This is a genomic window from Paenibacillus sp. PSB04 (assembly GCF_025809195.1).
GTDB classification, from domain to species: domain Bacteria; phylum Bacillota; class Bacilli; order Paenibacillales; family Paenibacillaceae; genus Paenibacillus_AQ; species Paenibacillus_AQ favisporus.
Genome location: NZ_CP081301.1, coordinates 115,343 through 341,666, shown reverse-complemented (window position 1 = coordinate 341,666; position 226,324 = coordinate 115,343). Strand labels below are relative to the sequence as shown.

The window sequence follows — 226,324 nt, the reverse complement described above, 5'->3', positions numbered from 1 at the left end:
GTATCGACGAAATCGTCGTTCACGCGCCCTACATTATTAACCTCGGCTCTTATAAGTCGAATACGTTTGAGCTCGCCGTAAACTTTTTACAAGAGGAAATCCGCCGGACCCATGCTATCGGGGTCAAAAACATCGTGCTGCATCCCGGCGCCTACACCGACATGGATGCCGAATACGGCATTCAGCGCATCGCCGACGGCTTGAATGAAGTGCTCGACGGAACCAACGAGACGGAGGTTCATATCGCGCTGGAGACGATGGCCGGCAAAGGCACGGAGATGGGACGCACGTTCGACGAAATCGCCCGCATGATCGACAAGGTGAAGCACAACGAACGCCTGACGATCTGCATGGACACCTGCCACATTCATGACGCCGGTTATGATATCGTGGACGACCTTGATGGCGTGCTGGAAGAGTTCGACCGGATCATCGGTCTGAACCGGATCGGCGTTGTTCATATCAATGACAGCAAAAATCCGCGCGGCGCCGCCAAAGACCGTCATACGCCCATCGGATCCGGCTGGATCGGCTTTGACGCCATCAACCGCGTTGTCCACCACGAGAAGCTGCAAGGGCTCCCGTTCATTCTGGAAACGCCGTGGATCGGCAAGGATGCGAAGACGCAGCGGCCGATGTACGAGGTGGAGATTGCGCTGCTTCGCGGCAATGTCGGCGAACGTTTCGGCTCTGAGTTCCTCGGCCAGGTTGAACAGCTGCATTCCTTCTTTGGCAAACAGGAAGTCGATCCACGCCAATATGTGCTGGACGTGTGGAATGTGCTGAAAACCGACGCCAAGGCGAAGAAGGCCGATCCGCGCGAGCCGATGGAGCGTCTGTACGACATGATTATGGAAGCGGGACTGTTCCCTGAGCTCAGCGAGGAGCAGATCAATCTGCGCCTGACCGCCTGGTTTGCGGGTAAAGGGATTTTGGCGTAAGCCGAGCGGAATCACAGAGGGGCCATACGGTTCAAGAGAGAGAACACGAGAGAGAGGAATGGATTTACACATGGAATTGCACGTCAAAAAAGAAAACAACACGGGAAGTGCGCACGCCAACCGCGCAAGAATGCTGATTTCATGTCCGGACGGACCGGGGATTGTGGCGGCGGTATCGCATTTTCTGCATCAACACGGCGCGAATATCGTCCAATCGGACCAATATACGATGGATCCGGAAGGCGGCATGTTCTTTATGCGCGTTGAATTCGACCTGCCGGAGCTGGAGAAGAGGCTGCCGGAGCTGGAAAGCCAATTCAGCGAAGTGGCATCGACCTTCCGGATGGATTGGAAAATGCAGAACGTCAGCCGTAAGAAGAAGCTGGCCATTTTCGTATCCAAGGAAGACCATTGTCTGGTCGAGCTGCTGTGGCAGTGGCAGGCCGGCGACCTGGATGCCGAAATCGCCATGGTGGTCAGCAACCATCCGGATATGAAGGAATATGTGGAATCGTTTGGCATTCCGTACCATCACATTCCGGTGACGGCGGATACGAAGAAGGAAGCGGAGCAGCGCCAGCTTGAAGTCGTTGGCGGTGACATCGACGTGATCATCCTCGCCCGGTATATGCAGATCGTTTCACCGTTCTTTATCGAGCATTACCGCAACCGGATCATCAACATCCACCATTCGTTCCTGCCGGCCTTCGTCGGCGGTAAACCGTATGCCCAAGCCTATCAGCGCGGGGTGAAGATCATCGGGGCGACCGCGCACTACGTGACGGAGGAACTGGATGGGGGACCGATCATCGAGCAGGACGTTCAGCGGGTCAGCCACCGTGACGATGTCAGCGAGCTGAAGCGGATCGGCCGGACGATCGAGCGTGTCGTGCTGGCGCGTGCGGTGAAATGGCATATCGAGGACCGCATTCTGGTGCACGAGAACAAGACGGTCGTTTTTAACGGGTAACCCGCAATAGACAGGCACCCTTGGCGCGAACTATAGCGCAGGCAGCCAGTATCTATGAATCATTGAAAAAATGAATAAAGGCTTTTTGCGTACGAGAAGCGGCTCGCTAGTTTTCAGGAGATGTGACGAGGATGCAGGGTTTGACCCCATCACGTTCGTCAATAGGATGAATGACATAGAGCTATGGGGATCACCGTGCGCATCAAGCTGTAGGTATGTCCGTCCCGCTCTTCATGGAGCGGGATTTTTTTGTCGATTTAGACCAGTTCGGACAATTTATCCAAAATTATGAAAATATTTTACCAATTTCGCCGCAACCCTATAGTAGAATGACCAAAGAAGCCTGAGAGAAGAGAGGAGACAATCATGCAATCATTTCGACGTTACAAAAGGCGGATCGTACTTCCAGTACTGCTTACCATATGGGTGCTGCTGCTCCTGCCTGGATGGGGCGGCACCGCGCATGCGGAGGATGACCCTTCCATTTCGCTGAAAACCGAAATCGGCTACAACGGCAAAATGAAAATGGGCAGCTGGAATCCCGTCAAATTCACCCTCACCAGCAGCCAGGATATTTCCGGAGATCTGGTTATCCAGATCGACACCGGACTGGCTCCCGCCACTTACGTCCAGCACGTCGAACTGCCGAAGGGTACGGCCAAGGTCGTCATCATGGGCGTTCCGGGGGACAACTTCACCAAGGATACGAATGAAATCCGCTTTTATAAAAATTCTTTCCAAAAGGGCAAGCGGGTCAGCTTCAGCTCCGGTACGCCTTATTTGAAAGGCATGCCTGTGACGGCCTCCAATGTGGCTGTTCTGTCGGAGGACCCCGACACGATGAATTTTTTAAACGTACTGCGGAGCAGCGGGTATGACCTGAACGTTCTGCCGCTGAAAGGCACGGATTTGCCCGAGGATCCGATGCTGCTGGACAGCCTTGACGTCATCGTGCTGAACCGTTTTGCCTCGGACACCTTGTCCAAAGGGCAGGCCGCAGCCGTAGAGCAGTGGGTGCGTTCCGGCGGCGAGCTGGTCCTTGCCGGCGGTGCGGCATATCCGAAGTCGGCGGCCGCTTTCGAGCAGATTGCCCCGGTTCAGTATACGGGCACTTACACGGCATCATCCCTTCCGGAGCTCGCCAAGCTGGGCGGCAAGCCGCTGGAGCTGGGCGGTGAGCTCACGCTCTCCGACGCTTCCCCAGTGGAAGGAGGAGAGGTCATGTATCAGGCCGGCGGCAAGCCGCTCATCGCCTCCCGCCAAGTCGAGCAGGGCACCGTGCTGTATGCAGCCTACGATTTGTCGATGGAACCGCTGGCTTCCTGGAGCGGTCATCCGTCGGTGTGGTCGTATCTGCTGCGCGATCACCTGGCGCTGTCCAATCAGCCGAACAACAAATTCAACATGATGCAGAACCAGATGTACAATCTCATCAACGTACTGGATTATTTTCCTTCGCTGAAAATGCCGTCTTTTCCAGTCATGGCCTGGCTGCTCATCGTTTATGCCGTGATTGTGGCGCCGGTGCTGTACTGGATTCTGAAAAAGGCCGACAAGCGCGAATGGGCCTGGTGGATCATTCCGCTCATCGCGGTTATCGCCAGCGGCACTGTCTATATGATCGGTGCGGCCGATAAAACCAAACAGCTAGCCCATACCATCAACATGCTAGAGCTGGACGGCAAGGGCAATGCCTCGGAGGTCAGCGCTTCGGCGTTCTTTACGCCCCGGAGCGGGGAGTTCACGATTGATTTTCCGGCACATACCTATCTGACGGTTGATCGGACCAACGGGGCTTTCAGCAGCTCGAACCGTTCTAACAGCTTTGTGGAGGTCGGTGATCAGTCGACCCGATTGACCTTGAGTGATATGCCGCAGTGGTCCCTCGCGAAGGTATGGTCCAATCGCCGGGAGAACCGGAAGGTCGGCCAGTTCGATGTGAAGATCCAGCTGGATGCCAAGGGGAATATCGGAGGGCAGGTGACGAACAACACATCCTATAATCTGAATCATGCGGTGCTGGCGCTAGGCGGAAGCCTGTTTGAGCTCGGCGACTTCGGCAAAGGGGAAACCAAGCCGCTGTCGGCTGCCAGTAAACCGACCGCCGTTAATCCGTACAATATGGCCAACCAAATCTTTGGCAACCTTACCGGAGGCCAGGCGGACGAATTTACGCGGGAACGCGAAATTCTGATGACCACGGTTCCGAACACGGCATGGTATCAGTCAGGCTCCTACGTGATGGCCTGGAGCAAGGATCCGCTGGTCAGCTACACCATGGAGGGCAAGAAGCTGGAAGGCAATCAGCTGAACCTGTGGGCACAGCCGGTTTCCATCGACTGGGCGCAGAACGGAAAGCTCAACATTCCTTTCGGGTTTATTCAACCGAAAGTTACGCAGATATCGTCGCCGGGATGGTATGAAGATCCGAGCGGAACCACCGAAATGGACCAAGGCAGCATCACCTTCGAGTACACGGTGCCTGCGCTGAAGCAGGGTGCCTCTGCCGTGCTGACTCTCCGTGCGAACAACCCCGGGAAGAAAACGGAATACCGGATTTTCAACAATGACAAACAGACGTGGGACCCGGTAACCTGGGATGCCACCAAGCAGTGGAAGGCTGAAAAGAACGTCCAACAATACTTGGCGGGCGGCCGGATTCGCCTGATGCTGACAGCCCAGGAGCACGTCCAGCTGAAACTTCCGGAGATCAGTCTGAAGGGGGCGGAGAAGCCATGATCGAAATCGAACATTTAACGAAAACTTATGGGAGCTTTCAAGCGTTAAAAGATATTAATATGTACATTCCGCAGGGAACGGTTTTTGGATTCGTCGGTCCGAACGGGGCCGGCAAATCGACGACGATGTCGATCCTGGCCACGCTTATGCTGCCCACTTCGGGCACCGCGCGGGTAGACGGCTTTGAAGTAACCGAAAACCCCAAGGAGGTCCGCAAAAGAATCGGCTACATGCCGGATTTCTTCGGGGTCTATGACCAGCTGAAAACGACGGAGTACCTGCATTTTTACGGAGCCAGCTACAACATCCCGCGCGGGGAGCGGGACAAATTGATTCCCCAGCTGCTGGAGCTCGTCAACTTGAGCGACAAAGCGGACACTTATGTCGACAGTCTCTCACGGGGGATGAAGCAGCGGTTGTGCCTGGCCAGATGCCTGGTGCATGACCCTAAGGTGCTCATTCTCGACGAACCGGCATCCGGGCTTGACCCGCGGGCGCGAATCGAAATGCGCGAAATTTTGAAGGAACTGAAGCTGATGGGCAAAACGATCATCATCTCCTCGCACATCCTGCCCGAGCTGGCGGAAATGGTCGATGAAATCGGCGTCATCGAGCACGGGCAAATGGTCGCCCAAGGCCGGGTGGCCGATATCCAGAATCGTCTTCGCGTCAAAAAAGTGCTTCACATCCGTTCGCTGGATAAGGAAGAGGAGCTTGCGGCACGGCTGCGGGATGAACCTTACGTCAGCGGCGTGCTTTGCGACAACACCGGCATCCATGTTCATTTCGGCGGTGGGGATGAGGATCAAGGAGCCCTGCTTCAGAGAATCGTCTCTTGGGGTTACCCCGTACTGTCGTTTCACGAGGCGCAGACCAATCTGGAAGACGTATTCCTCGAAATTACGAAAGGAGGGCCCGCGACATGAATTGGACGCGCAAATGGATCAATCCCGTGCTTGATAAGGAATTCCGGCTGCGGATGCGGACTCCCCGGTCGGCGATTTCTCTGATGGTGTATATTTTGGTTCTCGGGCTGATCGCCCTGGGCTTTATTTATGTCAGCATGTACCTCGGGAACGGCGGCGGGCAGACCCGATTCAACTCGGGCATGGGCCAGATCATGTTCTATGTGCTGAGCTTTGCCCAGCTGGTGCTGATCGCATTCATGGCACCAGCGCTGACGGCTGGCGTCATCAGCAGCGAACGGGAAAAGCAGACGCTCAGCATGCTGTTAACCACCCAACAGAGCTCGTCGACGATCATTTTGAGCAAGCTGGTATCTTCGCTCAGCTTTATGGCCTTGATCGTGGTAGCGACGCTGCCGGTATACAGCATCGTATTTATGTATGGCGGCATCTCCCTGAATCAGCTGGTCTCACTATTCTTGTTCTATCTGTTCATTATGCTGATGCTGGGATCGCTGGGGGTTCTTTTCTCCACGCTGCTGAAGAGGACGATGATCTCCGTGATCGTGACTTATGGCGTTGGATTGTGCATCTTTTTGCTGACGGGACTGCTGTATCTGTTCGCCCTGAGCTTGGTTCAGAGACAAAATGCACAATTAGTGCTGCAACCGGATTACTCCTGGGTTGGTTATATCCTGGGCCTGAATCCGGCGGCGGCGCTGATCAGCTTATTCGAACCGAGCTTTTCCAAACAGGCTTTCCTCGTCCGGGGAACGACGCTCAACGCGGATGCGCCGATTCAGCTGTGGCAGGAATTTGTGGTGGTGTACAGCGTGGTCATCATCGTGTCGCTCTGGATCAGCATCCGCCGGATTCGCCCGGTTCGCCGGAGGAGGAAGCAGGCAGAGACAGACGGCACGGGTGGCGGAGCAACGATGGAGCCCGTGAAGTAAGTACTGGACGGGACTTAAAGAAAGCAGGACGGGATGATAAAGACACTGGCCGAGTATTTTATCCATTAAAAAGGAGGTGGAAACTATGGACCCGATCATGCAGGCGATCCACCGGGCCCGCGCCCGTCTGCAGGTCTTCAGAATGCTGAAGTATTTGGCATATGGGTTGTCCTGCGGACTGATCGCAGCGCTGCTTTTCCTGCTCGCCGCCAGGCTGTGGCCGATTCCTTTCTACCAGCTGGCGGCTGCCGGGCTTGCGGTAGCAGGAGCGGCCGCCGGTCTGGCTGCCGGGCTGCTGCACCGCATCCGTGTGAAGGAAGCGGCTGAAGCGATGGATCTCGCCAGCGGCAGTGCGGAGCGAAGCGACATGATGGTGACCGCGTTGTCTTTTGCCGGGAACGATTCGGCGGCGGCTCGATGGCAGCGGACCCAGGCGGCCGAATACGGACGCCTGTTTGCGGCGCAGATGAAGACAAGGCTGAGAATGCCGAAGCTGACGAAGTGGTGGGCTGGCTGCGGCGGGGGGCTTGCCGTATGCCTTGCTCTGGCGCTGCTGCCAAGTCCGATGGATGATAAGCTTGCCCAAGCGGCGGAGCAGAAGCAGTGGGTTCAGGAGCAGCGAAAGAAAACGGAGGATCTGGTGAAAGAGCTCGAAACGAAGAAGCTGGATCTGACGGCGAAAAAACCGCTGGACGACCACCTCAAGACGCTGCAAAAGGAACTGGACGGGACCAAGGATCCGGACCGGGCCTTGGAGCAGCTGGAGAAAACGATGAAGGCGATGGAGCAGACGGCCAAACAGCAGGAAGAGAAGGCGCAGAATCTGTCGGAGCTGGGCCGGAAGATGCAGCAGATGCCCCAGCTGTCTTCCATCGGGAAGAGCCTGGAGCAGAAGGATCAGGCTGCGATGAAAAAAGCGCTGGACCAGCTGAAGCAGCAGATCCGGAAGCTGTCGCCGGAAGAGAAGGAGCAGCTGCGGGAGGCTTTGAAGAAGATGGCCGAAGAGGCCGGGAAGAAGCAGGACACCAAGGCCCTTCAGGAAGCGCTCAACAAGGCGGAGCAGGCACTGGCCGGCACGGACTCTTCCAAGCTGGACGAAGCCCTGAAGGGGCTGGAGGATGAGCTGGCCAAAGCGATTGCCGCGAGCCAGGCGTCTTCCAGCCAATCCGACGCCGCTTCGGCATTGGCCGCAAGCCTGGCATCTCAGGGGCTCGGCCTGGCTTCGCAGATGACGGCGGCCGGCATGCCCGTATCGGATGCCTGGGCCACCGGCGGCGCGGCGGAACAGCTGGCCCTGGCGGATTCGGCCGGGATGGGCGAACCTTCGGACAGCGGCGGAGGCGATCCATCGGAGCCGATTGACGGGGCGGGCCAAGGTAATAGTCCCGGCCAGGGATCCGGCAATGGATCCGGAAGCGGATCCGGTTCCGGCGCCGGACAGGGCGGATCCGGACGCGGCGGATCGGGCCAGGGGCCGGGAGGTTCCGGCGCAGGCCTCGGCCAAGGCGGACGCGAGCTCGTCACGACGCCGCGCGAATTCGCCGGCAAAGGGAACGTGCAGGCGGACAAAGGTCCGATTCAAGGCGGCGGCGGAACGGTCCAGAAAGGCGGCGTGGCTCCGGGAGTCGAGGGAGCGAGCCGTCCTTACGAGGAAGTATACAAAGAATATGAGGCCGAGGCTAAAAAGTCGCTGGGGCGCAGCGACCTGCCGCAGCAGATGCAGGGCCTGGTCGAGGAATATTTTACGGGAATCAATCCGAATCCCTGATCTACAATTGAGGAGGAAGGCTAATGCTGGATACGCAAATTCAACCGGAAGCTTGGAAAGAGACGATATCCCGGGTACGGGAGCAGATCGCCGAGGTGATCGTTGGCCAGCAGGAGGTCGTCGAGCAGATGCTGTGGTGTATCTTTGCGGGAGGCCATGCCCTTCTGGAAGGCATTCCCGGCCTAGGCAAGACGATGCTGGTCCGTACGATTGCCGACACGCTCGACCTGTCGTTCTCGCGCATCCAGTTTACGCCGGATTTAATGCCAAGCGACATTACGGGGACGCAGGTCATTTCTTTCGGCCGTCAGGGGGAAACCTCGATGTCTTTTCAGCGCGGGCCGCTCTTCAGCAGCATCGTGCTGGCGGACGAGATCAACCGGGCGACCCCGAAAACGCAGAGCGCTTTGCTCGAGGCGATGCAGGAGAAAACGGTGACGGTTGGCAGCGAGACGCACGTTCTGCCGAAACCGTTCTTCGTCCTGGCGACGCAAAACCCGCTTGAAAACGAAGGAACCTATCCGCTGCCGGAAGCCCAGCTGGACCGGTTCCTGCTCAAAATTCTCGTGCCGTATCCGGGAAGCGAGGAGCTGAAGGAAATTGTCCGGCGGACAACGACGAACCGCCAGCCCGAGGTGCGAAAGCAGGCCGGTGCCGCAGAGCTGCTGGAAATCCAGCAGGGAGCCAGGGAAGTGCTGGTCGCCGATGAAGTGCTGGATTATGCGGCCAGGCTGCTGATGATGACCCATCCGGAAGAGGCGTCGGCGCCGGAGGGCGTCAAGAAGTACGTTCGTTTCGGTTCGGGGCCGCGCGGCATCCAGTCGATCATTTCGGCGGGGAAGGTCCGGGCGGTCTGCCAAGGCAGGATGCACCTTTCCACCGGCGATATCCATGCCGTCGCGGTGCCGGCACTGCGGCACCGGATATTTTTGAACTTTGAAGGCCAGGCCATGGGCATTACGACGGACCAGGTGATCCGCGAAATGCTCGAGCGGGCGGAGGCGCAGGGATGAGCGCGGAATACCTGCTGCCCCCGGACTGGATGGTCCGGCTGGAGCGGATGAGCCTTGGCTCTGCGAAGCGTGTGGCCGGTACCTTGCAGGGCAAGCGGCGCTCCAGCCGGCTCGGCTCTTCGCTCGAATTCGCCGATTACCGGCCTTACGCTCCCGGGGATGACATCCGCAGGTTCGACTGGGGCGTGTATGCGCGGACAGGCAAGCCGTTCGTCCGGCAGTTTATGGACGAGCAGGAGCTGATGGTCAGCCTGTACGTGGATTGCTCGGCATCGATGGATTTTGCAGGCGGGACCCGGGGACGGGAGGGGAATGGAAATGAAGCGATTCCCTCCAAGCTGCAGTATGCGAAGCAGCTGGCCGCCAGCATCGGATATGTTGCGCTGTGCTCTTACGAACGGCTGCAGGCCTGCTGCTTCAGCAGCCAGATCGACGCCCGCCTGCCCGTGCTCCGCGGGCGCGGGGCGGCCCACCGGCTGTTTCGGTTTTTTCAGGACGCGGCCCCCGGAGAAGAAGGAAGCCTCGCGGCCGCCTACGGCGCACCGGGAGCGATGCCCAGACTGCCGGGGATGACCTGGATCTTCTCGGACTTTTGGCTGGATGAACGGGAGGAGGATCTCGGGCTGATGCTGAGCCGCCTAAGAGGGGCGGGGCAGGAGGTCGTACTCGTTCAGGTGCTGGCCCCGGAGGAAATCGACCCGGCCTACAGCGGCGACCTAAGACTGATCGACAGCGAGCTGGGCACCGGGAAGGATATCGCCTTCACCGGCAAAGTGTTACGGGCCTACCAGGACGAGCTTGAACGGTATCAGGAATACCTGATGAAGCTGGCTGCAGATCGCGGCATGACCTTCATCCGGGTTTCGACAGATATGAGCCTGCAAAAGGCGGTGTTTGGCGTAATGGCGGAAGCAGGTCTCGTCATCGCTTGACGAGCTTGGCTTACAGAGAAAGGGGGAAGCATTGTGGGAATCGGTTCATGGGCAGGGCTGTGGTTTGCGCTCAGCATACCGGCGATTCTGCTGATGTATTTGCTCAAACGCAAGTTTATAGACACCACCGTGCCCAGCCACCTGCTGTGGGACCGGGTGCTGAAAAATATCGAAGCCAACCGCCCGTGGCAGAAGCTGCAAAACCGTCTGCTGCTGTGGCTGCAGCTGCTTGCCGCCGCGCTGCTCGTTTTTGCCCTGCTGCAGCCTTATCTGTGGGTATCCGGAAATAGCGGGGGGCACATCGTCTTCGTTGCTGATACATCCGGGAGCATGGGTGCAATAGCGCCGCCGCCAGCCGGCAATGCAGAACAGTCTTCCCAGGAGCCGCAGGAGACGCGGATCGAACGAATGAAATCCGAGATGAAGCAGTACGTGAAGAAGCATGCCCGCGGCAGCGAGGTCACCCTGCTCAGCATGAAATCCGAGCCCGACGTGATCATTTCCCGGGAAAAGGATGCGAAGCGCGTTCAGGATGCGATCGACGGTCTCACGCCTTACTATGGTCAGGCGGCGTATAATGAGACGCTGTCGCTGGCCTCTGCGCTTACGCGGGAGGAGCAGAACGCGGAGGTTGTTCTTTTTACGGACGGCGAATGGAAGGGCGCCAGCGACCAGGTGACGTTTGAAGTTCCTGCACATATAGTCCTGGTTGGAAACGGTCCGGTGAAAAATGCCGCCATCCAGCAGTTTGGCATTCAGCAGGGCAAGGAAGGTAATGATGCGGTGGCTGTGCTCGGCTCGAGCGGGACATGGGATGCGCCGGTCGATGTACGCATTTATGGGGACAACAAGCTGCTTCGTACCGAATCGGCCGATCTTACCCGGCACAGCGCCACGCTGGTTCTGCAGTCTCTGCCGCCGGCTGACGTGTACCGGATTGAGTTGGATGGCGATGACGGATATCCCGCGGACAACGCAGCTTACGCTTTTGGGAAAAGCAGCCGGGAGCCGAGCATTCTGCTGCTGACGCCGGGCAATCTGTTTCTGGAAAAGGCGCTGCAGTTGACCGGAGCGCAGGTGACCCGGATGACAACGGAAGAGCCCAGCAATTCCGCGAAAACGGCGGATTCAGGGAACGCTGCGTCTGTTCCACAGGTTCCCAAGGATCCGCCGGATTTGATCGTTGTGGACGGGCAGGCGCCTGCATTTACGAAGGAAGGTTCCTGGAAGCAGCTGCTTGAAGAGACCCCGCTGTGGTCGATCGGCGGCAGCGGTCCGGAAGTCAAGGTGAACGGTCAGGAGCCTAAAGTATCCGATCATCCGGTGAACCGGTACATCACGCTGAAAGGCCTCTACGTGGGCGAGCTGCACAAGGAACCGCTGCCGGCCTGGGCCGAGCCGCTGGTGACGATCGGCGGTACGCCGGCAATATATGCAGGCAAGGAAGCGGGACATCCGCGGTTGTCGTTTCTGTTCCGGCTGCAGGACACGGATCTGCCGCTGTCGGCGGAATTTCCGATCCTCGTCCATAACGCGGTTTCTTGGCTGAACGAAGGCGAAGGTACGGGTCTCGGCAGGGTAACAGCCGGATCGGGAATGGAGGTACCGATCGCAGCGGATGCGGAGCAAGCGGAATGGAAGGTGCAGCATACCGGGGTGCCTGGTGCGGGAGCGCCGGTTCCGGAGGTGCAAAAACGGGAGCGGGCGATATCCTCCCTGCAGACGGCGCCGCAAGTACCCGGATTGTATGCTTTTGAAGAGCGAAACAGTCAGGGGAACACCACCAGCTATCTGGTGGAGACGGCTGCCGATCCTTTTGAGGGGACCTTTGCCTCCTCTAAGCCGGTTGTTTTGAAATCGGGCCAAGTCGATACAGGCAGGGCTGAGTCAGGTGCCGGAGAACAGGCAGGGAATCCGGGAATGGATGGGAAAATCGGTCAAAGCCGCTACTCGCTCATGTGGCTGGCCGCCGCCGTCGTACTGCTGATGATCGTGACCGAATGGGGGGTGTACCAGCGTGGGCGTTCAATTTAATCACCCTTGGCTGCTGCTCTTGCTCCTTCCGCTGGCGCTTCTGATGGTGTATGCGTACAAATCGGACTTTCGCCTGGCCGGCCGCCGCAAGACCTGGGCGATCGCCATCCGTTCCGTGATCCTGCTGCTGCTCGTGCTGATGCTGTCCGGATTGCAATCTTATACTGTATTGCACCAAAAGAAGGTCGTATATGTCGTTGACCGCTCGATGAGCATGACGGACACGGAAAGCGCCGAAGCGTTTATTGGACAATCGGCCAAAGGCAAGGAAGCGAAGGACACCATCGCGGTGGTATCCACAGGTCTGGACGCGGCTGTTGAGCAAAAAGAGACCCGTGAGCTCCCGGGCTCCCTTCGGCTGAATGCGGACCTGAAGCGGGAATACACGAATCTGGAAGCCGGCATGATGCTCTCCGGGAGCATGCTGGACAGCCGCTCGGATTCCCGGATCGTCCTGATCACCGACGGGGAGGAGAATGTCGGCAGCATGCTGTCGGCTGGACGGCTGTTGAAGGACCAGGACATCCCGGTTGACGTGTTGGAGATGCCTTCGTCCGAACAGCAGGACGTCTCCGTGGAGGAAGTCAAAGTCCCGGAGAAGCTCTACCAAGCAGAGTCCTATTATATTGAAGTACTGGTGCGGAGCACCTATAAAGGCAAGGGTGAGCTCCGGCTGTATGAAGACAACGCCGAGATCGGACGCGAGTCGGTGGACGTGACCCCGGGAGACAACCGATACGCCGTGAAGGGGCTGGCGAAAAAAACGGGGCTTCACCGCTACCGTGCCGAAATTTTCATGGACGGCGACCGCCAGTCGGCCAACAATGCGGGATATGCTTTTACCCGTGTGGAAGGTCCGCCCAAGGTGCTGATCGTGGAAGGCGAGAAGGGGAACGCAGCCAATCTTGCGTCGGCCCTCTCATCGGGTCTGGTTCAGTATGAGCGGATCGATCCGAGTGTTCTGCCGCTGGAGCCGGCGAAATATGCAGCGTATGACTCCATCATTTTTAACAACGTTTCCGGTGACCAGGTGGGCGAGCGGCGGATGGCCATGATCGAACAGGCGGTCCGCACCTACGGGGTCGGCTTTATGATGGCCGGTGGCGAGGACAGTTACGGCATGGGCGGCTATTTCAAGACACCGATCGAAAAGCTGCTCCCCGTCTCCATGGAGCTGGAGGGCAAGCGGGAGATCCCGTCCCTCGGTCTGATCCTGGTCATTGACCGTTCGGGCAGCATGAGCGGGGACAAAATGGAGCTCGCCAAGGAAGCGGCGATCCGTACGGTGGAAATGCTGAGATCCAAGGATACGGTCGGCGTGCTCGCTTTTGATTCCCAGCCGTGGTGGGTCGTGACGCCTCAGCCCCTGGCGAACGGCAAGGAAGACGTTATTTCGCAGATTCAGTCCATCCAAAGCGATGGAGGGACCGATATTTACCCGGCCGCGGCGTCCGCAGTGGAGGAAATGCTGAAGGTCAAGGCCCAGCGGAAGCATATCATTCTGATGACCGACGGACAGTCGGCCGGAAACGGCGGATACAGCGATTTGATCGAGCAAATGAAGGGCGGCAAAATCACGATGTCCACGGTTGCGGTCGGAATGGACGCGGACGTCAATCTGCTGCAGTCGCTGGCGGATGAGGCCAAGGGCCGATACTACTTTGTGGATGACGCTTCGTCGATACCGTCGATTTTCAGCCGCGAAGCCGCGATGATGTCCAAGTCCTACATCGTGGACAAGCCGTTTGTGCCGGCACTGCAAAACGGCGGGGACTGGACGTCTTTGTTCGAAAATGGCGTGCCGCAAGTTTACGGCTATGTCGCCACGACGCCGAAGCAGGGGGCGCAGACGGTGCTGACCAGTCCGGAGCCCGACCCGCTGCTGGCGAGGTGGCAGTACGGATCCGGCCGAACCGTCGCCTGGACAAGCGACCTGATGGGCAAATGGTCGAAGGACTGGGTAGCTTGGCCCGCCTTCTCCAATGTCGTGACCCAGATGGTGAAGTGGACCTTCCCTCAGTTTACGGCTTCCCCGTATGAGGTAAGCACGCAGATCGAGGGGAACCGTGTCCGTTTTGAAGTCAAAGCGGATACGGCGGGCACGGATCAACTGCAGGCGGTCATTACCGGGGATGATCTGCAGGAGCATAAGGTGGATCTCGTTCAGGAGGCGCCGGGAAGCTATACCGGAGAGCTGCCGGTGGACCAGTCCGGTTCGTATCTGATGACGCTGCTCGATGGCAGCGGCAAGCCGGCTGCGCCCGGCACCGGGCTGGTCGTCCCTTACTCTCCGGAATACCGGATTGCGGACGGGAATGCGGATCAGGGGCTTCAGCGATTGGCTGAGCTGACCGGCGGCCGGATGCTGTCGAAGGACCATCCGGAGCAGGTATTTGCCGCCAAAGCCAAGCCGAGCCGCCAGCTCCATGATTGGAGCTATGCGCTGCTGGCCGCGGCCCTGGTGCTGTGGGTGGCGGACATTGCCGTCCGCCGCCTGGCGCTCCCATGGGGCGCCATCGCTGCGCGGGCCGCCGCCATCCTGCGGCGGCGGCAAGCACCGGCCGGCGGGGCGGAGGCCCCGGACGCCGGCCTGGGCCGGCTGGCGGCGCGCAAGCAGCGCACCGCCGCCTTCTACGGCGGCCGCTCTGCCGGGCCGCCGGCACCGGCGCCGCAGGCGCGCGCGGAGCGCGGCGCGGCCGGCGCCAGCGGGCGCAGCCCGCAGGAAGCCGGAGCGGAGCGTCCGGCTTCGGGGGCGTCCCGCCCGGCGGCTTCACCTTCGCCGCCGCGCGGGGCGCCAACAGCCCGGCCGCCGGAGGCCGGGCCGGGCAAGGAAGCTGCGGCGCAAAGCCCGCCGCAGCCGGAGGAAGAGCGGTCCGCAGCGATGGACCGCCTGCTGGCCGCCCGTAAGCGGAACTCGCGCTAGGGCGCGGATCCACGCCAAATTTACTCAAACCAAAGAACCCCTTGGAGGCAGGAGGGCTGAGGCCCGCCAGTGAATGCCATTCCAAGGGGTTCTTTTTCATATGGATTTTCAATTACAATATGTGAATTTCCAAATTATAACATCTCCGTTCAGGTAACCGACACTCCCTGCGAAATCCCGCCGGTGGTAAGCTCCCAGCGGCACGTCATCGTCAGCACGTCCCCGCTCAGTTCGGCGGACAGCCGGCCGCCCATCTTCTCCATCAGGCTGCGGGCGATGGACAGGCCGAGTCCGGTCCCTTTACCGGAGCGCGTTTGGTCGGCTGTATAGAACCGGTCAAACAGCAGGGAGGGATCGGTGCCGGCGAGATGCGGGGCATCATTGCGGATGACCAATACCGCCTCGTTATTTTGCCGCTTCAGCCCGATGCCGACTTCGCCGCGCGTGTGCTTGATCGTATTGAGCAGCAGGTTTTCGATGACCCGTTTGACGGCCGACTCATCCGCGAACCCGATGATCTCCTCTTCAGGAAACTCCAGTAGAGGGGTGATACTGCAGTCGGTGAACTGGTCGTACAGGCTCATGATGACGTCCTGCAGCACCGGGACGAAACGGATGCGCACCGGCTTCAGCTCGTAATCGGTGGACTCAATCACGGACAGCTCGAAAAAATCGTTCAGCAGCGCCTGCAGACGCTGCGAACGGTGTTTGATCACACTTAAGTAGGCATGCTTTTCTTCGGGACTGAGGTCCTCGGCCTCAAGCAGCTGAATATAGCCGAAGATCGACGTCAGCGGTGTGCGGATATCATGGGACATGTTGGCGATCGCCTGCTTCAGCTCGTTTTCCGTTCGGCGCTGCAGGGCGCCGCTCTCGGTCACCCGGTCGATCAGACGGTTGATTTCAGCCGCAAGCGATTCAAGATCTTTTTCGTAATAGGACAAGTCGGTTTTTTTGCCCGATTTGCCTTCGTTATAGCTCTTCAGCTGGGCGGTTACCCGCCGAAGTTCCCTGCGCATCCGCAGGAGGCGGACGACGAGCAGAGCAATAACGGCGACAGCGACAATGGTGATGTAGAGCATCGTTTGTCCGCCTCCTTTGGTTAGATAGTTTCCCGCGAAAATAGATTCACTACCTTGCAGCTCATTGTTGGTATGGGGCTGCTTCTTACTTAATCTCCTTCTTCCGGAAGGCCAGAATGCCCAAAGCTCCAAACATCAGGAACCAAACGACCGGAACCACGACCATGGCGCTGAGTTGTCCACCGCTTCGTTCCATGATCGGCACGTTGTTGACCAGTTTGAAGATGGAGTAGTCGTACAGCGTGCCGATGAAGGGAATGAATCCTCCGGCTCCGGCGAGCAGGGAATCAGCCAGCAGGAACAGGATAAACAGGAAGCCGATCGATTTGCCGCTGTCGGTCAGCAAGGTTGAAAACAAGGCGGCAATGCCGGCGAATCCGGCCGCATAGAGTACGGTAAATCCCAGGGCTCGCAGTACAAAAGGCAGCGGTAACGATCCCGCATCCCCATTTGCGATCACCATCACGGCTGTCGCTACCACAGGCAGGGTGAGCGCAAGCAAGGCCGTACCAACGGTGAAGACCAGCAGCTTTGCGGTGAACAGCCGGATCCGGCTGTTGCCGGAAGAGGCGATGCATTTCATGACGCCGGTCGAATATTCGCTGGAAATAAAGAAACCGGCCAGCAGGGCGGCGGAAAACTTCAGCACATAGGCGTTGCCGGCCAGCACATTTTGCATAAACTCCAGGCTCGTGACTTCCGGCTCGCCGGCGGTATGGTCCATGATGACGAGCAGAGGATACACGATGGCGGCCGCCGCAATGCACAGGAGCAGGGTCCGGAACGAGAGGTCCTTACGCAGCTTGAACCATTCCGCTTTGATGACGTTGCTCATGGCTGCAAACCTCCGATCCTTTTCGTGAAAAACGTCTCCAGGTCTTCGCCTTTCGGCATAAACTGCTCGATCTCCAGGCCGGATGCGGCTAATGCGGTCGATACGCGCCCGGGATGCTCCAAATGATCGTAGAGCTGGATGGACCCGTCCGGCATGACCTCGAATTCCGTGGTGTCCAGACGGTTCTGCAGGACCGATGCCGCCGCGGCGGGGTCGTTGACTTTGATATGAATGAACTGCCGGCATTTCTCCTGCAGTTCCTTGGCCGTCAGCTCCTCAAGCAGGACGCCGCGGTGAATGATGCCGTAATGGGTGGCCAGCAGATGCAGCTCGCTTAAAATATGGCTGGAAATCAGGATGGTGATCCGTCGTTCCTGATTCAGCCGCTTGAGCAGTTCGCGCATTTCGACGACGCCCATAGGGTCAAGCCCATTGGTGGGCTCGTCCAGAATGAGAAATTCCGGATCACCCAGCAGGGCGATCGCCAGGCCCAGACGCTGCTTCATGCCCAGCGAGAAGTTTTTCGCCTTTTTCCGACCGGTTCCTTCCAGGCCCACCAGTTCGAGCGATCGCTTGACGATATCTTTTCCGGGAATGCCCCGCAGAAGCCGGTTGGCTTCGACGTTCTCCTCCGCAGTCATTTGCGGGAACAGCGCCGGACTTTCAATGATCGACCCGATGCGTTTGCGCGCCTCGTTTGTTTCCGAAGGACCGCTGTATCCGAACAGCTCCACTGAGCCTTCCGTCGGAAAGGCCAGCCCCGCGGCGATGCGGATGAGCGTGGATTTGCCGGCTCCGTTTTGCCCGATGAATCCGTAAATGGATCCCCGTTTGATCGAGAGATTCACCTTATCCAAAGCGATGCCGTTTTTGAACGTTTTGGTGAGATTGGTGGTGCGAAGAACATATTCGCTCATGGTTTTCTCATCAGCCTCCCTCCAGTGATAGGCTCAGTGTATTCCGGAAAGCGTAAGAGAAGTTTAAGGCAATTCTTAAGAAAGGCTTAAGTCTGAAGAGCCGACTGCGGCCGGTACAAGACTGTAGCGGATAACGCTATGCTGTTGAAGGATTCGGCTGTACAGCCCTAAAAGGCAGCGGACCTAAGCTCCACCTGCTTCTCACGGCTTCTCACGGCTTTAGCCGGTAGCCGATCCCCCAGACGGTTTCGATCCATTCCTCGCCGGGGCAAGCCTTGGCCAGTTTGCTGCGCAGATTGCTCATATGTACGTTGACGGTATTGTCATCCCCGAGAAACTCCTCGCCCCAGATGCTTTCATACAGATTGGATTTGGAAAATACCTTTTTGGGCGATGCCATGAGCAGGTGGAGGATATCGAATTCGCGGGCGGTCAGGGAAATCGGCTCGCCGTCGGCGTGTACGGTTTTGGCTTCCGGGTCGAGCAGCAAATTTTTATGCGAATATATAACCGGCTTGGCGGAGTTCGCGGCACGATGGACCCGTCTAAGATGCGAGTCGATGCGTGCAGATACTTCCTCGATGTCGAACGGCTTCGTGATATAGTCGTCGGCACCGCCGCGGAGGGCGGCGATCTTTCCGGACTGGTCGCCCTTGGCGGAAATGATCATCACCGGCGGAGCGCCGTGTTCCCGAACTTCGTTCAGAACTTCCTCGCCGGATAAGCCGGGAAGCATCAAATCCAGAAGGACCATGTCCCAGGGCTGCTGCTTCAAATAAATGAGGGCCTCGGTTCCGGAAAAAGCGGGCTGTGCGGTATATCCGCTGCGGCGGACGATGCTGCAGAGCAGGCGGCTGATGTCGTTGTCGTCTTCCACGACCAGAATGTGCGTATTTCCGTTCATTTGACGTTTTCACCTCGGTTACATGCAGTTGAGTTACGAACTATCATACTCGAAGAAACGGCTGTTTCCAATGGTTTTTGCTGTTTCAGGACCGGACCGTGCGGGTCATAGATGGAAGGGCGCGTCAACCCCCTGAGGTACATGAAAAAAGTTTGAAACTATTGCCAGACCGAGGGAGGGCGAGACTTCGCTCAATTCCGCCCGGCTCTTGGCTTCGGGCGGGATCCGCTGCCCCTTTATCCGATCTGATTTGCTCCGCATAATGACCTTCTTCATGGGGAATGGTGATAAAGGTTATGGAAAAGAAGAAAGGCAAGTGTTATAATAAGTCAAAATGAAACATTCAAGCGGATGTTCTTCTAAGCCGCCGGGTTTTTCCGTGCTTTCAAGTGTGCCCGCTTCATGTTAATTTCCCAGAAATACTGAGGAGGATAACCATGACTGACAAGAATCAAGCGATTGACAAGGCCGAGAACGCGACCATCGATAATCTGTCGATTACGACGATCCGTACCCTCGCGATCGATGCGATCGAGAAAGCCAACTCCGGACATCCGGGTATGCCGATGGGCTCTGCACCAATGGGATACCAGCTGTTCGCAAAGACGATGAACCACAATCCGGAGAATCCGACTTGGATTAACCGCGACCGTTTTGTTCTCTCCGCTGGGCACGGCTCTATGCTGCTGTACAGCCTGCTTCACCTGAGCGGATACGATCTTCCAATGGAAGAACTGAAACAATTCCGTCAATGGGGAAGCCTGACTCCAGGTCACCCAGAGTTCGGTCACACCGCTGGCGTTGACGCAACGACAGGTCCTCTTGGACAAGGCGTGGCTATGGCGGTTGGTATGGCAATGGCAGAAGCACAGCTGGCTGCAACTTACAACAAAGACAACTACAAAGTGGTTGACCACTATACGTACGCGATCTGCGGCGACGGCGACCTGATGGAAGGTATCTCGCATGAGGCTGCTTCTTTGGCGGGCCATCAACAGCTCGGCAAGCTGATCATGCTGTACGATTCCAATGACATTTCCCTCGACGGTAAACTTAACCTGTCCTTCTCCGAAAACGTACAGAAGCGTTTCGAAGCCTACGGATGGCAAGTGCTGCGCGTGGAAGACGGCAACGATCTTCCGGCCATCGAGAAAGCCATTGCGGAAGCGCAAGCCGAAACGAGCAAACCGACCCTGATCGAAGTGAAAACCATCATCGGTTACGGAAGCCCGAACAAACAAGGTAAAGGCGGCCATGGCGGTACTCACGGATCCCCGCTGGGTGCGGAAGAAGCCAAGCTGACCAAAGAATTCTACAAATGGGTATACGAAGAAGACTTCTACGTGCCTGAAGAAGTTCGCGCTCATTTCGCGAAAGTGAAAGAACACGGCGTGAAAGTCAACAAAGAATGGAATGAGCAGTTCGAAGCTTACAAGAAAGCTTATCCTGAACTGGCCGCTCAATTCGAAAAGGCTGTTGCCGGCGACCTTGCTGAAGGATGGGATAAAGACCTTCCGAAGTATTCCGTGGAAGACAAAGCCGTATCGACACGCGTTGCTTCCGGTAACGCCCTGAACGGTCTTACAGGCGGCGTACCACAGCTGCTGGGCGGATCCGCCGACCTGGAAAGCTCCACGATGACTCACCTGAACAACCTGGCCAACTTCACGCCTGACAGCCGCGAAGGCCGCAACATCTACTTCGGTGTACGCGAATTCGCGATGGCTGCAGTAATGAACGGCATGACGCTGCATGGCGGAGTGAAAGTATTCGGCGGTACGTTCTTCGTATTTACCGACTACCTGCGTCCGGCGGTTCGTCTGGCTTCCATTATGAAACTGCCTGTCACTTATGTTCTGACTCATGACAGTATTGCGGTTGGTGAAGACGGTCCTACCCATGAACCGATCGAACAGCTGGCATCGCTGCGCATCATTCCTGGATTGACTGTGATCCGTCCGGCTGACGCCAACGAAACATCGGCTGCCTGGGCTTACACCGTTGAAAATAAAGAGAACCCGGTAGCGCTCGTATTGACGCGTCAAAACCTGCCAATCCTGGCCGCTACGGCTGAGGGTGCACGCGAAGGCATCAAGCGCGGTGCTTATGTAGTAGCTGACGCGAAGAACGGCAAACCTCAAGCGCAAATCATCGCAACGGGTTCCGAAGTACAGCTGGCTGTGAAAGCCGCCGAAGCGCTGTCCAAAGAGGGCATCGAAGTTCGCGTCATCAGCATGCCAAGCTGGGATCTGTTCGAAAAACAAGATCAAGCTTACAAAGATTCCGTCCTGCTGCCTGACGTCAAAGCACGTCTTGCCATCGAAATGGCTTCGCCATTCGGTTGGGAACGCTATGTCGGCGACAAAGGCGACATTCTCGGCATCTCCATCTTTGGCGCATCCGCTCCTGGCAACCGCGTCATCGAAGAATACGGATTTACGGTGGACAATGTAGTCAGCCGTGTCAAAGGGCTGCTGTAAGGTCATAGCCGTTTAATTCATATTTTGAGTTCAAAAGGAGCAGTGAGCACATGTCGCAGTTCAGCAATGCCACCATCGTCAAAGCAGCCAACGTCTATTATGACGGCCAGGTGACCAGCCGCACCGTCATTCTGGAAGATGGTAGCAAGGTTACGCTCGGAATTATGCTTCCGGGCACGTATGAATTTGGGACGGACGGTCCTGAAATTATGGAAATCCTGTCCGGTCACCTGAAGGTCCTTCTTCCCGGTGAAGAATCCTGGCAAGAAATTCAGGGAGCACACACGTTTCACATGCCTGCCCATTCCAAATTCGCTCTGGAAGTGTTCAGCGTAACCGATTACTGCTGCTCCTACCCGGCGGAGTAACGAAAAAGGGTAAGTCCGTCATCTGGCGGACTTACCCTTTTCTCTCCGGTAAACTCATTTTTTCTGCATAATTTGGAGCCGTTCCATTCAACCTATGGCTGTATATGGAAGGAGCCTGTCCATTATTGCAGCGGCTTGCCGCCGATCGTCTGTCCGATCCATGCTTCATAGCATTTGACGACAGCGGACAGGTCCTCATCTCCAAAGCCCTGCGTCTGCCCGGCTTGAAACAGGCTTTTTGCCAGGTTCAGCATCGGGGACGGTACGCCGGTGGCGTCGGTGAGGGAGGAGGCAAGCTTCAAGTCTTTGAGCATCAGCGCAAGGGAGAACTGGTTGCTGAAGTCGTGGTCGATGATCTTCCGGCCTTTCAGGTCCGCGGCCTTGCTGCCGGCCGAACCGAGCTGCACCAGCTCGAGGAAGCTGTCGGCAGGAATGCCGGATTTGGCGGCGATGGCGAAGCCTTCCGCCAAGGCCAGGTTGTTGATGCCGACCATCGTGTTATGGGCGAGCTTGGCAACGGAACCGCTGCCGCTTGGTCCCATATGGATGACCTTCTTGCCCAGCGTATCAAACAGGCCGGATGCGGCTTCCAGCACGGAAACTTCTCCGCCGACCATAAAAACGAGTGTGCCGTCGATGGCCGCCGGCTTGCTGCCGGTAACCGGTGCGTCGAGGAAATGGGCTCCGAGCTTGTGAACCTCGGCGGCCAGCTCTTTGACGAGCCCCGGGGAGATGGTGCTGCTGTCAATGACGGTGGTGCCTTGAGCCAGCGTTTTCAGAATGCCGTCTTCGCCGTAAAACACCTCGCGAATGGAATCGTCATTACTGACCATTGTGATGACCGCATCCTGTCCTGAGGCCGCTTCGGCAGGAGTGGCGGCTTGGGACGCGCCTTCCCGGACAAGCGCTTCGGCCTTGGAAGCCGTGCGGTTATAGACGGTTACCTCGTAACCTTGTTTTAACAAATTGGAAGCCATGGGCGCTCCCATGGTGCCCAGTCCGATGAAGCCTATTTTTTTCATGAGAATCACCTTTTCCTGTGAGATATAAGCATTCATTAAGTTTACCATGAGGCCATGCGACAATCCATGGGGGGAGAAGTGAAATTGTGGGTGGATAAGCTTCATATTGTCCTTGCCAAATGCAGTGAAATTACAGTATCCTATTCTAAAGCTGTTTTTTTCGGAGCGTAAATAGAATAGAGATGAAGCCAAACTAGGAGGTTTACATTAGATATGTCTACCAAATTAAATTTCGATTACAGTAAGGCGCTCTCCTTTATCGGTCAGCACGAAGTGGATTATCTGGCAGAGCCGATCCGACTCGCTCACGAGCAGCTTCATAACAAGACAGGCGTAGGTTCTGACTTCTTGGGATGGATCGATCTTCCTACCCAATACGACAAGGAAGAATTTGCACGCATCCAGAAAGCAGCAGCGAAAATCCAAAGCGATTCTGACGTTCTGATCGTCATCGGAATCGGCGGATCTTACCTCGGCGCACGCGCCGCGATTGAAGCTCTGTCCCATTCCTTCTATAATGTTTTACCAAAGGACAAGCGCAAGACGCCTGAAGTTTATTTCGCCGGCAACAACATCAGCTCCACTTACGTGGCGCATTTGCTCGATCTGATCGAAGGCAAGGACTTCTCCGTGAACGTCATTTCCAAGTCCGGCACAACGACGGAGCCTGCGATTGCATTCCGTATTTTCAAAGCCGAGCTGGAGAAGAAATACGGCAAGGAAGAAGCCCGCAAGCGTATCTATGCAACAACCGACAAGGAAAGAGGAGCCCTCAAGAAGCTTGCGAATGAAGAAGGCTATGAGTCCTTTATCATTCCGGACGACGTGGGCGGAAGATATTCCGTACTGACTGCAGTTGGCCTGCTGCCAATTGCTACTGCCGGAATCAACATCGAAGAGATGATGCAGGGTGCCGCTGACGCTTCCAAGGAATTCAGCAACCCGAACGTGCATGAGAACCTCAGCTACCAATACGCTGCCGTGCGTAACGCACTGTACCGCAAAGGCAAAGCCATCGAGATTCTCGTGAACTACGAGCCTTCTCTTCATTTCGTATCCGAGTGGTGGAAACAGCTGTACGGCGAAAGTGAAGGCAAGGACTACAAAGGCATTTATCCGGCATCCGTCGACTTCTCGACCGATCTGCACTCCATGGGACAATTCGTTCAGGAAGGCAGCCGCAACATTTTCGAAACCGTCATCCAGGTGGACAATGTAGCGAAGCAAATTACGATCGAAAGCGATCCGGACGATTTGGACGGCCTGAACTTCCTGGCTGGCAAAACGATGGATTTCGTCAACAAAAAGGCCTTCCAAGGCACGATGTTGGCACATACAGACGGACAGGTTCCTAACTTGATCGTAACTGTACCGGATATGACTCCGTATTCCTTCGGATATCTGGTGTACTTCTTTGAAAAGGCGTGCGGTATCAGCGGCTATCTGCTTGGCGTCAATCCGTTTGACCAGCCTGGCGTGGAAGCCTATAAGAAGAACATGTTCGCTTTGCTCGGCAAACCGGGCTATGAGGAAGAAAAAGCGAAGCTGGAAGCAAGACTGTCCGAATAAGAATAACATCAGCAACTTTTGAATAGACATACAAAGCTAGGGAAGCAGTTCACCGGTTAATCAACAGCGGGGGACTGCTTTCTTGGCAAATAAGAAAGGGCATGAACATGATTGATCGCTATCGAACCGTCCGGGGGGCGGGATCCAAGGAAATTGTCATTAAGAAGTCCCGTTTTATCGGCCATGTGAAACCGGTGGACAGCGAAGATGATGCAAACGCTTTTATTGAAGAGATCAAGAAGCTGCACTGGAATGCCACGCATAACTGCTCCGCCTACATGATCGGGGAGAGGGATGAAATCCAGAAGCAGTCGGATGACGGGGAGCCGAGCGGAACGGCCGGCAAGCCGATTCTCGAGGTGATCCGCAATCAAGGGTTGAAAAATGTGGCGATCGTCGTGACCCGGTACTTCGGCGGCATCATGCTGGGGGCGGGAGGACTGATCCGGGCATACACGGACGGTGCTGTGGCGGCGATTGAAGCGGGGGAAGCGATTACGCGCGTGCTTCACCGCGAGATTTTTGTTGAAATCGACTATACCTGGCTGGGGAAGGTCGAGAACGAGCTCCGGGGCCGTGAGGTCCGAATGGGGGAAACGGTGTTTACGGATAAGGTGCGGCTGACGTGCCTGCCGGAAGACCGCGAAGCGGAGACGTTTATGTCGTGGATGGTGGATTTGACGCAGGGGCAATCCCTGATTACGGAGGGCGAAAAGCTTTATTTTATTGAAGGGGAATAAGGTCTATGGCAAGAAGAGCAGTGGAACAGGAGTTGTCGAGGGAGAGGATTCTGGAAGCGGCCAGGCATTTGTTTGTGACCAAGGGATACCGGGCCATTTCTATGCGCAGTATTGGTCAGCATTTAGGTTACAGTCATGGTTCCTTATACTATCATTTCAAGGAAAAGGCAGAATTGTTCTACGCCATCGTGGTTGAGGATTTCAACAATCTCGCTGTACAGCTGAATAAGGTGCTCAAGGTCGCTCCGACCCAGGACTTGACCAAGGTGGAACAGCTCATGCTGGAGTTCATCCGTTTCGGCCTGGACCATCCTTATCAGTATGAGATCATGTTCATGATCCGGGACGAAGAACTGCTGTCCTACTGCCGTTCTGAGCAGGGGCGCTGCTTCGAATTGTTTGCCTCCATGGTGCGCCGTTACATGAACGAGGAGGAGCACGGCCCCGATCATTGCCGCAATCTGCCGTTAACGTTATTTTTGTCCATGCACGGATTCATATCGTATTACATCCAGGATCGCGTGACTTTTGAGGAGATCAAACCCGCGGCCATCACGCATGTGAAGATATGCTGCCGCAGTCTGCGGTAATTTTTTTAGATACTTACTTTATAACGGTGAATTGGTATTGCGCCAACGTATAAATGCTGTGGCGAGTGTGAGCGCAGCTGAAAAAAATAAGGTGAAGGGGAGGGCATGCAGAAATGCCTCACACCCCGACACCTGTTTTGTCATGCGTGCTTTTGGGGATACGGCGGGCTTCCTTATCCCTCCATAATTTTTACATGGTATTGTCTGCGGCGCGGCCCGTCGAACTCGCAAAAATAAATCCCCTGCCAGCGTCCGAGCAGCAGCTCACCTTCCGTAATGATCACGGTCTGCGAAGGTCCGCAGGTGATCGACTTCAAATGGGAAGCCGTGTTGCCTTCAGCGTGGCGGTATTTTGGATGCTCCCACGGATACACCTCATCCAAACGCAGCAGCACATCATGCTTCACGTCCGGATCGGCGTTTTCATTAATGGCGATGCCGGCGGTCGTGTGCGGGCAGTAAATCAGCACCGTCCCCTCCTTGACCCCGCTTTGATGAACCAGCGAGATAATCTCGCGGGTAATATCCCTCATTTCGTCCCGTGACGCCGTACTTAATTCAAGGGTATGCAGCATGTCGTATGTCTCCTTTCCTAAAGTGTATTTTACCTAATATTGGACATGTTATAAGCCTATGATACAGCTGCTGCGCCCTAATCACAATGAACGGGCGGGCCTATTCCTCCAAAGGATAAAGTTAATCTAGAAAGAAGCTGGAGAGGGAACGGCAATCAGCAGCGTCTCCCCCTCGGCGATATTTTTGTAACTATGCGGCGTTCGGGCATCGTAATAAATGCTATCGCCTTCTTCGAGCGTGAACCGTTCATTTCCAAGGATGAACTCCAATCGTCCGGTATGGATATAAAGAAACTCTTCCCCTTCGGGATGGCCAACGCTGACGTCCCCTGATGTTGCGCCTTTTTCGAGAACTCCCCAAATCGGTCCCATCTTATTGCCGCTTCCATGACTGAGAGCATACCAAGTTATTCTGGAACCCTCGGAGTGAACGAGAGGTTTTCGTTCGTTTTTTCTGATGACGATGCTTCGTTTCTCCTCGCCAAACAGATCGGTAAAATTCACACCCAGAGCGTTTGCTATACGCTTGAGAACGCTTAGGGATGGATTCACTTTGTCGCGTTCGATTTCACTGAGAAAAGACAAAGAGATGGAGGCCATGGTGGAAACCTCTTTGAGCGTCAATTTTTGTTTTTTTCTCGTATTTCGAATGGTATCGCCGATTGAATTCATCTGAAGTCCCCCTCAACTGAAAATTTCGCTGTAAACGTAATTTTTACGTGTATCATATCGGATATTTGCAGTGGTATCAAGCACTTTGAAGCAGAGCGAATTACGCTGTAAAACCGTTGAAATATCAGGGTTTAAGAACTACTATTATATCAAGGTTGATGTGCAGTCTCATACCCGGGTATTTACGAATTCCTTCAACCATTTCCATATTGAGCGAAATTTTTGGGATGCTTTCAGATCCCATTATAATAGTTGTCTCGAACGATCTACGATTTAGAAAGAAAACCGGAGGATTTCAAATGAACAAAGTCTATCAAGTAGGCGACGCAACCGTAACCCGTGTCACGGAAATGACGCTGAGCGGCGTCCCGCCGGAAATTTATTTTGCGGGCTCGTGGGACCCGGCGTTTCTGGAAAAGAATCGGGATACCCTTCCCGCCGGCCTAATCGACGGGGATTCTCAGCTTGTCGTTAGTATTGGAACTTGGGTCGTGAAGACTCCGGACCATACGATCCTTATAGATACAGCCACGGGAAATGATAAAAATCTTCCGTATAATCCGGAATTGTCCAATCTAAAGCTGCCGTATCTTGATCGTCTCCTGGAGGCGGGGGTTACGCCGGAAGACGTGGACTATGTCCTGTTGACGCATTTGCATGTGGATCATGTCGGCTGGAATACAAGGCTTGCAGGCGGTAATTGGGTACCGACGTTCCCGAACGCCACCTATGTATTTCCGCTTTCGGAACAACAATATTACTCCAGCCCGGCCAGCCATAATAAAGAAAACGAACCTAACTTTAACGCATACGAAGAGAGCGTTTTGCCTGTCGTCGAAGCTGGACTGGTGAAGACAATTCCTCCAGAGGGGGGAGAGTTCCTCGATATGTTCAAATTTATTCCGACTCCCGGCCATAGCATCGGTCAAATGTCGATCAGCCTCACGTCCGGCGGAGAAGAAGCTTTGTTCGGTGCTGACGTGATGCACCATCCGTTTCAGGTATATCATCCCGAGTGGAATTCCATGTATTGCGAATTCACGGAACAAGCACGCGTTTCCCGGCGCAGGGTATTGGAGTATGTCGCGGATCGGCCCATCATTTATTTCAGTACCCATTTTCCGGGGAGTTCTGCGGGGTACGTGACTCGTGACGGCAACGGATTCAAATGGGAATTCATCTAATAAATTTACCTAATCACATTGAAAGGTGCTGACACCATGACGACAAACGATTTTAGGCACGATACACCGATTTTGACCGAAGACCACCGTATCCCCAGCGATACGTCCGGAATCGAACTTTATGTACGCAACAAACGTCCGGCTTCCATGAACACGTTCACGAACGAGAAAACGATTGTCATGGTTCACGGTGCCACATATCCGATTGGCAGTTTGTATGACGTTGAATTGGATGGTTTCACGTTCTTGGACTATTTGGCAAGCCATGGTTACGACGTGTATGCCGTGGATGTACGCGGCTACGGAGGTTCGACGAGACCCCCGGAGATGGAGCAGCCCGCTGACTCCAACCCTCCGCTGGTTCGCACGGAAACGGGAGTTCGAGACTTAGGCTCGGCGGTAGACTTCGTTTTAAAACAACGAAATTTATCGAAGGTCAACGTTCTGGGGATGTCCTGGGGCGGAACGGTTGCTGGGGCATATACGAGCCGAAACAACGATAAAGTAAATAAGCTTATTCTGGTCGCACCTCAGTGGCTGAGCACGAAACCGGTCCCTATCGATACCGGAGGTCCGCTCGGCTCCTATCGTCTCGTCCCGGTCGGAAGCACGAAGGAACGCTGGTTAAGCGCCGCCCCTGAAGATAAACGCAACGATTTGATTCCGGAAGGCTGGTTCGAACAATGGACCGAAGCAACGTTAGCTTCTGATCCGGGAAGCCAAAGCGTCCATCCGGGACATATCCGGGCGACCAATGGGCCGATTCTGGACATCCGTGAATACTGGACGGCTAACAGAGCTTTTTATGAGCCCAAGGAAATCACGGTGCCTGTCCTTCTTGTTCACGCGGAATGGGACATCGATGTGCCTCTTGATTTGGCGCAAAACTTTTTCACGTCACTGACCGGCGCCGTTTATCGCCGCTGGGTAGAGATTGGGGAAGGAACGCACATGGTGCTGCTGGAGAAGAACAGGATGCAGGCTTTCCAAGCGATCCGCAGTTTCCTGGACGAATCGTACATCCCGGCGAAATAACCCGGGTGCAGTGCCCGAAGTTTCATATGCCTAAAACGAGGCCTGCGGCATGCTGCCGCAGGCTTTTTTCGTACCCACTTTTTTGAAAGAAGGCGAATCGTTTGCGATCCTATCTGCTTCTATTGTTTTGCGCATCACTCTACGGTAGCAACTTTGTACTGGGCTCGCTTTTGCTGCAAGCATTTCCAGCGCTGCATCTATCGGCCTATCGACTTGCCGTCTCCTCGATGTTCCTGCTCGTTTATTTGATTGTGACCCGCCGATGGGTGCGGGTTTCGCTGCGGGATGCCGTGTACTTCATACCGTATGCTCTAGTGGGGATGCTGCTGCATCAAGTCACCTTCTTTACGGGGCTGTGCACGGTCGATGCGACGACGGCTTCATTGATATTATCGTTATCACCGATTTGTACTGCGCTGTTTGCCCGCTTGTTTCTAAAGGAACCGTTTACGCTTCGGATGACGATGGGGTCGGTCGTCGCCTTTGCCGGTGTCTTTTTCGTTGTGGTAAATGGCGCTGGTTTTATGCTTCGCATCTCGTCCGGGATTGGATGGATGCTGATTTGCATGCTGGCATTTTCAGGGTCTGTCGTTCTCATGAAAAAGCTGACAGAGCGCATCGAACCGCTTGTGGCAACGGCTTACTCTACGATGCTGGGCTTTATTGCGGTACTCCCGGTATCGATCTGGATCGAACCGCATGCTGAGATTCGTCCACACTATGTATGGTGGCTTGTCTTAATTGGGTCCGCGCTGCTTATCCAAGGATTATGCGCCGTCGTCTGGAACGCTCAAATTCACCAGGTAGGTGCCGCGACCGCGTCCCTGTTTCTGAATTTACAGCCATTTGTTGCGATGGTGTCAGGCTACTTCATTCTAGGTACGCCGATCAGCTACATACAAGTTGCGGGATCGGTGTTGATTATTTGCGGCGTCATCCTGGCAACCTTCCAAAGACGTTCGAAAAGAACTGCGCATGCCGATCAACTCCATATGTCCGTGGTGAAGCGATAACAGAGTGGAGTGCTGGGAGTTCCATCGCCGACGGTCTCGATGAGGCAAAGGATCATCACGGTTAGACCTTGACTTTGCCCCGAAACGGGCCGAATGTTCTGGACTGAAAAATGCAGGGCCTGCACTCGTGCAGGCTCTTTTCTTTGCAGCGTAAACGGAGACTGGAAATAAATCTATTTTTGTATTGACGGTGTGAGACAGTTTTTGGTAAAGTACTGATAAGCAAAAACCAAGTAGTCAAATAGGAATAATTTAATCTATAATGGAAATCATCAATCGTCAAGCGCCGACCGGGCCGATTCCCGGAGGCAGGGAGGGGTCAAGTGAATACACTGCTGCGACATAAAGGCTGGACCTGGGGTTTTCGAAGCACCGTTCTTCTTTATTTTGTACTGCTGGTCGTGCTCCCTTTGCTGGGAGTGTATTACCATTCGTTCTCGCTGGGATGGAGCGCTTTTGCCGAAAGCGTGAAAGACCCGATCGCGTGGAAATCCGTGCTCCTTACGCTGAAATTGGCCCTTGTGGCCACGATGATTAACGTTCTGATCGGTACGATGATCGGCTGGGTGATCGTCCGCTACCGTTTTCCGGGCAGATCGCTGCTGAACAGTCTGGTGGATCTCCCGTTTGCCCTGCCGACCGCGGTCGGGGGCCTCATGATTCTGCTTCTGCTCGGACCGGGCAGTCTGATCGGCGGAGCCGCCGAAGCGCTCGGCTTTGAAATCGTGTTCCATCAACCGGCGATCGTCATCGCCATGGTGTTCGTCACGTTTCCTTTCGTCATCCGCGCGGTGCAGCCGCTGCTGGAGGAAATCGATCCTTCCGAGGAGGAGGCGGCGCGGACGCTGGGCGCTTCGGGAACCAAAATCTTTTTCCAAGTCGTGCTGCCGTCCATGCTGCCGGGTATGCTCAGCGGAGGAATGCTGGCCTTTTCCCGGGCGCTGGCGGAGTTTGGGGCCGTCGTGCTCGTGGCCGGCAACATCCCGGGCCGGACGCTGATCGCCTCCGTGTTTATTTACGGGGAGGTTGAGAGCGACAATACTGCCGGGGCCGCCGCCGTGTCGATTCTGCTGCTGACGCTGTCTTTTGTCATACTCTGGGTCGTGAATTTTGTGCAGACGAAGGGGAAGAGAGCATGAAGAAACTGTGGATTACGCTGACATACCTGGTCTTTTTCCTGCTGCTGATCGCTCCCCTCGGCAAAATGGTCATGGGTGCCTTCGAAGGTGGTTTGAGCGGTCTGGGCGATGCCCTGGCAAGGCCTGAGGCGCTGCACGCCCTGATGATGACCGGGCTCATCGTCGTCACTGTGACGGTGCTGAACACGCTGCTCGGCATGATGATGGCTATCTATCTCGTTCGCGGCAGCTGGATGAGCGGCGGGCTCCGGCGGTTTCTGAACAGCATCGTCGACCTGCCGTATGCGGTATCCCCCGTGATTGGGGGGCTGATGATCGTGCTCCTGCTGGGGCCGGGAAGCGCGGTGGGGACTTTTTTCGAAGATATTGGCTTTAAAATCGTGTACGCCTTTCCGGGGATGGTCATTGCTACGCTGTTCGTCACTTTTCCGCTCATGGTGCGCGAGGTGATGCCGGTGCTGCAGGAGATCGGGGCTCAGCAGGAAGAAGCCGCCTCGACGCTGGGGGCTTACGGTTGGACGACGTTCTGGAAAGTAACGTGGCCGTCGATCCGCTGGGCGGTTATTTACGGCATCGTGCTGACGGTGGCGCGCTCGCTGGGCGAGTTCGGAGCGGTGCTCGTCGTATCGGGTAATATCATTAACAGGACCCAAACGGCAACGACGCTGGTATACCAGGACGTGGAAAATTTCAATGTTATTTCGGCCAACAGCGTTGCGCTGGTTCTGGCTGCTTTTTCGGTAAGTCTGCTCCTCCTGATGGAATGGGCCAAAAAAAGAAGGGAAGTGCGCTGATATGCATGTGGAAGTTCGCGGATTGAACAAGCATTTTGGTGATTTTCATGCCGTAAAGGATGTGCATTTTGGGATTGAAAAGGGCCACCTGATCGGTCTGCTCGGGCCGAGCGGCGGCGGCAAAACATCGATTCTGCGAATGCTTGCGGGGCTGGAGACGCCGGACAGCGGGGAAATCCGTTTCCACGGAGAGCTGGTCAACGCGCTTCCGCCGCAGGAGCGGGGCATCGGCTTTGTGTTTCAGAACTACGCGCTGTTTAAGCATATGACGGTGTTCGACAATATTGCTTTTGGCCTGAAAGTGAAGAAAACGCCGAAGTCGCAGATCAAGGACCGGGTTATGGAGCTGGTCGAGCTGACCGGGCTGGCGGGTTTTGAGAAGCGTTATCCGCAGCAGCTCTCCGGCGGGCAGCGTCAGCGGGTCGCCTTTGCCCGGGCGCTCGCGCCGGAACCGCAGCTGTTGCTGCTGGATGAGCCGTTTGCGGCGATCGACGCCAAAATCCGGCAGGAGCTCCGCTCCTGGCTCAGGGAGCTGATCGAGCGGGTGGGTATCACATCGATCTTCGTGACGCATGACCAGGACGAGGCGATCGAGGTAGCCGACGAAATTATGATCATTAATCAGGGACGCCTGGAGCAAAAGGGCACCCCGTGGGATATTTACAAGGAGCCGAAGACGCCGTTCGTCGCGACCTTTATCGGGGAGTCCACTGTGGTGGAGAATGCGCGTGAGCTGAAAGGCTTCGAGGAAGCTGCCGGGGGCAGCGGCACCCGGGCGCTCATCCGGCCGGAGTACATTGAAGTCGGCGGGCCCGACGAATTCCGGGTGCTGTCTGCAACGGAGGAAGGCATCGTGCGCCATCTGCACTTCCGAGGGAGCGAGTGGATGGTGGAAGTCGAAGTCGGCAGCCACAAGCTGATGACGTACCGCTCGCTGGAGAAGGATACGCTGCAGCCGGGTCAGCCGGTACGGGTGCTGGTGCACCGCGCGTACCTGTTCAACGACGAGCGTAGCTGGATCGAAGAAAACCGGCTTAAGGTCGACCCGATGCCGGTCATTATTTAAAGGGATCGGAGTATCGCTCATTTGAAACCTTATATTGGTCCTCTGAAAATACTTACTCTTAGCACGGATACTTCCGTAATTTAGAGATGACACAGCCATACCGCTTCTGTGAAGATCATCGGTATTACGATTCCAGCCTGCCCTCCGGCAGGCTGATGCGGCAAACACGGCAAGTTTCAGCCTAAAGGAGTGGCAGACGATGCGAAAGCAGACGATGCAAAATCACGATAGAAAGCCGGCACTCCGCCCGGGTCTTCTCGGCGCTCTGCTGCTGGCCTGCATTCTCGTCTTTACCGGCTGCAGCAAAGATGCTCCGGTGAATGGCACCGTATCAGCAGCGGGCGGCGACGTCACCCTGGTGATCGGCGCGTACAGCGTGGCGAAGGATGCGATGGCCGACATCCTGCCGAAGTTTCAGCAGGAGTGGAAGGAGAAGACCGGGCAGACGGTCAAATTCCAGGAGTCCTATGAGGCGTCGGGAACCCAGGCGCGGGCGATTGCCGGCGGCTTTGAGGCCGACGTCACGCTGCTCGCGATGGAGGGAGACGTCGATAAGCTCGTCAGCGCGGGGCTCATCGATAAGGACTGGAAGACGAAACATCCGGATCAAGGCATGGTCACCCGGTCCATCGTCGTGCTGGGCACGCGGGAAGGGAACCCGCTGGGGATCAAGGATTTTCAGGACCTGACCAAGCCGGGGGTCAAAGTGCTGTACCCCAACCCGAAGACTTCGGGCGGGGCGCAGTGGGACATCAATGCGATTTACGGCGCAGGTCTGAAAGCTTCGGAGCAGCAGGGTCACAAGGATCCGGCCGCAGCCAAAGCCTTCCTGAAGAAGGTCCACAAGAACGTGGAGTCGCTCGACAAGAGCGGCCGGGCGTCTATGGCGGCGTTCGAGTACGGCGTGGGCGACGTCATCGTCACGTACGAGAATGAGCTCCTGGCGCGCATCCAGCAGGGCGTCAAATACGACGTCGTCATCCCGGAGAACACGATTCTGATCGAGAATCCGGCCGCCGTCGTGGACGCTTTTGCCAAGAAGCACGGCACCACCAAGGTGGCCGAAGCGTTCGTGAAGTATCTGTGGAGCAAGGAAGCACAGGAAATCTTCGCCGCACACGGCTTCCGGCCCGTCGACGGCGAGGTGCTGAAGGCCAACGCTTCCAAGTACCCGGTGCCGAAAGGGCTGTTCGATATCAACTACCTCGGCGGATGGGATGAGGTGCGCAGCACGCTCTACTCTAAACGGGGCGTGTGGTACCAGGTGCTGGCGGGGATTTGAGTGGCAGAAATCGGAGCAGGGTTTAAGCAGGCGACCGCTTGGCGGGGGCCTGCTTTTTTGTGCTTGGCGGCAAGATTGGCCAGCAGGTGGACGAAAGTGCACTCCCTACCCTGCAAAAAAAGCCCGGCCATCAGCCGGGCATTTCGACGTTCATCTCCTCTTGCTGGTGCCTGCGGCTGAGCGAAGGCAGGACGGCGAGGTAATAGACGCTGACGATAAAGATGCTGGCCGCCAGGATCCAGTACAGTGCGGTGACGGATACCAGGCCGGGGAAGGCGACGGCCAGAAATCCGAGCGCGATCGCCTGGCCGGTCGTGTTGAGCGGCTCGATCCAGGCACTGACGCGGCCCATGCTTTGGGGCTCGACGAGCTCCGGCAGCCATCCGCCCAGCACAACGTTGATCGGAGCGAGGATCACACCGAGCAGCACCATCGTGCCCAAGTACAGCTGAATGTGGTGGAAACCGCCGGCGACCAGCGTAATGATGCCGATGAGGAACAATCCGGTGATCAGCACGCCGACTTTACCGATCTTTTTGATAAGCAGGGTGCTGATTGCGCTGCCGACCAGGTAGCCGATTCCGAGGAATACCATGACCAAAGGTGTGTACACCTCGTAGTGCTCCGGACTAAGCTTGTATTTCATCGTAAAGAGGGGCAGAATCGAAAACACGCCGTTGACGATGCCGAAGAAGAAAAAGCCGAGAATAATCGCCAGCAGCAGGCGCGAACGGACGATGTATTGAAAGCCCATGCCGAAGTCGGCGGCGATGCTTTTCAGATTCAGGTCTTTCAAGCGTACTTTGCCGTTGGGCTGGGAGACATGCTGCGGGAAACGGCATGACATGAGAAGCAGGGCGGAGATGACGAAGCTGGCCATGTCGATCAGAATGGCGCCTTCAATGCCGAGGTAATAGTAAGCTGCCGATCCGAGGCTCATGCCGAAGAGCATGAATACGCCCGAGATGGACATGTTCAGGCTGGACGCCTGCACGTACTGTTCGGGTTTCATGACCCCCTGGAGCAGGCTCATTTCGGCGGGTGCAAAAAACTTCGAGATGGCGCTGCGCAGAAATAGAAGGGCAAACGCCCCGACGATCCAGTTTTCATAAATCGCGAGCAGCAGGACCAGGGAGAGGACCGCGCGGATCCAGTCGCTGTTGACGGCGATGCGTTTGCGGTCGAGTCGGTCGGCAAGCACGCCGACGAACAGGAACACGACCAGCGTCGGCAGAGAATACATCAGCTCGGCTAACGTGGCGTAAGCGGGCTGGCTGCTGAAGCGGTCGACGAGATAAAAGGCGAAAGCCATGCTGCCAACCATTGACCCAAGCTGGGACGCGAAGTTGGCCAAAAACATTTTAACGAATGTGGCATTGCGGAAAAGTTCCATGCGGGTGACCTCGTTTCTTCTAAATTTTACGGTACAAATATGGCGAACTTGAGTGGTTGATGGACTTCTCCCAGGCACCGGGCACCCGCATCATGCGGTTCATCCGATCATCTGTGTCCGGCTTGCGCCGGTCAGGGGCAGTTTTAACAGCGGTGCCTGATGCGTCCGTCGTTCGCAGCTTTGATCTCAGTGTACTCGAATAAGCGGCCGGCATAAATCGCCGCTGGTATGATTTTGTAGTCGGTCTCTGGACCGAGAACTCTCGGAAAGGCGAATATGGTAAGATAGCTGTAACGAACCAGGAATATAACCACCACCCTACATACATAGGAAAAATAAGGAGATGACCGACGCAATGGACGCATTGATCTTTTTGGGAACCGGGGACGCGATGGGCGTCCCGCGCGTGTACTGCAGCTGCGAGGTGTGCGAGGAGGCCCGGACGACGGGGATGAACCGGCGCTTGCGTTCTTCCGTGCTCGTCCAGGGGCAGGGGGAGACCGACAGCTTTCTTATCGATTGCGGCCCGGATTGGCGCAGCCAGATGGAAGCGATCGGGCAGCGGGCGACGGCGCGGATGCTGGTGACGCACGCGCATTTTGACCATATCGGCGGGCTGCCGGAGTGGGCGGATGAATGCCGCTGGCGGCAGGCCAAAGGGGAGCTGTATGCCCCGCAGGAGGTGCTGGACCAAATTCAGCGGCAGTTTCCGTGGATCCATCGGCAGCTTCAAATGATTCCCGCTGATGCTGGAATCGAGCTTGGCGGCTGGAACATTACCACGTGGAAGGTGACGCATGGGGCGAACGGTTATGCCTATGCATACCGGCTGGAGAAGCCGGGCTTCCGCTGGGTGTACTGCTCGGACTCGATCGGTCTGAACGAGGAGGAGAAACGGCCACTGCACGGCCTGGATCTGCTGGTGCTCGGGACGAGCTTTTTTCATGAGACGGCGCCTTATCCCACCCGGTCCGTGTACGATATGAAGGAAGCGGCAGAGCTGCTGCAGGAGGTGAAGCCGCTGAGAACGGTCTACACCCATATGTCGCATGATATCGACCTGAACCGGTCTTATCCGCTCCCTCCGCAGGTGACGCTAGCCGTGGCCGGAATGAAGGTTGAGCTGGGCTGACCGTTAAGGGAAAAAGGAGGTTCGTATCCATGGCAAACGTCAGCGGATGGAATGACAGCGAATTGGACGGATGGGAACCCGGCGGATTATTTCCCGAACAGCTGATGCTGGCGGACTGCCGTCCGGAGGTGAGCGCCTACTATTTTAAAGAGTGGAACGGGTTTGACATGGCGCTGCATACCCATGACTCCTCCGAAATCATGTATGTCATAGACGGGAACTGCTCAGTCGGGGTGAAGCCGTTTGGCGAAAACGAAGCGGTCGTGCATTTGACCAAGGGCGGCTTTATCCTGCTGGACGGAACCGTTCCCCATCGTCTGCTGGTGACGGGGCGCTGCCGGATGCTCAACATCGAATTCCGCTTTGTTGAGCGGGATGGGGTGCTGCCGTCGACGAAACAGCTTGCCGAGGGAGAGGAGGCACTGGCGGCGCTGTTCCAGAACCCGGCTCCCTATGTCGTGCTTAGGGAGTTTCATGACGTGCATCAGCTGCTGAAAAATCTTGTTCTGGAGCTGGACGCCGCCGAATCCGGACAGGAGCTGATGCCGCAGCTGATGCTCGCCGAGCTGCTGATCCGGATTGCCCGGCTGCATCAGGAATACGTGGAGGCCGGTCCCGATACGCAGAGCATGTACGTGCGGCAGTGCATCGAGTACCTGTATCAGAACTACGATCGCAGCATCCAGGTTAAAGACGCCGCCGAGCATGTCCGGCTTCACCCCGGGTATTTGCAGCGGGTATTCAAGCAGAAGACAGGCATGTCGATCATGGAATACCTGAACGCCTACCGGATGGATAAAACGGCGATGCTCCTGCGGCAGACGGAAATTCCTGTGGCGGATATCGCGGATTATGTAGGGATCGGCAGCCGTCAGTATTTGCATCTGATGTTCAAAAAGCATACCGGCCAGACACCGGTCGAATACCGGAAGGCTTCCCGGATCGCAGGGTACGTGGATTCCCGTGACGTGCATTAATCCGAATCTAAAAAGTGAGAATTGTTGACACTTTTCCGGCAAAGAGGTCATGAATTTGATAACGTTTTCCCAGTAAGGGTTGCTACAATACCTGTATCAGGTTGAACCTGGCGACTATTCTTGAGGGAGGCGGTTTTTGCCGTGTCATTTAAAATTACTTTTATCGGGGCGGGAAGCATTGGCTTTACCCGTGGACTGCTGCGCGACCTGTTGTCCGTTCCGGAATTTCATAACGTGGAAGTTGCTTTTACGGACATCAATCCGCACAACCTGGACATGGTAACCGAGCTGTGCCAGCGGGACATTCGGGAGAACGGGCTGGACATTAACATTCACGCGACAACGAACCGCCGCGAGGCGCTGAAGGATGCCAAATACGTCATCTGTACGATCCGCGTTGGCGGCTTGGAGGCGTTCGCGACGGATGTGGACATTCCGCTGAAATACGGCGTCGATCAATGCGTGGGCGACACGCTGTGCGCAGGTGGCATCATGTACGGACAGCGCGGCATCGCCGAGATGCTGAACATCTGCAAGGACATCCGCGAAATGGCGTCCAAGGACGTGCTGCTGCTGAACTACGCCAATCCGATGGCGATGCTCACGTGGGCCTGCAACAAGTACGGCGGGGTCCGCACGGTCGGACTGTGCCATGGGGTGCAGGGCGGTCACTGGCAAATTGCGGAAGCTTTTGGCCTGAAGCAGGAGGAAGTGGATATCATCTGCGCGGGCATCAACCATCAGACGTGGTATATCCAGATTCGCCATAATGGGGAGGACCTGACCGGCAAGCTGCTGGAAGCGTTCGAGAAGCATCCGGATTTCAGCCGGACGGAAAAGGTACGGATCGACATGCTGCGCCGCTTCGGCTATTACAGCACGGAATCGAACGGGCATCTCAGCGAGTATGTTCCGTGGTACCGCAAGCGGGCGGACGAAATCAACGACTGGATCGACCGCGGCAGCTGGATCAACGGGGAGACCGGAGGATACCTTCGAGTCTGCACGGAAGGGCGCAACTGGTTTGAGACCGATTTTCCCAACTGGATGAAGGAGAAGCCCTTCGAATACAAGCAGGACCAGCGCAGCCATGAGCACGGATCCTACATCATCGAAGGCTTGGAGACGGGACGGGTGTACCGGGGGCATTTCAACGTGGTCAACAACGGAGTGATCACCAATCTGCCGGATGACGCGATCATCGAGGCTCCGGGATACGTCGACCGCAACGGTATCTCCATGCCGGTGGTCGGGGATCTGCCGCTCGGACCGGCGGCGGTCTGCAATGCGAGCATTTCCGTGCAGCGGCTGGCGGTGGAAGCGGCCGTACACGGCGACGACAAGCTGCTCCGCCAGGCGTTCATGATGGACCCGCTGGTCGGCGCGGTGTGCAATCCGAACGAAATTTGGCAGATGGTCGACGAAATGCTCGTGGCACAGGAACAGTGGCTGCCGCAATACGAGGATGCCATCGCCGAGGCGTCGGTACGGCTGGCTTCCGGTAACCTGATTCCGACCCGGGAAGGATACCGCGGCGCGGCACGCCTCAAGGTGAAGACCGTGGAGGAAATGCAGCAGGACCGGGAAGCCGCCAACAAAAACGCTGGCGAGTCGGATAAAGGCAAGGACCGGGCCAAAGCGGTTCAGTAAACGGTAAACCAGCAGCCGGGAAATATTAGTCGGCAAACAAAAAGACAGCTAGCGAACAGGGATCGATGATCCTGATTCGCGGCTGTCTTTTTGGGTTGAACTTTAAGGTGGATCTCTCCTGGCGAATTAAACGTTCAGCACGAACTTCTCGATCGCGGCCTTCACGCCTTCATCGTTGTTGCTTAGCGTTACGTAGTTCGCAATGTCTTTCAGCGCCGGGATGGCGTTGCCCATCGCAATGCCCAGGCCTGCCGCTTCCAGCATCTCATGATCGTTCCAGGAATCGCCGATGGCGATCGTCTCGGACATGTCGCAGCCAAAGTGGCTGGCGAGGAAGGTGAGGGCATGGCCTTTGGTGCCTTCGCGGTGCATGATTTCGAGGAAGTGCGGCTTCGATTTGGTGATGTGCACTTCGTCTCCCAGCAGGTCGCGCAGAATCGGGATCAGCTGATCCAGGTAGGCCGGATCGTCGATGATGAGCATTTTCGGCGTTTTCTGGGCGATCAGCTTTTCAAAATCCGGCTCGATATAGTAAGGCGTGCGGTTCAGCTCGCTGTAATCCTTCAGCTTCTGGTTTTCTTCACGGGCGTAAAGCTTGTCGTCGATATAAACCTGCAGGTGAAGGTTATGCTCGATGCAGTATTGGAACAGCTTGTAGCCCGCATCCTTTGGCACGTAGCGCTCGTAAAGCACTTTTTCGTCCATCAGGTTTTTGACCAGCGCCCCTTGGTACGTAATGATCGGCACGTTCAGCCCGGTTTGGCGCGCAATGGCTTGGGCAGAGGCATAGGCCCGGCCCGTGGCCAGCGTGACGACTACGTCTTTGGCGACCGCCTGCTCCAGTGCCTGCTGGGTGCCCGGGGTCACCTCTTTATCGTCGTTAATCAGAGTATCGTCGATGTCGATCGCGATCAATTTGTACATGATTCTCTCTCCTTTAATCATGGCGAACCTCTCCGCCTATAAGGGCGCTGAAATGCTCGTCCATGTTCTCTCTACCGCAGGATGGGTATTTCTCTAAACATTCCTGCACAGTATGGCTCTTATCTAGATAATAGAATCTATCGTTTTCAGCGAAGCTGAAGCATTCTATTATCGCAAGAAAAGTTTCCACTAAAAGCGGTCTGGCTTCTGTGGATTACATCGATCATACTTTTCTTTAGAGATCAGAAAGTCCAACCTCTATGGGGAAAGCGCCTTGATCTCGCAAGAAAAGATTCCACTAAAAGCGGTCTGTCTTCTGTGGATTACATCGATCATACTTTTCTTTAGAGATCAGAAAGTCCAACCTCTATGGGGAAAGCGCCTTGATCTCGCAAGAAAAGATTCCACTAAAAGCGGTCTGTCTTCTGTGGATTACATCGATCATACTTTTCTTTAGAGATCAGAAAGTCCAACCTCTATGGGGAAAGCGCCTTGATCTCGCAAGAAAAGATTCCACTAAAAGTGGTCTGTCTTCTGTGGATTGCATCGATCATGCTTTTCTTTAGAGATCAGAAAGTCCAACCTTTATTGGGAAAAGCATCTTGATCTCGCAAGAAAAGATTCCACTAAAAGCGGTCTGTCTTCTGTGGATTACATCGATCATACTTTTCTTATTGTACCTCACGCGGGGCAGATTTCAATTCCGCGAGGATCATTCCGGCAAAAATACAAATACATCCCAGTCCCGCCGCAGCGCCCAGCACCTCTCCGCCGAAGGTGACGCCCGTTAATGCCGCAAAGACCGGTTCCATGGCAAAAATGACGGCCACCCGCGACGGGTTCGTATATTTCTGGCACACGGTCTGGATCCAAAAGGCGAACGCGCTGGTCGGACCGATCGACACCAGGAGCGCCCAGATCACTTCCGGCTTCAGCAGACGATCCGCCACCTGCGTCAGGGGGCCCACATCCTCAAATAACAACGAGGAGAGGAGGCTGAGCAGCCCGACAACCGCCATCTGCATTGCAGCCAGGGGCAGCGCGGAATAGCGCGGCGCAAACACACCCGTATACGCCACATGCAGAGCGAACGCCACCGCGCACAGGAAGATGAGAAAGTCGCCTTTGTTCAGCGTAAGGGCGGTGCCGGCGAAAGCCAGCAGGTACAAGCCGGCGGCGGCCAGCAGCGCGCTGATCCACGTATAGCGGGAAATGGGACTTTTCAGCAGCAGGAGTGCCAAAAACGGAACAAACACGACGGACAAGCCGGTAATAAAACCGGCGTTCGAAGTGGTCGTGTACAGCAGTCCCACCGTCTGAAAGGCATAGCCCAGAAACAAAAAAAGGCCCAGCAGGCACGAGTGGAGCAGCATTTTGCCGGAAATATCCCGCCACTGGCTGCGGTAGAAAAACGTAATGATCAGAGCCAGCAGCACCGCCGCACCCAAGAAGCGGATGCCGTTGAAGGCAAGGGGAGGCAGGACCCGGACCGCATGCTGAACGATCAAAAAGGTACATCCCCACATCATCGCCACGATGAGCAGGCTGAGGTCGGCAATACGGGAGCGGTTCAAATGAAGTCATTCCTTTCACGGTTCGTACGATCGGCCTGTGCAAAACAGGCAAGCGACCAAATTGTAACGTAAAACCCGAGGGAGAACAAGGATCAAAAAGGCACGAAGGGCGGGTTCAGGGCATGACGGAGCCTGGGAAACCTGCTATAATGTGGGTGGAAACGGAGATGATACGATGGCTAAGAAGAACCGAAACCAAGCCCCGAGCAAGCCGCAAGTCTCGGATAAACCGGCGACGCTGAAGGATCTCCTGAGCAGCGATGTGCTGGATAAGCTGAAGCAGCAGTCCAACGAGCTGAAGGCGGAGCAGCAGAAGCAGAAGGAAGAGCAGGAGAGACAAGCGGCCGAAGCGCGCAAAGCGGAACAGAAGCGCCTGGATAACGATTTTGAACATCTGCTGGAGAACAGCAGCATGGACTGGCGTAAATATAAATGAGAAAATGATAACTATTAGAAAAGCTGCCGGTTAGCGGCAGCTTTTTTGTATGCTTATTTTTCACTGTCCATATTCAGCTTCTTTTCGAATAAGATGTAATCTTGCCCGGGACCTGCATAGTCTTTGGCCACCGTCAGCTTAAAGCCCATGCGGGCGTGAAATTTCATGGACGTTTCGTTCACAGCCGAGGTAATGCAGCGCACCGTATCGCAGCCGAGCTGAAGAACTTTTTCGAAAAACAGCTCATACAGCGTCCGGGCCGTACCCTGCTTGCGATAATCCGGATGGACGCCGACAAAATGGATATACGCCTCGTTCGGATGCGTCTGGGACTGGAAACCGATCAGGAAGGCGACAAGCTTTCCACTCTCCTTTTCCTCCATCACAAAACTGGTATTTTGAAAATGCTCGAAAAACAGCTTCGGCAGCAGATGCGTCATTTGGCGCCCGCCCCACCAGTCGTTGACGACCGGGATCACGCGTTCATAGTCGGTTTCAAGGTTCGGCCTGATTTCCATGGAAAACTCTTACCTCCGTTCAATAGCAGCCTGAGCGGTGAGCGAAACGGCAACCTTCTGCAAGCTTTTGCAGCCGATTATACCATAGGATGAGAGGGTTGGAGCGATAAAAAAGAGAGGTCCATGGAATTCATGGGGCCTCTCTTTGCTGTATGTCACTACTACAATAAGGACGATTTCCGGAGCTGACTATTCTTCCAAAAAGATCAGACCGATCAGGTCGTCCATCACGATGTTGCCAAAATAGTGCTTCACGTCGATGTCCGCGAGGGCTTCCCGGACTTCGGACTCTTCGTAACGCTTGCCGCGCAGACGGTCCTCAATATCCGCCACATCGCCGACACCGAAAAAGTCGCCGTATATTTTAATATCCTGAATCCGCGCGTCCTTGATATCCATCCGGATGTCGATGATGCCGACCGGGAACCGCTTCGTATGCTTGACGTTGGACTGCGGAGACTGCCCGTAATTCCATTCCCAGTTCTGGTACCGGTCCTTGGAAATTTGGTTGATGATCTCCCAATCGGCTTCCGTCAGCTTGTACTGCGGCACTTCGTTTGGTTCCATGCCGAAAATGTAGCGGAGCAGCTCGGAGCGGAATTCCTCGATCGTCATCTTCTGATTCATCAGCTCACTGATGTTAGCAACGCGGCTGCGTACGGACTTGGTGCTCTTCGACTTGAATTTCTCCGGATTGGCGTTCAGGGAAGCCTGAACATCGTCCAGATTCAGGTTAAACATGAGCGTGCCATGGCTGAACATCCGGCCCCGGGTTGAGAATTGGGCGTTACCTGAAATCTTTTGCTCGCCGACCTGCAGGTCATTGCGTCCGCTCAGCTCCGCGTTGACACCCATATGGTGCAGCGCGTCGATGACCGGCTGGGTAAACTTCAGGAAATTGTGGAACGATTCCCCGTCGTCTTTGGTAATGAAGCTGAAGTTGAGGTTGCCGAGGTCGTGGTACACCGCACCGCCGCCGGAGAGCCGGCGAACGACCTTGATATTGTTGTCTTTCACGTATTCCTGGTTGATCTCCTCGATCGTGTTCTGATGTTTACCGATGATGATCGAAGGACGGTTAATGTAAAACAGCAGGTAGCTGTCGTCCATGGGCAGATGTTTGAGGGCGAATTCTTCAATCGCCAGATTGACGGCAGGGTCGGTAATTCCCTGGTTATCGATAAACAGCATATTTGATTCCTCCGTTAAAAGGCCTTAATTAATTCGGTTCCTTGTCTATTGTAAACCAATTGCGGACAAGAAACAAAAGCGAAAACCGAATTGACGTGCAGCGAAATTTGGCGCCATAATGGGGTCATTCGCAAGCGATTTAAGACAGTGAACTGCTGGGGGGAAAATACATATGCTGGAACGTTATGGACATGGCGGGGATCTGGAGAGCGCGTCGGAACTGTACGGCGGCGATCCGGCGTCCTTTCTGGATTTCAGCGCCAACATCAATCCGCTGGGTCCGCCGGAAGGCGTCATGGCGAAGCTGGGACAGGCGCTGCCTTCTATCCTTCGTTATCCGGATCCGGGACACCGCCGTTTGAAATCGCTGCTGTCCCGCAAACTGGGCGTGGCGCCGGAACATTTAAGCATCGGCAACGGGGCGGCGGAATCGATGGCGCTCCTGCTGCTCGGGCTGGCGCCGTCGAGGGTCGGGATCGTGCAGCCCTGCTTTTCGGAGTACCGGCAGCTGTCGGAGCAGTTCGGCGCCGAGGTGCATGCCGTCTTCGGCAGCCGGGAGCGCGACTGGAGAGCTGAGGTTTCTGACATTGCCGGACTGATGAAAAAGGTGGACCTGCTCTTTCTGGGGCAGCCGAACAATCCGAACGGTGTGCAATATCCGCTCGAAGAGATTCGGGAATTGGCGGCCGAGGCGGAGCGGACGCGGACCTATTTCGTTGTCGATGAGGCATTCATCGACTTCATCCCGGAAGGGAAGCGGATGACGCTGCTACCGGAGCTGGAGTGGTTTCCGCGGACGATCCTGGTCCGCTCGATGACGAAGTTTTATGCCATTCCGGGGCTGCGGCTGGGCTATGCGGCCGCGCATCCGGACGTGATCCGGGCGATGACGGGCAAGCAGGTGACGTGGAGCGTCAACGGCTTGGCCCTGCTCGCCGGGGAATTCTGCCTCGAGGGCGGCGAGGCGCATGAGCGCGAGACGCTGGAGCTGATCGCCGCAGAGCGCGCCCGGCTGACGGCGGGTCTGCGGGATATGGGCTGCCGCGTGAGCGGCGGCGAAGCCAATTTCCTGCTCGCGGAGCTGCCGGCACCGTGGAGTGCCGGGGAGCTGCAGCGCGAGCTCGGGCTTCGCGGCGTCCTGATCCGCAGCTGCGCCATGTACCCGGGTCTGGGGCCGGGACATGTCCGGTTTGCGGTGAAGGGAGCGGATGCCAACGCGCGGCTGCTGGCGGTGCTGGGCGACGTGCTCGCCAGCCGGGCGGAATGATCTGCGCTGATCTGCACGAAAGGACAGGCTGTGCAGGCCCAAGACGCAGGGCTGGTACGGCTGCTATGCCGGTAGGCGTTGGCGCGGGATGTGCACACTTTGCGGACCGGATTTTGGAGTCCGCATAAACACAAGATCGATATGGGGGATAAGAAGCGATGACGACACCATTTATGGACGGATTGCAGGATACGTACCGTTCCACCGTATGGCCGGGGCTCGTGCTGACGCGGAAAGAGCGGCATTTGCTGCTTGAGGCGCCGGAGCTGCTGGACTGCCTCGGAAGCTCTATTCACGGAGGCGGCATGAGCAGACTGCAGCGGGTGACGAATATGTATGTAGACCGGACGTACGACTGCAGCGACCCGGTCCGCGATACAGAGGAATGGCTCACGGCGTGGGGATACCCGCTGGAGACGACGGCGGGGCTGCTGACGGCGGTCCAGCTGCGGCATGCGGCGGTGCATGAGGAGAAGAACGAGCAGGCCGCGGTGTTCTGCTGTACGACGGCCGGCGTATCCAATGCGGCCCGTGCCGGCTCGGAGCGGCGGACGTTCGCGGCCTATACGCCGGGAACGATCAACATCATGCTGGCCATCGACGGCCAGTTGACGAAGGCGGCCATGCTGAATGCCGCCATGACGGCGGTGGAGGCCAAGGCCGCGGCGCTGGCCGATCTTGACGTGCGCGACCCGGACAATGGGCTGATCGCCACGGGGACGACGACGGACGCCGTCGTTCTCGGCGTCAGCCAAAGCGCCGCTTACGCCGGGCTTCACCGCTATGCAGGCACCGCGACCGACCTCGGTGCGATGATTGGACGCGCGGTGTACGCCACGGTGAAGGAAGGCCTGCTGGCGGCCTGGAGCGAGCGGAAATGACCGCAATATGGATCCTTGCCGCGGCTTTTATCATCGATTGGATCATCGGGGATCCGAGGTGGATTCCCCATCCGGTCATCGGCATTGGCAAAGCGATCAAAAAGGTGGAGAACGCCATTCGGGCAAGGGTCACCAGTCCGTCAGGGCTTAAGAGAGCGGGGATACTGCTCCCGGTCATCGTGGCGGGCGGCTCCCTGCTGCTGACATGGCTTGTGCTCTGGGGGCTGCATCAGGTGCATCCGTGGCTGGCCTGGGCGGTGGAGGCGCTGCTGATCGCCACGACGATCGCCGTCAAAGGGCTGAAGGATGCCGGCAAGGAAGTGCTTGGCCATCTGCGGCGCGGCGATCTGCCGGAGGCGCGCAAGTCGCTCGGCATGATCGTCGGCCGGGACACGGCCCACTTGGACGAGCCGGAGATCGTCCGCGGCACGGTCGAAACGGTGGCGGAAAATATCGTCGACGCCGTCGTCTCGCCGCTGTTCTACGCCATCATCGGCGGCGCGCCGCTGGCGATGGCCTACCGGGCGGTGAACACGCTCGATTCCATGGTCGGCTACAAGAACGACAAATATTTGCATCTTGGCTGGGCGTCGGCGAGGCTGGATGACATCGCCAACTTCATTCCCGCCCGGATCACCGCGGGCATCCTGGTGCTGTCCGCCTGGCTGCTGCGTCTGGACGCCGCCAGAACCTGGCGCACCGTGCGCCGGGACGCGCGACGGCATCCGAGCCCGAACAGCGGCTTTCCCGAATCCGCGGTGGCGGGCGCCCTCGGCATCCGGCTCGGCGGCGAAAACGTGTACCACGGCGTCGCCTCGTTCCGGGCTTACATGGGCGAGGCGCTGCGCCCGATGGAGGCACGCGACATCACGATGACGATCCGGCTGCTCATCTCGGTATCGGTCATCTTTATTCTGCTGGGCATCGCCGTGCTGTGGGCGGCAGGGGGCAGCTTATGGACGTCCTAGTGAAACGGGTCGATCTGCTGCTGGTCCGGCACGGCACGACGCGGTGGAACCGGGAGAAGCGTTACCTCGGGCATACGGATATCCCGCTGGATCCGGGCAGCAGAGTCGAGCTTGCGCCGCTGGCCCGGGAGCTGACCGGGAAGGCGTTCCACGGCGTATACTGCAGCGACCTGGCCCGATGCCGGGAGACACTGGCGATCATCAGTCCGGCGCACGCAGATACTGCGATGTATGACCCGCGGCTGCGGGAAATGGACTTTGGCGCCTGGGAAGGGCATACCTATGAACAGCTGCAGCACGAGTTCCTTTACCGGCAGTGGATCGATTCGCCGCAGCAGGTGACCCCGCCGGGCGGGGAGTCATGGGCGGATTTTGCAGGGAGGATCGACGGGTTTATCGGCAGCTTGTTGAAGGACGTGGAAGGGGTATGCAGAAGACCGGCAGAGGCCCAGACCGGCGGCGGGGCGGTCCTTTCCCGGTCGAAAGGGATGAAGATTGGCGGGTCGGAACTTTCCCGATTGCAAAGGATCGAGACCGGTAAGGCGGTATTGCCCGGATCGCAAGAGAACGAGACTGGTGAGGCGGCACTGCCCGGATCGAAAGGAATCGGTGACAGGAAGGCGGCTCTTTCCCGATCGCAAGGACCGGAAGACACCGGCCCCGATTCTCAGGTTCCGCCGGAAATGCTTATCGTCGCCCACGGCGGCGCTCTGCGGCAGCTCGCGGTCCGCCTCGTCCCGGGGCTGTCCTTCTGGGACGTTCACGTTCAGCCCGGGAGTTTGCTGCGGATCCGGCTGAGCTTCACTGAAGAAACCGGCGGTTGGGACGGCATGCTGGTGAATGAAGCTTGAGAGAGGATGCGAACGAGGTAATGGTCGTCATCGACCGGTCCGAGCTTTTCTGCACTCCGGCAATGGGAAGCGGCGAAAGGGCTCAGGCCGCCGGCATACAAGGACTTGCTTCCCGAATCGTCCGTTCCCCCGAGTTTGGCCATGCTCTCGGGCCCGCGTCCGGACATGCCCCCGGGCACGCGACCGGATATGTATCCCGGCAAATGCCGGACACAAAAATTCCATTGTCACCCGCAGGCTTTTCCCCTATAATCAGGACAAAAGAAGCATGGCCAGGATAATTGAATAGGAGTGCTTGTGAGGTCCCGGAAGCTGTCTGCCGTATAAGGCGAGCGTTGATCCGGGTGAAAAGGGAAGCCGGTGCAACTCCGGCACGGTCCCGCCACTGTAAACAGGTATGTTCCCAGGAAGCCACTGTCCCGCAGCAACACGGGATGGGAAGGCGGGGACGATTTTACCCAGCCTGTAAGTCAGGAGACCTGCCTCACGAGAGGAAATGACGGTCCTTCGAGGAAAGGATTACGTTTCACGTGCCCTTCATAACGCATGTTCGCCGCAGCTCAAGCAAGCATTAGCTTGACCACTTGACCTCGCACCATGCTACAAGGCACACCGGTCCATCGCGGCGATGCCGCGGGATGTTCCGTGCAGACGTAATCCCTGATTCTTGATCGAACAAGAGTCAGGGTTTTTTAGTTGACAAAGAATGGAGCGGCAGACGCCATACACCTGCTCATGGTGAGCAGCGGCGCTGCAACTCTAGCATTTCCGTCAGGTTTATTCCGTTTTCGTATACCGGTCAGGCCTCTTTTGTGCAAATTATTCGATAGACAAAGAGGGAGAGAACGAAATCATGAACGTAACGTTGAAACGCTGGTCCACAGGCCTTGCGGCGCTGCTGCTTGCCTTATCGCTGAGCGCCTGCGGCGCCAAGAACGAAGACAGCTCCGCCTCGCAGCAGCCTGCTGCCCAGACGGAGCAAAGCGCGGATAACAGTGCGTCGCAGACAAAGACAGACGAACTGAAAACAACCTATCCGCTGACCATTCAGGATGCGACGGGAGAGTCCTTTACTTTCAAGGAAGCGCCGAAGCATATTATCTCGGTATCTCCTGCAGAGACGGAGGCGCTCTTCGCGATTGGTCTGGACAGCGAGATCGTCGGGGTATCCGATTATGACGATTATCCGGAAGCAGCCAAGTCCAAGGCGAAAATGGGCGGCATTACTAAACCGAACGAGGAAGCGATCATTGCGGCCCAGCCGGACATCGTATTCACGGGCATTTCGATGAGCGAGGAAGCGGTGAAGAAGCTGCGCGACCTTGGCATTCAAATTTTCAAGACCGATCCGAAGACAGTCGATGACGTGATCAAAAATATCGAAACCTACGGCCTCATCACTGACCATCAGGCGGAAGCCAAAGCGGTGGTCGACAAGATGAAGCAGGAGGAAAATGAGGTTACCGAAGCAGTCAAATCGCTGACGCCGGAGCAGAAGAAAAAGGTATACATCGAATTTTCCCCGGGCTGGACGGTCGGCAAGGGCGAGTTCATGGATGAGCTGATCACCCTGGCCGGCGGCGTGAACGTGGCGGCGGACACCGAGGGCTGGAGCGAAATCAGCGAAGAGAAAATCATCAAGGACAATCCGGACGTGATTTTGTATGCCAACAGCGTCATCGACGAGAAGACGAAGAAAAGCCTTGGCGACATCATTAAAGGCCGCAGCGGCTGGGACCAGATTACAGCCGTGAAGAACGATGCGGTCATCGGTCTTGACGACAATCTGCTGAGCCGTCCGGGTCCGCGTGTCACGCAGGGCCTGAAGGAAGTGGCGAAGGCCATCTATCCTGACCTGTTTAAATAATGAGCAAAAAGCTGGCAGGCTATGGAGGAATCGGCATCGTCCTGCTCGTCCTGACCCTGCTGATCTGTCTGGGGATCGGCTCGGTCGCGCTGCCGATCCGGGACATCGCCCTCATTCTGCTGCACCGGATTCCATGGATCGGAAGCCATATCGACCCGACGTGGAACGCATCGTTTGAGCAGATTATTGTGAAGGTGCGGCTGCCGCGGATTCTGCTGGGCATGCTGGTCGGCGCGGCTCTGGCCGTGGCCGGCTCGGGATTTCAGGGCGTGCTGCGCAACCCGCTCGCCGATCCGTTTACGCTCGGGGTTTCCTCGGGGTCGGCGGTAGGCGCGTCGTTCCTGATCTTTTTCGGGCTGCAGTATTCGTTTTTCGGCGGCTGGACGCTGCCTGCGGTCGCTTTCGTGACCGGAATGCTGACGCTGTGGATGGTCATCGCGTTGGCCAGGGAGAGCGGAAAAATTCCGACGAACAGCCTGATTCTGTCCGGCGTGGTGATGCAGTCCTTTCTCGGAGCGGTCGTATCCTTCCTTTCGGCGATGTCGAACCGGACGATCAATGAAATTATATATTGGACAATGGGCAGCCTCAGCCTGCGTGGATGGTCGTATACGGCCATCCTTTTGCCGTATTTTCTGGTGGGATTTGCGGTGGTCTGGAGCCGGGCCCGCGCGCTGAATCTATTGTCCTTAGGTGAGCGGCAGGCGGCCCATATGGGAATGAACGTGGATGGCGTGAAGCTGGGGGTGCTGCTCGTCAGCACGCTGCTCACGGCTGCCGCGGTGTCGGTTGCGGGCATTATCGGGTTCGTCGGACTCGTCATTCCGCATGTGATCCGACTGATCACCGGTCCCGATTACCGGCTGATCGTTCCGCTGTCGGCCATCGGCGGAGCTGTCTTCATGGTCTGGGCTGACACGATCGCCCGCTCCCTGCTGGCGCCGACCGAGATTCCGCTCGGCGTGGTGACGGCCTTCGTAGGCGCTCCGTTTTTTGCCTATTTGCTGTACCGGAACAAAAAGCAGCGGAAGGGGAGATGGACATGATCGAGATCAGGGAAGCAGGGAAACAGTATGGCGGTATCACAGCTCTCCATGGCCTCAACTGGTCGGTTCAGGAAGGCGAATGGTGGGGGATTATCGGGCCGAACGGCAGCGGCAAGTCAACGCTGCTGCAGCTGATCTCCGGCGTGGAGAAGGTCAGCAGCGGCGAGGTGCTGATTCACGGCAAACCAGCCTCTGCCTATAACCGGAAAATCCTCTCCCGCATGATGGCCGTTCTCCAGCAGGACGGCCTTCCTCCTGTCCATTATCCGGTCAGGGAAGTACTGGAGATGGGACGTTACCCGTACCAGGATTGGCTCGGCCGGGACGAGGGCGGCGATCCTGACGCCTTGATCGAGAACATTATGGAGAAGCTGCAGCTGCACGCGCTTGCGGACCGCCCGCTGGATGAGCTGAGCGGCGGGCAGCGCCAGCGCGTCGCCCTAGGCAAAGTGATGGCGCAGGAGCCGCAGATTCTGCTGCTTGACGAGCCGACGACGTATCTGGACATCCGCTACCAGCACCAGTTCATGGAGCTGGTGGCGCAGTGGCGGCAGGAAGAAGGCATCACGGTCGTCGCCGTCCTGCATGATTTGAACCTGGCGGCGCAGTTTTGTGATAAACTGCTCGTATTAAGAGACGGGCAGGCGGTCGGAATGGGAACGCCGGAAGACATGCTTACCGAGGAAACGATCCGTCTGGTATACGGCATTGAGCCGGTCATTGTTCCCCATCCGGTCAGCGGTATTCCGCAGGTGCTGGTGACCAGGCAGCGGTAGGATTAAAGCAGCCCGGAGAACGAGTGCGGAAAGTAGGCGTGCTGTGAGTTGATCGGTTTGAAGGCAGTTTTACGAGAGAGGGAGTAGATGCAAGATGAACGAACTTTTGAAGCAGTACGTGGAGCGGATTCAGCCCCTGGATGAGGCCGCGTCGAAGGAGGCGGCAGCCCATATCGCCAACCTGACGGTGCCGCCGGGCAGCCTCGGCAAGCTGGAGTCGCTGGCAATCCAGCTGGCCGGCATAACCGGCGAGACGAAGCCGCTGTTCGAGCGCAAAGAGGTTATCATTATGGCCGCAGACCATGGGGTGTGCGAGGAAGGCGTCAGCGCCTTCCCGCAGGAAGTGACGCCGCAGATGATCCTCAATTTTCTCGCCGGAGGCGCGGCGGTCAACGTGCTGTCCCGGCTGGCCGCCGCGGACATCGTCTGCGTCGACATCGGGGTGAAGAGCGACCTGGCCCATCCGCAGCTGGTGTCCCGCAAGGTGCGGTACGGGACGGCCAATATGGCCAAGGGACCGGCGATGACCCGCGAGGAAGCGGAGCAGTCGATCCTGACCGGCATCGCCGTCGTCGAGGAAGCGGTGGCGCAAGGCGTCCGCATCTTCGTTACCGGCGAAATGGGCATCGGCAACACGACGGCCAGCTCGGCCGTCATGTGCGCGCTGACCGGCACGCCGGTCAAGGAGGCGGCCGGACGCGGGACAGGCCTGACCGACGAGCGCCTGCTTCATAAGATCGGCGTCATCGAGAAGGCGCTCGCCGTCAACGCGCCGGATGCGGCCGACCCGATCGATGTGCTCGCCAAGGTCGGCGGGCTCGAAATCGGCGGCCTGGCCGGCGTCATCCTCGGCGCCGCCGCCCGTCGATGTCCCGTGGTCATCGACGGATTTATTTCCAGCGCCGCCGCGCTGCTGGCGCGGGCAATCTGTCCGCTGGCCGCGGAATACATGATCGCGTCCCACGCCTCGCATGAGCAGGGGCACCGCCTGCTGCTGCAGGAGCTCGGGCTGGCGCCGATGCTTGACTTGGACATGCGCATCGGCGAAGGCACTGGCGGCGTGCTCGGCCTGACGCTGGTGGACGCGGCGTCCCGCATCGTGCGCGAGATGGCCACCTTCGAAAGCGCCGGCATCTCCGGCGGCGAGGCGGTGACGTCCGAGTGAGCGTACTCGTAACGGGCGGCGCCCGCAGCGGCAAGAGCTCCTTTGCGGAGCGCTGGATGATGGCCCACGCCGGGCAGGCGGTGTACGTGGCGACGGCGCAGGCCTTTGACCGGGAGATGGAGGAGCGGATCGCCCTCCATCGGCAGCAGCGCACCGAAGCGGCGTATCCCTGGGAGACCCGGGAGGAGCCGCTGCGGCTGGCGGAGCTGCTGCAGGCGCTGCGCACAGGGCAGGCTGATCCTGCTGGCGCAGCTTCATCCGCGGAAGATCGCGCGCCGGCCGTGCTGGTGGACTGCCTGACCTTGTGGCTGTCCAATACGCTTCTGGCGCATGAGGGCGAGGAGGATATGGAACCGCGCCTCATGGAAGCCATCAACCAGCTCGTGGATCAGATTCAGGCGTATCCCGCTCCGCTGGTGCTCGTCACCAATGAGGTCGGCGACGGCATCGTGCCGGAATACCGGCTGGGCCGGGTGTTTCGCGATTACGCGGGCATCTTGAACCGCAAGGTAGCGGCCGTCAGCGACCAGGTCTTTCTGGTGACGGCCGGCATTCCGATCGAGCTCAAGAGCAGGGAGTATCACCTATGAAAATGAACGTTCAGGCGGCTGCGGCCGCTTTTCAATTTCTGACCCGTTTTCCGGTCAAGATGACCCTGGATTATACGCCGGAGCTATTTCGCCGGAGTACGCGCTTCTATCCGCTGGTCGGGCTGGCGGTCGGCTTGACCGTCTGGATCGGCGGAGCGGCCGCTTCGTATCTGCTTCCGCCGCTTCCTGCCGCCGTGCTCATGCTGATTCTGTGGGTCGGCCTGACCGGGGGCCTGCATCTCGACGGCTGGATGGACACGGCGGACGGCCTGCTCAGCTACCGCTCGCGGGAGCGGATGCTGGAGATCATGAAGGACAGCCGGGTCGGGGCCATGGGCGCCATGGCCTGCGTGCTGCTCCTGCTGCTGAAGGCATCGCTGATTTACTCGCTGCTGCTCGGCGGCCTCCCGCCGCTGCTTCTGCTGCTGCCGCCGGTATGGAGCCGCTGGTTCATGGTCCATGCGATGGCTTCCTGGCCGATGGCGCGGGGCAAAGAGGGACTGGCGGGCAGCTATTTCAATGGCATGACCCGGAAGCAGAGCATGGAGTCCTTCCTGCTGGCGGCAGGGCTCACCCTGATCGCGGCGCTGCTGTCTCCGCTGCTTCCCTACGGACCTGCCGGGATCTGGAATTATAGAGGCATCACCTGGCTTCATGCCGGATTAGCCTGGCTGCTGCTTCCTTTGGCGGCATGGGCTGCCGGATGGTGGGCAGGGCGGCGGATGAACGCCATGCTCGGCGGTTTAACCGGCGATACTTACGGCGCGCTGAACGAGGGCATTGAGACTGTGCTTCTGCTCGTGCTGACCATACTCATCTACCGTTTTTGACTAGGAGGCAGACGCGATGGAATTAACCGATACAACACGGAAGGACGGCTCACCGGGAGCCGTGCTGATGCTGCAGGGAACGGCTTCGGACGTCGGCAAAAGCGTCGTGACCGCGGCGCTCTGCCGCATCTTCGTGCAGGACGGATACCGCACGGCACCGTTCAAGTCGCAAAATATGGCGCTGAATTCCTATGTGACCGCGGACGGCAAGGAAATCGGACGGGCGCAGGGGATGCAGGCCGAAGCTTGCGGGATCGAGGCGACCACCGATATGAACCCGATCCTGATCAAGCCGACGGGCGATATGCATTCGCAGATCGTCGTTCACGGGCGCCCGCTGGCACACATGAGCGCGACCGATTACCGCAGCCGCTTTCTGCCGGAAGCGAAGGACACGGTGCTGGAAGCCCTCGACAGGCTTCGCGGGCAGTACGACATCGTCGTGATGGAAGGTGCGGGCAGCCCGGCTGAGATTAACCTCAAGGACCGGGACATCGTCAATATGAACCTGGCCGGCTGGGCCGATGCGCCCGTGCTGCTCGTTGCGGACATCGACCGGGGCGGGGTGTTCGCGTTCCTGGTGGGTACCTTAGAACTGCTGGAGCCCCACGAACGGCAGCGGGTGAAAGGTTTTATCATCAACAAGTTCCGGGGGGACTTGTCCCTGCTGCAGCCGGGGCTGGACTGGCTGGAGGAGCGGACCGGTATTCCGGTGCTCGGCGTGCTTCCGTACATCCCGGACATCCGCATTGAGGCCGAGGATTCCGTCGTGCTGGATGAGCTGACCGCCAAAGGGCAGTCAAGCCCGGAAGCGGACATCGACATTGCCGTCATCCGCTATCCGCGCATTTCCAACTTCACTGACTTTGACCCGCTGCAGGAGGAAAGGGATGTCCGGGTCCGCTTTATTACCAAGGCGGCCGATCTCGGTCATCCGGATGTGATCATCTTGCCGGGGACGAAGGATACGATCGGGGACCTGCAGTATCTCCGCAGCCAGGGCTTCGATCTGGCAATCGCCGCAGCCGTCGAATCGGGCGATGCGCAGCTGGCCGGCATCTGCGGAGGGTACCAGATGCTCGGCAAAATGCTGCATGATCCGGACGCCGCCGATGGTGGCGTTGCCCGCGAGGAGGAAGGACTCGGCTATTTGCCGGTCGCGACGACGTTTGCGAAGGAGAAGCGCACGGTCCGGGTGACCGGCCGGGTTGCGGACCATTCTCCTCTGCTGCTGTCCGCGGAGAGCCGATGCCTGCTGGCCGCCGGCGAACCGATTTTCGTCGAAGGATACGAAATCCATATGGGGCAGAGCCGCAGCCTGAAAGGGGAGCAGATGGCCCCGGTGTTTAAGCTGGGGCCGGACGGAGAGCAGCCGGCCGCTGAAGGCTGGGGGACGCTGGACGGGCGGATCTGGGGCACCTATCTGCACGGGGTGTTTCATAACGACCGGCTTCGGCGTTTATGGCTTGACCGGATCCGGGAGAGCAAAGGACTCCGCCCGGTGAAGGAGACTTTCTCCGCATCGGGGCTGAAGGAGCAGGAGTTTGACCGGGTTGCGTCGCTCGTCAGAGAGCATCTCAATCTGGAGCAAGTGTATCAAATCATGGGAATATCCGCCAAGACGGTATAGTTTTGAGCAGGATGCGGGTAATAAATAGAAGTCATTCCGAAGTACACTTGGCGAATGGCTTCTTTTTTCTTTTTTTACAGCAAATTCTAACATGAAATTAACCCTACCCAAATAGTATGAATTATGCTACACTAAAGTCCAGTTTCACAGATTGCCCAAAAAAGCAAGCGACCTGCCCGCGGGCAAGCCGCAGGGACAGGCGTTAACATTATTGTTATAAGAGGGGAGAAAGAAAGAGAGATGGACACACTTTGGACTGTGGTGAACGTCGTTGTGATGCTCATTCTGATCGGCCTGTTGATCTGGATGCAGAAGAAGCACGTATCGTTCACGAAACGCGTATTTACCGGCCTGGCGCTCGGTATTATTTTCGGATTTATCCTTCAATGGGCCTTCGGCACGCAATCGGAGGTCGTCAGCAAGTCTACCGACTGGTTTAGCCTTGTAGGCAGCGGCTATGTCGGCTTGTTACAAATGGTCGTCATCCCATTGATCATGGTTTCGATCATTTCCGCGATCATGAACCTGAAGGGCAGACAGAACCTCGGCAAAATGAGCGGCTCGATCATCGCCGTTCTGCTTATCACCGTGGCGATCGCAGCTTCGGTAAGTATCGTAACCAGCTTGTCCTTCAACCTGAAGGCGATTGAGATTCAAGCGGGCGACCGCGAACAAGCTCAAGGTCAGAAGCTGGAAGAGAGAGTGGGAGAGGTCGAAGACAAATCGATCCCGCAGCAGGTGCTGGAATTCATTCCAACCAATCCGTTCGCGGATATGACCGGGGCACGCCGCTCCTCGACGCTGGCCGTCGTCATTTTCTCGGCCTTTATCGGAGTTGCCGTTCTCGGCATTGACCGTAAGAAACCGGAGCAGGCGGCTACCTTCCGCAAGATGGTCGAAGCGGTCTATGCGGTGGTCCTGCGAATCGTTACGCTGGTGCTCAGGCTGACGCCTTACGGCATCCTGGCCCTGATTACGAAGACGACGGCTACCACGAATATCGATGAGATTCTGAAGCTGGCCAAGTTTGTCGGCGCTTCGTATGTGGCTCTGATCGTCATGTTCATCATTCATCTGATTCTGATTACACTGTTCGGGTTCAACCCGATCCAATACGTACGCAAAGTATTTCCGACGCTCGTCTTCGCATTCACTTCCCGTTCCAGTGCGGCCACCATCCCGCTGAACGTGGAAACCCAGACGAAGAAGCTTGGAGTATCGGAAGGGATTGCCAACCTGTCGGCAACCTTCGGTGCCACAATCGGCCAGAACGGCTGCGCCGGTATTTATCCGGCCATGCTGGCGGTAATGATCGCACCGACGGTCGGCATCGATCCGACAAGCTGGGATTTCATTATTAAACTGATTCTGATCGTAACCATCAGCTCCTTCGGGGTTGCCGGCGTTGGCGGCGGTGCCACCTTCGCATCCCTGATCGTGCTGTCCACGATGAACCTGCCGGTGGCGCTCGCCGGTCTCCTGATCTCGGTTGAACCGCTGATCGACATGGGACGCACGGCGCTGAACGTCAACGACTCGATCACGGCCGGTCTGATCTCGAGTAAAATTTTGAAAGAGAATGACCAGGATACGTTTAACAACAATCATGTTGAGCTTGACTCGGCGCATGCGTAAGCTTGCGGACGCGTCCGAAGAAACCAAAGCCTTTGCGGGCTTTGGTTTCTTTTTTTGATATGAGAAAGTATAGCTTGAGAGGATCGGCATTTTTAGATTGCAATAAAAATCTAGACCATTCGACGTTATTTTCTGCGACCAAAGGACTGGCTGGCGAACCCAAGCGACCTGTCCTCAGGGCGGGGAGGGGCCGCGGAGAAAGGATACGTGCCGCAGCAAGCCTTAACAGCGCTGAGATGTTTGAGAGCCCCGCACCATCGGGCAAAATAGATTCGTCACGAAACAATCCCAAGAAATGGGCCTTTGGCCGCAGTCCCTAAAAAAAGGAAAACACTTCGCCTTCGCGAATTTGTTAACCATCCGAAATGACATCCCACGATCGCCACCTGGAAGGATACTCTTACAAATTCAGGAGGGAATGAGCATGAAAAAGACGAAATGGCTGCTGAACATCGGCCTGCTGGGCACGCTGCTGCTGTCCGGATCGGCTGCGGCCTTTGCGGACGACGCGGAGCTGGTACCGATTGAGACGCTGAAACCGGCGGTCCCCATGGTGAAACCGGTGCTGACGGGAACGGGCGGATCCCTGATCCTGAGCGACTCCCCGGAATCCCCTAAAGTTGAAGGCGCTTACTACAGGGATGCGGTGACCGGATCGTTCCGCGTATTTTGGCATCATCAAAATATGACCGGCGAGCCGCTGACCGTGGCCGTGGCTGTGACCAACACGTCCGCCGAGCCTGTCATGCTGTTCTCGGAGGGGATCGGGCTTGCGACGGATTATTATCCGGATGTCGCCGGTCAGATGGCCTTGGCTGATTTTATGAGCAATCGTGCGGCCCAGAAGAAGGAAGCAATCCTGCAGCCGGGAGAGAGCTATTACTTGACCGCCCTTGCGGAAAATACGCACACCGCCAGCGGCATCGCCAATTTTGCCGCGTATACGCAGCAAGGGCATGGGGACGCGACCGTCACGGTCACGACGCTGGGCTATAAAGAGCAGCCGGCCAACCCATTGGACGTACCGATTCTGCCGAAGGATGTGCACGTGCGCGGAACATTCCCTCATGCGGACCGTACCGGTACATTGGACTACAATACGTCAAGCGGCAATTCGCTGATCCGCATTTCCTCAGCGGCGAGCGGTCCGTGGAGCGACAGCATGCCGGGTGAGTATGAGGAAGGCTGGAACGCGGTGGACGGCGGAACCGTCATCAACAACGGCAACTACGGGGTCATGTACAACCTCAGCGTAGCCATCAACAACGAAGAGGACGTGAAGCGGGTCATTTCGGTGTACGATAACCCGTCCGGCGGCGCGGGCCACTATGTGATCGGCTGGGGTAGGGATCTGCTGCAGTCGCCGTTCGTAAACTATCAGAAAGCCTGGAAGTTTACCGAGTTTACAGTGAACAAAAAGGGCAAAACGATCGCTGCCGAGCTGAGCCTGACCGGTGGAGCGGCCGGACCGCAGACGCTGTATTTTACCAATTCGGACGTGCAGTAAAGCCGTGCCTTGTGCCTTATTCAGGACGATGAACGAATGTGATCCATTATATATGCGACATTGAAGAGACTGCCCATGCCGGCTGCGAACGCCGGAACGTGGGCAGTTTTTGTTTGCAGCTGTGTCTCCCGGTGGTTCCGGGGCCTGCCCAAGACATTTTCAGGTCCCAGAAAAAAACATGGCAACTTCGGTTTCCGTGTGATACAGTAGTACATGTTTTGGGTTTGATAGAATAGACAAAGACCTCAAAACCGCGGTTCGCAACCATCCCGCGTAATCAAAACTAGGAGGAACACGAGTGTACAATTTGTTGTGGGGTATTTTGTTCGTACTTGTTAATTTTTCGCTGTACCTGCTGTGCTACCGTTTATTCGGCAAAAAGGGGCTGTACGCCTGGATCGGGGTCGCGACGGTGATCGCGAACATTCAGGTGACGAAGACGATCGATATTTTCGGCATCGTCCTGACGCTTGGCAACACGATGTATGTCAGTTTGTATATGACCAGTGACCTGCTGAACGAAAAATACGGCCGGAAGGAAGCGCAGAAGGCGGTGTGGTTCGGCTTTTTCACGCTGCTGATGACGACGCTGCTGATGCAGATGGCGCTATTCTTTACGCCGGACGAGAGCGACCTCGCGCAGGAATCGCTGCAGAACATCTTCGGCCTGATGCCGCGCCTGGCGCTGGGAAGCTTGACGGCTTACTTCGTCAGCCAGTTCCTGGACGTGCGCCTGTATGCCTGGCTGCGGAAGCTGTTCGGCGAGCGGAACCAGTTCTGGATCCGCAACAACGGCAGCACGATGATCAGCTCGCTGGTGGACACGCTTATTTTCTGCACGATTGCTTTTGCCGGACGTTACGAGCTGTCGGTCTGGATTGAAATCTTCCTGACGACGTATCTGATCAAGTTCGTGCTGACCGCGGTGGGAACGCCGTTTCTATATATCGCCCGCGATTTCAAATTCAAGGACGAGGATTAAGCAGAGCAGACGGCTACTGTATGATTGCCGCTGTTCAATAGATAAGCTGAATGGTTGCAGCACAAAAAACCGGAAGATCCATCTAGCGATGGGGTCTTCCGGTTTTGCCGTTTCATAGGGCATTAGCCGCCGATTACCGTTAATTCTTTTGGATACGAGGTCAGGACTTCAACGCCGTTGTCAGTGACGACGATATCGTCTTCGATCCGCACACCGCCAAGTCCCGGCACATAGATGCCCGGCTCCACGGTGAAAACCATTCCCGGCTGCGTCAAGTCGGTATTGCCGCCGTGCACGGACGGATACTCGTGCACATCCATGCCGAGGCCGTGCCCGAGACGGTGCATGAAGTACTGGCCGTAGCCTGCGTCCTCCGTTACTTGGCGGGCCGCTTGGTCGATAGAAGCCAGCGTCACGCCCGGCTTGATCGCCTGAATGCCCTGCAGGTTGGCTTCCAGCACGGTGTTGTAAATCTTCGTCAGCTCCGGCGAAATGTCGCCGACCGCAAACGTTCGGGTGATGTCGGAAGCGTAGCCGTTGGCGTAGACGCCCATGTCAAACATGAGCAGGTCGCCGGACTGGATCTTGGTCTGACCTGGCGTGCCGTGAGGGAGCGCCGTCTTCGGTCCGGTCAGCACCATCGTGTCGAACGAAGGACCGTCCGCACCGAGTTTCTTCATTAAATATTCAAGCTCGGCGACGATTTCGATCTCGGTCACACCCGGCTTCACGCGGGAGAGGCCCTGCCGCAGCACTTCTTCAATCAGGTCAATCGCATGCTTCATGCGCTGGATTTCCTCCGGTGTCTTGCTGACGCGCATCGCGCGCAGCAGCGGACCGATATCTTCGTATTGCCCGGCGCCAACCGACTGCTGCAGCTGTTCGTAGCGCGCCACGCTGATCTGTTCCTTTTCGATGCCGAGCGTGCCGATCGTGTTCTTGAACTGCTGCCGAAGCAGGTCGTACGGATTGTCCGTGTCGGCATGCGTGATGATGTTTTTTACCGAGGATGCGGCCTGGGCGGCCTCGGCATCGAGGGCGGGTACGATCAGGAGCGGCTGTTCGCCGCGGGTCAGCAGCAGGCCGAGAAACCGTTCATGCGGGTTGCTGGCAAAGCCGGTCAGGTAAAAAACATGCTTAGGGTCGGTGACGAGCAGGCTGTCGAGGCCGTGTTCGTTCATGGCCTTTTCCAAGGCGGTGATTCGGTTGCTCATGATTATTCATCCTTTCTTATGTAGAAGGGGCTGGTGGGCAGGCCGTGTACGTCAATGTTGTTGTCCGATTGCCCGATGGCTCGATGGCTCGTTGATCGAACTGCCCGATCCAGGCTCCCCGTGTCACTTCAATCCTATGGTTACGCGGTCCGAAAACTTCCGTTAAACGCGGTCATCTTTAACGCAATAACGCCGATAGACGTATGGGTTACCGGTGACTTTGAATGATCTCCCGGATGCGTTCGTTCGGAGACTTGTCGTACAAGCCGCCGTGGTAGCAGAACACTCCATCCAGCGGCAGATCGGCCAGCTTGCCCATGCTTTCGATGGCCTGTGCCATATTCGGCGTGAAACCGGGTACCGGTCCCTGCAGTTCACCCTCGCGAATGGTCAGCTCATCGGCTGCGAGCAGCAGCTTTTCTTTGGGAAGGTACAGACAAATATGCCCCGGTGTATGCCCTGGAGTATGGATTACTTGAATGCCGCCGTGCAGCTCCAGATGATCTCCGTCATGCAGCACCCGGCTGATGGAAATGGAGGAACGCTCGTCGAGAACGTTTTGAACCGCCTCCCGGGCCGCTTCGGGCATTTGGGCGAGACGCTCCGGCGTGACCTTGATCAGCGGCTCTTGTCCGGTGATGACGGGAATATCGTCTTCATGGGCCCAGATCTCGATGCCGGGATTGGCTTCAAGCAGGCGGGATACGTTGCCGATATGGTCGATGTCCTGGTGCGTGAGGATGACGCGCTTGATATCGTTCAGGGTGAGACCGGCTTCGGTGATTGCTTTCTGGACCTGGTCGAACTGGCCGACATTGCCGGTGTCGACGAGCGTGGCTCCGGTTTCATCCCACAGCAGGACCGGCTGGTAAGCAGGCTGCTCGGCCGTCGGCTGGGCAAACAGCTCAATGGATACGATCTGATGTCCGATTTGCATGATTTCCCGGATAAATCCGGTACACCTCCTATGTTTTTAATGTGAAAGCATGGATTGCTTCTATTATAAACCTCTCATCTGCAAAAAGAAAAAGCAGTTCTGGAAAGTGCCTCGAGTCTTGGTGATGCAAAAATGCTGTCCGTTATGGTCAGGTCCTGCAGGATGCCACGTTAGTATGAGCCCGCGGAAAAGTCGTATATCATGGCGCTGCCTATGCGGAAAGAAGAGGGGAGGAATTCAGCAGAACCATCTACGCTTTCCCTTGCCTGTGTGCTAGTATTTTAGAAAAAGCAGTACGCGTAAAGGGAGGGATCAAGGTGAGCATGGAGCAAAAAACGGTAGTCGTGACCGGCGCCAACTCCGGCATGGGACTGGCGACGACGGTCGAACTGGCGAAGCAGGGAGCACACGTTATTATGGTGTGCCGGAGCGAGTCGCGCGGCCAAGCTGCGCTGCAGGAGGCTATCCGCCGGAGCGGCTCGCAGGCGATTGAGCTGATGCTGTGCGATTTAGGCGATCTGGCGGGTATCCGCCGCTTTGCGGAGGCGTTCAAGGCGCGTTATCCGGTGCTGGATGTGCTGGTCAACAATGCGGGGGTAGTCATGCTGAAAAGGCAGCTAACCCGCGACGGCTTCGAAATGGACATTGGCGTGAACCACCTGGGCCATTTTCTGCTGACCAACTTGCTGCTGGACCGGCTTACCGCCGCAGAGCAGGGAAGAATCGTGGTCGTTGCATCCGGAGCATATAAGGCTGGCAGCATCCATTTTGACGATCCGTTTTTGTCTCGCAGCTTTAATCCGATCAAGGCGTACGCCCAGTCGAAGCTCGCGAACATTTTGTTCACGGTGGAGCTGGCCGAGCGGCTGAAAAACACCCGGGTCACCGTGAACTGCGTCCATCCCGGCGCTGTCGCGACGCAAATCGGGGTGAACCGCGATACGGGCTTTGGCAAGCGGGTGCTGGCCGCGCTGAAGCCCATGTTTTTGACGCCGGAGCAGGGGGCGGACACCGCCATTTACCTGGCAGCTTCGCCGGAGGTTGCGGGCGTGAGCGGGAAATATTTTTACCGGAAAAAGCAGCAGGCGCTGAAGCCCAAGGCAGCCGACCGGGAGAGTGCAAAACGCTTGTGGGCTTGGAGCGAGCAGATGGTGGGACTGGACGGGTGAGTGAAGCGTCAAAAGCTTCCTATAGCACAGATTCCCGGATTCTTTTACAATAGAAAATAACGATTCGTAGACAAGCGGTAGGAGGCTGAACAGGGCAGATGACGACGCAACAACATTACATCATTGAAGACGCCGCGCTGGAGGATTTGCAGGCGGTGGTCGATATTTACAACACGACGGTGGCGGGAAGAATGGTGACCGCGGATCTGGAGCCTGTGACGGTAGAGAGCCGGCTGGCCTGGTTCCATGAGCATAACAGCCATCACCGTCCGCTGTGGGTCATGCGTTCCGAAGGGAAAGTTGTGGCCTGGCTCAGCTTCCAGTCTTTTTATGGGCGGGCAGCCTACAACGCGACGGCGGAGATCAGTATTTATGTGGCGGAAGAGTGCCGCGGGGCGGGCGTTGGCCGGATTTTGCTGGAGAAGGCGCTGGCCGAAGCTCCACGCTTCGGACTGAACCGGCTGGTCGGCTTTGTGTTCGGGCATAACGAACCGAGTCTGAAGCTGCTGCGCCGCTATGGCTTTGAGGATTGGGGCGTGCTGCCGGGCGTGGCCGAGCTGGATGGCGTGGAACGGGATTTGGTCATCGTTGGGCGCAAAGTATAGTAAGCCCGGAGGCAATGACGGCTCATTTTCCATAATAAAGGCAGAAATATCGAAAAGGCGCTCTGCATGCAGCAGGCGCCTTTTGTTGTTGGTGAGGAGGGGGGGATCCAATCCGTACGTATTAAAGGTCCTCGTCGCAGGCAGGCTTCGCTTCGCAGCACTTGGCAGCTTCGGCGGGCGTGGAGTCCGCATTATCAATCGTGACCCATTGCTCGGACCAGAGCTCGATTCCCCGGATGACCGGTTCGAGTGCCATGCCCTTCTCGGTCAGGGAATATTCGATTCGCACCGGTGTTTCCGGAAAAACCTCTCTCCGGACGACACCGTCCTGCTCTAAATCCTTAAGCCGCTCCGACAACAACCGGCCGCTGATCGGCAGGGAGGATTCAATGGTGCAAAAACGCTTCGGGCCGCTCAGCAGCTGATGGATGATCAGGCTGGTCCAGCGCCGGTTGATAATTTCCATCCCTTTTTCCAATTTGGGGCACAAAGGACTTGATTGCATGCTTCTTCACCTCGTTTATGATGTTCATTATATCGCAAATGGAGCGTTAAATATATACGGTTTGAAATGTTCTTTACATTCGGTGTTACCTGCTGGCATACTATATAAAATGGAATTTTTTCCATGCATACATAATGGGGAGGTAAACTGATGAAGAAGCGTTTCAAATGGGGATTGGCGCTTGGACTGGCCATCATGCTGATTGTGCTGGCAGGCTGTCAGGCCGTTGGCGGCCTGGACGTCAACAAAGCGGTGCTCAGTACCCTGGATGTCAAATCGTCCGAAGCGAAGTCCTCGATGTCGCTTGAACTGGTGCCTGCGGATAGCGGGCTGACGGCAGAAGATAAGCAGATGATCGACCTGATCAACTCGATCTCGCTCACGATTGACTCGGCTCGTACGCAGGATCCAAACACCGGATCAATTGAAGGCGCCGTGAAGGTTAACGGCAAGCAAATTCCGTTCCATCTGTCCGTAGATAAGGACAACCTGGCCTTGTCTCTTGAAGGCATGACTCAACCTGTCGTGATTCCGCTGAACGGCATGGAAGGCATGGAAGGGCTCACGATGACTGGACTTCAAATGTCCAACGAAAGCGCGTTGAAAATGGCGAAGGATGTTGGCGGCTTCCTGATCAAGCACGCGCCGAACCCGTCCTCGATCGCACTGTCCTCCGTGACTGACAAAGTGAACGGCGAATCGCTGTCGCTGCAGAAGCTGCACATCGACATTCGCGGTGATGAGCTGGCAGGCCTGGTTAAAGGCTTCCTGACCAGCGTATCCCAGGACAAAGAAGGATTGAAAGAAATGATCGCGGCCGTCTACGACGTCTACTATCCGATCTTTGAATCTACGTTTAGCCAGTCCGGTGAGGACATGGGAGATATGGCTGCAGCGTTCGGCACGCCGGAAAGCGTGCTGAAGGATAAAGACGCGGCGGTGACTTATTTTACCGATGAAGCGCTGAAGGCGCTGAACGAGTTCCTGCCTCAATACGACGACACCGTCAAAGAAATGATGGCTGAACCCGATATGTCGGTGATCCTTGGCAAGGATACCGTGCTGTCCCTTGACTTCTTCCTGGACAGCAAGCTGCAGATCCGCAAGCAGAACATGGACCTGACGATCCAAATTCCGCAGGGCGAAGGCGTGCCTGTGAAGCAGGTGAAAGTTCACTCGCAGTCGGAGACGTGGAACGTCAACCAGCCGGTGACCGTGAATAAGGTCGACACGTCCAAAGGCGTGTGGGAACCAAGCTTGATCGGCGTGACGCCAGGCGAAGTGATCCGTCATCTCGATGCGAAATCCGATCTGTACCGTCTCTTGACGGAAGACGCGAAGATTACGCAAAAGCAGATTTCGCTGACAACGCGCCAAAATGCTGAGGACGACGAAGACTACTGGTACTACCCGGAAGCCATTATCGTGAACAACACGACGATGGTGCCGATCAAATACGTTGCGGATCAGCTGGATGCCCAACTGAAATGGAACGGGGCCACGAAGCAGCTGACGATGGTGGATGACCTGAAAGGCACCCAGATCGTCATCAAGGAAGGCTCCAAGCAAGCGACGATCGACGGCAAAGCCGTTACCTTGGCCCAGCCGGTGATCAACCGCGACGGCTCACTGTACGTTCCGCTGCGTTTTGTGGCCGACGCTTTCGGCACGAAGGTGAACTGGGATAAGAGTGAGCAGCTGGTGACGATTGAGCGGGAGTAGATGATTAATGGGTTTGTAAGCTGGAAAGCTTGAAAACTCGGATGAAGAATGCGGAACGTATGAGAAGAACTGAAGGCAGCCCTGAGGGGCTGCCTTTTTTTTTAGTGGGGACAAGATCTTCGGTACATTCAAGAATTATTAGGGCACGGAAGCTCTAAAACCACCGGAATCTACACCCGTGTCAGTATCAAAGACGTCCGTCGTATACTGAGTCAGCTGGATCGATTATTGAATTGAATAATTTGGTAATTTCGCATACCATGGGAGATACAAATGTAATACGACTATCGCATACTCGGTGGGAAAGGAAAGAGTATGCGATAGTCGTAGAATGGGAGTTATGCACCATTACCGGTAAATATTAAAGATGATATTTAAGGAGATCATTTATGAAAGGTAAGATACTCTTATTATTTTTTATAACGATAGTGTTATCAGCTTGTCAAAGTAATAGTCAGTCGACTACTTTAAACAACGAAACTAAATCAATAATGAATTCTGAACTGCCTCCTGATGTAGTGAGTACAGGTAATGGAGCAGAATCGGAAGGAATAACTGAAGGTCGATCAGATCCTTCTAACAATGAAGTGTTTTCCATGAGCATTGGGAACTATGATTTGAAAGGAGAATTTTATGATGAAATGCTTCGAAATCCTATAGATCATGATTATGAAGTTGAATTAAATGAATTAGTAAATTCCAAAGAGGATATCACAACATTGCGATGGGGTGCGTTGGAAGGCAAATATACAGAGATTTGGGATAAAGAGTTGAATCAAATATATAAAAAGCTTCTTTCGAAGTTGGATCGAGAACCAAGAGAAGCACTCATTGAATCGCAGAAAGAATGGTTACAGTATCATTTAAAGGAAACAACATTTGTAGAGAAGACATTTATTAATCATGGTTACCTTGGATCACAAGGATCGGTAAGCCTAGCCACGGTTATAAAGGAGAGAATAAGGGAAAGAACAATGCAATTATATGAATATCGATATTTGCTAGATGGTGAAGCTGAGTTTTTATACCAAAGTAAAAAATAGAGTTGGAATCTTGATCAATGGTTTTTAGGTGATGCTTCGAAGGTAGTAACGGAGCATAACACTGTATTCACGCTGCAGACAACAAACGACCCGGCTTAAGATAAGAGCTATCTAAGGCTGGGTCGTTTCGTGAATACCCAAACGTTACCCGAAATAAATGAAAGATTAATAGAAAAGTGGGGTAGAAGGATGAGTTATAGATCTATTCTCATAGACCAGTTAAACGCCTGTTATAACGATAAGAGTTGGTTCATTCCACTCCATGAAATTTTAAAAGATTTAAATGCTACACAAGCTGCATGGGAGAATGAAAGTAAACAATCCATTTGGTCGATCGTGAATCATCTCATATTTTGGAATGAGAAGTGGCTTGAGAGATATAACGTTGAACAATTTGAATTAGAGAGTTCAATAAACAATGATGATACTTTTTATGTGAATCCACATACAATAAATGATTTTGAGTGGAAGAAGACCTTACAGAGACTTGAAACAGTCTTTGAAAGTTGGAATAGGGCACTTGAGGAAAGCGAAGATCTTAAACTTATAAAAGAAATCCCCTCCTATTTCAATGCTCCTTGGTGGGGAGTAGTATCAAATTTATGTATTCATAATGCATATCATATTGGTCAGATCATGCTGCTCAAAAAACAATTGATAAGTGTAGGTTAGGTAATATTTCAGAGGAGTCAGATGCAGACTCAGCAGCTGACATCCCTGCGGACCTAACCGCATTGCGGCCGGCAACTGATACTGCCTTAAGGTACTCGGGTTCATAGATACAACAACGTTATACGCAAGTTCGTTAAACCTTTATGAAATAACTAATTTCTCAAAATCGATTTTCAACCCATATTTATAAAGAAAGTCGACACCCAATATTGCATCGAAACCATATGGTTCTTTGGTAAGTCCTAGTTGGATAGTAAATTCTTTGAGCAGGATGCTATCAATAAAGAGATCAGAGACCATCTGCTGATAACACAACTCGCTTGAGCCACCAACTCCAAACATCCGAACCGATTTTCCATTGATAAAGTCTATATCTAAGCCGATAGGTTCAACAAGATCAGTATCAAAGATAGTTGTGGAGCATCCGGTATCGAGTAGGACATTATCGAGAAGAGTTGATTTATTCTTGTAAGATAGAGGGAGAGAAACAATAGGCAGACCATTTACAAGATGGATTTTCATCGTAGACCTCTGATTCCGGTAAAGGGCTGTTCAATGACTTCAATATACTCATTTCCGGTGTAGAATATATAGAGTTCCCTAGTAGGCTCTGACAAATGAAGTTTTTTATATGAAGCCCATGCATCCTTAGGGTCGTCATATTCAGAAACAACCGACATTTCTTCAATAGTTCTTTGGTGATTGTTAGAATGAGTGGCAAGAGCTTCAACTAGTACCCATCGATTAGGGTAGATATCACGAACATTACTCCACTTCATACAAGAACACCCCCGAAAGACTTATAGATTAATTGTACAACCCTATTTACAAACAAGCAATGATAGTGAGTTCAAGGAAGAACGAACCAGGGCATAACACTGCTATCCTGCTGAGTCGCGTTCGACCCTTGGTCTGCCCGAGATTTTAAAAGAAGATAATCAGGCAGATAGCCCTGCGAAGCTAATCTTGCGAACCTAGGGCGCAGCCCGCAGCGTTGATACAATAAACGTTATATAAATTCGACTAAGAATATATATGGAAACTTAGTTTAATGAAGGTTAATGATTCTGACAACACACGATCCCGCCTAAAATAAGTGCAATCTAAGGCCGGGTCGCTTCGTGAATGCGGTTGTTTAATAAGAAGTCCTCAACAGGGGATGATATTTGTACGAACCGATTTTTGATGCAGTATCTTAATGGACCAAGCCGAATATGCAATAAATTTCATAGTTGGCAAAGGAACTTACTTGGTTGCTTATCACAACGAGGGTTATACTAATATTATCTATATCAGATGTAGAGAAGTATATGATCAAGCTATCGCACAGATTGAAGTATAGGAGCAGCTTGAATCGACAAAAAAGTGGTGGTTGAATTGGGGTAACCGTTAAAGATTTACTGCAGCTGCCTTCATTTAGAGGATCTCAGGTGGTCACTGGAACAAGCAGGCTTCATCAGACCGTTTCCTCTTTATCTGTTTTAGAGGTGGCGGATGTCAATTTCTTCTCGCAAATTATTCAAACCGTTCAAGAAGAGTGGTATGCTGAAGAGTTGGTCATCAGCTCTTTTTATTCCATAAAAGACAGCGTAGAGCAGCAGTGCAAAACCGTTCAGTACCTGCATGACCTGGGTGAAGTGGGGCTGATTCTGTACTATGTTGGCATTGTAATGCCAGATATCGCTGATGAAGTGCTCGAGCTGGCTGAATCTTTGAATTTTATTATCATTTGCATGCCGAGAAACGATTACTCTCTTCGATATAATGAAGTCATTTATGAAGTCATGGAGGCGATCGTCAGCAATCAGAATGTGAATGAGCATTTCGTGAATGAATCACTGGAAAAGGTATCGCTGCTGCCGGAGCATTTGCGGAGCGTGGAAATTACCCTTAAACTGCTGTCGGACCGGATGAAAGCGAACATCATTCTGACAAACAGCAACCTGGATATCATCAATCGTGTCATGTGGCCGCGCAATTCATCGCTCCCTGTTGCGAATCTGATCCGGTCCATGGCGCCTTCCATTTTGAACGGCAGAACGGGAGAAGGAGAGCTGGATTCGTCCTGCTTTGTTGAATACAAACGTGTTCAGCAAAAAAACGGGGAAGCCCTTTACCTGTTTATCATTAAAGAAAATTCGAAGCTGCCTCCGAAGACAATGGATCAAATCAGCGAGGTGGTGCAGGTGGCCATCAATTTGTGGGGAGATAAGCATAACGAGGTCAGCGAATACGCTCTGGTTAAAGCCATCGTAAATGATGAAAGCGAAAAAATGCGCAGATTGGCCAGTTTGCTGTATATCGACGTTTCCGCCATCCAAATGATGTGGCTCGTTTACATTCAGGATTTGTCGGAGGAACGAAGGATAAGGGAAGACTTAAAAGCGTATCTCTCGCAATATTATAAAACCGCGGTCATTCAAATGATCGATCACTGCATTGTCGTTTTGCTGGGGAATTGTTCCTATAAATACAATGAGTTTGAAATCGCAGCGGAATATATCGAAACCACGAGTCTCATCGCTGAAATATCGAGCATCGTGTATTCTCCGAGGATGCGGAACACGCAGGACGTACGCCGAATGTACCAGCTCGTCAACGAAGCCTCTAAAGAGGTTCACCGCATCTACCATCACCGCAAACTATACACCGCGGCTGAAGTCCGTTCCATGAAACGGGCGATCGATCTAAGCAAACAAGGGGAAGAGATCACGGAAGAATGCTTGTCTGTCCTGGAGCCGTTGTTGGATGACCTTGATGCATTGACAACCCTGATGACGTTTCTTCTGGATGCGAAGGGAAATATGGATGACTGCAGCAAGCTGTTGTTCGTCCACAAAAATACGGTGAAATATCGCATCAAAAAAATTTGCGAGCTCATCGGATATGATGTGACCATCAATTCGGAATCGTACGATGTTTATACCGCCTGCATGGTCTACCGTCTCATCCATAACTAAAAAGTTCCGATGTTTTGTCCAATCAGACAAAAACATCGGATTTTTTTTTGTTTTCTGAAAAAGACGCTGCCCGGCTTCATCTTTTACAATAAGAAAAAACAATTCGAACGAACAAGGTTGAGGAGGGGAGATCATATGAAAGCCGTTAAAGAGCATCAATCATGGTTCAGTCTCGGGATCATCTGGGCCGGCGCGGTCATCAGCATCCCCAGTTTATTGGTGGGAAACACGCTGGTGGCAGGCATGGGATTGTCGAAAGCGCTGCTCGTCACGTTGGTGGGTTACTCCATCATTGTATTGCTCATGATTTTGCAGGGGATTCAAAGCACGGATTTAGGAAGGCCGACGGTTCAGGTTGCAGGGCAGGTGTTCGGCAAACAAGGATCCCGGACAATTCTTTCGATCATTCTCGCCATTGCGTGCCTCGGATGGTTCGGAATTCAGGCGAATGTGTGCGGTGCGGCCTTGGCCAATTTGTTAGCCGTAGGTGGAATGAGTGTCCCGGTTCCGCTGGCTTCTCTCATCTGCGGTCTTGTGATGGTGGTCTCGGCGATCTATGGCGTTAAAGTGCTGCGCGTCATCAGCTATATTGCCGTTCCTTTATTGATTGGGATTAGCGTATTTGGTCTTATCAAAGCATTGACCGGTGAATCCCTGCAGATCATTCAGAATTTCAAGCCACATGGAGCTATGAGCTTTACGGACGGACTGGCGGTAACCCTGGGTTCGTTTGCCTTGGGAGCGGTTATCGCGGGAGATTACTCCCAATTTTCGAGAAAACGGTCCGATGTCCTGAAAGCCGCCCTTTTCGGAATTATCCCAGCAGGCTTGTTGATGATCGGTGCAGGAGCGGTCCTGACGATTGCTTACCAGGCCAGCGATATTACAGCAACCTTTTTGAGCATCACGACTCCGTTTATTGGCGGTGTGGTTTTGATCCTCGCTACCTGGAAAACGAACCTCGTGAATGCCATTTCAGGCGGTTTTGCCTTAATAAACGTGTTCAACGTATCAAAGGAAAAAGAAAAATGGGCCGTCGGCATCGCCGGAACGATCGGGACGGTACTGGCTGTCGTCGGCATACTCAACTATTTTACGCCGATTATGTCCATCCTGTCGGCCATGATTCCGCCGGTGGCAGGCGTGATGATCGCATCTTACTGGGTGCTTGGCAAAGGGGATAAGAGCCGCTGGCATGAGGTCGAAGGCGTGAATATACTGGGCGTCATTTCCTGGCTAGTGGGCGCGGTCATCGCTTGTACCCCTGTTGTGTTATCCCTGTTCCCAAGCCTGCCGCAGGTACCGAATCAGCCGTTGATCGGGATTGTCATTTCTTTTGTCATCTATTATGTAGTCTATCGTTTATCGGCTCGGAAAACAGTCATATTGGAGGAAACGTAAATGAGATATTTAGATCAAGCAGCTGTTGAAAACATCGCCGTCGGCGCAGCATTCTTAGGAACCGGCGGAGGGGGGGACCCTTACATCGGAAAATTGATGGCTCTCTCGGCCATTGAGAAGTTTGGACCAGTAAAACTGTTCTCCGTCGATGAGATTCAGGATGAGGACTTTTTCATTCCGGCCGCGATGATGGGGGCGCCTTCCGTATTAGTTGAGAAATTCCCTAAAGGGGACGAGTTTGTTAAGGTTTTTCAAAAATTAGCGAATTACTTGGGAAAAGAACGGATCGCCGGCACGTTTCCGATGGAAGCGGGAGGCGTTAATTCCATGATCCCCATCGTCGTTGCGGCGCAGCTGGGATTGCCTCTGATCGACTGTGATGGTATGGGACGGGCATTCCCGGAGCTGCAAATGGTCACGTTTAACCTGGATGACATTCCGGCGGCACCGATGGCGATTACGGATGAAAAAGGGAACATCGGCATCTTTGAGACCATTGATAATAAATGGACAGAACGGCTCGCCAGAGTGGCCACTGTCGAAATGGGGGCCAGTGCTTTAGTCAGCCTATACCCGGCAACGGGTGCGCAAATCAAGCAGAGCAGCGTTCATCATATCGTGACCCTGTCCGAACAGATCGGAGCCATCATTACATCGAAGAATCGGGACGCGGGCGACAAGCTTCAAGAACTGCTGAACCTGGTGTCCGGCTATGAACTTTTCCAAGGCAAAATTGTGGATGTCATCCGGGAAACCAAGGGAGGATTTAACCTCGGCCAGATGCATCTTGAAGGAATCGAGGCGTTTAAAGGCGGCGAGATGAAGGTTCATTTTCAAAATGAAAACCTGATTGCTGAAAAGAATGGTCAAGTGGTAGCGATGACCCCCGATTTGATCTGTCTGGTTGATTACGAAACCTTGTCGCCGGTAACTACGGAGAGCCTGAAATACGGTAAACGCGTACGGGTGGTTGGACTGCCCGCTCATGAAAAGTGGAGAACGGAAAAGGGAGTCCAGACGGTTGGACCAAGATACTTCGGATATGATTACGATTATGTTGCGATTGAGGAACTGGTGAAAAAGGCGGTGGCTGAGAATGTATAGAATTGGGATTGATGTAGGCGGCACCAACACAGATGCCATCATATTGGATGAGAATCATCATTTGATTCATGCGGTTAAATCCCCAACAAGTTTAGATATTAAAACAGGAATTGAAACCTCGCTCCGGAATTTGCTGCAGGAATCGAATATTGATAAAACCCAAATCACGCATGCCATGTTAGGCACGACGCAGTGCACGAATGCCATTGTTGAGCGCAAAAAGCTGGCGCAAGTCGGCGTCATTCGTCTGGGTTACCCGGCAACGGCTTCCGTTGCTCCGTACACGTCCTGGCCTGAGGATATGGTTCAGAAGCTGTCGGGTAAATATGCGCTCGTTCATGGCGGATATGAATATGACGGCCAAGTGCTTGGAGAAGTCGATGAAGCGGAAATTACAGCTCTTTTAGAAGATTGGGGGAGCAGTGTCGAGTCCATCGCAGTTATTGGTGTGTTTTCATCCATTAAAAATGATCAGGAGCTTCAGATTCGCGATCTCATCCATCAAGTATACGGACCTGAATTCCCTGTTTCCTGTTCTTCATTGATTGGTTCTGTCGGCTTAATTGAACGGGAGAATGCGACCATACTGAACGCAGCCTTATGCAAGGTGATTGAAACGACGACCCAAGGATTTGTGCAGGCGTTGGAAGAAGAGGGCATCACAGACGCAGCGGTGTTCCTATGCCAGAATGACGGTACCCTGATGTCGATCGATTACGCTAAGCAATTTCCGATTCTAACCATTGCCTGCGGGCCGACGAACAGCATACGCGGTGCCTCTTATTTGGCGAAGATCAAAGATACGATGGTTCTCGACGTGGGAGGGACGACATCGGACATCGGGGTATTGCAGGACGGCTTCCCGAGAGAATCCTCGGTTGCGGTCGAGGTTGGCGATATCCGCACGAATTTCCGCATGCCGGATATTATCTCCGTCGGGCTGGGCGGCGGAAGTATTGTGCGCTCGGAGAACGGCAAAATTACAGTTGGCCCTGACAGCGTAGGATACAAGATTGGACAGGAAGCGCTGGTTTTTGGCGGGCATACGCTGACGACAACCGACATTGCCGTTCGGCTGGGCCTCGCGGATGTCGGGGATAAGAGCTTGGTAGCGCATCTGGATGAAGACTTTGCAAAAAATGTGCAAGCTGAAATTGCAGCCATTATTGAGCAGGCCATTGATAAAATGAAGACATCCTCGGGAGACGTTGAGCTTGTTTTGGTAGGCGGCGGCAGTGTCGTTATCCCGGACACGATTCGCGGGGTATCCCATATGATTAAGCCTGAGAACGGGGGCGTAGCCAACGCCATTGGCGCGTGTATCGCTCAAATCAGCGGACAATATGAACAAATTTATATTTATTCTACAGAGCCCCGTGAGGATTCATTAAGAGATGCGCAAGAAAAAGCCGTGAAGCAGGCGGTGCTGGCTGGCGCTGATCCGGCAACGGTTGAGCTTGTGGAAGTGGAAGAAACCCCGCTGGCTTATCATCCGGGCAATGCGACGAGACTGAGAGTGAAAGTCGTAGGAAACATGAAGTAGATGAGAGGCTTCACACGAGTTCATACGACTTGTGTGAGGCTCTTTTTTTGTTAAGAGATCAGAAAGTATAAGTTCCAGAGCTTTTGCTTCCTGATCTCGCAAGAAAAACTTCCGCTAAACGCGGTCTGTCTTCTTTGAAGGTATGTCGATAGACGTTTTTGTTAAGAGATCAGAAAGTATAAGTTTCAGAGCTTCTGCTTCCTGATCTCGCAAGAAAAACTTCCACTAAACGCGGTCTGTCTTCTTTGAAGGTACGTCGATAGACGTTTTTCTTATCCATATAGTGCAACGAGATGAGCAAAAAAGAGATCTCACGCATTCTATAAGAACGCTTGTACGAAAATGCCAATAAAGATAAAATATAACTATAATTGAATCTTAGGTGGGCATGGTCTTCATTCTTGCTCTTTTTACATACATTATAATAACAACAGAGAAACCCACCCAAAGGTTGAGGCCGAAGGTGGGTTTTGTTCTTGTACGACTTCGAATGGAATAAACCATCCAAGCCAATTGTACTGACCAAGTGTTCGCAGCACTTGGTCTTTATTACATAAATATTGATTGCCGATGATGAGAGGGAGGAATTGAATATGAACGCAAATGAGGGAAACGAAGTAGAAGAAGTCCTGGAAGACATTACGGGTATCACTTGTATTTACGTGCCAGTAAATGATGTTTACGAGTCTATTCAATGGTACCAAAAGAATTTAGGGTACCAACCCGCAAACAACGACCTTGTTGAGCCTGGAATGAAGATGGCTGTATTGAATCTTCCCGATCGTAATGGAAACCTGCCTTCCCCTGGTTTAAGGCAAGTCGTACCTGCATTGTTCCTTCACCAATCGGCCGAAGAAGGCGGTCGATTACGTTTTTCATGGTCATTGGACAACGGCAAACCCCATGCAATGGCATGCTTTATTACTCCGAGAATTCAAGAACTCTCTAAACGATTCAAGGAAAACGGAGTGAACATTTTAGGTGAACGAGTGACAAGCGGACCGAACATAACGTTCGCAGATCCTGACGGTAACATATGGGAAGTGTGGCAGCCCTAATTGAAGAACGAGTATAAGAGAGCTGCTCCGCGAATGACAGCAAATTTTCGTTGAAAAAGGAGATCTCGTACAACAGCATAATTGCGCCGTGGGGCATTCGCCCTTCGGTTTGGCCGAGGGTATCGATGAAGAGGAGGTCAATAGGTTGAATAAGCATCATGTTCATGAAACAAACAGCTTCTATTGGGATACGAAAGGAAATGACTTCTTAAGAGCCATCGTGCTTCCTTATTATGGAGCCTTTGTTTCAGAAGAAAAATGCCAACTTTTTGGCGATGTTTCCGGAAAAAAGATGTTAGAGATTGGTTGTGGAAACGGTCAATCCTTGCAATATCACGGGGATCGCAATGCATCTGAGCTATGGGGGATCGATATATCAGAAAAACAAATTGAAAAGGCAAAGCAGCATTTGACGGCGTGCGGCCTGTCAGCAAAATTGATCTGTTCTCCCATGGAAGAAGAGTGTGGCATACCCGCAGATTATTTTGACGTTGTTTATTCAATTTACGCCATAGGCTGGACAACCGACCTTGAAGGCACTTTTTGCCGGATCGCTTCTTATTTAAAAAAAGACGGCATATTTATTTTCAGCTGGTCTCATCCTATACACCGATGTGTTGTTCAAGAAAATAATAGATTTGCTATTAACAAGCCTTATTTCGATGAATCCTGGTATTCGGTATCTCCAGATTTTTGTCAAGGCGAACTAACCTTATCTGACCGTAAATTATCAACCTACATCAATGCGTTGGCGAAAGCAGGGTTTGTTATTGAACAAATGATTGAAGAAACTGACAATGAAATCATACAATTGCACGATGCAAATGATGATTTGGTAAAAAGAGCGAAGATGTTTCCGGTCACCTTCGTGATCAAAGCAAGAAAACTTTAAAATAGGGGCTGATTAAAATAAACATCAATCGTTTAGATCATTTAGTGTTGACTGTTTCGAATATTGATCAAACCTGTGAATTCTATTCTCGGGTTTTAGGAATGCGAACTGTAACATTTGGAGAAGGACGAAAGGCATTGCATTTTGGGCAGCAGAAAATAAACCTACATGAAGCAGGCAAAGAGTTTGAACCAAAAGCGAAAACGCCTATGCCAGGCACTGCTGATTTATGTTTTATAACAGACGATCCTATACCCGATGTCATTCGCCATTTAGAATATTGCAATGTAATGATTGAGGAAGGTCCTGTATTGAGAACAGGGGCATTAGGATCGATCACGTCCGTTTATCTAAGAGATCCAGATGGGAATTTAATCGAAATCTCTAATTACAATTCGTGAATATGAGAACGTTACATGTATGAACGAAGTGATATATTAAAAAATTTTCAAAAGGAGCATTGATATGGTAAAACGATTTCATCATGCCCAAATCACAATTCCGAAGGGAAAAGAAGAAGAGGCCAGGAACTTCTATTGTGGAATTCTGAAACTGGAAGAGATCTCAAAACCGGAATCACTAGTTGGTCGAGGCGGCTTTTGGGTTCAGGTAGGAGAACAACAATTACATGTTGGAACTGAAGATGGAGTGGATCGTTTACAAACGAAAGCCCATCTAGCGTATGAAGTCGAAAACCTAAAAGAAATGGAAAAGCTGCTTCACAATAACGGTATTGAGATACTGGAATCTGTAGCAATACCAGGATATGAAAGATTCGAATTCAGGGATCCTTTTGGCAATCGGGTTGAGTTTATTAAACCAATTTAAAAAGATGTAATTTCAAAGGCATTTTAAAGGTGAAAATAAAGAAGTACATGATCTGAGGTGTTACAAAGTTCCTTCGTTTAACAAAGCGCTGCAGCGTCGATTTAACAAAAATAAGGAGTTAATTTATGAATAATAGTGAGTTCACTGTTGGCTGGGGAACACTTGCATTAATTAATGCAGGATTAGCACAAGGAAAGAACAGAAGCGGACTTCATTGGTTTCTAATATCATTATTAATTGGACCATTAGCAACGCTATTCATCGTGGTATGGGATAGGAAAGATTAATAGCTTTGTAGGGAATATCGAGAAAGCCGATTCATCTGATAACACTGCAGCAGTCAACTCGAGGGTAAATGCAGCCGGTTTGGAGTGGATGATGGACATGGAGCGGATCGGCATTATGGGACATTCCTTTGGTGGGGCTACGGCGTTTGATGCGTCCTACACGGACGACCGGCTCAAGGCGGGAATCGATATGGACGGGACGGTTTGTGGTTCAACTATGAAATTCACGCAAAGTAAATATTAAATCATATCAGAAGGGGCATCTATATGATCTGTAAGGTTAGTGATTTATCAGATCAAGTTCTCTATGAATTTCTATCCTATTGTATGAGCCCGGTTGCTGAAAGGATCGAGACCGAATGTAGTAATTACAAGACAAGAAAGACAGAGAACTGTATGGAATATATTTAAATAACACATTAAGAGGGATTATTGGATTAATTCAAGGCGAATCAGAAACTGAGTTAAAACATATTGCAATACATCCTGAATTTAGATTGCAGGGGTTGGGAAGTAAGTTAATAGAATTCGTAATTAAATCAACAGAAATCAATAAATTAGTGGCGGAAACTGATAAGGATGCTGTGAATTTTTATAAAAAGAAGGGCTTTAAAATTATAAGTTTAGGAGAAAAATATCCAGGGGTAGAACGATTTAAATGCGAGTATAGTAACAACTCATTGTAGGGGCTCGTGGAAAGATATGAACATTCCATAACAATGTATCCATGTTGCATCGCTAACAGTAAGCAGCAGGCAACCCAGAGAACCTATCAGAGTTGCGACGACCATTACAGACCTTTAGGTTTTCGGGTTCGTAGATGATAAAGAAGCACTAGTTCGAGGATCAATAGTTAGAAACAAAAAAGTTAAACTAAGTGTCTTAGAATTATTAATAAATGACGATGACGAAGAAATTAGGAGCATAGCTAAAGAAAGAATATTAATGGGCGAATATAAAGAATAGCTATGATTAGTCCAGTCTGACCGGGCGACAAAGTCTTGATATCTCCTACAGGTCAAATTATGATCCACTATTAATTCACTCATTCCTTTTTTTTGAAGAAATCGTACTTGATCACAAAATCAAAGAGAGCCGTAATTGCAATTGCTCCAAGTGGAATCATTAAGTATGCCCATGGCGGATGATCTGGAACTTCACCAGGTGGTGCTTCGATTAATATCCCATAAAGGACAAAACAATAAATAATGGCCAACACAACACCTGTCAAGTTTCTGTTTTTCATAGCTGTTTTTCACCTCCAGGCCGAACATCATTTCATGTCTCGGCGGGCCATTCGTCATGCCGGCGGTCGAGTACATAAGAGACGAGCAACCTTGTCGTACCGATACCCTTTGCTTTTTTTGTACGATTGCTTTTGGCAAACCATACATATATAAATAAGAGGGACAAAGAGATCGGACACTGCTCGTATAAATAACTTGGCTTACTGAGAGCTTAATATATAAATATTAATAGAATTCCAATTGCAAAGAAAAATGAACCGATCACGATCGCTATAAACCCACCAAATTTTCGGGCTTCAATGTAGGCGTCACTTGGCTCGGAGTCACCTTTCACTTTCCACGCTTCATTCATACTCCAACCAAACGTGGGTTTAATGCGACTAAGGATACCGAGTGCAATAAATATAGCACCGAAAATAATGAAGGTTGCTTGAACCATGTTAAATCAGCTCCTTTTTATATAAGACGCTTAGGAGCTACTTGAAGTTCCGCTTAACAAATATTGACTAACTAACGGACCGATGGGAGAACGCAACTTAATGTTTAATGAGTTGGGGGTTCCGCGGTCGCCAAAAAGTAGGATCCAATTAACCCGATTTCGATAATTACAAAAATGAGCACTACCAGCAGGAAAATTTTTTTACCACTCATGTTATTACCTCCCGAAGCAGAAGTTAGATTGTCCAAGATGCCGGGGCCGAAATTTATGAATTAAAAGCAAACCATATGATCAAATAAACTAACCCATAGATGGCGATTAATCCAAATACACAGATAAGCACGATCAAGAGCACAAGTTTTTTACCATTCATGGATGCACCTCACTGTAGACCTTAGCACATAGTAGGGGGATTATTCCATCAATAACCACTAACAATCAATCATCAAATGCAAAAGACTTCTTATTAACATTTGGGACTGACGCCCCTCAGTCTTCCAATGTATAATCATGGAAGATGTCCCGGATGACACAAAAAGCTATAAAAACCCATAAACCGGAGGATCCAATATGCCTTTTAAAGATGCATTTACTTCTTTCCCTAAGCTTGAAACTGACAGATTTATATTGAGAGAATTACGTTCGGAAGATGCCGAGGCATATTACACTTATTTCTCAGATCATGAAGTAACAAAATACTGGGGATATCCAGGGCCCAAAAATATCGAGACAGCCTCCAAGACATTTACGCGGTTTCAAAACGCATTTACTAGAAAAGAAATGATCACTTGGGGAATAGCTTCCAAAGATGAGGAGCAAATTATTGGGACATGCATTTTGAACGATTTTGTGAGAGGATCCATGGTTAACTTATCCTACAACTTATCAAGAGATTATTGGGGAAAAGGGATCATGACCGAAGTGCTCAAAACGATTATTCCGTTTGGATTTAATGAGCTGGATATAAACCGAATACAAGCTAAAGTCATGCCGGAAAACCATTCGTCTGTAAATCTTTTAACAAAGTTGGGTTTTGTGCAGGAGGGTTTGCTTCGGGACTATATATTTGGTGAGTTCATCACGGATACATTGATATTCTCCATGCTGAAGAAAGATTCTATTACAGCTGCGTAGCTGCGGTTTTTTAGTTTAGAACATATATCGTTTGCAGAAAATAATCAATTTCAAGGGAAGCAACTCAACAGACAAACCTGCACCGACTACTCGCTCTGCTGCCGGCCAACTCGAACTTATTCACCCCAGAGATCTTCCATGTGTCTATTTCATCCGCGACATTCTGCTGCTTGAAGGAGTTTCATCATATCCTTTATTATGTTTATATAACTCATAATTTTTTGTAGATAGGGGATTGATCTTATAATTATCAGAGAAGCAAGTAAAATAGACTACCCTCAGTTAAGACAAATATATCTTGAATCACGCCGCAAGAGCTTTCACTGGGCGAATACAGAAGAAATGAATTTAGATGATTTTGATAGAGATACAACTGAGGAATTTATACTATTAGCTGAAGAACATTCCCGAATCCTTGGTTTCGCATCTTTATATTTACCTGAGAACTTTATTCATAATTTATTTGTACACCCCGATTTTAGCGGCAAAGGGGTTGGTACTCAATTAGTTAACCATGCTATAGAAAAAATGGGTAAGCCCGTAAAATTAAAGTGTGTATCTGAAAATCATAAAGCATTAGGTTTCTATGAAAAAAGTGGATGGAAGAAGGTTGTTGAAGAAGGAAAACCCGGAGAGAAGTATTGGGTTTTAATATATGAATAATAAAAATATGGAGATCTTTAGTAAGAAGATCGTTTAGCGGGCTGACGTCTTGTCTTTATTCGAAGAAGCGGCCCATTACATCACACTTCGGGGCTGACGCCCCTTGGTTGTCAGATGTATAATCATGGAAGATGAAAGATGGTTCAGACAACACACGACCCGGCCTAAGATAGGAGTTATCTAAGGCCGGGTCGTGTCGTTCATTCGGTAAACGTTACATTGAAACAAGTATGATTCCTACTATTAAACATCATTGAAATTCACATACAAACCTAAATTGAAAAGGAGAATGAGCATGAGCATGAGCATGGGATTAGAAGTTGCAAAGATGGAATTGGAGATGAAAGACATTTCAGGATCTAAGTTCAAGGAAGTTAATGCGGAGGGTTTAGATTTTGATAATGTTAATTTATCAAAATCTAAGATTAATAATGCAAATATGAGTGGAATGACTTTAAATGACGTTAATGCTAGTGAGGTTGAAATTAGAAATGCTAACCTATCCGCCACTTCAGTTCAGCATGCAAATATGAGTCATATGAAGGTAGATCATGTACACCTATTCGGGACTGAGTTTGTAAATATTGTTTTGCCTCAGGAAGGTGACAGAAATTATGATCCAAACGGAGATTATAAGCCTATAGTGTTTCATAATTGTAATCTGAGCAATATGGAGATAAATAACTGTGACATTACCGGCCTAAAGATCAACGGGATACTAATAGAAGAGCTGCTTAAGAACAAATGATAAATTTTTTGTGAGTAACTCGAAGACGGCACTGGCACACAGATAACGTAGTGTTCTCGCTGCGGATCGGCTTACGCCGATCTTTGGTTCGCCCGGGGAGACTTGTAGGGGAGCTGAATCAGCGGACGCATCGATCTTCCTTAGATAGGAGCATTCTAAGGAGGATCGACTTCGTGAATACGAGAGCCTCAGGTAAAAGTAACAAATATTCACCAATAACTTAATGAGGTGTCATAGATGATTAGAAATACTGCCCGGGCACTGATTATTCAAGACGGACTGTTACTTGCGATAAAAAAAGAACGTCCTGAAGTTGGAGTGTATTATACTTTGCCAGGAGGGGCTCAGGAGATAGGCGAAACGATAGAGCAGACATTACAACGTGAATGCTTAGAAGAACTAGGAATTGATGTTGCAGAACACAAGTTTATTTGTATTAGAGAATACATATCAAAAAATCATGAGTACTCTTTTATCATGAAGGAAGTACATGCAGTAGAGTTTATTTATGAATGCAGGATCAAAGCGACTGATACTTTTGTCAGCTCACAGGCTGATATTGGGCAAATCGGAATGGAGTGGATACCCACTGAAAGTATAAAACAATCTGTATCCGCGTCAGACCAATTATCAAAAACTTATCAATTCCCTGAAACAACAAGGGACTTTTTTAGAGAATACTTTAGAGATCAAGGCTTAGAACTATATCGAAGTAAGAATTATGAAAGTTAATCATAACCATCAAGGCAGTGGAGTTTGTTATCATACGCTGGACTATAACGCTTTTACAGGTATACATATCTCGCAATAATGGTTATACAACATATCACCAATGTATCTTTCGAATATAGGTTTGTTGTCTATTTGATATCCGCTACGATTTAACGCAGGAAAAATATCAGCCCACGCTTTTTGAATATCCTCGGCTGTATGCTTCACCTTATAGGTAACATAATGTCCACCATCGAGTTCAGTTTCGAAAATGTTATGATCCGTGTCATCTATCCGATAATCGTCTGGAATAACAATACAAGCATCATACCGACAGTTCTCAGGAGGTGTAGTTTCCGGATTATCTTGGGCAATTCCAAGCAGTATGGATGATCCGTTGAGTAAATTTTTTTCTGCAGCCCATTTCTTTAACGCTTCCATTGCTTGGATGTTCTGAGGACCGTATGGACCTACTTGGCGCACAAAAGCAATGCGGGTTTTTGGCATCATTTCAAATTTAATAACCATGATTTCATTCCTCCCTGGATGATATTGGATACACAACGCATGCTAACATGATATAAAAATATATTCATTAGTTTTTTCGAGTACCCATTAGGTTTAAGCGCAAGCGGGAGGAAAATCAGGCATTCAATCGAATATAGTGAAGGTATTGAACGGATGCGCAATAAGATCACAGGTCATATAAACCAGTGTCTTCACCTAACATAAGATTCACGCTACGTTCATTTTCCTTAAATTGGGAGAATGTGGAAGTGCAGTGAAATCGCTCATCATCACAGACGCCTACCTGAGATAAAGCTATCTAAGGTGGGCGTTCGTCGTAAATCCACAAAATGTTATCGGAAATTGCCGCACAATCATTTGTGTAAGGGGGTTGCATGATGGAAAGATATAAGCATCCATTAGGTAAACAACTGATTTATGATTCGTACGAATTATTGCTGGATTCATGGGGAACGAAATATGAAGAAAGAGACGTGGATACTACATATGGTCTAACCCATGTCATTACTGCGGGGGATCCGCAAAGTCCACCTTTGTTGCTTTTCCATGGAACAGCCGATAATTCAGCCATGATGTGGATTTATAACGTCAAAGTGCTGTCAGAGAAATTCTATATCATTGCTGTTGATGCGATAGGTGGTTCAGGGAAAAGCGAACCCAATACTCATTATTATAAAAGCTTCAACCAAGTCACTTGGATTGATGACCTTTTAAGTAACTTACAAATACATGCTGTAAACATCTGCGGAGTGTCATATGGTGCTTACTTGGCTTACCACTATACGATGAAAAGGCCAATGAACGTCGATAAGGCCGTTTGTTTAGCGGGTAGAATTCCTTCCAGCCAATTTGAGGTCATTACTAAGATGATGGCAGCGTTTTTTCCTGAGGCATTATTTCCATCTGAACGTAATTGCAAAAAATTACTGAGAAAACTGAGCGGAACCAATTTCTCGACATTTGAAGATAACGATGTGTTGATGAAGCACTGGTATTATTTGTTGAAGCATTTTAACAATAAATCCATGATGCAGCACAAGATTGAAATTAATGCGGATACAGAATTATCAGTTCTGAAAGACAAAGTCTTGTTTTTGATTGGTCAATATGACAGGTTAACCAATTATCCAAAAGCAATAAAGAGATTAGAAGATAACAAACTAAATTACAAAATCATTAACAATGCAGGACATGCAATTAACCATGAGCAAGCTGATGTAATTAACAAAGAGATTATTGAATTTTTGGCATAAAGATCATTAGTATATTTGAAGATGTTGGAGACACCCTTACCCAAAACCACGGTAATGAATCCAGGGAGGGATAAGCATGCTAAAATTGATTAATGAACTTCCGACAGATTTCCCAATTGCTGGAGTCCACTGCGTACCCGTATTTGATAACGGCAATCTGATGATGGTTTGGGATCGAGAAGAGAAAGTACTTACTACCATTGGTGGAAGACTCGAAGAGAATGAATCCACACAAGAGGGTTTAGAGCGAGAAGCTTTAGAAGAAGCAGGGATAGAACTAGCTGAGGTAAGAATACCGTTTGCCAGCTGGTTTTGGAAGGAAACCAATTCGTATACCGTATATTTTCTAACTCAAGTTAATAAATTCGTGAGTATACCTGCAGGATTTGAAAAGACAGGTTACATCATAACAAATTTTGAAACGGCGATAGACATGATAATGAACATCGAAGGAAGAGGAGAACGAATTGAAATCATCAGAAGAGCAGGTATATTGGCGGGTCATCTCGATCAAGAAAGCAACAGCAGATCATTCTTGCGGTGATTCAGACCGTTATCATAAAAGGAGACCTATACCATGAATCCATTGATTAAAGATGCTGTAGTAAAATTAGCAGAGAATCTCCAATTACCCGAAAGGGTCTTTGATATTGAAGATTTACCGTGGGTTCCTTTTGATGAGGGGAAAGAAGCAAATTGTTATTTTAAACCTCTTCGATTTGACCTTGCCACCGGCACCTGGATATACCTCTTTAAAATAAAGAGCAATCAAGTGCTGACACGCCACCGGCATACTGGAGGATCTGTGATAGGATACAACATTCAAGGGCAATGGAGATATGAAGGACGTCATTGGATGGCGAAACCAGGAACCTTCATTTTTGAACCGCCTGGAGATATTCATACGCTTATTACTGAAGATGAAGAGGTCATTACTTTATTCATTTTGGGCGGATCCTTGCAATATTTCGATCAAGACAATCAAGTTATTGGTCAAGATGATATTTTTACAGTACTCAAAAAATATAGAGATTATTGTGATGAGAATGGAATCGAAGTGCGTGAAGATCTTGTTTATTAGGAGTTGAGGTGCTTAAGACAATGAACCAATTTCAAATGAAGCTGGGGATATTTTTTATATAGATAACGGGAGGGAAATTGCTATGCAGCAATTAAACAGAGCATTGGAAAGTGACAGGCTTTACCTTCGGCCGCTTGTAAGCGAAGATTCCGATATGTATTACCCGAACATGTTGAACGAAGAAGTAAGGAGATTGACGGGAACCCAAAGAGTATTTTCAAAACAGATGATCGAAAATTATATTGAAGAAATACAGAATGAAACGGATCGTATTCATTTATTGATCGTTCTTAAAGAGGAAGATCGTATTATTGGAGAAGTTGCACTACAGGATATAGATTATGTAAATCGCAATTCCAATATACGGGTAGCTTTGTTTAATGAAGCGGATTTTAGCAAGGGATTTGGAACAGAGGCTCTAAAATTATTACTGAATTATGGCTTTGGTGTGCTGAATCTACATAGAATTGAACTTAACGTGTACTCGTATAATGCAAGAGCCATAAAAGCATATGAAAAGTTAGGATTTATACAAGAAGGAATCCAGCGAGAGGTTCTCTATTATAACCATGAGTATCATGACTCCATTACAATGAGTATTTTAGAGAATGAATTTCGAAAAAATGAAGGGATTAGATAACACCTTATTTATGCGGCTGGGCGGTATGGGATTTCTAGAGTAAAGAGCAGTACCGATTTTGGAAGTGTTCCAGGGGAGTGCTTATGAAAACCTATATTTATATGGTAAGGCATGGCGAATCGCCTAAGCTCGAAGGGAGCGAAAGAACTCAAAACCCGAAATTTACAAGATGGAATTTGATGAAGGGGTGCTTAAAGGATCGAAGCGATTGTAGACAGATCCATTTTGATCGTTTAATTTTCGATGGAAGATCCGGAATCAAATTATGATAGAGCGTGTAAGAAATACCGTCAATTCTAGTCAAGGCAAGAAAATTCTTTGCATTATAGGCGCTGATCATAACTATATATTTATTGATGAATTAACAGGGCGAGACATCGAACTGAAATATCCATTAAGATAACTCAATGAGTTGGAGGTTAACATGGATAAAAATGTTACATATAGGAAGCTACAAGTAGGTGATGAATCGATTTTTTTTGATTTAGTATTGCTGTTCAATGAGGAGTTTGAATCCCCTAATACGGACTTCGTCAATCATGTTAATATTGCGGAGCTTTTATCAAATCCTTTATTTATTTGTATCGTTGGAATAAAAGGTAACGAGGTTATTGGCGGATTAACCGGATATGAGCTGCCCATGTATGATCGAATGGGTTCCAGTTTGTATTTATATGACATAGCGGTAGGAGAAAATAACCAACGTAAGGGAATAGGAAGCCGTCTGGTCAAGGAATTAGTCGAGTATTGCAAATCAAAGCAAATCCATGAAATTTTTGTTCAAGCAGATGCTATTGATCAACACGCGGTTGAATTTTATAAAAAACTTGGTGGAGAGATATCCAGTGTTTATCAGTTTACATTTACTGTAAAATCATAAACGAGCCAGATAGAGTTAGGAGCGGGCGCATTGTGAAATACAATCAATTGAGGTGATATTCATTATGGGATCCAGAATCATGCACCTGATTATCGGCCATAGAATTGCTGCAAAATTAAATATTCAAGATCGCGCTTCGTTCTTACTTGGAAGCGTTGCTCCTGATGCTGTTCAAGCAAAGGATGAGTCCCATTTCTTTAGGGGTGAACATCAGAATTATACGCGTTACATAGACTATCATGGATTCCTCAATAAGTATAAACCATATTCGGATAACCCATATGTGCTTGGATATTTCACCCATCTAATTGCTGATGATCAGTGGTTGAAGGGTTTTTATATGCCCTGGCTGAGAAATCGTATGGAGGCGGACGCAGGGTTATATCCGCTGTATCACAATGATTTTAGATTACTGAATGGGAAATTGTTAGAACATTATAGTTGTACAGAAGAAATGAGGCAAGCGATCAGTGGATCAGCTAAGGTCATTGACCTGGAGGAAGTTAAGGCCAAAGAAGCCATTGACATTGTTCCGCATGTTCTGGGGGACATGGATTATGACAAACACAGAATCGATGAACCTTTAAATGTCTTTAGCTTTATTCAGATCGAAGGATATATTGAAACATCGGTGAATATAGGAGTAATGAATTTACAAGCTTTAATTTAGGGGGTTGTTTGATGAAAATGGACTCTCCATACACTGCTGAAGGAATTATTGAGGTATCGTAACTAAAAGATGGATGAGAGCCTTACTATATTCATTGTAAAACACAACCCCAAAATCAATTAAGCAAAGGACGGTTCATTGTTGTAAATAACGATGAACAAGTGCTGCATTCAGGTCAATGGAACAAGAAGCTTAATGTGAATTATGCCCATTTTGGAAACGAAATGACAGAAGCTGAAATTGCCGATCTTAGTGAAAATATTGATATTCAAGCACTAATGACCTATCGAATTGAAGTAGGGCGAAAAACTCGTGAAGTTGTATCTCGTCTATTGCCCAACGCTTTTAATCAAAAGGTGGAAGCCGAGAGAATTAAAGTACTTGAAGAGCAAAAAGCTGTCAAGAAAGAAGCTTCCTGGTTGCTTGAATATTGGGGGAAAAAGACGATTGCAGGATTAATATTGATGCCGGCAACAAGACATATCTTTTTGCATTTAAATAAATCAATTCGAATAAAACAAAGGATTCAAAAAAAGGGAGACTAGCGCCCAAAAAAGCGAGGAAGCTAAAAATGGGGATACGATCTCGTATTATTTCACACTTAAGCGAGGGAATGATCAATTATCCTGAAATTAATGCATTATGGTTGGAGGGGGCAGATGGAACAAGCACATCTGATCATTTATCTGACATTGATGTAGTCATACATGTTAATAGTGGATTTGAAACAAAGGCACTTTCAATAAGCGAAAGCTTATTGGAAGAGATTGCAGCACTTGATTTATCCTACGAAGAACCACGCCAACATCCAAATATGAGATACAAAGTTTTTCACTTAGAAAACACACCATCCTACTTATTTATTGATGTGAATGTTTATAGTCATAGGCCCCATATCGAATTTGACAGGCTCAATGATAGTGAGGTTCCTATTGTTTTATTTGACAAAAGGCAAGTCATTCAAATCAGAGAACATAACGAGTCGGAATTACAACAAACTTTGCGGAATCGATTGCATCATCTTGAAAACACAATCAAGCAGAAAGCAAGAGTAGAAAAATATATAGAGAGAAAGAAATTTATCGAAGCTATAGGATATTATCATAAATTTATCATCTCGCCTTTAGTAGAAGTATTAAGAATAAAATACAAGCCAATTAACCATGATTATTACATTGTCTGTATATCTAAACATCTGCCTAGAGAAATTGTTGGACGATTAGAAGATTTATATAAAGTGACTTCTATAGAAGATATTGGTAAGCATACACGGCAGGCATATCAATGGTTTTACGAAGTACTGAAAGATGTTCAGAATAATCTTAATAAATAGAGTTGGATTTGATAACATGTGGAGATACCAACCAAATAAGGAGGCCACAGCATGCTGAAATTATTCGAATATAACTGGCAGGTTCGCAAAGATTGGTTAGACTGGTGCGATACGGTGAGTGAAGAAGAGTTGCTGAAAAAACGCACCGGCGGCATAGGCTACTTCCTTCCTACTCTGTATCACATTGTGGCGGTCGAGTATGGCTGGATATGCGGCGGAATCCAGGAAAAAGCAGTTGAAATCCCTCCGTTTGAGAAAGTGGCCAGTGTGCAGCAGATCAAAGATTTTTCTGCACGCTGCCACGAGGAGCTTGCTCCATTTGTCTATGATTGGAACGACAGCCTGGAAGACCGTATTATGATCGATATTACGGATGAAGGGGAGCGAGAAGCCCATACATACGGCGAAGTCATGCGGCACTTGATCGCCCACGAAATCCACCACATCGGTCAGTTGTCTGTATGGGCAAGAGAGATCGGAAAGAAGCCTGTTACAGCCAACTTGATTGGCAGAGGATTATTCGAGATTAACAATCCCAATTTATAAGTGGAGGTATTCGAAGATGAATCAGACTGCATTTTCCGGACCATCTATGGTCTTACTTGTGAGGGATATTGAAAAATCGATCGATTTTTATAAGAAGCTGGGTTTCAGTTATGAGCTAGTTGGCGGTCCGGTTGTCCAACACGTACATATGACAAGAGATCAAGTAACCTTTATTCTTCATCAAGCAGCTGATATCCGGAAGATGTAAGCCCCTCTTCTTCAGTTAAGGGCGGACTCTATTTTGATGCTTTTTGTTATACAGATGTTCGACAATTGCTAGAAGAGATCAAGGATAAAGAAATCCCTATTGTGCAAGGTCCGGATTTGAATGATTTTTTTAGTGAATTTACGATTCAAGACATTGATGGGTATAGAATTGCGTTCGGGGGATAGGCTACATTACTCAGCATGAAAGGAGAAGAAAGTATGACCCCATTTCCCATATTAGAAACGGAAAGATTAGTCCTCAGACAGATTACACCAGAGGATTCAGGCGACCTGTTTCATTATTTCTCCTTGGATGAAGTAACACAATTTTATGATGTGGAGAGCTTTACGAATGTACAACAAGCCGAGGAATTAATTGATAGGTGGCAGCAAAGATTTGAGAAAAATCTAGGCATTCGCTGGGGGATTACTTTAAAATCTGAAGACCGTGTCATTGGCACATGTGGATATCATGGTTGGATGAAACATCATTTTAAAGCCGAAATTGGATATGAACTGACTCCAGATTACTGGGGAAAGGGCTTTATGACCGAGGCCATTCAGAAGGTGATTGAATTCGGGTTTCGCGAATTTGGATTAAACCGGATCGAAGCATTCGTTGAACCGGGGAATGTGAATTCAAGGAAGGTGCTTGAGAAAGCCGGGTTTAGCGAAGAAGGGATATTGAAGGAACATTTTTATTGGAGGAACCGGTTTGTTGATACTGCCATATTTGCATTGCTTAAGAAGGATTATCAAGTAGGTTAGCAGAAGACATCCATCAATAATAACAACAAGAGAAAGTAAAAAACCACCCAAAGGTTGAGGCCGAAGGTGGGTTTTGTTCATATTCGACTCAGAAGGGAATAAACCATCCAAGCTAATTGTACTGACCAAGTGTTGCTGCACTTGGTCTTTATTACTTATATAATAACATAATGAAAAAAGTATCAAAGTGTTGGATTCATTTTAGGAACAGAAAGTTGGATTGAAAGATAAAAGGAAGTGGCAACTTCGTCACATAAGGTGGTTTCAATTGCGTGATTAATCCTTGGTTTGTGAAACCTCTTTATACGTTATCTGAAAGGCGGTTATCCATGTTTAAATACAACATTTGCTTCCTTAAACAAAACGATCAGATCCTGCTCCTTAACCGGGAAAAGCCGAGTTGGATGGGAAGGTGGAATGGCGTGGGCGGAAAAATTGAAGAGAACGAATCGCCAAGAGAGTCTGCGCTGAGAGAGGTCGAGGAAGAGACAGGAATTTCCCTGGATTCCATTGATTTTAAGGGTATTGTAACTTGGATTGCAGATGGTAAGTTAACCGGCGGGATGTATGCTTATTTCGCTGAGTTACCGTCCGATTTCATCTATGAGACTCCCATAAAGACACCAGAAGGAATCCTGGACTGGAAGAGCTTGGAGTGGATTATGCACCCGGAAAATAACGGGATCGCGGATATCATTCCGAAAAGCATACATCGTTTTATAGACGACGCAAACTGCTATGAACACCGTTGTTTTTATGAAAATGACAAATGGGCACACGATATATTGATTGAATTGAACAAGGACATGGATCAAAAGACAGATAAAGAAAAGATACATGATTGGTATTTTCGTGAGCAGTTCAGAAAAGGTCATACATCAGATAACATGGTATTCGCGCTGCAGCCTGACTGAGGGTTGTTGCTTACTCAAAGGTGTTTTGGCAGAAGAAAAGTCAAAAAAACTGAACTCGTAGAGAGGATGAACAACATGTCTTATCCTTTTGACTGTATTACTGATTTGGCGTGTTCGCTTAATAGGATGATTCCATGAAGAAGAATCTTATACTCATTGAAGGTATTCCTGGCTCAGGCAAATCCACATTTGCCCGATTTTTGGCCAATCAATTTGAACGGAATGGGATCCCTTGCGGATTATATCTTGAAACCACTTATGATCACCCGATTATCGAGTTTACCGGTCACGAAGATAACACATTGTTCCTTGAAGCTTATTATGATCGATGGTCTAAGTTTCTGGATCATTTTCCTAAAGAAGAAGTGGTTGTGATGGAATCCGCATTTTTGCAGAGCCCGATGGTTCACCTGCTCCATAAAGAAGCGGAAAGAGAGCTTATTAAGTCATTGGTACATAAAGTGAGTGATCGGTTGAGTAAGGAATATTGTAATCTGATCTACTTTTACCAGAAGGATGCATTGGCAGCCATTAACAAAATGATCGAGCAGCGCGGCGGTAGAGAGTATTTGCTGCGAAAACATGAGGAATATAAAGACGAGCCCTACTTTAGAAACCGACAAGAGCAAGGGCCTGAGTCGCACATCTCGTTCTTTTTGGAATATGCCGAAATTGCCAATGAGATTGTTCGGGAATTGAACATCCCGGTTGAGATCATCGAGAACTCCTCCTCAGATTACGAGACGTATCAAAAACAAGCGCTTGAAAATTTCGATATGAAATATGCGCCCGATCACGTTCTTGAAACTTCATTGCTCAGAAAATACTCAGGTTTATATCATCATCAGGAAATGGATCTCCAGATTTCAGTAGAATTCATCCATGATGGATTGTGGATTTTTGGGGATAAAAGGTTGAAGCCGAAAGACACTGATCAATTTTATCTGGATGATATCTGCGTAACTGTAAGATTTATTACAGATCAAACGAATGTCACTGGGTTACTGATAACCGAAAAGGATTGGTATGCTAACCGAAACGATGAGGGGACAATTTTTGAAAAAATCTCAGCACCTGATAACAATTCTGTTTAAGGCTTATTAATAGATGATACAATATATTTAAAACGTTTGGAGGGATCTAACGTGAAGTGGCAAGAAGTGCAGCAAATCTTCCCAAACCAATTTGTAAAGTTTGAAATTCTTCATTCCGAAGAGAAAGATTGCCAAGAAATTATTGATGATGTGGCTGTAATTGGGCCTATTAGAGATGAAGAAGCGACAGAGGAATTATTAAATAGTAAAGGTAAAACCTTGGTTTATCACACATCAAAGGATCAAGTTATTGTGAAAATTCGGAAGAACGTTGGCCTGAGGAGATACCTTAAATGAAAATTGAATATAGAGATGGGTTATTATTTACAGAGGTGACTGTGCATTTCAATGGGCAAAAGAAAACTATAAATAATATAATTATAGACACAGGAGCAAGCCACACCTTGATTTCACAGGATGAAGTAGATGATATCGGTATTCGGGTCACCCTAGAAGATGATATCATAACCAGTTATGGAATCGGCGGAAAAGAACATGCATTCACCAAGGAAATTGAAGCATTCCAGGTAGGAGAATACACCTTAAGGAATATCCAATTGGACTTTAATTCATTCAGATATCATACGATTAACGGATTACTAGGATTGGATATCTTAATAAATGGCAAATTCAATATAGATCTAGACAAACTCGAACTACTGCGTCTGCAATGAAGATTGCGGATTTTTTGTTTATTTTCAGAGGATAAAACCCCGTATCAGACACCAGCTTTCTGTAAACAAATATGGATATATACCAAAACCGCTGCGAGAAAAGGAACGAGCATAACCATGGAAAATAAAATGAATCCCAAAGTAGATGCATTTGTAGGCAGAGCCACGATGTGGCTTGAAGAAACGGAGAAATTGAGAGAGATCTTGCTTGATTGTGGGCTTACCGAAGAATTAAAGTGGGGCAAACCTTGTTACACGTCACAGGGGCGAAACATCGTGATCATCCAAGGATTTAAAGCCTACTTGGCACTTCTGTTTTTCAAAGGTTACATGTTACAAGATCCCCATGGCATTCTGGTTAAAACCGGTGAGAATACGAAAGTAGGGCGTCAGATCCGGTTTAACGATACCCAAGAAATCGTCGACCTGGAACCCGTCTTGAGGGCTTATATTGCGGAAGCCATTGAAGTCGAACAATCCGGTGTGAAAGAGGATATCATGAACGAGACACACCTCGATATTCCCGAAGAGTTTCAACATAAACTAGATGAAAACCCTGCCTTGAAAGCTGCTTTTGAGGCATTGACGCCGGGGCGGCAAAGAGCGTACGTGTATTATTTTTCGGCGCCCAAGCAATCCAAAACCCGAGAGTCCCGGGTCGAAAAATGTACACAGCAAATCCTCGATGGCAAGGGATTGAACGATCGGTAAAACCCAGCAGAAAGGGCATAGCCAAATTCAGTTTTTAAGACGGATTTTACATCTGGAAAATGCAGCATTCATCCAATCCTCCAAGTCCTTTTATATACTTAAATCTGAGTATAGCTAATCACAAGGACTAGGGTGGCGATGACATGTTAAAACAACGTGATTTGCACGAATGCCATGCACTGTACAACCTGATGACGGATCCAGCCGTTTTTCCCTATGTCCGTTATCCATGCCAATCGTATGAGGAATACTTATTCATCACCAAGCAGTTGATCGTTGAGGAAGAGCAGGGGACGTGCATCTCCAGAACGATTCTTGACGAGATCGGTCACCCCATCGGCACCATTGATCTATATCAAATCCATCATCGAACTGGCTTCCTGGCGACTTGGATTGGGGCCCCTTATTTTGGAAAAGGGTATAACCAACGGGCAAAGGAGGCGTTTTTAGCTGAATTGTTTCTTGGACAGGATATTGAAACGATCTTTTTGAAGATCCGCACCCAAAACATCCGGTCGAAGAGAGCAGTTGAAAAGCTGCCATACGTCAAATTAGCTAATGAGCGGTATGAGCAGGTCTATCAATCGATTAATCGCTCGCAGCAGCGCTATGATTTGTATGGTGTGGAGCGGTCTGATTTTTTGGAAAGCAGTGGAGGCATACAGCATGGGGTTGCGACATAACCGATCGTGCAAAAATGTTCTAACATATCATGGAGACCGTTCTGTTGGGATGATTGCAGACGGTTTTTTCTTTTTCAGAAGGATTTGGCGCAGGGGGACCGTTTTATAGTAAGCTGGATTTAAAGTGAATTTAACCATGACAGGACAGTGAGGACAAGAACATGACGAAAAAGCTATATTACGAATCTGCATATACCCGGGAATGGGAGACGCGTATCACCCGCAAAGTGGAGCGGGAAGACGGAAAAACCTATGTGGTCCTGGAAGAGACGGCCTTTTATCCTCACGGCGGTGGGCAGCCCTGTGATCTCGGATGGATCGATACGATCCCGGTGCTGGATGTCGTTTTTGAGGAAGGAGAAATCCTGCATAAAGTCGAGCGTTTTCCTGAAAAAGAAGACGTCCGCTGCCGATTGGATTGGGACAGAAGGTTCGACCATATGCAGCATCACAGCGGCCAGCACTTGCTGTCGGCGATGTGTCTGGAGGTGTGTAAAGCGGAGACGCTCAGCTTCCACTTAGGTGAGGATTACGCCACCATTGATATCGCCCGGTCGGATCTGCCTCCACATGAGCTGATGATGCTGGAGCTGGAAGTGAATGATCAGATTTACTTGAATCGAAAAGTAACGAGTTATTTTGTGAATCAGGAGCAGGCAGCGGCCCTGCCTCTAGTAAAGCAGCCGAAGGTGACCGATAATATCCGGATCGTTGAGATTGAAGGAATCGAGTATAACGCCTGCGGCGGTACGCATGTCTCCGCAACGGGAGAAATCGGGATGATCAAACTGCTGCGAGCGGAGAAGCAGAAGGGGCATACGCGTGTTTATTTTAAATGCGGCTATCGGGCGCTTAGAGAATTTAATGCCGGCATGGAGATTCTCGGCAGCTTGTCGGCCCGGTTCAATACTGCCAAGGAAGAAATTATGGACCGGATTGCAAAATGGGATCAGGAGCAGAAGCTGCTCCAGGCTGAATTAACCGCGGTAAAAGCTGAGAATGATGCTTACCTGGCTGAGAAGCTGCTAGCTGACCGTCAGGGCAGCCTGATCAAGCATGCTTTTGCGGACAAGCCGCTGAAAGATATGCAGAACCTGGCGGCCAAGCTTACCGAGCAAGCGGATGTGATCGTGCTTTTCGTATCAGGTGCGGACCATAAGGTGCTTCTCGCCCGGGGAGGGGAAAGTGAACTCGCCTGCGGCGCCCTATTCAAGCAGCATCTGGCCGATTTTCGCGGTAAAGGCGGAGGCAGCGACAAAATGGCGCAGGCCGGTTTTGCCAACGAGGAGGATGCGAAGGCGTTTTACCATTTTGCGGGGGAGTTATTAGCGCAGGTGAAGAAGAAATAAGTTGTTATATGCGGTATAGCAAAGAAATACCTCTGTAAAAGCGTTATATAATGAGCTATACTAAGGTAAGAATAAGTAAGGAGTCGTGCGGGAACACGACTCCAGTGCACAATAACTGCATAAAGAGCAGTCGGCCGCTAAGTGGTGGTCGAAATAGACCGTTTCCTTAGGCAGGGCGGTCTATTTCTTTTTCATGTAGGTGAGAAGCGCCAAAATGAACATGCCAAACATGAACATTAAGGAAAGTGCGTCTTTGACCTCCATGGGCATCACCTCCCTTCCGGGAGACTAGCCTACCGCCCTTTTAGCCGTATATTGTACTCAAAAAATTATAACATAGTAATCAGAAGTAAACCGTTATAAAACTATAAACACTCAGAGAGAATCAGAGAACTTATATTAAATGCATATTTAGACTACACACGACCCGACCTTGGATTAGAACGATCCACAAGTCGGGTCGTATTATAGATGCAGGAGTATTAGCTGCAATCATTTCGCTACCCATACATTAAAGGATTGATTGGAATTGAATTTAAACAGAATAAATCAACTCATTCTAAGTAATAAAATAGATGAAGCACTTCATTTCATCGAAGAAATAGGGAAAATTAAAGATATAGCAGCTGCCCCTCTTCTATTAGAACTTCTGACCACGACAGAAAACCACCTCATAAGAAACCAAACTGCGATTGCATTATCCGATATGGGGTGCCAAGAAGCAGTAGAGCCAATTATCGAATTACTCCAAGATCCCAAAACATTAGGGTACAGAGGATCACTCCTATATGCGCTGGAGCCCTTGAATTATTCAAAGCATATCGACATTCTTTTGGAGTTTGTTATTTCTGGGAATTTCGAAGTGAGCAGGAATTCTTTTTTATTGTTAGAGCAAGTTAAAGACCAAATAACTCCTGAACTTAAACAAAAGTATAGAAATAAAATAAATACAATTATTGAAGGATTAGAAGAAGAAATTGAATTTTTAGAAGAGACCATTGAAGAACTAAATCTATAAAGAGTTACTTTTGGAGAATTATCGAATTCAACTTTAATAATTGGAGGTGAAAGAAAATAGACCCCTTCCATATCCACAGAAGTACATCAAAATCCCCGTTTATTGCAAGTATTCCACACGGCTCTTCATTATTAACCGATGAAATGAAGTCTAGATTAGTTCCTGGGATTATTTTGTCTAACAATGATTGGTATGTTCGCGAATTATACGATTTCTTAGACAGTATTGATTTCACAGTTATATCTGCGAACTATAGTCGGTATGTTATCGACGTAAACCGGGATATGTCATTCAGAGATAATAAAGACAACTACAGAAACTCGTTAATTTATCATAAAACTACATTTGGAGAACAAATTTATGATACATCTCCAGATGAGGCAACAATCAAAAATCGAATTGAAACGATATACCTGCCATATCATCACTGTCTTGCGGAAGAGATCGGGCAGATTGCATCAAATTACCGAAAGGTATATTTGTTTGACCTGCATAGCTTCTACATCCAGTCTTCAGCGGATATTGTTCTTGGAACCAGAGGAGGCCAGACGTGTTCAGAGGAATTCCTAAATGTTCTAGTTAAAGCATTTCGAGAAGAAGGGTTCAAGGTTGAAGTAGATGCCGAGGGACTTACAGGAGGTTATATTGTATCTCATTATGGATCGCTTTCACATACAGAAGCTGTACAAATTGAAATCCGGTATACTACTTATATTGAGGATCGTGTCTTTGGTAAGGAAGAAGTCATCGATAAAAACAATGATTTGTTTATGGCAACAAAAGGGAGGTTACATAGGGCGTTTATAAGGATAAAAGCTGAGTTGGAATCTCTATGAAGATGCTGACATCCTAGGATGTTCTTTAATAGAAAGGAGGATTTCCCTTGACGAATCGAATCGCGATCATCGGCTCAGCCGGCTCCGGTAAATCTACCTTATCTCAAAAATTAGGTGAGATTCTATCATTGCCTGTTGTTCATCTGGACCGATTTTATTGGAAACCGAATTGGACTCCAACCGTAAATGACGAATGGGATGAATTTGTGAAGGATGCTGTAAGCGAAAATCAATGGATTATCGATGGAAATTACACCAGAACCTTAGGTATTCGTTTGAGTGAAGCGGATGCCGTCATCTTTTTAGATATGCCCAGACTCTTATGCATTTATAGGATCATGAAAAGACGAATCCAATATCATGGAAAAACACGACCCGATCTAAACGAGGAATGCCCCGAAAAACTGGATTGGGCTTTTTTTATTTGGGTCTGGAATTATAAGAAAAGAAGCCGATCCAAGGTCATGGAAGCACTCGAACAGGTAAAGGGTCGAAAACAAGTCGTCATATTAAAGTCGAGGAAAGAGGTACAGGAGTTTTTGGATCAGGTGAAGTATGATGGGAAAATTTAGGTGAATTTTGTGTTATATATGCGGTATCATCAATATATATGTGGGAAACCAAATGTAAGGAGGCAGGTCATTCCTTGCGATCGAAGACGATTATTTTAGTTATACTGATTGTCCTCGTACTAACAGGGTGCAAAGAAGAAAAGAAAGAATATATGCCGTTTTATAAGCCAATGCACACAGACTATTTGCAAAAATTTGGCTGGCAGGCGGAGCGCTTTGCATCGGAAACAAAATATGAAGCAAAAACTTTGCAGAGTTATATGGATCATGTCGATACTATCCGAACGGAAGGGAACATTGATTTGGCACCGTTTTTTAACAAGGAGGTTGTAGAGACGGGTTATATCCTTAAGGAAAAAACGGATCTATACAATCAGATTGTTGCCTATATTTTAGAATCCGAAGGAAAGGTCATCGGAGGCTATCTAGATTTTAATCATGAGGTGCTGCAACCGGATGGAGTGATCGAAGTTCACCCTGGCCAAACTACACCGATGTTCGATGCAAATGATTCCAACAAGCAATTTGTAATAGGACGTATTATAAAACCAGACAATAAATAAGTAGTGGCCTTTTACTTTTGAAAGCAAGGAGAAACTGTTCAATGATTACTATAAGAGAAATAACCAAAGCCGACTTGAATGACCTATGCCGTCTGTACGAGGAGCTCATGGATCATCAGCCTAACAATTACGAAAAGATGGTCAAAGTATTTGATATCATCCAAGCCAAGGGGGACTATCATATTCTGGGAGCGTTTAAGGATGGGGAGCTGGCAGGGTCCGTTATGGGGATTGTGTGCCAGGATCTTGTCGGAGAGTGCAGACCTTTCATGGTGATTGAGAACGTTGTGGTTTCAGATCGTTTTCGCAGGCTTGGCATCGGGAAGCAGTTAATGATGAATATCGAGGCCATAGGACTGGAGAGAGACTGTAATTATGTTATTTTTGTGTCCGGTGGACAGAGAAAGGAAGCCCATGCCTTTTATGAGAAATTAGGATTTAAAGATGAGAAGGTCGAGGGGTATCGGAAGCATTTGTCTTGAAGAAGGGATGGACGTTACTCAGATACCATTTATATGAGTATTTTGAAAAGAGAATACGAGGAGCTAAATCAGCACTTGATATAAAATTTGGAGGGATCAATCTTTAAATGTCCCTATACGATATTGGTGATCAATTATATTTTGAAGGTAGATATCAAGAGGCAGCTGACATTTTTAGAGAGTGTATCGATAAACAGCTTGAATTGAACTCAAGCATCAACTACCTGGGCTGCTGTGAATTGCAATTGGGGAACTTTGAGCAAGCATTAGGTTGGTTTGATGAAGTGATAGGCAGAGCCCCACATTGGGAAAGACCTCACATGAATAAGAGCAGAGTTTTCATAAAGCAGGGAAACCTAATTGAAGCAAAGAAGTGCTTAGATGATGCACTACAAATAAATCCTGAACATGAAGATGTTTATTACTATCTTGGGATTTACTATGAAAAATGCGACGACCTATTCAAAGCGGAAGAAGCATATAACAAATCCTTGGATATCGATGCGAATCAACCGGAAACCTTATTAAATCAAGGAATTGTAGTCTCTCGCCAAGGTAAATATGTTGAGGCAATCGGGTATTTTCAGAAGGTCATTGCGCTTGATCCGAATGAAAGTGATGCTTACTGGAATATTACTCAGATCTATGTATCGACAAAAGACTATAACCAGGCATTATTGTATTTGGATAAATATATGTTTTTAAACAAGGATGATGAGGAAGCTCGAGAATTAAGAGTAACATTGGAGCGGGAAATGACAGATTCGAGGACTCCAATTACAAAAGACACCAGCAAAAGGGAGACATCATCTTGACACAAACCAAATTAATTCTAGTGGAAGGTATACCCGGATCGGGTAAAACCTCTACAGCTCGATATATTAAGGGGCTGCTGGATACACAGGGTATAAGCAACCAAATGTTTCTTGAAGGGGATTTGAATCATCCGGCGGATTATGAGTCCGTGGCTTGTTTGGACTTTAAAGAGTATGAAGTGTTGAAAAATAAGTACCCTGAATTGGGCGATATAATAAATCAATTCACTCAGACGGTAAGGCAATACCGGTTAATCTACTACGGCAAATTACAGCAACAAATACCTATCGACCAATATAAAAGCCTCATCGATGAGTTAGCCGGATTAGATGTATACAATGGATCGTTGGATCGATATCAAGAGCTCGTCATTGAAAGATGGGAAGAGTTCGTTAGCCATGCTCAAAAGGCGGAAGGAACCGTCATATTAGAATGCTGCTTTTTGCAGAATCCGCTGACTATGATGTTCGGGCGGTTCAATCAGCCACAACAAGTGATTACTGATTTTATAAAGAGAATAGAAACGATTATTCAACCTTTACATCCTAAAATCATTTACTTTTATCAAGACGATATAAGGTCAACCATCAGCAGAGTCACTCAGGAACGATCGGATGATTGGCTGCGCCATATTACGTGGTATTTCACAGAGCAGGGATTCGGTAAGGCAAAGGGATATCACGGTGTGGATGGCCTTTGTGAGGTGCTGAAGGTGCGAAAGGAATATGAATTAGACATCATGGATCATTTGAAAATCGATAAATTAACGATAAATAATACGGAATTTGATTGGGAACTTGTGTTACTGGAGGTACGGGGGTTTTTGGAAGTAGTGCGATGAAGGGGGAATACATATGAAGCTGTTTCATTTTAGCGAAGAACCCGGCATCCAAGTCTTTGAACCCCGGACCATATACGATCAAACCGATGCAAAAGTCTGGACGATCGATGAGTACCATGCGCCACATTATTATTTTCCACGAGCATGCCCCAGAGTCTGCATTTGGCCAAAGGATGATACAAGTAATATGGATCATGAACGTTTTTTTGGAATGTCGAAAACTAGCCGGATAATAGCCATTGAGACCGGGTGGTATGAACGGGTAAAAAAGGGTTCTATCTATCGTTACATCTTTGATGCAGCTGATTTCGAATTGGAAGAAGAGAATGCGGGATACTATGTATCAAGACGTCCGGTTATACCAGTGGAAGTAGAGAGAATTGACGATTTGATCACTGCGATTCTGAATGAGGGTGTAGAGCTAAGGATCACTCCATCGTTACAGCCCCTGCGAGAACAAGTATTGAAGTCCACCGTCAACTTTTCCATGATCCGTATGAGAAATGCGAGACAAGAATGATAGGTTGAAGAGATTTCAGCCGCCAGGGGGCTTTCTCCTATTGGTCATCTACATGTATAATCATGGAAAAAGCTCCGGACAACAAACGACCCAGCCTAGAATAAGAGTGTTCTATGGCTGGGTTATTTCATAAAGAAGAGCGGAAGAGGAAGGATTTCGAATATCGTCAAGGAGGAGCCAGGATGTTCTACGACTTAAAAGGTGGGGCCAACATGGCTCCAATGGTGGGAATCTTATATTCTGCGGTAAAAGAGAACATCCAACGACTACAATCTATCACGATCGGTATGCTGCAAGAAGAGATGGATTACAAGGGGCCCGATAACAAGTTTAACAGCACAGCTCAGTTAATCAGGCATCTCATGTACGTGGATCTGAACTGGGTTTACAGAATAAAGGGGCTCCCACTTCCACAGTCACTTCAAAAGCAGTATGGCCCCATGATCGATGAGCATGGCAGGCTTCCGATGGTCCAAGGCGTATCTTTGAATACACTTATGACTCAATATAACGGTGTAATAGGCATGCTGAAAGAGGCATGTACTCAGCTAACCGATGCAGATCTTGAGAAAACCGTCTCTTTTGGACATGAAAATGAGAAGCAGGCAACGATACGCTGGGGGATATGGCATATGGCGGACCATAACCGCTATCATCAGGCGCATATTAATCTGCTTCGAAAGTGGTATAAAGAAAAGTGAATTCAAGGCAAAGCAGCTGGAAATGTTCTAAGAGTCTAAGGAGGTATGATGAATAACGTTTTGAAGTGGGCCCTTGTCCTGGTTGGCGCTGTATTGCTAGTTTTAGTGATGACCTGTCCAAATGAGGAAGATTACACGAAATGGCTTTCCTCGGAACACGGCATCGTATGTGTGAATACCGGATCGGACATGGGGTGCAAGAAACAAGAAGCCGAGGTTAAGTGGAATTCGAGATATATTATGCACGCGGGGATTTTTATACAGGTGAGGGATAAGTATTCTGAAGGAAATATGGATTTTGAAATAAAAGCCTTCGGGATTCTTAATCACTTTTTTGATTATTCTTCTATCCCTAATCGCGACTAAAAACCATCGAAAACGAAGGAGTGTATCCAATGAGTCCAACGTTTGCTTTCTCCCGTATTGGCTACGTATATGTTCCGACAACCCGAATTGATGAATCTATTGCGTGGTACACGGAAAACTTGGATTTTAAGTTAATGAATAAGTTTCAGGACCGCGGGTCTTATATTGCCGTGCTGCACCATCCTCATCAACATTCGATTGCTTTGCTGCTCATTGAAACCGAAGACAAGCAGCCGCTTGAAATTATGAGGAACGGCAAGCCTTTTCCGATCATGGCGATAAACTGTCCGGAATTTGAATACACCCATCAATTCATGAAGGATAAGGGGCTGATGGTCGAAGATTTGCAGACTCTCGGAGCTGGAGAAGCTAAATATTTTTACTTTAGAGATCATGAGGGGAATCTGCTGGAGGCCGCTTGGTCTAAATGGGATCCACAGGACGAATTGAAAGAGGATTTTGTAAGGAGTTAACCCATTTCAAGAGAGGAGGGCGTTGTTTAATGGAATTGTTGTTGAGTGGATACATTTATATCCCAGTAACGAATCCGGAACGCTCCGTAGAATGGTATGCCAAATATCTTCATTTTGAAACTGCGTTTGAAGATCCTTTGTACGTGGAAATGAGGTCAACAACGGGAATTCGAATCCTACTGATCGTAAGCGAAGAAGCGGTAAACTCACAGATGATGTATTCAAATGGTCCGCAGGCTGCGTATGGTTTTGTCGTTCCTGATATTGATCAAGCCAGGCAGTGGCTGGTGGATCATGGGATTGAAGTCAGACGGATTTCGAATTACCAGGGGAAGTCTTTTGGATTTTATGATCCGGATGGGAACATCATCGAATTATGGAGTGACTATCCGAAGGCATAACCTTTGCCTGAAAGATTTGCAAAAGGGTGATTGCAAAAATGATAAAGAGGTTAGCGCTAGTTCCATATAATATGCTGATGCTGCTCGTGTGGATGTACTGGTACAGCCTTTTTTATTGGTGTATGGAGGGATATGTGCCTGCCTATCTCATCATTGGAAGCTGCTTGTTCCTCGCTCTGGTGTGGATTTCCGGTAATGTTTTTTGGATACGAAGGGCTCAGCTTGCTTGGGGAAGTTCCGTCTTGATCATTGGATTAACCTTGATTTTGATGTACCTCGACCCTGTATTAAAGCCCATTTATTTTGAAAAGATCAATTCGAAAGCGATGCATCAATCTTTTCAAATCCTAGCGTATTTTAGAGATTGGAAATGATGATTTAGCAACAGGAGTGACGATGTTGAACTATCAGAATAAAAAGAAGTATTTTTTGTCAGCGGATCAGATCGTCCAGTTAATCGACTCGAATGAAGGGTGTATTGCCAGCGACTGATCAACGTGGCGTTCTGGTGCTTGATAAGGAGTGGGAGGAGCCAGATGAGTAAGGGGCGCAGCGAAACTTTTCAAGTTCTGATCGAGATTTTATGTTGAAATCATCATGGGTCACAAATCTAAATAAATTGAACTAAAGAATAGGATGCAGGCAAGGGAGTAAAAGGATTCCGAAGAAGCGAAGCGGTCGTAAAAGCTTTCCAAAGGAAAGCTAACATCGGAAGCATATGCTTTGGCTTTCGGATTTCCACCTTAAGTGGGCCCTATACCATCAAGAAATCCGAAAACAAGAGCGATCGTAGGAACATTTTACGTAATTGCCCCATCATCCATTACTTTTAAGGAGTTATTAAATGTCAACCCAGGATCCTATCTATATGAATCACTCAAACATGTATGACGCCATGGTCAGCCGTCAGCCTGATTTATATGACATCATCAATACAATCAGAGTTTTCAAAAATTTGGACGTGCTGGATTTAGGCGCAGGGGCGGGGCGATTATCGACGGTGATTGCGCCTGAGGCGAAATCTCTGATCTGCACGGATATCTCCCGCCCGATGCTGGACATCTTGGAGAGCAAGCTGCAGGGGATGAACGGTCCTCTGAATTGGAAAACCGTGGTGTCAGACCATAGGCAGCTGCCCATACCCGATCAGAGCATGGACCTGGTTGTTTCGGGGTGGAGTATTTGTTATCTGGCCGATGCGTCCGATAATCACTGGGAACAGAATCTGGAACAAATTATGGCCGAGCTGCAGCGGGTGTTAAGGCCGAATGGAACGATCATTATTTTTGAAACGATGGGAACGGGATATGAGACGCCGCATCCCCCTGAATTTTTGCAGCCGTATTATGCACTACTTCAAAACAAATACGGATTTGACCATCAATGGATCAGAACCGATTATGACTTTGGGAGTATTGAAGAAGCCATTCATCATACGGAGTTTTTCTTCGGACAAGAGCTCGTTGATCGGATCCTTCAGAATCAGTGGGCATCGGTTCCGGAATGTGCGGGGATCTGGTGGAAGCATTTTTGAAGATGAGCTTTTACATAGCCAAAAGGAGTGTTGATATGAACTTCCATTTGAATGAAGCCCTCGAAATTTTGGAGCGCACGCCGCAAACCTTGGAGCGCTTCTTATCCGGTCTATCCGAGGGATGGCTGCATAGCAATGAAGGGGAAGGAACCTGGAACCCGCTTGAGGTCGTTGAGCACCTCGTAGAAGCGGAGAAGCATAACTGGATCCCGCGGATGGAATCCATTCTTGCGGAAGGGGAAAATAATCCGTTTCCCGCATTCGACCGCTATGCCCACTTGAAAGATACCTCTGAGAGAACCGTTGAAGAGGCATTATCAGAGTTCCATACCATAAGAATGGCGAACATATCCAAACTGAGGGCAGTCGTCAATCCTCACGATCTGGAAAAGACCGGTCTGCATCCGGAATTCGGTGTCGTGAAGTTGAGGGAGCTCCTCTCTACATGGGTTGTTCATGATCTTACGCATATGGCGCAAATGGTTCGGGTGATGGCGGAGAGATACCGGGCTGACGTTGGGCCGTGGAGTGCATATTTAGGTGTTTTAAAAAAGAGCTGATCTCTTCTGCTTTCGAAGAGCTGCCTAGCTCGCCTTAGCATTTAACCCTAATTTGAAGGTAGGATGGTGTCGACCATGAAGACCGAGATCGAGACGAAAGAGTATCAAGCAAGTTTAGGAACAGGTACGATGAGGGCGCTTGTTTATGAAACTTACGGACAGCCGGATGTTCTTCGGATCGAAGAGGTGGAAATCCCTAAGCCCAAGGAACATGAAGTGTTGATCGCGGTCCACGCCGCATCTGTAAACTCCTGGGACTGGGATCTCCTGCGTGGAAAACCGTTTGTGAACCGTATTGGTGGGATGCGGAGACCCCGTTACCGCATTTTAGGTGCAGACATTGCAGGAAGGGTTATTGCTGTGGGGGCGGCTGCCAAGCGGTTTCGTCCCGGCGATGAAGTGTTTGGGGATATTTCCGGCTGCGGCTGGGGAGGGTTTGCAGAGTACGTCTGCGCTGACGAAAAAGCACTGACGCCGAAACCGGAAGGGGTGAGCTTCGAGCAGGCAGCATCCATCCCTCAAGCAGCGGTTCTGGCCTTGCAAGGACTGCGCGATAAAGGAAAACTAGCGAAAGGCTGTCACGTTCTCATCAATGGAGCAGGCGGCGGTGTAGGCACGTTCGGGATTCAATACGCCAAGCTGCATGGGGCAGTGGTAACCGGCGTAGATCGGGCAGAGAAGCTGGAAACGCTGCTTTCCGTGGGGGCGGATCATGTTGTGGATTACATGAATGAAGATTTTACTGCAGGTGATAAGCGGTATGATCTGATTCTCGATGTGGTCGGAAACCGATCCGTATTTGCGATCCAGCGCGCACTCCAACAGGGCGGCACCTATGTCATGGTGGGTGGTCCCTTTCCGCGTATTTTTCAGACATTATTGACTGCACCATTGACGGCCAAGCTTCAAAAAAAGACCTTGGGATTGCTGATCCATAAGCCGAATCATGAGGACCAGTTGATCTGGAGGTCTTTGGTGGAAACGGGTCAAGTCAAGCCTGTCATTGATCGGATTTATTCGTTGGGGGATGCGGCCAAGGCTTTTGAGTATTTCGGCCAAGGTCGGGCGATAGGCAAGGTGGTCGTTCGAATAGACAGAGGCGTTCCGGAGAAATAAGGATGTTTTAAGGAAAAACCTTGTTAATTTTAGGAATCCATATAAAATGAATTCAATGTTTCATGGGATGTTACAAAATATCGGAGGAGAAGAGGATATGATTCAATCCATCGTGCACATCGCGCTAGTTGTTAAGGATTACGATGAGGCTATCGATTTTTATACGAAAAAGCTTCAGTTTACGTTAGTCGAGGATACGTATCAGCCGGAACAGGATAAGCGCTGGGTCGTCGTTGCTCCTCCAGGCTCGGCAGGTACGACCATTTTGCTCGCAAGGGCATCGAAACCCGAACAGGAACCATTCATTGGCAATCAGTCCGGCGGAAGGGTGTTTTTATTTCTGAATACGGATGATTTCTGGAGAGATTACAACGATATGATCGCCAACGGGATCGAATTTGTGAGGGAGCCGAAAGAGCAGTCCTATGGAATGGTCGCCGTCTTTAAAGACCTGTATGGGAACCTGTGGGACTTGCTTCAATTGAAAGAAGGCCATCCGATTATGGAGCGAATGAAAGCAGGTTATTCCTAAGAGAAGGAGTAAGACGATATTGAACCCAACAGGAGGATACGATGCCCGAAATCCCCAACATACGAAGAGGAACAGCCGATGAAGCGAATTACGTAAGAAATAAATTGATTGAATTTAACTCCAAGCAAGTTCCCAATGGCATTTATGAAGAAGTGAACCTTTGCGTAATGGATGAAGAGGAACACATCATAGCCGGCTTAAACAGTGTGATATGCTGGAACTGGATGGAAATTGATATTTTGTGGGTGGATGATGAGCATCGTGGAAGCGGGCATGGGAAAAGGTTACTGGAGGAAGCTGAAGAAATTGCACGCTCAAAGCAGTGTACTTTCATTAAATTAAATACCTTCAGCTTTCAGGCTCCTGAGTTTTATAGGAAATATGGATATAAAGAAATAGCCGTGATCGAGAACGCACCTCTAGGAAGTAAGCATTACTACTTCATAAAAGAGTTAACAGATCATCATCAAGTTTAGGAGCATGATTGGAATGACAACAAGCTCAGGCAACGTAAGGGCTTGTTTTTTATACAAGTATTTATTGGTGAGCGGGTGATGTCATTGAAGATTGAACTGAAAGCTTTATCAGAAACCGACGACAGAGACATTTTTGAGATGATCGATGAAATTGGACTTGGAGAGAACGGGTTTACCACCAATTTTCCGGAACATGATTTCGATCAGTTTAAAGCCAGTTTACCTAGATTGGTTGAAATTTCAGTGGGGATTAACTTACCTGAGGGCTATGTTCCACAGACGATTTATTGGATGTACATCAATGATTATCCCGTTGCCTATGGAAAATTGAGACATCGATTGAATGAACGTTTAGCGGAATATGGCGGACATATCGGTTATATCGTACGGCCTAGTGAACGTGGCAAGGGCTACGGGAAGCTTTTCTTGTCGGAGCTTGTAAAGAAGGCAAAGGATTTAGGAATTGAAAAATTGCTACTCACCTGTGACGAAGTAAATATAAAGTCCAGGAAGGTCATTGAAAGTAACAGCGGAACTCTTGAGGGGATTAATAAAGGGATTTGCAAGTACTGGATACAGAACCCATCATCCCAAAACAGCAATTAGAAAGCAGGTAGAAACTAGCTCATGAGATACAACCATCTTTTATTTGATCTGGACGGCACGATTACGGACCCTAAGATAGGGATTACCAAGTCGGTACATTATGCACTGAACAAGTTCGGGATCCAAGAGGATGACTTAGATAAGCTGGAGCCGTTTATCGGTCCCCCGTTGAAAAACTCGTTTATGGAAATCTATTCTTTTTCCGAGGAACAGGCGCTGCAAGGCGTTGAATATTATAGGGAGTATTTTAGGGAACGCGGAATATTTGAAAATGAGTTGTATCCCGGGATGCAAAACGTGCTGAAGCAGCTGCAGGACGACGGATTTACGCTGTATGTCGCCACCTCTAAACCGAAAGTGTTTGCGGATGAGATCCTGAAATATTTTGAAGTAGACCATTACTTTGAATGGGTCGTTGGCAGTCATCTGGATGGGACGCTGTCCGACAAAACCGAAATCATTACATACATCCTCCAGAACAGAAACCTTGTGAAAAGCGAAGTGGTTATGATCGGCGACCGAAAGCACGATATAATCGGGGCCAAAAACAACGGAATTGACTCTATTGGAGCCGAGTATGGATATGGAAGCGACGGAGAGCTGCTCCGTGAAAATTGCACTTATTACATCAAGAAGATCGAGGACATCCTGGGTATAGTCTATTAGGAATGGTGCGGCACGGACGGTCAGACGACAAAACAAATGTGAATGAGGAGAGCCACCGAGATGAATGTACGATTAATCAAACCTACGGCAGAACTGCAAGAGGAGTACCTCTCTTTTTATCTGGACTGGAAGGAAAGCAACGAACCGATTGTGCCTTGGGTCGTTTCGAAGGATCCTGCGAATTTTGCAGGGATGATCCGGTTTTTAGAGGACAATGAACAAGGCAAGGACCTGCCGGATGGATATGTAAGGAACTCCACGTTGTGGCTGGTGACGGAGACGAATCAGATCGTAGGAGCCGTAAATATACGACATGAGCTTAATGAAAAATTATTGGAAAGCAGCGGACATATCGGATATGGGATCCGTCCTTCGGAAAGGCAAAAAGGCTACGCCACCCAATTGCTCTCCTTATCCCTTCAAGAAGCCAAGAAGCTTGGAATACATAAAGTGTTGGTGGTCTGCGATGCCTATAATATAGGCTCCAAGAAGACGATCCTCAACAATGGCGGGATTCCAGACCAGGACTTTATTGAGGAAGACGGAAATGTCTTGAACCGTTTTTGGTTCGAGGTCTAATGGCAGCACAGACCGGAAAAGAATACTTTCGATGACATGGCTCACGCACCGCCAGAGGAAGAAGCGGATTTTCACCCAGTAGACTAGACTTCAGTGAGAGGGAGTGGGATGACCGTGTTGGTATCCATATCGGCGATGGTATTCACTATTTTGATTGTTATTGTGGTGCTTTTTCAACTGGCTTTGGCACTAGGAATGCCATGGGGAAGTTATGCGATGGGTGGAAAGTTCCCGGGGAAATACCCGCCGGGTATGCGAGTGGGGGCGATTGTCCAGGCTATCGTTCTTCTCGCCATCGCGGCGATCGTGCTGAGCAGATCGGGCTTATTCGTTCCGTCGTGGGATTGGTTTGCCAACAAAGCGATCTGGTTTGTGGTTGCTTTTTCAACGATTTCAACCGTGCTGAACCTGATTACTCGAAGTAAATGGGAAAGAAGGATCTGGGCGCCCGTCTCTGTGTTAATGCTCGTGACGAGTGTGATTGTTGCGGTGGGGTAGTGAGAGACAATCGAGTCATAGGAATTGGAGGAGGGCAGGATGATTGTGAAGAAAAGACATATCCGGATTGACGCAGAGAACTGGATTCACGATCCGGAACAGGCTCATGTGGATGTAGTGGTTACTTTTCCCGATGCAACACGTTGGATATCGAATTTCTATACAATCCCATGCATCGAATCCATGAGAAAAGATTATTTAACGAGCGGAGCATGCCTCGATGGAGCCTATTGGTGTGCATCCACACCGGTTATTATCGTTGACATTATTAACCGGGAGCGAATTGAACAAGTCGTTGACGATAAAAAAGAGGGCTTTCCGTATGTATTTGAGTATTTTGGGCCGGTAGAGGTGAGAGATCTAGAGTCATCTGATTATCCTCCAGGTTTTTTTGACAATGGCTCCAGAATGGATCCTTGGTATATTTCTTGGCATGCTGTGCGGCTGAAGCAGATGTTAGATCAGGCGGATGTGGATGTAAGAGAGAGGCTCAAGGAGCAGCTGTTTGGGGAATCTTCATAAGATTCTTAAGGATTCACAATCCTGGAGAAAGTGACGGGAACACTTGTGCGTATATGTATTAAAAGGTAAAATATAACTACAATTGAATCTTGGGTGGGCATGGTTTCCCTTCGAAAGGAGGTGAAGCCATGGAAGTAAAAGACGCATTAACGATTATGTTCCTATTTGGGACGTTCATTCTTGCTCTTTTAACATACATCAATAATAACAACAAGAAAAAGTAAAAACCCACCCAAAGGTTGGAAGCAAAAGGTGGGTTTTTTCCTTTATACTGACTAAGAAGGGGGATCCCATCCAAGCCAATTGTATGGACCAAGTGTTACCAGCACTTGGTCTTTATTACATATATAATAACACAAAAAAAATATGTATCAAAGATGATGCAATTTTGGATTTGATCTTTTTGTAGGTGCGCATTTGAAGGATTGTAAGGAACGCGAACAATTATAAAGATCCGTAAAGACACTATAGGAAATGGTCCGAATCATTTTGAAGTAGCGAGACGGATCAACGAGGAGGAGAGCGTTATGTTTTTCGTCAATGCGAGGGCCATCATTGAACGCGTTTATCGCAACCAAACGGAAATCCTTCTTCAGACCCGTAACAAGCCGGGCGAAGAATCGTTGGAATTGCCAGGAGGCAGATTGGAGCTCTATGAACCGATTCTGGATGGATTAAGGCGCGAGGTGCGAGAAGAGACAGGACTAACCATCGTCGAAGTAGAGGGCAGCGAGAAAAGGATCGATACGCGCGGGATCAACCCAGGGTTTGAGGTAGAGTGTGTCGAACCCTTTTGTGTATATCAGACTATCAAAGGTCCGGTTGATTCCATTGGCATGTACTTTTTATGCAGAGCGGAAGGGACCTTGCTTCGAAATGGTGATGAAACGGCGGATGCCGGTTGGAGATCGGTCGAGGAAGTCCAGAGGATGATGAAAGAGGAACCAAGACAGTTTTCCGATGTGGACCGGGCTGGGATCATGTATTATTTGAAGCATAAGTTTGGATTGTTACAGTAAAGTAAAGCCATATAACTGCAGGTTAGGCGAAAGGGAGGAACTTCATGAACAGCGCATTTATTTTCGATATGGATGGCGTCATTATTGACAGCGAACCGATTCATTTTGACGTGGATATTAAGACATTGGATTACTTTGGTGTGAAAACGACAGAACAGGAGCTGGAGCGGTTTGTCGGGATGACGAATCCCGAGATGCTGGGCATTTTCAGGCAGGAGCACAACTTGGTGCATACGATTCAGGAAATGATTGAGTATCAACTGAATCTGAAAATGAATATTCTCAATAATCTCGAAATAGAGCCTATAGTAGGCATTCGGGAGCTGATTGCTCAACTTAAGCAGCGGAATATTCCGATGGCGGTCGCTTCGTCTTCTCCGAGAATTTTTATTGAAGGTGTTCTTGAAAAATTCGGGCTGAGCCATTTTTTCAAGACCGTGGTCAGCGGTGAAGAGGTTCCAAAAGGAAAACCCGCACCTGACATTTACCTCGAGACAGCAAAGCAGCTTGGAGTCGATCCGCAGGATTGCGTCGTCCTTGAAGATTCAAGAAATGGGGTAATCGCCGCCAAGAAGGCTGGCATGATGTGTATTGGATATCTGAATCCGAACTCGGGGAACCAGAACCTGGACCAAGCGGATATCACAGTACATTCTTATAATGAGATCAAACTTGGGGAGATTTTTTAAGCGGATGGAGACTGTAGTAGCTAATGAGTATGGCTTCCAGTGAGTATTTCGTTATATCTCATGAAAGGGAGGATTAGGATGCCGATTTGTATCAATCAAAATGGGGATGTGTTTGACGAATTTCTGCCCGTGTCCGAAGAGGAAGCAGCCCAAATGAACCTGGATTTTCAGATAACTCACGCCCTGGTCGTTGCCAGGAATAAAGACGGATTCTTGCTGCTCCATAATACATGGAAAAATCACTGGGAGTTACCCGGCGGAATATTGGAGCCTGGCGAATCCCTTCGGGAATGCGCTATACGCGAGATGGCTGAGGAGACCAATCAAACCTCGGATCGTGTTGCATTTAGAGGAATGATGAAGTTCCGGTTAAAGGACGGCAGGATCGAATACGGCGGATTGTTTTGCGCGGATATTGACCAGGAGAGGCCTTTTGTCATCAATAATGAAGCGAGCAGAATTGTATTCTGGGATGGTCAACAAGACATCGGTTATATTGATGAGATCGACAAGGAATTATTGAAATATTATGAGGCTACCTAATTCAAAGGAGAGTTGCGGATGAAATCTCCAGGAGGCTCGACCTATCCCTATTACTACAAAGGCGGGGAAATCCATTGCTTGAAGTACGGAAACAAATACAAAAACCATGATCAGCTCTTTGCCTTAATGAGGCAGGAGGAAGCGTTTATTTTTCAACACAGCAACAAGAAGCTGAAGATTTGGGTCGATTTCTACAAAACATCTGTGACGAAGTCTGTGATCCAAGAACTGATCCATAACATGGATCACTTGAACCCCCGCATTCAGAAGCTTTCGTTTGTGGGACTGTCCGGGTTTAATCAGTGGAGGGTCAGACGGGGATTGAAGAAGCTAAAGGCGGATTATAAGGTTTCCTTTTTCTCAGACCCTGAGGAAGCCAAAACCTGGTTGATCCGTGAATAGTGAAGGGAGGAAGTATTGTGAATCATCTCGTAGAGAACGTCGATCACGTGCAATTACCGGTGCAGGATATTCCGCAAGCGGTTGAGTGGTATAACAAAGTGCTGGGTCTTGAAGTGATGACGGTGTACGATCATGCGGCTTGGTTAAAATTTAACTCCGGTCCGGTTCTCATGCTGCACCGAAGCACAAAAAATGAGCGGACATTTTGGCTGGCGGAAGATGAATTTCCGATGCCGTCATTCATGTTTATCACCCGGCAGATCGAACGCCTGCGCGATACGCTGCAGGACAACGAAGTACATATCAGGCAGTATGAAGATCACGGATTCGGCTGGGTCATCAAATTCGTCGATCCGTTCGGAAATGAGCTGGGTGCCTACCAGCCGAAGGATCAACCGTCATGAGCAGGCTCGTCGTTCTGACCGTTGGGGTAACCCATAGCGGTAAATCGACGTTTGCCCAAGCCTTGGAAGGACAAATGCCGAACTCCCTGGTCATTGATCAGGACAACCATGCGGACTTTATCAATACCCACTACCGGGCTTTGCTGCCCAAACAAGGACCTAATCGGATCAAATATGCCGTGACTCAGACCATTGTGGATTATGCGGTAAATCAGACCTCCTATCATCTCATCCTGTGCAATTCCAACCGCCATCGCCATGCCCGCCTCAAATTGATCGATTATTACCGAAATCACGGGTTTACGACGGTTGTCGTTTATTTTGACCTTCCGGATGCGGTCCTTCAAGAACGGGTAGCTCACAGCCAGCGCAGCACTTCCATCTTCAGCAAATCTTCTTCCTTTAAAGCCGTTTTGGATCGGCAGCAGGCGGAGTCTCCGGACAGCGGCGTCATAGAGCCTACGGCGGAGGAAGCAGACCATTTCTTTGTGATCCGGAACGGCGATGATGCCGGTGACGTGATTCGCCAGGTTGCTGAACTGGCAGCACCCAACTTCGACTAAAAAGGGGAGACGTTCCGATGAGAAGGACCCTACTGCAATCTATCATTTTTTCGGCAGTCTACGATCATCATTTCAACTTTAGTTATCCCTCACAAGGAGGACCACGAATTTGAATACAGACACGCTATTCGACACCTTTCCTACCTTACACAACGACAGCATTGAGCTGGGTAAAATCGAACCGGCCCATCTAGATGACCTATACGAAATTTATTCCAACGACCGCGTGTTTGACTACTGCGGGATCATCCCCAAGCACAATAAAGATACGGTGAAAAAGATGATCGGGCATTTCGAACGCGACTATAACAAAAAATCGAGAGTGAAGTGGGGCATCTTTATCCCGGACTCCTCCCGAAAACTGGCCGGTATTGCCGAAGTGTATGATATCAACTCCAAAGTGAATATGATGTCCATCGGCTACTTTTTAAATGAAGATTATTGGGGGCAGGGCATCGCCACGAAAGCGGTGCAGCTGCTGACCGGCTATTTATTCGAACAGGTGGGGGTCAATCGGCTGCAGGCCGAAGTGATGCCGGCGAACGATGCTTCCAAGCGCGTGCTGCAGAAGAACGGTTTTATGCTGGAAGGCACGTTAAGGCAGGCAACCGTCTGGTCGGGTAAAGGCGTTGTCGATTTGGAGATCTACGGCTTGCTGAAAGAAGAATATGCTGCCTCCCATACGGCGTTGAGCAGTTCAATAATTTAGAAGAACCCGGGGTTCAATTTCAGATAGCTATAATCCTAGGCTGCCCTTTCTGAGAGGATGATTCGGTTTGAAAATTGCGCTCGTATTGTTCGATGGTGTTACGTTTCTGGATTTTGTCGGCTTTTATGATGTCATCTACCGCCTGCGGCAGTTTGAGCCAACGAAAGATACGACATGGGACATTTGCGGCTTAACAGAAGAAGTGACAGATGAACTGGGGATGCGGGTCAGCGTGAATGTCATTCGGCCGGATTTATCGGCGTATGACCTGGTGTTCATCCCTGGGGGAATGGGAACGCGAAAGCTGCGGGAGGATGCGGATTTTATCAACTGGATTCGAACAGCTGAATCGGCGGAATTCAAAGTGTCGGTATGCACGGGTTCGCTGCTGTGGGGAGCTGCGGGGTTTTTAAAAGGACGGAAAGCGACGACTCATCCCAACGTCTACGATTTGCTTCAGCCTTACTGCGAAGAGGTGGTTCAAGCCCGGATTGTAAAAGATGGCCATTTCATCACGGCTGGCGGGGTGGCCACCTCCATTGACCTGGGCGTATACGTCATTGAACGATTCGCAGGAGCAGAAGCGGCGCAGCTCGTGAAAAAGCAGATCGACTACCCTTACCAAGCCGCCGGTATTGTAGAGGTATGACCAGGGCAGCGCGGGTAAGCAGTTTGTCTTAGGTGCTTCACGGGTCGCATGGATTGTTTTTATTTTCCGGAAATGATAACTTGAAGTAATGACCAACGGAGGAAGTTGGATTTTATACTCAGGAGTGTTAACGGAAATGACAATCGCCAAGAACTTGACTGATCTTATAGGAAATACGCCGCTGCTGGAGCTGGGCCATGTGATGGAGAAGCACGAGCTTCAGGCGACCCTCATTGCGAAATTGGAGTACTTTAACCCGGCAGGCAGCGTAAAGGACCGCATCGGTTATGCCATGATCAAGGATGCCGAGGAACGCGGACTGCTGAACAAGGACTCGGTGATCATCGAGCCGACGAGCGGAAATACCGGGGTAGGCCTGGCTTTTGCGGCAGCGGCTCTCGGTTACAAGCTGATTATTACCCTGCCGGAGAGCTTTAGCCTGGAGCGCCGCAAGCTGCTGCTTGCGCTTGGAGCCGAGCTGGTGCTGACACCGGCGAATGAAGGGATGGGCGGTGCCATCCGCAAAGCCGAAGAAATCGCGGCATCCACCCCGAACTCTTTTATTCCGCAGCAATTTAACAACCCGGCCAATCCGGCGATTCACCGGATGACGACAGCAGAAGAGATTTGGAGAGATACCGGCGGAGATGTGGATATTTTCGTCAGCGGCGTCGGTACAGGTGGCACCATCACTGGCGTTGGCGAAGTGCTGAAGGAAAGAAATCCGTCCGTGCGGAACGTGGCGGTGGAACCTTTTACCTCGGCGGTTCTGTCCGGAGGGAAGAAGGGTGCACACCAGATTCAAGGCATTGGAGCGGGCTTCATACCGGATAACTTCAACCCGTCCATCGTCGATGAGATCATCCAGGTCAAGGACGAAGACGCGCTGGAAACGGCCCGTTCGCTGTCCAGATGGGAAGGACTGCTTGTGGGCATCTCGTCCGGGGCTGCTGTGTACGCGGCCATTCAATTGGCCAAAAGACCGGAGTATCACAATAAACGGATCGTCGTCCTGCTGCCCGATACAGGGGAAAGATATCTCTCGACGCCACTTTTTCCTAACGTGTAGCCCAATCAGCATCCCGGGATGATTCTATTTCATGGAAGGGGAGAGACGGATGGCTCAAATTAAAATTTTCGGTTTGCGTTCCACGCTGAAGCCGATCCAGGGCGCTTTTTCGGATGTGCTTCATGCCTGTGCCGTGGAGGCGCTGCAGCTGCCTCAGGATAAAAGGTTTCACCGGTTCTTTTTCATGGATCAAGAAGACTTCATCTACCCCGGTGACCGCACCGACAAATATACGATTATTGAAATCAGCATGTTCGAAGGACGATCGGCTGCCGCGAAAAAGCAGCTGATCCAGCTTCTTTTTGAAAAAATTCCCGCCTTGGGGATCGGTGTTTCGGACCTGGAAATTACGATTTTTGAAACACCGAAAGCGAATTGGGGAATTCGCGGCCTTCCGGGGGACGAGCTGCATCTCAATTATCGGGTGGACGAATAGAGCAAGGGGAGCGGCAATGGACAGGGAAATGGAGGCGGACTTTCCGGAGGAGGCAAGCAGTGAAAGAGATCATAAAGCAGAGTTTAGTAGAAATTGAACAGAAGCATCAGGTTAAGATTCTTTTCGCTGTGGAATCAGGAAGTCGTGCATGGGGTTTTCCTTCCAAAGACAGCGACTACGATGTTCGTTTTGTCTATGTGAACAGGCCGGAGTGGTACCTGTCTATCGACGATAAGCGGGACGTTATCGAACTGCCCATAAACGATATGCTGGATATCAACGGATGGGACATCCGAAAAGCGCTGAAGCTGTTTAGAAAGTCCAATCCTCCGCTGCTGGAATGGCTCGTTTCTGACATTGTTTATGATGAAAACTATGGATTTAAAGACGAATTGTTAGACATCAAAGAGAAGGTGTTTTCTCCCAAAGCATCCATGCATCATTATCTAAGTATGGCGCGAGGGAATTTCCGTGAGTATTTGCGCGGTGAGCATGTGAAGATTAAAAAATACTTCTATTTGCTGCGGCCCATTCTGGCATGCAAATGGATCGAAAAGTATAACACGAGTCCTCCGATTCTCTTTCAGGATCTCGTTGCGGATTTAATTTCAGATGAGTCCCTTTTAGAAGAAGTTCACTCGCTCTTAAGCCGCAAGATGGCTGGGGAGGAACTGGATTATGAAAAGCGGATCGATCGCCTCAACGACTTTATCGAAGCCGAAATGGAGCACGTTATCGATTTTTTGAAGGACTTTAAGACAGAACTCCAAGATCCGACGCCGCTGCTGGATGAGCTGTTTCGAAAGTATTTGAAGGTGGTTTGGAGCTAATACCTAATAGAAGCGCTTAGATTGGGGGGGGCCCTGGATGATGGATGCAGGAAAACTATTTTCGAGTCCCCCAACATTTGAAACGGCGAGGCTTCGGATTCGCAGGTTGGAACTCTCCGATGCTCCAGATTACTTTGAGCTCGCAAGCGATCCGGATGTGTCGGATGAAACTGTATGGGACCGGCATCATTCCATAGAGGAGACCATCGATTACCTAACCAGAGTAAAACAAAGGTTTGACATGGAACAGGCGATCCATTGGGGGATTGTCGAGAAAGCTAGTGGCAAACTGATAGGCAGAACTGGCCTCATCCATGTTGATCCGGTGCATGAAAAAGCCGAGATTGGTTATGCGTTGGCCAGAGCTTATTGGAGTCAGGGGATCGTCACGGAAGCGACGAGGGAAATCATGCGGTACGCTTTCGTCCAAGCAGGATTCCATCGGCTGGAAGCCAGATGCAACGCCAGCAATCCGGGGTCTTACCGGGTGATGGAGAAGCTCGGGATGAGCTTCGAGGGAGTGCTGAGGGAACAGCTGAAGATTAAGGGGAAGTTTGTGGATCAACGAATGTACTCCATTTTACGGCGGGATACGGAATGGAGTGTCTAAGAATGACCTGGAGCAGCAGTTATAACGATTGGAGGACGATCACATGATATTTCTGTTTGTCATCCTGCTGATCGCTCTGGTTGTGATCATCAGCAACCAATATGCAAGCCTGAAGAAGATGGATGCGCTGCAGCAAACCCTACGGGAGATCAGCGACAAATTAAGCGACCGCAGCAGGGAGTAACGCCGGCGCGCATCCGATCCCAATGAAGACAGAGAGGCGTCCTGTGTGGATTCCTCTCTTTTGTGTCGCCAGTAAAGGAGCCAGATATGGAAAACCAGTGGAGAATTGCGCCGTATGATCCGGCGTGGAGACATCTCTTTTCTGAATTGGGGATGAAACTAAGAGGAGCCTTGGGGGAGGCGGCCGTGAGAATCGACCATGTGGGATCGACCTCTATTCCCGGGATGGATGCGAAGCCGGTCATCGATGTTCAGGTGTCGGTAGCGGCATTGCAGGATGTTGCGCGTTACCGGGACAAGATGGAGTCTGTCGGTTTTGTGCACAGGGAGGATAATCCCGACTTGACGAAAAGATACTTTCGTGAAGTTCCCGGCACCCGCAGAACGCATATCCATGTACGGCAGGCAGGGAGTTGGTCCGAGCAGCTGACCCTATTGTTCCGGGACTATCTGCGCGAGCATCCCCAAGACTGCCAGCGTTATGCGGCCGAGAAGCATCGCCTGATGCAGCGGTTTCAGCACGAACGTGAGAAATATGTGGAGGGAAAGGGTCCTGTCGTATGGGAGATTCTGCAGAGAGCGCATGATTGGTCGCAAGCGGCCGGCTGGACGCCGCCGAAATCGGATGCATAGCGAAGCGGAAGATCAGCATGCCGCAGCATCGTAAGGTGGGATCACGGTCCGACTCAATCTGTAGAGCCTGCTTTCTTGACGGAGTTTCTGTAAATGATTTTGCCTTGAACAAGAACGCGGCCGAAGCGCATTTCCGGCGAGCTGATCTTCTTCAGCAGGGAATGGACGGCGGTCTGGGCCATTTGCGGCGTATCGACCTCTACTGTCGTCAGGTGCGGTTCAGTCAGGGTAGCGAACACATCATTATCAAACCCGACGACCGAGCAGTCCTCGGGTACACGGTAACCCTGCGATTTGAGCTTGAGGACGAGCAAATGGGCAACCCGGTCGCAGTTGCAGACGAAGGCGGTAGGCATATCCTCCGGCAGTTCCATATCGATCAGCGTTCCTTCCTCATCACGGTCATTGACAATCCAGCGGTCGTTCAACGGGATTCGGTGCTCGAGCAAAGATTTATAGTAACCCAGGTACCGGTCCTGGATGCTGCTGGTCGAATACAGATTGCCGACGTAGCCGATCTTCCGGTGTCCCTGCTGGACCAGATAGTTCGTGATTTCATAGGCACAGTAGAAATTGTCGGTCGTCACCGAGTCGATGTCGGAATGCTCGTCATAAAAGTCGAGAAACAGCTTCGGCTGTTCCATATGCTCCAGCGCTTCGATATAAGGCTTGCTGATCTGGCCAAGGAGGATGAATCCGTCCACTTTGCGGTCATAGTAGATGCGCGGCAGGTGGAGCAGCTTCTCGTCTTCGGCGGACAAAATATGCAGAATGCCGTCGTAGCCGTATGGCTCAAGGGCCATCGAAATCTGCTGGTATACTTTCAGGTAAAAAGACTGTGTCTGTCCGGTAAAACGCTCGGGAATGACGACACCGATGTTATAGGTTAGGCCTTCTTTCATCGATTTGGCGACTTTGTTGATGCGGTACCCCATTTCGTCCGCGAGCTGTTTGATCCGCTCCTTTAATTCGTCGCTGACGCCTTCCTTGTCATTCAAAGCCTTTGAGACGGTGACGCTGCTGACGCCCATTCGCTCGGCGATGTCCCGCAAGGTGATATGCTTGTTCATTCCACCATCTCCTTACAACAATTGGTTATTCGAAAAAGGTCCGTTACATTGAACGCCGGCTGCCTTGCGGCAGCCGGACGCTCCATACATCATATAGTACAAGTATAGCCTGCTTTGGCAAACGAATAAAGAAAGATGTATCTAAATAAGGCCGGGTTGTACAGTGTTGGTTATAACTTAAGCGCGCTCGCCCAGCAGCTGTTCGTTCTGTGCGATCAGCTTGGCGCGCTGGGCCGCATTATCCAGCGAACGGAACTCATCCGCCGGCGTGTTGAACGTGTAGTCGACCAGCCGGTCTACCGTCGTTGTGGCCACATGGATGCGGGTATCGCTTGAAGCATAATAAATAAAGACCTCATTCTTCTCGTTGACGACGGCTCCGTTGCAGAAAATCACGTTCGAGACGTCTCCGACGCGTTCGTCATCGTACGGTGCGATGAAGTGGCCGCCTGGCTTAGCAATAACTTTGGCAGGATCGTCTAAGCTGGTTGCAAAGGTATACAGGACATAGCGGAGACCCGCCGCCGTGTTGCGGACGCCGTGGGCGATGTGGATCCAGCCGCGGTCGGTTTTGATGGGAGCCGGCCCTTGGCCGTTCTTCACCTCGTACACTGTATGATACCGGCGCTCGTCGATCACCGTCTCCTGGTCAATGACCGGATTCAGGATGTTATCGCACAACCCGAAAGCAATGCCGCCGCCCGAACCGGTGGAGATGAAGCCGTCCTGTGGACGCGTGTAGAATGCATACTTGCCGTCCACGAATTCCGGATGAAGCACCACGTTCCGCTGCTGCGGTGAACCGGTCTGAATGTTCGGCAGACGCTCCCAGGTTTTGAGGTCCCGGGTGCGGACAAGTCCGGCCTGCGCTACAGCGCTCGACGTATCATAAGCCGGTGCGTCCGGGTCCTTTTGCTCGGAGCAGTAGATCCCGTAAATCCAGCCGTCCTCATGCTTGACGAGGCGCATGTCGTACATATTTGTTTCGTTCGGGTCGATATCGTCCCAGACCAGCGGCTGATCCACGAAACGGAAGTTATCGATTCCGGTCTCGCTCTCAGCTAGGGTGAATATCGACTTGCGGTCCAGACCTTCGGTCCGTACGACCAGAATATATTTACCATCGTGATAAATAGCTCCCGGGTTCAGCGTGGCGTTAATGCCCAGCCGCTCCATAAAGAACGGATTGCGCTCCGCATCCAGGTCAAACCTCCAATGGATCGGTACGTGGTGGCGGGTGATCACAGGGTACTTGTATCGGTCATAGACTCCGTTGTAAAACTCCGTATTCCGCTCATTGGGCCGGGACAACAGTTCCTCCTGGCGGGAAGCCAGCTCGGCATATTTTTCATGGATCATGCTTCATTCATCCTTTCGATTATTTCGATACAAAATCGGCTGTTATGATAAGGGCACTTCCAAGGCCCGGCTATTTCGCGGCGGTCCGGCTGCCCGTCCGCCTGAACCGACCAATACCATTCGCCGCCGCCTCTAGAGTCAATGATATGGGTCTTCGTATACGTCCACATCCGGTCGATCAGGTCCAGAAAACGGGTATCGCCCGTCCGCTGATAGGCATTGTAGAAACCGACCATAGACTCGGCCTGAACCCACCAAATGCGGGTATCGTCGATACGGTCCCCATGCTGCTCGTTCATCAGGGAGCCGTCTTCCGAAACTGCGGTATCGGCGATCTGATAAGCAATGTCTACCACCATCTTCGCGTAATCGGCATGGTCGGAACCGATGGCTTTCATCGCATCGTCAATGAGCCAGCTGGCCTCAATGTCATGACCGAACGAGGTCAGGTCCAGCAGAGAGTTCCAGCTGCGGTCAAAAAATACGTTCAGGCGCTTTTTCTCGGGATCATAAATCCGGTTGTAGAGCATGGACAGCAAATTCTCCAGTGCGGAGCGGACCCGGGGATCCGGCCATACGCGATATAGCGTCGTATACCCCTCAAGCACATGAATGGTGGTGTTCATCGTGATGTCCGCGTTAATTCCATTTTCGCTGAGCATTTCGTTTGGCTGCTCATGCCACTCGCGGTCAAACTCTTCTTTATAAGCCTGAATGCCGGTGTCGTATCCCTTCTCTTCAATCAGCCCGAAAAGCTCGCGTGCCAGCTCAAGCGCCTCCGCATCGCCGGTGGCCCGGCTGTATTCGCTGAGCGAGTAGACGGCGAAAGACTGGGCATACACATGCTTGCGCGTGTCCAGCGGCTGTCCCTCATGATCGACCATCCAGTAAATACCGCCGTACTCCCGGTCAATGAGCCGGTCTTTCAAAAACGAATAGGCATGCTTTGCATGGGATGCCCATATCTCATCGCCGGTTACCCGGTAAGCTGCGGAAAAAGACCACAGCTGGCGCGCGGTGGCGATGCCGCCCTTGGGAGCTTGGGTGTCTGTTTGCAGGTCTACGCTCACTTCACCGTAATATCCCCCATGCCGGTCATCCCGCAATCCCGCCCAAAAGGGGAGGATATGCTCGGTCCATTCCATGCGGATTTCCTGTTCAATGGATTTCAACGCCCAACACACTTCCTTTTATTAAGTTATCGTTAACTTTACAAATTAATATTAATAATCTGGGAACGATATTGTCAATGAGAAAAGAGGAATAACGAAATTATACAAGAAACCGCAGCAGATAAAGTGGGGACGCTCCCTTTTTTTGAATATAGGGTGATACAGAAAAAGGTGCCTAGTATGGCGTTGAATAACTTAAACGTTTAGGTAATGGGTAATAGATTAAGTCGCTCGGGAAAAAGGTAAAAATTTCATGCCGGCAAACGACAAGAGAACCTGTTTAATATTTTTCCATGCGGTTAAATACATGTCGTGAAGGAAATTCCCAAAAATTCAGAGGAGTGATTGATCATGGCAAATAACCAAAATGGCAAAATGAGTCCGGAAGAACGAGGCCGTATGGGTGGAGAAGCCACGGCGAAAAATCATGACAAAGAATTTTATCAGGAAATCGGCCGCAAAGGCGGAGAGGCTACAGCCGAGTCGCATGACAAGGACTTTTACCGTAAAATCGGTGAAAAAGGCGGCGAAGCCCGTGCGCGTCAGCGTGACAACGATTAATACGATGACCCCCTAAAATGGAAAATGACATTAGGGTAAACGGCGCTTAAAGTCGGCTTTTCGAAAGGAAAACCGGACCTGGCGATCCGTAGAACCCAAGCCTAAGAATAAAGCCCGAGAAATCTCGGGCCTTATTCTTTTTGTTTTGCAAAAAAACGATTGAACTTTGGAATCAGACTTGATACTATTGCCCTTAAATACATAAAGGGTGGATATATATGGAAAATATTGACGGAGATTTGGTGATCAGCACCGATAAATCGAAACTGGACTTGGATAAGGTTTGCGATTTTCTGTCGCGGAGCTATTGGGCGAATAAACGGCCCAGGGAAACAATCCTGAAGTCGATCGAAAATTCCATTTGCTACGGGGCTTATATCGGAGACAGGCTGGTCGGTTTTGCGCGGGTCGTGACTGACGGGGCCACGATGTATTGGTTGTGCGACGTGTTTGTGGATGAGGAGTATAGGGGGCACGGCATCGGGAAAAAGCTGGTCGGCACGATTACCAATGCCGATGAGTTCAAAGATTTGAACGGCCTGCTTGCTACCAAAGATGCGCACGGTTTATACGAACAATACCATTTTACAAGAATAGAAATGATGCGGCGCATGGCGGATTACATCAGAAATATGGATAAGGGCGGCTCCGTATAAAACGGTCCGTATCGATCAGAGAGGGTGAGGGGAATGGGGGAAAACGTCTATCACGACCTCCCCGTGCTGGAAGATTCAGGTGGAAGGGAGAACGATGCATGGAACGAAACCTTCAATCTACTGTGATTGAATTAATCCAAGGAGACATTACCCGCGCTGAAGTGGATGGCATCGTGAATGCTGCGAATTCGAGCCTGCTGGGCGGAGGCGGCGTCGACGGGGCCATTCATCGTGCCGGCGGGAGCGAAATTCTTGAGGATTGCAAGAAAATCCGGGCTAGACAGGGAGGCTGCCCCGTAGGTGAAGCCGTGATCACGACGGCTGGCCGGCTGCCGGCTAAGTATGTTATTCATACTGTGGGGCCCGTGTGGAACGGCGGACAGCATGAGGAAGAGGCCAAGCTGCACAGCTGCTATATCCAATCGCTGGAACTGGCTGATCAGTACGAGCTGGAAAGCGTAGCTTTTCCAAACATTAGCACGGGAATCTATGGTTTTCCCAAGACGTTGGCAGCGCCGATCGCCATCCGTGCGGTAAAGGAGTTTCTATCGGCTCATCCGCAGACCTCCATCAAGAAGGTGCAGTTTGTTTGCTTTGACAAGGAAAATGAAGAGATTTACCGGAAACTGTTAGAACAGGATGCCGAGCTGCTCATTCGCCATTATATCGAAGCTTATAACACATTTGACATCGAGGGGATGTTAAGTGTGCTTCATCCGGATGTCATTTTCAGAAATATCGTCGGTAACGAGGTTTCGGTGGAAACGAATGGACTGCAGCCATTTCGGGCTTTGGCGGAAAAGGCGGCAGCCCTGTTTTCGACCCGACATCAAACGATCTTGGAGCTTCGGGAGATAGGCGGCCGGTTTGAGGCGGACATTGATTACACAGGTGTGCTGGCGTCAGATCTTCCTGACGGTGTAAAGGCTGGAGATACCATTCGGTTACAGGGAAGGTCGATCTTTATGATCAGGGATGGAAAGCTGTCTCTTATCGAGGACTACAGCTAATCACAAAAGCAGAGCTCTAATTATTTACTATAGAAAGAGATGGCAAACATGAATTTTCAAACATCCAGAAAGGCACTGGTCATCATACTCCATGAAATCTATGGGCTTAACGAGCATATTCTTGCTTTTGGCGATAAGGTCTCCCAGGCGGGTTACAAGGTGCTGACCCCGAACCTGCTGAAACGGGAGCCTTTTCCATATGAACAAGAAGAAGAGGCCTACTCCTATTTTGTGAGCCAGATCGGCTTTGACCGGGCCGCTGATGAAGTGAGGCAAATGGTACGAAATCACCGGGATCAATATGACTGCATCATGATCGTCGGCTTCAGCATTGGAGCAACCATTGCCTGGCTGTGCAGTGCATCCGAAATCGACGGGATCGTCGGATTTTACGGATCAAGAATTCGCAATTACGCCGAAACGGAGCCGAAGTGCCCGGCTTTATTGTTTTTTGCAAGGAACGAAAAATCCTTTAACGTATCAGAGCTCGTTGTAAAATTGGAGCATCGTCAGAACACGCACGTCCACGTCATCGAAGGGGAGCATGGTTTCATGAACCCTTACTCCAAAAGCTACCTTCCCCAAGCCTATCAGGCATGTCTGGAGAGAAGCTTTGACTTTTTGCAGTGGATAGCGAAGGGGAAAATGTAGTCGAGGCTTCGGCAGATGACAGCGAGCCGAGTATGATCGGGACCACAGATTGATATCTAATATTTTTGCTTTACATGCGAACATACATTCTTGCAAAATTTATTTGGGTATAAATTCCAAATGGGAGGTTCGGATATGGAATCTGGGCGAATCCTGGGGATTGCTTATAATGTTATCCCGGTGAAAGACGTGGAGAAATCGGCGGAATGGTTTGTGAAGCATTTCGGATTTAACATTCGCAATAAGCGCGACGGTTATCTGAGTTTGTTCAGAGAGAACCGGCCGATTCTTGATCTGATCCAAAGTGAGCATGAATCGAGAGCGGTGTTCGAAGTGAACGGAAGAAAGCGCTGGGTTATCACCTTTTTTACGGACGATATCGAGTCGCTGCACAGCCGGTTACAGGCCGAGGACGTCAAGGTCGGCAGCCTAAGCGACGAAGGGAAGTACGGGAAGTTTTTCGTACTCGAGGATTTGGACGGCAACCTGTTTGACATATGGGAGCATCGGGATTGCGAGCTGGTTTACTAGAGCTGGTCATGCGGCCATCTTAGAACTTGTCAAAATGAAAACAAGCACGACCCCATAGTGAAGGGATCATGCTGCTAGAACACTGTTCATCATCTGTTCGTTATCTTTCACACGCGATCAAATCTTTGTCCCGGTCTTTGCTTTTGTTGGCGTCATAGAGCTCCTTAGAAACATAAGGCTTATATTTGGTCTTGCCGCCTTTGTTTTTGACGGAAGCCGAGCGGGCGACGCCCCCCTTGTAATCCTTGTTTAATTCAGCGCAGTTCTTGTACTTTTTCACTTGACCTGCCGCTTGCGCATGACTGACGGTGCCCAGACTGATCCCGGTACATAGAATCACACTTAGAGAAAGTAAAATGCTTTTTTTCATTCTCCAAATCACCCCTGTTCGTCTATTATGGTTCATAGGCCCATCGCTATCATAGCATGCGGTATCGGGAATTTGGAGGGAAAAATTGAACATAAACGGAGAGATGGAATGAACTCAGAAGAAAACATCATTGTCGCCAGCGTTTCCGTTCTGCGGAACGGAGAGGTGTTCATGATCCAGGAGAAGAAGGCCTCCGCGTATGGTCTGTGGAACTTTCCTTCAGGACGGCGGGAGGCGGGGGAAGATTTGGCCGAGACCGCTGTTCGGGAAGTTAAGGAGGAGACTGGACTGGACGTACGGCTGAAGGCTGTTACTGGTGTGTACCCGTTTCGAAGCGCCAGTGGTCAGCAGGTGATCCTGTTTCATTTTGTCGGCGAAGCAGCGGGTGACGCTTTAAAAATACAGAATGATGAAATTATGGATGGCCGGTGGGTTGCCATCGATACGCTGCTCCTTCAGCCGGATGAACAGCTGCGGGAAGCGAAGGTCATCAAGCAGATCACCAGGCGGTTGTTACGGAAAGAGTTCTACCCGCTTGACGTATTTCATGGAATGATTCGGTGAGTATCATGGAATAGAGTAGCATTGTAGTAATGAACGAAAGAGGCTGTCTTTTGGCAGAACCATCTTGTAACCGTTAGGAGAGCAGCATGAAGCTAATGCCTGAATACGCCCATAATATTATCGTTGGTGTAGTTTTTCGAAACCAGTGGAGCTGGTACATAACGGAGAGGGAATACTGGTTTTTGAATGTGGAAATGGAAGACCGCTTCGGTATTGAAGTGCTGGATGAAACCACGGCAACTGAATTTTTTCGTCTTATCGAGGACTTTCGGGTGCCTTCAACGGAGCTCTCTCAAATACTCGTGGATTTGCGGGACTCTTTTCAGCATCAAGACGAGGTTCTCGAGTTTGTTCCAGCGCTTTACGTCCATTTCGATGATCGCGTGCTGTATTCGCTGTTCCCGGAACCGATGTCCTTCGAGCATTATGTCCCCGAGGGATGGACTGGGGAATATCGTGATTTTCTGGAACTGGTGCCGGAAGCGGAGCGGTATTGGATGATCCAGGGGAAGAACTTTTTTAATACGATGCCACAACGGTAAGCAAGGGAGGGAGCTTTTGATATACATTTTAGAGGAACCCCGCGGCAGAGCTTATGAGGGTTTGATCTCGATGGCATTCCGTGTGTGCGATGAATTCATTCTGGTCAAAAAGGATCAACTAACGCTAACTCCTGCAATGGAGGCGCTGGCCGAACAATTAAAGCCTTACGTCAAAAGGGTCAAGAGGCAGGACGCTTGGCCGGGAACCCAACTGTTTGGGCATTATGCTGACGTATATTATTTTGATTGCCAGCCCCCATTGGAGAAGCTGATTTTGGAGTCCGCTGATGGCCTGTATGACTGGGTGTGGCCCAATTTGTTGGAGGATTTATGTTTTTTTAAAGGCAGTCAGCCTTGGCTCGTTAATATCGCCCATGAGCATGAGGCGTGGATCAAGACGGATGACCGGGAGGAAATTCTGCAATTTAGAGGGATCGAAGGATTGATGGTGTACTAGCCTTTAGGAATTCAGTTCAGTACACTATTTTAAACCATCAAGACAGGATGAACGGGTATGTCGACAATACGAGAAGAAATGATGATATATGCCCCGATCGAAGTCTGCTTTGACGTCTCCCGAAATGTGGATGACCACTCCCGAACGGTCTGGCCTCACACCCATGAGCGGGTCGTCGGGGGAAGGATGAGCGGTTTGCTCGAAGCCGGGGACACGGTGGTGTTCGAAGCAAGGCACTTTGGGATTCGGCAGCGGCTGACCTCGAAGGTGACCGAGATGGATAAGCCCTATTCTTTTACCGACGAGATGCAGAAGGGGGCCTTTCGCGATTTGACTCACCGCCATGAATTTGAGGAGCTTGCCGGAGGAACGCTGGTCAGGGACATTCTCGATTTCAGCGCTCCGTTCGGATGGGTTGGGCGGATGTTTGATGCGCTCGTGTTGGAAAAATACATGAGAGCCTTTATCCGCTACCGTCAACGGACGCTCAAGGCACTCATCGAAAACGAAAACAGCCCCAAGTCGTCGACTTGAGGCTGCTTCTGTTTTGCCGTCCGTACATACGAGCGGCCGTTATTCAGTGATTTATGGCAAAATGTTACCGGCTGCGCGGTAAATTTCGTACCATTCTTCGCGGGTCAAGGTCACATCGCTTGCTTTGATGCAGTCCTGAAGACGCTCAAGGTTCATCGTGCCGATGACCGGCTGCATGTTGGCCGGATGGCGGAGGAGCCACGCAATAGCGATGGTCGTATTGGTTACGCCGTATTTACCGGCAATTTCGTCGATCTTCTTGTTCAGCTCCGGGAATTTGTCGTTTCCAAGGAACACGCCTTCGAAGAAGCCGTATTGGAAAGGCGACCAAGGCTGAACCGTAATGTCGTTCAGTCTGCAGAAATCCAGGACGCTGCCGTCACGATTTACGGCCGATTCATTTTCCATGTTCACGTTAATGCCGGCGGAAATCATCGTGGCGTTCGTGATGCTGAGCTGCAGCTGGTTGGCTACAATCGGCTGCTTCACGAATTTTTTCAGCAGTTGGATTTGCATCGGGTTCTGGTTGGATACGCCGAAATGGCGCACTTTGCCGGAGGATTCCAGCTGCTCGAACGCTTCAGCAACCTCTTCCGGTTCAACCAATGCATCCGGGCGGTGCAGCAGCAGAACATCCAGGTAATCGGTTTTCAGTCTTTTCAGAATCCCATCTACCGAATTCAGGATATGCTCCTTGGAAAAATCGAACATGCCCTGACGGATTCCGCATTTGGATTGAAGAATAATTTGCTCACGGACGTCGCTGTTCATATGGATGGCGTCTGCGAAAATTTCCTCGCATGTACCGCCGCCATAGATATCGGCATGGTCAAAGAAATTAGCCCCTTGCTCCAGTGCCGTTTGTACGAAACGCTCCGCTTCGTTTTTGTCCAGGGAGTTGATGCGCATGCAGCCTACTGCAACTACAGGTACTTCCAAGCTGCTGCTGCCAAGCTTAATCGTTTTCATGAATCCTGTCCTCCGTATTCATATGGGTTTGGATGTTTCGACTCCAACACGAAAGTTCCGGCTTCCTGCTGAAGTTTCCTCTAGTAAGCGTGATCTAGTGATGAATAGTTTTGCAGACAGTCCCTTGTTTATAATGACACCGCATGTGGCAGGATTCAAGTCTTTTTATGATGAAAATAGCAGATTATGAGTTGGGGAGACTTGGTTATCAAGAAGATGAGTTTCACTGAGTAATCGGGAGAAGCCTTGAATGACGCGAAATTAACTATGGGACAGTTGCCTAACCACCTTTCACTGAATACAACTGAAGTATAAGATGATTCAGGAGAGGATGTTGGCGCTTGCAAGCTGTTTCTCACGATCCCCTTCAAGGAAGGATTGCTTACACGTCGGACCGCGGTGGAACGTTCGACATTTGGCTTTACCGACCGCAGGACGGTCTTCATTTTCAACTTACGATAGGGCTTGGTGCGGAATTTTCGGTTCCCTATTGGTCTCCGGATAGCAGGAGTATCGCTTTCATCGGCATTGGCAACGTGGTTCACCTGCTGGATACGGTGACGCTTGCTGTCGCAAGGATCGACCAAATCGAACCATACACGCTGCTGGACTGGTCCCCGGACGGCCGTTTTCTCGCGTATGTCAAAAACGGGCGGATCCTCATCTATGATACATTCTCACATCGAAGCTATGCCATCCCTGAGGAGGGAGCCAGCGATGCCCAGTGGTTTCCTTCAGGTACGGAGCTTCTGTTCGCGGCTCCGGATACCACCGGCATTACCCAGCTCTTCCGTATCCGGACTGATGGGACAAATCGGAGACAAATCACGCAAAATACGGACGGACCGCTACATGACGTTCGGCTTTCTCCGGACGGAGCCGTTGCTCTTTATACGTTCCCCGGTGTCAGTATCTCCATCATTTCGACGGTGGATCTGGCCAGCGGCACCATCTACAGGCTGAAGGGCGGACCGCTTGCCAAAAACTTTCTACCGACATGGTCTCCGGACTCCCGGAGCATCGCTTATAGCGCAACCGCTTATAAGGAGCCAAACTATTATTCTCTCATCCAAATCGATAGCCGTACCGGCCAGAATCAAAGAACGTTGGCCGCTTCCGACTGTTTCGCCACTCCTGTTGCCTGGTCGCCGGACGGCGGCAAAATCGCGTATTTATCTGGTTGTGCAGGTGCAGCAAGCGCAAGTCAGATCTGGATAGTCGATATTGGCGGGATGATGCCGGTGAAGGTCCTCAGCGGCGGCCGGATTACTGCCTTGCAGTGGTCTCCTCGCGTCAGAAGGGTTCCGGAAAACATCTACACAAGCTCCGTGTTCAGGGTATCCTTTCCATATCCCGCAACCTGGCGCCGGGTCAGCGAAGAGAGAGCCGAAGGGACAGACGGTTTTTTTCAGGTATCTGCGATTTCAGCCGGCGACAGGATTGCCGATGTATGCAGCTCCGAAGCTTTTCATCCATTGATGCCTTACGGCTCTTCTCCTCGGATTGTCATGCAGACAATACAAACCAGAGAGGCCTGCTTTATTTTTCCCTCGGTCGACCAACCAGCGGAAATGAATAAACAGGCCGCCCTCATTGTGAGGTATCCCCGTCCTGTCCAAATTGGGGAAACGTTCTACAATTATTTTATCCTGTGGGCCGATGTCAACCACATCCGTCAAATTGGCGGGCAGCTGTCATTCCTTTAGCCAGTGGAGGATTAAATGAACAATCGACCGCAGCATCCTCCGTGCAGATTACCTAAAAAGTCAGGTAATTTTTAACTACACAAACATTCCTTCGCCTAATATTTTCCTAACGGAGCTGCAGCGTTTTGCACTACGCTGGTATGGAGTTGAGGAGTTCACTTATATTCTTGAAGACATTGGTTTTTCAAATGTAACCGTCTATGCAGATTTTAAGGATGGAACTAGGCCGACCAGCAATACTCAGAAATTGATGTATCAAGCAGTTAAGCCTTGAAGTAGCAGCACTCTCTTGGGAACTGAATCGCGCAGCTTATTGTATACAAATCGGCTTGAGTTTTTGCGTTTGCAGATACCAACTGTAAGATCTAAAAACCCCCTTCCATTTGGAAAGGGGTTCTTGTATTTAGGCCTGAGCTTCCTGCAATTCCGCTGTATGCGCCGTTGGACAGGGCTGCTCGGCCCACTCTCGCATGGCGGCAAAGATCGGCTGAAGGCGCCGGCCTTTATCCGTAAGCTCATATTCCACATGCAGCGGCACTTCTGAAAAAATGGTCCGCGTGACGATGTGATTCTCCTCCAGGAGGCGCAGCCGGTCGGTCAGCGTTTTCGGGCTGATGGGATGCAGGGACCGTCGCAGCTCCCCGAAACGATTTAACCCGTTAAACAGGTCGCGCAGAATCAGGAGCGTCCATTTTCCCTCCAGCAATTCGATGACCGGGGTAATCGTATCCGGACATTTGGGATCGATCATGATGAAACCCTCCTAGTTCATTTTTTGAAACTAGTGCACTTAAATGTAACTACTTTTCAAATGTACCACAGTCGACTAATCTTAGGAAAGGGAACGGATTCCATAAAATTCCGTTCCCGACCCATAATCGATTATCGGGCTTGCTGGATCCAAGTCTTGGAATATAACCATTGAGAAGATAGGAGAAATATGATGCAAAGACCCTTTGAGGTAGACAATTCGGAATATCCGTTTCAGGATCATTGGCTGCCTTACCGGGACGGTACGATTCATTATATCGATGAAGGCGAGGGGCCGGTTGTCGTGCTCCTGCATGGCAACCCCACATGGTCTTATTTGTACCGGAATGTGATCAAAGAGCTGAGCGGCCAGTGCCGGCTGATCGCGCCGGATTATCCCGGCTTCGGGATGTCGAAGGCCCCTACGGGCTATGGCTATACACCCCAGGAGCATGCGGAAGCAGTGACGGCACTGATCGAGCAGCTGGATCTGCAACATGTAGTCCTCGTCGTTCAGGATTGGGGCGGACCGGTTGGGTTCCATTATGCGGTGCGACACTCTGATAACGTACGCGGCATCGTCCTCATGAATACATGGGCATGGCCGGCCAAAATCTTGCCGATGAAGCTGTTTTCGATGACCATGGGAGGCTGGCCGCTCGGATATTGGCTTCAGACCCGGCGGAACTTTTTTGCCCATACGATTGTGCCCGGCGGCATTCACCATAAGGAGAAGGTCACGGCAGCCTTGCGGAAGGCGTATACCGATCCTTTTCCTACCCCGGCGCTTCGTAAACCGACCTGGGTGTTCCCCAGAAGCATTCGCAAAGCCGGACCGTGGCTGGCTGAGATTGAATCCAGACTGCCTCTGCTGGCGGAGATTCCTGCGCAAATTTTGTGGGGACTGAAGGACAGTGCCGGTTTTCCGGTAGAGGAAATGCAGCGCTGGCAGGGCATTTTGCGAATGCACGAAACGGAAGCTTTGAGCGATGCATCCCATTATGTGCAGGAGGACCGCCCGGACCGGGTGGCGGCGTCCATCCGCAGAGTACTGGAAAGAACAAATGGCGCAGCGAAGCGGCCGAACACGATTAAATTTACAGAGACGAAATCGAGGAGGATATCCATATGAAAACGATTCTTTGGGCAGCGCTGTCCGCCAACGGAAACTATGCGCAGTCGGGGCCTGACAACCCGCCGAAGCCGGAAGCTCTGGCCGATTTTACGGCCCATGCCGGACGATCGGGGAACTTTATCGTGGGACGCAGAACCTTTGAGGGGATGCAGGCCAGCGGCGGTGGAGCGGTTTTTGAAGGGCTAGATATCGTGGTTGTCACCAAGCGTGTCAAGGAGATCGCAGGCGTGACGGTCGTGAGCTCTCCCGAAGAGGCACTGCAGTATCTCGCGAGCCGGGGGCATTCCACCGCGCTTTTGGCGGGAGGGGCCGAGTTGCATAATGCTTTTCTGGGAAGCGGTCTTGTCGACGAGCTGGTGTTCAATGTAGCTCCGGTGCTGGAAGGAAAAGGGCTGAACTTGGTCACGGACCAACATGAATATCAATTTAAAGATGTGGAGCTGCTGGATTGTAAACCGCTGGGATCCGGTGTGGTGCAGCTGCATTATGCGGTCAAGGGTTCGTTATAGATGCAGTGTAAGTGTAAAATAAGCGGACGATAAGGAAAGCTTCTTCCTGATGCATCGGGAGGAAGCTTTCAATTATTCAACTTATACAAGCAGTTTTTGTTTAAAAATGGTGAGTCTGTGGCCTAAAATCCATGCTAAAATAGATCAACATCACAACGGACATCGGAGGACGAAATATAAGTGTAAGCTCATATCCTTTTTTTAGAATCGGGGGGATCAGAGTGGAAGTCGTATTTGTCCGTCATGGGCACGGGGAGCATTTGCTGGATTATCCTAACCAGCTGAACATGCTGCATCCCGGGTTAACGCTGTATGGAGAGTCACAGGTGAATGAGCTGCGGGGGCGTTTATTGCTGAACGGTAATGAGCAGGTTGTCGTCAGCCCGACTAAACGTACCATCGAAACAGCGAGGATCTTGCTGTCAGACGGTCCTTTTGTGATCTCTCCGCTGGCAGGGCCGCGTATGTTCCCGCAAGATCCTTCGTATTCGCCCTTCGTCTGCGATCAAATCTATTCGAAGGACGAGATTCGCGAGGCGGTTCCAGATGCCGTGATCGTGGATTTTGGCTTGGACCTTTGGGAAGAAGGGATCAACCGCATCGGACAGGAAGCCTTCGAGACCTATGGGAGACAGCTGCTGGATTGGTGCAAGGCACAGGCGGAACATGTTATCATCGTTTCCCATGACGGGACGATTACGAATTATCGCATGCTCCTTGGCGAACAGGGGCTGACCCGGAAGGACTTTCTGGGAGAAGCGGGCGTATACCGGGCGATGTATGAATAAATCAGCAGAATTACTCACCTGATAAAAATTCATGTGGGAGGAATGAGGATGAATCCCAATCATCTTATCGAGTTGGATGGCTTACATGTATCACCGTCTATCCTAAATGCGTTTGAGCACGTCGACGGAGCCAAGTTTCTCTTCCACCAGGACGGTTCCCGGGTCATTCAAAGCACCAATCCTCGTTTTATGGCGGAAATGCTTGAGTGTCTTCAGGTTCAGAAGGGACAGCGCGTCCTTGAAATTGGAACCGGAAGCGGATTCAATGCGGCACTTATCTCCAACTTGATCGGTCCGGAAGGGACCCTGCATACGGTCGAAGTGGATCCGTCTGTTGCCAAACGGGCAAAGGCGAAGCTGGACAGTTCGGGAATCAGAAATGTAAAAGTCATCTGCGGTGACGGGTTTTACGGATATCATCAGTCAATTCCCTACGATAGAATTATAGCGGCAGCGAAGCCGCCGTTTCTTCCGCAGCCTTGGATCGATCAGCTAGGTATAGGCGGAATATTGGTTACGCCGCTCGATCTTGAAGCGCTTGGTGACGCCTACGTGGTCGCTTTTAACAAAGTTTCGGAGCATTCACTAGTCAGTCTTAGTCTTATGAAAGGCAATTTTATGAGGATGGCGCCATCCGCTGAGCAGCTTGTTCTAAAGTCAGGCAAGCCGAATGGGGTCCAAACTGACTTCGACATCGATCGTTTACAAATCAGGGCTCGTCGGAATCCGAACCGAAAAAATACATGGACGGACCAAGTGAGCTTTGACGCATGGGACTTCGAATATATCGGTTTGTAAACAAGCCGAAGGGGGAGTTTTTAATGTACAACCTGAGCCAATTCGTTCTGCCGAACGGAACGCTGAGCGGGGAGGGGCTGTGGAAGCGGGAGGCCCTGTACCAAGGCATGAACGGAAAATTCGTGGAACGGTTCTACCCGGATCGGCAGCACAGCTACATTTTCAAGCCGCTGACCAACGGGGAGAGCGTGGACCGGGAAGCCTGGATTTACCGGCACATGCTGTCCGGCTTTCCGGACATTTACCCGGCGCTGCTCGCCTCTTCGGAGGAAGGAGCCGGGGAGGAGGGATGGACGATTTTTGAAGACCTTGGCCCGCTTCGACATGAGTACGATGTAGAAACCGCCATGAAAGTGGTACAGCAGATCGCCTGGTGGCATGCGCTGCCGGAGGAGCGCCGGGAGGGTTTGAGCGGGTCGGGGCCTAAGCCGCAGATCGAGCAGATCGCCGCCGATCTCATGAACAGACGGGATGAGGCGGTGACAGTCATGAACGAAATCGGCGAGCCGTGGGAGCTGGACGGCATGATACTCAGCTTTGCGGAGGGCCGGGCTCTCCCGAAAATAAAGGTGGTATCCCACGGGGACCTGCATCTGGGCAACTATGCCGTTGCGGCTGACGGCCGCTTGTACATCATGGATTGGGAGCATGCCCACCTGAATACCCCGTTCTGGGACCTGTATCATCTCATTGACATGTCGCATCCCTTGTTTCCGAAACAGGTGACCGCTGAAGATCGGGAAAAGCTCCTGACTTATTATGTAGCTCAGTCGGCGCTGTATGGCGCGGAGTGGGATCTTGGCGATTTTATCCGCGATTACTGCCGCTTCGCGACCGTGTTCTCCATTTGGATGCTGCTCCTGATTTCAGGTGACTTGAAACGGGGAGACAGCGTCTGGCCGCAGGACCGGCTGCTGGCACAAAAGGAAGAAGCGATCGCCGGCTTAAAAGGATGCCTGACGAGCCTGTCGCTCGAGCGGGACTCGGCTTAATCTGCTGCTAAAAGGCTTTCCCCCTGAGCACAACACAACTGCCGGTTCCGTTCATGCATCTTATTGAATCAACGTGAGAATGACCTCAACCGAATGATCGACAAAGGAACGCTCCGGGCGGGCTTTCATCATCACCGTCAGACCGATCAAGGAGACGACCAAAGTCTGCGCCAGGGACTTGGCGTCCACAACGGTGTGCAGCTCGCCTGAACGGAGCCCGCGTTCGATCGCCTCCTGAAAAATCGCAGCCAAATACATCTCATGCTCCCGTGTCAAAACCTCAAATTTTTCATCATGCGGAGCCATCTCCACCATCGTATTAATGCAGAAGCATCCGCGGTTCTGCGGGTCAGCATAAGACTCTTCGACAATCCCCGCAAAATAACGTCTGAAGGCTTCCTTAACGGATTCGCCGTGCAGAAGCACGGATCTGGCCTGCGCCGCATGTGCGGCGGTATATTTCCGCAGAGCCGCTTCAAACAGCTCCTTCTTATCCCCGAACGCGGAGTAAATGCTTGGGCGCTGAATGCCCATTCCCGCCGTCAGATCGCTTAAGGACGTTGCCTCATAGCCTTTACTCCAAAATATATGCATAGCGTCTTCCAGCGCCTGATCCACATCGAATTCACGCTGCCTAACCATTTTCGGCACCTCATTTCATATCGATCGGTATGTTTAGATTGTAGGAGATTCATCCCCTCCTGTCAATTCGGTCAGCCAAGATCAGTGATCGGACTAGCCTATAAATATTTTGCGTAATCCGTTAAATTCAGGCCCAATAACAAATTCGATCCATAAACCTCTTGACAGCACTTTGCTCGGGAAGGTAAGGTAAGCACAAATCATTATGTACCGATTGGTATGTTATGATAATTGAAGGATCGGGAGGGGTTCGTTGTGAACAACCTGCAGGAAACCAAATCGATGGTAACCGGAGAAAGGATGGGGAAGGAAAAGGAAAAAAGGGCCGCTGTTCCAACCGCCGCAACGGCTGCATCCGTGCAGCCGATAACCCGCTGGACCGCGCTGCTGTTTGCTGCGGCGTGCGGCTTGGCGGTCGCCAACGTCTATTACGCCCAGCCGCTGCTGGATTCATTGGCGGCGCAGTTCGGGATTTCGCATTCATCGGTCGGGGTTGTCATTACCGTTACGCAGCTTTGCTATGCCTTGGGTTTGATTCTGCTCGTTCCGCTGGGAGATTTGTTGAACCGCCGTAGGCTGATTCCGGGCATGATGCTGATATCCGTGGCTGCATTGGTCGTCGTAGGTACGGCGGCTAATCGGGGCATTCTGCTTGGAGGGATGGCGGTCGTCGGGCTTTTGGCCGTGGTCACGCAGGTGCTGGTTGCTTATGCCGCGACGCTGGCGGCCCCCGAATCACGGGGACGGGTCGTCGGCGTAGTAACGAGTGGGGTGGTCATCGGGATTCTACTGGCCCGAACATTCGCCGGTCTGCTAACGGATGCCGCCGGTTGGCGCTCCGTCTACCTGGCGTCTGCGGGTCTGATGCTGATCGTGGCCTGCATTCTGCTTAAGGTGCTGCCGAGGAAGGATCCGGAGAAGACTTCGCTGAAGTATCCTCAGCTGCTTCGGTCGGTGCTGGGCCTGTTCGTGCAGGAGCGGATCCTGCGTGTTCGCGCCATGCTGGCGCTGCTGATTTTTATGGCGTTCAGCATATTGTGGACCTCGCTGGTGCTTCCGCTCAGCAGCCCGCCGCTCTCCCTGTCCCACAGCGCCATCGGAGCGTTCGGACTCGCCGGGGCCGCCGGAGCGGTCGCAGCGGCAAGAGCCGGACGGCTGGCCGACCGGGGGATGGGACAGCGTACCACAGGTGTCGCCTTGGCGCTGCTGCTCGTTTCATGGCTTCCGATCCGATATACGGAGCACTCGCTGCTGTCCTTGATCCTGGGCATCCTATTGCTCGATATGGCGGTACAGGCCGTCCATGTGACGAACCAGAGCATGATTCTGAGCGTACGCCCGGAAGCCCGCAGCCGATTGACTGCGGCTTACATGACGTTTTACTCGATCGGCAGCGCTACGGGTTCCATCGCCTCGACAAGCATTTATGCCCGATTCGGCTGGGACGGGGTGTGCATGCTCGGGGCAGGCGTCAGTGCGTTTGCGCTTTTATTCTGGGCCTGGACCCAGCGAAGCGGGGAAAAGAAGGGGTGAGGTCCTACTAAAATCCAAGCGTTCAGGCACAAACGACATTGCCGCAGTACTCGCATTCTTTTTCCCGCTCCGTACCCAAAAACACCCTTGCCCCGCAGCCGGGGCATTCGACGGTTTTCGGGGAAGAGGATTGACCGGAAACGGGGGATTGAAATCCCGAAGGCCGTCCATGATCGTTTTCATCAGAGGCAGAGTCCTCTTCATCATACTCGTCATCGTACTCATCGTCGTACTCTTCATCATTTTCTTCATCATACTCGTCATCGTATTCTTCTTCATACTCTCCGCTAAGGTAATCCTCAAGGGCCTGTTGTTGAATGTAGACGGTTCCGTTGATGATTCTGCCATCCGGGAGAAGCCCTTCTTCAAACATAAACGTCAAATCCCGGGTGACATCGGCGGGGGATGTCTGTGAAAGGCTGCGAATCTGCTCAACGGAGGTCAGGCGCATGCTTACAACGGCTTCCTGATAGACTTGAAGCAGGGAGCCGAATTTTTTATCAAGCCTATGGCCGACCAGGAAAAAGATCAGGGTAGGAAGAAACCAATATATCGCCAGAACAATCCCTGAGGTCAAATAATCAATCTGTTCCTCCTCTCCAAACGTATCGTAGGTCAAATAGAGAATGATCATGATGGAGATATAGGAAAAGACCATAGCCCATCCCAATAGCCGTAAGTTTCTGCCTTTGGCTTTGTTATGATGGTGGGTCGATGCCAAGCGGATGAAGGCGAGCAGTCCGCCGACGGGAAATACGAGCAGGGTGAGGATGATAATCCACGTGTCAAATGTCGAAAATCTAACTTTATATGGAACCGGGATCTCCATATGATGGTCTCCTTTATGCGTGATGATGTTTATGTATATTAGAATGAACTAAAGAAATGGTTAAACTTTAGTTCAATCTATATAGAACCAGCTTTTGCTTGAAGTAACTGCGAATTTCTTTCTCGTGCTGTACGCTCAATATCTTGGATCAGGAGTAAAGCTTCATTGGCTAATTGTTCACGCTGGTCCGGCACAGCGGTAGCGATCAGGCTCACCTGATCCTCCAGCAGCGATATTTTCTGCAGAAGCAGCTGCTCCACTTCGTATAAGGCCGGAACCGAATTGGGGTCGCTGTACCGGAGCGTATCCTCCAGGCGGCGGATTTGCTCTTGAACATGACCGTGCCGGGACTGCTCCGGCAGCGATTGAAGCTTCTGACGGATAGTTTCCAGCCGATTTGCCGTATCCCGCCCCTTGCTCCAGCTGCGGTGATCCCGCCGCTCCTGCCTGGCAGCATAGGTTCCGGACAGTTCCACCGTCCCCGTGAGGATGATGAATCCGATCAAGGTGAGAATCTGGCTCCATACATAAGAGGCGACGGAGAGCGTGGTCCAAAGACTGAACAACAACATCTCCAGCAGCACCGCCCCGGCGTACAGTCCAGCTGCTATACCGGAGCCAATGTAAAAGGGAGCAGGCATGCCTGAACCCTGACGGCGGTTAAGCATGCGATATACAAACCGAAGAACGGCTGCTGCCGCGCATCCCGCGCCGGCACCGGATATCCAGGACCGGCTCTCGGACCAGCCGCCGCTCCACCCAAACCCGATGAAGACAATCCAGGGAATGAGGATGACAGCGGTAAAAAACCAGCTTTTATGCATCAGTGTGGTTCCCCTTCCTTTGGCCTCGTTATCAGGTTTGGGCATGGCCGCATTCCATGCAGAATTTCTGTCCTTGCTGTACCTCCGCCTGACAGTTCGAGCATTTCTGGATGCTGCTGGTTCCGCAGCCCGGGCAGAAACGGGCCTTCGGGTCCATCCATTCCCCGCACTCGCGGCACAGCTTCGGCAGCAGGGTTCCGCAGCTGCTGCAGTTCACCGATCCGATCTTGAAGTCATAGCCGCACGCGGGGCAGGCGTTGTACGGATCGCCGCAGTTCAGACAAAACTTGGCGTTCGGCGGAAGCGGTTGTCCGCAATCACTGCACACGATTTTTTTCGCGGGGATGCCGGCTGTTCCTAACGTCAAACTCTGGCCGCATGCAGAGCAAAATTTCGAATCGGCGGCGTTCAGCTGCCCGCATGTCACACAGGCTTTTTGCTTCACGTCCATATCGCTAGTGGTTTGAACCTTCACATTGCCGGCCATTTGCTGGACGGCGTCGTACATCGATCCTGCCATGCCTAATCCCATGCCGAGTCCGCTGCCGACGATACCGGCGGTGCTGCCCGGATTTTTGGCGGCGCTTTCGAGCGTATCGTAGGAACGTTCTTGTTGATAGGTGAAGCCGATAATGTCCATTTCCGCTTTTTTGGCCAGTGCTTCCTTAATGCGCTGCGTAGACGGATCATTTTCCGGAAAATTAATCGAATCGATAAAGAAATTCACAAGGGATATGCCCATTTCCTCAAAAGACGGTGCGATCGTGTCCCGGACATGCTTGGAAATTTCGGCGGCGTAAGCGTTAATTTCAACCACGCTGATTTTTTTATGGATAATGTAAGAGGATATCATTTCGTTAATGTTCGAGGTCAGAACCCCGCGGTAGTATTTCACGAGTGTATCTTGATCGAACGATGGAAGCGTGCCGACCAATTTCAGCAGAAACTTGCGTGCATCTTCAATCTCGACCCCGAATTGGCCGAAGGCTCTGAGCGATACAATAATGTTAAACTTCGGATCCTGCAGTTGGATGGGAGATGCGGTTCCCCACTTCACATCCAGCGACCGGAGCTTATTCACAAACCATACCTCTGCGGTAAACGGCGATTTGCCGCCGAATGGCAGATTAATGAGGTTGGAGAGGATCGGAATATTCGCCGTGCTCAAGGTGTGGCGTCCTGCCACGAAGGAATCGAGAGCCCTGCCGCCTTTAAATAATATTGCTTCCTGCGTTTCATGAACGATCAACTGGGTCCAGGTCCCGAGCTCCTGGTTCGGGTAGCGCCAGGCGAACACCCCTGGTGGTCCTTCGTATTCCACTACTTCAATGATAGCCATTTGCTGCACTCCTTTACTGACACGGTTCGCCTTCATCCCATAACATTCCATGGAAAAAGGTACTAATTGACTACTATTGTATACGATATTAGCCCTATTTGGGGGTCAAAATTTGGAAAAAACATGTTCGAACAAGGAAATTTTGCATAGAAATTCGAATTGTATTTTATATGAGGTAAAAGTTGAGGAGGAATCCATTTGAAACTGGGTCTGCTGGTCATCGATATGCAGAAGCATCTGCTGAACGGGTACGTGGATCAACAAACGATTGACGGAGCCTGCGAGTATATCAATTATACCGCCGGTCTGCTGCGCTCGAAGGGGCATCCCGTCATCCATATCAAAGATGTGGAGGGCGCGGAGGACGTCAATGACGACGGAATCGGATTTATTCCTGGGATCCAGATGGAGCCCGGCGATACGGTGGTTCATAAAACCTTCTCCAATGCGTTCTGGCAAACGGAATTGGAATCTATCCTATCGGAAAAGGGCGTCGATCTGCTGGTGGTGTCCGGTTTTGCCGCGGAATACTGCGTCCTGTTCACCTATAACGGTGCGCTGGAACGAGGGTTCAAGGCAGCCATCCTGCAAAGGGGGATTGTGAGCACGAAGCAGGGCGCGGTGCAGGACATTTACCGTGACCGGCATCTCATTTCGTATCCTGTCATCGAGGCACTGGTGGAACTGGGCTAGATCGAAAAAAATCAAACGAAGACCCGCATGGAGGGAGGCGATCCCTGCTGCGGGTCTTTTGGTTTCCATTCAGGCGGTTTCCTATTCGGATAGATCCACCCTCTTTGCAGGAGGGGCTGCCTTTGAAGAGGCCCTATTCTGTGCTTGAAAAGGAGCCACGAACCATTGAACGACGATGAGCGCCACCGTTACTCCCATCAAGCCGTAAATGGCAAACGAAAACGGACCTGCGGCATCATGGATGAGGCCGATGAGAAAAGGTCCGGCGGCCCCGATCAAATAACCGGCGGATTGCGTCATGGCGGCCCATGATGCGGCTTCGTGGCTGGTTGCGGCTGCGTCCATCGGGAGGAGCAGGCCCAGCGCAAATAAAGTTCCGCTGGCCAGGCCGATTATGGCCGCGGCCAGCCAGGGCAGAGGCGAGAACAGCAGGATCAGGCCGGCCAGCTGCGTCACCGATGATACCCAGAGCCACAGCAGGCGGGAAGGGTAGCGCCGCAGCAGCCGCTGCAGGATCGTACCGGCCGGAATCTGCGTGATGGCAAAGATGGTGAGCATGACGGCCGCTTCCGACGAGGTGTATCCCAGGCTTTGCATCACGGGCGGCAGCCAGGCGAGGAGGGAATAGAAGCAGGCTGCCATAAGGCCGAAGTGCAGGGTGAGCAGCCATGCTTTGGGATTCCGCCAAGGCAGGCTGGCAGATGGGACTTCGCCAACCTTTCGCGGACCGGAACGGCTCCCCCGGTGCAGGGTCCACCAGACGGCGGCTCCGGCCGCCCCGAGTGCCGACCATACGGCTAAGGCGGCTTGCCACGATTGGGAGTCCGCCTGCAAGGGGAGGGACAAGCTCGAAGCGAGCGCAGCCCCGAGAGACAAGCCGGCCGAGTAGACGGCGATCATTGCAGAGACGCTGCTGGGAAAATGCTGCTTAATAAATCCGGACAGCAGGGGACCCATGGCTGCAATGCCAAGCCCGGCAATCAGGGCGGTCAGCAGCAATACGCCGGCCGAGTGCACGAACAGCCGCAGAATCGTTCCGAATCCGATGAGCACGAGGGACCAGCGAATCACGCGCTCAGTTCCTACCCGTCCAGCCAGCTTGGCCGATACGGGGGATAACAATCCCATGCACAGCACAGGGATGGATGTCAGCAGGCTTGCCGCTGCGGACGACATGCCCAGGTCGTCCCGGATGAGCGCGAGCAGCGGGGATACCGAGCTGATAGCAGGGCGCAAGTTCAAAGCGGCCAAAAAGAGAGCGGCGGTCATGAGGCCGCCATGGGTTGGTTTTGGAGACCGATACATAGGCGTCACCTTCCTTCCATTCATTGCAAAATCCATCCTACCATGCTAGATTGGCTGTAATAAGCACCACTCTGGAGTGATTTTGAACATACCAATTTGCAAAGGAAGGGAGTGAGCCCGTATTGGTACAGGACCCTACAGGCGTGCAGGCAGCAGACACTAAAACGAGACAAATCTACTCCCTGCTCAGGGAACGGATTTTCCAGGGACAATATTTCGCGGGTATGCGCCTGCCGTCGAGCCGGGAGCTGGCGCAGGAACTCGGTGTGTCACGCACGCTGGTCGTCAGCGTATATGAGCAGCTGGTAGCGGAGGGGTATTTGGAAGGGCGGCTCGGATCGGGGACGTATGTGGTCGATTTGGAAAACAGGAAGCCTGCAAGATTCGTGAAGTCGGATCAGAACTTTCATTTCTCCCGGGAACAGCCTGATGACGGTTATGGTTTCGACGGAGTCGATTTCCGGCCGAGCTTTCCGTCGATGGAGCATGTTCCGCGCAAAAAGTGGCGCGAGGTCGCCCACAAGGTATACGACCAGCTGGACGACCGGGAATACGGATATGCCGGTCCCGCGGGGCACTGGGGGCTGCGCCTGCAAATATGCGAAATGCTGCTGAATACGAAGGGCATCCTATGCGATCCCGAGCAGGTGGTCGTTACGGCCGGTGCGACGCAGGCCATCACGCTGGTGTGCAAGCTGCTGCTGCAGCCGGGAGAGACGGTCATCTCGGAGGACCCGACGTCCACGTTCATCCATGGGATTTTTCTGACGGCCGGCGCGGACATTGTACCGGTACCGGTGGATGCCCATGGGCTGCGGGTTCAGGATATTCCCGGCCAGGCCCGGCCCCGCCTTGTTTTTGTCACGCCGTCGCATCAGTTTCCGTTCGGCAGCATCTTATCCATCGGGCGGCGGATGGAACTGCTGGAGTATGCGCGTAATACCGGCTGCTTCATTATTGAGGATGATTATGACAGCGAGTTTCGGTACGCGGGTATGCCAGTCCATGCGTTAAGGGAGCTGGATGCGGAGCGGGTGATCTACATCGGCACCTTCAGCAAAAATCTGTTCCCGGCGCTTCGCATCGGCTATATGGTTCTGCCGCGGGATTTGGTAGCGCCTATGGAAGGGATCAAACGTCTTATGGATATGCATACGCCTACGCTGGATCAGGCCGTCCTGGCGCGGTTTATCGCGGATCAGCATTTGCAGCGCCATGTCACCCGCATGAAGCGGGTATACAGCCGGAGAAGAAAGCTGTTGATCCGCAGTTTGAGCGAAACGTTCGGGAACCGGATTCAGGTGAGCGGCGACGCCGCGGGCCTTCATTTGATCGCAGAATTTTCAGGGCATATTTTTGACGAGGAACGGGTCCGAGCATTAGCGGAAAAGGGTGTCCGGGTCTATCCGGCCGAAAAGTATGCCATTGTGAAGGGGAGGTTCGAGGACCGGCTGATTATGGGATTCGGCGATGTAGCCGAGCCGCAGATTTCAGAGGGGGTTCGGCGAATTGCAGGGGTGCTGAGGGAACAGGGAGAACAATGAAACAGCCCGGGAATGACTATAAGGTCGTTCCGGGCTGTTTTTTTGTAAGGCGTGAGCGTCTCTAAACTCGCCGGATAAGCTTCCGTTAGATGCTTTCCGCGAATTGCACCACTTCCTCCGGCTCAGCCCGGGTCCGATAATCCGGATCTACACTCGCATAACGGATTACGCCCTGCGGATCGATGACGTAAGTGGCGGGCACGGGAAGCTCCCACGAATCGTCACCGTTGAATTGGTCCAGGGGAAAACCGAGTGACCGGTACACCTGCTGCAGGTCTTCCGCCAGCCGGAAGGTCAACCGGTATTTCTCCGCCACCTTGTTATGCAGGTCGCTTAGAACATGATAACCGAGTCCGTTTTTTTCCTGCATGGACAAGGAGTGATCCGGCGTTTGGGGACTAATGGCCAGCAGCCTGGCTCCAGCCTCATGAATGCGGTCCAGAAGCCGCTGGTAGGCCCTTAATTCCAAATTGCAGAACGGGCACCATTCTCCGCGGTAAAAGGTCAGAATGACCGGACCGTGCGCAAGTTCTTCAGATAACGTAACGGGGTCACCTGTCTGATTGCTTAACGTAAAATCGGGTGCGTTATCTCCAACCATCAGGCCGCGTGCGGCACCGGATGTGCGTAAGTCCTCGACGGAGCGCTCGAACGCTTCGGTAACGGCTGCGGGCAGCACTTCCAGGCCGTGCCGGGTTGTTGCCGCCAGTTCGTCATTCAGCTTCCATTGGGGCGAATCGGACATATCTTCACTCTCCCTTGTCGGATATGCGCTCATCATATCGTCACCGGGGAATGAAGCACTACCAGTAGAAGGAGCCAGGTGCTGGTTGGCGGGATTTTTTTGTGAGGCGTTACGGTTTCCTGATCAGCGTACCCGGGTTCATGCCGTACTTCCCGCGGAACGCCTCGGCAAAATAACTGGGATTGGAATAACCGACCGACAAGGATACGTCGATGACGCTGGCATCAGGCTCTTGAAGCAGGTGGTATGCCGTTTCCAGCCGTGCCTCCCTCAAATAGCCGAATACGGTGCTGCCGTACAGGTCCTTAAAGCCGGTCTTCAGCTTGAATTCGTTCAGGCCGATGAGGCGGGAGAGCTCCGATAAGGATGGCGGGTGGCTCATTCGATCCAGTATGATTTCCCTCGCCCGTTCCAGCTTGGACAGATCCGTTCTGGACAGGCCGGAGGGCCTCTGGTCCTTGCCCAAAAGCATCGAACGGAACGCGTGGGACAGCAGCTCCAAAATTCGGCACTCCATTTCTAAGCTCAGGGAATCCGGCCGGGCAGAGGCTTCCATCATCTGCTGCAGGAGGTAGGCCGAAGCAGGATCATAGGCTTCCTGGAACACCCGATATGGCAGCGTTCCGATAATCTGATGAAAATCCACGGCCCGGGTGCCCTCGCCATTTTCCATGAAATGATGGAAGGCGGTGACGGGAATGGCGATGCTCATCATTTGAAACGGCTGATTTTTGGAAAAAGGCATGCGGGCTTCCGCCGGGTTGGCAAACTGGAGGCTCCAGCTGCCCGGCTTCATCTCGAACTCCCTGCCGGACACCTCAACCCTCCGGTAGCCTTGAACACAGCAGCTCAGCTCGACCATCGGCACCTGGGTGTGCAGGGCTACAGTATAGTCATCGTTCAAACGAAAATCGACTGCCGCCACCCCTAGATCCTGCCGGGGAGCCAGTCGCTGCACCGTTCCTTCTCCCATCCATGAATGAAGGCTCATGCGTTCGTACCGGCGCCCTGATGAACCATGCATCTGCAATCCGTCAAAGAACTGCCTAAAATTGTGGTGAACGTCAGGCAATGCCATTTCCTTTGCACCCATTTCCTGTATATTTGTGATACCATTATACGGCTATAGCGTTGGGATCTCTATATGGTGGATGGGTGTGGAGAAGAGGAGAACAACGTGATAACGGATGGACAGAGGGGGAGAGGGATGGAACTGATCGAGGAGCGGATTCGGAAGTTACTTGCCGAAATCAGGGAGCAAGTTGGGTATGACCGGGCTGAGCCGCTTGAGAAGGGATTTTCGGACGCGCGGAAATTTGTGTTGTATCAGGCGGATACCCCGGTGTACCTGCTTCGGATACATGAAGGAAGCATGTATTTCAGACAGCGGATGGAGTTCGAACTGCTCCGAAAGCACGAAGCGAATCAGGTCCGCTGCTCCAAGCCGCTGGTGGCGGAGCTGGTTGGGCATCTTGACCTCTGCTATTTGCTGCTGTCCTACATCCCTGGCGTTAGCGGGGATGAAGTTTTGCCCGGATTAGCGCCGGAAGCTCAACTTCAGCAGGGGACGGCGGCCGGAAAAGAGTTAAGAAAGATCCATCAGGTCACTCCTGAGGTCCCTATACACTGGGCGGCGCGGCGTGCAGAAAAATACAGGCAGAAAAGGGAGAAGGTTCGGGAATTGGGCCTTCGCTTTTATCGGCAGAACGATTTGGAGAAATACATAGACGACAACCTGGGCTTGCTTGAAAAGAGTCCGGTAACCTTCCAGCATGACGATTTTCACCCCTCCAACTTGATCTTTCAACATGGATGCCTTGCCGGTGTGATCGACTTTGGCCGGTTTGACTGGGGAGACCCGTGGGAGGAATTTTTCAAACTGCCGAAGTATACCTGCCAAGTCAGCCCGTATTTTGCCAAGGGCCAGGTTCACGGATATTTCCAAGATGGCATTCCGGATGACTTTTGGCCGAAATACAACCTGTTTGTGGCGCTGAACCAGCACGCGACCTTGATCGGGGGCATCCAACATGATAGAGTTCAGGAAACGCTGAAAAAGATCGAGCGGACGATCAACACGCATGACTTTCAAAACGGGGGGCCGCCGGCGTGGTACCGCCTGCAATAAGGAGGACGGGGCGGGCCTCTATGTCGAGGAAGGATTTAAACGTATGATGTTCTGATGGAAAGGAGCAGATCGATTCATGCTGGATGCACGTTCATTATATTTGCGGAGCGTGATGCTGAGGAGAGAGGAAGTGCCGTCCTTTCGTGCGTATCCCTTCAGCCTGCCGGCTGTCCATGACTTTCACAGCTTGTCGTTTCAGCAGCCGGTGACGTTTATCGTCGGCGAAAACGGATCGGGCAAGTCCACCCTGCTGGAAGGGATGGCGGTCGCCTGGGGATTTAATCCCGAAGGAGGCACCATTAATTTTTCCTTTGAAACGATGTCCTCCCACTCGGAGCTGCACCGGTACATGCGGCTCGTGCGCGGCGTCGTCCGGCCGAAGGACGGCTTTTTCTTTCGGGCGGAAAGCTATTATAATGTGGCGACGAATATCGACCAGTTGGATGCGGAGATGAGCTATGGTCCTCCGATCCGGGACTCCTATGGAGGCAAGTCGCTGCATGAGCAGTCCCATGGGGAGAGCTTCTTTGCGACGTTTATGAATCGGTTTGGGGGAAGGGGCCTGTACCTGATGGACGAGCCGGAGGCCGCACTCTCTCCCTTGAAGCAGCTGTCCATGCTGTCGCGGATCCACCAGTTAGTGAAAAAGCGGTCGCAATTCATTATCGCCACGCATTCCCCGATCTTGATGTCGTACCCCCATGCGGAAATTTGGCTGCTCGACGATCAAGGCATGCGCCCGGTGAAGCTGGAGGATACGGACCATTATGTGATCACCCGGAAAATGATGGAGAGCCCGGGGCAGATGCTGGACATTTTGCTGGAGGAGGATCCGGAATAGAAGATAACAAAGCCGCCCCCGATTACCGGAAGCGGCTTTTCACATATCAATCTTAGGCCCGCTTGACCCGCACAGGCAGGCTTACCAGCCCTTGGCCGGCGGCGGAAGGCGTTAAATTCTCTTCCAGCTGGAAGCCGGGAACCGGCTCGATCATCTCAAAGTAATCCATGAACAGCTCCAGCCCGATATTCGCCTCGAGGCGTGCCAGCGGTGCACCCATGCAGAAATGCGGTCCATTCCCGAAGGTCAGATGCCTTTTGGCGTTCGGACGGTGGATGTTCAGGGTGAAGGGGTCCTCAAACACCTGTTCATCCATGTTGGCGGCGCTCATCCAGGCGACGACGACATCGCCTTTTTTTAAATCGACGCCGAGCACGTTGTTATCCTGCTTGACGGTACGGTCCATTTTGGAAATATTGAAGCGGTAACGCAGCATTTCCTCCACGGTGTTTGGCACCAGCTCCCGGTTGGCCCGGACCTCACCGTAAACCTGGTCGTTATCGTACAGGAACGAATAGAACGAGTTGGCGAGCAGATGGCTTGTCGTTTCTACGCCAGCGCCGAGCAGGAACATCGTGGTGCGGACGATCTCGTCATCCGTGAACCGTTCTCCTTCCACATCAGCCTGGATCAGATCGGAAATAATGTCATCGCCGAGCTGGGATCTTTTCTGAACAATATAAGGAAAAAGGTAAGTATAGTACTCTGTGGCAGCCTTGCGCTTCAATTCGCCGATTTCGGCTGCCTTGTCTTTGTTATACGGAAGAAACAAGGTGTCTACCCACTCTTTGAACAGCAGGCGGTCTTTGGAGGGCACCCCGAGCAGATCCGCCATCACAATGACGGGCAATGCGCCGGTAAAATCCTTGACCACGTCGATGACCGGAGCATCTCCCATCTCATCTAGCAGTTGACGGACGACTTCGTGAATCCGCGGCTCCCACAGCTTCAGGCTTCGCGGCGTAAAAGCGGCGGACAGCAGGGAACGGCGTTTCCGGTGCTCCGGCGGATCGGCATTGATCGTGTTGATTTTGTCGTTTCCCCGGCCTTCGTCATTGTCGGCGCCGACGCTGATCGTCGTCCGCGTTCTCACGCTGGAGAAATACTCATAGTCGCTGAGCACCCGTTTGACATCGTCGTAGCGGAATACGTTCCAGGTATTTGTGGTTTCATTGTAACTGATCGGCTCGTTCTGCAGCTTGTCCCGGTACCAATCGTACGGATTGAATTCTTCGGATCGTGATCGGAACTGGGTGATATCCGCTAAAGCAATGATTTCTTGCATTCCATTCCCTCCCGTGTTGAAGAATAGTAGGTGACTTCATGCTTAAAATATCATATGTTAATTTAACATATTGGCCGAAGGGGAGCCACTGCCCAACGCCCCATGACTTTGGGTGCAGTAGGAAATGCGGAGTTTGTCGGAATTCGTTGAAGAACGATATCCGAATTGGTATGCTATTAAATACATAAACCCGGACAGCAGTCAAATCAGACGAGAGGGCAGGATCTATGTATATCGACTTACTCATTTTAATCCAGATTGAAAAATCCCCCAAACACGGGTACGAAATCAAAAAAGAGATCCAAAAAGACCTCGGCTATTTGATGGATGTGAATCATAACCTGCTGTACCCGGCGCTGCGCCGATTTACGTCGGAAGGGGCCATTATCCGAAAACGTAATGAGCAGGAAGGCCGGCCCAGCCAGTACGTGTACGAAATTACCGATGTGGGCAGGGCAAAAATCGCCGAGCTGATCAACGCTTTTACCGAAAAGGACGCCAAGCATGAAATTGAGTTCATGATCCGGGTATCCCTGTTTGACCGTATTTCCCGTGATAATCGGCTGAGGATTCTGGATATGCGCAAAAAGGATCTCGAATCCCTCTTGGCTGGCATTCAGCAGCGCCAGGAAGGAAGCGTGGCTCATGACATGTTCCTGAATGAGGTTCTTCAGCAAACGATATCGCGGGTTGTAGGGGAGATCCGCTGGATCGACGAGCTGATTCGTAAGACGATGAGTGATGAATGAAGAAATTATAGGACATACCTTCGGGAAGATCAGAGGCCACAATTGGGGCAGGGCAGATATCCTGATAACTTTAGATTATTTGGTAAAAAAGGGTGGGGGCGTGTGAATACCGAAACCATAGCGGACATTCTCGGGTTGGTTGCCTATATCTCGCCACAAGCAAGGGATTATGTGAAGCTGGCTGTCCGGAATGAAAAGCTTGATGTTATCTATCATAAAGCAACAGAGCGGGAACATGGTGTTTTTTGTATCGCCGAGGATGATCAATGTGTTATTGCATATTGTTCATTCATACAGGAAACGGATTCTGATGCCCTCCTTGATCTCATTGCAAATACCATGACTCCCTACCTTCAGCAGACTGGCACCAAAGAGCTGTGTTTCAATTTATACGGAGAGAACGTACGGGCGATTCATTTTGTCCGTCAATTGGGCTTTCAAACGGATATGGAGGGCTATCATTTGTACTATGACAGGCCTCATGAACCCGATCTATCCAATACGGATCTCATCGTAAATACATATGAAGCGAGTATGTTGACTCCTTTGGCCGACTTATTTGACAGGGCATACGCCGCATTGAATGCAGAAAACGGCTGGCCACTGGACGAACACCGCATGAATATAAGTTTGTTTCATAAGAGGTTGGAGGATAAGGTCCGAAATGATGAGTTTCGTTCGTTTTGGAAAGAGGGAACTCTGATTGGGGCTTATATTATTTCTGGTGGATATATCCAGGACATCGTTGTAGCACCGGATCAGCAAAACCGCGGATATGGCAGTGCCATCCTTACTCATTGCATCCGGCATATGATGGGTAAGCAGACCCCAAGAATCTATTTGCGCATCGCCAAAACCAATCAGGGTGCCAAAAGGCTGTATGAGAGGCATCAATTTAAAGTAGTGTCTAGCTTTGCGGAACATACCTGGAGAGCAACAAAAAAGGATAGCGTATAAAAATCCAAAGGCAGCCGGTTCTCACCGGCTGCCTTTTTTTCTTACCTTGCGTTTAAAAGGGATACGTCCGGATTCGTGTCCTTGGTGTAGTCGATGCCGTCCGTTTCAAATCCGAACAGCTGGAAAAACTCGCGACGGTACTCTTTCAGATCCGTCAGCTCATATACATTATTCGTTGTGACCTGATCCCAGATCCGGGCCACTTCCTGCTGGACATCCGGACGCAGTTCCCAATCGTCGATGCGGATTCGGCCCGCCTCGTCTACAGGTGTTCCGCCCTCGTGGTACAGCTTGTCGGCAAACAGGCGGTACGACTGCTGGATCGTATTTTCGTGGATGCCCTTTTCTTTCATCACTTTATAGAGCGCGGCGATGTACAGAGGGAAGACCGGAACGGCAGCAGCGGACTGGGTGACCAGGGCTTTGCTGACAACGACGAAAGCTTTTCCGCCTAAAGCGGACAGCTCACGGGTCAGCCGCTGCGCGGTTGCCTCCAGATCCTCCTTGGCTTTACCGATGGTGCCTTCCCGGTAAATGGCCCGGGTAAGCTCCGAGCCGATATAGGAGTAGGCGATGGTCATCGCCCCGTCGGCCAGGAGGTTCGCCTGCCGAAGCCGGTCGATCCAGCGCTGCCAATCGGCTCCACCCATCACGGCGATCGTTTGGCCGATGTCGTCACCTTCCGCCGGTTCGGTCGTGACTTCGTCGGTCACTTCGCCGGTATGAAAGTTCACGGCCTTGCCGGTGAAGGGCGCTCCGATCGGCTTCAGGACCGAGTTGTACGTCTTGCCGCTGTCCGGGTCGGTACGCCGGGACGAAGCTACGCTGTACACGACGAGGTCCACTTGGCCGAACTCATTGGCAATCGTGTCCATGACGCGGTCCTTCGTCTCATCCGCAAAGGCATCGCCTGTAATGCTGACGGATGTCAAACCGGCTTCAGCGGCCCGCCGCTCAAAAGCCGCCGAATTGTACCAGCCCGCCGATGCGGTCCGTTTATCCCGGCCGGAGCTGGGTCGGAAGACGCCGATGGTGGCGGCTCCCGCCCCAAAAGCGGCGGTGATCCGGGCCGACAGGCCGTACCCTGTGGAGGCTCCGATAACCAAGACCCGTTTCGGGCCGTTCAATTTAGGCTGCTGCTGTATGTAATTGATCTGCTCCTGGACCTGCTCGGCACAGCCTTCCGGATGCGCCGTCGTGCAGATGAAACCGCGTGTTCTGGGTGTAATGGTCATAGGGAGTGCGTCCTTTCTTTGCGAAGATAAGTCTAGAAATATTGTACCTCTCTTGTTTTGAAAAGAAAAACGGGTGTCATCCAGTAAGCGTGGAAGTGTATGAACAATCATCGTAGACGCGTAGGCTCGAGCCGGAGAGTGCAAAGGGAATGCCCAAAAAGCAATTTCCCACGCCAAGGGAGGTAATTGACTGGTGAGGGCGAAGCAATATACGAAGAAATATGGATAAGTTCGTCCGAGATCTATCCTTTTTAAAACGCAGATTTGGAGGTTGAATAACCATGATGGATGAAATGACGCAGCGAATGAAGGTATTGACCGAGTGCGACGGGGTGCCCGGACATGAAGGCGCCGTCCGCGCCCAAATGAAAAGCTATCTTGAACCGCTCAGCGAGGAGCTGGTTATGGACCGGCTCGGCAGCGTGTTTGGGGTGAAAACCGGCCTTGCCGGAGGACCTAAAGTCATGCTTGCCGGCCATCTGGACGAGATCGGTTTTATGGTCACCCAGATTACGCCGAAGGGATTTCTGCGTTTTAACCAGCTGGGCGGCTGGTGGGCGCATAACGTTCTGTCCCACCGGGTGAAAGTAAAGACGCGCAAAGGTGAATACATCGGCATCATCGGCTCCAAGCCGCCTCATGTGCTGGAGGCCGAGGAGCGGACCAAGGTCATGAAGCTGAAGGATTTGTATATCGATATCGGGGCCAAAGATGAAGCGGACGCCAAGGACATGGGGGTTCGTCCGGGCGACTGGGTCGTACCGGTAAGCGATTTCTTTACGATGCGAGATGGCGAGCTGTGGGCGGGTAAAGCGCTCGACAACCGCTCCGGCTGCTCGCTGGCGGTCGAAATCCTGTCCCGTCTGCAGAATGAACAGCATCCGAACGTCATTTATGCGGGAGCGACGGTGCAGGAGGAAGTAGGTCTCCGCGGTGCGGGAACGGCCGCCAACCTCATCCAGCCGGACGTGGCCTTTGCGCTGGACGTCGGTATCGCGCATGACACACCGGGCAGCGAGTCGAACCCGATGAAATGCAATATGGGCGGCGGACCGCTGGTGCTCATTTTTGACGCTTCGATGATTCCGAATACCGCCCTGCGGGACCTTGTAATCGACACGGCGGAGGAGCTGGGCATTTCCGTGCAGTTTGACGCCATCACCGGCGGCACGACAGACGGCGGCCGGATTCATACGAGCGGCATCGGCTGCCCGACGCTGTCCGTGGGATTTGCCACGCGATACATTCACAGCCATAATTCCGTGATGTCCAAATCCGATTTCAGCCAGGCAGCCGACCTGCTGACAGCGGTGATCAAGAAGCTGGACCGCGAAACGGTGGATAAGCTGATCGGGTAAGGCGGTGGAACGCGTTATATACTATAAATCCGGAAGACTACCATTTGATCCGTGATGGATTTTATGTGGAGTACAGCGATTTTAATGTGTATCGTTATGCGAAGAAAATCAACGAGGAGTGGCTGGGTTATGATTCAATTTTCCAATGACCGGATCACCGTGTTTCAAAGCGCCTTGTTTCAGACCACTTCTACTGTCATTCAGTTGAACGAGGGCATTCTGATCGTGGATCCGAATTGGCTTCCCGGCGAGATCGAGGAGATCAAGGAATACGTTGGCAAGGTTCGTGGGGATCGGCCATGCTATCTGCTGTTTACCCACGGAGACTTCGACCATATTATCGGTTACCGTGCTTTTCCAGGGGCGGTCACAATCGGAAGCGAGGGCCTGAAGCGCCATCCGAAGAAAGAGCATAAGCTGCGCCTAATTCGCGATTTTGACGCGACTTACTATGTTACCAGGGACTACCCGGTGGAGTTCCCTGAGCTGGATATCGTGATTACCAGGGATGGCCAGCAGGTGCCGATCGGCAGTGATACGTTGACTTTCTATTTAGCGCCGGGACACACGGCGGACGGTCTGTTTACTGTTATCGACCCGCTTGGTGTATTTGTGGCCGGAGACTATTTATCCGATTTCGAACTGCCTTTTATTGAAGATAGTGCACGATCTTATGAGCAGACCTTGCATATGGCCGGCCGGATTCTGAAGGAGCATGCGGTGGAGTGCCTGATTCCTGGTCACGGTCAATACACGGCTGATCTTCCAGAGATGGAGCGGAGAGTGAGCATGGCGCTTGATCATATCGAGCGGTTGAAACAGGCGGTGCTTGCGGATGACCGGGAAGCGCTGGAACGGCTGCAGCAGGAGCACGGATTTGTGTCTGAGTCGACCATCGCGAGTCATGAGGAGAATGTCAAAATCATTCGACGAGAATTTGGGGGAACAGAGTTCGAAGGATGAGATATAAGTTTTGGAACGGTACTGAATGTAGGGGATTCGCAAAAGGGGCATAGTAAACGTGCCCCAAGGGCCATGTAGAGGAACGATGAAACAACGGTTTTCGTTGAGAAGGATGTTCCTTTTGACTAAAATGGAATAAAACGTAAAGCGTCAGACATCATCGGTATGTTCTGATGCTTTATTTTTTGAGTGGGGCTAAGTGTAACCAAGCTGTCGAAAGGGGCGATGGCTATGACGCTGGTGTTGTATCACTACTATGAGGCAGCACAGGGGCCTTTTCGAAATCTGTCGAGTCTGCCTCTGGAAGAAGCCCGTGAAATTTTGGGGCAGATCGTGAAGGAAGGGAAGACGTTTGCCAGTCAGAGAGCAGTCGATTATATGGAAACGAGGCTTATACTGGAGAGCCGGGCCAGAGAGGCGTTTATAGCCAAAGGCGGCCAGCCCGCAAATCTGTATCCGCATTATATGACCCTCGGACCGTGCAATTGGCTGTGTTCCTGGTATACGGAACCAAATGTGGTTCAAATCGATCGGGACGAATTCGATGATCGTTCGATCAGTTTTACGTACGGCGATCTGTTTCCGACAATGCGCTACGAAGATGGCAGGCCCTACCGCAAGCAGGTGTACACGAAGGATGAAATTCGGGAAGTCATCACCAGGTACGGGCTCCCGCAGGAATGGAACAAGCACGGGGACCGGGGGCCAGAGCGATACATTGAGGCACAGATTTGGGATGAAAACGTGATTGGAAGATCGGATCGGAGGGAACTGATGGTTATTGATGAAATCATCGAGCTGTCCCCTTATCAAGCTGAATGGAAGGACATCTACGAGCAAGAGAAAAGGAAGCTGGAGCCTGTGTTTGTGGAACAAGCGGTGGAGTTTGCCCATATCGGTAGCACGTCTATCGAGGGAATGACGGCCAAACCGATTATCGATATCCTGATCGGCCTCAAGGAGCTTCACATTGACGAGCAGACAGACCGGCAATTGGTTTCCATGCAGTATGAGGGCATGGGTGTGGCGGGAGTGCCGGGGCGAATTCATTACCGTAAACGTGCCGGGCAGAAGATCAATCTGCAAATAACCGAGTGGGACTCCGCCATTTGGCGGGATAACCTGCTGTTCAGGGATTATTTGCGTACCCATCCGGAACAAGCGATTGCCTATGCACAGGCCAAACGGAACACGCTGGCCAGCGGCATCAACACGCTGCTGAAATACTCGGAAGAAAAGTCTGGAACGATTGCCGAGCTATTGGAAAAAGCGCGGGCGTGGGCAAAAAGTTGATTTTGCATCAGGAGGGAGGAAGCAGCTATGCGCATTATCGTGACAGGCGGCGCTGTTATTCAGGATCAAGCCGGCCGCATCCTCATGCAGCGCAGGTCCGATTATGGGGATTGGGGATTGCCCGGAGGTGCGATGGAGCCCGGAGAAACGATTGAAGAGACGATGCGGCGGGAAGTGATGGAAGAGACCGGACTGGTCGTCCTGAAACATGAACTGATGGGAATCTATAGCGGGCCGAGAATGCAGTACACCTACCCTGACGGGAACGAGGTTGTGTTTGTCATGTTCATCTTCAAGGCGGAGGCAAGCTTGCAGGGAAGCCTTTCCGATAACGGAAGGGCACTTCTTTTTCAGGACATTCAGCAGGAGTCGCTTCAGCTTGAATTCAAGTCCATGGATGAAATCGAACAGCTGCCGATCAGTTCCGTTCAGCAGCCTGTTTTTGAGGATTTAATGCAAAAGAAGATTTCCATATTAAGGAGCTGAAATTATGAGGCCAATCACTGTAAGGACGTATCAGGAGAAAAATATCCCCGCCGCTCAAGTGAAACAGCTGTATGATCACCTGGGCTGGTGGCCGGAAAGAACGTTGGCCGATATCGAATCCATGCTCGGCTCATCCATTGCTGTCGGCGCCTGGGACGAGGACAGGCTGGTCGGGTTTGTGAGAGCGGTTTCGGACGGCTTGTTCCGTGCCTATATCGAGGATATGGGCGTGCATGCGGATTACAGAAACCGGGGCTTGGGACGGGAGATCGTCGACCGGATCACCGCAGAACTGAAAAATATCCACGTGGTCAGCTTATTTTGCGAGAGCGGCCTGGTGGATTTTTATCAGCAGACCGGCTACAAACCGACCCGGCAGGTCGTCATGCACAAGAGTCATGAGGCAGCGAAGGTGACAAAAGGGGAAAAGAACGATGAGCGCGCTTGATGCTTTGCGTTTTCCGATAGGTTCTTTTGAGCCCGTGATCGTCCCCTCCTCTCAGCAGCGCGAAGATTGGATCGGGCAAATTCCGGAATTGAGCGGCAAGCTGCAAAGCGTTCTAAACCATTTTCAGCAGGAGCAGCTCGATGTTCCTTACCGCCCTGAAGGCTGGACGGTCCGGCAGATCGTTCATCATTTGGCGGATAATGATATGAATGCGTATATTCGTTTTAAAAGAGCCCTGACCGAGCAGGAGCCTCTGGCAAGCTCATACCGGGAAGACCTGTGGGCCGAGCTGCCGGATTATATGGATCTGACCATCGAGCATTCAGTGTCGCTGGTGGAGCTTTTGCATCAACGCTTTTATAGGCTGCTGCTAAACCTGACTCCGATGGACTTTCGCAGAACGATGCGAACCGAGGTGCTCGGAACGATCACACTGGACACGGCCCTGCAAAGGTTCATCTGGCACCATCGCCATCATGCCGCCCAGATCGCCGCTTTTGCCGCGAGAATAAATAGGGATCAATCAACGACGATCAAGCCCGAAAGGACGTCATAATATGTACATAAGCAAAGAACTGGCCGATATAATGGAGCAATCCGAGATCGATTACATGATCGACCGGATGAAGGCGATTCAGGAGCGGCCTGGCAATCCGATGGGGATCGACATTCAAACTTTTGGCGGTGCTGCCGCGTTCTATAGTCAAGCGATGCCATGGCCGCAGTTTAATACGGTGAAGGGGATTGGAGAGCAAGAGGCTGAGCGCCTGGATGAAATTCTGGAATTTTATCGGAAGCGGCAGGGCCGATGCCAATTTGAGGTGGTTCCTTCCAAAACTCATCCCAAGCTGATGAAGGCTCTCTTTGATCAGGGCTATTACCAGACCGGGTATCATGCGACTTTATACGGCGAACCGCGCTCTTGTGAGACAGGAAGAGAGCCTATTACGATCCGGGAACTCACCGCGGACGAAATGGACTTGTATGCCGAAATTCACTGTCTGGGCACCGGTCTGCCGATATCCGGCAAACATCACATCGCCGACAACAACATCGTTCTTTATGACAGGGATGGATGGAAGTTCTTTGTTGCGTGGGTCAACGGCAAGCCGGCCGGTGTAGGCGTGATGTATATCCAGGATGACAAGGCTTCGCTGACGTTTGCCACTACACTTGCGGAATACCGCAACCAGGGGGTTCAGCAGGCGCTATTGGAAAAAAGGATCACCGAAGCGCATCAAAGCGGCTGCCGGATCGTGGTCGGCCAGGCGGCCTATGCCTCGACCAGCCACCGCAACATGGAGCGGGCAGGTCTGAAGCTGGGCTATACCCGGGGAACATGGGTTCAGGCATAAGCTGACGGTTGTCGTGTAAAAAGTCACGGACTAGCGTTTTTGCTGATGGCTATTTTTTCGGAGGAGGAATGTCATTTGAAAAGAGTGCTGCCTCTATTCCTTGGTTTCATCCTACTTTTACCGCTATCTATTGCCTCGGCAAGCTGGGCCTATCCATTTGTCGTTTACTCCGGCCATATCTACCAGGTCACAACACAAGCCGTTCAGCCCGAGGACGTCGGCCAAAAAATCGGCAAAGTCACGAAGTATTCGGACCGGGAAGGAACGTATCGGGGGAATTTCTCCAACATGTATCCCAAAGGAACGGGTTACTACGCCATTGAGGGGCGGAGCCGCCAAGAGGCTATCGCAGTTCGAACGGGCGAAGATACGTACATTTTGGCGATTCAGCAGGGTGCTTATTCCGGAGGGCCGGAGATGCGAACGATTTGGTGGTTATACACTGGAATTGGTATCGTCGCTGTCGCATGCTTTGCGTGGGCGGCCAGAGTCATGCAGAAGCGGAGAGCTCGGGAGGGGAGCAAGTGAAGCGAAAATTTGCCGACCGGCAGGATTGGCGGCGGGTGCTGGAAAGAGACTTTGCCTGCAGGCCGCTCCGATCCGAAGAATTTAACGGGCATGTGACACTCATCTCGATTCATCAAATCAGCGAGCCTCTTGTGGTACAGATGCAGAACCGGGACTTGTGCCTGGCTGATCAGGGATACGTTTGGATGCAGCACTTTCCGGAAGGGGAGCACTACGCGGTCACCACCATGTTTAATGCGGAGCGAGAGATCATCCAGTGGTACGTAGATATGACGAAACGGAACGGCCTGAGCGGGGAGGGCATTCCTTACTGGGATGACTTGTATCTGGACTTGGTCGTCTTTCCTGACGGCAGCGATGTGATCAAAGATGAAGACGAGTTGAGCGAAGCGCTTCGCAGTTCGGCTATTACGGAGGAGGACTTCGTGCTCGCGCACCGAACCCTGAATGGGCTGCTGCCCCAGATCCATACGGGGACCCATTGGATATGGAGCCATAGTAAGAAACATTTGGATTGGATGCTGGAAAGGAATTAGTGAAGCGGAGCAGATTCCGAGGGAGGTGATTACGCGTGAAAAAGGGCATACCCTATTTCCTGATGATTCTGGCCGCGCTGCTCCTTTTGGTGCAAAATCATCAGGATGTATCCGTGGGGGACATGATATTCTCAAGCCTTGGCCTGAATCCGTGGACAGGGGGCTCAACCGGGTATCATCTGCCGGTCATCGCCGGTTTGGCATTGCTCGTGGCGGGTATATTTGGTACCGTGAGGCTATACCGTGCCAAGTATCCGCGGATTCTCAGCTGGATTTTGCTAGCCTGCATCGGGATCATTTATGCGTTTCCTCTGGTCACCCGGCTAATCGGCTCGTTATGAAGATCATACAATATATAAATAGATAAGGCAGGGGATGTTATTGACGGAGTTTCAGAAGCAAATGGAAAAATATGCTGAACTGCTCGTCCGAGTGGGCGTGAATGTGCAGCCGGATCAAGTGCTCTATGTGGAATCGCCTATAGAGTCGGCTGATTTTGCGCGGCTGGTTACGGCTAAAGCCTACCAGGCAGGGGCCAAGTATGTACAGTTGAACTGGCGTGATGAAACGGTAGAGCGCATGCGCTATGACCTGGCGGGGCCGGAATCGTTTGCGTTCTATCCCCCTTGGACGGCGCACATGATGGAGAGCATTGCGGAGTCCGGGGGAGCGGTTCTCCTGCTGGACGGGGAGAATCCGAATTTGTATGAGGGCGTGGATCCGGCGAAAATATCGGCTTCCCGGAAAGCCGCCGCCGCCGCTCGCCGGAACTATCTCGGATACGTGCGCACTAATCGGATCAGCTGGTGCATCGTCAACGTGCCGAGCCAGGCGTGGGCGGATCAAGTGTTTGCCGACCGCCCGCAGGAAGAGCGGGTGAACGCATTATGGGAATCGATTTTCCACATGAACCATATCGATGAAGAGGATCCGGTGGCTGCCTGGCGGAGGCATACGCAGCATTTACGAGCCGTCACCGATAAGCTGAACGCGAAGCAGTACCGCAGGCTGCATTACAAGGCACCCGGCACGGATCTGACGGTCGAACTCGCTCCGGGCCATATCTGGCTTGGCGGCGGCCAGGTTAATCAGAGCGGGATTCCGTTCGTGGCGAATATGCCGACCGAGGAAGTGTATACGATGCCGCACCGCGCCGGGACAAACGGAACGGTATCGAGCACCCGGCCGTTTGTGCTGAACGGGCAGCTGGTGGACCGCTTCACTCTGACGTTTCGTGAGGGACGTGTGGTGGATTTTACGGCGGAGACCGGATATGAGGCGTTGAAGCAGTTTTTGGATGCCGATGAGGGAACGCGATATTTGGGGGAGATCGCGATCGTACCGCATGATTCGCCGATCTCCCGTCTGAACCGGGTTTTCTATAATGTGGGCATCGACGAAAATGCGTCCTGCCATTTTGCGCTCGGGAGTGCGTATCCGACGAATTTGCAGGGCGGGGCGGGACTCAGCGATGAGGAGCTGCTTGCCCGCGGAGCCAACGTCAGCATGCAGCATGAAGATTTTATGGTCGGTTCGGCGGAACTGAGCATCGATGCGGAGCATGAGGACGGCACGATCGAGCCGCTGCTGCGGAATGGAAGCTGGGTGATTCGGTGATTACCTTTACAGAAGGGCAGAACAAATTTAATTTTCGGGTTGCGGGAATCGCTGTTCACCGCGATCGGATATTGCTGCACACGACGCTGCAAGACGATTTCTGGAATCTGCCCGGCGGGCGGGTAGAGTTTCAGGAATCGACGGACCAGGCTCTCATCCGGGAGATCCGGGAAGAGCTGGGCATCGATATACAGATAGACAAGCTGTTGTATGTCAATGAGGATTTTTTCGAATATGATCGAATGAAATACCATGAAACCGGATTTTATTACACGTTTTCTTTTCCCGAGGGCCATGAAATTCTGGATCGGGAGGGCGAGTTCCCAGGCATTGAGGATGGCGGCAGACTGATCTTCAAATGGTTTACAATTGAGGAATTACAGGGCTTGTCGGTATATCCGGTTGAGCTGAAGACAGACATCATGTCAGTGATTGACGGCAGCGCTGACTTGAAGCATCGGATTCATCAACCGTAGGGTTACATACAGACAGCGGGCAGGGACTCATCCCTGCCCGCTGTTTTGCTAATTACTTAACTGATCTCGATTCGCTCTTCTGGACGCCATCGGTATGCCGGATAATCGCATCCAGAATGGCATCCCAATCGTCCTCATGCAGCTCATGGCCGGTCCCTTCCAGGGTCAGCAGCCGGGCGCCCGGGATCTCCCGGGCCAACGACTCACCGTGGGCATAAGGGATGATCGGATCCTCGGTGCCATGGATGACGAGGGCCGGCACCCGGATGTCCGGTACCCCAGCAATCAGATCCTCTCCGCCGGTCAGCAGGCCATGATTGAACATGCTCGCCGCCCAATTGCGGGTCCGATGCAGCTCCCGTGCGGCCAGCCGGCGGACTTTAGCCTCGTCCGGAGCGTGCTTTGACCCGCGGAGCAGGTTCCATTTTTGAACGCTAAAGTCCAGGATCGCCTGCTCGTTCTCCCAATTGACCTGATCGGCCGAAGCGAAAAAGGCAGCGACCTTTTCTTCCATTTCCGGCAGACTCGGGTCACGGAACGAAGAGGTCATGATCAGCGTATTGCTCAGCACCCGCTCGGGATACTTGACCGTAGCCATCAGCGTCAGCAGGCCGCCGAGCGACATCCCTGCCACATGGGCCCGGCTAATTCCGTAGGCGTCCAGAACGCGGATAGCGTCATCGGCCATATCCTCTAAGCCGTACTGCGGGTTGCCGGGCTCATCGTTCATCGATTGGCCGACGTCGCGGTTGTCGTAACGGATGACAAACCGCCCCGCGTCAGCAAGGCGCTGGCAAAATTCATCCTCCCACCAGATCATCGAGGCGGTGGCGCCCATAATGAGCAGGATTGCCGGATCTTCCTTTCGTCCAAAGCTTTCGGTGCACAGTTCAATACCATCTACTTTAATGAGTTGTTCTGTCATTTATGTTTCCTCCTTAGATTTCAATTCACGCCTACCTGGCGCTCCTTTTCTTCGTTGGTGTTTTCGGCCAGCGATAAGAGGGGACCTTCTCCCGCATCGTATCAAATACGGCTGCCCAATCCCTCTCGCGCAGCAAGCATACCGGCGTATTCCGTTCTATCCGGATGTGCTGCAGCAGGTGCCTGATTTGCACCGGTGTAAAAATCCCCGCCAGTGCCTCGCACACCGGCAGTGCCGGATCGTTCAGTGCGTACACGGCCAATCCGCCAAACGCATGATGATGCCGCGTCTGCACCCAAGGTGTTTTCCGTCTCCGAATACGGAGTACGGCTGCGTCCACCTGAGGTGGGGGTGAGAAATGCCGCCGGGGCACAACCTTCACCAGCTCGAAGTCAAACCACATCCGCCACTTGAGCAGACGCGGGCTGCGAATCTGCCTTGCCGTAAATCCCTTGGCTGCTCCGTGCTGCACGATCAGCACCGCCCCCTGGAACGCAGAACCCGGCGGGTCGAGCAGCTTCTCGAGAATGAATGTCGTCATAAAAAATGGAATGTTGGCTACAACATGAAACGGCTCCTTCGGAAGATAAACCTCGCGAATGTCCCTTTCAATAACGGCCACATTGGAGCCGGGAACCGCCCTTTGCCGAAGGGAGGCGGCGAATGCGGCATCGTTCTCAATGGCCAGCACTCTGCCTGCCTTCTTCGCAAGCGGGAACGTGATGGCTCCCCGCCCGGCGCCCAGATCGAGCACCGTGTCGGCGTTTGTGACACCGGCCATTCCGATCATGTCGTGAATGACCGGCTCGTGGTGCAGCAGGTGCTGTCCTTTTGCTGCGGGTTTCTCTATGTTCAAGTGCGTCTTTATATGACGTTGTCGATGTTTATGCATCCATGAATCCCTCCGTTATCCAGCGATGGTTTCTTGCCCATCGGCTGTGCTGTGAAGTGGAGAGACTCAGGATAACGCCGCGGAATCCGGACGATTTCACCGAATGAAGGGCAACCGTGCGGGACGGACGCACTGCATGAAAGAGCAGTTCATCGGCATATAAGCCCGGCATTGAAGCGGCAGGTGGCGGCACATTATGCATCGACCAAGCGACATTTTGTCCTGAGCAAAAAGGAGGTTACCTGGCAAAAGGGCAGACCTATCCTGAGTTTCTCTGTACACAGCAAAGCCAACGGCTTTTTTTCTTAGCAGCTGTACACCATGCGAACCCGGATAAACTGATCTACCACACGTAACCCTCCTTGCCGGAATCATCGTTAATCTAAAAATAAGCACAAAAAAACACAGGCTGTCTGCCTGTGTCAGCGTTTCGCGAAAGGACCGCCCGGTCCAAGGAACAACCGTTCCTCGGCCGCAGGATATGAGGTCTTACATGAAAGACGGAAGAGGCCCTAGGGCAGGGAGAGACTATCATTCCTATCCCTTAAGGGTACGATCCCGCAATGCGTTCATGTGAGATGAATTTTTAAAGGCAGGCTGGACATGATCATGCGTGTTCCTACAGACGATGCTTCAGCCATAGTCGTTATAAACCTGGGTTACCTTTAAAAAATGGCAGACCAATCCTGAGTCCTCCGCGTACAAGCAGAGAATTTTGCAATATGTTAGTTGCAAAACGTGCGAACCCGGATAAACTGATCTACCACACGTAACCCTCCGTTCTTCCTAAATTACTAACAGGCTACCATATCGATCCATTTTTAGCAAGTACCCGGCGAAGAAAGGGGATGGCGTTTTCCCGTCGAATAGGTAAATTAACGTCGCTTGGGGCAGTTTTACTTGGAATTGATGACACGTTACGGAAAGGAGGGCATAGCATCAAACAAATTATCGATATGGGTGGCGGAGGATTCTCAATGGAACCGGATAACCCCTTGCTGGATCTGTACATTCTTCAGCAGGCAGGTACCGGCCGCCCCAAAGTTTGCTTTGTACCAACGGCGAGCAGTGACGCACAAGGGTATATCGATCGATTTTATGATGCATTTCAGCGTCTGGAATGCACTCCCTCTCATCTTTCCCTGGTCTCCCCCCCAACCTTCGATTTGGAGGATTTTATTCTTGACAAAGATATCATTTATGTCGGGGGCGGCAATACGAAATCGATGCTTGCGGTATGGAAGGAACGTAGTGTGGATCGATATTTAAAGACGGCCTGGGAAAATGGGGTGATTCTATCCGGGCTAAGCGCCGGTTCCATTTGCTGGTTTGAGGAAGGCGTGACGGATTCCATCCCTGGCGACCTGACCCGGCTGGAGGGCCTCGGCCTGCTTTCAGGAAGCCACTGTCCCCATTATGACGGGGAAGCGGACCGAAGGCCCAGTTATCACCGGCTGATCCAAAGCGGACAAATCGGTGGGGGAATAGCCGCAGATGACGGAGCGGCACTGCATTATGTAGATGGTGTTTTTCACCGGGCGGTAAGCTCTCGTCCTGAGGCCAAAGCCTACGAGGTGCAAGCCGTGGAAGGGCATGTGGTGGAGACGGTCATTCCAACCGTATATGGGGGAAGCGGGCCGGGCTATGATATAACCGGAATCCCGAATACCGATAAGGAGGATGCCGCTTGGGCACGAAAGCCGTTTTGTTCGATTTGTTCGAGACCTTAATCACCGAATATGCGGATGGCCGGCGGATATCGGGGGCCGCTACGATTACCCGGGTCTGCTTGGTCTGAGCCAGGAAGAGTTCAAGCTGGAATGGAGAAGCCGGGTGGAGCGGCGGATGCGCGGGGAGCTGGCAAGTTTTCCGGATGTCATCCGGGATATTTGCCGGAGCAGGGGCCTGGATGCGGACGAACAGTCCGTTCAGTCGCTCTACCAGGCAAGGATCCAGGAGAAGCGGATTCCTTTTGAAGCCGTTCGCCCTGACATTTTGGAAATGCTCGCAAACCTCCGTACCCATGGCTGGAAGCTGGGACTGATCAGCAACTGTTCGGAGGAGGAAGTCCGGGGCTGGGAAGATTCCCCGCTGGCCGGGTATTTTGACGACGTTATTTTTTCATACGAGGTACAATGCTGTAAGCCCGACCCTGCTATCTATGAACTCGCATGCCGACGGCTGCAAATACTCCCGGAGGATTGCGTGTTTGTAGGTGACGGAGGCTCCGGAGAGCTGGATGGGGCGCACCAGGCAGGGATGAAGGTCATCCATGCGGTCTGGTTCAATCCCTATGTGGAGAGCCGGTATGCTCAACTGTCGGCGCCTATGCAGCTTGCCGCCGCATTGCCTGTACGATAGCCGGACCGAGCATAAGTCTGGATGAACTTTTAGAGGAGGATAAGTGATGAAGAAGATCACACCGATCTTTCGGATTTTCGATGAGGACAAAGCCAAGGAGTTTTACGTGGATTTCCTGGAATTCCGGATGGACTGGGAGCATCGCTATGAAGACGATCTTCCCTTATACATGCAGGTGTCCAGCGGGGACTGTGAGATCCATTTGAGCGGGCATCACGGCGACTGCACCCCCGGCTCGGCGATCCGTGTTGAAGTCGAAGACATCCAGAGCCTCCATGCCAAACTGATAGCGAAGAAGTACAAGCATGCGCGCCCTGGGCTTGAGGATATGGAGGTGAGCGTGATCGATCCTTTCGGTAACCGGATCACGTTTTTTGAGAGGAAGGATGCATGAACCCGGCGAACAAGCTGACGCTGGCCAGAATCATGCTGATCCCCGTGTTTATCGTTTTTTTTGCAGAGTACCCCGTACGGCTGGCGGATTCCAACGCGTTCATTCAATTTCTGAACCAGTACGGGACCTATATGGCGGTGGGCGTATTTGTTCTTGCTTCCGCTACGGACAAGCTGGACGGGTATATTGCCCGCAAATACCACCTGGTTACCAATCTCGGGAAGCTATTGGACCCGCTTGCCGATAAGCTGCTTGTTTCGGTAGCGCTGATAATGATGGTCGAAGCCGGGATGATTCCGGCCTGGATGGCCTTCGTGATGATTGGCCGTGAATTCATAATTACAGCTTTGCGAATGGCGGCGTCGGCCCAGGGAATCGCTCTGGCGGCAGATCGGTACGGCAAGTGGAAAATGGTGTCCCAGGTCGTCGCCATTACGGCCGTGCTGCTGAATAACTATCCTTTTCAATGGCTGACTAGCCTTCGCGTCGATTCCTTCTTGATGGTGATCGCCGTGATGATGACCGTCATGTCAGGGTACCACTACGTGGTCAAAAACGTTAAGCTTCTCATATAAAAAGGCTCAAACGCTTCGTGCTTGAGTTATGAGGGAGGAGGCGCAATTTTGGTTCTTTGGAGCAAGCAGGGGGTCAGCGTAAGGAAACTGGAGGCGGGCGATGCGGACCATTTGGTCCGTTGGCTCAGCGATCCACGCGTCCTCGAATATTATGAAGGCCGGGACCGTCCGCATGATATGGCCATGGTGCAGGAGCACTTTTACCGAGATGATCAAATCGAAGCCTGCATCATTCAACTGGACGACCGCGATATCGGATATATTCAATATTATCCGGTCGATCCGGAGGAACGCGAGGTATATGGCTATGGCGAAGGGGACGGGCGAATTTTCGGCATGGATCAGTTTATTGGGGAGCCCGACTGCTGGAACCGGGGAATCGGCACAAGGCTGATTCAAGGCATGGTTTCTTATCTGACCAACACGCTTCAAGCCGATAAAATTGTCATGGACCCGCAAACCTGGAACGCCAGGGCTCTGCGCGTATACGAAAAATGCGGCTTCCGCAAGATCAAACTGCTGGAAAAACGCGAATGGCATGAAGGAGAGTACCGCGACTGCTGGCTGATCGAATACAGTGCAGCAAATGGAGAGGAGAAGTAGGATGAATCATAGTTATAGTCAAACCTTGAACCGTTTAGTCGGATATTTTGAGAGCGAACTGAAAGCAGTGCCCGAAGAGGTGTTCAGACACAAGCAAGGACCCGCCAAGTGGTCAAAGCAGGAGATCGTGGGTCACTTATGCGATTCGGCAGCGAACAACCATCTTCGTTTTGTCAAAATAAAACAGTCGGCGCATCCGGTATCCCTTGAGGGATACGATCAGGACCGGTGGGTGGACCTGCACGGGTATCAGGAGCAATACAACCAGACGGATATCATTACGCTGTGGGTTATGCTGAACAGGCAAATTGTCCATGTTCTCGAGCGTTTGACCGCGGAGGATTACGGCAAAACCTGCATTCTTCCCGGCGGCGGTGAAGCGACGCTGGATTGGCTGGTGAACGATTACCTGGAGCATATGCGGCACCACTTTAGACAGATTCTCGGTCCGGAGTCGGTATAGCGGGCGGAGGCCGGGACATAGTCTTGGCGCGGCTGGCTTCATTGAATATACATCGATATACGTTGTTCTTAAGATATAGGAAAAGAATAAGCTTCGGGGAATCGAGCTTCGATATATCGCAAGAAAAAGCCCCGCTAAATGCGGTCTGGCTTCATTGATATACATCGATATACGTTTGTTCTTATCAATGACTGGAGGAAACTAACATCATGGAAACACTGCGAGAGCTGTTGATTGAGGATTACGAACAATGCATGGAGCTGTGGGGCAAAACGGAAGGGATGGCGCTCAGCGACGCCGATTCGAAAGAATCGATTCACCGGTACCTGGTTCGGAACCCGGGCATGAGCTTTGTCGCCACCGATGGTGATCGGGTGATCGGCACCATTCTGTGCGGCCATGACGGCCGAAGGGGGTATATCTACCACGTTGCGGTCGATCCGGCCTGCAGGGGCCGAGCCATCGGGCAAAAACTGGCGAAAGCCGGGCTGGATAAGCTCCGGGAAGAGGGCATCGCCAAGTGCCATATCATGGTGATCGAGGAGAATGAGATCGGCAATTATTTTTGGGCCAAATCAGGCTGGAGCCGGAGGGACGGCATTCTGCTGTATTCCTCCAATACATAGGAGCATAACGCGGGAGTACCGTCCTTTTTTTGGTCCCAGGATGTGAAACTTAAAATTATCGGCTGATCACCGGATTAGGCTTGTTATGATGAGGCTGCCTCCGGCTCGGAAATAACAGGGAGCGTCACGGTAAACGTGGTGCCCTCCTGGGGCACGCTCTGGACCGATATGTTCCCGCCATGATTATGGATGATGTTGTGTGTGATCATAAACCCAAGACCGGTGCCTGATTCCTTGGTCGTGAAAAAGGGCTTGCCCAGCGCCTGGATCTGCTCCGCCGTCATGCCGCAGCCTTCGTCCTGAACGCTGATGAAGGCCTCGTTGTTCCGGGAGAGAGCGTGGATCCGGATGATGCCGCCTTGAGGCATGGCTTCCATCGCATTTTTGAGCAGGTTGATGAAGACCTGTTTCAACTGGTTGGCCTCGCCGGCAATCCAGATGGAAGGTTCGGAGAAGGCGGAAACGATCTCGATATTTTTTAATGCAGCCTGGCCGTTCATCAGTGTAATCACCTGGTCCAGCAGCGGCAAAATGTCCATTGGCTTGCTCGCATGCGAAACTTGGGGTTTGGACAGCACCAGCAGCTCATTGACGATAAATTCGATCCGCTTCAGCTCGGATTCCATGATCGCAAAGTACTGGTCGTTGTTTTGGCTGGAAGTGCGGAGGAGCTTCAAAAAGCCGAAAATGGCGGTCAGCGGATTGCGGATTTCGTGAGCGATGCCTGCGGCAAGCTGCCCTGCTGTCGATAGCTTCTCGGACTGCATGAGCCGGTCTTCCTCAAGCTTCTGGTCGGAGATATCTTTAAAGATCCCGATGACGCACCGCTTTTTTTGATAGGTAATCTTCAGTGAAAATCCTTCCACATGCCTCAGCTGTCCATTGAAACAGCGGATGCGATAGCGTACGGAGCCGATGGGCCTGTTGTTGTAGTGCCGCTGCTTGCGCTCGGCCAGAATTTCGTGGTCGGCGGCGTCGACCAAATCGTCCGTTGACATGCCGATTACGGCTTCCAGGCTGTCTGCATGAATGAGCCTGAGTCCGGCAGGATTGGCATACTGAATCTGGCCGTGGTTCGTAATCAGCACGGACAGGGGGAGGCCATCCAGCAGCTGCATGAAGGAATCCTCCCGCTCGTGCAGATGGGTTTCGGTATAATGCAGCCTAGTTTCCATTTGCATCATCTGGGTCCTGTTCTCGAATTGGGTGAAGTAAATCTCAGGTTTCCCGGCCTCATTTCGAATCAAGGAGATGCGGATATCAAGGGACAACCGTTGTCCTGAAGGATGATAGTAATGCTGGTCGATCCGGTGCTGATCCCGTTTCATGGACTGCAGCCACTCCCCGCACTTAACGATGTCGCGGGACAGTTCCTGAATTGCGGGAAGAAGATCCGGCACAGTGAAATGGTCAGGTGTATAACCGAGGAGGGTGCATAAAGCGGGGTTGACCTTTAGGAAGGCTCCGTCAGGCGCGATAAGGGCCATGCCGATCGCGGCCTGCCTAAAGGCAAAGTCGTAATTATGGACTTCAGCGGATCGCATGGCAGTTCCCCTCTCTACTATCAAGCCGTGGTATATTTATACATATTATAATCGCGAATCTCTTTAATCATCAATGCTAAAGTAAGTGAACATTAACTTTTAAAAGAGAGCCGCGAAACGTGGGAACAAAAATACAATCGATATGGAGGTGCTGTAAATGAAAATCACGCTGACTTTGCTCACTTCAGAGGAATTAAAGCAGCAGTGGAAGCAGGCTTTTACCGAACATGACATCTTCCGCCCCGATGAGTACTACGACAAATGTCTCGCTGAAAACGCAGCGGGTGTCCGTGAAACGATCATCGCCTATGCAGATGACCAGGTCGCCGGGGTATGTCACCTGAAATACGAATCGGACTACCCCCCTTTCCAAGAGCAAGGCATTCCGGAAGTGAACGATCTGAACGTATTCCCCGTCTTCCAGCGCCAAGGAATCGGCAACCGGATCCTGGAGGAGTTTGAATCGATCGTAAGCCGCAAGGGCAAACGGATCGGCATCGGTGTGGGCTTATTCAAGGACTACGGTAAGGCACAGCGCATTTACTGCCGCAGAGGTTACATTCCCGATGGCAACGGCATCGTGTATAAGAACCAGCCGGTCGTGCCGGGCGAGATGGTCCGGGTGGACGATGATTTGAATCTCTTTTTCATTAAGGAACTTTAATAAAAGGGAGGTGTACGATTGGGATTGGAACTGGAAACCGCACAGCCGGAAAGCCACGGCCTGTCGTCCGGCGATGTACTTCGGTTCTTAGAACGGATCGAGGAACTGGAGCTTCAGGTCAACCGTTTGATGCTGCTTCAGAATGGAAAAGTTACGGCCCGTTTCAACCGTCAGCCGTATCGGGAAGAGGCACCTACGTTATTATTTTCGCTCAGCAAGAGCTTCACTTCCATTGCGGCGGGAATTGCCAGGGACGAAGGATATATCCGGCTGACGGATCCGGTCGTTTCGTATTTTCCCGATAAGCTTGCCGGTAACGTCCCGCCCTACTTATCCCAGATGACCATCCACCATCTGCTTTCGATGAATACAGGACATCATGACAACATTTACGGCCGGGTGATGGAATCCGGGCCAGACTGGGCCCAAACGTTCTTATCCTTGGCGCCGGAGCATCCGCCGGGAAGCCATTACGTGTACAACACCCATGCGACCTACATGGTTGCCGCCATTCTGGAAAGAGCGACCGGCATGAGCCTCGTCGAATATGTAAAACCGAGATTGTTCGAGCCCCTTGGAATTGACTCGGTGGATTGGGAAACCTGCCCGATGGGAGTGACCGCAGGCGGCATGGGGCTGAGCATTCCCATCGACGGCGTGGCGAAGTTCGGTCAGATGCTGCTGAACGAGGGCGGGTATGGCGGCCGGAGAATCGTATCGACGGAATACATCCGGTTAGCCACCGCGGAGCAGAGCGATAACCGCCGCAATGAGACGAGGGCCGATTTTTCGGAAGGGTATGGCTACCAATTTTTCCGGTGCCGGCAGGGGTGTTATATGGGAAACGGCGGGTTCGGGCAGCTCTGCTTTGTTGCTCCGAAGCACGGCATTGTCATTGCAGCCTCTTCCGGCATGAGCCATATGAAAAAGCAGCTGCCGCAGCTGCTGGACCTCATCTATGAGCATATTGTGGACCGGGTAGACCGATCGCAACAAGTCAGCTCCGAAGCGTACCCGCTGCTTCTACAGCGGATCGCGCGAATGCAGGAAGACGCTGAGCACCGGGTACCTTCTGCTTCGTCCGCTATGCCGGATGATTGGGCAGGGCAATACCGTGTCCAAGCTCCAGAGCCAGGCGGCGTTGCCGAGATTACGGTGTGCAGCCTGGATGAGCGGTCCGAGCTTCGGATCCGTTATGCCAATGGCAGCCGGCGCGAACTTCCCTTTGATTTGACGAAGAAGGTAAGCACCAAGGACATCTTCCGGAAGGATCTGGCCATGCATCGGCAGGAAGCCGTCATTTCGGCCCGGTTGACCGAGGATCTGCAGCTGGAGCTAACCGTGGTGTACATCGAGACACCCTATAGAGTCACGCTCACCCTAACGTTCGCGGAGGGGCAGGTTGAGCTGGTGGAGGAGGTCAACGTCTCTTTTGACAAGAAGACGACCCGGGTCACGGCCGTAAAGCAGGAACAGCTGAAGGACATTTTGAGTAATTAAGCCGGAAACAATATTTGGACAATGGGACCATGAGTTCCATTGTCCTTTTTTCGCGAGATAAGACGGAGAAGAGGGAAAAAACTCTTTACAATGAAATTGAGAATCATTATCATAATAAGTGTGTATACATACACATAAATTGCACTTTTCCACGCATAATGTGTCAACAAAGGCAATTATGCGTTAGACGATACGGTATATTCGACAACGTTGAACATAGCATAAGGCACCCTGCATGCGGAGCGGCGAATCCGCCGCGAAATACAATCCCTAAAAAAGGATGATACGGTATGGTACAAAACACATTGGCTTGGCCGGAGCAAGAGATCGCCACGGAGGATAAACCGCAGCTCCAGTCGAGGCTCGGCACCGAGCAGCTGAACATCGGATACGCCGATACGCTCATTGTCAACAATTTGAACCTGAGCATTCCGGCGGGTAAAATTACCGCTTTGGTCGGCTCCAACGGCTCCGGCAAATCGACGATTCTCAAAACGATGGCCCGCTTGATGAAGCCATCCTCCGGAGCGGTGCTGCTCGACGGCAAATCGATCCACAGCCAGCCGACCAAGGATGTGGCGAAGCAGCTCGCGATCCTGCCGCAAACCCCCACGGCCCCGGATGGGCTGACCGTAACCGAGCTGATCGGCTTCGGCCGTTCGCCGCATCAGCGGGGATTTGGCAGCATCAGCACGCAGGACCGTGAGGTTATCGAGTGGGCCATTAACGTTACGGGGCTTGGGGCCTTTAGGGACCGGGCGATCGACCAGTTGTCCGGCGGCCAGCGCCAACGGGCATGGATTGCCATGGCGCTGGCTCAGCAGACGGATATTCTGTTCCTCGACGAGCCTACGACCTTCCTGGATATGGCGCATCAGCTGGAAGTGCTGCAGCTGCTGCAGAAGCTGAATGAGGAAGAGGGCCGCACAATCGTTATGGTCGTTCACGACCTGAACCATGCCACACGGTATGCGCAGCATATGGTGGCGATCAAATCAGGCACAGTCGTGGCGGAGGGAACACCCGGCGAAGTCATGACCCGGGAAGTGCTGCGGGAGGTCTTCGCTATAGAAGCCGACATCCTCGTCGACCCCCGGACGGGAGTCCCGCTGTGTCTGCCTTACGAGCTGGCGAGAAGAGCTTGAACCGTTATTATCTTCATATAAGCACCCGTGAAAATTTCAGATATGTCAGCGGCAGGATCGCTGGTATGATGAAGTTGAAACGGGTCTTTTTCTTTTTTAACCCAATAAAATGGAAAGGTTGCTGGTTCATGACTGCTAATTCAGTACATCACCTGAAGCGGAACACGATTCTGTATTTTGTCCGGCATGCCGAATCGCCTTATGAGGAAGGCAGGGAACGAACACGGGGACTGTCCCGTCAGGGGCTGGCAGACGCGCTTGCGGTCAAGGACAGACTGCTGGGTGAAGGCATTGACCTGTACATTTCCAGTCCCTACGAGCGAGCCGTGCGAACGATCCGGGATGCGGCCGACTCCGCGGGCAGGGAAATCATCATAGAAGAAGATTTGAGGGAACGGGAAATCGGGCAGATCGGGCGCCTATCGTTTCAAGAAGCGAAGCAAAAGGTATACGGCGATGCCGCTTTTGCTTTTCCGGGGGGAGAGTCGAGCCTGAAGGCGCGGCATAGAGCAGCCCAGGTGATCCGGAAACTGCTGGATGAGCATGCCGGAAAGCGGATTGTCATTGGGACTCACGGCGATATTATGACGTTGATGCTGGGCGAATTTGACCCGCGGTTCGATTACGCCTTCTGGGAATCCACTTCCATGCCGGATATTTACAAGACGGAGTGGGAGGGAGAGACCCTGCGGCAGGTGACGAGAATGTGGAAGGAGTAGGAAATCATATGTATCATTGTTAAAATTTGTGATAGACTGAAAGCGCTGTATCTGACAGTTTCATAGAGCAACCCTTCGAGCTCATCCATTGGCCTTGCGGTCAATCCAGGAAGAGGTTGAGCGCACGAAGGAGAATCAACCATTCGGAGGATGATGTTCATTGAGTAAAGTTCACTTTTCGGTTCAGGTTCGATTGGTTTCGGATTTAGAGAGGTCCAAGCGTTTTTATGCGGATGTGCTCGGCTGTGACGTGTCGGACGTTTGGGCGGTAAGGGATGATTTTGCCCTCGGCTTCAAATTGATTCAGGCGGCAAAGGCAGAGGATGTCCGTCCCAACCCTTCCGGGGACAACAAGATGGTTCCATGGGACACTTACGCATATGTCGAAACGCATGAAGAACTGGATCAATTGTATGAGCATTTCAAAGCTAGAGGAGCGCAGTTCATTCAGGAGCCTGTGCTGGAACATCAGGATTGGGGGGACTGGAAAGACTTCGTGCTGATCGATCCGGATCGGTATGCGATTGCTTTCGGATCAGGCAAAAAGGGGTCATAGTGCCGAAATGACAGCTGTTCCCGGTAAGGGGGCAGCCATTTTTCTATATTGGAGGAAAATTATGAATACGCAGCAGGTGCTGCACCGTTTGACACAGCTTTTTATTACCGAGCTTGGAGCACCGTTGACCGGCTTATATCTGCACGGTTCACTGGCGATGGGGTGTTACCGTGAAGACCGGAGCGATATTGATCTCCTGGCGGTCATTGAAGAGAAGCCGGGGCCGGAGGTTTGGACTCGGCTTGCCCGAGGCCTTCTTGAGCTTCACGGTCTGATGCCGGGGCACCGCGGGATGGAAGTCAGCGTCATCCTCAGGCAGTACGCCGGGGAGCCGCTGCACCCAACACCGTTTGAATTCCATTATTCGGAGGCTCACCGGGAGCGGTATGAATCTGATGCGCAATATGTGTGCGGCGGTTATGAAGACCCTGATCTTGCGGCCCATATGATGGTCATTTACCACCGTGGGATAACGCTGTATGGGGAGCCCTCACCGTCCGTGTTCAGGCCGGAGAAAGAGATGTACATCCGGTCGATCTGGTCCGATGTGGAGCATGCCGTGGAGCAGATCGCCGAGGCGCCGGTATATTACACGCTAAATCTGTGCAGAATTTTGCGATTTTTGCGGGAAGGCGAAGTGTCCTCCAAAAAGGAAGGCGGCGAATGGGGGCTCGAGTCCCTTCCGCCTGCGTATGAGCCGCTCCTGCGCCAGTGTCTTCTTCAGTATGGAGGACAGACGGATGAAGTGAGCGTGGAACCTCGGATGCTTCAGGCTTTTGCCCGGGATATGCTGAACGAGATTAAGCAGCGGATGACGGAGGAGGGGATTCGTCCCTGATGATCCGATCGTGGGCATATTTTACACACTTGCTCCCATCATCCGTTTCAATTCGTTTTGATAGATTCATAGGCTTTCGTGCAGGGGGCCGGGTTCAATGAATACTGGACGGAACGTGGAAGTAATGGTTAAATTTTCATATGGATAGTTCACACCCCGCTGCCGGAGGAATGACGATGAAGCGATTTTTGATCGGGCAATACGGCTCGTTTGACGAGCAAAAGATGGAGCGCGATTTCAGAGACGAATTTTACGGAATCGAGGCCTGTCTGTTTGAAAATGAAGCGGACACGCAGAAGCTACTGAGCGCCTCCAGAGCGCGGGACTTTCGCATCGGTGTACATTTTCCCCTTCGTGCGGGGAAGGCGCTGCTTCGGGACGCCCTGTTTCTGGATGCGAACGAGCTTACCCGTGATGAAGCGCTCCGGCTGATCCGGGATGAGCTCGACTATTTAAGAAACGTACGGCCGGATTACGTGTTGTTCCATTATCCGAAGCCCGTCATCCTGAATGACCGGGTGAACTGGGACAAATGGCATTTTTCCGACAGAACGGAGTATGTCTATGATAGCGATTATTCGCTTGAATTGTTTACGGAGCGCAGCGATCAGCTTTTTGCCTGGCTTAGCGCCGCTTCCCGAGATTACGGCTTCACGCCGGTTTTGGAATTCGATGCGCTGAATTCTTATATTTATGAGCATGACGTGCTGGAAGCGCTGCTGAAGAAGTACCCGGACATCCGGCTGTGCCTGGATACGGGAAGGCTGTTTTTGCAGCAGAACGTGGACCCTTTCTTTCAGGCCCTGCCGGTCATCCGCAAATATGCGAAGTATGCGGAGGTTATCCACCTGTGGAATCTTCAGTACACGAAATCGTCCGTCAAGCTGCGCTACCCGGTGCTGCCGGAACAGCGCCCGGAGGACGGCTGGGCCCCGATCGGAGATTATTTAACTGTTATCCGCGAGGAAAACCCGCAGGTCAAAATTCAGTTCGAGCACCGCTCCGACCTGGTCAGCCATGAGGATCTGCAGCGGTGTTATGAATGGGTAGACGAATGTTTGCGCGGCACCAATCCCAGCTGATGATGACTGGAAGCTTGGAAGGGGATGAGCCGATGAACAGACCCCAGGTTATTTTAGATGTCGCCGGTGTCATTGCAACGAACCTCTCGCCTGGATTTTGGGAAGAGGCTGCTGCCATGGCCGGAAGCACGGCCTATCGTCAATTAAAAGACAGCTTCAGCCGGGAAATTCGCGAGTCGTTCTGGACAGGCGGCATCACCATAGAGCAGTTTAGGGACTGGCTCGCCGGGCATGGACCAGATCTGAGCATGGAGCGGCTGAGCGCGCTAGCCATGAAGTATTTGCAACCCCTCCCCGCTTTGGGGCGTATTGCCACATGGAGCAGGGACGCGGATATCCACCTGCTGAGCAACCACCGGGAGGAATGGCTGAGCGGGCTGCTGGCACCCGTCAAGGAGCAGGTGAAGAGCCTTACCATATCCAGCAGAGCAGGGTATTGCAAGCCGGATCCCCGCATTTATCAGCTCGTAGGCGAGCAGCTCGGCGATGGGGGAGGACCCTGCATTTATGTGGACGATCAGGAGAAAAATTTGATCCCTGCCAGGGCATTGGGCTGGCATACGGTGATCGCGGATCCCGAAGGCCTCTGGATGGAGGAAGTTTCGCAGCTGCTGAAGCAGCTACGATAAGGAAAGGGTTGAGCGGCGTGTCGAACGATTTTTATTGCGACGAGGTGCTAAACGGCAAAACGCAGGTTAACCGCGTGTATGAGACGGATCGGGTGCTCGCTTATCATCATACACGCCCTTATTATGAGCATCATGTTGTGGTGATCCCGAAGCTTCATGTAGGATCGCTGATATCCGGAGAAGCGGAGAATACCGAACAACTGCTGCTCGAAGTTTTAAGGGTAATTAAGAAGGTCGCCTCAGACATGGTGTTGCAGACGGGAGCAGCCAAGGTCGTCACTAACTTAGGAGACTACCAGGAATCCAAACATATGCATTGGCATGTTGTGAGCGGCCAAACGATACGATGAAAGGAAGCGTAAAATGATGGAACAATGGTCTTACAAGACGGTGAAGTATAAAACAGGCGGCTTTTTGGGCGGCAAGGTGGACGAGGAGGAATTTGAGGATTTGCTGAACAGCTACGGCTACGAGGGCTGGGAGCTGGTATCGTGCTTTGACACGAGCGTATCCCAGGGACAGTCAAGGGACGTCATCGCCATTTTCAAACGGAAAGTATAATGCTTGAATTAAACCCTGACGCACAGGGTTTTTTCTTTCTTGAAGGAGCGAAGGCTGGCGTAGCAATATGAACACTAGGCACAAGGAGCGGAGAGTACATATGGATCAACGGATCATTGAAGAGGCAAAGCAGCTGGCGGTCGCCGCAGCCAAGGAAGCGGGAGCCATCGCGAAGGCTTATTTTGACAAGCTGGAAAAGGTTGACCAAAAAGGGGATAACGGCGACCTCGTCACGGTGGTTGACCATTTGGCCGAGGAACGGATTCTCGAGCATATCCGCAGCAAATTCCCGGATCACCGGATCCGGGCCGAGGAATCGGGGGATCATGGCCAGCGCAGCGACTGGCTATGGCTGGTAGACCCTTTGGACGGAACGAACAACTATGCGATCGGCCTGCCTGCGTTCTCCTGCTCGATTACGCTGATGCACCAAGGGCAGCCAGTCGTGGCCGTGGTTTACGAACCGATGATTGACCGTCTGTTCGTGTCCACCCGTAACGGTGGAACTACCTGCAATGGGCAGCTCGTAACGAACGGGCCTGCACCAGCGTTCAATAAAGCAACGGTCGCCTGGATCCAGGGACATGTGGTAGGTATCAATGACCGAGCCATCCGACTTAGAAACCACATTGACCTGCGTACGAAGCGGATGATGCGGCTGTGGGCGCCGACCTTGCAGTGGTGCATGCTGGCGAGAGGGAACATCGATGCCATCATTCTGTATAACTCCGAAGGGGAGGACCTCTACTCCGGCGTTCTGATCGCGAAGGAAGCGGGGATGCTGGTCATGGACTTTGATGGAAAACCATTTGACGCCATGACGGAAGAGCCTTACCTGATCGCTTGTCATCCGGAGCACCGGGATTACTTTTTGAATATGGTAGCGGAAGGATTGGGCGCCCGATAGAAGCTTGCCGCAGCGGCAGTTAGCAGCCCAAAGGTGACGCATACTGAACCGGCGGCAGAAGGGAAGTGGGCAATGGTTTATTTTATCATGGGAATCGTCGTGTTTCTTGCCGGGGGGCTGATCGCAACCTGGGTGTTTGGCCCCTGGGGGACCGTTCTGACCCTTCTGGTTATGGTCGGCCTGCTGAGCTATTTGTACGGCATGGTGGAAGATTTGAGGGCAAGGGTGAGCTTTTTGGAAAGGAAGCTGGGCGTGTCGGAAGAGGATGATTACCAGATGAGCGACGAGGACATTGAGGCGGAGCTCGAACGGGAGCTGGATGCGGAACCCGGCCGTGCGGAAGAAGCGGAAAAGGGGCGCAATCCTACTAAGAGGGAGGAATAACGGGCATGCGACTGATGGGAATGATGCTGCTCGGAGCAGGATTGCTGCTTGTCGGGCTCGGCGGTTTTGAAAAAGTATTGATTTATGCAGCGCACGCCCAAAATATTAACGATGTGCATACACTAAAGGATTTAACCCCGGATTATATTTGGAATATCACCAATATTACGCTGGTTGGCGGTATCGTGATTGCCGTCCTGGGCTTATTCCTGTTTTTGTATAGACGGATTGCCTCTGACATTCAGCAGCAAAATCGGGAATTTGAAGATAGAATAAGCCCAGACCAACCATAAAAAGGAGTTGAACGGATGGACCAACCGCTTACGATCAAGATCGATGAAGTATCGTTTCAATTGAAAAAGCCGCATCCGCTGGAGTGGCTGTCCGCTTGGGGCAAGGTGTTTGCGGTGTTTGACAAGCAGGACTCCGGCAACCTTTCGTTTGGCGTGGAAAAGGACGGAGTCAGACGGTTCATCAAGTACGCCGGAGCGGCTACCACGGAGTTTGAGGGTGAACCGGTGGACGCCATCCTGCGTTTGAAGCAGGCTGTTCAAATTTACGAGGATTTGGATCACCCCAGCTTGGTGCGGATGCTGAGCCATTTTGAAGCCGGACCCGGCTACGCCGCCGTGTTTGAATGGTTTGACGGGGAGTCGCTGCATCCTCATTGGGCATTTCCGCCTCCAGCCAAATATGAAGACCCGAGGTCCCCGTTTTATCGATACCGCAGGCTGCCGCTGGAGAAGCGGCTGGCGTCCTACAGAGCTATTCTTGATTTTCATGTCCACGTTGAGGAAAAAGGGTACATAGCGGTTGATTTCTATGACGGAAGCGTTCTTTACGATTTTGCCACTGACACGACGAAAATCTGCGATATCGACCTGTACCAGAAAGGCTCTTTTGAGAACCGGATGGGCAGGCTGTGGGGATCGTCCCGTTTTATGTCCCCCGAGGAGTTTGAATACGGCGCTGCGATTGACGGCATCACTAATGTGTATAATATGGGGGCGACAGCCTTTTTCATCTTTGGCGGGGAGATGGACCGCTCCTATGACCAATGGGATGCCGGCAGGTCTCTGTATGACATTGCGCTGAAGGCGGTACATGCCGACCGGGCCGGGCGGTACGCCTCTGTGGCCGACTTCGCGTCTGCCTGGGATAAGGCTCTCCAAGAACCAGATGGCAGATGAGTCCCGGGGAATCGCCCATTCATTTGGATTTGGGCTACGGACGTAGAAGCAAGCAGGCATTTTTGGCGGCATGGTACAATAGAAACGCACAAACCTGCCGAGTGATGCCTTGCATGAGGTTTGAAAATTGAAGGCACACTGACGCCGTTTATATCACTTTACTGAAAGAAGGGTACATCTTGTCGTACGAATGGATTTTGTTTGATGCGGATGAAACGCTGTTCGATTTTAAAATGTCGGAGAGCCACGCGCTGAACCAGCTGCTCACCAGCTGCAGCCTGGACGCGAATGATACGGAAATAACGGGCTGCTATAAAAGGATCAATGAGGAGCTCTGGCGCGAATTTGAACAGGGACAGATCAGCTCGGCGGAGCTCCGGGTCGAGCGCTTTCGCCGATTCGGCCGCGAGCAGGGGCTGAGCGACGACGCCGAGGAATTGAGCAGACGTTACCTGGGATCGCTCGCCGAAGGCGCGTTTATTTTGGCGGGTGCGCTGGATATCTGCCTCTATCTTAAGGAGCACGGTTACAAAATGGCCATCATCACGAACGGCATTAAAGAGGTGCAGTTCGGACGGATCGGCCGCTCCGACCTGAAGGACTTTTTCGAGGCGGTCATCGTTTCCGAGGATACGGGATTCCAGAAGCCGCAGGCGGGCATTTTCGAGCATGCCTTCCGGGTGATTCAGGAGGAACGCAAGGATAAAATGCTGATGGTCGGCGATTCCCTCACCTCGGACATTCAGGGCGGCAACAATATCGGCATCGACACGTGCTGGTACAACCCGAACCGCCTGCCCAACGAAACCGCCATCGTCCCGACTTATGAGATCCACGATCTGGCGGAGATCAAGGACATTTTGGAGAAGAAGGGTTGACTGGGCTTGCCGGCTCCTTCATTCACGAAAGCGCTTGAAGAATTTACAACAATTTGACTCGGCTGTAACGAATTTGTGACGATTTGGCCCCGGCTGTGGCTTACAATAAAGTTACATCACAGAGCCCTCTCGCAGCGTTTGAAAACAATCCCGCAGGGTAATGGTTGATATGGATAGAAATCATGATTCCATAAAGGAGATATTTTCAAATGAAAAAAAAGATGACCGTATTCGCTTCCCTGATGATCGTTTTTCTGCTGGGGCTGGTTGTGACGTCAACGAGTGCAGTCGGGTCTGATAACGAATATAAGCCGGTTCCGCAAACCGAGGACACGGTGACGGCGATGCTGTCCACCATCGGGAACAAGAACGGCCACCTCTACGTGACGGTGGATCCGATCGAATGGTACGAGGGCGCGGCGGCAGACAAGAAGTTCCTTGAACGGGAGCCGGATGCCGAAGAGCTGGGCGGCGCTCCCGACGGGTATTACATCGTCAACGACGATGAGACGCTGGAGACGTACGAAATCGCTCCGGATGCTGAAGTGCTGATGCAGCTGTATGATCATGACGGAACCTATGAAGGAATGAACATTCAGTGGAACGAACCGGTCAGCTTGAACAAGTTTTTGGCGATTTACCATAACGACAAGCTGCTGGACATCCGCTCTTTTCCGTTTCATTTGACGGTGAAGGACGGCAAAGTCGTCAAAGTGGTGCAGCAGTATATTCCATAATAATTTGTGTGATAAAAAGAAAATCCAGTGCCCTCGACGGCACTGGATTTTTTGCTTTATAAAAAGGGCAGGTTGGCGCGCATCTAGGCACGAGTGAGCGACAGGGCTCACTTACAGATGCGTTCCGCCGCTGGCGTCCAGCAGCTGGCCCGTGATCCAGCGGCTGTCATCCGATGCCAGGAAGGCGGCGATATCGGCGACATCTTCCGGCTGTCCCCACCGCTTGAAGATCGAGAAGTTCGCGCCAAACTCGCGGCCTTCCGGCGTCTGCAGCGTCTCGGCATTCATCTCGGTCTCCACGAATCCCGGCATGATCGCGTTGATCGTAATGCCGCGGGAGCCAAGCTGAGTCGAGAGGTTCAGGGTCAGCGTATTGATCGCCCCTTTGGACATGCTGTAGGCGGGAATCACCGGCAGTGAGATCCGGGTCGTCGCGGAGGAGATGTTGATGATCCGCCCGCCGTCCCGCAGCCGCGGCAGTGCTTGCTGAATGACGAAAAACGGTGCCTTGACGTTCACGTTCATCACCTCATCGAAGGCTTCCTCCGTTGTCGCCTCAATGGGAAGGGAAAGTCCGATGCCCGCATTGTTCACAAGAATGTCCAGGCCGGGGCCGCCTGTTTGATTCTGCAAAAGGCCATCCAGGGCTTCATACATCTCCGGGATGCCGCGAACGGAGCTGAAGTCCGCCGAGAGGAGCAGCGCCGTTCCGCCCTGCTGCTCGATCTCGCGGGCGACCGCCTCGGCGGCGGAGCGGCTCTTTCCGTAATGGAGAACCACCAGCGCTCCTTCCGCGGCCAGGCGCAGCGCAATGGCCCGGCCGATGCCGCGGCTCGCTCCGGTAATCAGTGCTGTTTTTCCAGTCAATCTATTCATGTATTGTCAACTCCTCATCGGTTTAACAGGCTGTGGCCTGCTTGAGTCTTTTATAGCATGAGAGGGATTTTGAGATGTTGCTCTCCCATTCGGGCATATGCCCGTCTCAACCGATGAACATAAATAAGGCATCAGCCGGGGATACCAACCGGTTGATGCCTTTCGATGATTTGCGCACGACTAAAAAATGCCCATGCTCAGATACCGTTCTCCGGTATCCGGCGCAATGCACAGCACCCGTTTGCCGGGTCCCAGACGACGGGCTACCTGCAGCGCGGTCCAGACGGAAGCGCCTGAGGAGGGGCCGACCAGGATGCCTTCTTCGGCGGCAAGCCTGCGCGTCGTTCCGATGGCGTCTTCGTCGCTGACCTGAAAAATTTCGTCGTAGACGTCCGTGTTCAGGATCGGCGGGATGAATCCGGGGCTGGTGCCCACCAGCTTATGCGGTCCCGGCTGGCCGCCGGATAGCACGGGCGAGCCTTTCGGCTCGGCGACATAGATGCCGATGCCGGGGAGTCTCTCCTTCAGCACTTCGCCCGTGCCGGTAATGGTTCCGCCGGTGCCCGCCGTTGCGACGAAGGCATCCAGCCGCCCTTCCATCTGCTCCAAAATTTCCAGCGCCGTCGTGCGGCGGTGGATATCCGGGTTGGCCCCGTTCTCGAACTGCTGAGGAATGAAGCTGCCTACAATTTCCCGTTGCAGCTCCTGCGCCTTGCGAATAGCACCAGGCATCCGCTCCGCTGCCGGCGTCAGCACCACTTCGGCTCCATACGCCTTGAGCAGATTGATCCGCTCCTTGGTCATGTTGTCGGGCATCACCATAATGGCGCGGTATCCTTTGGCCGCCGCGTTCATCGCCAGCCCGATGCCGGTGTTGCCGCTCGTCGGCTCGATAATGGTCGAGCCCGGCTTCAGCAGGCCGTCCTGCTCCGCCTGCGCAATCAAATTATAAGCGGCCCGGTCCTTGACGCTTCCGCTAGGGTTGAAGTATTCGAGCTTCACGTACACGTCGGCATCCTGTTCTCCCGCCAAACGGCGGAGCTTGACCGCCGGGGTATCGCCGATGAGCTCGGTAATATTTTGCACAACTTTCGGTCCAGTCATGGGGTCCATCTCCTTGTCAGTTCATCAGCCGGTTCACAGCTTCTAAGCTTTCCGTTCATTATAGAACTTCGGCAGGGAGATCACAACGTAGAGGCAGCGGAAGGAGATACCGGCGAGGGCAGCGTGAAAGGCTTTATGGCCGGCTTAAAGAACGCTTTTGTCCCTTGCTTTGGCTGTCGCTGACGCTTTGGATATTTTCGCGGGCAGGACAAAGAACAGCAGCTGCATCAATGCGAAAATCAGCAGGGCGATTCCTTCCTCCGCCAGCAAATATAAGGGGTGCGGACCGAGAAAGTCCAGAATCGAAGCGGTCGGCGGCTTGTGCATGAGAAACATGTAGTTTGACCCCAGCATCCAGTTGATGACGCCAACTCCAAGTGCAAGAACGTTCAGAAAAATCATTGTCCAGCCGACAGATCTCCAGGTGGGCTGAAGCTTTTCGACCCAGGTCATGTACAGGGATGCCAAAATGATAAGCATATGGGCAGCGAAAAATTGAAAGAACCGGAAATGAGGGTAGGCAAAATCCAGGCTTGGGGTGATGAGGGCCTGAAGGGCGCCGCCGATCCCGGCGAAGAACAGGATTTGATAGAGGAAGCGGCTGCGGACGGCCAGCATGACGACCGAGAGCAGCAGCGTAATGCTGCACAGCTCGAGCGGCAGCGTGGACTTGATGTTCCAGTAGCCTTCTGTTATGTTCCATATGTCGAGTGCGATTTCGGAGGCGATCAGACAGGCGATGATCAAGTAACGGACCATCTGCCTGGCCGGCATGCTGTCCTGAAGGCGGATTCTGCCCAGGAACATCAGGATGCAGGCGAGCACGAAGACCGTCAGCGCAGCAAGGTGCGGGCCGGAAAACATGACGAACGAATGGCTCATACATTCATGCTCCTTTGCTACTAAAGATCGTAAAGCTGACGCATATCTCTTATCATATCCACTTTCTGGAATATCGCAAGATCTGAAGGGCGCCTCCTTCAATCGGGTATAGGTATGGTAAGCGGATTTATACTTGGAAAATTATTGTTGGTCAATACTATGGATGGAGTCGATGGCTATGGATGAGACGATAACCCCCGCCGTGCGGGTTCGAATCGGACTTTCCGGCTGGGGGGATCATGACGACATTTACGAAAAGGGAACCAAGGCGGGGGAGAAGCTGGGGATGTACGGCAACGTGTTCCCCATCGTGGAGATGGACAACTCCTTCTATGCGACTCCCTCGCCGGAGCGTATGGAAAAATGGGCTGCCCAAACGCCGGATTCCTTCGGTTTTGTGGTGAAAGCTTATCAGGGAATGACCGGACACGCCCGGGGGAAAAGCCCTTATCCCGATTCCAGGACGATGTTTCAAGCGTTCCGGGAGTCTGCGGAGGTGCTGCGCCAGGCCGGCAAGCTGAGCGCCGTGCTGTTTCAGTATCCGCCGTGGTTTGACTGTGAGCGCAAGCATGTGGACATTCTGCGCCGGACCCGCGAGTGGATGGACGGATTTCCGCTGGCGTTGGAATTCCGCCATCAGAGCTGGTTTGCCGGGGAGATGAGGGAGAAGACGCTGGCCTTTATGAAGGAAGAAGGATGGATTCATACCGTCTGCGACGAGCCTCAGGCCGGAGAGGGATCGGTGCCGCTCGTTCTGGAGGCGACCCGTGAAGACGTGTCGCTTGTGCGGCTGCATGGCCGCAATGCGGCAGGATGGCATTCCAGCGGTCAGCCCAATTGGCGGGAGGTCCGGTATTTGTACAGGTACAGCGACAAGGAGCTTGAGGAATGGAAGGAGCATATCGGGAAGCTGCTGGAGAAAACCCGGGAATGCTGGGTCATTTTTAACAACAATTCGGGCGGAGATGCGGCGGACAATGCAATTCAGCTGATGGACAAGCTCGGCATGAAGACCCCGGAGAAGCCTCCGGGACAGCTGTCGCTTTTTGGCGAAGGAGAGCTGTAAATATTGTCATATACGAGAATGGGTGACAAACTTAATCCATCTGTTTTTTAGATGATAACTATATTAAATGGTTATTTCAGGTCTGGCTCCGAATTGTTTATAATAGAAATTGAGCCGCTTACATTTTCGTGAAATGGCTTACATTACATTGCATTGATTGTTCAGATTTCCGTCCAAATATAGATTGAACAATGAAGCGGTTTATTCATTCTATATGACTATTAAAAAATCAAGGCGGAGGTATCACGTTAACGATGATAACCAATAAGAGAGACGAGCAAGCGCAGGGGGCTTGGGAATCGTATTACGGGCCCAATCTGGGGTACGTCCAGGAACAGTACGAACGTTATGTAAATGATCCGGAATCGGTGGACGAAACGTACCGTAAAGTGTTCCAGCTGTGGGGAGCGCCGCCGATGGCGTCTGCCGAGCTGGAGCCGGCTGCGGCACCGAAATCCGTCGCTTTGGATGGCAACCTGCTGAAGAAGGGCGTTGACGCAGGCAAGCTGGTGTGGAACATCCGCACTTATGGACACCTGGCGGCAGACATTGATCCGCTGGGCATTCTCACCAAAGCCGACACACGGGTGCTTGAGCCAGAGCAGTACGGGCTAAGCCAATCCGACCTGGAAGCATTTCCGGCTTCATTGATCTGGGACGGAGCTCCCGATAACGTGAGAACTGGCTGGGAAGCCATCCAGAAACTGCGTCAAACATATACAGGCACAATTGCTTATGAATTCAGCCACGTCCATGAAGTGGAGGAGCGCGTATGGCTTAACCGCCAGGTCGAGAACCAGTCTGTGATTCCTTTGAACGCAGAGCAGAAAAAGGCGCTGCTGGAAAGACTGGTGGAAGTAGATCAATTCGAAGAGTTCCTTCACAAAACTTTTGTCGGGCAGAAGCGCTTCTCCATCGAAGGAACCGACACGATGGTTCCGATGCTGGATGAGCTTGTCCGCCACATGGTGGACGAAGGTGCGGAGCATATTTTGATGGGCATGGCCCACAGGGGCCGTCTGAACGTGCTGGCTCACGTGCTCGGCAAGCCTTACGATAAAATTTTCGCGGAATTCCATCACTCTCCGAACAAGAAGCTGTTCCCTTCAGAAGGATCGATGGGCATCAATTTCGGCTGGACCGGAGACGTGAAATACCATCTTGGCGCGAACCGAACCGTTGAGGGAGCGAGCGACGTCAAAGCGAAGATCACGCTCGCGAACAATCCGAGCCATCTCGAGTACGTTAATCCGGTGGTCGAGGGCTTTGCCCGCGCCGCCCAGGAGGACCGCACCGAGCCGGGATATCCGCAGCAGGACGTAAACAAAGCCGCGACGGTGATCATTCATGGGGATTCCGCATTCCCGGGCGAAGGCATCGTGGCCGAGACCTTGAACTTCAACAAGCTGCCGGGCTTCCAGAACGGCGGAACGATTCATATTATTGCGAACAACAACATCGGCTTTACGACGGAGAGTAAAGACTCCCGTTCGACGCATTACGCAAGCGACCTGGCGAAAGGTTATGAAATTCCGATCGTTCACGTGAACGCCGACGATCCCGAAGCGTGCATCAACGCGATGCGCCTGGCCAGCGAATACCGCAACAAGTTCAAGAAGGACTTCCTGATTGACTTGGTCGGCTACCGCCGCTACGGCCACAACGAAACGGACGATCCGGATACGACCCAGCCGCTCGTATACCAGAAAGTGAAGACTCATCCGCGGGTTGCCGCCATTTATGCGGATATCCTGATCAAGGAAGGCGTGATCAGCAAGGAAGAATCCGCGCAGATCATCCAGCAGGTTCAGGAGCGCTTGAAGGCAGCATACGACCGGATTAAGGACAAGGAACAGGATCCGGCCAACTCGCATCACCAGACGCCAGCCGAAGAGCGGATCGCCAAGATCAAGACGGCCGTGCCGATTGGCAAGCTGCGCAAGATCAATAAGGATCTGCTGAGCCGTCCGGATGACTTCAACGTCTATCCTAAGCTGCAGCGTATTCTGGAGCGCCGGGAAACTGCGCTGAACGAAGGGGAGAAGGTGGATTGGGGTCTTGCAGAGACGCTGGCTTTCGCCTCGATCGTCGCAGACGGCAAGCCGATCCGGCTGACCGGTCAGGACGCCGAGCGGGCTACTTTTGCACACCGCAACTTGGTGCTGCATGATACGAAGAACGGCTCGACTTACTGCCCGATTCATCATCTGCCGGACGCCAAGGCATCCTTTGCAATTTACAACAGCCCACTGTCCGAAGCAGCGGTGCTCGGATTCGAATACGGCTACAACGTGTACTCGCCGGAGACCTTGGTCATTTGGGAAGCCCAGTACGGTGACTTCTCCAACGTGGCACAGGTGATCACCGACCAGTTCATTTCGGCCGGCCGCTCGAAATGGGGACAGAAATCGAGCCTTGTAATGCTCCTGCCTCACGGCTACGAAGGCGCCGGACCGGAGCACTCCAGTGCCCGTCTGGAACGGTTCCTGCAGCTCGGCGGGGAAGAGAACTTTACTGTAGCGAACGTTACGACGGCAGCCCAGTACTTCCACTTGCTGCGCCGTCAAGCGGCAATGACCGAAAGCGAAGATGCGCGTCCGCTGATCTTGATGTCGCCGAAGAGCCTGATCCGGAATGCCCGCGTGGCTTCCAGCCCGGCCGAATTCGCCGAAGGCTCCTTCAAGCCTGTGCTGGAACAGCCAGGTCTGGGCGGACGTCCGGAGCGCGTAGAGCGCATCATCCTGTGCAGCGGCAAGATTGCCGTTGAATTGGAGGAGGCGCTGGAGAAGAGCGGCGAGGCGAACGAATGGCTGCACATCCTCCGTGTGGAGCAGCTGTATCCGTTCCCTGAGAAGGAAGTCGCCGGCATTCTGGCCCGCTTTACGAACGTGAAGGAAATTTTGTGGGTACAGGAAGAGCCTGAGAACATGGGAGCATGGCGCTACATCGAGTCCAAGCTCCGCAAGGTGGCGCCGAAGGATACGCCGGTGAACTACAACGGCCGTCCGGAACGCTCCAGTACGGCGAGCGGCTTCCAACAAGTACACGCCTTCGAGCAGCAGCAAATCGTTGCGGCAGCATTGAATCAAAAATCCATTAAGCATAACATCACTCTGGGGAGGTAGCGGCAGTGAGCGATATTACAGTACCGGCAATGGGAGAATCCATCACAGAAGGAACGATTTTTAAATGGCATGTGGAGGAAGGCCAGGCAGTTAGCCAAGGCGACGTCCTCCTCGAACTTGAAACGGATAAGGTCAATTTGGAAATCAGTGCCGAGGAAGACGGCGTGGTGGAGAAGATTTTGAGAAAAGACGGGGATACGGTTCAAATCGGTGAAGTGATCGGACGTATGGGCACCGGCGGAGACGCCAAACCGGCATCCGCACCGGCAGCGAAGGAAGAGGCGCCGCAGGCTCAGCAGCCTTCTGCACCAGCAGCGGCACCAGCCCAACCGGCAGCGCCAGCAGCAGCCGAGCCTGCACGTTCCGGCGAAGGTGAAGGTTACCTTGCCGCGTCGCCGGCCGCACGCAAGCTGGCCCGCGAGCAGGGCATCGACCTGGATCAGGTATCGAGCCGTGATCCGAAAGGCCGCATTTATCCGGACAACGTGAAGAACCATTCAGAAGCTCCGGCAGCGCCTAAGGCTGCTGCACCGGCGCCGCAGGCAGCCGCTCCAGCAGCAGTATCCCAGCCGGGCAAACCGGCGGAACGCACACGCATGTCCCGCCGCCGCGCGACGATCGCCAAACGCCTGGTAGAAGCGCAAAGAACGGCCGCCATGCTGACAACCTTCAACGAGGTGGACATGACGGCGATCATGGACATCCGCAAGCGCCGCAAAGATGCTTTCAAAGAGAAGCATGAGATTGGCCTCGGCTTCATGTCCTTCTTCACCAAAGCGGTGGTGGGTGCGCTGAAGAAGTTCCCTCACCTGAACGCGGAGATTGACGGGGAAGACATTATCGTGAAGAAATACTACGATATCGGTATCGCCGTATCGGCCAAAGAAGGCCTCGTCGTGCCTGTCGTCCGTGATGCCGACCGCCTCAGTTTTGCCGACATCGAAAGAGAGATCGCCACGCTGGCCGGCAAGGCGCGCAGCAATACGCTGGCGCTGTCCGAGCTCCAGGGCGGAACGTTCACGATCACGAACGGCGGAACCTTCGGTTCCCTGCTGTCCACGCCGATCCTGAACGCACCACAGGTTGGTATCCTGGGCATGCACAACATCCAGCTTCGCCCTGTGGCCGTCGACGCCGAGCGGATGGAGAACCGTCCAATGATGTATATCGCCCTGTCCTATGACCACCGGATCGTCGACGGCGCTGATGCCGTACGCTTCCTGGTGACGATCAAAGAGATGCTGGAAGATCCGGAATCTCTGCTGCTCGAAGGTTAATATCATATTCTACAAGAACGTATACAACGAAACGGACTGCCTGCAGGCAGTCCGTTTTTTCTTGCGTGTGAGGAGAGGCAGCAGTAAGCATTTCATTCCAAAATGAGGGAGGAAATTAGCATGTGGCCATCGATTCGATCATTTCTGGCTATTCCAGACCATTTAACGGGGAAGAACGTCAATATCGCCGTCATTGACGGCATTTTCCCGCACCATCCTGACATTGCATCGAACAAACGGCGGGACACATATCTGGTCCGCACATCAGACTCACAGGCACTGCCTGAACTTCTAGCTGCTGACCAAGGGCCTTGGGATCGAGGACATCACGGATTAATGAGCGCAGCCGCTGCTGCCGGATCCGGTGAGCTTTCGGAAGGAGAGTACGCTGGGGCAGCACCTGAAGCCCATTTATTTTTGCTCGAAGCAGGACCGCTCCACACTCCCAAAGATCTTGAAGAGAAAATTGGAGGGGCACTCCTCTGGTTAAAAGCGAACTGGTGCACATACCGCATTCGCGGGGCTGTTTTGACCGTGAGCGCTTCCAGAGACTCCGGGCTGTTGCCTTGACAGGCTGATCCTGTTCGCAGGTTATGCGAGGAGCTGGCCGGCGAAGGACTGCTGTTGGTCTCGGCCTGCGGGAATACCCGTGAGCTGATTAGCAACGCACCCGCAACTGCCCCGTCGGTTTTGTCGGTAGGCGGTGTGATCATTCCGAAAGATGGAAAGGCGGAGCATGCGCTCCCGTATCCCAATAGCAGAGGCGTGACGTTTGAAAATAAGTGGACTCCGGAAATTTTGGCCCCTGCCGCTAATATCGTGCTGCCCACTCCGTTCCAGTCCAGAGAGGAATTTCTGAATCATTTCACGGCCTCATCCGATTCTTTGCCTTGGGGCTATGCCAGGACAGAAGGAACCTCCTTTGCGGCCCCGATGATCTTGGGAGCTGCCGCTTGCATCTGGGAGGCTAGACCAAACTGGTCTTCCCGGCAGGTGAAGTCTGCTCTACTGGCGACCAGCCGAGCTTCGCTCCCGATATGGAATGAACTGCAGGCAGGCGTTGTTGATGTCTATGCAGCTGTGAACTTTGATCATGGAATCGAGCAAATACAGGGGGAGGGGGCTTACGCTTGTTGGCAACGGTGGAAAAGAAAAGGATTGGCCGACAGGCTGCGAGCGTTGCAGAGTGATGACACCGATAAAGTGATGAAGTCGCTGCTCTCCTTTTACTCCGATGCCTCCCTAATCGAACTGAAACAACCACTGTATAAATGGCTTCAGCATCCCGATGAAAAAGTTCGCTGCGTGTCTGCCCTGCTGCTGTCGGAACATCCGGAGTGGTATACGACCGAATTGGTACGGGAGGTGCTGCGGGACCCAAGTCCCCATGTTCGCATGGCTGGGGTGTATGCAATCCAGAGGCATCCTGAATGGTGGGGTGAAATCACAGAGGAACTCGTTCCATTGCTTGGGGACCCGAGCTTGGATATTCGGTATTGGGCTGTCCGTCTCGCAGCAAACATCAACGATCCACTGTTTGTCCGGCCTTTGATAGCTGGATTAGCTGAGGAAGCGAATCATCAACGGGCTTCCACCTTTGGCGAGCGCTGCGGTGCACTGGAACGGATTACAGGGGTACAATTTCCGCCTGTACCGGAATGGAGGGAAGGACAAGGCACCTATTCCGAGCGAAGCACTGAGGCACGCCTGTCCATGACCCGCCGGTGGAAAAATTGGCTGAAGACGCAGGGTGACCAACACAAATAAAGCAGAAGCACCCTCTGGGCACCCCTGCTGTAATATCCAATACGCTCAAGGTATACTTTTGGAAAATATGTTCAGATTCCCCCGAAGGCATGGTACTATCAAAATACGCGCCCGCGGTCTTCTATGTTAACAGGACAATGGATGGATCGATGTATTGTTGAGGCGTTCGAGCTTGCGGATAATTTCCTTCTGCCACCGGGTGTCTTGCAGCTGCTTCGCCAGGTTTAAAAGGTCAAGATAATCGTCAACCCGCAAGGAAGCGTATTTTTGATCAGGGGCTTTCACCATGGTCGTCGACTCCTTATGATATGTTAATGAATGATGACTCGAGATCATTGTATCACACATTCATTCTCAATGATAATCTTTCTCACTAATTTTTATGAAAAAATTGTTGAATTCGATTCAGAGGAGGAGACCTGCCGATGAACAAACCGTTGAAATGGCTGGAGTGGGCCAAACAGATTCAAGCCGTTGCCCAGACAGGATTGGCATACTCGCGGGACGTATATGACCTGGAACGCTTTGAACAGCTTCGGGCGCTGAGCGTAGAGATTATGCGGGAGTACACCAATGTTGAGACCGAACTGTTGACGGCACTTTTTGCCGGGGAAGACGGATACGCCACACCGAAGGTGGATGTGCGAGGGGTGATTTTTCAGGGAAATCAAATTTTGCTTGTCCGCGAAAAGGCCGAAGGGGAATGGTCGCTGCCAGGCGGTTGGGCGGATATCGGGCTGTCGCCTTCCGAAATTGCCGTGAAGGAAGTACGGGAGGAGTCCGGATTTGTGGTTACACCGACCCGGCTCCTGGCCGTGCTCGACAACCTGAAGCATAATCCGCCGGGCCCGTATCATGTGTATAAAATATTCATCGCCTGCGAAATCACCGGCGGCGAAGCGGCTGAGGGGGTAGAGACGAGCGGCGTTCAGTTTTTTGCAGAGGACGACCTTCCCGCCCTGTCGCAAATCCGTAATACGGATGAGCAGATCAGGCTGATGTTTGAATTGAAGCGCCATCCGGAGAAGGCCCCCGTCTGGGATTAAACATAGCACAATGACAGGAAAGGATTACATATGCTGCAGACGTTTGTGACTACAGTGTACCAGGTGTTCCTCCCGATATCGCTGCCGGTAATCGGAGGGGCGCTGATCAAGCATTTTAAGCCGATCGATACCAAGCCGATCTCCACGCTGTCCCTGTACCTGCTGAGTCCGGCTCTTATTTTCGAAACGCTGATTGGGGCCGACATCAGCTACGGTGAGATTACGGATACGGTTCTGTTCACGGTCCTTAATATGCTGCTGTTGTGGGGGATTGCTGTAGGGATTGGAAAAGCGTGGTCGCTCCCGGCCGCCGAACGGTCAGGCCTCACGCTGACGGCGCTGTTTACGAACTGCGTCAATTATGGTCTGCCGCTGGTGCTGCTGGCCTTTGGGCAAGCGGGGCTGGATAAGGCATCCGTGTACGTTATTCTGCAGATCATCATCGTCAATACGCTGGGCGTGTATTTTGCCGCACGTTCGCAGTTTTCCGTAAAGCAGGCGGCGCTCTCGATCTTCAAATTGCCGTCGATCTACGCGGCTGTGCTTGCCGTGATTTGCCGGACAGCGCATGTGGAGCTGCCGCAGGAGCTGAATCAAGGAATATCGATGATTTCGGGCGCGTATTCCTCGGTGGCTCTGTTTATTTTGGGGGCGCAGATGGTCAGTGTCAGGAGCGGGAAGACAGCTTATACGGCAGCGATGAACAAAGCTTTCTACGCCGGTCTGGCGATGCGCCTGGTGATCTCACCGGTGGCGTCCGCGCTGCTCTTATACCTGCTCGGTATTCAGGGCGTATTGTTTAACGTTATGCTGGTGCTCAGTTCCATGCCGGCTGCAGTGAACGCGGTCATATTGGCCGAGCAGTTTGATGCGGCACCTAAAGTCGTGACCCGGTGCATATTATGGACGACGCTCGCTTCCTTTGTATTGCTGCCGCTGATGATCGGATGGCTGGGTTGATGGGGCAGAAAGTATGCGTTAGTATTGCGCTACGGCCGCTTGCGGTATTTTAAAATGCAGCCGATCATAATCAGCATCAGCACCAGCGACAGCGTATTGGTGATCAGAAACGGAATGCCGACACCGCCCTGCGCGATATGAACGGCATAGACCTCCATCAGTCCGATGCCGGCTACGAGCGAGCCGAACGTTTTTAGGCTCAGATCCGCGACCGATTTGGTCCGGATGACCTGTATAATTTGCGGAATCCAGCCGAACGCCAAAATAAATCCGCCGATGAGCTGCATGACTGCATAAATCATGGCTAACGCCTCCCTTTATGAGGCTATTATATGCCCAGCGAGCTCGTGTCCGTGAATGGACCGGGACAGGTCTGGTACAATAAAGAATAGGATGGATGAATGAAAGGATGACAACATGCTGACGATAACGGAATACGAAGCGGAGAAGGTCAAGGACCCGTTCCGCATTTTGCAGGGAACCCGCTATGAATTCAAGCTCGACATCGAGGTGCCTGATGACGATGAGCTTTATACGGAGAATGGACTATATGTCCGGGTCATTTACAAGGTCGATGAAGACCAATCCGCGATCGTGAAATACGAAATTTATGAAAAAACGACGGGGCAGTACCTCGATTTTGACCTGGAGGAGGACGAAGTGGGGCTGCTCGAAAACTTCTGCCGGGACCATCTGGACGAGGTCGACGAATAACTTCTGCCAACCTCCGCAACTTGGAGTGGAGTGATCACATCATCCGCTGCCGGGTACATTACATATAGGATGAATCTGGGGAGTGATGAGGATGAAGCATACGGTACAGACGGTTCCCTACGGGTACGAGCCTCCGGCGCAGAAGCGTAAGGGCACGCTCATTTATTACGATACGTTTGAAGAGACCGATGAAGAAGGTCTGAATGAAGCGGAGTCGCTGGCCGGAGTGCTGTCCTTTTCCAAGCTGGTGCTGTATCCGCTGCATGAGGAGACGGTGCGGAGAATGACCAAGGAACCGGTCAGCCCGTATTATAAACGGGAGAAACGGCTGGAAGCCTGGAGGTCTGATGGACACGGGAAGACGGTCATCGAGAACTGGGAGGGGCGCCGGAAAAAATACACGCCGGTGGAAGCCGCCCTTCGCCATCTGACGGAGAAATATCCTGCGCCGCATTTTCTGCTGTTGACGCCGGATATGGCGAATCTGTTTGCCAGTTACAGCACCTTTGGGGAGTGGATCGTCAAGCTGAGACTGCTGCTGACGGAGGAGCCGGAGGCGGTGCATCCAAAGCTTGAGCAGTACAGCCACCGCTGGGATACCGCTCAAGGAGCAGTCTCGAAGCAGCGCTGACCTGGTAAGCCGCGCCGGATCGATTCGATGTTTAACGAACTTTCCACGAGGCGCAGCTCCACAAAAGCTGAATACCGCCGCTAAGCGGCAGTCCGCCGGTGCATATGGACCCATCGATCATGGGAGGCGCCTGGCGGGCTGCCGACTTTTTTTCGGCCATGAACAAGCGTCCCTTAGTCATAACCGCCTTCAGCTGCCGGCAAGGCCTGATAGGCCTCTTTGGCGTTTTATCCAAATCAGAATCCGGAGAGCACCCGGCCAGAAACGTCATAGCGATAAGCAGAGATAACAATCCTCTTTTCATTGCACTCCCTCCCCATGTATCTTTTATGACGAGAACCGATCAGCAAGAGTTACATCCCATGTTCCGCTTAAGCTGCAACCGTCGCTGGCACATTCTGTTTTACCAACAAGAAGTGCACTCCCAGCACGGGCAGAATCCCTTTACTACGGTTGCTCATTCCCGGAAACCCCGGTAAACTTAGAGTTGGACTGAATCAAGTCATTCTCGAAAGTCATCATGTATCTATTACCTAAAGTCAAAGGTTGAGTTTAAAAATGTGGCGCAGCCTTGAAAGCTGCATGGGCCGCCGCTGAATTTGCATCGTTAGGAGTTCTTATTTATGAGTGTGGAGACCCCTTCTTTGGAACGGGCACAAGAAATGCTGCAAAAATATTACGGCTATCCCGACTTCCGGGAGGGCCAGAAACATATCGTATCCAGCCTCCTGAAGCATCAGGATACGCTGGGCATTATGCCGACGGGCGGGGGCAAGTCGATCTGTTACCAGATTCCGGCGCTGATGCTGCCGGGCCTGACCTTGGTCGTATCGCCGCTGATCTCCCTGATGAAGGATCAGGTCGATGCGCTGACGGCGATGGGCATCGCCGCTGCATACATCAACAGCACGCTGAGCGGCAAGGAAGTGAACGAGCGGATCCGCGCGGCCAAGCGGGGGGAGCTGAAGCTCCTGTACGTGGCGCCGGAGCGGCTTGAGCTCGACTGGTTCCGCGACGAAATGGCCCAGCTGGAAATTTCCTGCGTGGCCGTCGACGAGGCCCACTGTGTGTCGCAGTGGGGGCATGACTTCCGGACGAGCTACCTGTCGGTAGCTCCGTTCGTGGAAGGGCTGCCTGAGCGGCCTATCCTGGCAGCGTTCACCGCGACGGCTACCCCGGAAGTGACCGAAGACATGGTCCGCCTGCTGAGGCTCCAGGAGCCGGAAGTGTTCGTCACTGGGCTCGGCCGGGACAATCTGGCCATGTCGGTGCTGCGCGGGGAGAACAAGCGCGATTTTGTTATGAGCTACGCCGAGGCGCATAACAGCCAGCCGGGAATTATTTACGCGGCGACGCGCAAGGACGTGGACGATTTGTACCAGCGTCTGAGCAGCGTGGGCTTGGCCGCAGGCCGCTATCATGCGGGGATGAGCGATGAAGAGCGTGCCGCCAGCCAGGAGGCTTTTCTGTACGATGACATCCGGGTGATGGTTGCCACCAACGCCTTTGGAATGGGTATCGACAAGTCCAACGTCCGTTACGTGATTCACTACAACATGCCGAAAAACATGGAGGCTTACGTTCAGGAGGCTGGACGCGCCGGCCGGGACGGCGAGCCGAGCCAATGTATTCTGCTGTTCAGCCCGCAGGATATTATTACGCAGAAGTTTCTGATTGAGCAGAACCCGCAGGAAACGGACCGCAAATCGAACGAGTACCGCAAGCTTCAGCAAATGGTCGATTACTGTTATACGACCCGCTGCCTGCGCAGCGCGATGCTGGACTATTTCGGCGAATCTCACGAGGACAAGCCCTGCGGGATTTGCAGTTCCTGTACGGATGACCGCGAGCTGGTCGATATGACGGTCGATGCGCAGAAAATTTTCTCCTGCGTCCACCGAATGCGCGAACGCTTTGGCGTATCGCTGGTGGCGGCGGTGCTGAAGGGCTCGAAGAATAAAAAGGTGCTGCAGTACGGCTTTGACAGCCTGTCCACTTACGGGACGATGGCGAACCGGACGGAGAAGGAAATTTCCGAGATCATTAACGTGCTCGCCTCAGAGGGGTATCTGGCACTTTCGGAAGGCCAGTATCCGGTGCTGCGGCTGCAGCCGCTGGCGGCCGAAGTGCTGAAGGGCCAGCGGCAGGTGCTGCAGCGCACCGCGCGCCCGGCAGCGGCGCAAACGGGCGGCCGAAGCTCCCGCAGCCGCGACGTCTCGCCGTCGGCGGTCAACGAGACCGTGTTCGAGCAGCTGCGCCTGATCCGGCGCGAGCTCGCGGGCAAGGAGCATGTGCCGTCGTATATTATTTTCAACGATGCGACGCTGCGCGAGATGAGCGTGGTATGCCCGCAGACCGAAGATGAAATGCTGAATATTAAAGGCGTCGGCGAGGTGAAGTTCCGGAAGTACGGCAGACCGTTTCTTGATTTTTTCCAAAATCAGAGCGATGATGCCTACGCCGGCGGATATGATGAATAAGAAGAAGGTCGTGAACCGATGAAAGTCCTGTTATCCACCCTGAATGCCAAATACATCCATACCTGCCTGGCGATCCGCCTGCTCAAGGCATACAGCCAGCATGAGTTTGATATCGAGCTGGCCGAGTATACGATCAAAGATCCGGTCATGAACATTGTGTCCGACCTGTTTCAACGGAAACCCGACGTCATCGGGTTCTCCTGCTATATTTGGAATATCGAAGAGACGCTGAAAGTGATCGAGATCGTGAAGAAGGTCATGCCGGAAGTCACGATCGTGCTCGGCGGACCGGAAGTTTCCTATGACACCCAGTACTGGATGGAGCGGATGCCGGCGGTCGATTTCATCGTCATGGGCGACGGCGAAGAGACCTTCCACCATTTGCTGCAGGTGATTCAAGGAGACCGCAAGTTCCATTTTGTCTATGGCGTTGCTTACCGGAAGGGCGACGAAGTGATCATCAACCCGCCGCGGCCGAAGAGCGACCTCAATACGCTGCCCACGCCGCACCGTTTTCCCGAGGATATCCCGAATTTGGGGAAGCGAATCGTCTACTTCGAGACGAGCCGCGGCTGTCCGTTCCAGTGCCAGTTCTGCCTGTCCAGCATCGAGAACGGCGTCCGGTATTACGACATCGAGCGGGTGAAGTCCGATATTACGTATTTGATCGACCACGGCGCAAAGATCATCAAGTTTCTAGACCGCACGTTTAACATTAACCATCAGTATGCGCTGGAGATGTTTGATTTTCTCATTAAAAATAACCGCGGCTGCGTGTTCCAGTTCGAAATTACGGCAGACATCATGCGTCCCGAAGTGCTGCAATATCTTGCCGACAACGCGCCCCCGGGGATTTTCCGGTTCGAAATCGGCGTACAGTCGACGAACGATCCGACCAACGTCATCGTCAAGCGGCGGCAAAATTTCGAGAAGCTGTCCCGGACCGTCAGCATTATTAAAAACAGCGGCAAAATCGACCAGCATTTGGATCTGATCGCCGGTCTGCCGGAAGAAGATTATGAAACGTTCCGCAAGACGTTTAACGACGTGTTTGCCCTGGGACCGGAAGAACTGCAGCTCGGTTTTTTGAAAATGCTGCGGGGTACCGGTCTGCGCCGCGATGCCGGCAAGTACGATTACACGTACATGGATCAGGCGCCTTACGAAATTCTCGGCAGCCATAAGCTGCCATTTGCCGACATCGTCCGGCTTAAGCGGCTGGAGGATGTGCTGGAGAAATACTGGAACGCGCACCGGATGGATCATACGCTGAACTATCTCATGACCCATGAATTTCCGTCACCGTTCGACTTCTTCCAGGAATTCGGCGACTATTGGGAAGGGCAGGGCTGGCAGAAGATCGGCCATCAGCTCGAGGACCTGTTCACGCGTCTGGCCGCTTTCCTGAAGCAGCGGGAGACGAAGCGCATGGATGTGATTCTGGGGCTGATGAAGCTGGATTACTTCCTCAACCATAAGTACAAGCCGCGTAAAATATGGTGGGAGCAGCCGCTCGCCAAGGACGATTGGAGCAGCCTGATGCGAAAGGTTACGGAGCATCCGGAGCTCGTCTCGGGGAACTTCGCTTCCCTGGGCTTGTCCGAACGGGAGCTGCAAAAGCATGCAGTGCTTGAAGTGCTGCCGTTTGCGCTGGATGACTTGCTGGCCGGCAGAGACAACGGAGCGGGGGCTTCCGGGGGGACGGTGCTGATCGTGCTGTACCAGCAGAACGAGAGCGAACTGCCTGTATTCTTTACGATGAAACTGCAGCCGGCGGAGTTGCTGTAATTGAATGCGTTAAGATCGGCAAATTTTGAGCGTCGATAATATGCAAAGAAAAGCCGCTGCACGGGGTTATGACCACCGTGCAGCGGCTTTTGTTCATTCAGGCCTTGGACCTGCGGGTATTTCTTCGAAGCAGGGGAAGGGCCTTACACATGCCGCTCCAGCCAATCGAGCAGCTCGGTCATGACCTCGTCCCGGTTCATCTCGTTCAGCATTTCATGGCGTCCGTTCGGGTACAGCCTGCATTCCACATCCTTGATGCCGATGCTGCGATAAATGTCTTCCAGCCGCCGGACGCCCTTGCCTTGTTCCCCGACCGGATCGAGTTCCCCGCTGAAGAGGTACACCGGCTTATCCCGGGGAATGCCGTCATAGCTGCCGGGATTTTGAATATCCTGCAGCAGGCTGAAGAAGTCGTAGAAGAATGAGGTCGTGCAAATGGCTCCGCAGTACGGATCTTCAATGTATTTATCGACCTCCTTCGGATCCCGGGAGAGCCAGTCAAACCGCGTCCGGGTCGGGGCAAAGCTGCGGTTGTAGCTGCCGAAGACCATTGCGTTCAGCAGGACGCTGCGGTGCGACTCCCCCTGGAGTGCGCCCTGCAGCCTGGCGACCGCTTTGCCGGCGTTCAGCATGCTCCGCGGGCCGTTCGTGCCGGACAGAATAAAGCCGGTATACGGTCCGCCGTCCGTCTCCATCACCCGCTGCACGAGGAACGACCCCATGCTGTGCCCCATCAAAAAATGGGGAATATCCGGGTGCCGGTCACGAACGATGCCGCCGAGCTGCTGAATGTCCTGGAGCATATGCCGGAAGCCGTCCTTGCCGGTATGGCCGAGCCGCTCCACATTGCCGGCGGTCAAGCCGTGCCCGCGCTGGTCGTGGGCATATACGGCATAGCGGAACCGCGTCAGCAGCGCGGCGAGCCGTTTGTAGCGTTCGGCCGTTTCGCACATGCCGTGGGTGATCTGCAGGACGGCCTTCACTCCAGCCGGCTCGTCGGGAAGCCAGGCATAGACATGGATCTGCGTACCCAGCGGATCCGTCATCGTAAACGTTTGTTCCCGCAATGGAGGTCACTCCTTCATTCTTTCGTGAATGACAGATGAATCAGAAGAAATGCCCCGTTCCCTATAGGCTTAAGGCAGGTAGGAACGGAGAACGGTAGCATTTCCTTTTAGCTCATATTGACCGAGATTAGCCGGAAGCAGGAAGCACTGGCCGGCTTTGTAGTCCTGCGAGCCGCCGTCCCAGGCGATGGAGCCGCTGCCGTCACATACGACCAAGATGGTGAAGCTGTCCGGCGTGGTGGAGAGGCTCCAGGATCCGTCCACGATTCCTTTTTCCACGATGAAATAAGGGGACTTCGCCAGCTGCAGCCATTCGCCCGCAGCACTGCCGGCGGTCTTCATCGTTGTGGCGCCGGATCCTTCGTAGGCGATGACGTTCAGCGAATCTTCAATGTGCAGCTCGCGCGGCTTGCCGTCCAATCCCGGACGGTTGTAGTCGTAGAGGCGGTATGTCGTATCGGAGTTCTGCTGGATTTCCGCCACGACTACACCGGCGCACAGCGCATGCACCGTGCCGGCAGGGATATAGAACGTGTCTCCGGCTTCGACGGAAACTTCCTGCAGGCTGTCCATGACGGTTCCGTTCTCGAGCGCTTCCTTCATCGCCTCGCGTGTAACGCCTTCCTTAAGGCCGTAGATGATTTTGGCGTCCGGCTTGGCGTCCAGCACGTACCACATTTCCGTCTTGCCGAGCTCGCCTTTCGGCAGCCCCTCATAGTCGTCGGTCGGATGCACTTGGACCGACAGGTCGTCATTGCAGTCCAGCAGCTTGATCAGGAGCGGGAAACGGCCGTTTTTCTCGGAAAATCCCTTGGCGCCGAACCACTCCTTGCCGAATTGTTCGCGGACCTGGTCCAGGCCTTGGCCTTTCAGCTCCCCGTTAATCACGGATGTCGTGCCGTTCGGATGATCGGCGATCATCCAGCCCTCGCCGATATGTCCCTCTGGAATCTGCAGCCCGAACTGTTCGAGCGCCCGGCCTCCCCATACGCGTTCTTTAAACTCCGGCTGAAATAATAATGGATAAGGTTGTGTCATGTCTTCATCGTTCCTTTCTTGGGTTCGTGTGATCGGTTGGGATAAACCGCTACTATGTAAAACAATACCTTGGGCAAGGCCGATCCCCTTGGACCGGAATCTATCCGGATGAAGAGGGCGGCAGGGGCCCTGGGCACAACGGTTTCAAAGTGTTTCAGCATGCCGCACCGCCTGGTGGGGCGGAAGTTCGCGGCACGAGCCGCATAAGCGGCCAGCGCGCTATTTTTTCTCCAGCGCAATGACATAAGGGGCATCCGCGCGCTGCAGCTGCCTGTATATGACGGCTTGGGCCGATGACTGGGGCAGGGCGGTGGCCCAAGCGGTTACCGCCTGGGCCTCCAGATCGCCGCCGGCATGACCCGGATACAGCACAGCCGTCATAATGCCCCGCCGTCTCAGCAGGGATAGGCCGGCTTCCAGCGCTTCAATCGTGCTGTCCGGCGTGGTGATGACGGCTTTGTCCGCCTCCTCGGCAGGCAGGTAGCCGAGGTTGAACATCACCGCCCCGACCCGGCCGTGCACGCCCTCCGGCAGCGCCTCCCGCATCGCGGCATGGCTCTGCAGGTACAGCGTCACCGGAGCGATCTGCTCCGGTGCTTCCTGCGCCAGCCGTTGCCGGGTCAGGGTCAGCGCCTGCTCCTGCACGTCAAAGCCGTAGACGTGCCCCTTGGGACCGGCCGTCTTGGCCAGAAAGAGCGTATCGGCCCCTGTACCGATCGTGGCATCCACGGCAATATCCCCGGGACTCAGACGCTCGGCGATTTGTTTGTGGGCAAAGCTAAGAACGGAAAGAAACCCCATGCTATACTTTCCTCCAATACTTACCCTGCCAGCTGTCCCGTGCCTCGAGCTCGGCGTCGATGCCGTTCAGCACTTCCCATTTCTCCTGAGACCACATTGGGCCGATCAGCAGCTTCCGCGGGGCGTCACCCGTCAGGCGATGAACGATCATTTCGGGCGGTAGAAATTCAAGCGTGTCCGCGACCAGCTTAATATATTCATCTTGTTCCAGGAAGCGGAGCAGATCCGCTTCGTACTGCCTGACCATCGGCGTACCCTTCATCAGGTGAAGCAGATGGATTTTGATGCCTTGAACGTCCATGTTCGCCACGGCGCGCCCGGTCTCCAGAATCATTTCGTGGGTTTCCTGCGGCAGGCCGAAAATGATATGCGCGCATACCCGGATGCCATGCCTCCGCAGCTTCTCCACGGCGTCGATGAAGCACTGGGTGTCATGCGCACGGTTGATCAGATCGGATGTCTCCTGGTGAATGGTCTGCAGCCCCATTTCGACCCACAGATAGGTCCGCTCGTTCAGCTCGGCCAAATACTCGATCACATCGTCCGGCAGGCAGTCCGGCCGCGTGGCGATGGACAAGCCGACAACGCCCGGCTGTTCCAAAATGACTTCATAGTACTCGCGAAGCACATCGACGGGGGCGTACGTGTTGGTATAGGCCTGGAAATAACCGATATATCGGGCGTGCGGCCACTTCTCATGCTGTTTGTCCCGGATGCTGTTAAACTGGGTGATCAGGTCGTCGCGCCGGCTGCCGGCAAAGTCGCCCGAGCCCCGGGCGCTGCAGAAGGTGCAGCCGCCCCTTGCGATTGAACCGTCGCGGTTGGGGCAGGTGAATCCGGCATCCAGCATGACCTTGAACACTTTATCGTTAAACTGTTCCCGCATCTCGTAATTCCAAGTATGGAATCTTTTATCGCCCCACAGCAGGGGAGAAGAAAGGGTTGGGCTGTTCATGGATGGTACTCCTTTATTGTGCATTGCGGCTTACGCTTGCTCTATTGTAACAAAAATCAGGCCTAAAGGGTATGAGGAGGCCTGTGGGAAACGCTGAGATTTACGGGCTTTTCTCCCCTTGGATTTTGAGCCGTTATTTCAAATAGAGGTTCTCCATGAATCGGGGCGAAATACCCGGATATTTCAGGTTCATAGACTGCAAAAAATATGTTTCAAAAACAGCGCCGCTATGCCGCTAATCAGGCGAATATTCCATTGATAAAACTTACATGAAGTGTTATATTTTAATTAGCGTCAGCACCCCGGTTTCGGGGTAAATATTTTATAGAATTCATAAAAGCGTGACGTCATGGCCAACATATTAACCGTGAGGTGATAATGATGAATTCTTCAACTGCTGAGACACAAGGTAAAGGCAAGATTTCTGTAGAGCTGACTCCTGATGAGGCGCTTGCCCTGACAGGCGTAGAATTTAACGGCAATCCGGAAGTGAAAGCGGCTGCCCGCCGCAAAATTCGCAACGCTTTCGAAAAGACATTTGATTTTCAGCATCAAGATGCGGTAGACTATCAACAATGAAACCGTTGGACCCCAATTCCAAATAGATAATGGAAAAGAATTCCGAATTCCTCGTGTTCGCATGAGAGAGACCGGGATTCTTTTTCTTTTGGGGCGAGTCAAGCTTTCCCTCTTTACATTTCGGCTTAAGTTCGGCACAATATTGCAGTAGCCGCAAGTGCCGCGGCAGGACGGAAGTATAACTAGCGGAGGTATGAGATGCGTTTACGCGGAAGAAAAGGAATCCGGGAAAGTCTGGAAGAACAGCAGGGCTTCGTCGTTCTGGACCCCCGGTCGTATAAAGGAAAATGGTCATCGCTCTTTGGCAACGACCGTCCGATCTACGTGGAGTTTGGCATGGGCAAAGGACAGTTTATCAGCCAGATGAGCTATCGCAACCCGGACATTAATTTTATAGGCATCGATATGTATGATGAACTGATACGCCGGGCCAGCGAGAAAGCTAAGATCGCCTGGGCCGAGCGGGAGGTCGAATATCCGCCGAATCTGCGGCTGGCGCTGGCCAATGTCGAATATGCGGAGGAAGTGTTTGCGCCGGGAGAACTTGAGCGGATTTTCCTGAATTTCAGCGATCCTTGGCCGAAGGCGAGACATGCCCGCCGCCGTTTGACACATCCCCGTTTCCTCGACAAATACTGCGGTCTGCTCAACGATAACGGCGAAATTCATCTGAAGACCGACTCGCAGACGCTGTTTGAATTTTCGCTGAATTCCTTTGCGGATTACGGTCTGCAGATGACGAATATCTCGCTGAATCTGCACCGCGAAGGACCGAACGAAGAGCATGTCATGACCGAGTATGAGACTAAATTTGTAGGTCAGGGCATCAACATTCACCGCTGTGAGGTGATTGTGGGCAAGGAAGCGCTGAGCCGGTATCAGAAACAACGGCTGGACAAATACGGACTGCGGCCGGACAAGCCGGGGCAGCCGGAAGAGGCCTCCAGCGAGCAACCATAAATACAAAATAAGGTGCCTTCCCTCAGGAAGGCACCTTATTTGATTCCAGCATGTCGATAATGCTCTGGGCGCTTTGCATCGGCCGGTAGCGGTCAATGCTCTTCAGCTGCTCTTCGCGGCGCTGCTGGATCGAATCGTATTCGTGAATCAATTTGTTCATCCACTTCGTGATGACCTCCAGAGAGGAGATCGGCTCTCCAAGGCCCTGGGCGGTGAAGTACTGGCAGTTCTCTTCTTCCTGTCCGGGAAGCGGATGATGGAAGAGCATCGGGATGCCCTTGGCCAAACCTTCCGTACAGGTCATGCCGCCAGGCTTCGTCACGAGCAGATCGGAAACTTCCATCAGCTTATCGACCTCGGGGGTAAACCCGATCAGCCGGATGTTGGGATGGTTGTAGCTCGGATCCTGTTCGAGCTTGCGGAGGACCTTCTCGTTGTTGCCGAGGCAGAACACGATTTGAATCTCGTCCCTCCAGCGGGTCAGGTAATTGTTGATGACTTCGTCATTCATAATGCCCCATCCGCCGCCCATGACCATCACCGTGGGCATGTTCTTCAGCCCGAACTTCTCCCGGATCTCTTCCTTGACCGGATGCTCCCAGAAGTTCGGATGCACCGGAATACCGGTGACCTCGATTTTGGATGCGGCGACGCCCTGCTCCAGCATCTTCGATTTCACTTCCTGGGTAGAGACCAGGTAGCGGTCCACTTCCGGGCTGATCCAGGTGCCGTGGGCATCGTAATCCGTGATAACCGTGCACAGCGGAATGTTCGAACCGAGCCGTTTCAAGCGGGAAATGACCGCGCTTGGAATCGGATGCGTGCAGACGACGATGTCGGGCCGCAGCTGATTGACGATATTTTTGGTATGTGTATAAAAAATGCGGTGAAGCGCTAATGTCGTAAACCGGTTCAGTGACTTTTTATACTGGTGCCTGTACATCATTCCAACCAGCCTCGGCTGCGAAAGAACGGTCTTCTTGTAGGCGGTAATAATGAGCGGTGCGACCTTGGGATTCAGGAAGCTTCCGAGCTCAAGCACTTTGGTTTGCACACTCGGCGACAGCTTGCGCAGACTGCTTGAGAGTGCGTAAGCAGCTCGAGTATGTCCCGCACCGAAGCCTTCAGATAATAACAATACTCTTTTTTTCATCACTCTCAATTCACCTGTTCCTGCATGTTTTTCCTTATACCCACCATATCGACTTTAGGGCCACAATGCAACTGTTGCTGTAGCTACGGAAGTACCAATTACTGCTCCCGCGAGCACATCGGATGGGTAATGAAGTCCCAAATACATCCGGGAAAATCCGACCACGAGGCTTAAAGCCAAAAAAAGCGCGGTCCACTCAGGATGCCCGATCATCATAGGAACTGCCAAGGAAAATGCTGCCGTCGTATGCCCGGATGGAAACGAATGGTCCACCAGCGGCTTGCGAAAGGTGCGGGTTCCCGGCAGGGCGAGATGCGGCCTGACCCGGGGATACATTTTCTTGGCTGCCGCCACCGGAATGTGGCTGACGGCCAGAGCGACGGCGGCCTGGGCGCCTTGGGTGCTCCATGACGGCGGGGCCAGGCCCCAGCACAGGAGGCAGGCACAGATCGTAAACGTAGCCCCTCCGAGATGCGTCAAATAATACAGCCAAAAATTGAAAAAACGATTATGAAGACGTCCGTTGATCCATTGGAAAAGACGCCGGTCCCATAATTGAAGTTTCTTGAACAAACGTCTCATTCCATCCCTCCGTGTACAGCCAATCTTCTATGAAATAATGGCAGATCATGGACAACTCATGCGATGTTTTTCTAAATTTTATCATATTTCCGAAGGGAGCAGAAACTATAACTTCGTAAGTCCCCTTCTTATAATATATAACCCAATTCAAGGTCGTTATTTGACACCACCCGTGAACTTTGTCGGGAATCGGCCGATCTTGTCCAAAGCCATTTTTCGCGGAAAAATGGGGCCCGGCAAGCAATTGGCCAATTTTGACTTCCCCTGGAGGAACCTTTACAATGATTCAAACGGGTGCAATCCGTTTATTAAGAATTGATGTTTAAAGTATAACTTTTCTTGGCTTCATCTCGTTTATTTATAAAGTATGCCGATAATCATGGAAACTGATGACTAAAAAAAGGGGGGACCTGAGAAATAAAAACCCGGAAAAGAGATGAAAATAAGAACTAACAGTCATGAATAGGAGCCCGTAAGGGGCTGAACTGTCAGGAAACCGCCTCATTACCGTTTTTTTAGACGAATACGAGGTTTTACGGTTTTGACAAATGACTGAAAAGTGTGGAAAATCGATAGGGTCATCCGAAGCGTTAACAAAACGTAAAAGAATGTAAAAGGTCAAAAGGGTCATAAAGAATTAGAAAAGGGTAACGGCTTTACCGTAATCTATATAGAATGAACTAAAGAAATGAACGTTACAGGGCCGTATTGGACCGTTATAACAGGAAGTTCAACAAACTTTAGTTCAATCTATCTACAGAGAGAAACATGATTATGAGGGGTAAAAAAGGGGGGTTCTGAGAGTCATGTTAGACGCCATTTTTATCGCGCTCCAGGTTTTGCTGGCCGCGATCGGTGTGTACCAGTTTGTATTTTCCATTTTGGGATTGTACAGGAAAAAGAGGAAGCAGCATTTTGAACCGACCAAGTCCTTCGCTGTGCTCGTTGCAGCGCACAATGAAGAGCAGGTCGTCGGGGCTCTGATGGAGAACTTGAAGCAGTTGAATTATCCGAAGGAGCTGTACGACGTGTTTGTCATCTGTGACAACTGCACAGACGGTACGGCACGCATCGTGCGCGAGCATGGCATGAACGCCTGCGTACGCACCAACAACAACCTTCGCGGGAAAGGCTACGCCATCGAGTGGATGCTGAAGGAATTGTGGGCCATGCCCCGCCAGTATGATGCGGTCGTCATGTTTGACGCCGACAACCTGGCAGATACGAATTTCTTGAGAGAAATGAACGACGATTTGTGCTCCGGCGCACGCGTCATTCAAGGATACATCGACACCAAGAATCCCGAGGATTCCTGGATTACGGCTGCTTACGGGATTTCATATTGGTACATCAACCGTCTGTGGCAGCTGTCGCGCCATAACATGAACATGGCCAACTTCCTCGGCGGTACGGGGATGTGTTTTGAAACCAACCTGCTGAAGGAAATGGGTTGGGGGGCCACCAGCTTGGTTGAAGACTTGGAGTTTACGATGCGCAGCGTGAAGCGCGGCGTCTATCCAAAATTCAACTACGACGCCAAGGTGTTCGACGAGAAGCCGCTGACGTTCAAGGCTTCCGCAAGACAGCGCCTGCGCTGGATGCAGGGACACTTTACGGTGGCGCGCCGCTATTTCTTCCCGCTGATCTGGCAAAGTATCAAGGAACGCAGCATCGTCAAGCTGGACTTGGCGCTGTACGGGGCGAACGTATACATCGTTCTCTTGACATTCCTGATGACGGCCACGATCTGGGTGGACAATACGTTCTTCGACGGTCCGAACATCGCCAACCTCTACGGCTATCTGCCGTTGTGGCTGAGCTTTGTGGCGATCGGTGCCAACGTCTTTACGTTCCTGGCTGCGATGATTTTGGAGAAGGTCACCTTCAAGAAGGTATATTTGTACCTGGTGCTCTTCCCGATCTATCTGATCTCCTGGTATCCAATCACGTTCTATGCGTTCTTCACGCAGAACAACAAGCAGTGGAGCCATACCCAGCATACCCGCGTGGTAAGACTGGAAGAGGTTCAGAGCAAGCAGGGGTAAACGCCTGGAAGCGGGTTGACATTGTCCGGGCCCTGTGTTAAATTATTTGAGTGCTTTAAATACGAAATGGATTCAAAGCAGAAGCTCCAGCTTCTCACCTGACCGACGAAGGTTGGCGGGTTACTGATCCAATGATTTGTGAATGCGATATTTCATGAAGAGTTGATCATAGGGATGCTGGGTGATGATACCCGCATCCCTTTTTATTTTGCTTCTGCACACAGAAATACCTATTAGATCTGGAGGTGGACGGTTATCAGTAAGGAACATATGATCAATGAGGAGATCCGGGCGAAGGAAGTTCGCTTGGTAGGCGCTGAAGGCGAACAGATTGGCATCAAGCCCCTTCGTGAGGCTCTGCAGATGGCAGCGGATTTGAATCTGGATTTGGTGAACGTGGCGCCGCAGGCGAAGCCGCCGGTGTGCCGCATCATGGATTACGGCAAGTTCCGCTATGAGCAGCAGAAGAAAGAGAAGGAAGCCCGGAAGAATCAGAAAATCGTTGATATTAAAGAAGTATGGTTCCGAGCAAACATTGATGAGCACGACTACCAGACTAAGCTCCGCAATGTCGTCAAGTTCCTGAAGGAAGGCGACAAGGTCAAATGCTCCGTTCGTTTCCGCGGACGCGAAATCGCGCATGCGAGCATCGGCCAGAAGATTCTGGAGCGTGTAAGGGAAGAAGTTGCCGAGCACTCCAGCGTTGAGCGTCAGCCGAAGCTGGAAGGACGCAGCATGATTATGATTTTGGCTCCAAAAGCCCAATGATCCTGAGGAGGAAGTACAATGCCTAAAATGAAAACACACAGCAGCCTTAAAGGCCGCTTCAAAGTTACCGGTTCCGGTAAAGTGACTCGCTACAAAGCTTACAGAAACCATTTGCTTTCCCACAAGTCCAAGCGCGCTAAACGCGTATTGGCAGGCAACCCAGAAATGGCGCCGGGGGACGTAAGACGCTTGAAACAAGGCTTGGCGAACTTGAAATAGTTAATCACACATTTTTGGGAGGTTTATATTATGGCAAGAGTAAAAGGCGGATTCGTCGTTCGTCGTAGACATAAAAAAGTATTGAAGCTTGCAAAAGGTTATTTCGGTTCCAAACACCGCATTTTTAAAACAGCTAACGAGCAGGTTATGAAATCCCTCGTGTACGCATACCGTGACCGTCGTCAGACGAAACGGAACTTCCGCAAATTGTGGATCGTGCGTATCAACGCTGCAGCCCGCATGAACGGACTGTCTTACAACAAACTGATGCATGGTCTGAAACTGGCTGGCGTGGACATCAACCGCAAAATGCTGGCTGACCTGGCCGTTAACGACATCAACGCGTTCAACTCGATCGCATCGGTTGCCAAAGAGAAAGTCAACGCGTAATATACTTGTAATGCATATTAAAACCGCCCTAACCGGCGGTTTTTTTAAGATATAAGAAAGAAAATACATCAGAGACTAAACTACCTTATATCGCAAGAAAGACCTCCGCAAAAAGTGGTCTGGCTTCATAGAACGTACACCGATAGACGTGTTTCTTTAGATATAAGAATCATATCCCCAACAAGAAAAAGCCCCGCTAGCTAACATAAATCAGAACCTAGAGTCGCAGGTACCGGGTGCCCCACTCATGAATGGGTATGAATGTTAATTTCACGCATCTTTTCATTCGAGAATCGACATCAGGTGAGCTTATAGACAGCTACTCTTCCATGGAAATAACAGGCTGTGTGATTTATGGCAAAATAAAGCGTTTTCCCTTGATTTTTCACTAAAAAAGTTTTATTTTCTGACGTAAATTTGCTGGATTTTGGCGTAGGTAAAATGTATAATCTGTTCTGTGGAATGTCCGACATTTGAACAAGCCTTCACAAGCAATTAATTGACCATAGATCAATTGCTGAAGGGCGAAGACAGGTGAAAGGATATAATTCATTCTAGGGGGACTATAAGTTAATGAAGAAAATGTTCAAATTGTCGCTGATTATGCTGCTTGCATTTTCAGTTGTACTGGCCGGCTGCGGTAAAAAGAACGAAGATACGAGCAGCTCGTCCGGCGGCAGCGAAGAAGGCGGCGCAGCAAAATCTAGCGTGAAGGTCGGTCTCGTGACTGACGTGGGCGGGGTTAACGACAAATCCTTTAACCAATCCGCTTGGGAAGCATTGGAAGCATTGAAGAAGGACAAAGGGATCGAAGCCCAGTATCTGCAAAGTAAGTCCAAAGAAGATTATGTTCCGAACCTGAACAAATATGTCAAAGGCAAATACGACCTCACTTGGGGGATCGGTTTTGACCTTGGCGTTGATATGAAAACGGTAGCCGATCAAAACCCGGATGCCAAAATGGCGATTATCGATGCTGAAGTCGATGCGCCTAACGTTCATTCCGTTACCTTTGCGGAGAACGAAGGGGCATTCCTCGTTGGTGTAGTAGCAGGCTCCATGACAAAAACGAACAAAATCGGTTTTGTCGGCGGTTCCGAAATTCCGGTTATCAAACGCTTTGAAGCCGGCTTTAAAGCTGGCGTTGCCGCAGCGAATCCGGATGCGAAAGTGATCATCAACTACACCGGCGCATTTGACAAGCCTGACCAAGGTAAAGCGGCTGCAGCCACGATGTACAACGACGGCGTGGACATTATTTTCCATGCTTCCGGTGCAACAGGTACTGGCGTGTTTAACGAAGCCATTGCCCGCAACAAAGCAGGCCAAAAAGTATGGGTTATCGGTGTAGACAAAGACCAATCCCTGGAATTTGGCGACGAAGTAACGCTGACATCTATGGTTAAAGGTGTAACGACAGCTGTAGACAAAGTAACAAGAGAAGTCATCGACGGCACGTTCAAAGGCGGTCATGAGACACTGGGCCTGAAAGAAAACGGCGTAGGTCTGGCCGATACTTCGAGCAAAAACGTTCCTGCAGATGTCCTGAAAAAAGTGGATGAGTTCAAGCAAAAAATCATCGACGGCGAGATCAAAGTTCCTGAAGAATAATTCCATAACGATAATTTGAACGGATATAATTCATGTGTACCAAACGGCAAGGCTGGTTATTATGACTAGCCTTGTCTTACGTTATGGCCCAAACAGAGGCCGCAAAATATGTGATAAGGGTGATCTCATGGATGCAGCGACCCCTGTCGTTGAGTTGAAGCAAATTACCAAACGCTTTCCCGGCATCGTTGCCAACGACTCGATCAGCTTGAAGCTGCACAAGGGCGAAATTCATGCACTGCTCGGTGAGAACGGTGCGGGGAAGTCGACCTTGATGAATATCGTGTTTGGCTTGTACCAGCCTGATGAGGGCAGTATCGAAGTGAACGGCAAACCCGTCATCATTGACAGTCCTAATAAAGCGATCGAGCTGGGCATCGGCATGGTGCATCAGCATTTTAAATTGGTTCAGCCGTTTACGGTAACCGAAAATATCGTTCTGGGGATGGAGCCCAAAATTGCCGGGGTCCATCTGAACTACAGAGCATCGGTTGCCAAGATCAAGGCCTTGTCCGACCAGTATGGTTTGAGGGTTAATCCGAATGCTAAGATTCACGACATATCCGTCGGGATGCAGCAGCGCGTCGAGATCTTGAAGACGCTTTACCGCGGTGCTGACATTCTTATTTTCGACGAGCCTACAGCCGTGCTTACACCGCAGGAGATCGGCGAACTTATGGGAATTATGAAGCGGCTGGTTGCCGAAGGTAAATCGATTATTTTAATTACGCACAAGCTCAAGGAAATTATGCAAATTTCCGACACGGTGACGATTATTCGACGGGGGAAAGTCATCGACACCTTGAAGACGTCCCTGACGAATCCGAACGAGCTTGCCGAGAAAATGGTGGGCCGCAGCGTCTCCTTTAAGGTGGACAAGCAGCCGTCCGTACCGAAGCAAACCGTGCTTAATGTGAAAAATCTGGTGTCCAAAAACAAAGAGGGAATCCCCGTTCTGAACGGGCTTGATCTCCAGGTGCGTGCAGGGGAAATTCTCGGCATCGCCGGCGTTGACGGGAACGGGCAGAGCGAGCTGATCGAAGCGCTGACAGGCCTGAGCAAGGTTGACAGCGGCCTGATCGAAATCAACGGCAAAGATATTACCAACAAACCACCGCGTTTCATTTCGGAAAGCGGAGTGTCGCATATTCCGGAGGACCGCCATAAACACGGGCTTGTCCTTGATTTTTCCATGAGTGAAAATATGGTGCTGGAAACGTATTATAAAGCCCCTTACAACAAAGGCGGCTTCCTGAACAAAAGCGCCATTGACGACCAGGCGAAACGCCTGATCGAGCAATTTGACGTCAGAACGCCGAGCATTGAGACGAAGGCTCGTGCTTTATCCGGCGGTAATCAGCAGAAGGCGATTATAGCCCGGGAAATAGATAAAGATCCGGATCTGCTCATCGCGGCGCAGCCGACGCGGGGACTTGACGTCGGTGCGATCGAGTTTGTGCAGAAGCAGCTTGTTGCGCAGCGGGACAAGGGGAAGGCCGTGCTGCTGATCTCCTTTGAGCTCGACGAGATCATTAACGTGTCCGACCGGATTGCGGTCATTTACGAAGGACAGATCGTCGGCGAAGTGCGGCCGGAGGACACGAATGACCAGGAGCTGGGTCTGATGATGGCGGGCAGCAAGGTTGCGGGAGGTAAGGCCTAATGAATAAATTATTTAAAATTTTTACCGTCAACAGCCTGTTGACGCCTCTCGTATCGATCGTGCTTGGACTCATCGTAGGGGCCATCATTATGCTGATCGGGGGGTACGATCCGATTCTGGCGTACAGTTCCCTGTTCAGCACCGTATTTGGAAACCTGTACGATTTCGGGGAAACAATCCGTGAAATTACACCCCTGATCATGACCGGTCTTGCCGTCGCCTTTGCATTTCGGGCAGGCCTGTTCAACATCGGGGCGGAAGGTCAGTACATCGTCGGCATGACGGCCGCGACAGCGGTCGGGATCAAGCTGACCGGACTGCCGATCGTTCTGCATGCCATCGTCGCGATCATCGCCGGCGGATTGGCCGGAGGGATCTGGGCGGGCATTACCGGCTATCTCAAAGCTAAGCGGGGCGTAAACGAAGTTATTATTTCGATCATGCTGAACTGGACCGGCCTGTATTTGAGTAACTATATCGTGAGAAACTTCCTGCTTCTCAAGGGCCAGCAGCGCTCTGAGGACATCCAGGATACAGCGTCGATTTCGATCGGCTGGTTGTCCGACATGTTCAGCGATGCGCGTATGCACTGGGGAACCGTCATTGCGATTCTAGCAGCTGTGTTTTTCTATGTGTTCATGTGGAAGAGCAAGCAGGGGTATGAGCTGCGGGCCGTAGGACATAACGGGGATGCCGCGAAATATGCGGGAATGAACGTAAAGAGCAACATCGTGAAAGCCATGTTCATCAGCGGTATTTTCGCCGGATTGGGCGGTGCCTTTCAGGTGCTTGGCGTATTCCATTATCAGGCGATCTTCACGGGGTCTCCGGGCGTCGGCTTTGATGGAATCGCGGTGGCGCTGATCGGCATGAACCATCCGTTCGGCATTCTGCTGTCCGCCGCCTTGTTCGGTACGCTGACTTACGGCTCCGCGGGTATGAGCTTTGGCGCGGACGTGCCGCCGGAAATCATCCGGATCGTTATCGGATCCATCATATTCTTTATTGCTGCACAAGGCATTGTGCGCTGGGTTCTGAAGCCCTTCTATCTGAAGCGCAAGAAAGAGAAGGTGTTGTAAAATGGATTGGATCACAACAATTGGCCAGCTGCTGAATACGACGCTCGTTTTTTCGACAGCGCTTATCTTTGCTGCCATGGGCGGCATCTTCTCTGAACGCTCCGGAGTAACAAACATCGGGATTGAGGGCTTGATGACCTTCGGTGCGTTTGCGGCCGGCGTCGCATCCTATTACGCGGAAGATGCAGGCATGGGGGCGGCTTCCCCTTATATCGGCATGCTCGCTGCGATCGTGATCGGGCTAGTCGCTTCGCTGATTCACGCCGTCGCCTCGATCACCTTTAAGGCGGATCAGGTGATCAGCGGCGTCGTGATCAACTTCCTGGCAACAGGAAGCACGCTGTATATGGTCAAGCTGATGTTTGAAGGTGCGGGAGAAACTCCACTGCTGATGGAGAGTCTCCAAAAGTGGAAGATTCCTCTCCTTTCCAAAATTCCGATTATCGGGGAAGGCATATTCAGCAATTACCCGACAACATATCTGGCTATTATTGTCGTTATCGTCGCTTCGTATATCCTGTACAAAACCTCCTTCGGCCTTCGTCTGCGCGCGGTCGGAGAGCATCCAAGCGCCGCCGATACGGTCGGCGTCAAAGTGCGCCGGATGCGGTATATCGGGGTCATGATCAGCGGTGCTTTGGCTGCGCTTGGCGGAGCCACGGTTACGCTCACGACGACGAGCACGTTTTCGCATAATACGATTTCAGGCCAAGGTTTTATCGCGATCGCTGCGATGATTTTCGGGAAATGGAATCCGCTCGGTGCGTTCGGGGCGGCTGTATTTTTCGGCTTCTCCCAGGCCATCGGCAACTACTTCCAGCTCTTCGATTGGGCGCATGACATTCCGCAGGAATTTATTTACATGCTTCCGTACGTACTCACCGTTATCGTTCTGGTGGCGGCCGTGGGACGCTCGTCTGCGCCGGCTGCGCTGGGGGAACCATACGATCCGGGTAAAAGATAATAATCGAACCGCAAAAAGGCTGCATTCCATTCAACTGGAGTGCAGCTTTTTTGATTAGCATCCAGCAAGGCAGGGCGGCATGACATTGAAACAGCAGCGGATTTTTCCGGACAGGTGTATATACTACCGATGCTGGCGCCCGTGATGCCTGCTTCACCCATCTTCCGTGGAACCGGGCTATGGAACAAGCGCCGTGCGGGGCATTCGAATAGATTGGTGTGAAGACCATTGGAGGAGGGATTACATGCAACAGTCTGTGACTCGTAAACACGCCCAGAAGTTTGTTGGTAAACATATTGTAGCTGCCAAAAAAGACGGAAGCCTGGTGACCGGAAAATTGCTGCGCATCTCGGGCAACCGCCTGATTCTGCAGCGGGATAAAGGGAAAAAGGTTCACACCAAAGCGATCATTCCGCTCGTCTTGTTTGACCTGCTGGCGATCGGAACGGCTCCATACGCCTACGGCCCTTACGGGGGATACGGCGGAGTACCTTACGGCGGCTACGGCCCTGGATACGGCCCCGTCGGATATCCGGGAGCTTATCCTTACGGCGGTGGATTCTGGTAATCTTTTAATTACCGGCTCACTTGTTAGAGGGAGTGCAGGAGGTTCTCGGCACGGCTAGGAAAGCCGCTTTTCCAATTCGTAGCACTGGTTTTTGGCGTGGTACTTGATATTGAAATATCCTAACTTTTGGTAGAATGTCATCCCATTCGCATTCCCAGAATCAACCATGACTTTCGACCGTTTGCACCCGCGTGACAACGCAAATCTTTCCGCATGGGCCATCAAGAGGTTTCCCCATCTTTTGCGTTGTGATTCGGGTGCGACGGCCAACATATCGATATAGAGCAGATCGCCGTGAAGCATAAAGTGGACAAATCCGACTGGATCCCCTTCGTAGTAGGGGGAAGCGATGAGCGTCACGCCGCGGTTCATGCGCCCGGGAAGATCCTTACGCACCTGCTCCAGCTGGCTTTTGGTCATATGGGACAGCGGGACAAGCTGGGTCTCGATTAAATGCATGATGACAGCATCGTCCTGCTTGGGTCTGCGGTATCTAATCATAGAGTCTGTCCTCCGTTCTGCTGCCCAATTCATCCATGAGCGACATACGTCATCATATGAAAATAGGGGTGGGCGGTGTGCCGAAAGTTCCCGGGAAAATGGAGGACAAAAGCGGACATGTATTTTTTTATCCGAATCTGGGTATTGACTATAGAATCGATGGGTCATATAATGTGTCTAAACATTTTATCGAGTATACAGTCATCGGCAATGAAGAGGACGAAGTTTAAAGGGCTCTTTTGAACAGAGAGTGAGAGGATCTGCTGCAACCTCCGCCAAAACCCCTTTTATACGAGCTCACCTCGGAGCTGTTCTCCTGAAAAGCGCTAAAGCCTATTAGGGAGAATCGTCAGGTCCACGTTACGGACTCAAGGTATGGAAACGGATGAGCCATCGATATGAGGCACCGTTCCTGATTTTCTATACCTGCTGAGGCTGTGCACTGTGAAGTGCGGAGCAAATATGGGTGGTACCACGGAAGAACAACCTTTCGTCCCTCACACAAGAACATTGTGTGATGAGGGATGGAAGGTTTTTTTGTTTACCATCACAAAAAAATGAACGTATTCTTGAGAGGAGGATGACTGATGAGCGCGCAAATTCCTGAAGTGCGGTCTACAGAACAATTACGTGAGAAATGGATGAAGCCGGAAGTCATTTCCGGCTCGGAAATACTGCTTCGCAGCCTTCTGCTGGAAGGTGTCGAGTGTGTTTTCGGGTATCCGGGCGGGGCAGTGCTTTACATTTACGATGCGATGTATGGATTTAAGGATTTCAAACATGTGCTGACTCGTCACGAGCAGGGAGCAATCCATGCGGCAGACGGTTACGCAAGGGCAAGCGGCAAAGTCGGCGTGTGTATAGCAACATCGGGACCGGGGGCGACCAACCTGGTCACAGGAATTGCCACCGCTTATATGGATTCCGTCCCTCTGGTTGTTATCACGGGTAACGTCGCAACGAGCCTGATCGGAACGGATGCTTTTCAGGAGGCCGACATTACCGGCATCACGATGCCGATTACGAAGCACAGCTATCTCGTCCGAGATGTTAAGGATCTGCCGAGAATCATTCACGAAGCATTCCACATCGCTTCGACCGGCCGCAAAGGTCCGGTGCTGATCGACATTCCGAAGGACGTATCAGCGGCACTTACGCTGTTCGAACCTGGAAACAGCATTAACCTTCGCGGATACAACCCGCGCCTGGTGCCGAACAAGCTTCAGCTCGACAAGCTGGTGGCAGCGATCGAAGAGAGCGAGCGGCCGATGATCATTGCCGGCGGCGGCGTGATTTACTCCGGCGGGCATGAAGCGCTGTACGAATTCGTGAAGCGGACCGAAATTCCGATCACGACCACGCTTCTCGGTCTGGGCGCATTCCCGAGCGGGCACGAGCTCTGGACGGGCATGCCGGGGATGCACGGAACTTACGCCTCCAACATGGCGATTCAGGAGTCGGATCTGCTGATCAACATCGGCGCACGGTTCGATGACCGGGTAACAGGCAAACTGAACGGATTTGCCCCAAAAGCGAAAATCGTGCACATCGACATCGATCCGGCGGAAATCGGCAAAAACGTGCCAACAGACATTCCAATCGTAGGCGACTGCAAGACGGTGCTGGAAATGCTGAACAACGATGTGAAGCGGGCCGGCAAAGCAGAGGCTTGGAGAACCCGGGTTCAGCAGTGGAAGCTGGAGCATCCGCTCCGCTACGCTGATTCGGATACAGAGCTCAAGCCGCAATGGGTTATCGAGCTGCTGAACGATACGACGAAGGGCGAAGCGATCGTCACGACTGACGTGGGGCAGCATCAAATGTGGGCTGCACAGTACTATAAGTTCAATCAGCCGCGCTCTTGGGTAACCTCAGGCGGCCTCGGAACGATGGGATTTGGACTTCCTTCCGCCATCGGTGCCCAAATGGCCAATCCGGAAAGGCTTGTCATTTCGGTGAATGGTGACGGCGGCATGCAGATGTGCTCTCAGGAGCTTGCCATCTGTGCCATCAATAACATACCGGTGAAGGTTGTCATCATCAACAACCAGGTGCTCGGTATGGTTCGTCAGTGGCAGGAACTGATTTACGATAACCGTTACAGCCATATCGACCTGGAAGGAAGCCCGGATTTCGTCAAACTGGCCGAGGCTTACGGAGTGAAGGGACTTCGGGCGACGAACAAGGAAGAGGCCAGAACGACCTGGAAAGAAGCGCTCGAAACACCGGGACCTGTCGTTGTGGAATTTGTGGTCAGCAAGGGTGAGAACGTGTATCCGATGGTAACTCAAGGCTCGACCATTGATCAAATGTTGATGGGGGATGCATAATTATGAGCATGAGACATACCATTGCCGTTCTAGTGAATGACCAGCCGGGCGTGCTGCAGCGGGTATCCGGACTGTTTGGACGCCGCGGGTTCAACATTGAGAGTATTACGGTCGGGCAGTCGGAAGAAGCGGGGCTCTCCCGCATGGTCATCGTCACGATCGGTGACGACATGACGCTGGAGCAAATCGAGAAGCAGTTGTACAAATTGATCGATGTCATCAAGGTGATCAACCTTAGCTCCAAGCCAATGGTAGCGCGGGAGCTGGCGCTGATCAAAGTCAGCGCGGAGCCGGCGGAACGTCCGGAAATCCTCGGCGTCGTGGAAACGTTCCGCGCTTCGGTCGTCGACATCGGAAGCGGCAGCATTATGGTTCAGGTTGTCGGGGATTCCTCGAAAATCGACGCCATGATCGAGCTCTTGAAGCCGTACGGAATCCGGGAGCTGTCTCGCACCGGAGTCACCGCCATGATTCGCGGAAATGCATAATCATACACAACAACATATTCATTAAATTCCCGCTAAAGAGCGGGGGTTTGAGAGGATCGTATCCCGAAAGCGGGACAAACCGGGTGCAGGGTCCTTTGAAACACCCGCTCTTTATGAAGGGTTCTTTTTAAAAACAAAGGAGGATTTATTCACATGCCAGTTACAACTTATTACGAGCAAGACGCAGAACTCAGCGCTTTAAAAGGAAAAACCGTTGCCGTTATCGGATACGGAAGCCAAGGCCACGCACAGGCGCAAAACCTGCGTGACAGCGGTGTCAAGGTCGTTATCGGTCTTCGCGAAGGCAAATCTTTCGATAAAGCTAAAAACGACGGTTTTGAAGTTCTGTCCGTTGCCGAAGCAACAAGCCAAGCGGACGTAGTACAAATCCTGATGCCGGACGAAACTCAAGCATCCGTGTACAAAAACGAAATCGAGCCTAACCTGAAAAAAGGCGCTGCGCTCATGTTCTCCCACGGCTTCAACGTTCATTTTGGACAAATCGTCGCTCCTAAAGATTCCGACGTGCTCCTGGTTGCTCCAAAATCCCCTGGTCACATGGTTCGCCGTACGTATGTCGAAGGCTTCGGGGTTCCTGGCCTGATCGCCATTGAGCAGGACGCTACTGGCAATGCGAAGCAAATCGGACTGGCCTATGCAAAAGGTATCGGCTGTACCCGCGCAGGGGTTATCGAGACTTCCTTCCGCGAAGAAACCGAAACCGATTTGTTCGGTGAGCAAGCCGTACTTTGCGGCGGCGTAACTGCGCTGATCAAAGCCGGATTCGAAACGCTGGTTGAAGCTGGATACGCTCCGGAAATGGCTTACTTCGAGTGCCTCCACGAAATGAAGTTGATCGTTGACCTGATCTATGAAGGAGGCATGGCTAACATGCGTGACTCCATCTCCAATACGGCTGAGTACGGTGACTATGTAACTGGACCTCGCATCGTAACGGAAGAAACGAAGAAAGCGATGAAGGAAGTGCTGTCCGACATCCAACAAGGTAAATTCGCCCGCGACTTTATCCTTGAGAACCAATCCAACCGTGCATTCCTGAATGCAACGCGCCGTAACGAAGCGAACCATCCGATCGAAGTTGTCGGCGGTCAGCTGCGCGAAATGATGCATTGGATCAAGAAATAACATACGGCACTCATCCATCAATAAAAAAGGCGGATCCCCGGATTTAGAGGGGATCCGCCTTTTGCATTTCGGGAGCAGCGATGTAAGCCGTTAGGCACGCTTACCAGGCATACGCCTCGGGAGCGGCGCCGCCCGGTCCCGGGAAGATTTCGTCCAGCCGCTTCAGCACGGCTTCATCCAGCTTGATTTCGAGCGCGCCGAGGGAGCTTTCGAACTGCTCCAGTGTGCGCGGCCCGATAATCGGCGCCGTCACCGCCGGATTGCTCAGCAGCCAGGCAAGCGCGACGTTATCCTGCGGCTCGCCGAGCTCATTGCACAGTTCGGCAAACGCCTCGAGCTTGGCGCGATGCTTCTCGATGCGCTCCGCGCTTCCGCCGCTGCGCGTGCCTTCCAGCTTCTTCAGCGCGTTGCGTCCGAGCAATCCGCCGTCGAGCGGGCTCCACGGGATCACGCCGAGGCCGAGGCTTTGCGCAGCCGGCAGCACTTCCAGCTCCGGAAGGCGGCAGTTCAGGCTGTATTTATGCTGCTCGGACACCAGGCCGAGGAAATGGCGGTTCTTCGCTTCGCTTTGGGCGATGGCCAGCTGCCAGGCAGCAAAGTTGCTGGAGCCGACGTAGCCGATTTTGCCCTGGTTCGCCGCGATTTCAAAAGCGCCCCACAGCTCGTCCCAAGTGACGTTTGGGTCGACATGGTGCATTTGGTACAGCTCGATATGGTCGGTCTGCAGGCGCCGGAGCGAGCCATCCAGGTGTCTGCGGATTTTGTACGCGGACAGGCCCCGCGCCCCGTTCGGACCGTCCGCCGGGTCGCTCATGTCGCCATGAACCTTGGTGGCGAGGACCACCTTTTCGCGGCGGCCGCCGCCCTGGGCGAACCAGCGGCCGATAATGGTTTCGGTCAAGCCGGAATTTTCGCCCCAGCCGTAAATGTTAGCGGTATCAAAAAATTGAACGCCGGCGTCAAGCGCCGCGTCCATGATGCGGAACGCTTCCTTCTCGTCCGTCGCCGGTCCGAAGTTCATCGTTCCCAGGCACAAGCGGCTCACTTTTAAACCGGATTTTCCCAAATACGTATACTGCATGAATCCGTTCAACTCCTTTGCGATTGAAGAGTATAAGTCCAAACAATATCATTGTACCCGGATTAATCAGGAAAAGAAATGTGCCTTGTTAAGGCAGGTATAGAATAATTTAATCCATTCGGTCAGCTTATAGGAAAATACTATTAAGGTCATAGATTCTATATCTTGGTCAATGCTCTCCTTCATGTGTTACAACAGTATATAGAGAATTAGGACAGTGAAAACGAGGTACCTGAAGGAGTGACTGATATTATGGCAGAGGTTAAAAAGATTGCAGTAATCGCAGGGGACGGCATCGGGCCGGAGGTTGTCGCAGAAGCGGAGAAAGTGCTCAAGCGCACGGAGGAGCTGTTCGGCTATTCGTTTGAAACGGAGCATGCGCTGTTCGGGGGAATCGCAATCGACGAGAAGGGAACCCCGCTTCCGGAAGAGACGCTGGCGGTATGTAAAAATGCAGACGCGGTGCTGCTTGGCGCGGTAGGCGGACCGAAATGGGACAACAATCCGAAGGAACTCCGTCCGGAGACTGGCCTGCTCGGTATCCGCAAGGCGCTCGGATTGTTCTCCAACCTGCGTCCGGCCGTGGTGTTCGACTGCTTGAAGGACGCCTCGACGCTGAAGCCTGAGGTGCTGGAAGGCACGGACCTGATGGTTGTACGGGAGCTGACCGGCGGCATTTACTTCGGTGACAAGCTGAGACGTCAAGGCGAGCATGGCGAAGAAGCGGTGGACACTTGCGTGTACAATGTGGCGGAAGTGGAACGGATCGTGCGCCAAGCCTTTGAAATCGCCCAGAAGCGCCGCAAGAAGCTCGCTTCCGTCGATAAGGCGAACGTGCTCGAAACTTCCCGCCTGTGGCGTGAAGTGGTGAATCGGGTCGCTCCGGATTATCCGGACGTGGAGCTGGAGCATGTGCTTGTCGACAACTGCGCCATGCAGCTGCTGCGCCGGCCAGCCAGCTTCGACGTCATCGTGACGGAGAACATGTTTGGCGATATTTTGAGCGACGAAGCCGCTATGCTGACCGGGTCGATCGGCATGCTGTCGTCCGCTTCGATGGGAGAAGGCGCGTTCGGCTTGTATGAGCCGGTTCACGGCTCCGCACCGGATATCGCGGGTCAGAACCTGGCGAATCCGATCGCCACGATTCTGTCACTGGCGCTGATGTTCCGCCTCACGTTTGGATACGGCGATGCGGCAGACGCGATTGAAGCAGCTGTGGCTGACGTGCTGAATGCCGGACATCGCACAGGCGACATCGCTGTGGATAAGAGCAAGGCGATCGGCACACGGGAGATGGGCGACCTGATCGTGGCTGCGATGAAGAAGTAATTTTCAACGTAATATTGAGGTCGTTTTAGCGCTATATAAATGAAGGGATTTTTTTGGAAAGGGTGCTGCCGGGTGATCGGCGGCCCCTTTTTTTCACATCCGTCTGCTGAAGATTCGTTGAAAAGTTCACGGTATTTTCTTATTTATAATTATTATAAATAAATAACCTATATAATCTTGACTTTGATTTCGTCGAATGATACCATTTGAAATGTAGATTCCACTTGGGATGCAATACGATACTTAATCTAGAACAGAGCAGTTGTTCTTTATATTAAAGGAGGAATTTTTGACATGGCAGAACGTTTAGTAGGTAAACCGGCTCCTGAATTTACGATGGAAACTGTAACAGGTGACGGCACGGATTTCAGTAAAGCAAGCCTGACTGACTATCGCGGTAAATGGCTCGTATTTTTCTTCTATCCACTCGATTTCACTTTCGTATGCCCTACGGAAATCACTGCGCTGAGCGATGCTTACGAGCAGTTCAAAGCGCTTGACGCTGAAATTCTGGGTGTGAGCACGGACTCCATCCACAGCCACAAGGCTTGGATCAACACACCGCGCGACTCGAACGGTCTTGGAAAAATCAACTTCCCGCTGGCTTCCGACATCACGAGATCCGTTGCAAAAGACTACGGCGTGTACATCGAAGAAGAAGGCGTTGCTCTTCGCGGTCTGTTCATCATCAACCCTGAAGGCGAGCTGAAATATCAAGTGGTTAACCACAACGATATCGGCCGCAGCGTTGAAGAAACCCTTCGCGTCCTCCAAGCGCTGCAATCCGGCGGATTGTGCGCAATGAACTGGAAACCAGGCGACAAAAATCTGGTAACCAACTAATTTTTAAATATTCGGACAAGCCCCCTTTGCCTTGCTTGATGCAGGCCAAGGGGGTTTTTCATCAACTGTGGTTTTGGGTTTAGCATGCCTCGGAGAAGTTGAAATATGGCTAGGAGCGGCATAACGTCTTGTTTTGGCATTAATATAGAATGAACTGATCTATTTAGCAGGATTTGAACAGGGCGATATAGAAAACCAAAGAGCAGGCATACATGATAAAACTTGGGTCCCGTCAGGGTTGAAAAAAAGGAATTGTCGAGCTTGGAATCGAATACATTATGAAGAAATACGGTGGAATCCAGAGGAGGGTGAACTGGAATGAGTTATTGCTGCGGAGCAAGTATGGTTGGAACGAAAGGTACACTTAAACATTATCGCACTCAAGTCCATAATGTTCCCCTGTTGTTCTGTCCCGTGTGCCACCGGGTTGAGGTTCATTACAAGGTTGAGAATGAATACGAAATTTTGGCCGAATATGCGCATGGTGACGGGGCGGCAGAAATTGACTTTCAGGATTATGTGATCGAGGACGAAGAGACCATTTTTGAAAATGTGGTCAACTGTGAGAAGGAAGACCCGAAAGACATCATTCAGAGCCAGATTGACATGGCCCTTGATTTGTTGACGGTCGCCAAGCAAATTCAAGACGAGAAATGGCAGAGCGAGCTGAAGAAAAGACTCGCGGTCATGAGCCAGCGCCGGCTGCGTCTTCAGCATAAATCATAAAATTTCATCGGATACCCGGGCCTGCCGTCGAATCGGCGGAAATCGTCCCGGCTGAGCGCCCGGTCATGACATAGCATCAGGTACAAAAATAAATTTTTTGTGTCTGATGCTTTTGTTTTAAGATTCGCTTTCGCAAGAGACGACATCCTTATTTTTACAGGAGAAACGTCAGCATAAGCGGGGACTTTCGGCTAAGAAAGAACACCGATTGACGGCCATCATTTTCAGGCTGGGACCATTTTTTCTTTTTTCGACAGTATCTCTTGTTGAGTTTTCCGGCGAGCTTGTCTATGATTAAACTAATCTTTATTACTGGCCAAAAGATGGAATATCTGCCTGCTAACGATTTGCCAATTCCGTCATTTCCTTATAAAGGGGGGGCATCGTGTGAGCGAAATCCAAGAGACGTTATTGCAGTCCCTGGAGGCGTTTCAATCTACGCAGCTTGTGAAGAACAAGTACGAGAACATTTTGGAGCACTTGGACAGTGGGGTAATTCTTTTCGACAGTGAGGGCGTTTTGACATTTATCAATGTGCAAATGGCGAGGTTGTTGGAAATTTCCCGTAAGTCGTTGACTGGCCTAACCTTGCTTCAAATTTTGCGTCATCCCCAGTTAAGCCGGTATAAGAAGAAGAAAATATTGCGTATTTACCGTGAAACCATTTTTCACCGAAAAAGATACCATGAGCTAAGTGATGAAACCGGACGCCAGTGGCTTCTTACGGTCACCTATGGCGATCAAATGGACGGTGATTTTTTATTTAGTGTCAAGGATGTATCCGATTTCAAGCAGATCGAACAAACCGCCTACCGAAACGACAAGCTGGCGATGCTCGGCAAAATTTC

The 226,324-nt window shown here is 51.9% G+C and carries 254 protein-coding genes, 2 pseudogenes, 1 riboswitch and 1 other annotated feature (2 of these 258 cut by a window edge); of the genes and pseudogenes, 203 read left to right on the top strand and 53 right to left on the bottom strand.

The annotated features are described in order from the left end of the window. The 10 genes from K2F33_RS01755 to K2F33_RS01710 all read left to right on the top strand — a co-directional run. Positions 1-941: the 3' portion of a deoxyribonuclease IV gene (locus K2F33_RS01755; RefSeq protein ID WP_076173461.1), read on the top strand. 181 nt of this gene lie to the left of the window's left edge; the window shows 941 of its 1,122 coding nt (coding positions 182-1,122); the start codon falls outside the window, past its left edge; it ends in the stop codon at positions 939-941. Between the two features lie 70 nt (positions 942-1,011). Further along, positions 1,012-1,911 carry a formyltetrahydrofolate deformylase gene (gene purU / locus K2F33_RS01750; protein WP_076173460.1) on the top strand — a complete coding sequence of 300 codons (900 nt, stop codon included), beginning with the start codon at positions 1,012-1,014 and terminating at the stop codon, positions 1,909-1,911. A gap of 366 nt (positions 1,912-2,277) precedes the next feature. Beyond that, complete coding sequence (locus tag K2F33_RS01745; protein ID WP_263880863.1) at positions 2,278-4,650, top strand: DUF7408 domain-containing protein; 2,373 nt, start codon at positions 2,278-2,280, stop codon at positions 4,648-4,650. Beyond that, the gene (locus K2F33_RS01740) at positions 4,647-5,576 is read left to right on the top strand and encodes an ABC transporter ATP-binding protein (protein ID WP_263880862.1); all 930 of its coding nucleotides are present in this window, start codon (positions 4,647-4,649) and stop codon (positions 5,574-5,576) included. Before K2F33_RS01745 ends, K2F33_RS01740 begins: the two co-directional genes overlap by 4 nt. Further along, entirely contained in the window at positions 5,573-6,508 is a 936-nt protein-coding gene (locus tag K2F33_RS01735) for an ABC transporter permease (RefSeq protein ID WP_263880861.1), read from the top strand. Before K2F33_RS01740 ends, K2F33_RS01735 begins: the two co-directional genes overlap by 4 nt. A gap of 85 nt (positions 6,509-6,593) precedes the next feature. Next, positions 6,594-8,276 carry a phage tail tape measure protein gene (locus tag K2F33_RS01730; RefSeq protein WP_263880860.1) on the top strand — a complete coding sequence of 561 codons (1,683 nt, stop codon included), beginning with the start codon at positions 6,594-6,596 and terminating at the stop codon, positions 8,274-8,276. A gap of 23 nt (positions 8,277-8,299) precedes the next feature. After that, positions 8,300-9,289 carry an AAA family ATPase gene (locus K2F33_RS01725; RefSeq protein ID WP_145136835.1) on the top strand — a complete coding sequence of 330 codons (990 nt, stop codon included), beginning with the start codon at positions 8,300-8,302 and terminating at the stop codon, positions 9,287-9,289. Next, the gene (locus K2F33_RS01720; RefSeq protein WP_263880859.1) at positions 9,286-10,221 is read left to right on the top strand and encodes a DUF58 domain-containing protein; all 936 of its coding nucleotides are present in this window, start codon (positions 9,286-9,288) and stop codon (positions 10,219-10,221) included. The genes K2F33_RS01725 and K2F33_RS01720 overlap by 4 nt, the downstream gene beginning before the upstream one ends. A 33-nt stretch (positions 10,222-10,254) precedes the next feature. Further along, a complete protein-coding gene (locus K2F33_RS01715) occupies positions 10,255-12,255 on the top strand; it encodes a vWA domain-containing protein (protein ID WP_263880858.1) in 2,001 nt (666 codons plus the stop codon). Then, positions 12,239-15,178: a VWA domain-containing protein gene (locus K2F33_RS01710; protein ID WP_263880857.1), complete on the top strand. Its 2,940-nt coding sequence runs from the start codon at positions 12,239-12,241 to the stop codon at positions 15,176-15,178. Before K2F33_RS01715 ends, K2F33_RS01710 begins: the two co-directional genes overlap by 17 nt. A 149-nt stretch (positions 15,179-15,327) precedes the next feature. On the opposite strand, the gene K2F33_RS01705 is transcribed toward K2F33_RS01710, so the two are convergent. The 4 genes from K2F33_RS01705 to K2F33_RS01690 form a co-directional block, all read right to left on the bottom strand. Beyond that, positions 15,328-16,260 carry a sensor histidine kinase gene (locus K2F33_RS01705; RefSeq protein WP_263880856.1) on the bottom strand — a complete coding sequence of 311 codons (933 nt, stop codon included), beginning with the start codon at positions 16,258-16,260 and terminating at the stop codon, positions 15,328-15,330. A gap of 85 nt (positions 16,261-16,345) precedes the next feature. Continuing rightward, entirely contained in the window at positions 16,346-17,095 is a 750-nt protein-coding gene (locus K2F33_RS01700) for an ABC transporter permease (RefSeq protein WP_212982508.1), read from the bottom strand. After that, positions 17,092-18,012, bottom strand: coding sequence for an ATP-binding cassette domain-containing protein (locus tag K2F33_RS01695; protein WP_089545533.1), 921 nt, complete (start codon positions 18,010-18,012; stop codon positions 17,092-17,094). Before K2F33_RS01695 ends, K2F33_RS01700 begins: the two co-directional genes overlap by 4 nt. Positions 18,013-18,223: 211 nt before the next feature. Continuing rightward, positions 18,224-18,916 carry a response regulator transcription factor gene (locus K2F33_RS01690; RefSeq protein WP_076173448.1) on the bottom strand — a complete coding sequence of 231 codons (693 nt, stop codon included), beginning with the start codon at positions 18,914-18,916 and terminating at the stop codon, positions 18,224-18,226. 437 nt (positions 18,917-19,353) lie between these two features. Between K2F33_RS01690 and tkt the strand changes: the two genes are divergently transcribed. Continuing rightward, positions 19,354-21,396, top strand: a complete 2,043-nt coding sequence (gene tkt, locus K2F33_RS01685; RefSeq protein ID WP_145136815.1) for a transketolase — start codon at positions 19,354-19,356, stop codon at positions 21,394-21,396. A 50-nt stretch (positions 21,397-21,446) separates the two neighbouring features. Beyond that, positions 21,447-21,764: a pyrimidine/purine nucleoside phosphorylase gene (locus tag K2F33_RS01680; RefSeq protein WP_263880855.1), complete on the top strand. Its 318-nt coding sequence runs from the start codon at positions 21,447-21,449 to the stop codon at positions 21,762-21,764. 122 nt (positions 21,765-21,886) lie between these two features. Here the strand turns inward: K2F33_RS01680 and K2F33_RS01675 are convergent, their stop codons facing one another. Further along, positions 21,887-22,786 carry an NAD(P)-dependent oxidoreductase gene (locus tag K2F33_RS01675; protein WP_263880854.1) on the bottom strand — a complete coding sequence of 300 codons (900 nt, stop codon included), beginning with the start codon at positions 22,784-22,786 and terminating at the stop codon, positions 21,887-21,889. Between the two features lie 213 nt (positions 22,787-22,999). Between K2F33_RS01675 and K2F33_RS01670 the strand changes: the two genes are divergently transcribed. The 3 genes from K2F33_RS01670 to K2F33_RS01660 all read left to right on the top strand — a co-directional run bounded on the left by K2F33_RS01670 (position 23,000) and on the right by K2F33_RS01660 (position 25,685). After that, positions 23,000-24,355 (top strand): glucose-6-phosphate isomerase, encoded by a 1,356-nt coding sequence (locus tag K2F33_RS01670; protein WP_076173444.1) that lies wholly within the window; start codon positions 23,000-23,002, stop codon positions 24,353-24,355. 107 nt (positions 24,356-24,462) lie between these two features. Next, positions 24,463-25,095 (top strand): YigZ family protein, encoded by a 633-nt coding sequence (locus tag K2F33_RS01665; protein WP_076173443.1) that lies wholly within the window; start codon positions 24,463-24,465, stop codon positions 25,093-25,095. Between the two features lie 5 nt (positions 25,096-25,100). Then, positions 25,101-25,685, top strand: coding sequence for a TetR/AcrR family transcriptional regulator (locus K2F33_RS01660; RefSeq protein WP_076173442.1), 585 nt, complete (start codon positions 25,101-25,103; stop codon positions 25,683-25,685). Between the two features lie 173 nt (positions 25,686-25,858). On the opposite strand, the gene K2F33_RS01655 is transcribed toward K2F33_RS01660, so the two are convergent. Together K2F33_RS01655 and K2F33_RS01650 are read right to left on the bottom strand one after the other, a co-directional pair. Beyond that, entirely contained in the window at positions 25,859-26,260 is a 402-nt protein-coding gene (locus K2F33_RS01655) for a secondary thiamine-phosphate synthase enzyme YjbQ (RefSeq protein ID WP_089545536.1), read from the bottom strand. Between the two features lie 126 nt (positions 26,261-26,386). After that, complete coding sequence (locus K2F33_RS01650; protein ID WP_089545537.1) at positions 26,387-26,932, bottom strand: helix-turn-helix domain-containing protein; 546 nt, start codon at positions 26,930-26,932, stop codon at positions 26,387-26,389. Between the two features lie 299 nt (positions 26,933-27,231). Between K2F33_RS01650 and K2F33_RS01645 the strand changes: the two genes are divergently transcribed. The 7 genes from K2F33_RS01645 to K2F33_RS01615 all read left to right on the top strand — a co-directional run bounded on the left by K2F33_RS01645 (position 27,232) and on the right by K2F33_RS01615 (position 34,445). Continuing rightward, positions 27,232-28,116, top strand: a complete 885-nt coding sequence (locus K2F33_RS01645) for an MBL fold metallo-hydrolase (protein WP_263880853.1) — start codon at positions 27,232-27,234, stop codon at positions 28,114-28,116. 36 nt (positions 28,117-28,152) lie between these two features. Next, positions 28,153-29,151 (top strand): alpha/beta hydrolase, encoded by a 999-nt coding sequence (locus K2F33_RS01640; protein WP_263880852.1) that lies wholly within the window; start codon positions 28,153-28,155, stop codon positions 29,149-29,151. A 101-nt stretch (positions 29,152-29,252) separates the two neighbouring features. Continuing rightward, positions 29,253-30,164 carry a DMT family transporter gene (locus K2F33_RS01635; RefSeq protein WP_263880851.1) on the top strand — a complete coding sequence of 304 codons (912 nt, stop codon included), beginning with the start codon at positions 29,253-29,255 and terminating at the stop codon, positions 30,162-30,164. Between the two features lie 323 nt (positions 30,165-30,487). After that, positions 30,488-31,303, top strand: a complete 816-nt coding sequence (gene cysT, locus K2F33_RS01630) for a sulfate ABC transporter permease subunit CysT (protein ID WP_076173436.1) — start codon at positions 30,488-30,490, stop codon at positions 31,301-31,303. Then, positions 31,300-32,097, top strand: a complete 798-nt coding sequence (locus tag K2F33_RS01625) for a sulfate ABC transporter permease subunit (RefSeq protein WP_089545541.1) — start codon at positions 31,300-31,302, stop codon at positions 32,095-32,097. Before cysT ends, K2F33_RS01625 begins: the two co-directional genes overlap by 4 nt. Before the next feature lies 1 nt (position 32,098). Next, positions 32,099-33,163: a sulfate/molybdate ABC transporter ATP-binding protein gene (locus tag K2F33_RS01620; RefSeq protein ID WP_076173434.1), complete on the top strand. Its 1,065-nt coding sequence runs from the start codon at positions 32,099-32,101 to the stop codon at positions 33,161-33,163. Positions 33,164-33,377: 214 nt separating this feature from the next. Continuing rightward, entirely contained in the window at positions 33,378-34,445 is a 1,068-nt protein-coding gene (locus K2F33_RS01615) for a sulfate ABC transporter substrate-binding protein (RefSeq protein WP_412973991.1), read from the top strand. A gap of 130 nt (positions 34,446-34,575) precedes the next feature. Here the strand turns inward: K2F33_RS01615 and K2F33_RS01610 are convergent, their stop codons facing one another. Then, the gene (locus K2F33_RS01610) at positions 34,576-35,838 is read right to left on the bottom strand and encodes an MFS transporter (RefSeq protein ID WP_263880849.1); all 1,263 of its coding nucleotides are present in this window, start codon (positions 35,836-35,838) and stop codon (positions 34,576-34,578) included. A 355-nt stretch (positions 35,839-36,193) separates the two neighbouring features. Between K2F33_RS01610 and K2F33_RS01605 the strand changes: the two genes are divergently transcribed. From K2F33_RS01605 to K2F33_RS01595, 3 genes are all read left to right on the top strand, one after another. Then, positions 36,194-36,970, top strand: a complete 777-nt coding sequence (locus K2F33_RS01605) for an MBL fold metallo-hydrolase (RefSeq protein ID WP_145946722.1) — start codon at positions 36,194-36,196, stop codon at positions 36,968-36,970. A 29-nt stretch (positions 36,971-36,999) separates the two neighbouring features. After that, positions 37,000-37,947, top strand: a complete 948-nt coding sequence (locus K2F33_RS01600; RefSeq protein ID WP_318671878.1) for an AraC family transcriptional regulator — start codon at positions 37,000-37,002, stop codon at positions 37,945-37,947. Positions 37,948-38,088: 141 nt separating this feature from the next. Next, positions 38,089-39,597 carry an alpha-glucosidase/alpha-galactosidase gene (locus tag K2F33_RS01595; RefSeq protein WP_263880848.1) on the top strand — a complete coding sequence of 503 codons (1,509 nt, stop codon included), beginning with the start codon at positions 38,089-38,091 and terminating at the stop codon, positions 39,595-39,597. Positions 39,598-39,723: 126 nt separating this feature from the next. Here the strand turns inward: K2F33_RS01595 and K2F33_RS01590 are convergent, their stop codons facing one another. Continuing rightward, positions 39,724-40,521 carry a Cof-type HAD-IIB family hydrolase gene (locus tag K2F33_RS01590; protein ID WP_076173429.1) on the bottom strand — a complete coding sequence of 266 codons (798 nt, stop codon included), beginning with the start codon at positions 40,519-40,521 and terminating at the stop codon, positions 39,724-39,726. A 671-nt stretch (positions 40,522-41,192) separates the two neighbouring features. Continuing rightward, positions 41,193-42,095, bottom strand: coding sequence for a DMT family transporter (locus K2F33_RS01585; RefSeq protein WP_076173428.1), 903 nt, complete (start codon positions 42,093-42,095; stop codon positions 41,193-41,195). A 175-nt stretch (positions 42,096-42,270) separates the two neighbouring features. Between K2F33_RS01585 and K2F33_RS01580 the strand changes: the two genes are divergently transcribed. Then, on the top strand, positions 42,271-42,531 hold the full coding sequence (locus K2F33_RS01580) for a YqkE family protein (protein ID WP_263880847.1): 261 nt from the start codon (positions 42,271-42,273) through the stop codon (positions 42,529-42,531). A gap of 53 nt (positions 42,532-42,584) precedes the next feature. Here K2F33_RS01580 and K2F33_RS01575 read toward each other — a convergent pair whose 3' ends face one another. Next, the gene (locus tag K2F33_RS01575; RefSeq protein ID WP_263880846.1) at positions 42,585-43,049 is read right to left on the bottom strand and encodes a GNAT family N-acetyltransferase; all 465 of its coding nucleotides are present in this window, start codon (positions 43,047-43,049) and stop codon (positions 42,585-42,587) included. A 189-nt stretch (positions 43,050-43,238) separates the two neighbouring features. Then, a complete protein-coding gene (locus K2F33_RS01570; protein WP_076173425.1) occupies positions 43,239-44,240 on the bottom strand; it encodes a lipoate--protein ligase in 1,002 nt (333 codons plus the stop codon). 172 nt (positions 44,241-44,412) lie between these two features. Between K2F33_RS01570 and cobD the strand changes: the two genes are divergently transcribed. The 14 genes from cobD (at position 44,413) to K2F33_RS01500 (ending at position 60,235) form a co-directional block, all read left to right on the top strand. Continuing rightward, on the top strand, positions 44,413-45,507 hold the full coding sequence (gene cobD / locus K2F33_RS01565) for a threonine-phosphate decarboxylase CobD (protein WP_263880845.1): 1,095 nt from the start codon (positions 44,413-44,415) through the stop codon (positions 45,505-45,507). Between the two features lie 158 nt (positions 45,508-45,665). Then, positions 45,666-46,388, top strand: a complete 723-nt coding sequence (locus tag K2F33_RS01560) for an adenosylcobinamide amidohydrolase (RefSeq protein ID WP_263880844.1) — start codon at positions 45,666-45,668, stop codon at positions 46,386-46,388. Then, complete coding sequence (gene cbiB / locus K2F33_RS01555; RefSeq protein ID WP_263880843.1) at positions 46,385-47,356, top strand: adenosylcobinamide-phosphate synthase CbiB; 972 nt, start codon at positions 46,385-46,387, stop codon at positions 47,354-47,356. The genes K2F33_RS01560 and cbiB overlap by 4 nt, the downstream gene beginning before the upstream one ends. After that, on the top strand, positions 47,344-48,207 hold the full coding sequence (locus K2F33_RS01550; RefSeq protein ID WP_263880842.1) for a histidine phosphatase family protein: 864 nt from the start codon (positions 47,344-47,346) through the stop codon (positions 48,205-48,207). Before cbiB ends, K2F33_RS01550 begins: the two co-directional genes overlap by 13 nt. Before the next feature lie 283 nt (positions 48,208-48,490). Continuing rightward, a riboswitch (cobalamin riboswitch) is annotated at positions 48,491-48,709 on the top strand. 351 nt (positions 48,710-49,060) lie between these two features. Further along, positions 49,061-50,074: an ABC transporter substrate-binding protein gene (locus tag K2F33_RS01545; protein ID WP_263880841.1), complete on the top strand. Its 1,014-nt coding sequence runs from the start codon at positions 49,061-49,063 to the stop codon at positions 50,072-50,074. Beyond that, on the top strand, positions 50,074-51,120 hold the full coding sequence (locus K2F33_RS01540) for a FecCD family ABC transporter permease (protein WP_263880840.1): 1,047 nt from the start codon (positions 50,074-50,076) through the stop codon (positions 51,118-51,120). The genes K2F33_RS01545 and K2F33_RS01540 overlap by 1 nt, the downstream gene beginning before the upstream one ends. Next, positions 51,117-51,896 (top strand): ABC transporter ATP-binding protein, encoded by a 780-nt coding sequence (locus K2F33_RS01535; protein ID WP_263880839.1) that lies wholly within the window; start codon positions 51,117-51,119, stop codon positions 51,894-51,896. Before K2F33_RS01540 ends, K2F33_RS01535 begins: the two co-directional genes overlap by 4 nt. A 94-nt stretch (positions 51,897-51,990) precedes the next feature. Further along, entirely contained in the window at positions 51,991-53,061 is a 1,071-nt protein-coding gene (cobT, locus tag K2F33_RS01530) for a nicotinate-nucleotide--dimethylbenzimidazole phosphoribosyltransferase (protein ID WP_263880838.1), read from the top strand. Beyond that, a complete protein-coding gene (gene cobU, locus K2F33_RS01525) occupies positions 53,058-53,651 on the top strand; it encodes a bifunctional adenosylcobinamide kinase/adenosylcobinamide-phosphate guanylyltransferase (protein ID WP_263880837.1) in 594 nt (197 codons plus the stop codon). The genes cobT and cobU overlap by 4 nt, the downstream gene beginning before the upstream one ends. Further along, on the top strand, positions 53,648-54,481 hold the full coding sequence (gene cobS, locus K2F33_RS01520; protein WP_263880836.1) for an adenosylcobinamide-GDP ribazoletransferase: 834 nt from the start codon (positions 53,648-53,650) through the stop codon (positions 54,479-54,481). The genes cobU and cobS overlap by 4 nt, the downstream gene beginning before the upstream one ends. A gap of 16 nt (positions 54,482-54,497) precedes the next feature. Beyond that, entirely contained in the window at positions 54,498-56,111 is a 1,614-nt protein-coding gene (locus tag K2F33_RS01515) for a cobyric acid synthase (RefSeq protein ID WP_263880835.1), read from the top strand. Between the two features lie 240 nt (positions 56,112-56,351). Then, positions 56,352-57,746 (top strand): L-cystine transporter, encoded by a 1,395-nt coding sequence (locus tag K2F33_RS01510; RefSeq protein WP_263880834.1) that lies wholly within the window; start codon positions 56,352-56,354, stop codon positions 57,744-57,746. A 424-nt stretch (positions 57,747-58,170) separates the two neighbouring features. Further along, positions 58,171-59,253: a hypothetical protein gene (locus K2F33_RS01505; RefSeq protein WP_263880833.1), complete on the top strand. Its 1,083-nt coding sequence runs from the start codon at positions 58,171-58,173 to the stop codon at positions 59,251-59,253. Positions 59,254-59,551: 298 nt separating this feature from the next. Further along, a complete protein-coding gene (locus K2F33_RS01500) occupies positions 59,552-60,235 on the top strand; it encodes a queuosine precursor transporter (RefSeq protein ID WP_076173410.1) in 684 nt (227 codons plus the stop codon). Between the two features lie 122 nt (positions 60,236-60,357). Here the strand turns inward: K2F33_RS01500 and K2F33_RS01495 are convergent, their stop codons facing one another. Further along, positions 60,358-61,449 carry a M24 family metallopeptidase gene (locus K2F33_RS01495; RefSeq protein WP_263880832.1) on the bottom strand — a complete coding sequence of 364 codons (1,092 nt, stop codon included), beginning with the start codon at positions 61,447-61,449 and terminating at the stop codon, positions 60,358-60,360. 208 nt (positions 61,450-61,657) lie between these two features. Then, positions 61,658-62,386, bottom strand: a complete 729-nt coding sequence (locus K2F33_RS01490; RefSeq protein ID WP_263880831.1) for an MBL fold metallo-hydrolase — start codon at positions 62,384-62,386, stop codon at positions 61,658-61,660. A gap of 323 nt (positions 62,387-62,709) precedes the next feature. On the opposite strand from K2F33_RS01490, the gene K2F33_RS01485 reads away from it, so the two are divergent. Further along, complete coding sequence (locus K2F33_RS01485) at positions 62,710-63,555, top strand: SDR family oxidoreductase (RefSeq protein WP_263882269.1); 846 nt, start codon at positions 62,710-62,712, stop codon at positions 63,553-63,555. 98 nt (positions 63,556-63,653) lie between these two features. Beyond that, complete coding sequence (locus K2F33_RS01480; protein ID WP_089545564.1) at positions 63,654-64,160, top strand: GNAT family N-acetyltransferase; 507 nt, start codon at positions 63,654-63,656, stop codon at positions 64,158-64,160. Between the two features lie 121 nt (positions 64,161-64,281). On the opposite strand, the gene K2F33_RS01475 is transcribed toward K2F33_RS01480, so the two are convergent. Next, the gene (locus K2F33_RS01475; protein WP_084204047.1) at positions 64,282-64,665 is read right to left on the bottom strand and encodes a winged helix-turn-helix transcriptional regulator; all 384 of its coding nucleotides are present in this window, start codon (positions 64,663-64,665) and stop codon (positions 64,282-64,284) included. A 150-nt stretch (positions 64,666-64,815) separates the two neighbouring features. Here K2F33_RS01475 and K2F33_RS01470 point away from each other — a divergent pair, with 150 nt between their 5' ends. The 3 genes from K2F33_RS01470 to K2F33_RS01460 all read left to right on the top strand — a co-directional run bounded on the left by K2F33_RS01470 (position 64,816) and on the right by K2F33_RS01460 (position 68,102). Beyond that, positions 64,816-66,387, top strand: a complete 1,572-nt coding sequence (locus K2F33_RS01470; protein WP_263880830.1) for a copper amine oxidase N-terminal domain-containing protein — start codon at positions 64,816-64,818, stop codon at positions 66,385-66,387. Positions 66,388-66,776: 389 nt separating this feature from the next. After that, entirely contained in the window at positions 66,777-67,430 is a 654-nt protein-coding gene (locus K2F33_RS01465; protein WP_076173406.1) for a lysozyme inhibitor LprI family protein, read from the top strand. 129 nt (positions 67,431-67,559) lie between these two features. Next, the gene (locus tag K2F33_RS01460) at positions 67,560-68,102 is read left to right on the top strand and encodes a DinB family protein (protein WP_263880829.1); all 543 of its coding nucleotides are present in this window, start codon (positions 67,560-67,562) and stop codon (positions 68,100-68,102) included. A 141-nt stretch (positions 68,103-68,243) separates the two neighbouring features. On the opposite strand, the gene K2F33_RS01455 is transcribed toward K2F33_RS01460, so the two are convergent. Then, positions 68,244-68,624 (bottom strand): pepsin/retropepsin-like aspartic protease family protein, encoded by a 381-nt coding sequence (locus tag K2F33_RS01455; protein WP_076173404.1) that lies wholly within the window; start codon positions 68,622-68,624, stop codon positions 68,244-68,246. Then, entirely contained in the window at positions 68,621-68,881 is a 261-nt protein-coding gene (locus K2F33_RS01450; protein ID WP_076173403.1) for a hypothetical protein, read from the bottom strand. Before K2F33_RS01450 ends, K2F33_RS01455 begins: the two co-directional genes overlap by 4 nt. Before the next feature lie 651 nt (positions 68,882-69,532). On the opposite strand from K2F33_RS01450, the gene K2F33_RS01445 reads away from it, so the two are divergent. The 11 genes from K2F33_RS01445 (at position 69,533) to K2F33_RS01395 (ending at position 78,861) form a co-directional block, all read left to right on the top strand. Further along, entirely contained in the window at positions 69,533-71,062 is a 1,530-nt protein-coding gene (locus tag K2F33_RS01445; RefSeq protein WP_412973961.1) for a PucR family transcriptional regulator, read from the top strand. Between the two features lie 135 nt (positions 71,063-71,197). Further along, positions 71,198-72,463 carry a cytosine permease gene (locus K2F33_RS01440; RefSeq protein WP_263880828.1) on the top strand — a complete coding sequence of 422 codons (1,266 nt, stop codon included), beginning with the start codon at positions 71,198-71,200 and terminating at the stop codon, positions 72,461-72,463. Continuing rightward, complete coding sequence (locus K2F33_RS01435) at positions 72,464-73,567, top strand: S-methyl thiohydantoin desulfurase family protein (protein ID WP_263880827.1); 1,104 nt, start codon at positions 72,464-72,466, stop codon at positions 73,565-73,567. Further along, positions 73,560-75,110: a hydantoinase/oxoprolinase family protein gene (locus tag K2F33_RS01430; RefSeq protein WP_263880826.1), complete on the top strand. Its 1,551-nt coding sequence runs from the start codon at positions 73,560-73,562 to the stop codon at positions 75,108-75,110. The genes K2F33_RS01435 and K2F33_RS01430 overlap by 8 nt, the downstream gene beginning before the upstream one ends. A 593-nt stretch (positions 75,111-75,703) precedes the next feature. Next, on the top strand, positions 75,704-76,168 hold the full coding sequence (locus K2F33_RS01425) for a VOC family protein (protein ID WP_263880825.1): 465 nt from the start codon (positions 75,704-75,706) through the stop codon (positions 76,166-76,168). Positions 76,169-76,313: 145 nt separating this feature from the next. Further along, positions 76,314-77,060 (top strand): class I SAM-dependent methyltransferase, encoded by a 747-nt coding sequence (locus K2F33_RS01420; RefSeq protein ID WP_084204046.1) that lies wholly within the window; start codon positions 76,314-76,316, stop codon positions 77,058-77,060. An 8-nt stretch (positions 77,061-77,068) separates the two neighbouring features. Continuing rightward, positions 77,069-77,461, top strand: a complete 393-nt coding sequence (locus K2F33_RS01415; protein WP_318672620.1) for a VOC family protein — start codon at positions 77,069-77,071, stop codon at positions 77,459-77,461. A 64-nt stretch (positions 77,462-77,525) separates the two neighbouring features. After that, on the top strand, positions 77,526-77,888 hold the full coding sequence (locus K2F33_RS01410; protein WP_263880824.1) for a VOC family protein: 363 nt from the start codon (positions 77,526-77,528) through the stop codon (positions 77,886-77,888). Between the two features lie 125 nt (positions 77,889-78,013). After that, entirely contained in the window at positions 78,014-78,175 is a 162-nt protein-coding gene (locus K2F33_RS01405; protein ID WP_163879033.1) for a hypothetical protein, read from the top strand. Beyond that, on the top strand, positions 78,162-78,419 hold the full coding sequence (locus tag K2F33_RS01400; RefSeq protein ID WP_084204045.1) for an alpha/beta hydrolase: 258 nt from the start codon (positions 78,162-78,164) through the stop codon (positions 78,417-78,419). Before K2F33_RS01405 ends, K2F33_RS01400 begins: the two co-directional genes overlap by 14 nt. 148 nt (positions 78,420-78,567) lie before the next feature. Beyond that, on the top strand, positions 78,568-78,861 hold the full coding sequence (locus K2F33_RS01395) for a GNAT family N-acetyltransferase (RefSeq protein WP_318672619.1): 294 nt from the start codon (positions 78,568-78,570) through the stop codon (positions 78,859-78,861). Positions 78,862-79,220: 359 nt separating this feature from the next. On the opposite strand, the gene K2F33_RS01390 is transcribed toward K2F33_RS01395, so the two are convergent. Both K2F33_RS01390 and K2F33_RS01385 read right to left on the bottom strand, forming a co-directional pair. After that, the gene (locus tag K2F33_RS01390) at positions 79,221-79,421 is read right to left on the bottom strand and encodes a hypothetical protein (protein ID WP_263880823.1); all 201 of its coding nucleotides are present in this window, start codon (positions 79,419-79,421) and stop codon (positions 79,221-79,223) included. Positions 79,422-79,633: 212 nt separating this feature from the next. After that, positions 79,634-79,861: a DUF6199 family natural product biosynthesis protein gene (locus tag K2F33_RS01385; protein ID WP_076173393.1), complete on the bottom strand. Its 228-nt coding sequence runs from the start codon at positions 79,859-79,861 to the stop codon at positions 79,634-79,636. A 570-nt stretch (positions 79,862-80,431) separates the two neighbouring features. Here K2F33_RS01385 and K2F33_RS01380 point away from each other — a divergent pair. From K2F33_RS01380 to K2F33_RS01365, 4 genes are all read left to right on the top strand, one after another. Further along, positions 80,432-80,995: a GNAT family N-acetyltransferase gene (locus K2F33_RS01380; protein ID WP_076173392.1), complete on the top strand. Its 564-nt coding sequence runs from the start codon at positions 80,432-80,434 to the stop codon at positions 80,993-80,995. 243 nt (positions 80,996-81,238) lie between these two features. Continuing rightward, positions 81,239-81,658 carry a GNAT family N-acetyltransferase gene (locus K2F33_RS01375; RefSeq protein WP_263882265.1) on the top strand — a complete coding sequence of 140 codons (420 nt, stop codon included), beginning with the start codon at positions 81,239-81,241 and terminating at the stop codon, positions 81,656-81,658. A gap of 295 nt (positions 81,659-81,953) precedes the next feature. Then, entirely contained in the window at positions 81,954-82,406 is a 453-nt protein-coding gene (locus K2F33_RS01370; RefSeq protein WP_244169356.1) for a pentapeptide repeat-containing protein, read from the top strand. Positions 82,407-82,643: 237 nt separating this feature from the next. After that, the gene (locus K2F33_RS01365; RefSeq protein WP_263880822.1) at positions 82,644-83,138 is read left to right on the top strand and encodes an NUDIX domain-containing protein; all 495 of its coding nucleotides are present in this window, start codon (positions 82,644-82,646) and stop codon (positions 83,136-83,138) included. A gap of 42 nt (positions 83,139-83,180) precedes the next feature. Here K2F33_RS01365 and K2F33_RS01360 read toward each other — a convergent pair whose 3' ends face one another. Further along, the gene (locus tag K2F33_RS01360; protein ID WP_212982572.1) at positions 83,181-83,645 is read right to left on the bottom strand and encodes an AraC family transcriptional regulator; all 465 of its coding nucleotides are present in this window, start codon (positions 83,643-83,645) and stop codon (positions 83,181-83,183) included. Positions 83,646-84,019: 374 nt separating this feature from the next. On the opposite strand from K2F33_RS01360, the gene K2F33_RS01355 reads away from it, so the two are divergent. The 18 genes from K2F33_RS01355 to K2F33_RS01270 all read left to right on the top strand — a co-directional run bounded on the left by K2F33_RS01355 (position 84,020) and on the right by K2F33_RS01270 (position 96,448). After that, complete coding sequence (locus K2F33_RS01355; RefSeq protein WP_244879165.1) at positions 84,020-84,898, top strand: alpha/beta fold hydrolase; 879 nt, start codon at positions 84,020-84,022, stop codon at positions 84,896-84,898. Positions 84,899-84,974: 76 nt separating this feature from the next. Continuing rightward, positions 84,975-85,442 carry an NUDIX hydrolase gene (locus tag K2F33_RS01350; protein WP_263880821.1) on the top strand — a complete coding sequence of 156 codons (468 nt, stop codon included), beginning with the start codon at positions 84,975-84,977 and terminating at the stop codon, positions 85,440-85,442. 33 nt (positions 85,443-85,475) lie between these two features. Beyond that, on the top strand, positions 85,476-85,979 hold the full coding sequence (locus K2F33_RS01345) for a 2,4'-dihydroxyacetophenone dioxygenase family protein (RefSeq protein WP_212982574.1): 504 nt from the start codon (positions 85,476-85,478) through the stop codon (positions 85,977-85,979). An 82-nt stretch (positions 85,980-86,061) separates the two neighbouring features. Continuing rightward, positions 86,062-86,619, top strand: a complete 558-nt coding sequence (locus K2F33_RS01340; protein WP_263880820.1) for a GNAT family N-acetyltransferase — start codon at positions 86,062-86,064, stop codon at positions 86,617-86,619. A gap of 424 nt (positions 86,620-87,043) precedes the next feature. Continuing rightward, positions 87,044-87,499 (top strand): GNAT family N-acetyltransferase, encoded by a 456-nt coding sequence (locus K2F33_RS01335; protein ID WP_263880819.1) that lies wholly within the window; start codon positions 87,044-87,046, stop codon positions 87,497-87,499. Between the two features lie 64 nt (positions 87,500-87,563). Continuing rightward, the gene (locus K2F33_RS01330) at positions 87,564-88,169 is read left to right on the top strand and encodes a zinc dependent phospholipase C family protein (protein ID WP_263880818.1); all 606 of its coding nucleotides are present in this window, start codon (positions 87,564-87,566) and stop codon (positions 88,167-88,169) included. Positions 88,170-88,366: 197 nt separating this feature from the next. Continuing rightward, positions 88,367-88,714 carry a hypothetical protein gene (locus K2F33_RS01325; protein ID WP_263880817.1) on the top strand — a complete coding sequence of 116 codons (348 nt, stop codon included), beginning with the start codon at positions 88,367-88,369 and terminating at the stop codon, positions 88,712-88,714. Between the two features lie 26 nt (positions 88,715-88,740). Then, positions 88,741-89,502, top strand: coding sequence for a hypothetical protein (locus tag K2F33_RS01320; RefSeq protein WP_263880816.1), 762 nt, complete (start codon positions 88,741-88,743; stop codon positions 89,500-89,502). 51 nt (positions 89,503-89,553) lie between these two features. Then, positions 89,554-90,048 carry a DinB family protein gene (locus tag K2F33_RS01315; protein WP_212982580.1) on the top strand — a complete coding sequence of 165 codons (495 nt, stop codon included), beginning with the start codon at positions 89,554-89,556 and terminating at the stop codon, positions 90,046-90,048. 16 nt (positions 90,049-90,064) lie between these two features. Further along, positions 90,065-90,256 carry a hypothetical protein gene (locus K2F33_RS01310; protein WP_263880815.1) on the top strand — a complete coding sequence of 64 codons (192 nt, stop codon included), beginning with the start codon at positions 90,065-90,067 and terminating at the stop codon, positions 90,254-90,256. 218 nt (positions 90,257-90,474) lie between these two features. Further along, positions 90,475-91,023 carry a GNAT family N-acetyltransferase gene (locus tag K2F33_RS01305; protein WP_263880814.1) on the top strand — a complete coding sequence of 183 codons (549 nt, stop codon included), beginning with the start codon at positions 90,475-90,477 and terminating at the stop codon, positions 91,021-91,023. Between the two features lie 272 nt (positions 91,024-91,295). Then, the gene (locus tag K2F33_RS01300) at positions 91,296-91,937 is read left to right on the top strand and encodes an NUDIX hydrolase (protein WP_263880813.1); all 642 of its coding nucleotides are present in this window, start codon (positions 91,296-91,298) and stop codon (positions 91,935-91,937) included. A gap of 134 nt (positions 91,938-92,071) precedes the next feature. Continuing rightward, positions 92,072-93,031: a P-loop NTPase family protein gene (locus tag K2F33_RS01295; protein WP_263880812.1), complete on the top strand. Its 960-nt coding sequence runs from the start codon at positions 92,072-92,074 to the stop codon at positions 93,029-93,031. Positions 93,032-93,082: 51 nt separating this feature from the next. Beyond that, positions 93,083-93,328 (top strand): hypothetical protein, encoded by a 246-nt coding sequence (locus tag K2F33_RS01290; protein ID WP_076173370.1) that lies wholly within the window; start codon positions 93,083-93,085, stop codon positions 93,326-93,328. Then, a complete protein-coding gene (locus K2F33_RS01285; protein WP_263880811.1) occupies positions 93,325-93,705 on the top strand; it encodes a retropepsin-like aspartic protease in 381 nt (126 codons plus the stop codon). The genes K2F33_RS01290 and K2F33_RS01285 overlap by 4 nt, the downstream gene beginning before the upstream one ends. A gap of 117 nt (positions 93,706-93,822) precedes the next feature. Continuing rightward, positions 93,823-94,416, top strand: a complete 594-nt coding sequence (locus tag K2F33_RS01280) for a YdeI/OmpD-associated family protein (RefSeq protein ID WP_089545596.1) — start codon at positions 93,823-93,825, stop codon at positions 94,414-94,416. A gap of 143 nt (positions 94,417-94,559) precedes the next feature. Next, positions 94,560-95,099, top strand: a complete 540-nt coding sequence (locus K2F33_RS01275) for a GNAT family N-acetyltransferase (protein ID WP_263880810.1) — start codon at positions 94,560-94,562, stop codon at positions 95,097-95,099. A gap of 161 nt (positions 95,100-95,260) precedes the next feature. Continuing rightward, a complete protein-coding gene (locus K2F33_RS01270; RefSeq protein ID WP_263880809.1) occupies positions 95,261-96,448 on the top strand; it encodes an alanyl-tRNA editing protein in 1,188 nt (395 codons plus the stop codon). Between the two features lie 180 nt (positions 96,449-96,628). Here K2F33_RS01270 and K2F33_RS33615 read toward each other — a convergent pair whose 3' ends face one another. Continuing rightward, the gene (locus K2F33_RS33615) at positions 96,629-96,712 is read right to left on the bottom strand and encodes a putative holin-like toxin (RefSeq protein WP_220687457.1); all 84 of its coding nucleotides are present in this window, start codon (positions 96,710-96,712) and stop codon (positions 96,629-96,631) included. A 265-nt stretch (positions 96,713-96,977) separates the two neighbouring features. On the opposite strand from K2F33_RS33615, the gene K2F33_RS01260 reads away from it, so the two are divergent. From K2F33_RS01260 to K2F33_RS01080, 37 genes are all read left to right on the top strand, one after another. Further along, positions 96,978-97,466: a HEAT repeat domain-containing protein gene (locus K2F33_RS01260; RefSeq protein WP_263880808.1), complete on the top strand. Its 489-nt coding sequence runs from the start codon at positions 96,978-96,980 to the stop codon at positions 97,464-97,466. A gap of 56 nt (positions 97,467-97,522) precedes the next feature. After that, positions 97,523-98,302 carry an N-formylglutamate amidohydrolase gene (locus tag K2F33_RS01255; RefSeq protein ID WP_318672618.1) on the top strand — a complete coding sequence of 260 codons (780 nt, stop codon included), beginning with the start codon at positions 97,523-97,525 and terminating at the stop codon, positions 98,300-98,302. Positions 98,303-98,349: 47 nt separating this feature from the next. Continuing rightward, on the top strand, positions 98,350-98,874 hold the full coding sequence (locus K2F33_RS01250; protein ID WP_263880807.1) for a DNA topology modulation protein: 525 nt from the start codon (positions 98,350-98,352) through the stop codon (positions 98,872-98,874). A gap of 74 nt (positions 98,875-98,948) precedes the next feature. Then, complete coding sequence (locus K2F33_RS01245; protein ID WP_263880806.1) at positions 98,949-99,437, top strand: DUF4830 domain-containing protein; 489 nt, start codon at positions 98,949-98,951, stop codon at positions 99,435-99,437. Between the two features lie 41 nt (positions 99,438-99,478). After that, entirely contained in the window at positions 99,479-99,919 is a 441-nt protein-coding gene (locus K2F33_RS01240) for a GNAT family N-acetyltransferase (RefSeq protein WP_263880805.1), read from the top strand. A gap of 107 nt (positions 99,920-100,026) precedes the next feature. Continuing rightward, positions 100,027-100,734 (top strand): tetratricopeptide repeat protein, encoded by a 708-nt coding sequence (locus K2F33_RS01235; RefSeq protein ID WP_263880804.1) that lies wholly within the window; start codon positions 100,027-100,029, stop codon positions 100,732-100,734. Further along, entirely contained in the window at positions 100,731-101,576 is an 846-nt protein-coding gene (locus K2F33_RS01230; RefSeq protein WP_263880803.1) for a P-loop NTPase family protein, read from the top strand. The genes K2F33_RS01235 and K2F33_RS01230 overlap by 4 nt, the downstream gene beginning before the upstream one ends. A 13-nt stretch (positions 101,577-101,589) precedes the next feature. Then, positions 101,590-102,096, top strand: a complete 507-nt coding sequence (locus K2F33_RS01225) for a DUF6886 family protein (protein WP_263880802.1) — start codon at positions 101,590-101,592, stop codon at positions 102,094-102,096. A gap of 182 nt (positions 102,097-102,278) precedes the next feature. Further along, on the top strand, positions 102,279-102,797 hold the full coding sequence (locus tag K2F33_RS01220) for a DinB family protein (protein ID WP_263880801.1): 519 nt from the start codon (positions 102,279-102,281) through the stop codon (positions 102,795-102,797). Positions 102,798-102,842: 45 nt separating this feature from the next. After that, entirely contained in the window at positions 102,843-103,163 is a 321-nt protein-coding gene (locus K2F33_RS01215) for a hypothetical protein (RefSeq protein WP_263880800.1), read from the top strand. A 29-nt stretch (positions 103,164-103,192) separates the two neighbouring features. Next, positions 103,193-103,636: a VOC family protein gene (locus tag K2F33_RS01210; protein WP_263880799.1), complete on the top strand. Its 444-nt coding sequence runs from the start codon at positions 103,193-103,195 to the stop codon at positions 103,634-103,636. 29 nt (positions 103,637-103,665) lie between these two features. Beyond that, positions 103,666-104,037 (top strand): VOC family protein, encoded by a 372-nt coding sequence (locus K2F33_RS01205; protein ID WP_263880798.1) that lies wholly within the window; start codon positions 103,666-103,668, stop codon positions 104,035-104,037. 844 nt (positions 104,038-104,881) lie between these two features. Beyond that, positions 104,882-105,571 (top strand): class I SAM-dependent methyltransferase, encoded by a 690-nt coding sequence (locus K2F33_RS01200; protein ID WP_412973960.1) that lies wholly within the window; start codon positions 104,882-104,884, stop codon positions 105,569-105,571. A gap of 35 nt (positions 105,572-105,606) precedes the next feature. Further along, on the top strand, positions 105,607-106,131 hold the full coding sequence (locus K2F33_RS01195; protein WP_263882263.1) for a DinB family protein: 525 nt from the start codon (positions 105,607-105,609) through the stop codon (positions 106,129-106,131). A 75-nt stretch (positions 106,132-106,206) separates the two neighbouring features. Then, positions 106,207-107,247, top strand: a complete 1,041-nt coding sequence (locus K2F33_RS01190; RefSeq protein WP_263880796.1) for an NAD(P)-dependent alcohol dehydrogenase — start codon at positions 106,207-106,209, stop codon at positions 107,245-107,247. A 97-nt stretch (positions 107,248-107,344) separates the two neighbouring features. Continuing rightward, entirely contained in the window at positions 107,345-107,779 is a 435-nt protein-coding gene (locus tag K2F33_RS01185; protein WP_263880795.1) for a VOC family protein, read from the top strand. 41 nt (positions 107,780-107,820) lie between these two features. Continuing rightward, positions 107,821-108,255, top strand: coding sequence for a GNAT family N-acetyltransferase (locus K2F33_RS01180; protein ID WP_263880794.1), 435 nt, complete (start codon positions 107,821-107,823; stop codon positions 108,253-108,255). 78 nt (positions 108,256-108,333) lie between these two features. After that, the gene (locus K2F33_RS01175; RefSeq protein WP_318671853.1) at positions 108,334-108,861 is read left to right on the top strand and encodes a GNAT family N-acetyltransferase; all 528 of its coding nucleotides are present in this window, start codon (positions 108,334-108,336) and stop codon (positions 108,859-108,861) included. A 21-nt stretch (positions 108,862-108,882) separates the two neighbouring features. Further along, entirely contained in the window at positions 108,883-109,527 is a 645-nt protein-coding gene (locus K2F33_RS01170; protein ID WP_263880793.1) for an HAD family hydrolase, read from the top strand. A gap of 60 nt (positions 109,528-109,587) precedes the next feature. After that, positions 109,588-110,106, top strand: a complete 519-nt coding sequence (locus K2F33_RS01165; protein ID WP_263880792.1) for a GNAT family N-acetyltransferase — start codon at positions 109,588-109,590, stop codon at positions 110,104-110,106. A 108-nt stretch (positions 110,107-110,214) separates the two neighbouring features. After that, positions 110,215-110,604 (top strand): hypothetical protein, encoded by a 390-nt coding sequence (locus K2F33_RS01160; RefSeq protein WP_260845636.1) that lies wholly within the window; start codon positions 110,215-110,217, stop codon positions 110,602-110,604. Positions 110,605-110,643: 39 nt separating this feature from the next. Further along, the gene (locus tag K2F33_RS01155) at positions 110,644-111,126 is read left to right on the top strand and encodes a hypothetical protein (protein ID WP_263880791.1); all 483 of its coding nucleotides are present in this window, start codon (positions 110,644-110,646) and stop codon (positions 111,124-111,126) included. A gap of 128 nt (positions 111,127-111,254) precedes the next feature. After that, complete coding sequence (locus K2F33_RS01150; RefSeq protein WP_019419116.1) at positions 111,255-111,350, top strand: competence inhibitor ComI; 96 nt, start codon at positions 111,255-111,257, stop codon at positions 111,348-111,350. A 303-nt stretch (positions 111,351-111,653) separates the two neighbouring features. After that, positions 111,654-112,145, top strand: a complete 492-nt coding sequence (locus tag K2F33_RS01145) for an NUDIX hydrolase (RefSeq protein ID WP_263880790.1) — start codon at positions 111,654-111,656, stop codon at positions 112,143-112,145. Positions 112,146-112,189: 44 nt separating this feature from the next. Next, a complete protein-coding gene (locus tag K2F33_RS01140; protein WP_263880789.1) occupies positions 112,190-112,834 on the top strand; it encodes an HAD family hydrolase in 645 nt (214 codons plus the stop codon). A gap of 153 nt (positions 112,835-112,987) precedes the next feature. After that, entirely contained in the window at positions 112,988-113,377 is a 390-nt protein-coding gene (locus tag K2F33_RS01135; protein ID WP_263880788.1) for an NUDIX hydrolase, read from the top strand. An 18-nt stretch (positions 113,378-113,395) separates the two neighbouring features. Then, positions 113,396-113,779 (top strand): hypothetical protein, encoded by a 384-nt coding sequence (locus K2F33_RS01130; protein ID WP_244364216.1) that lies wholly within the window; start codon positions 113,396-113,398, stop codon positions 113,777-113,779. A 17-nt stretch (positions 113,780-113,796) separates the two neighbouring features. After that, entirely contained in the window at positions 113,797-114,183 is a 387-nt protein-coding gene (locus tag K2F33_RS01125) for a VOC family protein (RefSeq protein ID WP_263880787.1), read from the top strand. Further along, the gene (locus K2F33_RS01120; protein ID WP_263880786.1) at positions 114,180-114,746 is read left to right on the top strand and encodes an ATP-binding protein; all 567 of its coding nucleotides are present in this window, start codon (positions 114,180-114,182) and stop codon (positions 114,744-114,746) included. Before K2F33_RS01125 ends, K2F33_RS01120 begins: the two co-directional genes overlap by 4 nt. A gap of 109 nt (positions 114,747-114,855) precedes the next feature. Further along, positions 114,856-115,455 carry a GNAT family N-acetyltransferase gene (locus K2F33_RS01115; protein WP_263880785.1) on the top strand — a complete coding sequence of 200 codons (600 nt, stop codon included), beginning with the start codon at positions 114,856-114,858 and terminating at the stop codon, positions 115,453-115,455. Between the two features lie 67 nt (positions 115,456-115,522). Then, on the top strand, positions 115,523-116,104 hold the full coding sequence (locus K2F33_RS01110) for a DJ-1/PfpI family protein (RefSeq protein ID WP_076173339.1): 582 nt from the start codon (positions 115,523-115,525) through the stop codon (positions 116,102-116,104). A gap of 136 nt (positions 116,105-116,240) precedes the next feature. Then, positions 116,241-117,173, top strand: coding sequence for a cysteine synthase A (cysK, locus tag K2F33_RS01105; protein ID WP_263880784.1), 933 nt, complete (start codon positions 116,241-116,243; stop codon positions 117,171-117,173). A 49-nt stretch (positions 117,174-117,222) separates the two neighbouring features. Next, complete coding sequence (locus K2F33_RS01100) at positions 117,223-117,609, top strand: tautomerase family protein (protein ID WP_263880783.1); 387 nt, start codon at positions 117,223-117,225, stop codon at positions 117,607-117,609. Positions 117,610-117,668: 59 nt separating this feature from the next. Beyond that, positions 117,669-118,439: a nucleotidyltransferase domain-containing protein gene (locus tag K2F33_RS01095; RefSeq protein ID WP_263880782.1), complete on the top strand. Its 771-nt coding sequence runs from the start codon at positions 117,669-117,671 to the stop codon at positions 118,437-118,439. A gap of 37 nt (positions 118,440-118,476) precedes the next feature. Then, a complete protein-coding gene (locus K2F33_RS01090; protein WP_263880781.1) occupies positions 118,477-119,049 on the top strand; it encodes a GNAT family N-acetyltransferase in 573 nt (190 codons plus the stop codon). A 43-nt stretch (positions 119,050-119,092) separates the two neighbouring features. Then, positions 119,093-119,233, top strand: a complete 141-nt coding sequence (locus K2F33_RS01085) for a hypothetical protein (protein WP_263880780.1) — start codon at positions 119,093-119,095, stop codon at positions 119,231-119,233. An 86-nt stretch (positions 119,234-119,319) separates the two neighbouring features. Beyond that, entirely contained in the window at positions 119,320-119,865 is a 546-nt protein-coding gene (locus K2F33_RS01080; protein WP_263880779.1) for a GrpB family protein, read from the top strand. Positions 119,866-119,918: 53 nt separating this feature from the next. On the opposite strand, the gene K2F33_RS01075 is transcribed toward K2F33_RS01080, so the two are convergent. The 3 genes from K2F33_RS01075 to K2F33_RS01065 form a co-directional block, all read right to left on the bottom strand. Next, entirely contained in the window at positions 119,919-120,935 is a 1,017-nt protein-coding gene (locus K2F33_RS01075; RefSeq protein WP_116232055.1) for a substrate-binding domain-containing protein, read from the bottom strand. 177 nt (positions 120,936-121,112) lie between these two features. Then, the gene (locus K2F33_RS01070) at positions 121,113-122,294 is read right to left on the bottom strand and encodes a glycoside hydrolase family 130 protein (protein WP_105445933.1); all 1,182 of its coding nucleotides are present in this window, start codon (positions 122,292-122,294) and stop codon (positions 121,113-121,115) included. Next, positions 122,291-123,466, bottom strand: a complete 1,176-nt coding sequence (locus K2F33_RS01065) for an AGE family epimerase/isomerase (protein WP_263880778.1) — start codon at positions 123,464-123,466, stop codon at positions 122,291-122,293. Before K2F33_RS01065 ends, K2F33_RS01070 begins: the two co-directional genes overlap by 4 nt. A 351-nt stretch (positions 123,467-123,817) precedes the next feature. On the opposite strand from K2F33_RS01065, the gene K2F33_RS01060 reads away from it, so the two are divergent. The 6 genes and pseudogenes from K2F33_RS01060 to K2F33_RS01035 all read left to right on the top strand — a co-directional run bounded on the left by K2F33_RS01060 (position 123,818) and on the right by K2F33_RS01035 (position 126,875). Beyond that, the gene (locus K2F33_RS01060) at positions 123,818-124,027 is read left to right on the top strand and encodes a KGG domain-containing protein (protein ID WP_076173330.1); all 210 of its coding nucleotides are present in this window, start codon (positions 123,818-123,820) and stop codon (positions 124,025-124,027) included. Positions 124,028-124,245: 218 nt separating this feature from the next. Next, positions 124,246-124,683, top strand: a complete 438-nt coding sequence (locus K2F33_RS01055) for a GNAT family N-acetyltransferase (protein ID WP_263880777.1) — start codon at positions 124,246-124,248, stop codon at positions 124,681-124,683. A gap of 98 nt (positions 124,684-124,781) precedes the next feature. Further along, a pseudogene (locus K2F33_RS01050) lies at positions 124,782-125,324 on the top strand (O-acetyl-ADP-ribose deacetylase); the annotation flags it as partial. After that, positions 125,298-125,693, top strand: coding sequence for a nuclear transport factor 2 family protein (locus K2F33_RS01045; RefSeq protein WP_263882261.1), 396 nt, complete (start codon positions 125,298-125,300; stop codon positions 125,691-125,693). The pseudogene K2F33_RS01050 and the gene K2F33_RS01045, both read left to right, overlap by 27 nt. 48 nt (positions 125,694-125,741) lie before the next feature. Beyond that, positions 125,742-126,344, top strand: a complete 603-nt coding sequence (locus tag K2F33_RS01040) for a dienelactone hydrolase family protein (protein ID WP_263880776.1) — start codon at positions 125,742-125,744, stop codon at positions 126,342-126,344. A 135-nt stretch (positions 126,345-126,479) separates the two neighbouring features. Next, on the top strand, positions 126,480-126,875 hold the full coding sequence (locus K2F33_RS01035; protein ID WP_263880775.1) for a VOC family protein: 396 nt from the start codon (positions 126,480-126,482) through the stop codon (positions 126,873-126,875). A gap of 100 nt (positions 126,876-126,975) precedes the next feature. On the opposite strand, the gene K2F33_RS01030 is transcribed toward K2F33_RS01035, so the two are convergent. Beyond that, entirely contained in the window at positions 126,976-127,245 is a 270-nt protein-coding gene (locus K2F33_RS01030; protein ID WP_263880774.1) for an excalibur calcium-binding domain-containing protein, read from the bottom strand. Positions 127,246-127,353: 108 nt separating this feature from the next. Between K2F33_RS01030 and K2F33_RS01025 the strand changes: the two genes are divergently transcribed. The 4 genes from K2F33_RS01025 to K2F33_RS01010 all read left to right on the top strand — a co-directional run bounded on the left by K2F33_RS01025 (position 127,354) and on the right by K2F33_RS01010 (position 129,342). After that, positions 127,354-127,809 (top strand): NUDIX hydrolase, encoded by a 456-nt coding sequence (locus K2F33_RS01025; RefSeq protein ID WP_263880773.1) that lies wholly within the window; start codon positions 127,354-127,356, stop codon positions 127,807-127,809. An 86-nt stretch (positions 127,810-127,895) separates the two neighbouring features. Beyond that, on the top strand, positions 127,896-128,351 hold the full coding sequence (locus tag K2F33_RS01020; protein WP_089545638.1) for a hypothetical protein: 456 nt from the start codon (positions 127,896-127,898) through the stop codon (positions 128,349-128,351). Between the two features lie 16 nt (positions 128,352-128,367). Beyond that, the gene (locus K2F33_RS01015; RefSeq protein ID WP_263880772.1) at positions 128,368-128,808 is read left to right on the top strand and encodes a hypothetical protein; all 441 of its coding nucleotides are present in this window, start codon (positions 128,368-128,370) and stop codon (positions 128,806-128,808) included. 57 nt (positions 128,809-128,865) lie between these two features. Beyond that, positions 128,866-129,342 (top strand): SRPBCC family protein, encoded by a 477-nt coding sequence (locus K2F33_RS01010; protein ID WP_263880771.1) that lies wholly within the window; start codon positions 128,866-128,868, stop codon positions 129,340-129,342. A 51-nt stretch (positions 129,343-129,393) separates the two neighbouring features. Here K2F33_RS01010 and K2F33_RS01005 read toward each other — a convergent pair whose 3' ends face one another. After that, the gene (locus K2F33_RS01005; protein ID WP_076173321.1) at positions 129,394-130,311 is read right to left on the bottom strand and encodes an aldo/keto reductase; all 918 of its coding nucleotides are present in this window, start codon (positions 130,309-130,311) and stop codon (positions 129,394-129,396) included. A 341-nt stretch (positions 130,312-130,652) separates the two neighbouring features. Between K2F33_RS01005 and K2F33_RS01000 the strand changes: the two genes are divergently transcribed. Both K2F33_RS01000 and K2F33_RS33680 read left to right on the top strand, forming a co-directional pair. Continuing rightward, a complete protein-coding gene (locus K2F33_RS01000) occupies positions 130,653-132,017 on the top strand; it encodes a hypothetical protein (protein ID WP_263880770.1) in 1,365 nt (454 codons plus the stop codon). A gap of 106 nt (positions 132,018-132,123) precedes the next feature. Further along, positions 132,124-132,291 (top strand): annotated as a pseudogene (locus tag K2F33_RS33680) (class I SAM-dependent methyltransferase); the annotation flags it as partial. Between the two features lie 129 nt (positions 132,292-132,420). On the opposite strand, the gene K2F33_RS00995 reads toward K2F33_RS33680, so the two are convergent. Next, positions 132,421-132,768, bottom strand: coding sequence for a winged helix-turn-helix transcriptional regulator (locus tag K2F33_RS00995; protein WP_163878919.1), 348 nt, complete (start codon positions 132,766-132,768; stop codon positions 132,421-132,423). Positions 132,769-132,957: 189 nt separating this feature from the next. Between K2F33_RS00995 and K2F33_RS00990 the strand changes: the two genes are divergently transcribed. The 5 genes from K2F33_RS00990 (at position 132,958) to K2F33_RS00970 (ending at position 136,989) form a co-directional block, all read left to right on the top strand. Continuing rightward, positions 132,958-133,899, top strand: a complete 942-nt coding sequence (locus K2F33_RS00990) for an alpha/beta fold hydrolase (protein ID WP_263880769.1) — start codon at positions 132,958-132,960, stop codon at positions 133,897-133,899. After that, positions 133,896-134,411, top strand: coding sequence for a dihydrofolate reductase family protein (locus K2F33_RS00985; RefSeq protein WP_089545644.1), 516 nt, complete (start codon positions 133,896-133,898; stop codon positions 134,409-134,411). The genes K2F33_RS00990 and K2F33_RS00985 overlap by 4 nt, the downstream gene beginning before the upstream one ends. Before the next feature lie 221 nt (positions 134,412-134,632). Next, positions 134,633-135,199 carry a histidine phosphatase family protein gene (locus K2F33_RS00980; RefSeq protein WP_116232070.1) on the top strand — a complete coding sequence of 189 codons (567 nt, stop codon included), beginning with the start codon at positions 134,633-134,635 and terminating at the stop codon, positions 135,197-135,199. A gap of 48 nt (positions 135,200-135,247) precedes the next feature. Continuing rightward, the gene (locus K2F33_RS00975; RefSeq protein ID WP_263880768.1) at positions 135,248-135,997 is read left to right on the top strand and encodes a protein-L-isoaspartate O-methyltransferase family protein; all 750 of its coding nucleotides are present in this window, start codon (positions 135,248-135,250) and stop codon (positions 135,995-135,997) included. Between the two features lie 23 nt (positions 135,998-136,020). Then, positions 136,021-136,989, top strand: a complete 969-nt coding sequence (locus K2F33_RS00970; RefSeq protein ID WP_263880767.1) for a phosphotransferase family protein — start codon at positions 136,021-136,023, stop codon at positions 136,987-136,989. 60 nt (positions 136,990-137,049) lie between these two features. Here the strand turns inward: K2F33_RS00970 and K2F33_RS00965 are convergent, their stop codons facing one another. Then, complete coding sequence (locus K2F33_RS00965) at positions 137,050-137,631, bottom strand: TetR/AcrR family transcriptional regulator (RefSeq protein WP_263880766.1); 582 nt, start codon at positions 137,629-137,631, stop codon at positions 137,050-137,052. Between the two features lie 300 nt (positions 137,632-137,931). Between K2F33_RS00965 and K2F33_RS00960 the strand changes: the two genes are divergently transcribed. Continuing rightward, positions 137,932-139,164 carry an MFS transporter gene (locus tag K2F33_RS00960; RefSeq protein WP_263882260.1) on the top strand — a complete coding sequence of 411 codons (1,233 nt, stop codon included), beginning with the start codon at positions 137,932-137,934 and terminating at the stop codon, positions 139,162-139,164. Positions 139,165-139,186: 22 nt separating this feature from the next. Here K2F33_RS00960 and K2F33_RS00955 read toward each other — a convergent pair whose 3' ends face one another. The 3 genes from K2F33_RS00955 to K2F33_RS00945 form a co-directional block, all read right to left on the bottom strand. After that, a complete protein-coding gene (locus K2F33_RS00955; RefSeq protein ID WP_263880765.1) occupies positions 139,187-139,993 on the bottom strand; it encodes a hypothetical protein in 807 nt (268 codons plus the stop codon). 77 nt (positions 139,994-140,070) lie between these two features. Beyond that, on the bottom strand, positions 140,071-140,817 hold the full coding sequence (locus tag K2F33_RS00950; RefSeq protein WP_263880764.1) for a hypothetical protein: 747 nt from the start codon (positions 140,815-140,817) through the stop codon (positions 140,071-140,073). A 31-nt stretch (positions 140,818-140,848) separates the two neighbouring features. Further along, on the bottom strand, positions 140,849-142,156 hold the full coding sequence (locus K2F33_RS00945) for an SPFH domain-containing protein (RefSeq protein ID WP_263880763.1): 1,308 nt from the start codon (positions 142,154-142,156) through the stop codon (positions 140,849-140,851). Between the two features lie 198 nt (positions 142,157-142,354). Between K2F33_RS00945 and K2F33_RS00940 the strand changes: the two genes are divergently transcribed. After that, positions 142,355-142,849 (top strand): cysteine hydrolase family protein, encoded by a 495-nt coding sequence (locus K2F33_RS00940; RefSeq protein ID WP_186320174.1) that lies wholly within the window; start codon positions 142,355-142,357, stop codon positions 142,847-142,849. Between the two features lie 81 nt (positions 142,850-142,930). On the opposite strand, the gene K2F33_RS00935 is transcribed toward K2F33_RS00940, so the two are convergent. Continuing rightward, positions 142,931-144,178: an MFS transporter gene (locus K2F33_RS00935; RefSeq protein ID WP_263880762.1), complete on the bottom strand. Its 1,248-nt coding sequence runs from the start codon at positions 144,176-144,178 to the stop codon at positions 142,931-142,933. 98 nt (positions 144,179-144,276) lie between these two features. Here K2F33_RS00935 and K2F33_RS00930 point away from each other — a divergent pair, with 98 nt between their 5' ends. Next, on the top strand, positions 144,277-145,698 hold the full coding sequence (locus tag K2F33_RS00930) for a MocR-like pyridoxine biosynthesis transcription factor PdxR (RefSeq protein WP_263880761.1): 1,422 nt from the start codon (positions 144,277-144,279) through the stop codon (positions 145,696-145,698). An 85-nt stretch (positions 145,699-145,783) separates the two neighbouring features. On the opposite strand, the gene K2F33_RS00925 is transcribed toward K2F33_RS00930, so the two are convergent. Both K2F33_RS00925 and K2F33_RS00920 read right to left on the bottom strand, forming a co-directional pair. Beyond that, positions 145,784-146,443 carry a peroxiredoxin-like family protein gene (locus K2F33_RS00925; RefSeq protein ID WP_263880760.1) on the bottom strand — a complete coding sequence of 220 codons (660 nt, stop codon included), beginning with the start codon at positions 146,441-146,443 and terminating at the stop codon, positions 145,784-145,786. 109 nt (positions 146,444-146,552) lie between these two features. Further along, positions 146,553-147,521, bottom strand: coding sequence for a helix-turn-helix transcriptional regulator (locus K2F33_RS00920; RefSeq protein ID WP_263880759.1), 969 nt, complete (start codon positions 147,519-147,521; stop codon positions 146,553-146,555). A 129-nt stretch (positions 147,522-147,650) separates the two neighbouring features. On the opposite strand from K2F33_RS00920, the gene K2F33_RS00915 reads away from it, so the two are divergent. Both K2F33_RS00915 and K2F33_RS00910 read left to right on the top strand, forming a co-directional pair. Continuing rightward, entirely contained in the window at positions 147,651-148,571 is a 921-nt protein-coding gene (locus K2F33_RS00915; RefSeq protein ID WP_263880758.1) for an aminoglycoside phosphotransferase family protein, read from the top strand. Between the two features lie 76 nt (positions 148,572-148,647). Further along, the gene (locus K2F33_RS00910) at positions 148,648-149,412 is read left to right on the top strand and encodes an AAA family ATPase (RefSeq protein ID WP_076173306.1); all 765 of its coding nucleotides are present in this window, start codon (positions 148,648-148,650) and stop codon (positions 149,410-149,412) included. Between the two features lie 52 nt (positions 149,413-149,464). On the opposite strand, the gene K2F33_RS00905 is transcribed toward K2F33_RS00910, so the two are convergent. Continuing rightward, the gene (locus K2F33_RS00905; RefSeq protein ID WP_263880757.1) at positions 149,465-150,697 is read right to left on the bottom strand and encodes a cytochrome P450; all 1,233 of its coding nucleotides are present in this window, start codon (positions 150,695-150,697) and stop codon (positions 149,465-149,467) included. A 227-nt stretch (positions 150,698-150,924) separates the two neighbouring features. Between K2F33_RS00905 and K2F33_RS00900 the strand changes: the two genes are divergently transcribed. Beyond that, positions 150,925-151,446: a PadR family transcriptional regulator gene (locus tag K2F33_RS00900; RefSeq protein ID WP_263880756.1), complete on the top strand. Its 522-nt coding sequence runs from the start codon at positions 150,925-150,927 to the stop codon at positions 151,444-151,446. 102 nt (positions 151,447-151,548) lie between these two features. Continuing rightward, positions 151,549-152,403, top strand: coding sequence for a GNAT family N-acetyltransferase (locus K2F33_RS00895; protein WP_263880755.1), 855 nt, complete (start codon positions 151,549-151,551; stop codon positions 152,401-152,403). Between the two features lie 41 nt (positions 152,404-152,444). On the opposite strand, the gene fabV is transcribed toward K2F33_RS00895, so the two are convergent. After that, positions 152,445-153,638 carry an enoyl-ACP reductase FabV gene (fabV, locus tag K2F33_RS00890; RefSeq protein WP_263880754.1) on the bottom strand — a complete coding sequence of 398 codons (1,194 nt, stop codon included), beginning with the start codon at positions 153,636-153,638 and terminating at the stop codon, positions 152,445-152,447. A gap of 281 nt (positions 153,639-153,919) precedes the next feature. On the opposite strand from fabV, the gene K2F33_RS00885 reads away from it, so the two are divergent. From K2F33_RS00885 to K2F33_RS00830, 12 genes are all read left to right on the top strand, one after another. Further along, positions 153,920-154,996 (top strand): M42 family metallopeptidase, encoded by a 1,077-nt coding sequence (locus K2F33_RS00885; RefSeq protein WP_412973959.1) that lies wholly within the window; start codon positions 153,920-153,922, stop codon positions 154,994-154,996. 129 nt (positions 154,997-155,125) lie between these two features. After that, a complete protein-coding gene (locus K2F33_RS00880) occupies positions 155,126-155,959 on the top strand; it encodes an MBL fold metallo-hydrolase (protein ID WP_263880753.1) in 834 nt (277 codons plus the stop codon). A gap of 231 nt (positions 155,960-156,190) precedes the next feature. After that, positions 156,191-157,252 (top strand): GrpB family protein, encoded by a 1,062-nt coding sequence (locus K2F33_RS00875; RefSeq protein ID WP_263880752.1) that lies wholly within the window; start codon positions 156,191-156,193, stop codon positions 157,250-157,252. Between the two features lie 27 nt (positions 157,253-157,279). Further along, entirely contained in the window at positions 157,280-157,738 is a 459-nt protein-coding gene (locus K2F33_RS00870) for an NUDIX domain-containing protein (protein WP_263880751.1), read from the top strand. A gap of 4 nt (positions 157,739-157,742) precedes the next feature. Continuing rightward, a complete protein-coding gene (locus K2F33_RS00865) occupies positions 157,743-158,186 on the top strand; it encodes a GNAT family N-acetyltransferase (protein ID WP_212982648.1) in 444 nt (147 codons plus the stop codon). Continuing rightward, positions 158,173-158,742, top strand: a complete 570-nt coding sequence (locus K2F33_RS00860) for a YfiT family bacillithiol transferase (RefSeq protein WP_263880750.1) — start codon at positions 158,173-158,175, stop codon at positions 158,740-158,742. The genes K2F33_RS00865 and K2F33_RS00860 overlap by 14 nt, the downstream gene beginning before the upstream one ends. A gap of 1 nt (position 158,743) precedes the next feature. Further along, on the top strand, positions 158,744-159,541 hold the full coding sequence (locus K2F33_RS00855) for a GNAT family N-acetyltransferase (protein ID WP_263880749.1): 798 nt from the start codon (positions 158,744-158,746) through the stop codon (positions 159,539-159,541). 84 nt (positions 159,542-159,625) lie between these two features. After that, positions 159,626-160,069 carry a hypothetical protein gene (locus K2F33_RS00850; protein WP_263882258.1) on the top strand — a complete coding sequence of 148 codons (444 nt, stop codon included), beginning with the start codon at positions 159,626-159,628 and terminating at the stop codon, positions 160,067-160,069. Beyond that, complete coding sequence (locus tag K2F33_RS00845) at positions 160,066-160,605, top strand: ribonuclease FAU-1 family protein (RefSeq protein WP_263880748.1); 540 nt, start codon at positions 160,066-160,068, stop codon at positions 160,603-160,605. The genes K2F33_RS00850 and K2F33_RS00845 overlap by 4 nt, the downstream gene beginning before the upstream one ends. A 35-nt stretch (positions 160,606-160,640) precedes the next feature. After that, positions 160,641-160,946 (top strand): hypothetical protein, encoded by a 306-nt coding sequence (locus K2F33_RS00840; protein ID WP_263880747.1) that lies wholly within the window; start codon positions 160,641-160,643, stop codon positions 160,944-160,946. A 40-nt stretch (positions 160,947-160,986) separates the two neighbouring features. After that, entirely contained in the window at positions 160,987-162,222 is a 1,236-nt protein-coding gene (locus K2F33_RS00835) for an aminopeptidase (protein ID WP_089545670.1), read from the top strand. Next, positions 162,219-162,698 (top strand): NUDIX hydrolase, encoded by a 480-nt coding sequence (locus K2F33_RS00830; protein ID WP_076173291.1) that lies wholly within the window; start codon positions 162,219-162,221, stop codon positions 162,696-162,698. Before K2F33_RS00835 ends, K2F33_RS00830 begins: the two co-directional genes overlap by 4 nt. 52 nt (positions 162,699-162,750) lie before the next feature. Here K2F33_RS00830 and K2F33_RS00825 read toward each other — a convergent pair whose 3' ends face one another. Continuing rightward, the gene (locus K2F33_RS00825) at positions 162,751-163,623 is read right to left on the bottom strand and encodes an alpha/beta fold hydrolase (protein WP_263880746.1); all 873 of its coding nucleotides are present in this window, start codon (positions 163,621-163,623) and stop codon (positions 162,751-162,753) included. Positions 163,624-163,654: 31 nt separating this feature from the next. Next, positions 163,655-164,515, bottom strand: coding sequence for a 23S ribosomal RNA methyltransferase Erm (erm, locus tag K2F33_RS00820; protein WP_263880745.1), 861 nt, complete (start codon positions 164,513-164,515; stop codon positions 163,655-163,657). A 938-nt stretch (positions 164,516-165,453) separates the two neighbouring features. On the opposite strand from erm, the gene K2F33_RS00815 reads away from it, so the two are divergent. From K2F33_RS00815 to K2F33_RS00785, 7 genes are all read left to right on the top strand, one after another. Continuing rightward, positions 165,454-166,245: a Type 1 glutamine amidotransferase-like domain-containing protein gene (locus tag K2F33_RS00815; protein ID WP_263882257.1), complete on the top strand. Its 792-nt coding sequence runs from the start codon at positions 165,454-165,456 to the stop codon at positions 166,243-166,245. Beyond that, complete coding sequence (locus K2F33_RS00810; RefSeq protein ID WP_263880744.1) at positions 166,196-166,876, top strand: HAD family hydrolase; 681 nt, start codon at positions 166,196-166,198, stop codon at positions 166,874-166,876. Before K2F33_RS00815 ends, K2F33_RS00810 begins: the two co-directional genes overlap by 50 nt. A gap of 46 nt (positions 166,877-166,922) precedes the next feature. Further along, entirely contained in the window at positions 166,923-167,270 is a 348-nt protein-coding gene (locus K2F33_RS00805) for a glyoxalase superfamily protein (protein WP_076173286.1), read from the top strand. Beyond that, positions 167,267-167,845, top strand: coding sequence for a CDP-diacylglycerol--glycerol-3-phosphate 3-phosphatidyltransferase (gene pgsA, locus K2F33_RS00800; RefSeq protein ID WP_076173285.1), 579 nt, complete (start codon positions 167,267-167,269; stop codon positions 167,843-167,845). The genes K2F33_RS00805 and pgsA overlap by 4 nt, the downstream gene beginning before the upstream one ends. A 48-nt stretch (positions 167,846-167,893) precedes the next feature. Continuing rightward, the gene (locus K2F33_RS00795) at positions 167,894-168,448 is read left to right on the top strand and encodes a GNAT family N-acetyltransferase (RefSeq protein ID WP_076173284.1); all 555 of its coding nucleotides are present in this window, start codon (positions 167,894-167,896) and stop codon (positions 168,446-168,448) included. Position 168,449: 1 nt separating this feature from the next. Continuing rightward, on the top strand, positions 168,450-168,911 hold the full coding sequence (locus K2F33_RS00790) for a DinB family protein (RefSeq protein ID WP_076173283.1): 462 nt from the start codon (positions 168,450-168,452) through the stop codon (positions 168,909-168,911). A gap of 209 nt (positions 168,912-169,120) precedes the next feature. Next, entirely contained in the window at positions 169,121-169,537 is a 417-nt protein-coding gene (locus tag K2F33_RS00785) for a GNAT family N-acetyltransferase (RefSeq protein WP_076173282.1), read from the top strand. Positions 169,538-169,620: 83 nt separating this feature from the next. Here K2F33_RS00785 and K2F33_RS00780 read toward each other — a convergent pair whose 3' ends face one another. Beyond that, complete coding sequence (locus K2F33_RS00780; protein ID WP_076173281.1) at positions 169,621-171,081, bottom strand: PAS domain-containing sensor histidine kinase; 1,461 nt, start codon at positions 171,079-171,081, stop codon at positions 169,621-169,623. Between the two features lie 157 nt (positions 171,082-171,238). On the opposite strand from K2F33_RS00780, the gene K2F33_RS00775 reads away from it, so the two are divergent. The 16 genes from K2F33_RS00775 to K2F33_RS00700 all read left to right on the top strand — a co-directional run bounded on the left by K2F33_RS00775 (position 171,239) and on the right by K2F33_RS00700 (position 182,871). Next, positions 171,239-171,745 carry a GNAT family N-acetyltransferase gene (locus tag K2F33_RS00775; RefSeq protein WP_076173280.1) on the top strand — a complete coding sequence of 169 codons (507 nt, stop codon included), beginning with the start codon at positions 171,239-171,241 and terminating at the stop codon, positions 171,743-171,745. An 18-nt stretch (positions 171,746-171,763) separates the two neighbouring features. Beyond that, the gene (locus K2F33_RS00770) at positions 171,764-173,245 is read left to right on the top strand and encodes a serine hydrolase domain-containing protein (RefSeq protein ID WP_076173279.1); all 1,482 of its coding nucleotides are present in this window, start codon (positions 171,764-171,766) and stop codon (positions 173,243-173,245) included. Between the two features lie 290 nt (positions 173,246-173,535). Then, a complete protein-coding gene (locus K2F33_RS00765) occupies positions 173,536-174,390 on the top strand; it encodes an ABC transporter ATP-binding protein (protein WP_084204029.1) in 855 nt (284 codons plus the stop codon). Positions 174,391-174,518: 128 nt separating this feature from the next. After that, the gene (locus K2F33_RS00760) at positions 174,519-175,109 is read left to right on the top strand and encodes a histidine phosphatase family protein (RefSeq protein WP_076173496.1); all 591 of its coding nucleotides are present in this window, start codon (positions 174,519-174,521) and stop codon (positions 175,107-175,109) included. Positions 175,110-175,269: 160 nt separating this feature from the next. Further along, complete coding sequence (locus K2F33_RS00755) at positions 175,270-175,665, top strand: VOC family protein (RefSeq protein ID WP_076173278.1); 396 nt, start codon at positions 175,270-175,272, stop codon at positions 175,663-175,665. Between the two features lie 61 nt (positions 175,666-175,726). After that, the gene (locus K2F33_RS00750) at positions 175,727-176,503 is read left to right on the top strand and encodes an aminoglycoside adenylyltransferase domain-containing protein (protein WP_076173277.1); all 777 of its coding nucleotides are present in this window, start codon (positions 175,727-175,729) and stop codon (positions 176,501-176,503) included. Between the two features lie 176 nt (positions 176,504-176,679). Then, entirely contained in the window at positions 176,680-177,585 is a 906-nt protein-coding gene (locus K2F33_RS00745; protein ID WP_263880743.1) for a sugar phosphate isomerase/epimerase, read from the top strand. 32 nt (positions 177,586-177,617) lie between these two features. Then, entirely contained in the window at positions 177,618-178,214 is a 597-nt protein-coding gene (locus K2F33_RS00740) for an HAD family hydrolase (RefSeq protein WP_263880742.1), read from the top strand. A gap of 17 nt (positions 178,215-178,231) precedes the next feature. After that, positions 178,232-178,564: an HIT domain-containing protein gene (locus K2F33_RS00735; protein ID WP_263880741.1), complete on the top strand. Its 333-nt coding sequence runs from the start codon at positions 178,232-178,234 to the stop codon at positions 178,562-178,564. A gap of 16 nt (positions 178,565-178,580) precedes the next feature. Further along, positions 178,581-178,775 (top strand): DUF4177 domain-containing protein, encoded by a 195-nt coding sequence (locus K2F33_RS00730; protein ID WP_076173494.1) that lies wholly within the window; start codon positions 178,581-178,583, stop codon positions 178,773-178,775. 100 nt (positions 178,776-178,875) lie between these two features. Beyond that, positions 178,876-179,682, top strand: coding sequence for an inositol monophosphatase family protein (locus K2F33_RS00725; RefSeq protein ID WP_263880740.1), 807 nt, complete (start codon positions 178,876-178,878; stop codon positions 179,680-179,682). 33 nt (positions 179,683-179,715) lie between these two features. Continuing rightward, entirely contained in the window at positions 179,716-180,066 is a 351-nt protein-coding gene (locus tag K2F33_RS00720; protein WP_263880739.1) for a hypothetical protein, read from the top strand. Positions 180,067-180,071: 5 nt separating this feature from the next. Then, entirely contained in the window at positions 180,072-180,359 is a 288-nt protein-coding gene (locus K2F33_RS00715) for a hypothetical protein (RefSeq protein WP_212982667.1), read from the top strand. A 15-nt stretch (positions 180,360-180,374) separates the two neighbouring features. Next, a complete protein-coding gene (locus tag K2F33_RS00710) occupies positions 180,375-181,256 on the top strand; it encodes a serine/threonine-protein kinase (protein ID WP_263880738.1) in 882 nt (293 codons plus the stop codon). Between the two features lie 179 nt (positions 181,257-181,435). Beyond that, positions 181,436-182,134: a YjjG family noncanonical pyrimidine nucleotidase gene (locus K2F33_RS00705; protein WP_076173270.1), complete on the top strand. Its 699-nt coding sequence runs from the start codon at positions 181,436-181,438 to the stop codon at positions 182,132-182,134. Positions 182,135-182,343: 209 nt separating this feature from the next. Beyond that, positions 182,344-182,871 (top strand): hypothetical protein, encoded by a 528-nt coding sequence (locus K2F33_RS00700; protein ID WP_089545691.1) that lies wholly within the window; start codon positions 182,344-182,346, stop codon positions 182,869-182,871. Positions 182,872-182,982: 111 nt separating this feature from the next. Here the strand turns inward: K2F33_RS00700 and K2F33_RS00695 are convergent, their stop codons facing one another. From K2F33_RS00695 to K2F33_RS00685, 3 genes are all read right to left on the bottom strand, one after another. Further along, on the bottom strand, positions 182,983-183,747 hold the full coding sequence (locus K2F33_RS00695; protein WP_263880737.1) for an SDR family oxidoreductase: 765 nt from the start codon (positions 183,745-183,747) through the stop codon (positions 182,983-182,985). Between the two features lie 180 nt (positions 183,748-183,927). Then, a complete protein-coding gene (cysK, locus tag K2F33_RS00690; protein WP_145136371.1) occupies positions 183,928-184,851 on the bottom strand; it encodes a cysteine synthase A in 924 nt (307 codons plus the stop codon). A 144-nt stretch (positions 184,852-184,995) separates the two neighbouring features. Next, positions 184,996-185,733 (bottom strand): YwaF family protein, encoded by a 738-nt coding sequence (locus tag K2F33_RS00685; protein ID WP_263880736.1) that lies wholly within the window; start codon positions 185,731-185,733, stop codon positions 184,996-184,998. 178 nt (positions 185,734-185,911) lie between these two features. Between K2F33_RS00685 and K2F33_RS00680 the strand changes: the two genes are divergently transcribed. The 5 genes from K2F33_RS00680 (at position 185,912) to K2F33_RS00660 (ending at position 192,968) form a co-directional block, all read left to right on the top strand. Continuing rightward, a complete protein-coding gene (locus K2F33_RS00680; protein ID WP_263880735.1) occupies positions 185,912-186,799 on the top strand; it encodes a DUF72 domain-containing protein in 888 nt (295 codons plus the stop codon). Between the two features lie 254 nt (positions 186,800-187,053). Further along, positions 187,054-189,924, top strand: coding sequence for a 2-oxoglutarate dehydrogenase E1 component (locus tag K2F33_RS00675; RefSeq protein ID WP_263880734.1), 2,871 nt, complete (start codon positions 187,054-187,056; stop codon positions 189,922-189,924). 5 nt (positions 189,925-189,929) lie between these two features. Beyond that, a complete protein-coding gene (odhB, locus tag K2F33_RS00670; protein WP_263880733.1) occupies positions 189,930-191,201 on the top strand; it encodes a 2-oxoglutarate dehydrogenase complex dihydrolipoyllysine-residue succinyltransferase in 1,272 nt (423 codons plus the stop codon). A 120-nt stretch (positions 191,202-191,321) separates the two neighbouring features. Then, a complete protein-coding gene (locus K2F33_RS00665; protein ID WP_263880732.1) occupies positions 191,322-191,771 on the top strand; it encodes a S8 family serine peptidase in 450 nt (149 codons plus the stop codon). Between the two features lie 33 nt (positions 191,772-191,804). Continuing rightward, positions 191,805-192,968, top strand: coding sequence for a S8 family serine peptidase (locus tag K2F33_RS00660; protein ID WP_263882256.1), 1,164 nt, complete (start codon positions 191,805-191,807; stop codon positions 192,966-192,968). Between the two features lie 126 nt (positions 192,969-193,094). Here the strand turns inward: K2F33_RS00660 and K2F33_RS00655 are convergent, their stop codons facing one another. Continuing rightward, positions 193,095-193,256, bottom strand: coding sequence for a hypothetical protein (locus tag K2F33_RS00655; protein WP_163878816.1), 162 nt, complete (start codon positions 193,254-193,256; stop codon positions 193,095-193,097). 137 nt (positions 193,257-193,393) lie between these two features. On the opposite strand from K2F33_RS00655, the gene K2F33_RS00650 reads away from it, so the two are divergent. Then, positions 193,394-194,014: an NUDIX hydrolase gene (locus tag K2F33_RS00650; protein WP_192716448.1), complete on the top strand. Its 621-nt coding sequence runs from the start codon at positions 193,394-193,396 to the stop codon at positions 194,012-194,014. Between the two features lie 30 nt (positions 194,015-194,044). Then, positions 194,045-194,974 carry an AEC family transporter gene (locus K2F33_RS00645; protein WP_105445866.1) on the top strand — a complete coding sequence of 310 codons (930 nt, stop codon included), beginning with the start codon at positions 194,045-194,047 and terminating at the stop codon, positions 194,972-194,974. A gap of 29 nt (positions 194,975-195,003) precedes the next feature. Here the strand turns inward: K2F33_RS00645 and K2F33_RS00640 are convergent, their stop codons facing one another. After that, complete coding sequence (locus tag K2F33_RS00640) at positions 195,004-195,276, bottom strand: SemiSWEET family sugar transporter (RefSeq protein ID WP_076173260.1); 273 nt, start codon at positions 195,274-195,276, stop codon at positions 195,004-195,006. 115 nt (positions 195,277-195,391) lie between these two features. Between K2F33_RS00640 and K2F33_RS00635 the strand changes: the two genes are divergently transcribed. Continuing rightward, positions 195,392-195,688 carry a DUF6509 family protein gene (locus K2F33_RS00635; RefSeq protein WP_263880731.1) on the top strand — a complete coding sequence of 99 codons (297 nt, stop codon included), beginning with the start codon at positions 195,392-195,394 and terminating at the stop codon, positions 195,686-195,688. A gap of 91 nt (positions 195,689-195,779) precedes the next feature. Further along, a complete protein-coding gene (locus tag K2F33_RS00630; RefSeq protein ID WP_263880730.1) occupies positions 195,780-196,319 on the top strand; it encodes a hypothetical protein in 540 nt (179 codons plus the stop codon). 31 nt (positions 196,320-196,350) lie between these two features. Here the strand turns inward: K2F33_RS00630 and K2F33_RS00625 are convergent, their stop codons facing one another. After that, positions 196,351-196,479 (bottom strand): hypothetical protein, encoded by a 129-nt coding sequence (locus tag K2F33_RS00625; RefSeq protein ID WP_263880729.1) that lies wholly within the window; start codon positions 196,477-196,479, stop codon positions 196,351-196,353. Positions 196,480-196,942: 463 nt separating this feature from the next. Here K2F33_RS00625 and recQ point away from each other — a divergent pair, with 463 nt between their 5' ends. Further along, positions 196,943-198,799, top strand: coding sequence for a DNA helicase RecQ (gene recQ, locus K2F33_RS00620; RefSeq protein WP_145136342.1), 1,857 nt, complete (start codon positions 196,943-196,945; stop codon positions 198,797-198,799). A gap of 18 nt (positions 198,800-198,817) precedes the next feature. Further along, positions 198,818-200,587 carry a B12-binding domain-containing radical SAM protein gene (locus K2F33_RS00615; protein ID WP_263880728.1) on the top strand — a complete coding sequence of 590 codons (1,770 nt, stop codon included), beginning with the start codon at positions 198,818-198,820 and terminating at the stop codon, positions 200,585-200,587. Between the two features lie 143 nt (positions 200,588-200,730). Here K2F33_RS00615 and K2F33_RS00610 read toward each other — a convergent pair whose 3' ends face one another. The 4 genes from K2F33_RS00610 to K2F33_RS00595 form a co-directional block, all read right to left on the bottom strand. Further along, a complete protein-coding gene (locus tag K2F33_RS00610; RefSeq protein ID WP_179231853.1) occupies positions 200,731-201,654 on the bottom strand; it encodes an alpha/beta fold hydrolase in 924 nt (307 codons plus the stop codon). Between the two features lie 69 nt (positions 201,655-201,723). Then, positions 201,724-202,692, bottom strand: a complete 969-nt coding sequence (locus K2F33_RS00605) for a type I phosphomannose isomerase catalytic subunit (protein WP_076173254.1) — start codon at positions 202,690-202,692, stop codon at positions 201,724-201,726. Positions 202,693-202,911: 219 nt separating this feature from the next. Beyond that, positions 202,912-203,493, bottom strand: a complete 582-nt coding sequence (locus K2F33_RS00600; RefSeq protein WP_263880727.1) for a tRNA 5-(aminomethyl)-2-thiouridylate-methyltransferase MnmM — start codon at positions 203,491-203,493, stop codon at positions 202,912-202,914. Between the two features lies 1 nt (position 203,494). Beyond that, the gene (locus K2F33_RS00595) at positions 203,495-204,448 is read right to left on the bottom strand and encodes a tRNA modification radical SAM protein MnmL/YtqA (RefSeq protein WP_263880726.1); all 954 of its coding nucleotides are present in this window, start codon (positions 204,446-204,448) and stop codon (positions 203,495-203,497) included. Between the two features lie 381 nt (positions 204,449-204,829). Between K2F33_RS00595 and K2F33_RS00590 the strand changes: the two genes are divergently transcribed. Together K2F33_RS00590 and trmB are read left to right on the top strand one after the other, a co-directional pair. After that, complete coding sequence (locus tag K2F33_RS00590) at positions 204,830-205,027, top strand: hypothetical protein (protein ID WP_076173251.1); 198 nt, start codon at positions 204,830-204,832, stop codon at positions 205,025-205,027. 198 nt (positions 205,028-205,225) lie between these two features. Continuing rightward, a complete protein-coding gene (trmB, locus tag K2F33_RS00585) occupies positions 205,226-205,987 on the top strand; it encodes a tRNA (guanosine(46)-N7)-methyltransferase TrmB (protein ID WP_263880725.1) in 762 nt (253 codons plus the stop codon). A 22-nt stretch (positions 205,988-206,009) separates the two neighbouring features. Here trmB and K2F33_RS00580 read toward each other — a convergent pair whose 3' ends face one another. Further along, entirely contained in the window at positions 206,010-207,143 is a 1,134-nt protein-coding gene (locus K2F33_RS00580) for an MGDG synthase family glycosyltransferase (protein WP_076173249.1), read from the bottom strand. 51 nt (positions 207,144-207,194) lie between these two features. Beyond that, the gene (locus K2F33_RS00575; protein ID WP_076173248.1) at positions 207,195-207,722 is read right to left on the bottom strand and encodes a phosphatase PAP2 family protein; all 528 of its coding nucleotides are present in this window, start codon (positions 207,720-207,722) and stop codon (positions 207,195-207,197) included. Positions 207,723-208,528: 806 nt separating this feature from the next. Between K2F33_RS00575 and K2F33_RS00570 the strand changes: the two genes are divergently transcribed. The 9 genes from K2F33_RS00570 to K2F33_RS00530 all read left to right on the top strand — a co-directional run bounded on the left by K2F33_RS00570 (position 208,529) and on the right by K2F33_RS00530 (position 217,029). Then, positions 208,529-209,767, top strand: a complete 1,239-nt coding sequence (locus K2F33_RS00570; RefSeq protein ID WP_076173247.1) for a glycosyltransferase family 2 protein — start codon at positions 208,529-208,531, stop codon at positions 209,765-209,767. Between the two features lie 69 nt (positions 209,768-209,836). Further along, positions 209,837-209,982 (top strand) — a sequence feature (ribosomal protein L20 leader region). 55 nt (positions 209,983-210,037) lie between these two features. After that, positions 210,038-210,535 carry a translation initiation factor IF-3 gene (gene infC / locus K2F33_RS00565; protein WP_076173246.1) on the top strand — a complete coding sequence of 166 codons (498 nt, stop codon included), beginning with the start codon at positions 210,038-210,040 and terminating at the stop codon, positions 210,533-210,535. An 18-nt stretch (positions 210,536-210,553) separates the two neighbouring features. Then, positions 210,554-210,754, top strand: coding sequence for a 50S ribosomal protein L35 (gene rpmI, locus K2F33_RS00560; protein WP_076173245.1), 201 nt, complete (start codon positions 210,554-210,556; stop codon positions 210,752-210,754). A gap of 30 nt (positions 210,755-210,784) precedes the next feature. Then, a complete protein-coding gene (rplT, locus tag K2F33_RS00555) occupies positions 210,785-211,144 on the top strand; it encodes a 50S ribosomal protein L20 (RefSeq protein ID WP_076173244.1) in 360 nt (119 codons plus the stop codon). Between the two features lie 573 nt (positions 211,145-211,717). Continuing rightward, complete coding sequence (locus K2F33_RS00550; RefSeq protein WP_076173243.1) at positions 211,718-212,755, top strand: BMP family ABC transporter substrate-binding protein; 1,038 nt, start codon at positions 211,718-211,720, stop codon at positions 212,753-212,755. A 127-nt stretch (positions 212,756-212,882) separates the two neighbouring features. Further along, on the top strand, positions 212,883-214,418 hold the full coding sequence (locus K2F33_RS00545) for an ABC transporter ATP-binding protein (RefSeq protein WP_076173242.1): 1,536 nt from the start codon (positions 212,883-212,885) through the stop codon (positions 214,416-214,418). Further along, positions 214,418-215,497 (top strand): ABC transporter permease, encoded by a 1,080-nt coding sequence (locus K2F33_RS00540; RefSeq protein WP_076173241.1) that lies wholly within the window; start codon positions 214,418-214,420, stop codon positions 215,495-215,497. The genes K2F33_RS00545 and K2F33_RS00540 overlap by 1 nt, the downstream gene beginning before the upstream one ends. A 1-nt stretch (position 215,498) precedes the next feature. After that, positions 215,499-216,461: an ABC transporter permease gene (locus tag K2F33_RS00535; RefSeq protein ID WP_076173240.1), complete on the top strand. Its 963-nt coding sequence runs from the start codon at positions 215,499-215,501 to the stop codon at positions 216,459-216,461. A 244-nt stretch (positions 216,462-216,705) separates the two neighbouring features. Continuing rightward, positions 216,706-217,029, top strand: a complete 324-nt coding sequence (locus K2F33_RS00530; protein ID WP_076173239.1) for a hypothetical protein — start codon at positions 216,706-216,708, stop codon at positions 217,027-217,029. A gap of 54 nt (positions 217,030-217,083) precedes the next feature. Here the strand turns inward: K2F33_RS00530 and K2F33_RS00525 are convergent, their stop codons facing one another. Then, positions 217,084-217,530, bottom strand: coding sequence for a GNAT family N-acetyltransferase (locus K2F33_RS00525; RefSeq protein WP_076173238.1), 447 nt, complete (start codon positions 217,528-217,530; stop codon positions 217,084-217,086). 587 nt (positions 217,531-218,117) lie between these two features. Between K2F33_RS00525 and ilvB the strand changes: the two genes are divergently transcribed. The 3 genes from ilvB (at position 218,118) to ilvC (ending at position 221,494) form a co-directional block, all read left to right on the top strand. After that, positions 218,118-219,860 (top strand): biosynthetic-type acetolactate synthase large subunit, encoded by a 1,743-nt coding sequence (gene ilvB / locus K2F33_RS00520; protein ID WP_263880724.1) that lies wholly within the window; start codon positions 218,118-218,120, stop codon positions 219,858-219,860. Positions 219,861-219,862: 2 nt separating this feature from the next. Next, positions 219,863-220,348 (top strand): acetolactate synthase small subunit, encoded by a 486-nt coding sequence (gene ilvN / locus K2F33_RS00515; protein ID WP_076173236.1) that lies wholly within the window; start codon positions 219,863-219,865, stop codon positions 220,346-220,348. Positions 220,349-220,501: 153 nt separating this feature from the next. Further along, positions 220,502-221,494, top strand: a complete 993-nt coding sequence (gene ilvC, locus K2F33_RS00510; RefSeq protein WP_076173235.1) for a ketol-acid reductoisomerase — start codon at positions 220,502-220,504, stop codon at positions 221,492-221,494. Between the two features lie 100 nt (positions 221,495-221,594). On the opposite strand, the gene K2F33_RS00505 is transcribed toward ilvC, so the two are convergent. After that, complete coding sequence (locus tag K2F33_RS00505; protein WP_263880723.1) at positions 221,595-222,575, bottom strand: aldo/keto reductase; 981 nt, start codon at positions 222,573-222,575, stop codon at positions 221,595-221,597. 252 nt (positions 222,576-222,827) lie between these two features. Here K2F33_RS00505 and leuB point away from each other — a divergent pair, with 252 nt between their 5' ends. The 4 genes from leuB to K2F33_RS00485 form a co-directional block, all read left to right on the top strand. Next, positions 222,828-223,907 carry a 3-isopropylmalate dehydrogenase gene (gene leuB / locus K2F33_RS00500; RefSeq protein ID WP_076173233.1) on the top strand — a complete coding sequence of 360 codons (1,080 nt, stop codon included), beginning with the start codon at positions 222,828-222,830 and terminating at the stop codon, positions 223,905-223,907. Between the two features lie 294 nt (positions 223,908-224,201). Further along, on the top strand, positions 224,202-224,750 hold the full coding sequence (locus K2F33_RS00495) for a peroxiredoxin (RefSeq protein WP_076173232.1): 549 nt from the start codon (positions 224,202-224,204) through the stop codon (positions 224,748-224,750). Positions 224,751-225,068: 318 nt separating this feature from the next. After that, positions 225,069-225,476, top strand: coding sequence for a hypothetical protein (locus K2F33_RS00490; protein WP_076173231.1), 408 nt, complete (start codon positions 225,069-225,071; stop codon positions 225,474-225,476). A 387-nt stretch (positions 225,477-225,863) separates the two neighbouring features. Then, positions 225,864-226,324, top strand: partial view of an ATP-binding protein gene (locus K2F33_RS00485; protein WP_212982684.1) — the 5' portion only. The gene runs 649 nt beyond the window's last position; the window shows 461 of its 1,110 coding nt (coding positions 1-461); its start codon is at positions 225,864-225,866; its stop codon lies off the right edge, out of view.

Excerpts from the sequence above, each read along its gene's own strand:
- K2F33_RS01430 (WP_263880826.1), top strand. The coding sequence starts at position 73,560 with ATGTATAGAATTGGGATTGATGTAGGCGGCACCAACACAGATGCCATC.
- K2F33_RS01220 (WP_263880801.1), top strand. The coding sequence starts at position 102,279 with ATGTTCTACGACTTAAAAGGTGGGGCCAACATGGCTCCAATGGTGGGA.
- K2F33_RS01700 (WP_212982508.1), bottom strand. The coding sequence starts at position 17,095 with ATGAGCAACGTCATCAAAGCGGAATGGTTCAAGCTGCGTAAGGACCTC.
- K2F33_RS01690 (WP_076173448.1), bottom strand. The coding sequence starts at position 18,916 with ATGAACGGAAATACGCACATTCTGGTCGTGGAAGACGACAACGACATC.
- K2F33_RS00885 (WP_412973959.1), top strand. The coding sequence starts at position 153,920 with ATGATGGATGAAATGACGCAGCGAATGAAGGTATTGACCGAGTGCGAC.
- K2F33_RS01370 (WP_244169356.1), top strand. The coding sequence starts at position 81,954 with ATGAGCATGAGCATGGGATTAGAAGTTGCAAAGATGGAATTGGAGATG.
- K2F33_RS01135 (WP_263880788.1), top strand. The coding sequence starts at position 112,988 with ATGAACCTGGATTTTCAGATAACTCACGCCCTGGTCGTTGCCAGGAAT.
- K2F33_RS01270 (WP_263880809.1), top strand. The coding sequence starts at position 95,261 with ATGACGAAAAAGCTATATTACGAATCTGCATATACCCGGGAATGGGAG.
- K2F33_RS00650 (WP_192716448.1), top strand. The coding sequence starts at position 193,394 with ATGAACAAACCGTTGAAATGGCTGGAGTGGGCCAAACAGATTCAAGCC.
- K2F33_RS00775 (WP_076173280.1), top strand. The coding sequence starts at position 171,239 with ATGAAAATCACGCTGACTTTGCTCACTTCAGAGGAATTAAAGCAGCAG.
- K2F33_RS01100 (WP_263880783.1), top strand. The coding sequence starts at position 117,223 with ATGGCTCAAATTAAAATTTTCGGTTTGCGTTCCACGCTGAAGCCGATC.
- K2F33_RS00785 (WP_076173282.1), top strand. The coding sequence starts at position 169,121 with ATGGAAACACTGCGAGAGCTGTTGATTGAGGATTACGAACAATGCATG.
- K2F33_RS01120 (WP_263880786.1), top strand. The coding sequence starts at position 114,180 with ATGAGCAGGCTCGTCGTTCTGACCGTTGGGGTAACCCATAGCGGTAAA.
- K2F33_RS01590 (WP_076173429.1), bottom strand. The coding sequence starts at position 40,521 with ATGTACAAATTGATCGCGATCGACATCGACGATACTCTGATTAACGAC.
- K2F33_RS01005 (WP_076173321.1), bottom strand. The coding sequence starts at position 130,311 with ATGAAAACGATTAAGCTTGGCAGCAGCAGCTTGGAAGTACCTGTAGTT.
- K2F33_RS01150 (WP_019419116.1), top strand. The coding sequence starts at position 111,255 with ATGGAAGTAAAAGACGCATTAACGATTATGTTCCTATTTGGGACGTTC.
- K2F33_RS01725 (WP_145136835.1), top strand. The coding sequence starts at position 8,300 with ATGCTGGATACGCAAATTCAACCGGAAGCTTGGAAAGAGACGATATCC.
- K2F33_RS01405 (WP_163879033.1), top strand. The coding sequence starts at position 78,014 with ATGAATAATAGTGAGTTCACTGTTGGCTGGGGAACACTTGCATTAATT.
- K2F33_RS00900 (WP_263880756.1), top strand. The coding sequence starts at position 150,925 with ATGTATATCGACTTACTCATTTTAATCCAGATTGAAAAATCCCCCAAA.
- K2F33_RS01285 (WP_263880811.1), top strand. The coding sequence starts at position 93,325 with ATGAAAATTGAATATAGAGATGGGTTATTATTTACAGAGGTGACTGTG.
- K2F33_RS00985 (WP_089545644.1), top strand. The coding sequence starts at position 133,896 with ATGAAAACGATTCTTTGGGCAGCGCTGTCCGCCAACGGAAACTATGCG.
- K2F33_RS01195 (WP_263882263.1), top strand. The coding sequence starts at position 105,607 with ATGAACTTCCATTTGAATGAAGCCCTCGAAATTTTGGAGCGCACGCCG.
- K2F33_RS01465 (WP_076173406.1), top strand. The coding sequence starts at position 66,777 with ATGAAAGGTAAGATACTCTTATTATTTTTTATAACGATAGTGTTATCA.
- K2F33_RS00590 (WP_076173251.1), top strand. The coding sequence starts at position 204,830 with ATGAATTCTTCAACTGCTGAGACACAAGGTAAAGGCAAGATTTCTGTA.
- K2F33_RS01495 (WP_263880832.1), bottom strand. The coding sequence starts at position 61,449 with ATGAGCAACCGAATCACCGCCTTGGAAAAGGCCATGAACGAACACGGC.
- K2F33_RS01165 (WP_263880792.1), top strand. The coding sequence starts at position 109,588 with ATGAATGTACGATTAATCAAACCTACGGCAGAACTGCAAGAGGAGTAC.
- K2F33_RS01225 (WP_263880802.1), top strand. The coding sequence starts at position 101,590 with ATGAAGCTGTTTCATTTTAGCGAAGAACCCGGCATCCAAGTCTTTGAA.
- tkt (WP_145136815.1), top strand. The coding sequence starts at position 19,354 with ATGACTGACAAGAATCAAGCGATTGACAAGGCCGAGAACGCGACCATC.
- K2F33_RS01200 (WP_412973960.1), top strand. The coding sequence starts at position 104,882 with ATGTCAACCCAGGATCCTATCTATATGAATCACTCAAACATGTATGAC.
- K2F33_RS01600 (WP_318671878.1), top strand. The coding sequence starts at position 37,000 with ATGGCAAACGTCAGCGGATGGAATGACAGCGAATTGGACGGATGGGAA.
- K2F33_RS01570 (WP_076173425.1), bottom strand. The coding sequence starts at position 44,240 with ATGCTGTTTATCGATAACCAGGGAATTACCGACCCTGCCGTCAATCTG.
- K2F33_RS00945 (WP_263880763.1), bottom strand. The coding sequence starts at position 142,156 with ATGGCTATCATTGAAGTAGTGGAATACGAAGGACCACCAGGGGTGTTC.
- K2F33_RS00880 (WP_263880753.1), top strand. The coding sequence starts at position 155,126 with ATGATTCAATTTTCCAATGACCGGATCACCGTGTTTCAAAGCGCCTTG.
- K2F33_RS00805 (WP_076173286.1), top strand. The coding sequence starts at position 166,923 with ATGAAGAAGATCACACCGATCTTTCGGATTTTCGATGAGGACAAAGCC.
- K2F33_RS00765 (WP_084204029.1), top strand. The coding sequence starts at position 173,536 with ATGGTACAAAACACATTGGCTTGGCCGGAGCAAGAGATCGCCACGGAG.
- K2F33_RS01490 (WP_263880831.1), bottom strand. The coding sequence starts at position 62,386 with ATGCAAATCGGACATCAGATCGTATCCATTGAGCTGTTTGCCCAGCCG.
- K2F33_RS00855 (WP_263880749.1), top strand. The coding sequence starts at position 158,744 with ATGTACATAAGCAAAGAACTGGCCGATATAATGGAGCAATCCGAGATC.
- K2F33_RS01350 (WP_263880821.1), top strand. The coding sequence starts at position 84,975 with ATGCTAAAATTGATTAATGAACTTCCGACAGATTTCCCAATTGCTGGA.
- K2F33_RS00600 (WP_263880727.1), bottom strand. The coding sequence starts at position 203,493 with ATGGGGTTTCTTTCCGTTCTTAGCTTTGCCCACAAACAAATCGCCGAG.
- K2F33_RS01665 (WP_076173443.1), top strand. The coding sequence starts at position 24,463 with ATGATTGATCGCTATCGAACCGTCCGGGGGGCGGGATCCAAGGAAATT.
- K2F33_RS01505 (WP_263880833.1), top strand. The coding sequence starts at position 58,171 with ATGAAAAAGACGAAATGGCTGCTGAACATCGGCCTGCTGGGCACGCTG.
- K2F33_RS01390 (WP_263880823.1), bottom strand. The coding sequence starts at position 79,421 with ATGAAAAACAGAAACTTGACAGGTGTTGTGTTGGCCATTATTTATTGT.
- K2F33_RS01425 (WP_263880825.1), top strand. The coding sequence starts at position 75,704 with ATGAACGCAAATGAGGGAAACGAAGTAGAAGAAGTCCTGGAAGACATT.
- K2F33_RS33615 (WP_220687457.1), bottom strand. The coding sequence starts at position 96,712 with ATGGAGGTCAAAGACGCACTTTCCTTAATGTTCATGTTTGGCATGTTC.
- K2F33_RS01205 (WP_263880798.1), top strand. The coding sequence starts at position 103,666 with ATGGAATTGTTGTTGAGTGGATACATTTATATCCCAGTAACGAATCCG.
- K2F33_RS00695 (WP_263880737.1), bottom strand. The coding sequence starts at position 183,747 with ATGAATAGATTGACTGGAAAAACAGCACTGATTACCGGAGCGAGCCGC.
- K2F33_RS00990 (WP_263880769.1), top strand. The coding sequence starts at position 132,958 with ATGATGCAAAGACCCTTTGAGGTAGACAATTCGGAATATCCGTTTCAG.
- K2F33_RS01615 (WP_412973991.1), top strand. The coding sequence starts at position 33,378 with ATGCAAAATCACGATAGAAAGCCGGCACTCCGCCCGGGTCTTCTCGGC.
- ilvN (WP_076173236.1), top strand. The coding sequence starts at position 219,863 with ATGAGCATGAGACATACCATTGCCGTTCTAGTGAATGACCAGCCGGGC.
- K2F33_RS01365 (WP_263880822.1), top strand. The coding sequence starts at position 82,644 with ATGATTAGAAATACTGCCCGGGCACTGATTATTCAAGACGGACTGTTA.
- K2F33_RS01180 (WP_263880794.1), top strand. The coding sequence starts at position 107,821 with ATGCCCGAAATCCCCAACATACGAAGAGGAACAGCCGATGAAGCGAAT.
- K2F33_RS01475 (WP_084204047.1), bottom strand. The coding sequence starts at position 64,665 with ATGCAATCAAGTCCTTTGTGCCCCAAATTGGAAAAAGGGATGGAAATT.
- K2F33_RS00920 (WP_263880759.1), bottom strand. The coding sequence starts at position 147,521 with ATGGCATTGCCTGACGTTCACCACAATTTTAGGCAGTTCTTTGACGGA.
- K2F33_RS01215 (WP_263880800.1), top strand. The coding sequence starts at position 102,843 with ATGATGAATAACGTTTTGAAGTGGGCCCTTGTCCTGGTTGGCGCTGTA.
- K2F33_RS00630 (WP_263880730.1), top strand. The coding sequence starts at position 195,780 with ATGAAGCATACGGTACAGACGGTTCCCTACGGGTACGAGCCTCCGGCG.
- K2F33_RS00740 (WP_263880742.1), top strand. The coding sequence starts at position 177,618 with ATGAACAGACCCCAGGTTATTTTAGATGTCGCCGGTGTCATTGCAACG.
- K2F33_RS01450 (WP_076173403.1), bottom strand. The coding sequence starts at position 68,881 with ATGAAGTGGAGTAATGTTCGTGATATCTACCCTAATCGATGGGTACTA.
- K2F33_RS01650 (WP_089545537.1), bottom strand. The coding sequence starts at position 26,932 with ATGAATTCAATCGGCGATACCATTCGAAATACGAGAAAAAAACAAAAA.
- K2F33_RS01510 (WP_263880834.1), top strand. The coding sequence starts at position 56,352 with ATGGACACACTTTGGACTGTGGTGAACGTCGTTGTGATGCTCATTCTG.
- K2F33_RS01060 (WP_076173330.1), top strand. The coding sequence starts at position 123,818 with ATGGCAAATAACCAAAATGGCAAAATGAGTCCGGAAGAACGAGGCCGT.
- K2F33_RS01155 (WP_263880791.1), top strand. The coding sequence starts at position 110,644 with ATGATTGTGAAGAAAAGACATATCCGGATTGACGCAGAGAACTGGATT.
- K2F33_RS01275 (WP_263880810.1), top strand. The coding sequence starts at position 94,560 with ATGTTAAAACAACGTGATTTGCACGAATGCCATGCACTGTACAACCTG.
- cobS (WP_263880836.1), top strand. The coding sequence starts at position 53,648 with ATGAAAATGAACGTTCAGGCGGCTGCGGCCGCTTTTCAATTTCTGACC.
- ilvB (WP_263880724.1), top strand. The coding sequence starts at position 218,118 with ATGAGCGCGCAAATTCCTGAAGTGCGGTCTACAGAACAATTACGTGAG.
- K2F33_RS00550 (WP_076173243.1), top strand. The coding sequence starts at position 211,718 with ATGAAGAAAATGTTCAAATTGTCGCTGATTATGCTGCTTGCATTTTCA.
- K2F33_RS01140 (WP_263880789.1), top strand. The coding sequence starts at position 112,190 with ATGAACAGCGCATTTATTTTCGATATGGATGGCGTCATTATTGACAGC.
- K2F33_RS01080 (WP_263880779.1), top strand. The coding sequence starts at position 119,320 with ATGGAAAACCAGTGGAGAATTGCGCCGTATGATCCGGCGTGGAGACAT.
- K2F33_RS00745 (WP_263880743.1), top strand. The coding sequence starts at position 176,680 with ATGAAGCGATTTTTGATCGGGCAATACGGCTCGTTTGACGAGCAAAAG.
- K2F33_RS01705 (WP_263880856.1), bottom strand. The coding sequence starts at position 16,260 with ATGCTCTACATCACCATTGTCGCTGTCGCCGTTATTGCTCTGCTCGTC.
- K2F33_RS00725 (WP_263880740.1), top strand. The coding sequence starts at position 178,876 with ATGGATCAACGGATCATTGAAGAGGCAAAGCAGCTGGCGGTCGCCGCA.
- K2F33_RS01440 (WP_263880828.1), top strand. The coding sequence starts at position 71,198 with ATGAAAGCCGTTAAAGAGCATCAATCATGGTTCAGTCTCGGGATCATC.
- K2F33_RS01130 (WP_244364216.1), top strand. The coding sequence starts at position 113,396 with ATGAAATCTCCAGGAGGCTCGACCTATCCCTATTACTACAAAGGCGGG.
- K2F33_RS00825 (WP_263880746.1), bottom strand. The coding sequence starts at position 163,623 with ATGACAGAACAACTCATTAAAGTAGATGGTATTGAACTGTGCACCGAA.
- K2F33_RS01720 (WP_263880859.1), top strand. The coding sequence starts at position 9,286 with ATGAGCGCGGAATACCTGCTGCCCCCGGACTGGATGGTCCGGCTGGAG.
- K2F33_RS01535 (WP_263880839.1), top strand. The coding sequence starts at position 51,117 with ATGATCGAGATCAGGGAAGCAGGGAAACAGTATGGCGGTATCACAGCT.
- K2F33_RS01360 (WP_212982572.1), bottom strand. The coding sequence starts at position 83,645 with ATGGTTATTAAATTTGAAATGATGCCAAAAACCCGCATTGCTTTTGTG.
- K2F33_RS00505 (WP_263880723.1), bottom strand. The coding sequence starts at position 222,575 with ATGCAGTATACGTATTTGGGAAAATCCGGTTTAAAAGTGAGCCGCTTG.
- K2F33_RS01020 (WP_089545638.1), top strand. The coding sequence starts at position 127,896 with ATGAAGCTAATGCCTGAATACGCCCATAATATTATCGTTGGTGTAGTT.
- K2F33_RS01605 (WP_145946722.1), top strand. The coding sequence starts at position 36,194 with ATGGACGCATTGATCTTTTTGGGAACCGGGGACGCGATGGGCGTCCCG.
- K2F33_RS00605 (WP_076173254.1), bottom strand. The coding sequence starts at position 202,692 with ATGACACAACCTTATCCATTATTATTTCAGCCGGAGTTTAAAGAACGC.
- K2F33_RS01680 (WP_263880855.1), top strand. The coding sequence starts at position 21,447 with ATGTCGCAGTTCAGCAATGCCACCATCGTCAAAGCAGCCAACGTCTAT.
- K2F33_RS00870 (WP_263880751.1), top strand. The coding sequence starts at position 157,280 with ATGCGCATTATCGTGACAGGCGGCGCTGTTATTCAGGATCAAGCCGGC.
- K2F33_RS01380 (WP_076173392.1), top strand. The coding sequence starts at position 80,432 with ATGCCTTTTAAAGATGCATTTACTTCTTTCCCTAAGCTTGAAACTGAC.
- K2F33_RS01435 (WP_263880827.1), top strand. The coding sequence starts at position 72,464 with ATGAGATATTTAGATCAAGCAGCTGTTGAAAACATCGCCGTCGGCGCA.
- K2F33_RS00925 (WP_263880760.1), bottom strand. The coding sequence starts at position 146,443 with ATGTCCGATTCGCCCCAATGGAAGCTGAATGACGAACTGGCGGCAACA.
- K2F33_RS01070 (WP_105445933.1), bottom strand. The coding sequence starts at position 122,294 with ATGATCCATGAAAAATATGCCGAGCTGGCTTCCCGCCAGGAGGAACTG.
- K2F33_RS00645 (WP_105445866.1), top strand. The coding sequence starts at position 194,045 with ATGCTGCAGACGTTTGTGACTACAGTGTACCAGGTGTTCCTCCCGATA.
- K2F33_RS01295 (WP_263880812.1), top strand. The coding sequence starts at position 92,072 with ATGAAGAAGAATCTTATACTCATTGAAGGTATTCCTGGCTCAGGCAAA.
- K2F33_RS01090 (WP_263880781.1), top strand. The coding sequence starts at position 118,477 with ATGATGGATGCAGGAAAACTATTTTCGAGTCCCCCAACATTTGAAACG.
- K2F33_RS00530 (WP_076173239.1), top strand. The coding sequence starts at position 216,706 with ATGCAACAGTCTGTGACTCGTAAACACGCCCAGAAGTTTGTTGGTAAA.
- K2F33_RS00595 (WP_263880726.1), bottom strand. The coding sequence starts at position 204,448 with ATGAACAGCCCAACCCTTTCTTCTCCCCTGCTGTGGGGCGATAAAAGA.
- K2F33_RS00615 (WP_263880728.1), top strand. The coding sequence starts at position 198,818 with ATGAAAGTCCTGTTATCCACCCTGAATGCCAAATACATCCATACCTGC.
- K2F33_RS01625 (WP_089545541.1), top strand. The coding sequence starts at position 31,300 with ATGAAGAAACTGTGGATTACGCTGACATACCTGGTCTTTTTCCTGCTG.
- K2F33_RS01210 (WP_263880799.1), top strand. The coding sequence starts at position 103,193 with ATGAGTCCAACGTTTGCTTTCTCCCGTATTGGCTACGTATATGTTCCG.
- K2F33_RS00700 (WP_089545691.1), top strand. The coding sequence starts at position 182,344 with ATGAAAAAAAAGATGACCGTATTCGCTTCCCTGATGATCGTTTTTCTG.
- K2F33_RS01160 (WP_260845636.1), top strand. The coding sequence starts at position 110,215 with ATGACCGTGTTGGTATCCATATCGGCGATGGTATTCACTATTTTGATT.
- K2F33_RS01305 (WP_263880814.1), top strand. The coding sequence starts at position 90,475 with ATGACCCCATTTCCCATATTAGAAACGGAAAGATTAGTCCTCAGACAG.
- K2F33_RS01040 (WP_263880776.1), top strand. The coding sequence starts at position 125,742 with ATGAATTTTCAAACATCCAGAAAGGCACTGGTCATCATACTCCATGAA.
- K2F33_RS01670 (WP_076173444.1), top strand. The coding sequence starts at position 23,000 with ATGTCTACCAAATTAAATTTCGATTACAGTAAGGCGCTCTCCTTTATC.
- K2F33_RS01470 (WP_263880830.1), top strand. The coding sequence starts at position 64,816 with ATGAAGAAGCGTTTCAAATGGGGATTGGCGCTTGGACTGGCCATCATG.
- K2F33_RS01675 (WP_263880854.1), bottom strand. The coding sequence starts at position 22,786 with ATGAAAAAAATAGGCTTCATCGGACTGGGCACCATGGGAGCGCCCATG.
- leuB (WP_076173233.1), top strand. The coding sequence starts at position 222,828 with ATGGCAGAGGTTAAAAAGATTGCAGTAATCGCAGGGGACGGCATCGGG.
- K2F33_RS00970 (WP_263880767.1), top strand. The coding sequence starts at position 136,021 with ATGTACAACCTGAGCCAATTCGTTCTGCCGAACGGAACGCTGAGCGGG.
- K2F33_RS01355 (WP_244879165.1), top strand. The coding sequence starts at position 84,020 with ATGATGGAAAGATATAAGCATCCATTAGGTAAACAACTGATTTATGAT.
- K2F33_RS01035 (WP_263880775.1), top strand. The coding sequence starts at position 126,480 with ATGGAATCTGGGCGAATCCTGGGGATTGCTTATAATGTTATCCCGGTG.
- K2F33_RS01185 (WP_263880795.1), top strand. The coding sequence starts at position 107,345 with ATGATTCAATCCATCGTGCACATCGCGCTAGTTGTTAAGGATTACGAT.
- ilvC (WP_076173235.1), top strand. The coding sequence starts at position 220,502 with ATGCCAGTTACAACTTATTACGAGCAAGACGCAGAACTCAGCGCTTTA.
- K2F33_RS01330 (WP_263880818.1), top strand. The coding sequence starts at position 87,564 with ATGGGATCCAGAATCATGCACCTGATTATCGGCCATAGAATTGCTGCA.
- trmB (WP_263880725.1), top strand. The coding sequence starts at position 205,226 with ATGCGTTTACGCGGAAGAAAAGGAATCCGGGAAAGTCTGGAAGAACAG.
- K2F33_RS01540 (WP_263880840.1), top strand. The coding sequence starts at position 50,074 with ATGAGCAAAAAGCTGGCAGGCTATGGAGGAATCGGCATCGTCCTGCTC.
- K2F33_RS00975 (WP_263880768.1), top strand. The coding sequence starts at position 135,248 with ATGAATCCCAATCATCTTATCGAGTTGGATGGCTTACATGTATCACCG.
- K2F33_RS00710 (WP_263880738.1), top strand. The coding sequence starts at position 180,375 with ATGGACCAACCGCTTACGATCAAGATCGATGAAGTATCGTTTCAATTG.
- K2F33_RS01280 (WP_089545596.1), top strand. The coding sequence starts at position 93,823 with ATGGAAAATAAAATGAATCCCAAAGTAGATGCATTTGTAGGCAGAGCC.
- K2F33_RS01235 (WP_263880804.1), top strand. The coding sequence starts at position 100,027 with ATGTCCCTATACGATATTGGTGATCAATTATATTTTGAAGGTAGATAT.
- K2F33_RS01550 (WP_263880842.1), top strand. The coding sequence starts at position 47,344 with ATGGACGTCCTAGTGAAACGGGTCGATCTGCTGCTGGTCCGGCACGGC.
- K2F33_RS00495 (WP_076173232.1), top strand. The coding sequence starts at position 224,202 with ATGGCAGAACGTTTAGTAGGTAAACCGGCTCCTGAATTTACGATGGAA.
- K2F33_RS01640 (WP_263880852.1), top strand. The coding sequence starts at position 28,153 with ATGACGACAAACGATTTTAGGCACGATACACCGATTTTGACCGAAGAC.
- K2F33_RS01455 (WP_076173404.1), bottom strand. The coding sequence starts at position 68,624 with ATGAAAATCCATCTTGTAAATGGTCTGCCTATTGTTTCTCTCCCTCTA.
- K2F33_RS00905 (WP_263880757.1), bottom strand. The coding sequence starts at position 150,697 with ATGCAAGAAATCATTGCTTTAGCGGATATCACCCAGTTCCGATCACGA.
- K2F33_RS01620 (WP_076173434.1), top strand. The coding sequence starts at position 32,099 with ATGCATGTGGAAGTTCGCGGATTGAACAAGCATTTTGGTGATTTTCAT.
- recQ (WP_145136342.1), top strand. The coding sequence starts at position 196,943 with ATGAGTGTGGAGACCCCTTCTTTGGAACGGGCACAAGAAATGCTGCAA.
- K2F33_RS00675 (WP_263880734.1), top strand. The coding sequence starts at position 187,054 with ATGATAACCAATAAGAGAGACGAGCAAGCGCAGGGGGCTTGGGAATCG.
- K2F33_RS00750 (WP_076173277.1), top strand. The coding sequence starts at position 175,727 with ATGAATACGCAGCAGGTGCTGCACCGTTTGACACAGCTTTTTATTACC.
- K2F33_RS00910 (WP_076173306.1), top strand. The coding sequence starts at position 148,648 with ATGCTGGATGCACGTTCATTATATTTGCGGAGCGTGATGCTGAGGAGA.
- K2F33_RS01190 (WP_263880796.1), top strand. The coding sequence starts at position 106,207 with ATGAAGACCGAGATCGAGACGAAAGAGTATCAAGCAAGTTTAGGAACA.
- K2F33_RS01385 (WP_076173393.1), bottom strand. The coding sequence starts at position 79,861 with ATGGTTCAAGCAACCTTCATTATTTTCGGTGCTATATTTATTGCACTC.
- K2F33_RS00625 (WP_263880729.1), bottom strand. The coding sequence starts at position 196,479 with ATGGCCGAAAAAAAGTCGGCAGCCCGCCAGGCGCCTCCCATGATCGAT.
- K2F33_RS00715 (WP_212982667.1), top strand. The coding sequence starts at position 180,072 with ATGCGACTGATGGGAATGATGCTGCTCGGAGCAGGATTGCTGCTTGTC.
- K2F33_RS00790 (WP_076173283.1), top strand. The coding sequence starts at position 168,450 with ATGAATCATAGTTATAGTCAAACCTTGAACCGTTTAGTCGGATATTTT.
- K2F33_RS01055 (WP_263880777.1), top strand. The coding sequence starts at position 124,246 with ATGGAAAATATTGACGGAGATTTGGTGATCAGCACCGATAAATCGAAA.
- K2F33_RS00860 (WP_263880750.1), top strand. The coding sequence starts at position 158,173 with ATGAGCGCGCTTGATGCTTTGCGTTTTCCGATAGGTTCTTTTGAGCCC.
- K2F33_RS01695 (WP_089545533.1), bottom strand. The coding sequence starts at position 18,012 with ATGAGCGAATATGTTCTTCGCACCACCAATCTCACCAAAACGTTCAAA.
- K2F33_RS01010 (WP_263880771.1), top strand. The coding sequence starts at position 128,866 with ATGTCGACAATACGAGAAGAAATGATGATATATGCCCCGATCGAAGTC.
- K2F33_RS00685 (WP_263880736.1), bottom strand. The coding sequence starts at position 185,733 with ATGAGCCATTCGTTCGTCATGTTTTCCGGCCCGCACCTTGCTGCGCTG.
- K2F33_RS00760 (WP_076173496.1), top strand. The coding sequence starts at position 174,519 with ATGACTGCTAATTCAGTACATCACCTGAAGCGGAACACGATTCTGTAT.
- K2F33_RS01655 (WP_089545536.1), bottom strand. The coding sequence starts at position 26,260 with ATGCTGCATACCCTTGAATTAAGTACGGCGTCACGGGACGAAATGAGG.
- K2F33_RS00640 (WP_076173260.1), bottom strand. The coding sequence starts at position 195,276 with ATGATTTATGCAGTCATGCAGCTCATCGGCGGATTTATTTTGGCGTTC.
- cobT (WP_263880838.1), top strand. The coding sequence starts at position 51,991 with ATGAACGAACTTTTGAAGCAGTACGTGGAGCGGATTCAGCCCCTGGAT.
- cysK (WP_145136371.1), bottom strand. The coding sequence starts at position 184,851 with ATGACTGGACCGAAAGTTGTGCAAAATATTACCGAGCTCATCGGCGAT.
- cbiB (WP_263880843.1), top strand. The coding sequence starts at position 46,385 with ATGACCGCAATATGGATCCTTGCCGCGGCTTTTATCATCGATTGGATC.
- K2F33_RS00875 (WP_263880752.1), top strand. The coding sequence starts at position 156,191 with ATGACGCTGGTGTTGTATCACTACTATGAGGCAGCACAGGGGCCTTTT.
- K2F33_RS00810 (WP_263880744.1), top strand. The coding sequence starts at position 166,196 with ATGCCGCTTGGGCACGAAAGCCGTTTTGTTCGATTTGTTCGAGACCTT.
- K2F33_RS01610 (WP_263880849.1), bottom strand. The coding sequence starts at position 35,838 with ATGGAACTTTTCCGCAATGCCACATTCGTTAAAATGTTTTTGGCCAAC.
- K2F33_RS00655 (WP_163878816.1), bottom strand. The coding sequence starts at position 193,256 with ATGGTGAAAGCCCCTGATCAAAAATACGCTTCCTTGCGGGTTGACGAT.
- K2F33_RS01320 (WP_263880816.1), top strand. The coding sequence starts at position 88,741 with ATGGGGATACGATCTCGTATTATTTCACACTTAAGCGAGGGAATGATC.
- K2F33_RS01410 (WP_263880824.1), top strand. The coding sequence starts at position 77,526 with ATGGTAAAACGATTTCATCATGCCCAAATCACAATTCCGAAGGGAAAA.
- K2F33_RS00915 (WP_263880758.1), top strand. The coding sequence starts at position 147,651 with ATGGAACTGATCGAGGAGCGGATTCGGAAGTTACTTGCCGAAATCAGG.
- K2F33_RS01575 (WP_263880846.1), bottom strand. The coding sequence starts at position 43,049 with ATGGAAATCAGGCCGAACCTTGAAACCGACTATGAACGCGTGATCCCG.
- K2F33_RS00865 (WP_212982648.1), top strand. The coding sequence starts at position 157,743 with ATGAGGCCAATCACTGTAAGGACGTATCAGGAGAAAAATATCCCCGCC.
- K2F33_RS00575 (WP_076173248.1), bottom strand. The coding sequence starts at position 207,722 with ATGAGACGTTTGTTCAAGAAACTTCAATTATGGGACCGGCGTCTTTTC.
- K2F33_RS01730 (WP_263880860.1), top strand. The coding sequence starts at position 6,594 with ATGGACCCGATCATGCAGGCGATCCACCGGGCCCGCGCCCGTCTGCAG.
- K2F33_RS00680 (WP_263880735.1), top strand. The coding sequence starts at position 185,912 with ATGGATGAGACGATAACCCCCGCCGTGCGGGTTCGAATCGGACTTTCC.
- K2F33_RS00965 (WP_263880766.1), bottom strand. The coding sequence starts at position 137,631 with ATGGTTAGGCAGCGTGAATTCGATGTGGATCAGGCGCTGGAAGACGCT.
- K2F33_RS01170 (WP_263880793.1), top strand. The coding sequence starts at position 108,883 with ATGAGATACAACCATCTTTTATTTGATCTGGACGGCACGATTACGGAC.
- purU (WP_076173460.1), top strand. The coding sequence starts at position 1,012 with ATGGAATTGCACGTCAAAAAAGAAAACAACACGGGAAGTGCGCACGCC.
- K2F33_RS00935 (WP_263880762.1), bottom strand. The coding sequence starts at position 144,178 with ATGAATGGAAGGAAGGTGACGCCTATGTATCGGTCTCCAAAACCAACC.
- K2F33_RS00995 (WP_163878919.1), bottom strand. The coding sequence starts at position 132,768 with ATGATCGATCCCAAATGTCCGGATACGATTACCCCGGTCATCGAATTG.
- K2F33_RS00635 (WP_263880731.1), top strand. The coding sequence starts at position 195,392 with ATGCTGACGATAACGGAATACGAAGCGGAGAAGGTCAAGGACCCGTTC.
- K2F33_RS01175 (WP_318671853.1), top strand. The coding sequence starts at position 108,334 with ATGTCATTGAAGATTGAACTGAAAGCTTTATCAGAAACCGACGACAGA.
- K2F33_RS01335 (WP_263880819.1), top strand. The coding sequence starts at position 87,044 with ATGGATAAAAATGTTACATATAGGAAGCTACAAGTAGGTGATGAATCG.
- K2F33_RS01485 (WP_263882269.1), top strand. The coding sequence starts at position 62,710 with ATGGAGCAAAAAACGGTAGTCGTGACCGGCGCCAACTCCGGCATGGGA.
- K2F33_RS00540 (WP_076173241.1), top strand. The coding sequence starts at position 214,418 with ATGAATAAATTATTTAAAATTTTTACCGTCAACAGCCTGTTGACGCCT.
- rplT (WP_076173244.1), top strand. The coding sequence starts at position 210,785 with ATGGCAAGAGTAAAAGGCGGATTCGTCGTTCGTCGTAGACATAAAAAA.
- K2F33_RS01345 (WP_212982574.1), top strand. The coding sequence starts at position 85,476 with ATGAATCCATTGATTAAAGATGCTGTAGTAAAATTAGCAGAGAATCTC.
- K2F33_RS01030 (WP_263880774.1), bottom strand. The coding sequence starts at position 127,245 with ATGAAAAAAAGCATTTTACTTTCTCTAAGTGTGATTCTATGTACCGGG.
- K2F33_RS00570 (WP_076173247.1), top strand. The coding sequence starts at position 208,529 with ATGTTAGACGCCATTTTTATCGCGCTCCAGGTTTTGCTGGCCGCGATC.
- K2F33_RS01145 (WP_263880790.1), top strand. The coding sequence starts at position 111,654 with ATGTTTTTCGTCAATGCGAGGGCCATCATTGAACGCGTTTATCGCAAC.
- infC (WP_076173246.1), top strand. The coding sequence starts at position 210,038 with ATGATCAATGAGGAGATCCGGGCGAAGGAAGTTCGCTTGGTAGGCGCT.
- K2F33_RS01660 (WP_076173442.1), top strand. The coding sequence starts at position 25,101 with ATGGCAAGAAGAGCAGTGGAACAGGAGTTGTCGAGGGAGAGGATTCTG.
- K2F33_RS01310 (WP_263880815.1), top strand. The coding sequence starts at position 90,065 with ATGAATCAGACTGCATTTTCCGGACCATCTATGGTCTTACTTGTGAGG.
- K2F33_RS01515 (WP_263880835.1), top strand. The coding sequence starts at position 54,498 with ATGGAATTAACCGATACAACACGGAAGGACGGCTCACCGGGAGCCGTG.
- K2F33_RS01580 (WP_263880847.1), top strand. The coding sequence starts at position 42,271 with ATGGCTAAGAAGAACCGAAACCAAGCCCCGAGCAAGCCGCAAGTCTCG.
- K2F33_RS00730 (WP_076173494.1), top strand. The coding sequence starts at position 178,581 with ATGGAACAATGGTCTTACAAGACGGTGAAGTATAAAACAGGCGGCTTT.
- K2F33_RS00535 (WP_076173240.1), top strand. The coding sequence starts at position 215,499 with ATGGATTGGATCACAACAATTGGCCAGCTGCTGAATACGACGCTCGTT.
- fabV (WP_263880754.1), bottom strand. The coding sequence starts at position 153,638 with ATGACCATTACACCCAGAACACGCGGTTTCATCTGCACGACGGCGCAT.
- erm (WP_263880745.1), bottom strand. The coding sequence starts at position 164,515 with ATGCATAAACATCGACAACGTCATATAAAGACGCACTTGAACATAGAG.
- K2F33_RS00780 (WP_076173281.1), bottom strand. The coding sequence starts at position 171,081 with ATGCGATCCGCTGAAGTCCATAATTACGACTTTGCCTTTAGGCAGGCC.
- K2F33_RS01340 (WP_263880820.1), top strand. The coding sequence starts at position 86,062 with ATGCAGCAATTAAACAGAGCATTGGAAAGTGACAGGCTTTACCTTCGG.
- K2F33_RS01745 (WP_263880863.1), top strand. The coding sequence starts at position 2,278 with ATGCAATCATTTCGACGTTACAAAAGGCGGATCGTACTTCCAGTACTG.
- K2F33_RS01025 (WP_263880773.1), top strand. The coding sequence starts at position 127,354 with ATGAACTCAGAAGAAAACATCATTGTCGCCAGCGTTTCCGTTCTGCGG.
- K2F33_RS01075 (WP_116232055.1), bottom strand. The coding sequence starts at position 120,935 with ATGAACAAGCATATCACCTTGCGGGACATCGCCGAGCGAATGGGCGTC.
- K2F33_RS01735 (WP_263880861.1), top strand. The coding sequence starts at position 5,573 with ATGAATTGGACGCGCAAATGGATCAATCCCGTGCTTGATAAGGAATTC.
- cobD (WP_263880845.1), top strand. The coding sequence starts at position 44,413 with ATGCTGGAACGTTATGGACATGGCGGGGATCTGGAGAGCGCGTCGGAA.
- K2F33_RS01085 (WP_263880780.1), top strand. The coding sequence starts at position 119,093 with ATGATATTTCTGTTTGTCATCCTGCTGATCGCTCTGGTTGTGATCATC.
- K2F33_RS00545 (WP_076173242.1), top strand. The coding sequence starts at position 212,883 with ATGGATGCAGCGACCCCTGTCGTTGAGTTGAAGCAAATTACCAAACGC.
- K2F33_RS00960 (WP_263882260.1), top strand. The coding sequence starts at position 137,932 with ATGGGGAAGGAAAAGGAAAAAAGGGCCGCTGTTCCAACCGCCGCAACG.
- pgsA (WP_076173285.1), top strand. The coding sequence starts at position 167,267 with ATGAACCCGGCGAACAAGCTGACGCTGGCCAGAATCATGCTGATCCCC.
- cysK (WP_263880784.1), top strand. The coding sequence starts at position 116,241 with ATGACAATCGCCAAGAACTTGACTGATCTTATAGGAAATACGCCGCTG.
- K2F33_RS01645 (WP_263880853.1), top strand. The coding sequence starts at position 27,232 with ATGAACAAAGTCTATCAAGTAGGCGACGCAACCGTAACCCGTGTCACG.
- K2F33_RS00950 (WP_263880764.1), bottom strand. The coding sequence starts at position 140,817 with ATGCATAAAAGCTGGTTTTTTACCGCTGTCATCCTCATTCCCTGGATT.
- K2F33_RS01560 (WP_263880844.1), top strand. The coding sequence starts at position 45,666 with ATGACGACACCATTTATGGACGGATTGCAGGATACGTACCGTTCCACC.
- K2F33_RS00955 (WP_263880765.1), bottom strand. The coding sequence starts at position 139,993 with ATGGAGATCCCGGTTCCATATAAAGTTAGATTTTCGACATTTGACACG.
- K2F33_RS01740 (WP_263880862.1), top strand. The coding sequence starts at position 4,647 with ATGATCGAAATCGAACATTTAACGAAAACTTATGGGAGCTTTCAAGCG.
- rpmI (WP_076173245.1), top strand. The coding sequence starts at position 210,554 with ATGCCTAAAATGAAAACACACAGCAGCCTTAAAGGCCGCTTCAAAGTT.
- K2F33_RS00665 (WP_263880732.1), top strand. The coding sequence starts at position 191,322 with ATGTGGCCATCGATTCGATCATTTCTGGCTATTCCAGACCATTTAACG.
- K2F33_RS00490 (WP_076173231.1), top strand. The coding sequence starts at position 225,069 with ATGAGTTATTGCTGCGGAGCAAGTATGGTTGGAACGAAAGGTACACTT.
- K2F33_RS01545 (WP_263880841.1), top strand. The coding sequence starts at position 49,061 with ATGAACGTAACGTTGAAACGCTGGTCCACAGGCCTTGCGGCGCTGCTG.
- K2F33_RS01315 (WP_212982580.1), top strand. The coding sequence starts at position 89,554 with ATGCTGAAATTATTCGAATATAACTGGCAGGTTCGCAAAGATTGGTTA.
- K2F33_RS00525 (WP_076173238.1), bottom strand. The coding sequence starts at position 217,530 with ATGATTAGATACCGCAGACCCAAGCAGGACGATGCTGTCATCATGCAT.
- K2F33_RS01240 (WP_263880805.1), top strand. The coding sequence starts at position 99,479 with ATGATTACTATAAGAGAAATAACCAAAGCCGACTTGAATGACCTATGC.
- K2F33_RS01480 (WP_089545564.1), top strand. The coding sequence starts at position 63,654 with ATGACGACGCAACAACATTACATCATTGAAGACGCCGCGCTGGAGGAT.